Source organism: Pseudomonas sp. Marseille-Q5115 (genome assembly GCF_916618905.1).
In the GTDB taxonomy this organism is placed as follows: domain Bacteria; phylum Pseudomonadota; class Gammaproteobacteria; order Pseudomonadales; family Pseudomonadaceae; genus Aquipseudomonas; species Aquipseudomonas japonica_A.
The window spans coordinates 2052090-2282775 of sequence record NZ_CAKAKI010000001.1; the positions used below are offsets into that span (position 1 = coordinate 2052090).

Sequence of the window (230686 nt, forward strand, 5' to 3'; positions counted from 1 at the left end):
CCACAGCGCGGATTTTGTTATCAAGATCCTTGGCGAAGCCCACACCAGTGACTTCCTTGTCTAAAGCACGCACGGGCGCACTGCTGGTCACGCTGATGGTCGGCAGCGCGCTGCTACCTGCCGCTGCCACCAGCCTGGCGCCTGCGAACACCCAGGCCGTCGCCGGCGATTGGATGTTGTTTCCCGAGGGGCAGCCAGCGCGCGGCTGCCGCCTTCACCTCACCCAGGACGGCCAGGCCGACAGCAACGGCGAACGCTGTGAAAGTCAGTGGCTGGGCGCCCAAACGATCGCGAGCTGGGCCAGCAAACCCGATGGCATCACCTTAGCCAGCCGTGAACGCCGCACGTTGCTGATGCTCACGCCGATTGGCCCGGACCGGTTCCGCGGGCGCAGCCGGGACGGGCAGGTGTTATGGCTGGAGCGTCAGTAACGAGGTACGCCTGGCTATCGGGTGCTGATCAGCCGAGCCAGCCACAGGCTCAACCCGAACGCGATCAGGGCGAGCATCACCATCAGGTCGATCATGGCTTCGGCGCCCCAGTGTGCCAACAGGTACCCGCAGGCTACGGGCGCCAGTGCCTGTGCAATCAGCGCCGGGCGGGCCATGCGCCCGGCGACCACGGCGTAGTCCTCCGGTTGCCCCACCAGCAGCGGCAGCGTGCTCTTCACGATTGCGCGCAGGCCATTGCCCGCGCCGTACGCGACCAGCCCGAGTGCAACGGCAGCCGGCGCGAAGTCCACGAGTAACAGGCCCAACGCGGTAAAGCCGCTGGACAGCAATGCGGTCGTCAGAGGCGCCTGGCGCTTGGCAACCAGATCAACCACCCGGCACAGCACTTGGGCCGGACCGATCAGCGCACCCAAGGCAATGGCTGAAGCGAGGCTATGCCCGCGGGCCTGCAATACCGTGATCAGCACCAGTGACAAGCAGGTCATGAGCGCCGCAGCGATGGCGAACAGTACCGTCATGGCCCAATAGATCTTCGGCTGCACGGCATGCGAGTTACCGGTTGTGGACCTGGCGCTGGCAATGCGAGGGGGCGGAGCGGGAAGGGCATAACGATACAAGGGGTACAACGCAACCAGCGCCACTATCGCGTACACCCCACAGGTGAGTCGCCAGCCCAGGGTATGCACCATGAAAGCGAGAAGTGGCCAGATCACTGTGGTGCAGAAGCCGGAAATCAAGGTGACGCCTACGATCACCGGCCGCGCGCCCAGCCCGTAGGTCGCGCCAAGGGAGGTAAACAGCGCGTCGTAAAGGCCCGCTGCCATAGCGACGCCAATGATCACCCAGCCCAACCAGTAAAGGGGCAGCGAGGGGGCAACCGCCAACACACCCAGGCCTGCCGCCAGAAAAAAACCGTGACCGGCGAGCACCCTGCGACCGCCCAGCCTGGCAATCAGCCGGCCGCACCACGGTGCCAGCAAACCCGCGACCAGAAGCCCGATGGAAGCCCCAGCCAGCACCGCCTGATGCGACCAGCCGGTACTTGCGGCGATGGGGTCTGCAAGTACACCGAGGAGGTAGAACGACCCGCCCCAGGACAGGATCTGCAACAGGCCCAGCACGATTATCTTGCGGGTGTCGGGCTTTGGTATGGGCAACGGAGTGGATGTAGGGCTGTTCAACGAGGCCTCGCAGGCGGGCTGACCAATCAGGGCGCAGATGATAGCGGCTCAACCTCGGCGTTCGAAACAGCTTTACCGGAAGCAACAGGCAAGCCTGCCGCAGGAATCGACTAATTCAAGGCAGGCGGTGAGAGGTAGGCTTTCTTCCATGCCCATTCTTCAGGGCAATTACGGAGGGAACAGCATGCTGAACATTCAAGGCAAGGTTGTAGCGATTACAGGCGCCAGCAGCGGCATCGGCGAGGCAACGGCCAGGCTGCTGGCCAGCCGAGGTGCACGCGTGGTATTGGGCGCGCGCCGTACCGATCGGCTTGAAACCCTCGCCGCTGATATCAAGGCCGCCGAGGGTGAGGTGGCGTATCGCGCCCTCGATGTGACCCAGCGCGAGCAGGTGCAAGCATTCGTGGAGCACGCCGTTGCCACGTTCGGCCGAATTGACGTGCTAGTGAACAATGCCGGGGTAATGCCTTTGTCGCGGCTCGATGCGCTAAAGGTCGATGAGTGGGACCGGATGATCGATGTGAATGTCCGCGGTGTACTGCACGGCATTGCGGCGGTATTGCCGCGGATGCAGCAACAAGGCAGCGGGCAGATCATCAACCTTGCCTCCATCGGCGCCTACGCGGTCAGCCCCACTGCAGCCGTGTATTGCGCCACCAAGTTCGCTGTGCGGGCGATTTCCGAAGGGCTGCGTCAGGAGGTAGGTGCGGCCGTTCGAGTGACAGTTATTTCCCCTGGCGTGACCGAATCTGAACTCGCCGACAGCATTTCCGACCCCGGCGGCCGTGATGAAATGAAGGCCTTTCGCAAAGTCGCGATCCCGGCAGAGGCTATCGCGCGTGCCATTGCTTATGCCGTGGAGCAGCCCGACGACGTAGACGTCAGCGAGTTGATTGTGCGCCCCACGGCCAGCCCGTACTGACCTCCCGGTTCAGCCCTGCTTGAAGGTGGCGTCCCGGGTGTTTACATACAGCGCATACAGGGAGTGGGAGCTGGTCATGAACAGCCGGTTACCTGCGGCGCCACCAAAGCAGAGGTTAGGGCAGCGTTCGGGCAGATGAATATGCCCGATCGCCTTGCCCTGCGGGTTGAACACCCTCACCCCATCGAGCTGCTCGGGCTTGGCTTCACGGGCGCCAGAACTGCCCCAGCCACACCATAGGTTGCCGTCCTCGTCGCATTTCATCCCGTCCAGCGCGCCGAACTCCAGGGCCTCGATGTGCTTGCGGCGCTCGCCCAGGGTACCGTCCGCGTTGACGGTGTAAGCCCATACCAGGCGGTTGGGCTTGGCGCGCCCCTCGACCACGTAGAGCGTTTTTTCGTCCGGCGAGAAGCACAGCCCGTTGGGCCCCGAGAAGTTCTCGATCACCCGGGTGATCTTCAGGGTTTGGGCGTCGATGCGGTATACCGCATCTGGCAGCTCCGGGGTGATCTTGTGGCCTTCGTAGTTGTTGCCGGTCTGGAAGGGCGGGTCGGTAAACCAGATCGAGCCGTCACGTTTCACCACCACATCATTGGGCGAGTTGAACCGCTTGCCGTCGAACCCGTCCGCCAGCACGGTGATGCTGCCGTCGGGCTCGGTGCGGGTCACGCGGCGGCCTTCCGTGGACGTGGTCGAACCCTCGCACACGATCAACCGGCCCTGGCGATCGCGGGTCAGCCCGTTGGAGAAATTGGAGTTGTAGCGATATACACCGAGGGTGTCGCTGATCTCGTCCCAGCGCATGATGCGGTTGTTCGGCACATCGCTGAACAGCAGGTAGCGACCATCGCCAGACCATACCGGGCCTTCAGGCCAGTGCAGGCCCGTGGCAAGCTTTTCCACCCCTGCGTTGAACACGCGATAGCTCATGAAGCTATCGTCCAGGACTTCGATCAGCGGGTCAGGATAGCGCTCGCTGAGGGGCTCGGCGGCCAAGCCCGTACGCGGTAGCGCCGTTACGCCGGCGACCATGGTTGCCAGTGCCGCTGATTGCTTGAGGAACGAACGCCGGGAGTTAGTAGCCGGTTGTCCCACAAGTTGTTCGGTGTTACCCATCTTCGATTCTCCCACGATTGTTTTTATAGTGTGCGAAGCGAGTGCGGGGCCGCTTGCCAGACGCCTTTACGGGCCAGCGAAAGCGAACGCTGCGGTCGGAGGTTAGCACGGGATAGTCATAGGATGTCATACAGAGCATAAGCAATGGGATGACCTTGCTCGACCCAATATTCCCGATCGGGAATATCGAAGGGATATCTGGCGCGGTTTTGTGAAAATATTCCCGATCGGGAATATAGAGGTGGCCATGACAGTGTTTGATACGACCGTGCAGCTAGGCAGCGCCATAAGGGTTGAGCGCAAGTCCTTGGGCATGACTCAGGAGGCGCTGGCGACGGCACCCAAAACCGCCTCGCCCAACACGCACGTGCCGTGTAGGCAATCGCTTACACCGCAGCGGTAGGATCGCCTCTGTTGCCGCCTCGCCGATAGCCGTAATCTACACACATCCAAACGGCGCCACGGAACAGGTGCCGGGTATCAAGGATGATCGACCAGAGGCCTTGGAGGCCGCCAACAGGACGTTGGATGGTCTGGAATGAAAACCCGCCCCGGCTTTGGCTACGGCGGGTTTTTTTATTGCCCTCGATTCGCCGCGCGCCCGCTCACGGCAATGTACCCAGCTCTCGCTGGCTTCGCACGTCGTTCAAGATATCGCTCACGATGAAGTACCACTGCTCGGGCAGTATGCCTGCGGTCCCGACGTCGGCCTGCCGCATGAACGGGCAAATCACCAGTTGGCTGCACAGAGGGTTTTCGTCCACCGCGCCCGACAGCTGGCCACCGAGCCGATCTACATAGCCGAACAATTCTTTCCAGTCCGCCCGGTTGGGGCCGCTGGAGGTCTTGGCGGGGTAGTCCTGGTCAGCGTACAGCGCCTGCGAAGGCGTGGGATGAAAGTAAATCACTACGCTGGAGAAGTTTTTCAAACCCGGCGGCACAGCGACCCCGAGCCAATCGGGGCTTACAACTGCGCCGTTGCCCTGTAGCTCATAGAGTAACGCCGAGTAGTTCACGCCCCTAGCGCCAAGGTCAAACGGCAGGTTATTGCCTTCTACGTCAGGCACGGCGCTTAGCAACAGCTGTTTCTCGAACGCATGTGTTCCCGTCCCCCGTGTGTACCTCGCGCGTGGCTGCGGGGTAGGCGCTTGCAACGCGGTGTCGTTACGCACCGCCGTGAATTGCCGCGTGGCCTGAGAAACGGCAGCGTCCGTGCCGCCCTGAGTGGCATCGTCACTGCGCGCCGCATCCAGGAACATGAAATCGCGAATCAAGTGGTGCAGGAAATTGACCGAGCCCACCGCATCTTTGTTGTTGTTCCCGCTGGCGCCGCCCACGGCGCTGTTGGTCGCGAACGGCGGCAGCGGCGGCACTTCCGCGAGCGTAGTGGCCGGCGTGTAGTTGGCCCAGCGAGCCCGGGGCCCACGTACGATGACGGTTTCATCGCCCAGGCTGAAGGATGCGCTTTGATAGTACGCCCGCTTCCCCACACCGGGCGGCGCGACCGGGAAGGCATTGGTGTCGGTCACGAACTGTGTGGGGTTGGCGGGGTCGGGGGTTTGGCTGATTTCGCTGTCGAAATCCCAAATGCCTTTAAGCATCAGGCCGAGCACATTGAGCGCGTTCTTTTCCCGGGCGATAAAGTTGTTGATGTAATGCCCGGCATTGCTGGCGCTGGCCAGGATGACCCGGCGCAGCGCAGGCGCCGAACTGGAGCTGCTGCTTGAGCTCCCGGAACTTTCGCTGGACGAGCTTTCACTGGAGCTACTACTGGAGCTGGACGGCACGCTGCTGCTGGACGACGAACTGCTGCTGGGCGGCAGCGAACTGCTTGAGGATGAACTGCTGCTGGGCAGCGACGACCTGCTGCTGGAGGACACGCTGCTGCTCGATGGCAATGAGCTGCCGGACGAAGAACTACTGCTTGGCCGTGAAGAGCTACTGCTCGATGAGCTACTGCTGGAGGGAGGCTGCGATCGGCTGGGCGAGCTGCTGCTCGATGATGATGGCGAGCAGGGGTAAGTCGGCGGCGCGCAGCTGGCTTGTGCGGGCGGATAGGGCGGATAAGGTGCGTAGGGTGGATACGGAGGATAGGGTGGGAAGGGTGGAAACGGCGGGTATGGCGCGCAGGGCGCAGGCTGGCCTTGCGGCGCGCATACGTGTTCCACCTCTTGCGCCAGGCACGCAACCGTGCGGCACAAGGCCTCGAGAAGCTTCAGGCGTTCATGGCGCAGCCCCTCATCGCACGCCTCTGAGCAAAGGTACGCTTTGATCCGATGCAGCTCATCCTGCACCGCGCGGTTATCCTGCGAACAGTCAGCCGCAGGTGATCGACGGCTGTCGCATAACTGCTCCAGCTCCTCTCGAAGGCGCCCGATACGGCGACGCAGATCGGGCTCGCGCGGTGGTTCACGGTACGGCATGTCGATAACCTCCTGATCGCCCTTCCGGGCAGGGTGTTACCGGATCACGCTGGACGGGGCCGAGGAAGCGGCCGGCGTCGACGTCGGAGATCGGGTGGGGGAAGGTGCAGCCGCCGGGGCTGGCGCGGGTGCAACCGGCACGCAATTGTTGGGTGTACAACCACAGGCCGCCATGGGCGGGTAGGGCGGAAACGGCGGAAAAGGTGGGTAAGGCGGATACGGCGGGTAAGGCGGGTAAGGCGGGTAAGGCGGCATCATTGGATGGCCGCTGGAGGCGGGGCTGCACCCAGCCTGCTTTTCACCCAGCGTGCACTGCAGTTGCGCGAGCGATTCGGCCAAGGCGCACAGGGCCTGATCCATGCAGCGATCCGCTTCCCCCTGCGCCTCGAGGTAGCGACGCACCTCGATCAGGGTGCCGAGCAGTGCATCGTCACAGCGTTCATCGTCATTGCCATAAGCAGCCACGGGATTTTCTCCGTGAGGACAGGCGGCGCGCGCCCGCGGCTGCCTCACGAAACTCTAGCAGTTCCTCCAGAGATGGCTAATCTGAAGTGGCCGCCCTCGGGTGAGGGCCGTTCGCATGCATTTCGCGGCTTGTCCTCTTGAACCTCAGGAGACGTTGCGTGAAAGCGCCAGGCCCTCGACTCAGCCGTCGCCCCCCCGGTAATGCGCACGTGTCCGGCGGCGCCGCATGGCCGCCCTATCCGCCGTACCCACCTTTCCCACCGTATCCTGCGTACCCGCCTTATCCACCCTGTGCACCGCAGCCAACGCCGTGCACCGACACGTTTGAGGGCGACCATCCAGGCAATAGCAGTGAAGCCGAGGTACCGCTAGCGGAAGAGGGGACAGGCACGCCTTTCCGGTTCCCGGCCCAGATCGAGGTGCGCCGGCCCGACGACCTGTTGGTGTGTACCCTGACCTTCAACGGGCTGGCCTTCTTTGAAGGGCCCCCACGCCTGGAACGCGCTGCCGCCGAAGCCTTTATCACCGTTACCTTCCCGCCGCAGAGCTTCGGCGAAGAAGCGTTCCTGCAAACGGCACAGCAGAGCGACGGCGACGCGGTACAGCCGCTTGAAGTGACGACAGACGCGCACTATCCGAAGCAGAACGTAGCGGGCACAGATGAGCGGATCCCGACTACCTTGCCATTGGCCAGGATACGCATGGCTGGCGCTAGCCGGATTGTGGTGGCGATGCCGCCCGAGGTGTCTGCTGTGGCATTTGACTTACCCAGCGTGTTGGCAGCGCTGCGTGATTGGCTCATGCAGTTGGCACCTAGCGCGGTGCCCGAGCCCTCCAACCTGGTGATTTCCGCCGTAGTGGTGCCGGTGGGTCTTGCAGACGGCGCTGTCACGCCGGCACCGCCGCCGCCTGCGCTGCGGCTGCCGCCACAAAGGCCCGCCGCGCACGTTACCGCGCTGGAGTTGCCTTACCGCGTATTCAGCTCACCCCTGGCACCCGCGCGCTGGCGGCACAGCCCGTGGCCGGTAGTGCATGAGGGCCGCACCGAGTTGTGGCATACCCGCTTGGCCGGGAACGATGCGCCCACCGGCCCGGAAAGCCCCAGCCGGTTCAGGGCGATATGGTCCGAGGATTACCGGCCACTCACCCGGCTGAGCGAACTGTACGCACTGATGAGCCTGCCAGGGCCGCCGCCCCCTCGGCGCAACCCTGCCTTGATCCGCATGCCGTTGGACCTGGTCGACCGGGCGATGCTGGTGACCCTCATGGCCGGCTTCGATGCCACCCGCGCCAATGGCCGCGCTTATGTGCCTCAAGGCAGCGAGGCGAAACGGCTGCACTTGTCAGCGCTTGGCGCGTTGCTGGATGCCGAAGGCCACTGGGATACCCGGCCGCAAGGCATCGACCTGCAGCAATGGCGGCACCAGGCCACGCTTGGGCGCGACCATCAGGTGCGCGTGGTATACGCCGGCTGGCTGTGCCCGTTCCGCCATCCGGCCTCGCTGGTAAAGGTGACCGAGCGGCAGTTCCAGTCGGTCAACGGCTTGGGTTCGGCGCGGGTGGCCGTGCTGCGCCAGCGATTTTTTGTGGTGGTGCGCCAACCGCGCATGGCTTATACCGGCGCGGGCCATACCCATCACGGGCATGACTTTCCGTTCACTCAGGTCGAGGTACTTACCCGAGCGACGCCTGACCTCGTGGAGCCAGGGTTCGGCCTGAGCGCGCTGGCCGCTTCGGCAACAGCTGGCGACCCTTATCAGGCCGCGAGCATCGCGCCTCGGATGCTGTTCTGGCCGATGACCGTCGACAGCGGCGCGGCTCAGATGACCGATGTCCGTTTCGATCTGGCAGCCACCGACCTGCTCGGCAACCGGGTCACCTTCTCCATGCCGCTGTTGTTCGTGGGCGAGCCTGCCAACCAGAACCCTCTGGCTATCGCGGCGCTGAAGGCGGCCTATAACGCCGCTGCGGTCAGGCCAAAACGTCGGGCCTCCCTGGGGGGTAGCCCGGTGGCCTATGCGCCGGTCGGCGAAGGCAATGCGGGGGATACGCGACTTTCCACTGAGGACATTACCTTCCAGGCCGGTAATACCAACGCCAGCGCGGAGCCGGCGTTTTATCCAGAAATCGAACGCGCGACCGTGGCGATCAATGCGGTGCAGAAGCTGCTGGGCAAGCCGGGATTCGTCTCCGAGGTCGCCTATCCGGATGTGTATGCACAGAAGGGCTTCGACGCGGGTGCCAACGCTGGCCAGGTGTTCCTGCAACTCACCTCGGCGCTGCCGTTGAGCTTTGGCGGCAAACCCAGCGACGCCAAAAGCGACGCCTTGGGCGCGCTGGCCGCGCCGCAAATGAACCTGCTGGGGCTGTCGCGCCTGGCGGGGCCGGTCGCGGGTCAGGCGGTGAACGGCCTGGATGACGTGCGCCAGGCGCTGACCAATGCAGTGAACTCCAGGTTCGATCCCAAGGATTTTTTTGGCGACGCCACCCTGCTCGGTGGTATCACGCTGAGCGATATCGTTCAGGCGAGTGCCTCGTTGGCCGGAGGTGAAGTGCCAAAAATGCTCACCACGCAGCTGCCTGATTACGCCGAAGCACGCTTCGACTGGGAGAGCGTGATTTCGGTAAGCGACGGCCGCAACCTGATCATTCCCCGCGCCGACCCCAGTGGGCCCGAGACGCGCCTGACCATGAGCGGCCTGGTGCGCACACCGCTCAACCCCGCCGCGCAGCCCACGTGTGAGGCGCGGGCAACGCTCAACAATTTCAAGATCAACCTGTTCGGCTTCGTGATCCTGTGGTTCGAGCACCTGAACTTCAGCGCCGAGCGCGGGCGCAAGCCGGATGTTTCTGTGCAACTGCGGCAGGGCGAAGAAGCCGTGACCTTCGGCGGGCCACTGGAATTTGTCAACGGCCTGCGATCGCTGATTCCAGGCGGCGGGTTTTCAGAGGGCTCGGGCATCGCGGTCACGCCCAGCGGCATCAGCGCAGCGTATTCACTCACCTTGCCGGCGGTTGAGGTGGGGATATTCGCCTTGGCGAATGCCTCGCTGAGCGCCAGCTTCAACCTGCCGTTCGATGGCACCCCCGCGCGGGTGAATTTCTATTTCTCGCGCCGTGAGCAGCCGTTCAGCCTCACCGTCTCGTTGCTGGGCGGTGGAGGCTTCTTTGGCATCGGTGTGTCCGCGGCAGGGGTGAACGAAATCGAAGCCGCACTGGAGTTCGGCGCCGTGGTGGCGATCAACCTGGGGGTGGCTTCCGGTAGTGTCGAGGTCAAGGCGGGCATTTACTTTCATTGGCTCGAACCTTCGCCCGGGGATGGCAGCGTGGAGCTGGCGGGCTACGTGCGGATCCATGGCGAGTTGTGCGTGCTGGCGCTGATCTCGGTATCGCTGACCTTCAATCTGCAGCTGGGTTACTTGAAAGAAGGCGGCAAATCCCTGGTGTACGGCGAAGCCAAGCTCACCGTCGAGATCGAAATCCTGATGTTCAGCACGTCCGTATCGGTGCACTGCCGCCGGGAATTTTCCGGCGCCGAAGGGGACCCTAAATTCATCGAGCAGATACCGGATAACCACACTTGGGCAACCTATTGCGATGCGTTCGCCCCGGTGAGCCTCTGATGGTCCGCCAGTCGCTGGTGTGCACGGCGCTGCCTAACGGCTACAGCGCCGACGGCCAATGGCTGCGACTGTCGCTATTGATCTCGCCGCGGCTGGATGCTCAGGCCGCCCCGGCGCGATTGGCCAGTTTTTTCCCGGACTGGGAAGACTGGCCCAACACCCTGAGCGGCGCCCGCATCGACATCACCTGCCAGGGCACCACCGTTTCCGTGGCGGCCGATGGCAGCGGCACCGAGGATCGCCTGGACCCGACACTGGGGCTTGCGGATTCGGCCGTGTGGCGCGCGTTGTTCACCGCTGACACCTTTGTGCGCAGCTACGTCTTCCAGGACTTGTCCGGGCACGAGGTGCGTTCATTCGACAGCGTGGGCTTGATGGAACGGGTGCAGGGCCTGTACCGCGACCTGGCTTCCAGCGCCGGAGACGCCTTGCCCCAGGTGTCGGACTTCATCGAAAACCCAGGCTGGGGGGAGTGGATTGGGGCGGTACGCAGGCTGGATTCGATCCGCGGCAGTGACGGCGGCCTGGAGGCCTCACAAGAACTGCTGTTGGTGCTACAGGCGTTCCGTGAGTTTCATATGCCGTTGGCGGCACCGGTCGTTCACACAGCCACGCGCACCGATGACCCGCGCATCCAGGCCCGCTGGCGTGAGCACACCCGCGTGCCCTTGCCAGCGCCCGAGTCCCTCGCAGGTACCCTGGATTTTCACCAGATCGCCGGGGCCATGGGGTCGTATCCTGTATTGCTGCGCAAGCTGGGCCTGGTGTTGGACGTGATGCTATCGCCTGAGCACTTCCCTGGCGGTGCCGATCTGGCTTTGCAGGTAGCGGTGAGCTTCCCGCCCGGCAGCCTGAAGGTCACCGCGACTCCGGCCGCCGCGCCCGTGACCCGTACCACCTTGAGCGAGACGGTGTTCGCGGCGGTTACCGACCCTGCGGCGGACTTTCCGCTCAACCAGGGCTTGCTGGACCTTGCTCCCGCGCGTATCGGGTTATTGCAGGCGGACATCGACGGCGCAGCGCTGAAGGTCATGAATTTCGCGCGGTCGCTGGGCCGGCGGCTGGGCCCTGATCAGCGCGTAAACGCTGTTACCCGCTACGAAGACACCGTTGGCGCGCCAGCCTTGCGCACGGCAGGCTGGATGCTGGTGCAGCGCCACCGGGGTGCCTGGCTACAGAGCCGCTTTGCGGTGAATCAGCTGCGCAATAACGCGGTAGAGCAGCAACTGGCCGGCACGCCAGCTGCGGTGGAGTTGTGTGCCGAGGACTTGGTGCGCGGCTACCGCATCGACATCTGGGATGCCAGCAAGGACCGTTGGGAGTCGCTGTGTCGGCGGCTGGCACGCTATTCGCTGAACGACGGTGCACTGATCGTGGAACCCGATGGCGAAGAAGAGGGCACCGTGCGGCTGGGCGCGACCACTTCGCCAGACCCTGCCAGCAACTCGAAGGTTATTTCGCTGCACGAAGCCCTTGTCACCTGGGCCGGATGGAGCCTTGCAGCGCCGCCGCCCGGGCGTAATATCCAGCCCGACGACAGTGTAGACACCGCGCCGGCTGGCAGCGAAGCGGTGATTCCGCCGGGGTTGAAGTTCTCCTCGACCTTCAAGCCGGTGCCGTTTTCGCTACCGCCGTTGCGCTACGGCCACCACTATTGGTTCCGCGCCCGCGCGGTGGACCTGGCGGGTAATTCGCTGCCCTACATCCCCGGCAATTACGGCGCAGAGCAACCGGCCGCTCAGGCGCTGCCGTTCCTGCGCTTCGAACCCGTGGTGGCACCGGTGCTCGGCCTGGTCGCCAGCGACGGGGTGATTGAAGCGCCGGGCCCCGGGGAGTCCATGGGCCATATGGTGATCCGCAGCTTCAACGATACCCCCGAGGACGTTACTGAAGTGAGCAGCGAGCGCGCCCGGCGCGCGTTACTCCCGGCCCGCGTGAGCGCCCGCGAGGCGGAACTGCACGGCATGCTGGATGACGCCGGCCGCTTGAGCGCGGCCACGTTCACTCTGCTTGCGCACAGCCACGACCTTGACGGCCGCGACCCGGCCGCGGTATTGCGTGAGGTGACCTTGCCAATGCCCGGCCCGACCGTGTTCGCCGTGCACGAGGCAGGCCGTGCCATGACCTACTTGCCGGACCCTTATGCCTGCCGCGTGGCCGTGCGCATTTTCGATCACCCCAACATTGCTTCTACACACATCATCAGCGTTCCCCTGTACCCGGAAACAGATTGGCCGCAGGCAAGCCCCTTCATGCTGGAGGTGTACGACGACGAGGCCGGGCAGCCGCGTTTCGACCTGGCCAGCCGCCGCGTACTAATCCCCTTGCCCAAAGGAGTGACTGCGCGGGTACGGGTGTCGTGCCAACTGGATGATGCGGCGTTGGCTACCTTGGGGATCTTCCAGTGGCTGGATGCACCCAGCCAGGCGGCGCAGCGAATGCGCGCACTGGCGGGCCAGCACTGGATGCTCACACCATGGCAGGAAATATCGGTGGTGCACGCGGTACAACGGCCGTTGAAATTGCCGACAGTCACTCAGGTGGCCATGCTGCCGCGGCCGCTTGGCGCAACGTCAGTACGGCCAATGCTACAGGTGGGCTGCTCCATTGCCACTACCGACCGGCTGGACTTGCTCGCCCGTTGGCACGAACCGGTGGACACAGGCAGCGAGCCCCAGGCGCGGCAGCGTGAAGATGTCGCTTTTTCGGTCAAGCTTACCGACCGCCTGACCTATGCAACGGTGTTCGACGGTAACGCCGCTGGCGGTTACCCCGAGCACACCCTCAGCGCACCGGATGTGGTCGGCATCAACGCGCTGGCCGATGAGCGCCTGGTACCCAGGGTGCATGAAATGCAAAGCACCCACTACCGACGAATAGCCTATTGGTTCGATGCCACCACCCGCTTTCGTGAATGCTTGCCGCCCGCGTTGTTGCTCGACGAAACCGGCGCCCCCACTGATGAACACATCAAGGTCACTGGCGAGCCGGTGACCACGTGGGTGTTAAATTCGGCACCACCGGCGGCACCGGTTTACCTGTATGCGATACCGACTTTCCAGTGGGTGCGAGCCCCGGACGATCAGGGTGGTCATCGCATCGAGCGCCGCGGTGGCCTTCGTGTCTACCTTGATGGCCCTTGGAATGGCTCCGGTTATGGCGAAATGTTGGCGGTGGTATTGCCGCCGCCCGGTTTTCGAGGCGAGCCCAATACGGACCCTCCTGGCCACCCCCTGCGCCAATACGTCACCCAGTGGGGCAGCGATCCGGCATGGAGCGCGCCGGCCGTCGCTGGCCTTGCGCCCCGGTTGGAGCATTTTCCGCTGGCCCGCACCGCGCCCGACCCGCAAGGCGCCTGGCTGCCGCCGAATGCACCTGCCGCCGAAGCGGACCAACCGCCCGGGGCTTTCAACACCGATCAGCTTGCGCCGCCGGGTTTTTCGCAGCGCACACTGCCAGTGGCCGTGGCGCCCCACGACGTGCGATGGGACGCCGAGCGTCGCCTGTGGTTTTGCGACATCAACATCGTTCACGAAGGGTACTTTCCCTTCATTCGCCTTGCCCTGGCACGCTACCAGCCGAGTTCTGAGCCGGGGGCACACCTGTCCAACTGTGTGCTCGCCGACATTATCTCCGTGGTACCCGATCGGGTGCTCGCTATTGCGGCGGTGGCCGAAGGGCAGTGGCAAGTCACGCTCTCGGGTACCGGTTATATCGAAGGGCCCGAGCACATTGGTAAGGGCGAGGTGGAGGTGTGGGTGGAACGTCTGGAGCCGCGCCTGGGTGAGGATTTCGGCTGGCTACGCCTTCCCGAAGCCTTGGTGCAAGGTGGCCCGGGCGAAGCGCCCGTGCTCTGGAATGGGCGGGTGGAGCTGGCACGGAGTCCGGGTGACTATCGATTAGTGGTCGCCGAGTACGAGGTGTATTTCGCCGATAATCCAGCGGGGTTAGCCGCGCCGCCGGACCGCAAGGCGCGACGGCTGGTGTTTGTGGACCACCATGCCCTTGGCCAGTGAGCGATTGCTCTGCTCACCCGAGCCACGTGTGGGGCTGGTGATCGCTACTTTCGCGGCTTTGCCCTACGTACACCTGGCGCTGGAATCCCGTTGCCGCTTCTATCCGCAAGTGCCTGTGCTGGTACATGACGACGGCAGCCGTCAGGGGCCGGTGCTGCGACAGTTGTGTGCTCAATACGGGGTGGCATTCAGCTGCAACCCGCACCGCTTGCGGCATACAGTGGGTGACCTGTCGGCCTTCGTTGAGGGTTTGGAATGGGCCGAGCACCTGGGGCTGGAGCTATTGGTGAAAATGTCGCGGCGGTTCATACCGCTGGTGAACTGGCTACCTTGTTTGCAGCAGTTGGCCTGGCATTCTCAGTACGCCACCTATAGCCAGCGCTGCACTGGCAGCGGCTTCGGCTTTCGTACCGAGTGCATCGGCCTGCATGTGCCCAGCTGGCGCAACGGCGGGCCCTACGAAAGCCTGCGTCAGCGCACTTGCTTGAACGAACCGCTGTTCGTGGAAGGCTACGTGCACAACCTGGCGCGATCGCTTCACCGTTCATGTTGCGATGCCAACCGTCACTATGAGGCGCAGCACCCGCGCCCCAGTGAGGCAGATGCCTATGGCGCCTGGCCCCTTATGCCAGAGAGCCGCTGGGAACGCAGCGCACACCTGTTATGGCACGATTGCGACACGCCGGTGGATTACGCGCGGCTGGCGGTGCTGTATGGCCTGCCCTACAGCCCGCTGGATTTCGAAGACCCGAACCAGGGCGCCGGGCTGGGAGTAGACATGTCAGGGGCCGCTCAATGAGGGCTGCCCAGCGAAAAACTACCTTGCGAGGTAGTCGATAGCGCCCCCTTCGAAATACAGCTCCACCCCCCGGATTACGTCGTCCACCGTGACCAGATGAAGGCACCGCGGCAAGCCATTGATCACGTCCACACACAAGCTGCCAGGCGCATCCTTCTCGTCGCCGTCGCCCAGCGGCAGTACGCGGGATTTCCAGCATCCGCCGGCGACGCAGCACTTTAGCGCGCCCGTGCGGTGCAGGTATTGGTGAGTCGGGTAGGCTTCCCAATGCGGCGGCTCGCGCCCGCCGGCCACCACCACGCAGGGCCGTGCGGTGGGCTGGCCGGGCCCTGTTTCAATGGCGGCGGCCAGGTGCATCAGCAGGGTGACGGGGCACAGCACCCCCTGCGCGTGATACACCAGGCGTACCAGTTGGCGCAGGTCAGTTCGGCCACGCAGGTCAATCACCCCGTCCAGCGGCGGGTGTTCATGCCCTCGCTCGCCCACCTGTACGAACAGAATGCTGCCCGAGAAATGGTCCACGACCTGCTGGTAGCGTTCCGCCGCCCACCACTTGGCGGTGTAGTCCGCCTTGCCGCCGGCTACCACGATCCAGAACGGCAGCGGCGCGCCTACCTGTTCCTCGACCTGGGACATCCAGGCTTTTTCCTGGTCGTGGAGGTGGACGTCGCCGTGAAAGCATGAGGGGCGAAGCGGGACACCCAACCGGTTTTCCAGAAACTGGCAAAAACCATGTATGAAGTGGTAGGGCAGCTGGTTGCTGCGATTGATCAGTGGGTACTCACATTCGATCACTTCTACGCCAGGGTCGCTTTCCAGCAGCGGGGTGAGGTAAGGGTTGTACTCCCACAGCGCCGGGCAGGGCGTACGTACATCCGTTTCGAATTCACCAGGGTAGCTCCGATGGAGGTCACGCACGGCAGCGGTCAACATCACGATATCGCCGGGGGATTGGTGGTTACGCAGTATCAACCGGCGCATGACCCGGAGCTCCACAGTGGTAGGCACCTGTTCACCATAGCGCAGGTGAATTGCTGCTCGTCGCCGATATTACTGGCGGTCGCTCCCCGGCGGCACGCTGGAGCCGGGTTCAGGCCCATCAAACGTGCCCAGCAGGCTGGTCGCTTTGCTGTTCAGCAATGACCCTGCCTGGAAATAACCCATCACCGTGCTCACGCTTCGGTGTTCGGTCATGGCCATCACTTCACCCAACGGCACGCCCTGTCGACCAGCCTCGGTGACGAACCCTGAGCGCAGGCTGTGAGCTGCCCAGTCACCTTCCAGCCCTGCGAGCTTCGCCCGACGCTGCACGATGCGCGCAACCTGGTCACCGGACAGCCCCGACGTACCTACCTTGCCGCCCTTGTACAGGCGCCTGAACAATGGGCCTGACGCCGCAGGCGCTGCCGCCAGCCAGGCCGCGAGTGCCTGGGCGGCCGGGCCCTGCAGTGGCTTGTCGCGGCGCACGCCGCCGGTGTCGGTTTTGGTAGCGCCCAGGGAGTACAGCCAGGTGTGCTCATCGAGGCGGCGCACATCCTCCACCTGCAGGCCCACCACTTCCGAGCGACGTCGACCGCCACCGCTCCAGGCCAGCAGCAATAAGGCGCGATCGCGCACGCCGCGAACGCCATCCGTGCAGGTCGCCAACATCGCCTGCAAGGGCCCGGCGACCATCGCGGTTTTCTTTCGCACTGCCACGCCCTGGCGCGACTGGGCCTTGCGTGCCTCACGCAACAGCGTCTTGAGCGAGGGTGCTTCGGTCGGGCTGTCCCAGCCACGAATGCGGTGCCATTTGCCGAGCACAGCCAATCGATGCACAACCGTGTTGTAGGTCAACGCCCCAGGCTTTGCCTTGACGCGAGCGCCAACGAGGGCGGTATCGATCGCTGGCGGCAACAGGTGCGCCCAGCTGCCGTTGCCCAGCGGGCGGGCCAGATGATCCAGCACGAACTGCACCGCCACGGCTATCGGCAGCGGGGTATCGCCAAGGCCAATGCCATAGCGCAGCTGCAGCCAACCGGCCCAGTAAGCGAGCGCGCTACGGTAACTGCGCACGGTATTGGCCGCCGTGCCCGCCGCCACGAACGCTGCTGCAGCCTCCTGAGAGTTAGCGGCCAAGGAATGAGTGTCCAGAGGCCCTTCTAGACGCGGCAATTGCACAAGTGTATTTTCTATTACGTTCAACGTATTATATTCACAGCTAAAGAATTATAGCGTCGGATAACAATCCATTATCAGACCCAATATATAGCGGAGGGGCAGCAAATGGCGACAGGCGTGCCGGAAACGGCGGTGTTCGAAGCGGCAGACGCAGTACTGGCCCGTGGCGAACGGCCAACGGTGGAACGCGTGCGCCTGGAGCTCGGCCGCGGTAGCCCGGCACGGGTCGGCGCACTGCTGGATCAATGGTGGGAGCAGTTGGCGGGGCGCTTGCGCGGCGAAACCCGCCTGCCAGGGTTGCCCGCCGAAGTCGCGCAAGCCTTCGTTGCGATCTGGCAACAGGCGACCACCCTGGCGCAGGCCGTAGTCGAGCAATCGGTGGCAGCGCAGCGCCAGGTGCTCGCCGAGGAACGCGAGCAATTGGCAACGGCTGAGGAGCAGGCGCGCCAGGATGTGGCAGCGGCCCGTCAACAGGCGGCCGAGGCGATTACGGCACGGCAGGCCGCCGACACCCGGCTGGCTGACCTGGAGCGGTTGCTGGAGCAGCGCCAGTCCCAGATCAATGACCTGCAGCAGCAGCGGCAGGAGTCACAGGAAGCGGTGCTGGCCCTTCAAGAGAAGGTCCAAGGGCTTCAGCACACGCTGCTCGACGCGCAGCAACGGGCCGAAGCCGAGCGGGTGGCTCAGCAAGCCTATACCCGTGGAGTGGAGGACCGCGCCCATGCTGAAGTGGACCGCGCGCGGGGCGAAGCCAAGCTGCGCCTCACGGAGCGCCGCGAGCTGCAGCGTCAACTTGAGCTTGTGCAAGCAAAGCTCGAGGAAACACGCACTGCACTTAATCAAACCCAGCGCGAGGCGGCCGCACAGCTAGCGCGCGCCGAAGCGGCGGCGGAGCAGGGCGCGCGGCAACTTCAGGCCATGGAAGTGCAGCTATCCGATGCATTGCGAGCCCTTGAGGTGGCGCAGCACGCGGCAGTGGCACAGCAGGCTCGGGCGGAGACGCTGGAGGCGCAGCTCGCTCACCTGCGCACCGCTCTGCAGCGTAAAAGTGCAGGCAAAGCAGCAAGAGGCCCTGTGGCGAAGGAGGAGTAGCCAATAAGCTTTGCGCCATCACATTTCACAATACCTCCCAGCGCTGGATGCGATTGGAAGGTACCGCCGATCCCGCGCTACATTCCCTCGAGATCCTACTGCCCAGTGGGTGGTTTTCTGCATAGAACCTCATCCAGGAATAGAATAGCGAGATGAACATGAGTGGTACCGTCGTAAATCCACCGGGCGCAGCCATGCGCATTTTCCGCTGTGTAGTAGGGCTGGGCCTTGTGTTCTCCAGCATGGTTTCCCATGCCGCGGACGCACCGGAGGACCCTGCGGCAAACACGCTGCTCAAGCGAGCCGTCGATTACTACCAGCTGCAGGGCGATGCGGCGCTGGCTGCGTTCAGCCGGCAAGGCGAATTCATCGACGGTGACCATTTCATCTTCGTTGTCGACAGCCATGGGACCCTGCTGGCCAGCGGTGGCCCTTCAGCCGTGCTGATCGGCCGTGAGGTTTCCAAAGTACTAGCCCCTGAGCTCAAGGCAGCTTTCGACCAGGCGCTCAGCGTCAAGCAGGATGCCGGTGCAGGCGTACAAACGGTCGAATACCGCTGGGACAACAAAGCCCAACGCCGGATTGAGCTCAAACGCGTGTACTTCCAGAAAGTAGGGGACCGCGTGATTGCCGCCGCGCAGTCTGTGCCACGTGCGAGCGCCAACCAGGCGCAGCAGTTGCTGAGCAAGGCCGTCGCCGCGATCCAGAAAGACCCGGAAGGTACGTTCAAGTCGATCAATAACTTGTCCGCGCAGTTCCATGAGGACGATTTGTACGTATTCGTGGTTGACGCCAACACGCAGCGCTATGTTGCCCATGGTTACAACCTACGCTTGCTAGGCGTGGATTTCGCCAGCATTCATGACCCGGCGGGAAAGCCGGTAGGTCCGCCGATCATGGCATTGATGCGTAAGGCCGAATCGGCGAAGTACGACTACCGCTGGAAGAACCCGGTCACTGGCATTGTCGAAGACAAGTACGCGTTGATCCAGCGAGCGGGCCATTACCTGGTGGTCGTGGGTTACTATCGCAGCGCGGACTGAGCATGGGCGCGTTCGCCCGGCTCAGGGACTACCTGACCGGGCAGCCGCTCCGGCCCACCGGCCAGCGGAATTGCTCGTATCGGCTTTGACACACTTGGCAAGCAAACCTATACCCTGCTTTTACCTCGCAGGCAGGGTCGTCCCATGGATAGCAAGCACCCTGGTCAGCCACGGCAGTCGGCCACCCACCGCACGTCAGCATTCCCCTTGCGCCCCACCCACCTGAGCCTGGCCCTGCTGGCTACGCTTGGGGCGGTTACCACGGCGCCAGCCGCGGCGAGCTGTGGCAGTGGCAACATCAGCACGGCAGTGACCGAGCCTTGCGTGCTGGAGCGCAACAAGAATCTGGTGATTACCAGGCATGGCTCGATCGATGTGCCTGAGGGTGCGGCGGTGAGCATCCTGCACCCCACCTCAGGCGTTAACCACGTAACCAACAGCGGTACGCTGCGCGGCTATCAGGCGGTGTTGATTGACAGCGCGAGCGTTATTGGGGCCATACACAACACCGCCACCGGTGTGATGGAAAGCCCCAGCGGGACGCCCTTGCAAGTCAGCGGCAGTACCTTGACGGGTAATATCACCAATGCAGGCACCATCGCTGCTTCCACTTATGAGTACGGCATTCGCCTGGAAGACAGCACTCTGAAGGGGTCGGTGGTAAACAGCGGCTTGGTGAAAAGCGGAATCATCGTGCTCGAAAGCCACGTAACGGGTGATATCGCTAACAGCGAAACCGGAACGGTTGAACTTACCGCCGTTTACGGCAGCACCCTGGACGGATCAGTGCGCAATGCCGGGGATATGACAAGCCCGTTCAGGGGGTTGTCGGTCTTCGATTCGGTGATACGCGGGGACGTGCTTAATTCCGGCACCATGGGCGGGCCTACAGGCCTATCGATTGGCTCTAGCACAATACAAGGCCGGCTGGCGAACAGTGGGCTGATCAACGGCACGGCCCAAGCGCTGAGTATTTCAGATACCACGCTACGTGGCGGCCTGAATAACACCGGCGAAATCAACGGCCACGGCCAGAACGCAATCACCTCCAGTACCTTGGGCGGCCTGGAAAATTCGGGCACTGTGCGCAGCTTCACCACTGCCTTGGTGCTGGACAACACCTATGTGCGTGGCAACGTTACCAACACCGGCAGTTTTCTAACCTCTAGCAGCGGCCACGCCGGGCTGGAGCTGATCGGCGGTACTGTGACCGGCAACCTGAGCAATGCCGGCACGCTCAACGGCGGGCCGCGTGGCTACGGGCTGATCATTTCACGGGGCACCAGGATCGAAGGTGACCTGCTCAACAGTGGCTACGCCATCGGTTACCAGGGCATACGCCTGAACGACACGACCCTAGGTGGGAGCCTGATCAATACCGGGCGATTGCTGGGCGGCCTGGCCAGTTGGCAGACGGAGGGTCAGGGCCTGAAAGTAGTAGGCGGGCGCATCGAAGGAGACCTCCTAAACCGCGGCGCCGTGCAGGGGCGCGAGGACGCGATCATTCTGGCCAATACGCGCATCCAAGGCCAGATCATCAACACCGGCTTTCTTGTCAGCCCCAATGCGCTGCGCCTGATCGACACGCAGGTAGACGGCGGCCTGGTTAATGCCGGCACCATTGCCGTGCGCAAAGGCGAGGCGGGCTATGCCTTGTCCGTGGACGCCGATAGCCGGCTGGACAACCTTTACCTGGCTGGCGACCATGCGCGCTTCGAAGGCGCTGTGTATGCACCGCGCACCACGGCGACGGTTTACAGCACAGCCCGCTACGTGCTTGAAGCAGGGGACCATTGGACCATCGATAAACTGGTAAACCGGGGCACGCTGGAGTTGGCCGCGCCGGCCAGCCGCACCGCCACGCCCGCTACCATCGCCGGCGACTATACCCAGCGAACCGGCGCGGTGCTGCGCACCGATGTGGCTGACGCCAGCCATTACGGCAAGCTAGTGGTGCGCGGCACTGCGGTTCTACCCAGCGCGGCACGCATCGACGTTGATGTTACCCACGCCACCCAGCCGTTCAACGTGACGACGCTGCAGGATGTTTTGAGCGCCGGGACGCTGAAATCCGAAGGTACCTTTGCAGTGACCGGCAACTCCGCCCTTTTTGATTTCGGTGCCGTGAAGGACGGCAACACCGTGGACCTGACGCTCAGCTCGCGCGCCTCCAACGGTGCCAGCAGGGCGGCGGCCGATGCAGGGCGCGGGGAACTCGCCAGCGTGGCCAGGGTGCTCGATGCGCAGTTCAGCCAAGGCGGCGGCAGCGCACTCACGCCGTTCTTCGTCAGCGCCAGCAGTGACGCCGAAGTCGCCCGCAGCCTCGCGCAAACCCTTCCGCTCGATAATGCCGGGCTGCGTGCCAGCCAGGCGGCACTGATGGAAATCAGCGACGCGCTGCAACAGCGTTTGTTGCCGATCGGGCAGGGCATCGTGAGTTACCAAGGGGTGGCGCAACCCACCCTGTGGTCACGGCCGTTCAATACTTTGGCCAGCCAAGGCCGCGGCTCGCGCAGCGATAACAGCGGCAAGGTGATCGGCATGGACACTCAGGCAGGCCCAGGTCGACGGATCGGCCTGGCCTTTGCCTACGCCCGTGGCGACACCGCCGGGGACGGCGCGGGGGCTAACCAGAACAGCCGCCTGGACCTGTGGCAGTTCAGCGGGTATAGCGCCTACACCCTGGCACCCGACACGGAGTTCATGCTCTATGCGGGGGCTGGGCATAATTCGGTCGCGGGCGAGCGCAGCCTGAACCTCAGCGGGCTCAACAGTGATGCAAAGGCCGAGTACGACAGCCTGTTTGCCACCGTCGGCGCAAGCCTGGGCCATGCCTGGCAAGTGAGTGACGCCACGCGGGTGATCCCGGCCCTACGGCTCGATTACAACCATATTCGCGATGACGCCTATAACGAAAAAGGCGCGAGCGCCGTGGCGCCGCTGTTGCTACGAGTGGATGCCAGAGAAACCGACCAAGTGATTGCCGGGCTCGACGGCCGCCTGGAGCATGCCTTCACCCCCGACGGTAGCCGCCTAGCGTTAACCGTGGGCGTGGGGTACGACCTGATCAATCAGGACAACACGGCCACTGCCAGCTTCGCCGGTGCTCCGGGCCAGCGCTTCACCGCCGGCGGCCCCAGCGCCAGCCCGTGGTTGCTGCGCGGCGGGCTGAGCCTGATCACTCCATTGCCACGCGGCGCGGAGCTGTCGGTGAGTTACAGCGCGCAAAGCCGCAGCGACTACGATGCCCAGGCCGCGACCGTGCAGGTGAATATGCCGTTTTGAGGTAATCGCGCGTGCGATCTTCGCGAGCGGTCGCCGCAAGGCAAGACCCCACTTCCCACAGGGCAAGTGGAACAAGCTGTTTCCAGTGCGAGAGCTGACCTACTGCTTAGTCTTCCTCCAGCCGACGAATCGTTCGAAACCCCACATGCTCGGTGGCCAGGTTGGCTTCCTGGCGCTCACGTGCCGCAACCCGGTAGCGCATGCAGTAGTTGGACGCACAAAGGAACGAGCCGCCTTTGATGACTTGCCGCGGCACCCCAAGGATAGGCGTGAAGCCAAGCCGGGCAGGGTCACCGTTGGCATGGTTCTGCAGGGTGCCGGTGTACACGTCGGCCGTCCATTCCCAGAGGTTGCCGATCATATCGAACAGGCCATACCCATTGGGCGTGAAGCAGCCGACCGGGGCAACGCCCGGGTAGCCGTCGGTGGCGGCGTTATCGAAGGGGAAGATGCCTTGCCAGTAGTTCGCGGTGGGTTTGCCCTGGGCATCCACCGGCGCAAGCGCGCCTTGCTCGCCCTCGCGCCCGCCCCGTGCGGCATACTCCCATTCAGCCTCGGTGGGCAACTCATTGCCTAGCCAATGGGCGTAGGCTTCGGCGTCCTCCAGCGTCACCAGCGCTACGGGCTGATTGGCGGGCACCGGCTTGGCCTGAGCCGGCCCGGCGGGCTGACGCCAGCTGGCCCCGGCTACGAAATGCCACCACGGCATGGACTGCTCGCTCAGTTGCGCCTGGGTCGGCACCTGAAACAGCGCGCCGCCGCCGGTGCGTTCGGCCTCCGTGAGGTAGCCGGTGGCCGCCACGAACGCCCCGAATTGGGCCTGGCTCACCTCAGTACGGTCGATCATGAAGCTCCCGACCTCGGCTGTGCCCAGCATCACTTCATCCGGGTAACCCTGCTGGCTGCCGGGCCGGTAGGTGCCACCCTCGATCCGCTGCATGCCCGCCTGCGGGTTGGCCGGCCAGCCCGCAGGAATGCCGTTGTACCGCGAGCAACCTTGCTGCGTACCCAAGGGCGCGTCGCTCGAAGGTAACCGCCGCACCCCGAGCAGCGCCCCCACCAGCGTGACCGCCAGCAGCCCGGCTAGCGCTGCGTGCCTCGCTCGGGTCATGGCGCCGCGGCTGCCGCCGGTGGCACCACCACACCCACCTGGCGCGCGTAGGCTTGCCAGGCAAGGCGCAGCCGTTGAAGCGTTTCAGGCTGGCTGGCAGCCAGGTCATTGCGCTCGCCGCGGTCCTTGGCCATGTCGAACAGCTGCCAGTTCAACGGTTGCGGAGCGCCGCCGAACCCGGGCTGCGGGCGCATCCCCAGCAGCTTAAGGTCGCCCTCGCGGTAGTAGAGGTTGCCGAACAGCTCACCGGCCAGCACGGGCGCCTCGCCGTGAGGCGCACCTTGACCTTCGAGCATGGGCAGCATGCTTTTGCCGGTAATCGGATGCTTGGGCTGGCCTTGATAGCTGCTGCCCGGGTCGCCCATATGGGCAAGCGCCAGGAACGTCGGTGCCAGGTCATCGACGCGAGCGATACCGCGCTCCATGCCCTGGCGCCGCAGCGTCGCGGGCAGCTGCACGATCGCTGGCACGCTGATACCGCCCTCGGCGGTGGTGCCTTTGAACAGGTGGAAGGGCGCCGCGCTCACCTCGGCCCAGCGCACGCCGTAATCGATCTGGGAGCCAGGCTTGCCCAGGTTGGCCAGGCTGTTATCGGTGTGCGGACCTCGTGGATAGAATTGCTCGTGGCGCTCGGCCGCCGCGCCGTTATCAGACATGAACAGGATCAGCGTGTTGTCCAGTTGCCCGCTCTGCTTGAGGTAATCGAGCAACCGCCCCACGTTATGATCGAGGTTGTCGACCATGGCCGCATACACTTCCATCTTGCGCGCTTCAATCGCTTTGCCCTGCGCATCAAGCTGCTCCCAGGCAGGCAATTGAGGGTTGGCAGGAAGGGGCTGCGCCGGCTCGAAATCCTGCGACAGGATGCCCAGCTGCTTTTGCCGCTCGATCCGTGCCAGGCGCACCGGGTCGTAACCCTGGTCATAGCGGCCACGGTATTTTTCAAGGTAGGCGGCGGGCGCTTGCAGTGGCCAGTGGGGCGAGGTGAAGGCCGCGTAGGCGAAGAAGGGTTTGCCATTCTTTTCCCCCGCCTTCAGGTAGCTGATCAGCTTGTCGGTGTAGAAGTCGGTGGAATAGAAGTCATCCGGCAGCTCGGCGGGCTTGCCGTCCTCGCGGTAGTGCACCTGCTCGATTTTGGTGGGGGCCACGGCGGCGGGCTTGAAGTGTGATGCGCCGCCTTCGAGCAGGGTGAACGAATGCTCGAAACCGCGGGCGTCCGGCCCCTGGCCTGGCTCCAGGCCCAAATGCCATTTGCCGACCATCTGGGTGCTGTAGCCGCCGTCTTTCAGCAGTTGCGCGATAGAGTGGGATTGCTGATTGAGGTACCCCTCATAGCCCGGCTTGCCTTGCTGGAAGGGCAACAGCCCCTCAGCCATGCTGCCGAGGCCCGCCAGGTGATTGTCGGTGCCGGACATCAGCATCGAACGGGTGGGCGAGCACGTGGGAGCGGCGTACATGTTAGTGAGCACCAGCCCCTGCTTGGCCAGGGCGTCGAGGTTGGGCGTATGGATCTCACCGCCGAAAGCACCCAGGTCGGAATAGCCCAAGTCATCGGCCAGTATCAGCAGAATGTTGGGCCGGGGATCGGGGCGTTCGCTGGCGGTGACAGAGAGCGTGGGGCAAGTCGCGACAAACAGCAGGCTCAGCGCGAATCGCTGCCACGCAGTGCGGGATTGGGTCATGAAAAGCTCCGGATGAATGACTGAAGGCAGGCGAGGGCGGCCACGGCACGCGACAGGAGCGCACCGGCCGCTTCAATGCTCAGCGAACGCCTTGCCCGGCCATGGCGGCGGGTGAAAACTCCGACGCGTTGTACTGGTCGACCACCTTGTATTGCGAAGGCAGGCCGGCGTAAACGTTCTGGATAAACCAGGCGCCGGACGTCAGGTCATAGAAGCCCGAAGACAGCTGTGCCTGGGCGGGGATGTCTGGCATGTCGGCAGGCAGCGACCACAGGGTTTTAGCCAAGTGGCCGTCCGCGTCCCAGCGGTCGGCGAGCAGCGCCTGCCAGGTGTCTTCATCCAGGTAGTAACGGCCCTTGGGCAGTTGGTGCCGCTTGCCCGGGGCCAGGTCGGCATCGATCACCCATACCCGGTGCAGCTCCCAACGCACATAGTCGGGGTTAAGGTGATGGGCGCCCAGCAGGTCTTCAGGCTTGGCGGCGGCCTGGAACTTGTTGGTGTTATAGGGGATGTACATCTCCTTTTTGCCCACCAGTTTCCAATTGAAGCGGTCGATCCGGCCGGCGAACACGCTCAGTTCGTCAAAGCTCATCACTCCAGCCGTGGCGGGTGTGGGCGTATCGCAGCAGGCATTGGGCAACTTGCGCACCCGACGCTGGCCCGTCAGGTACACATGGGCCGCGGACTTTTCAGCGTCGATATTGGTATGGCCGATGATCTGCTCCCCAGCCCGGATGGGTGGCCCGGCGTTGACCATGCGGAACAGCCAGTACTCGCCCTCGAAGGTCTCCGGGCTGCCGTTGGGGAAGTAGTAGGGCATCTGCTGGATGGCATTGCCGTCCGTGGTCATCACGGGCTTGCCATCGGCGGTGATCAGGTAGTGGCGGAAGTGCATTTCCAGCGCCGTGCCGCGCCAGTTCAGCAAGTGGTTCCAAATGGCCTCGGCGCCGTTCTGCGGGATCGGGAACGGGATGCCACCGTAGGCGCCTTTGGGCACCGGGCCACTTTCACTCTCGGCCATGGTGGCGCGGGTGGCATTTTTGAAAGTGTTGTCGTACACCCACTGAGGCGCCGCCGCGGTGCGGTGAGTGGGGTATACGTCGATACGGTAGGTATCCGGGAAGCGCTTGAACATCTCCTTGCTGCCGTCGCTCAGTTTGTCGGCGTATTGGGCCAGGTTTTTGGCGGTGATGCTGAACAGCGGCTTCTCGGCGGCGAAGGGATCGAGCCGTTTGCCGCCCGGCTTGTAGGCCGGGTCTACATGGGTGTCACCGCCAGTCCAGGCCGGGATGCTCCCGTCGGCGTTGCCGGCGCGCTCCGCACCCATCGGGGTAAGGGTACTGTTGAGCTTGGCGGCGTCTGCGGCGGAGGCGGCCACACCGAGTGGCGCGTGGAGCACCCAGGTGCTCAACATGGCCAGGCTGAGGGTCTTCAGGGTCGTCTGGAGGGTCATGGGCAGCCCTTAGTAGGTCGTTTTAACGGAGAAGGCCAGGTAGTCCCGGTCCTTCAGCGATTGCAGGTAATTGAACTGCGACGTGGCGTTCAGGTTGGTGTCTTCGGGGCCGTAGTAGTGGGTGTAGGTGAGCCCGAATGTCACGCGGTCCATATAGGTGGCGGTGACGCCGATGTTCATGTCGCCGCCGTTGTCGGTTCCGAAGCTGCTCACCACCGAGGATTTCCCGAGCGGGAAGTAGCTCGCCCCCATGGGTACGCTCACATCGATGCCAGGGAACAGCTGGCGATAGGTGGGCGTATAAACAAAGCGCAACCCCAGGCCGTCATCGGTGGCGCCGGGGTCCAGCGCCGAACGGTTTTTGGTCACGCTCAGCAGGTGGTTCCAGGCGACCTCTGCGGCCAGGCTGCTTTCTTCGGCGATGAATGACGGGCCCAGCGAGGCGAGCACGTTGAGGTTGATGTGCGCGGTGCGGCCCACGGCGTACAGCGGGTGGTCACTGTTGTCCGCGCCACTGCCGGCGATCACGGTCTGGCCGTTGGATACCAGCGGCATGTTCCAGCGCAGGGACGCTTCGCCGGCAAAGCTGTACTCATCCACCGTAGTGGCGAAGCTGGCGCCCAGTGCGCGGATGTCTTCGGGGTACACCCAGTAGTAATCGCCGACCTGGCCGGTGGCGAAGTTCGGCCCGGTGGCGCTGCTGCGCAGGTACAGCTTGGGGCTTTTATCGTGGTACTGGATGGCGTACAGGCCGTAGTCCACCGACTCCCCGGCAAAGCGCAGCTGCAAGCCGCCCTGGCCGGTATCGCGGGCATCCTTGTCCTTGCCATGGAAGAACGCCGCCGGGCTGTCGGCGCTGCCACCCAGCGCGGTGGGGAAGGGCGCGCCCACGATAAGCCGCTCGTTGCCTTCGCCAATGGTGTCACTGCTGGAGAAATAACTGCCCGCGCCTGGCAAGCGGTTCTCTTCCCACTCCAGTTGGTAGAACGCGCCCAGCGAGATGTCGTCGGTGAGTTGGAAAGTGCCGGAGAGCTGATTGACCGGCCGGGTGATTTCCTTGAACTGGGTATTGGGCACCGACTGTGCCTTCACGATATCGACCGGGGCCATGCCGCCGGCAATGCCATTGGCGCCGAAGAACAGGCTTTCACCCCAGATCAGTCCGTGGCGGCCGGCGCGTACCGACACCGCCTTGTCACTCAACTGGCCGTTCCAATACACGAACGCATCCAGTACCTCAGCATCACCGCCGTGCAGGTGGCGGGTATCGTCTGTGAATTCGTCATAGTCCACGGAACGGGCGTTGGTACGGCTTGCGTCGTTGTTGTCGTTGTCGCCCTGGTACACCGTGTCGTACCAACCCGCCGCGCTCACACGCGCACCCACCTGGCGGTATGCCAGGTCCAGCTCCGAGAGAATATCCAGGCGGTTAGAGATCAGCCCCTTGCCGAAGGCCCGGTCGCCGTCGTCCTGGTTCAAGGCGGTCTGCCCCGAGGTCAGCTTGTTGCTTGGGCTTTCGGTCCGCCAGGCGTTGCTGTATTTGAAGGTGTTGTCCCAGCGAAGCTTGATGTCGGATTCGCCCGTGTCGATTTCCATCGCCTGAGCAAGGGGGGGTGACAACAATACCGCCGCCACCAACGCCATTTTGTGTGAGCCGTGCCGCATCCGCAGGGCGCGCCTTGGCCGGTTGATCGAGCAACCTGTCATAGGGTGAACCTCTTGTTGTTGGGAATTATTGCGAGGTGCCAGGGCGGCGCGGCGAAAGCTCGCGGGAGTCGGCCTGGGAGAGATAGCGGTCGGGCAGTAGGGGTGCGGGGGCGTTCGAAAAGCTCATTCCAATCCCTCGGGTTCTTTTTTTTATGGCAATGCATGCGGGGCATTTTTGTGAGCGAAGCCTGCCACCGGGTTACGGAGTTTTACTAATCGCGTGCCCGGATAAGACGTATGGCCAAAATCGATACCCAAGCGGGAGCAGCGGTTGCAAGCACTACGGCGGGCTTTATCCCCTATTTTCTATGGATCCACAGTGAGCCATTCAGCGTTATTGGCCTTGACTTAACTAGTAGATATCGCTTTCTATGGATCCATACAACTACAAGAACCCGGAGAGCCTCATGTATCCAAAAAACACTTGGTACGTCGCCTGCACGCCCGAAGAACTCCCCTCAAAACCCCTCGGGCGGCAGATTTGCGGGGAAAAGATTGTGTTTTACCGGGGCGCGGAAGGCCGGGTTGCGGCCGTGGAAAACTTCTGCCCGCACCGCGGCGCGCCCCTGTCACTGGGCTATGTGAAAGACGGCAAGCTGGTGTGCGGGTATCACGGCCTGGTGATGGGCTGCGACGGCAAGACCGTGGAAATGCCCGGCCAGCGCGTCCGTGGCTTTCCTTGCAACAAAGCCTACGCAGTGGTCGAGCGGCACGGGTTTGTGTGGGTATGGCCGGGTGACCAGAACAAGGCCGACCCTCACCTCATTCCCCACCTGGAATGGGCGGAAAGTGACGATTGGGCGTATGGCGGCGGGCTGTTCCACATTGGGTGCGACTATCGGTTGATGATCGACAACCTGATGGACCTTACCCATGAAACCTACGTGCATGCCTCCAGCATCGGGCAAAAGGAAATCGATGAAGCCGCCCCGATGACCACCGTCCAAGGTGACGAGGTAGTGACCGCCCGGCACATGGAGAACATCATGCCGCCGCCGTTCTGGCGCATGGCACTGCGCGGCAATAACCTGGCTGATGACGTGCCCGTCGACCGCTGGCAGATCTGCCGGTTCAGCCCGCCCAGCCATGTACTCATCGAAGTTGGCGTCGCCCATGCGGGCAAGGGCGGCTACCACGCCCAACCGGAGCACAAGGCATCGAGCATCGTGGTGGATTTCATCACCCCGGAAACCGAGACCTCCATCTGGTATTTCTGGGGCATGGCGCGCAACTTCAACCCAGGTGACGAGGCGCTGACAGCGAGCATCCGCGAAGGGCAGCGCACCATCTTCAGCGAAGACCTGGAGATGCTTGAGCAGCAACAGCAAAACCTACTCGCGCACCCTGATCGCAACCTGCTCAAACTCAATATCGACGCCGGCGGCGTACAGGCACGGCGGATGCTGGATCGGATTATCGCCCGGGAGCGGTCACCTGAAATCGCGCTTGAGGGTGCGCCACAATGAGCGGGCCAGCCATGCTAGACGTCGTGGTCACTGGGCGCAGCCATGAAGCGTTGGATATCTACAGCTACGTACTGACCGCAGCCGATGGCGGGAGCCTGCCTGCCTTTACCGCCGGGGCCCACGTTGACGTGCACTTGCCTGGCGGCCTGATCCGCCAGTACTCGCTGTGCAACGCCCCGGGTGAGCGCAACCGGTATCAGATCGGGGTGCTCAAGGACGCCGCCTCCCGTGGTGGCTCGCGGTGCATGCACGAGCGCATCAACGTGGGCGAACGCCTGCGGATCAGCGAGCCACGCAATCACTTCCCGTTGGTGCCCGAAGCTCGCCGCAGCCTGCTGTTCGCAGGCGGGATCGGTATCACGCCGCTACTCTGCATGGCCGAGCATTTGGCCGCAAACGGTGGGGATTTCGAGCTCCACTACTGCGCCCGTTCAGAACGGCACGCAGCATTCCTGGAGCGGCTCGGCGGATCGGTGTTTAAGGGCAGGGTAGTGGTGCATTTCGACGAAATGGCCGATACACACCTGGATGCCGCCCGTGTGCTTGCTGCCCCCAACTCCGGAACGCACCTGTACGTGTGCGGGCCGGGCGGCTTCATGCAACACATTCTGGATACCGCCGCAGCCCAGGGCTGGGCGACCGGGCAGCTGCACCGCGAGTACTTCGCCGCAGCGCCCGTAGGCCCTCAGGCCGCCGGGCACTTTTCCGTAAAACTGGCCAGCAGTGGCCAGGTATTCGACATCGGGCCGGACGAAACCGTGGTTCAGGTGCTGGAGCGCCACGGTGTAGACATTCCTGTTTCATGTGAACAGGGCGTATGCGGCACCTGCCTCACGCGCGTACTGGAAGGGGAAGTGGACCACCGGGACCTGTTTCTCACAGAGGACGAGCAGGCTGCGAACGATCAGTTCACGCCGTGCTGTTCAAGGGCAAAGTCACCGCTGTTGGTGCTCGACCTCTGACTGCCTGCGAGGGTCTCATTTGCCACGCGATATCACGGTGAATTCCGGGCTGCCCTCAGCCTCGCCGAACACCTTGGCGTAACGCAGGGTGGCATTGGCGTGCTCGCGCATGATGGCCTCGGCGCGAGCACCCTGGCGGTTGCTCAGGGCGTCATACACGGCGTGATGCTGCATGTGGGCGAAATTGAAGCGGCGGTACTCGCGCACCATGGCATGGCGATCGATCGCCAGCGCCGAGACCGAGGCGAAGGGGCGGTGATCATTGCGGGCAAGCGCTTCGGCAATCGCCGCATTGCCACTGCTGGCGACGATCACCTGATGAAAGCGCATGTTGAGGTCGTGGTACACCTCAAGGTCCTGCTCGGTGACATACCCCTTGGCGAACAGGGCATCCCCTTGTTCCAGGCATTCGAGCAACGCCGCGTGCGCCTGCTCGGACAGCCCGCGTTCGGCGCTCTGCCGCGCGGCCAGGCCCTCCAGCACCCCGCGTACCTCAACGGCGTTGGCAATATCGTCCGCGCTCAGCGCCCGCACTTGAAAACCGCGGCCGCCGTGGCGTACCAGCAGCCCTTCCTGCTCTAGAGTGCGGAAGGCAATACGCACTGGCATCCGCGACACGCCGAAGCGCTCGGCGGTAGGAATTTCCATCAGCCGCTCACCGGCGGCCAGCTCGCCAGAAGCAATCATTTTGCGCAGTGCGACCAGCACCAATTGGCCCGGCTTGGTCATTGAATGCGATTCCCCGTCAATGGCCGACTATGGTACAGCACCGGCCTGATCCTGTGCCAAAGACCCTTACCCACCCAATAAATGGCAGAATCCCCTGACTGAAACGTTTCGGAGACTGCCATGCTTCGTTCATTCGAACGCCGCCTCGACCCTTTCCCACCTGATGAAATACCCCCACCGCCCGACGGCCTTGCCCGTTTTCTCTGGGCCTGCACCCGTGGCGCGCGGGGTTATGTCCTTGCCATGGCGGTGTTCAGCGCCGGTGTGTCGATCTACGAAGCCTGGCTGTTTTCCTTCCTCGGCCAGGTTGTGGACCAGCTCTCGGCCTGGCAGGCGGGTGGCGCGGCGGCCGTCGAAGAAAAACGTGTGTTGTGGAGCATCGCGATCGTGTTGCTGACCAGCATCGGGTTGGTGGCGCTGCGCACGATGATTCAGCACCAAGTGTTGGCGATCAACCTCCCGTTGCGGCTGCGCTGGGATTTCCATCGGCTGATGCTCAGGCAAAGCCTGTCGTTCTTTTCGGACGAATTCTCTGGCCGGGTGACCACCAAGGTGATGCAAACCGCGCTCGCGGTGCGTGAGGTGCTGTTCACGGTGATCGAGATTGCCCCGGGGATTGGGGTGTACTTCATCGCGATCATTGCGCTGGCCGGTGGCTTCGACCTCAAGCTGATGCTGCCCTTCGTTGCATGGATTGTGCTGTTCGGGTTGGCCATGTGGTACTTCGTGCCCCGCTTGGGCAAGGTGGGGCAGGAACAGGCCCATGCGCGGTCGTCCATGACGGGCCGCATTTCCGATGCCTACACCAACATCACCACGGTAAAGCTGTTCTCCCATTCCCGGCGCGAGGCGCAGTTTGCGCGGGCGGCCATGGAAGATTTCAAGCACACAGGCTTTCGCCAGATGCGCCTGGTGAGCCAGTTCGAGATCGTCAACCAAGCGCTGGTGGTAGGGCTGATTCTCGGTGCCGGCGGCTATGCGCTGTGGCTGTGGCACCAGGGCGAAGTGGGCACCGGTGCGGTGGCAGCGATCACCGCCATGGCCTTGCGCATCAACGGCATGTCGCACTGGATCATGTGGCAGATGACCACGCTGTTCGAGAACATCGGCACCGTGCAGGACGGGATGTCCACCCTCACCCGCGGGCCCAAGGTGCAGGACGCGCCGGGCGCGGGCGTGTTGCAGACCACCGGCGGCGCGGTGGTGTTCGACAACGTGAGCTTCAACTATAACGGCGAGCGGCAGGTGCTCGATGGCCTGAACCTGGCCATTCACCCCGGCGAGAAGATCGGGCTGGTAGGCCGTTCGGGTGCGGGCAAGTCAACCTTGATCAACCTGCTGCTGCGCTTCTACGACGTGGACAGCGGCGAAATCCGCATCGACGGGCAGAACATCGCCCAGGTGACCCAGGACAGCCTGCGCAGCGCCATCGGCATGGTGACCCAGGACACCTCGCTGCTTCACCGCTCCATTCGCGACAACATCGCCTACGGTCGGCCCGATGCCACCGACGAGCAAGTACACCGCGCCGCGGTCAACGCCCAGGCCGACGGGTTCATCAGCCAGCTCAGCGACAAGCAGGGCCACAGCGGCTATGACACGCTGGTGGGCGAGCGCGGTATCAAGCTCTCCGGTGGTCAGCGGCAACGTATCGCTATCGCCCGGGTGATGCTCAAGAACGCACCGATCCTGCTGCTGGACGAGGCCACCAGCGCGCTGGATTCGGAGGTGGAAGTCGCCATCCAGGAAAGCCTCGACGAAATGATGCAGGGCAAGACGGTGATTGCCATCGCGCACCGGCTGTCCACCATCGCGGCCATGGACCGGCTGATCGTGATGGATCAAGGGCGTATCGTGGAGCAGGGCACCCACGCCCAGCTCCTCGAGAAGAATGGCACCTATGCCCGGCTGTGGCGGCACCAGAGCGGTGGCTTCCTGGGCGAGGATCAGGCGGTGGCAGAAGAAATGGAGTAGCGGCGCGCCTAACGGGCGGCGACTCACGGCGCGTGGCCCGTTACAATGGCTTCTTTTGCCTGAGCATCCTGTAATGACCGAAGCACAACGCCTGTCTCGCCGCCTGATAGAACTGGTCGGCTGCTCCCGTCGCGAGGCGGAGATGTACATCGAGGGGGGCTGGGTCACCGTGGATGGCGAGGTGGTGGACGCACCCCAGCTTCAGGTTCAGCCGGCCCAGCAGGTAGTGTTGCTACCCGGCGCCAAGGCCGAGCCGCCGGAACCGGTCACGTTCCTCCTGAATCAGGGCCCCGGCCTGGATGAGGACAGTGCCTTGGCGTCCATCAGGCCAGACAGCCAGGCGCCAGCGTTCGACACGGGCAAGCGGGTGCTCAAAAGCCACTTTCACCGGCTGCAATGCCTGGCGCCACTTCAGGCTGGCGCCACCGGCCTGCAGGTGTTCACCCAGGACTGGCGCATTGCGCGCAAGCTTACCGCCGAGTTCGGCAAGCTGGAGCAGGAATACGTTGTGGAAGTGCAGGGCACCCTGCGCGAAGGCGGCCTTGAGCGGCTCAAGCGCGGCGCGATGCACAAGGGGCAGGCATTGCCTGCCGCCAAAGCCAGCTGGCAGAACGAAACCCACTTGCGGATTGCCATCAAGGCGCCGACGCCCGGGTTGATTGCCCTGTTGTGCACGGCGGTCGGGCTCACGCCGGTGACGATGCGGCGGTTGCGCCCGGGCGGCGTGCCCATGGGCAAGCTGCCGGTGGGGCAATGGCGCTACCTCACAGGGCAAGAACGGTTCTGAATGCAACTGTACAAAGCGCCTCCGGCAGGCGCTGGTCACAATACATACACCTCAGGGGCAGGCATGGCACGCGGCGGTATCAACAAGGCGGTAGTGGAGAAGGCGCGCAACGCGCTGATTGCCCAAGGGCGCAATCCCAGTATCGACGCCATCCGGATCGAACTGGGCAACACCGGTTCCAAAAGCACCATCCATCGCTACCTTAAGGAACTGGAGCAGGCCGAAGGCACGCTCGCCGAGGGCATGCTTTCCATCAGCGAGGAATTGACCGCACTGGTGACTACCCTTGCCCAGCGGCTGCATGACGAAGCCCAAGGCCGCATCGATGTGGCCCAGGAAGGTTTTGACGAGCACCGGGCGCGGTTGCAGGCGCAGCTGAATGAAAGCGCCAGCCGGGCGGACGCGCTGCAGCGGTCGCTCGCCGGTACGCAAGAGGCCCTGAGCCAAGCGTTGCAGCGGCATGAAGCCCTTCAGGCGACGCACCAGGCCGAGCAAACGCGGAACGCGCGCCTTGCCCAGGCCAATGAAGACCTCCAGGCCCGGCTCGCTGACAAACAGGCGCAGGTGCTTTCGATCGAAGAACAACTTCGCCAGGCTCGCGATACGATCGAACAGCACCGCGCCCTGAGCGATGAGCAACGCGCACAGGTTCAGCGCCGTCACGAGGCGCAGCTTGAGCAGCTTCAGGCACAGGTGCAGCAGGCTCAGGACGCTTTGGCGGGACGCCAGGAGGCGCTGACGCAGCTTGAACGGGATAACGAACGCTTGATGTCCGCCCTGGGCCAGAGCGAGCAGCAGCGGCTGCAGGCTGTGGAGCATGGAGCTCACTTGCAGCGCGAAGTGGCACGGTTGGCGACGCTACAGGGCGAGGCCCAAGGCGCCCGCGAGGTATTGGCCAACCAGTTGGCCGACACCCGGCAGGCGTTGGAGAAGGCCCGCGAAAGCGCTGCGCAGCACGGTCGCGAGCTGGCAGAGGCACGGGTGCGTGCGGAGCTACTGGAGCAAGCGCTGGGCGAGGCGAAGGCCGCGCTCCGGCCGCCTGTGATCGACGCGCCCGAGCTTGCCTGACCTGCCCCCGGTCGCGATAAGGCAAAAAAAAGCCACCGTCCCCAAAGGGCGGTGGCAAACGTTATCACCAAAGGACGAAGTGGAGACGCGCCGGGCCGGGCAGACGGCGGGGGGTGTCTGTCGCCCCGGCAGCATCAGTCTTCAGGGTAAACGTTAACACCGTTCGAAGCGTTTGATGAATCAGGGCCATTGATAGCAATCATCGCTCAAATCCATGAATGGAAAGCACGCTGAGCCGCGTGGCGCCGCAGCCTAAATCGTTACATTTGGTTCGAATTCGGAACAATCCGATACTCCGCGCCACCCCCAGCCCCTAAAGTGCCCGGCCAGTTCAATGGCGGGCTTTTCGGCGGCAGCATCTTCCTGGGTTTCCCATGCCGGGTCTTCGGGCTAAGCTCTGAAAACGGGAGATTTCCCGAGCCAAGCCTTCCGGCGAACTCCCTCAAGGAGCGTGCCTGGCGCGCCATGAACCGAAAGTTTCGAGGCTTGGCAATATGAAAACAGTAGTGCATGTACACGGCTCCCTTTTCCGGTTGAATACCGCAGCCGTCCTGTCAGGCGGGGTCGTCTCGTGATGAAGGCAACTTCCGTTCGTACCCGCCTCATGCTGCTGGACGACCATGAGTTCATCCTCCATGGCATCTCCCAGATCCTTGCCCGCCACCCTGATGTAGAAGTCATCAGCACGCACACCGAGAGCCGCACCCTGTTGGAAGCCCTGCGCATCATGCCGGTGGACATGGTGGTGATGGATTAGGCCCTCAGCCCTGGTGAAGTCGACGGCCTGAACCTCATCAAGGCCATCAGAACCCGCCATCCGCGAACCCGCGTGATCGTGATTTCGTCACTGCATACGCCGTCTACCGTTGCGCTCACGCTTCGCTGCGGCGCGGCCGGTTTCGTGGGCAAGGAATTGGGTGCAGAGGAATTGCTCAAAGCCATTCGCGTGGTCTCGAACGGGCGGGTGTACCTGCACCCGGACATGGAGGACGCCCTCCAGCGCAATAGCGTTGCGGTGCATCCACTGGGGCCTACCGAAGAGGTAGACGAGCCCGTGGCCGCGCTGGTCAATACCACCACCTTGACCCTGCGCGAGCGCGAAGTGCTGCGCTGCTGCCTGGATGGCTTATCCGTCACCGACATCAGTAGCAAGTTTTCCCGAAGCATCAAGACCATTAGTGCGCAGAAACAGTCGGCCTACCGCAAGCTGGGCCTTCGCACCGACCACGAACTGTTCAAGCTCCGTGCGCTTCTTGAACGTCGGTAACGCTGGCCGGCGCGGCTTGCTCGCCGCCGTGTGCGGCCTTTGGGTTGGCGTGGCCACAGGGCAAACGTTCACAGCCCAGGAGCAGGCATGGATACGCGACCACCCTGTAGTGCGCTATACCATCGACCCTTATTGGCCGATGGAATACTACGGCGGCCGTGGCGAGCATCAGGGGCTCACCCGGGAATATATCGACCATATCGAGCAGGCCACCGGCCTTGCCTTCGAACTGGTGCCTAGCAGCGACTTACAGCACAGCCTGGCGATGATCGAGCGTGGCGAGCTCGAGGCCGTCTCGGCAGTGTCGGTTCGGTTGCTCGATGACGAAGCCCGTCATCGGCTGTTGTTCAGCGATCCCTATTTCGTGGGGGCGTCGGTAATCATGACCAAGGCGGCCAGCCCGATCGCCTACAGCCCGGCCAAACTGGATGGTCAACTGGTAGCCGTGAAAGGGGGCGGAGGTTACGAGCGTTACCTCAGCCGTAATTACCCGGGCATTCACCTGCTGTTATTGAACGACCCGGAAGCGGCCCTGGCGGCCGTGGATGAAGGGCACGCCGACGCCGTCATCGGCCTGGACCAAGTGCTGCGCCCTTTGGTACGGCGCAAATATTTCGACCAGCTGCACCTTTCCGGCATCATTTCCGACATGCCGGCCGTGATCGCCATGGGTATCGCACCCACCGAGCCGTTGCTTAAAAGTATCATCGACAAGGCGCTCGGGGAGCTCACATCCCGGGAAACCGACCTGATGGAAGCCCGTTGGATAGCCAGTACCGACTTTGGTGCCCCGTCCTGGGGATCGCTGTTGCGTTATTACCGCTGGGAGCTGGCCGGTACTGCCGTTTGTGTGCTGCTGCTGGCCGCGTTCGCCCGCCATGCACTGATGGCCCGGCGGGCCGCGCTACAGAGTGAGGGAGTGAAAACGGCATTCCTGGCCATGATGAGCCATGAAATTCGCACACCGATGAACGCCATTGTGTCGTCCCTGGAGCTGTTGCGACGCACGCCTATGCAGCCTCGGCAAGAGCAACTCACCAGCTTGGCCAGCAATTCGGCGGGGAACTTGCTGGAGCTGCTGGACAATGTACTGGACCTGTCGCGGCTGGAGGCGCAACAAGTGCAGCTGGAATTGCAATCCACCCGCCTGTGGGAGCTGGCCAGCGCCGTGGCGGATATCCACCGGTTGGCCGCCGACGCCAAGGGCATCGCCCTTCGGCTGCACACCCAAGGCCCGGCGCACGCAGTGGTGGAAATTGACGCCATGCGCCTGCGGCAGATCCTCGGCAACCTGTTGTCAAACGCGGTCAAGTTTACCGAGCAGGGGCAAGTAGACCTGCGCGTTACGCTGCAAGAGCAGGAGCAGGCCCACCTTTTGGTAGAGGTAGCCGACACTGGCATCGGTATCCCGGCCGAGCGGCAAGCCAGGCTGTTCCAGCCGTTCGTTCAGGCCGACGACTCCACCAATCGCCGCTACGGCGGCAGCGGCCTGGGCCTTGCCATCTGCCGCGACCTGGCGCAGCTGATGAAAGGCGATATCGGTCTGCGCAGCGCGCCGGGGCAGGGCACCACAGTCTGGGTACGGTTACCGGTGCGGGTACTGGCCATGAGTGCGGCCGCTGATCCGGTGCCACCCAACTCGAACCTGGAAACCTCGCGACGGCTGGAAGGGCCGTGCCTGCTGGTGGTGGAAGACCATCCGGTGAACCAGCAAGCTATCGCTTTGCAGCTGCAAACCCTTGGGTATCGCCACGAAATAGCCGCCGACGGGCCCGCAGCCTTGGCCCGGCTTGCCGCCGGCGGCATCGACGGCGTGCTGCTCGATTGCAACCTGCCTGGCATGGATGGCTACGAAGTGGCTTCAAGGATCCGGGCCTGGGAGCGGGAAACCAGACGCGCACAACGCTTGCCTGTCCTGGCGATTTCCGCAGCCAATGACGATACACACCGGGATCGAGTTTTCGCCCATGACATGGACGGCAGCCTGAGCAAACCCCTGCGCCTGGCGGAACTGGAAGATTTGCTGGCGCTATGGATACCACCAGCCTCGGCTGAACCCGGCGATAGCCCGCAGGATATGCTGCGAGCGTTATTCATCAGCGCTACGCAAGCCGACCTCCTGGACATTGAGGCGGCAGCGCGCGCAGGGGATCTGCGAGAGGTCGCCCACCGCGCCCACCGCATACTCGGTGCAGCGTTGATGGTGGGCGCTACGGAAGTGGCTGCACTGGCCGGGGCGCTGGAGGAGCAGTTGACCCGCGCCCCCGATCAACCCCTCGAAGCCCCTGTGCTTGAGGGCCTGCGGCAAGCCTTGAGCACATTCGCCGCAGCCAGGGTTTAGCTACAGTTTGAAGCGCAGGACGGTGGCGTTGAGGCTTACCGCCAGGCGCGACAAATCGTTGCCCGCTGCGGCGGTTTGCTGCGCGCCGGCGGCGGTCTGTGTGGACAGGTCGCGGATGCTCACCAGGCTACGGTCCACTTCGCGAGCGACTTGCGCTTGCTCTTCGGTAGCCGAGGCGATGTTCAGGTTGCGCGCATTGATTTGTGCGATGGCAGCGGTGATGTCCGCGAGCGCGACGCCCGCAGCCTGGGCCACGTCCACGCTCACACGGGCACGGTCGCTACTTTCAGCCATGGAGTTCACGGCCTTGTCGGTGCCGGCCTGGATGGCAACCACCATCTCCTCGATCTGTGCGGTGGACTGCTGGGTACGGTGCGCCAGTGCGCGTACTTCGTCCGCAACCACGGCAAACCCACGGCCAGCTTCGCCTGCTCGCGCCGCCTCAATGGCCGCGTTCAATGCCAACAGGTTGGTTTGCTCCGCCACGCCGCGAATCACTTCCAGCACGCCGCCAATGCTGCGTACCTGCCCGGCCAATGCATTCAGTTCGCCGGCGGCCCGATCGACAGCGCCTTGCAGATCGTTGATCGAAGCTACCGTTTGCGTCACCTGCTCATGGCCATGCTCCGCCGCTGTGCTCGATGCCCGGGCGGCTTCGGAGGCCAACACGGCGTTGTTAGCCACCTCGTCCACCGCGGCGGACATCTGGTTCATAGCCGTGGCCGATTGCGCAATTTCGTCGTTTTGCCGCTGGATACCCCGCAAGGCGTCATCAGTGACCGCTGCCATTTCTTCCGAAGTGGACGCCAGCTGGTTGGACGAATCCCCCAGTTCGGTCAAGGTACGGCGCAGGTTCACCTGCATCCGCCCCAGTGCCGCCAGCAAGCGGCCGGGCTCGTCGGTACCGTCTTGAGGCACAGCCTGGCTGAAGTCATTCGCGGCGATGCGCTCGGCAACGCCCAGCGCGCGTGTGAGCGGCGCCACCAGGCTGCGGGTGAACAGCATGGCCAGGGCGATGGTGGCGGCGAGGGCCAGCACAATCACCACAATGGTCACCTCCTTGGCCTGGGTGTAGGTGGCGGTGGCATTGGCGTCTTCACGCTTGACCTTGCCGTCGATGAGGTCGTTGAGGGTCTGGATCAGCTCCTGCACACGGTCTGCGGCCAAGGTCATCTCACCCGTGCTGGAGGTAAGTACGCTGATAGCGTCCTCTTGCCCGGCGCGCACCGCCGCCAGGTAGCGATCATGCACTCCAAGGTAGGCCTGAGCGGCCTGGCGCAGGCTGGCGTACGCGGCCTGGCCTTTCTCGCTTATCAACAGTGGCCGCAGCACCTCAAGGTTGCTGGTCAGGTCTGTGCGGGCCTTCTGGATACGCTGCTCGGCGGAGGCGGCACTGGCGCTGTCCTTGGCCAGCCGCAGGCTACTGTTGTAGAGACGGATCGAGAGCATGTCGTTGCGCAACTGGTCAATGGTCTGCACGCTGGGCAGCACGTTGAGTTGCAACACGCTTTGCGAAGCGCGGATGGCAGAAACCTGACCCAGCGAGAATAAGCCGAAACCTGCCACCAGCACGGCGAAAAAGCCGAAGCACACAAGTGAGCGCTGTGCGATGCGCATTTGACGTAAGAACATGAAACCCCCCGATGTATAGAAGACCTATTATCGGCTGAAACGGTTAATCTTTAGTATGGCCATGTGCCACTTCCACGACCAAAGGCGTTTCAAGGGGCAGGTGTGGGCTGTGAGGCAAGGTAGGCGACCAGGTCGCTGAGCTTCTGCTCACTGCCGATCCACCAGAAATTCATCCGCGTACCAGGTACTACCGCCTTGGGGTCGTCGATATACGCCTTGAGTTTTTCCTCCGTCCACACAAAGCCTGCGTTGCGCATGGCTTCAGAATATTGATACCCCTGGCTGCCAGCCGTGTGGCGGCCTACTACGCCCGTAAGCAGCGGGCCGAATGCGTGCTGGGCACCTGGGCCGATGCTATGGCAACCGCTACAGCGCGCCTGGAAAACCGCGCGGCCCGCCTCGGCATCCCCTTCGGCTTGGGCGCCAGCGGCGGCGGTGAGCATGAGCAGGGCGTAGAGGTAATGCGAGGGTGAAAGAGTCATGACGGTATCCACTGCTGGGCTGGCCAATAGAAGTGGCAGGCCGGAACGTGCGCATAAATAGAACGGATGCCCAGCCAACGCAAGCCCAAGGCTCGCGACCCCTTGTCGCAGCCGCATGGGGGGCATGCCTGCGCAGGGGCCTTTACCCTGCAGCTCGTCACAGGCAGCATGGCCTTTTCGGTTGGGGGCTGGGCCATGCGACGACTGCCGTCCCTGGGTGCGTTGAAAACCTTCGAGTGCGCGGCACGCCATGGCCATTTCGGCCATGCCGCGGCTGAGTTGTGCGTCACTGACAGCGCGGTCAGCCACCAGATCCGCCAGCTGGAGGAGCAACTTGGCGTAGCGCTGTTCCTGCGCGAAGGCCGGAACGTGCGGCCCACGCCAGCGGCAGGGCGGCTCATGCAACGATTGCAGCAAGCATTTGAAATGATCGGGGAGGCCTGTGACCAGTTACGCGACCCCGCTTCATCCGCTGTACTGCGGCTGGCGGTCACCACGGAGTTGGCGCAAAAGTGGTTGGTAAGCCGGCTGGGCGATTTTTCCAGCCGGTACCCACACATCACTTTGCACCTCTATGAGCAAGCCATCGACGCCACGGTGCCGGGCGAGGACGTAGACATCGCAATCACCTATGGCGCCGGCCCGGCAGACAGCAGCGCGTACTTCGTTCGCCCGCTGCCGGCCCTGGAATTCTTCCCGGTGTGCAGCCCTGGGTTGTTCAACCTTGGCCGGCTCAAATCTCCTGCCGACCTGGCCGGGCACTGCCTGCTACATGACGATCAGGATGGCATTACCTGGACCGCCTGGCTTACCAGCCACGGCGGCGACCTGCGCCCGGCGCGCCAGCAGTATTTCGCCCATGCGGGGCTGAGCCTGGAAGCCGCCGCGCAAGGGCAGGGCGTGGCCATGGGCGACAACCTCACTGCCCAGGAAGACCTTCACAGCGGCCGGCTGGTGCGCCCCTTTGCCGCTTCGATCACGGCGCTGGGGCAATACGCGCTCGTGTGCGAGCGGGTACGGCTGGAGCGCCCGCCCGTGGCGCACCTGGTCGCCTGGTTTGCCGAGCAGTTGGGCGACCCCTGAGTTTTATTCAAGGGTTGGCCACAAATGCTCGTTGGCGAGCGTAAGCGGTGATCCCGTAGGGTGCGTACGTCCCCCTATCGCTCGAGGTTCACATGGCACGTTTGCTCGATACCCTTCCCAAAGCTGATGGTTTTCGCCTCCCCGGCGAGTTCGAGCCGAAGGCCGGCTGCTGGCTCGGGTGGCCGGAGCGCCCGGATGTATGGCGCAACGGCGGCAAGCCCGCCCAGAGGGTGTGGGTCGATATTGTAACGGCCATCGCCGCCAGCGAGCCGGTGACGGTATGTGCCTCGGCGGCGCAGTTCACCAATGCACGGCGCCAGCTTCCGGCGCAGGTCAGGGTAGTGGAGATGACCTGCAACGACACCTGGTTCCGCGACAGCGGCCCCTGCTTCGTGGTCAATGACGGCACCGGCGAAGTGCGTGGCGTGGACTTTGAATTCAACGCCTATGGGGGGCTGGACGGTGGGCTCTATTTCCCTTGGGACAAGGACGATCAGATCGCCAGCAAAATACTTGAGATTGAGGGCCTGGACCGCTACCGCGCGCCGCTGATCGCTGAGTTGGGCGGTATCCAGAGCGACGGTCTGGGCAGCATCCTGACGACCGAGCAGTGCCTGCTCAACCGTAATCGCAACCAGCACCTGGGCAAGGGCGAGGTCACTCGCAGGCTAACCGACTACCTGGGGGCCGAACAGGTGATCTGGCTGCCACGAGGGTGCAAGTTCGACGAAACCGACGGCCACGTGGACGACCTGGCCTGCTTCGTCCGCCCCGGGGAAGTGGTGCTGCAATGGACCGACAACCGCAGCGACCCGCAGTGGGAAATCTATCAGGAAGCCTACGACATCCTGCGCACCACCCATGACAGCCGGGGCCGTGAGCTCACCATCCATAAACTCATGCAGCCCCAGCCACTGGAGTGGACCGCCGAAGAAGCCGCAGGGCTCGATCAGCTCGATACCACCCATAGCCGCCAGGCCGGCACGGTAATCTGTGCCTCGTACATCAACTACTACGCCGGTAACAGCGCAATCGTGGTGCCGCTGTTCGGCGTACCCGAAGACCGTCTCGCCCTCGCCACCCTGGCCGAGCTATTCCCTCGGCACCGCATTGTGGGTATCGAAAATTCCCGCGAGATCCTGCTCGGCGGCGGCAACGTGGCCTGTATCACCATGCCGCAATACGCAGCCCCTCGGCGCCAGGAGGGCGGGGCATGAAGCTACGCGACCTTGCCGTAGGCCTGGCCGGGTGCCTGGGGGGTTGCCTGGTATCGGCCACAAGTCAGGCGGCCGACAGCTCGCCCGCCACGGTCAACCTGTACATCTGGGGCGAATACCTTGCTCCGGATACCTTGGCCAATTTCGAGCGCAGCACCGGCATCAAGGTGGTCGCTGACCACTTCGACAACCTGGAAATCGTTGAGACCAAGTTGCTCACTGGCCGCAGCGGGTACGACCTGGTGCTAACGGCCGGGCAGCATCTGTCCAGGGCGATCACCGCCAAGGCCATCCAGCCGCTGAACAAGGCACAGTTGCCACACTTCGACGGTATCGGCCCGTGGTTCCGCCAGCAGATGGCAGTATTCGACCCCGGCAACCGTTACGCCGGCATCTACGGCTGGGGCACCACGGGTTTTGGCTATCAGCAGCAGGCCATCGCGAGCCGGCTACCCAACGCCCCCACGGACAGCTGGGCCATGTTGTTCGATCCAGCGGTGGTGTCGCGCTTCGCCGATTGTGGCGTAAGCCTGCTCAACGACCCCAACGAAGTGTTCGCCGCGGTGATGCGCTACCTCGGCCTGGACATCAACAACCAGCGCCTGGGCGACCTCAAGCTGGCTGAACAGCAGCTGGCGAAGATCCGTCCCTACGTGCGCTACTTCGACAACGACCTCAATCTCAGCGACATGGCCAACGGCAACACCTGCCTGGCCATGTCGTGGAACGGCAATATCGGCATGGCAGCCGGCCAGGCGCAGGCGGCTGGCAAGCCTTTCAGCCTGGCCTACACAATACCCAGGGAGGGCACGCTGATCTGGTTCGACGCCATGGTCATCCCGGCAGACGCACCGCACCCTGCAGCGGCACATGCACTGCTGGACTACCTCATGACACCCGACGTCATCGCCCCTATCACCAACACTATCCATTACGCCAATGCCATTACCGCCGCCGATACGCTGGTGGACCCTGCCATCCGGAACGACCCGGCCACGTACCCGCCTGAAATGGCACGCGCTACGCTGTATGCAAAGAACGACAACAGCAAGGCCTTCAACCAGGCGTTGACACGCGCGTTCACTCGATTGAAGGCCGGGCTGTAACACGCTGAACCCCTCTCTCTGGCCAAGGGTCTACCTCCGGAAGCCACAGCGTGGAACGACTGGATGGAACGCAACGAATGGATCGACCTGTTGCAAAAGCTGCTGATGGCCCGCGGCCCAGGCGGGCAGGAAGAAGATGTACGCGAGCTGTGTGGTAAAGCCTTGAAAGGTTGCTGTGACGAGTTGCACGTAGACGCGGCGGGGAATCTGGTTGGCTTGATCAAGGCAGCGACGCCGGCCCTCGCCAGCGATGCGCTCAAGATCATGGCGCACCTGGATGAGATCGCCATGGTGGTCAAACTGGTCGACCCGGACGGCACCCTGCAGGTTGCCGCCTTGGGCGGCGCCAAGCCCGTCAGTTTCGGTGCCTGCCCGGTGGATATTCTCGGCGACGACGGTGTAATGCCCGGGGTGCTGTCGTTCGGCTCCATGCACAGCAGCGGCGCCACCGCCCAAGGGCGGGACGTACTGGCAGGCAATGTGAGCTGGGATGACGTGCATGTGGTTACACGGCAAAGCCGCGAAACGCTGATGGCAAAGGGGGTACGCCCTGGCACGCGTGTTGTACTGAGCCAACACTGGCGCCAGATGTTCAGAGTAAACGATGGGCTGGCTGCCCATTTCATGGACGACCGTGCGCCCTTGGTTGCGTTGATACTGGCTGCTCAAGGGGTGGCCCGAAGGCGCGAGGCGCTAGCACGGGATGTGTGGTTCGTGTGCACTACCCTTGAAGAAGAGTCCAACGCCGGAGCCATGTACGCCGCCTCCCGCTTGCCCGGCGACACGGTATTGGCGGTTGAGGTAGGGCCAGTGCTGGAGGAATACGGCACGGTATTGTCGGCCAATCCCATCGTTAATACCGGCGACCAGAAAGGCTATTACACCCGTGCGGTAGTGAATGGCCTGATCGAGGCGGCCAAGCGCGCCGGCACCGAGGCGCAGGTCGCGCTGTTGGTGGAGTTCGCCTCGGATGCCAGCGCAGTCATGAGCGCGGGCATCTGCCCCAAGGCCGGCTGCGTTGCCATCCCTACAGAGAATACCCATGGCTACGAACTGGTTCTTGAAACGGGCATTGAAGCCTGCGCAGCCACTTTGGTCGAATTCGCGTTGGCGCGCCCCTGAAATCACTATGAGGTGACAAGCATGAATCAGTATCTCCAGCAGCCTTTGCGCACCGCCCAACGCGCCCTGGTGCTTGCAACCCTGACCGCTGCGGCCGGCTGCGGCGGGCACTCCACCTCTTCGGACGTCACCGCGCCGGGGGCCGAAAAGAAGGCTGACACCGTCGCCCTGGATACCGGCGCTGCCTTGCTGCAGAGCCGGCCGCCGATCGACGCGCTGAATGCCTACCTGGACGGTTTCCACTTCTATAACGGCCACCCTGGCACCCAAATGGAAGCCCACCACTACTGCTCGATCCTCAACGAAGAAGTGATCCAATGTGTGATCTACGACGGCAACGTGAAGGACGCCAAGTTGATGGGGGTGGAGTACATCATCAGTGCGCAGTTGTATGCGACCCTTCCGGCTGCAGAGAAGCCGCTCTGGCACAGTCATGTGCACGAGGTGAAATCCGGGCAGCTGGTTGCGCCCGGCATACCGGAGCCCGCCGAGCACGCCTTGATGGAAAAGCTGGTCAATACCTATGGAAAAACCTGGCACACGTGGCACACCGACCTGGACAAGAAGCTTCCGCTGGGGGTGCCGCAACTGATGATGGGCTTTACCGCTGATGGCCAGATTGATCCGGCACTGGTCAGCCAGCGGGATCAGCGCCTGGGGATCAGCAGCGCTGAAGAGAAGGTGAACCGCGCGGATATTCCCGCACCTGTGGTCAATCCAGGCGCCGATGCCTGGCAGAAGGGTAAGGTGATCCAGCTCGCTGACCCTACGGGCCAGCAACACGGTGCAATGCAAGGCGCGAAGCAACAGGCACCTGCCGCGCCTGCCGAGAATGCGCATTCCGCCAAACCTTGAAGGTGCCTTTCGGCGGACGGTGCCGTGGTCCAGGAATATGGCGCTTTGCCACGGCCTGTGTTCAGGGTACATTTCGGCAATGCCATGGTTTTTGCGCCTTTGTTGTCGTGGCCCTATAAGCACCAAAGGGGGTGACATGTGCGACCACGACAACGACGCCGCGGCCGAGCAGGCGGTGAATGCGTTTTTCGACGAACTGGCAGCGGTACAAATGCCGCATGGCATCGCCTGGGGCCATCAGACCCAGGTCGCCGAGTTCCGCGCGAAGGCTGGGACCTCAGGGGCGGCATACCCCACTGAAGAGTTGCTGGGCTACCTGAGCGGGCTGGCGGTTACCGGCGTATTGAACGCTGACCAGGTGAGCCGCTTCACCGACTGCATTCGCGCGTTTACTCAGCGAGGCTGGCTTTAGGCGCTGGGTAGAGGCCTCGGCGCTTGCGAAGGGGAGTTTCATGGGCGCTTTCCGTCGGTCGAGGGGGGAGTTTGGTTGCGCGGCGCAGGCGCGCCGCTTACCCTGCCGGCCCCAATCGCCGATTCCGAACATTCCCCTTGAACACCTTCCGATGAGCAGTACCGCTCATTTCATCGACGGGTGTATTTCCCGACATATCCTGCGGATGTCCAGCACCACAGCGGCAAGCCTGTTGGCGGTGTTCGCGGTCGATATTCTCACGCTTGTCTACGTGGCGATGCTTCACGACACCACACTGCTGGCGGCAGTGGGCATTGCAAAGACGCTAGTGTTCATCAACAGCGGATTGCTCTCAGGCCTGATACTGGCGGCCGGGGCATTGCTATCGGCGCGTATGGGGCGCGGCGCGGCAAGCGGTCGTAGCCGGCTGGTAACGAACATGCTGGTACTGGCAACCACCCTGTCGACGGCGGTGGCCCTGCTCGAGCTGGCTATCGCCTGGCCGATTGCCGCGTGGTTTGGTGCCGATAGCGCCCCCTGGGTCGCGGGAAGGGTGTTCATTGCCATCACCGTTCCGGCAAGCGTGCTTCATTGCACGATGCAGCTGTGCGCCCAGCTGCTCCGTGCCGAAGGCCATAGTAGGCTCGGCCTATGGGTGGTTCTATCGGGGGTCGCCACGCTGGCCGTGGCGGACCCGCTGTTGATCTTCGCCTGCGGGCTGGGGCTCAAAGGTGCCGCAATCGCTTATGCCCTCGCCGCGTTGGTAGCGTTGACGGTGGGCCTCAATGCCGTGGGCCGACGTATCGGTCTTTCCCGCAAGCTCAGGCCAAAACTATTCAAGCTACACGCGCGCCAGCTGTCCAGCGTCGCGCTGCCCGCCATGCTGGGCAACCTGGCGATGCCCTTCGCGGTCACCTACCTGCTGCTGACACTGGCTAGCTTCGGCGCTCCAGCTTTGGCGGCGATGGCGGTGATCGATCGGCTGCTTCAATTCTGTTATTGCCTGTACTTCGCCTTGCCCAATGCGCTCGCTCCCGTGCTCGCGCAAAACCTGGCAGCGGCCCGGGACACACGCGCCAGAGCGGCCATTGGCTTTACACGGCAGCTGGTGATCCTCTATGGTTTGGCGGTTTGGGCCATGCTGGAGCTGGCCGCCGCGCCGCTGGCCAGTGTGTTCGGGCTGCCGCCGGAGGCGTTGCCCCTGTTCAATGCGTTCTGCCATTTCGGGGCGGGGCTGTGGGTGGCCTTCGGGCTGGATTTCATCGCCCTTGCCATGTTCATTACCATGGGCCGTGCGTGGTGGGTCGCCGCCTTCGCCTGGCTGCGCGGCACCCTCGGCACGCTGCCGTTCGTGTATGTGGGCAGCCGCGTGAACGACGGCAGCGGGGCGTTGCTGGGGATGTGGGTCGGCAATGCAATGGTTGCGGCGTTGAGCGTTGCGAGCGCGGCGGCAATGGCCAAGACATTCTTTGCCCGTCGCGCTGCCGCAGTATCGACCGTCAGTAGTATTCAACGTTAGGGGACATATGGTTACCAGGGACACTCAAGGCTCGCCCGACGAAAAAGCCGCCCCCAAGCGCCGACGGGCACCGAAGGGTGAAATGCGCCGGGCCGCGTTGCTGGACGCGGCGACCCAGGTATTTGCGCGCGATGGCTACCTGGCTGCGTCCATGCGCGACGTGGCCGATATCGCTGGCATTACCACCGTTGGCTTGCTCCATCACTTTCCGAACAAGGTCGCGTTGCTGCGCGCACTGCTGGACCGCCGCGACCAGCGGGTGATCGAACGCTTCAGCGATTTGCTCGACGCCCCCACACTGGATGGCTTCTTGGCATTTCTGCGATTGAGCATGGCCTTCAGCGTGGAAAGCCGGGAAGAATGCCAGGCCGCGGTGATGATCAACACCGAAAGCCTCTCGGACACACATCCGGCATGGCCCTGGTACAAGGAAAAATTCAAGGTCACCCACACCCATGCGCAAGCGCACCTGGCTTCGCTGATGGAAAGCGGTGAAATCCGCCCCGGCGTGGACGTCAAGCTACTGGCCCAGGAGATCTTTTCAGTGATGGATGGCCTGCAGATTCAATGGCTGCGGGGCCCGAAAGACGTGAAGGTAATGGACGTGTTCGACCATTACCTTCAGCGGTTGGAGCGGGATTTAAAAGGCTAGGCCATTCCTAGGCTAGCGCCTGGTCCCACAGCTAGGAGCAGGCACAGCCTGCAAACAGCGTTGATCATTCAATTCCCGCGTTGCCCGTCAGTACGTTTGCGCGGCCGTTACCTGCACAGCCTTGCGCACAGGCGCGGGCAGCGGGTTGCTGTCGCGGGTGGTCAGCTGCTCGGGGTACAGGGTTACTAGCGTGCGGCTCAGGGAAAGGTTTTTAGAGTCACTACCCACGCGGATCTTGAACTTCCCGGCATCCACGTTCCAGCTGTCGGTGCTTTCCACGTAGTACGCCAGCGAGCGGGAATCGATCGGGATGCTCACTGTCTTGCTCTCACCGGGCTTGAGGTACACCTTGGTGAAGCCCTTCAGTTCCTTCTCAGGGCGATCGACGGCCGGGTTCACCGGCTGCACGTACAGCTGAGCCGTTTCGAAACCGGCCTTGTCGCCGCTGTTGGTGAGGGTAAATTTCACGTCGATGGTACTGCCCGGGGTGAGCACGTTGGTGGACAGCTTCAGGTCGCTGTAGTCGAACGTGGTGTACGACAGGCCATAGCCGAACGGGTACAGCGGCTTGGTGTGCTTTTTGTCGTAGCCGCGGTAGCCCAGGTAGATGCCTTCGCTGTAGGTCATCTCAGTCAGTGCATTGTCGCCACGGTAGGCCGCAGGGTCTGAATAGGACGCATAGCTGGGGTTGTCTTCGATCTTCTTGTCGATAGTGATCGGCAACTTGCCCGACGGGTTGACCTTGCCGTAGAGGACCTCCGCCAGTGCCTGGCCACCTTGCTGGCCGGGGAACCAGGCATGCAGCGAAGCACCTACCTTGTTCGCCCACGGCTCCATGTTCAGCGACCCGCCGCTGTGCAGCACCACGATGGTGTTGGGGTTGGCCTTGGTGGCGTAGGTGATCATGTCGGACTGATATTCCGGCAGATCGAAGCCGTGGTCGATGGATTCACCTTCGTATTCGTGAGTGTTGCCAGCGGCGATTACCACGGCATCGTAGTCCGCCAGATCTTTCGGCGGGCGCAACGAAGCCCAGCTCATCTGCACACCAGCAATACCACCCAGGAAGGTGGTGTAGTCACCACGGGTGCGGCGGTATTCAAGCTTCACGGTGTATTCCTTGCCGGCCGTGAGCCTGGCGGTTTTGCCGGAATGCGCGACCGCGTCGAGCAGGTCGAAGGAGAGCGGCACGCCGTCGCTTTCCAGTACCAGCTCATCGTTCACCCATAGCTTGTACGGGCCATCGGCGCGCACCTTGAATACTTGCTCGCCGCTGATGGTGGGCTTGATCTTGGTGGTGAACCTCGCGGAGAAGGCGCCTGCCGCAGGGCTGAAGCCTGATACCGCCGTGGTGCCAGCGTTCGTGACGTTGGTGCTGGTGGTCCAGTCCAGATTGATCCCCGGTTCCACGCGAGTGAGCACCGGCGAACCGGACAACGCGGTGTTGGCGAAGTACTCGGCCTTCACACCGCTGTTGCTGATGCTGTTCTTGCCGGTGGTTGGCTGGTACCACACCGAGGCCTTGGGGTTGAGGCTCATCTCGGAGAGGTATTCCACCTTCGAACTGCTGGAAGCCAGTTGTTGTAAACCGCTGAGTTCCGTCACGTAGGTATTGGGCGGTGAGTTGGCGGTACCGAATGGCGAGGAGGGCGCTTGCAGGGCGAGGTCACCGATCACCGCGATTTTCGCGGTGCGGGCCAGCGGCAGCAATGGCTTGGTGCCGTCAGTTTTCTCGTTGCGCAGCAGCACGATGGATTCGCGCGCCATATTCAGCGAGGCCGTCTGGCCGTACTCGGTGTGCTCCAGAGTTTGCGCAGTGTTGAGCTTGGTGTCGAAGCCGTAGCTAACCATCCCACGCAGGTTGCGGCGCACCTTGTCGTCTATCACGTTCTGGGTCAGCTGGCCGCTCCACAGGTACGGCAGCAACTTGGCCTCAGTGAATTGCAGGCCCGAGGGCATGTCGATGTCTGTTCCCGCCCAAGCCCCCTTGAAAGCATCGGTGACAGAGTTGAAGTCGCTGATCACAAAGCCCTGATAGCCCCATTCACCCTTGAGCACGTCGGTGATCAAGTGATGGTTTTCGCAGGCGTAGTCGCCGTTGATCTTGTTGTAGCCGCACATGATCGACGCCACGTTGGCATTTTTCACCAGCGACTCGAAGCCCGGCATGTACAACTCGCGCAGCGTGCGCTCGTCCACCTTCACGTTGAGGTAATGGCGGTTGGCTTCCTGCTCGTTGGCCAGGTAATGCTTGCCGCCGGCCTGAATGCCCTGCGCCTGGATGCCGTTGGCAATCGCCGGGCCCAGCGCGGCGCCGAGGAAAGGATCTTCGCCGCTCACGTATTCGGCGGCTCGCCCCCCGAACGGTGTGCGGTAGAGGTTAAGGCCAGGCGAAAGCATCTGTTGACCGCCAGCGATGCGGGTCTCGTAGCCGATGGCCAGGCCGAACTCTTTCGCCCGGTTGATGCTCCAGGTGGCGGCCAGCGCGGTTTGCGCAGGGTACTGCGCGCCGAAGGTAGCGTTGTTCACGTGCACACCCATGGACGAGTCATAGGCCACGGTGCCCGCCATGCCGAATTTGCTCAGCACCGGGATCATGTGGCCGTCGTCCACGCGGGTGAAGTTGATTTTTTCGGCTTGGCTCATGTTGTCCAATACCGCGCCCACGCGGGCTTCCACGTCGTTACCGGTCTTGGGCGTAAGCGGTGTGGCGGCATAAGTCTGGGCCACGCTGAACGCCAGCAGGCTTAGGCCGAGGGTGTGCTTTAAGGTCGACAAGGGCAACGTCCTTTTGAATGAAGGGTTCAAACGCCGGGGCACACAGTTCATGGCTGCTCGGCCTGAGCGGGGGCGTCATCGGTAGCGATCGGGGTATCCAGCACTGCGGCGGGACCGCTCGTGGCCTGGCTCACCTTGCTCACACCGGAGGCCTGGTCGCGTTTTTCTTCAAAGGCTTCGCGCACGGGTTGACCAGAAGTAGCCGCCACCGTGGAAGTGTTATCGGCCAGGCAATTGATACTTTGCGCGCACAGCAGTGCCGCGCCTAAAACAGACAACAAGGGTCTGGTCATCGATAGGCTCTCGATTATGGGTATAAGAGGGAACGTGATATCAGCGGCCGGCAACAAGGTATGCAATATTGGCCGCTGCGTAAGTGTGGATGATGCCGTTAAAAGTTCAATGATCGCAAAAATATTTTTCAGGCCACCGGCATTGATGCGGAAATTTGCAGGAAACAGGGGCGCGATCGAGAATAACCAGGCGCAGGCACAAAAGGATAATTGCGATATATTCACTATCGGCGAGATATCCTGCCGACCTGAAGCCATCAAACGCACTATCGTGCTGATAAATCAACGTATTTCAGCGATAAGCCCTACATAATAAACCTAGTTGCAATTAGGTTTTGCGTTCTGATATGCTGCGTCGGCATCGGCCTGACTGTACTTTGTATCTATGTTTTCTCCGGCTCAAAAGTAGTCGAGGAAGCAACTACAGCGAAGCAGTTAGTTACCCTTTGCTCTCATGCCAGGATAGTTTTCGATGTATCACGGCGTTCTCTTTGAGGGCGCCGGGTACGTTTGCCTGTATATTACGCGCAGTAGAACCTACACATGCCAAACTTGATCGAAGGCCCGGTACCGCTCGCAGTAACAGTATGCGAATGGCTGATCGCCAATACCGATATCAAGGCTGCCGATATAAGCCGGGCGAGAAAGTTGTGCGCGGCCGAGGCCGGTGACGAAGACGAAGTCCTGCGTACCTTGCTACGCCTTGGGGCGATCAGCGATGAAGAAGCGGCGACCGCCTGCGCGGCAGTGCTTGGCGCCCCAAGGCTGGAAGCGGTAGCCAGCGTCGATGTTTACGAGCCGCTGGCAATCGGCACCGAGCGCTTTCTGCGCCACTACATGGTAGTGCCTGTTTCGCAAGGCGAAGGCGGCCTTACGGTCGCTGCGGCGCCGCCCGTTTCCCGGTATGCCCTGGATGCACTGGCATATAGCGCAGGCCAGCCGGTGTGCTTAGTCGTGGCTACCGCCAGTCAAGTGAACAGCTTGATCGAGCGCTGCCACGGGGCCGGTCGCACCGCCATGGATGCATTGATCGAAGCGCTGGACGATAACCCTGACCAGCAGGACGACATCGAGCACCTGAAAGACCTTGCCTGCGAAGCACCAGTGATTCGGCTGGTGAACCTGATCCTGCAGAAGGCGGTGGAGCATCGCGCCTCGGACATTCATGTGGAGCCCTTCGAGGGGCAGTTACAGGTGCGGTACCGCGTAGACGGCGTGCTGGTGCACGGTGAAGCGCCGCCGCCCGGCTATGCCGCCGCCATCGTATCCCGCCTCAAGATCATGGCCCGCCTGGACATTGCCGAACGCCGCTTGCCCCAGGACGGCCGGATCATGCTGCGCATCCAGGGCCGCGAGCTGGACCTGCGGGTATCCACGGTGCCCACCGGGTTCGGGGAGTCGGTAGTGATGCGGTTGTTGGACCGGCAAACGGTAAGCTTCGACTTCCCCAGCCTGGGCATCGACGGCCCGCGCCTGCAGGCCTTGCTCAGCCTGCTCGAACACCCACACGGTATTTTGCTGGTCACCGGCCCCACTGGTTCGGGCAAAACCACCACCCTCTATACCGCGCTTTCACGATTGAACACCGCCGAAAGGAAGATCATCACCGTCGAGGACCCGGTCGAATACCAACTGCCGGGCATCAATCAGATCCAGGCCAAGCCCGCCATTGGGCTGGATTTTCCGGCGGCACTACGGTCGATCGTGCGCCAGGACCCGGACGTGATCATGATCGGCGAAATGCGTGACCTCGAAACCTGCCGGATCGCCATTCAGTCTTCGCTCACGGGCCACCTGGTGCTGTCCACGCTGCACACCAACAGCGCGGCGGCAAGCATCACACGATTGCTGGACATGGGCGTCGAGCACTATCTGATCGCCTCGACCGTGCAGGGGATACTGGCGCAGCGGCTGGTGCGCAGGCTGGACCCTGTCACGCGTATCGCCTTCGAGGCGCCGGCGGAGCTGATTGCCCTGCATCAGCTTGATCACTACACCCAGGAGCGGCCCATCCGGCTATACCGTCCCGATCCCGACGCCCCGGGGGGCGGGTATTTCGGGCGTAGTGCGATCACCGAGCTACTGGTGATGAACGACGAACTGCGCGGCCTGCTTACTCGCCAGGCCGATGCCGCTACGCTGGAAGCCGCAGCGCGCCGCGATGGGCTGATCACCTTGTACGAAGACGGCCTGCGCCAAGCCCTGGCTGGTATCACTTCCCTCGAAGAGGTGCTGCGCGTGACGCGCGGTGACTGACATGCAGCCATTCGTTTACAAGGCGCTGGACGCCGATGGCGTACTGCACAAGGGCAGCCTGGAAGCCAGTGACGAAAAAGTCGCAGCGGCTCGCCTGCAGTCGCGCGGGCTGCTGGTAGTGAGCCTTGGCGCTGGCACCGCGCATACGCTGGCCCGGCGGGCAACGCGCATCTTCAAGCGCGCCGACCTTGTGAGCTTCACTCAGCAACTGGCTACGTTGCTCGGCGCCGGTCAGCCGCTGGACCAGGCGCTGGGTATCCTGTTGCGACAGGCGTCCGAGCCACGGCGGCAAGCCCTGATTCTGCGGGTGCGCGAGCAGGTCAAGGCCGGCAAGCCGTTGTCCGTGGCGCTGGACGAGGAGGGTGGCCAGTTTTCCACGCTCTACGTCAGCCTGGTTCGCGCCGGTGAGGCGGGCGGCGCCCTGGACGTGACGCTCGGGCAATTGGCGGACTACCTGGAGCGCAGCCACAAATTACGCGGCGAAGTGACCAATGCCCTCATCTACCCGGCATTTCTGGTGGCCGGTGTGCTGGGTTCGCTGGCGCTGCTCCTGGCGTATGTGGTGCCGCAATTCGTACCCATCTTCCGCGACCTCGGCGTGCCGATCCCTTGGATTACCGACGTGATCCTGAGCCTGGGCGAGTTCATGAGCGCGTATGGCCTGGTATTGCTGGCGGCAGGAGTGGCACTGCCTTGGCTGGTCGTGGCTCGGCGGCGCGATCCGCTACGGCGCCAGCGCCAGGACCGGGCTCTGTTGCGGACGAAGGTATTCGGCCCGCTGCTGCAAAAGCTTGAAGCCGCCCGGCTGGCACGCACGTTGGGCACTCTGCTCGGCAATGGCGTAGCCCTGCTGCCGGCGCTGCTGATCGTGCGCCAGCTCAGCGGCAACCACGCAATGCGCGCCCAGGTCGAGCGGGTCACCGAGCATGTGAAAGGTGGTGGCCGCCTGGCCCAGGCGTTTGGCGATGAGCCGCTATTGCCGGAGCTGGCTTTGCAGATGATAGAAGTGGGCGAACAGTCCGGCCAGCTCGCCGCCATGTTGCTCAAGGTCGCCGACGTGTTCGACGTTGAAGTGAAGCGTGGCATTGACCGCCTGCTCGCTGCGCTGGTGCCCACCCTTACCGTAGTGATGGCAGTGCTGGTGGCCGTGATCATGTTGGCCATCATGCTGCCGCTCATGAGCCTTACCAGTAATATTTAAGGACGTTCCCATGCCTCGTTTTCCTTCAGCCTCGCCGCGCCAGCGCGGTTTTACCCTGCTCGAAATGCTCGCGGTGATCGTACTGCTGGGGATCGTGGCTACCATCGTAGTGCGCCAGGTGGGCAGTAACGTTGACAAGGGCAAGTACGGCGCCGGCAAGGCGCAGCTGGCCAGCCTGGGGATGAAAATAGAAAGCTATGCCCTGGACCTGGGGGCGCCGCCGGCCACGCTCGATCAACTCGCGCACAAACCAGCCAATGCTCGCCAGTGGGCCGGGCCTTATGCCAAGCCTTCGGACCTGGTCGACCCCTTTGGCCATCGCTTCGGTTATCGCTACCCGGGTGAACACGGTAGTTTTGACCTTATCTTCTATGGGCAGGACGGCGCGGCGGGTGGCGAAGGCTACAACGCTGACCTTGGCAACTGGGAGTGACGCGCGTGCGCCCGATGCCCCGTTCGTACGCCCGCAGTCGGGGGTACACGCTGTTCGAGCTGCTGGTGGTGATCCTGATGGCAGGGGTGGCCGGCGTCCTTGTGGGTGTGGGTGTGATCCGGGGCCTGCAGCAAGCCGCAGAACGCGACGCCGTGGCGCAGATGGTCAACGCCCTGAGGGCAGCCAGGGTGCAGGCCATCGTGACCGGCCAACCAGCACTGGCCCGGTTCGACCTGCGCGCTCGCAGCGTGCAGGCCGCGGGCCGAAAGCCAGTGCCATGGCCGGCCGCGATGCAGGTGCGCCTGCACACCGCCGAGGCCCTGGGCTCGGCGTTCGAGTTCTATCCCGATGGCGGCGCCAGCGGCGGCAACATCGATGTGCTCAGCGGTACCCGCAATTGGCGCATCGATATTGCCTGGCTCACAGGCATAGTCGAGCTGCGGGAAGGCTCATGATCGGGCAGCGTGGTTTTACCCTTCTGGAAATGCTCGCGGCCCTTGCGGTGCTGGCGGTGTGCGCAAGCGTATTGGTAGGCGCCTTCGGGCAGAGTGCCCGGGCGCTGCAGCAAACCCGACACGCTGACCGTCTGAGCCTGGCCGCCCGCTCGGTGATGGATGATCTAGGCGAAGGCCCGCTTCAGCCTGGGCATTCCCAAGGCGTGTGGGATGGGGTGCGCTGGGCCCTTGATGTCACACCCCAGCCGTCGCAATCCGGGGCGTTGCGACTGTTCAAGCTGGACCTGAGCGTTGAAGCGCACGGCCGGGCACAGCGTTTCACCACATTAAGTGTTCGCCAGGCGGGCCTCACGCCATGAGGCGTGAACACGGCTTTACCCTGCTGGAGATTCTGGTGGTGCTAAGCCTGCTGGCCGTGCTGCTGAGCCTGGTGGGCGCGGCATTGGCGGGCGCCAACCGTGCGGTGGCCAACGCCGAGCGTTTTAGTACGCGGCTCGATGAAATACGCGCCACCCAACATTACCTGCGCCAGGCGATAAGCCAGGCATTGCCACTGGCGCTCACCGAGGCCGCGAGCGGTAAGCCCCAACGCTTCATTGGCCAGGCGCAGGCCATGCAATTTTGCGCCCCGCTGGCTGCCGGTATTGCCTCCGGCCTGCAACAGCATCGGCTGATAGTGGCTGACCACCGCTTGGTTACAAGTTTTAGCCGTCTACAAGGTGATGAACGCGCGCCTTATGGCGAACCACAAGTGCTGTTGCACGGGGTGACAGCGCTGGCCTTTGGTTACCGGGGCTTGAATTCACTGGGCAAGCCCACTGGTTGGCTGAGCGAATGGCCGTGGCCGGAGCGCTTGCCACAGGCGGTACGCATCGACCTCACACTGGACGGTAGCGCGCCCTGGATAAGCCAGCAGGTCAACCTGCGGCTGGACCTGAGCAGCGAGCCGGGGGCGTGATGACCAAGCATCGTGGCGTCGCCCTGCTGCTGGTGCTTTGGGTGCTGGCGCTGCTCAGCACCTTGCTGGCCGCGCTCGCCGGCGGGGTACGGCTGGAGTACCGGCAAGCGCTGTGGCAGCAGCAACGTACCCAGGCGCTGATGGCAGCCGAGGCGGGGCTGTGCCTGGCGGTACTTGCCTTGAATGCGCAGCCCGTTCAGGCCCGCTGGGCTGCGGACGGCTCGGTGCATGCGGCTGAATTTGCCGGCATGGCGCTGCGTGTTCGCATCCGTAGCGAGCGGGGCAAGCTGGACCTTAACGCCGCGCCTGTCGCCAGCATCGCCCGCTTGCTGCAGGCCGAGGGTGCCACGGCCGCCGTGGCTGCGCAGGTGGCAGCCGCTGTGGAGCGCCAGCGCGGGCGCTCACCACTGCGCACCCTGGAGGAACTGCGCCCGCTGCCTGGAATGAGCGGCGTGCTCTACAACCGGGTAGTGCCCTACATCACGGTGTGGTCCGGACAGGCTCAGCCCGACGCCGGCCTGGTGGCCAAGCCTCTGGCCCGCGCGTTGGGTTTGCCAAACGTACGCACGGCGGCTTTGGACGACGGCCAGATTTTCACCATCACCAGCCAGGCCCGGTCACCCGGCGGCCAGGCGACCACCCTGCGGGCCACAGTGCTCATGACCACAGCGAAGGAGGGCGCCAGGCCGTATCGGGTCTTGCGTTGGCAATCATGACGCTATCTTTATCTACATTGCGCGCAGGCCGCATGGCGCTGTACGCCGCCTGGCGGGCCAGCCCCGCTTCGGCGTGCTATCAGGCCTGGCTGCACGAATTGCGCACCTTGCTGCCCAGCGCCATGCAGGCCTGGCTTGCCCCGGCAGCCCGGGTGCAGCGGCTGGCATGGCCGCTACCTGCCACCCTGAACATCGAGCAGCCTGCGGTGCTGGTGCTGCCCGCCAGCGAAGTGCTGGTTCAACCTCTGATGCTACCGGCGGGCGCGAGGCGGGACGTGCACAAGGTGCTGGGGTTCGAAATCGATCGGTACACCCCCTTCACCGTTGAGCAGGTGCACTTTGTCGCACAAGTACTGCACAACAAAGGGCCCAAGGTAAAGGTGCTATTGGTGGCGCTCAGCCAAGAGCGCCTGCACGCGATGCTGGACACGTGCGTCGCACGGGGGCTATCGGTGGTTGGGATCGACGCGCTGACCGGGGATGGTACGCCGCTTGGAATTGACTTGTTGCCCGCCGCGGCGCGGCCGCGAAATGCCAGGCGCTGGTCGCTCAATCGCGGCCTCGCGCTGTTCACCTTTGCACTGGCGATCATAGCCATGGTGACGTTACTGCACGTGCGCGGAGCTCAGCTTGAGGCCTTGCGAATCACCGTTGAGCATCAACGTGAGGCAATTGCCGAGCTGGAAACCACGCGCCGCGAACTGATCAACACCCGAGGTGCGGCCACTTACCTGACCGCGCTGAAGGCCGAGCGGCCCACCTTGACCGCCATGCTTGCCAACCTCAGCGAATGCCTGGGCGACGACAGCTGGGTACAACAGCTGGAAGTGCGCGACGGTGGCGCGGTTTCGCTGTCGGGCCAGAGCCAGCGGGCGAGCGCTCTGATCACTCGGTTCAAAACCTGCCATACCCTGGCGGACGCCCGCTTCCAGGGGATCATCCAGCCCGACACGCAGACCGGGAACGAACGTTTCTCGCTCAGCGCTCACCTCGTACAGGAGGCGGGCGATGCGCCGACCACTGACTAGCCGTGAACGCAAGATAGCCGCCCTTACAGTGTTGGCGTTGTTGCTGTGGGCCAGCTGGTACCTGCTGATCGACAGCTGGTTTGCCGGCCCTCTACGGGAAATGGCTGAACAGGCAGATGACCTCAACGGGCAGCAATACCGCTATGCGCAGCGGCTGATCCAGGCGCCAGCCGTGCACGCCCAGCTTGAGCATGCCCGGCAGGACCCGACCAGCCGTAGCAGCCTGTTGCCCGGTGACGACCCCAGCGCTGTCGCCGCTGACCTCATGCAGTTCGCCGTGGACCAGGTGAAAGCCCAGGCGGACACGGGCCCTGGCTGCGAGGTAACCCAGCGCATGCCGATCGTGCCTGAGGTTGACGCCGCCCAGCCGTACCGTGAAGTGAAAGTGAGCCTGAGCCTGGACTGCGCCATTGAGCCCTTGATCCGGTTGTTCGCTGCGCTGGAGTATCACCGGCCGTTTCTGTTCATTGACAGCCTCAGCGTTCATCGGACGACCAACGCGCCCGCAAAAGGCGGACCGGGGCGGCTTCAGGTTCAGTTGTTGGTACGTGGTTACATGGCGCCCGCGGCTGAAGGCGGGCCCCGTTCATGAAACCTCCCTTTATTACATTCGGGCTGCTGGCCCTCAACGCAGGCTTGGCGGTCAGTTTTGCCTGGCTACTGCTCGCAGGCCCCGGGCCGATCGATGACCCGGCGCTAGAGCCTCATCCGGCCGTTGCCGTAGCAGAGGGGGCACCGCTCGCCCCGACCGTCCTGGAACCGGCGGCCATGGCCGTTGCCTGGGCACGCCCGCTGTTCAGTCCCGACCGCCAGCCCGACGCACCCAAGGCCGGGCCCTCGGGGCCAGGCCTGGATGGCCTCAGCCTGACCGGCGTGGTCATCGACGGCACTGCCCAGTGGGCGCTGCTGCGTCAGCGCGACAAGCGCCCATTGAAACTCCAGCGCGGCGACACCCTCGATGGCGGCTGGGTGCTTACCGCTCTTGGCCCCACCAGCGCCACGTTCACCCGCCAGGGGCAGGCACGCACCCTCAGCCTGCCTGTACTTCGCCTGCCGCTGCCTTCCCTGGCTCCGGCCCCTAAACTCCCAGACGTATCGGCACCATGACCCACACTTTTCGCGCTTCGCCTTCATCATTCAGCCTGCGTACCCCACTGCTGGGGCTGGCCACCGCCCTTACGCTCGGCGGTTGCGCCACCTCTGCAACCACACTGGACAACGACCCGGGGTTGATGCGCGAAGCGCTGGCCGGAACAGGCCCGGCCCGCGCACCGTTGCCGATGGCCAGCGAGCCGATCAGCGTGGCGGCCGGGAGTGATACTGCGGGCCAGGCGCCGCAACGGCAGATACGCGCAGGCAACCAGCGGTTCATACGGCCGGCAGCGGCCACCAGGCCAGCAGCCCCACCGGTGGCGGGCGATGTGGTGTTCAATTTCACCGACCAGCCCATCGAGGCGGTGGTGAACACCGTAATGGGCGACTTGTTGCACGAGAACTACAGCATCGCCCAGGGGGTGAAGGGCAACGTAAGCTTCTCCACCTCTCGGCCGGTGACTCCGCGCCAGGCGCTGTCGATTCTTGAAACGCTGCTGTCCTGGACCAATAACGCGATGATCCGTCAGGGCGAACGTTACGTGATCCTGCCCGCCGACCAGGCCGTTGCGGGCAAGTTGGTACCCGAAGTGGCGGTGAGCGCGCCCGCAAGCGGGTTGTCTGCCCGCATGTACCCGCTGCGCTACATTGGCGCGGCCGAGATGCAAAAACTGCTCAAACCGTTCGTGCGGGAAAATGCCTTTTTGCTGGTAGACCCGGCGCGCAACCTGCTGAGCCTGGCCGGGACACCGGAGGAGTTGGCCAACTATCAGGAAACCATCGATACCTTTGACGTGGATTGGCTCAAGGGGATGTCCATCGGCGTCTACGGTTTGCAACGGGCGTCTGTCGCCGAATTGATGCCACAGTTGCAGAAACTCTTCGGTCCCGACAGTGGCATGCCCTTGGCCAGCATGGTCAAGTTCATGCCTAACGAGCGCACCAATTCCATCGTGGCGATCTCGCCTCAGCCCGAATATCTGCAAGAAGTGGGCGAGTGGATTCGTACCATCGACGAAGGCGGGGGCAACGAGCCACAGCTGTATGTGTACGACGTGCGCAACATGAAAGCGGCCGATCTTGCCAAGTACCTGCGCCAGATCTACGGCAGCAGCCAGGCCAGTGAGGACAGCGCGGCCAAGGTGGCCCCGGGGCTCAAGACCACCACGCTCAGCTCGCTGAATGGCAGCGGCACCAGCCAGAGCAGCAGTGGCTTGAGCGCATTGGGCGGTACGGCGTCTTTCCCGGCCGGGCAGGCGGGCGAGAGCAACGAAGAAAGCACCGCCAGTGGCGAGGAAGAAAACAGCGAAGACTCGGGCACCGCCCAGGCAGGAGAGCACACCCGAGGTTTGCAGGAATCGGTCCGCATCACCGCGCAGAAAAGCACCAACCAACTGTTGGTACGTACCCGGCCGGCTCAGTGGAAGGAGATCGAAGCGGCGATCCGCCGGCTAGATAACCTTCCACTGCAGGTGCAGATCGAAACCCGCATCCTCGAAGTGAAGCTCACCGGCGAGCTGGATCTGGGCGTGCAGTGGTACCTGGGCCGGCTGGCGGGCAACTCTTCAAGCACCACGGTGGCCAACACCAGCGGTAGCCAAGGTGCGCTCGGTGGCGGTGGTGCCGGGCTGGGGTCGAGCGACTCGCTGTTTTATTCGTTCGTGAGCAATAACCTGCAAATCGCTTTGCATGCGCTGGAAACCAACGGCCGTACGCAAGTGTTGTCAGCGCCCTCGCTGGTGGTGATGAACAACCAGCAGGCGCAGATCCAGGTGGGTGACAACATCCCGATCAGCCAGACCACCGTCAATACCTCTACCTCGGACACCACCTTGAGCAGTGTGGAATATGTGCAAACCGGGGTGATCCTGGACGTGGTCCCGCGTATCAACCCAGGCGGGCTGGTGGCCATGGAAATCCAGCAGCAAGTGAGCGACGCGGATACCAGTAACGTGACTACCAGCCAACCCAACCCGGTAATCTCCACCCGGTCGGTGAGCACGCAGATTGCGGTGCAGAGCGGCCAGACCATACTCCTGGGCGGCTTGATCAAGCAGGATAACGCCGAGAGCGTCTCCAGCGTGCCGGGGCTTTCCCGCATCCCCGGGCTCCGTTGGTTGTTCGGCACCACCAGCAAAACCCGCGACCGCACCGAGCTGATCGTATTGATCACTCCACGGGTGGTAACCAACACCAGCCAGGCCCGCCAAGTGACTGATGATTACCGGCAGCAGATGCAGCTTTTGAAGCCGGGCGTGGCGCAGGGCTGGTGAGGCGCATGCAGATGCAAGCGTCATTGCAGCCACTGCGCGTCCCAAAGCGGGTACTGGGCCAGGCTCGCCACCAGCCTGGCCCTCAACGGGTTGGCCACCACATACCGAGCGGCTGGAAGCACAGAGTCCGCACGATCCGAACCCTCGCAGCGACCGCCGGGCTGCAAGCACCCAAGGATTGATGAGCCCCGCTCATAGCTGCAAATAGCCAAGCGGGGCTAATCATTGCAGGCATTCACTTCTACCCTCATCAGGTTGCTGCCCTAACGACAGATTTCATTGAACGAGAATCTGCGTGCCTGATGAGGACCTCCCATGACCGATGATGCGAACGCCCCTGGCGATCTGGCGCCCTCGCGCCGTAATTTCCTGAAATTCGGCGTGTCGAGCGTCGCCGCCGCTACCGTGTCCACGTGGATACCCGGCGCCGTGGCTGCGGCCCAGGCCACCGCGCAGGTGGATGAGGAGGCGCCGAAGCAAGGCGAGCGGCGTATCCAGCTCAAGGTGAACGGCCAGGCCCATGTGCTCAATGTGCCGGTGAATGCCATCTTGCTGGACGTGCTGCGCGACCGTTTGCAGCTTACTGGTACCAAGAAAGGCTGCGACCACGGCCAATGTGGCGCCTGCACCTTGATCGTCAATGGCGCCTCGATCAACTCCTGCCTGTCGATCGCGGTGCAACATGACGGCGACGAGATCCTCACCATCGAAGGGCTGGAACAAAACGGCCAGTTGCACCCCTTGCAAGAAGCATTCTGGGCTCATGACGCCTATCAGTGCGGGTACTGCACCTCTGGGCAGATCATGAGCGCCTACGCCATCCTGCAAAACCCGGATATTCCCGAGGATGACGCCAGCGTGCGGGAAGCCATGAGTGGCAACATTTGCCGCTGCGGCGCCTACAAGAACATCCTCAGCGCCATCCAAGCGGCCCGGCCGAAGATGAAGGGAGTGGTGTAATGCGCACTTTTCAGTACACCCGCGCGGATTCCCCCGCTCAGGCCATCGGTCGCACGCCCGACGCGGACCGCGCCTTTCTTGCCGGCGGCACCACGTTACTCGACCTGGTGAAGCTGGACGTGATGCAGCCAACGGAAGTGGTGGACATCAATCGGCTTGCGCTCAAACAGGTGGAGCGCCTGAGCGACGGCCGTCTGCGCATCGGCGCGTTGGTCACCAACAGCGACCTGGCCCATCACCCGATTGTGGTGAAGGATTACCCGGCGCTCTCCCAGGCATTGCTAGCAGGAGCGTCCACTCAGCTGCGCAACAAGGCCACCACCGCCGGCAATGTGATGCAGCGCGTGCGCTGTGGTTATTTCCGAGATGGCGTTTCCGCCTGCAACAAACGCACGCCGGGGTCGGGCTGTGCCGCCATCGACGGCCACAACCGCAGCGTGCATGCCGTGCTGGGCACCAGTGACCAGTGCATCGCCACGCACCCGTCAGACATGTGCGTGGCGATGGCAGCCATTGGCGCCACGGTGACGCTGCAGGGAGCCGGCGGGGTACAAGAGGTAGCTTTCGCAGACTTTCATCTATTGCCTGGCAAAACGCCTTGGCTGGAGCATGCCTTGGGTAAGAACGAACTGATCACACACATCACCCTGGACGCACCGTTGACCAACGCTCGTTCGGCGTACCTGAAGTTGCGCGACCGCACCTCGTACCAATTTGCCCTGGCCTCCAGCGCGGTGATCGTAGTGATGAATGGGCCACGCATTGTTCAGGCGCGCGTTGCCCTGGGCGGTGTGGGCACCAAACCGTGGCGGGCCGCTGAAACCGAAGCCGCGCTGGTGGGGCAGGTTCCGTCACCCGAGCTGTTCGCCCGTGCCGCCGCGCGGGCCTTTGAAAGCGCTACGCCCCATTCGCAGAACGCCTACAAGGTCCCCCTCGGGCAGCAGGCAATCGTGCGCAACCTGCGCAACCTTCTGGTGTAAGGAGAGAGCCCATGACCGAGCCCACTATTGGCGCCCCTCAGCGGCGCATCGACGGCCGCTACAAAGTCACTGGCCGCGCCCGTTACGCCGCTGACCATCCTGTCAAAAACCTTACCTATGCCTATGGGGTGTACAGCACCATCGCCAGCGGCACCGTGCTGAGCATCGACGACCGGGCTGCACGCGCCATGCCTGGCGTGCTCGCCGTGCTTCACCACGGCAACATGCCGGCTATCCACCGCTCACCGGCTGCGGCGTTCACCTTTGATATCCGCGCCATCACCTACGTGGATGAACACCGTTTGCCCTTCGAAGATGACCGGGTGTACTACCCCGGCCAGTTCGTTGCGCTCGTGGTTGCCGACAGCTTCGAGCGTGCCCGGGAAGCGGCGCAGCAGGTAAAGGTGCAATACCGTGCCGGGGAACTGGTGCCGGGGCTGGAACAATCCCTGCAACGTAAACCTGCAGCGGACGGCGGCGCGGGGCATGCCCGTGGCAACGCCGACGCTGCGCTGGCGACTGCGGCGCACAAGGTAGAAGCCACCTACACCACGCCGGTGGAAGTGCACAACCCAATGGAAATGCACAGCACCACTGCGTACTGGGAGAACGGTCGGCTATCTGTGTATGAATCCACACAGGGCGTGGTCAACCATCGCAACGTGCTAGCCAACGTGTTCGACCTTACCCCGGACCGCGTGGAGGTGAAGGCCCCGTTCATTGGTTCGGGCTTTGGCAGCAAACTCTTCCCTTGGCCTCATTCGATTGCGGCCTGCGCCGCTGCGAAAGTGACCGGCAGACCGGTGCAACTGGTGGTACCGCGCGCCCAGATGTTCACCACCGTGGGCCATCGCCCAGAAACGTCCCAGCGGCTGCAGGTAGCAGCAGACGTCAATGGCAAGCTGGTGGCGATCAAGCACGTGTCGGTGAACACCACCTCCATGGTGGACGTGTACATCGAGAATTGCGGCGGGGTGACCAAAAGCTTGTATTCCTGCCCTAACGTGGTGGTGAGCCATGCCAGCGCGCCGGTCAACCGTGGTACGCCCACGTCCATGCGGGCGCCTGGTGCGGCGCCGGGGCTGTTCGCGCTGGAATCGGCCATGGACGAATTGGCGTTGGCCTGCGACATGGACCCCTTGGCGTTTCGCCAGAAGAACCTATCCAGCCGGGACGAAAGCACCGGCCTGCCATGGTCCAGCAACCACTTGGCCGAGGCCCTCAGTACCGCCGCGGAGCGCTTCGGATGGCAGCAGCGCAAGCCTGGCACAGGCGCCATGCGCGAGGGGGACGAAATCATCGGTTATGGCCTTGGTGCCTGTAACTGGGAAGCCTACCGGATACCTGCAGAGGCAAGGGTTACGCTGCGTGCCGACGGCACCGCGCTGGCCCAGTGCGCGGTGCAGGATATAGGCACCGGCACCTATACCATCGTCGCGCAAACGGTGGCGGACCTTACCGGGCTGCCGCTGGAGCGAATCGAGGTGGAGCTGGGCAGCTCGGCGTTCCCGGCCGGCCCGTTGTCGGGCGGCTCCTGGGCTACCGCCAGCGTGATGCCTGCGGTGGCCGAAGCCACCCGGTTGGCGCTGCGCAAATTGAGTGGATATGCCACGGGCAAGGGTGGCCCGTTTGCTGGCACCGCACCCGAAGCGCTCACCGTAAGCGGCGGGCGGCTGAGCGACGGCCAGCGGGCGGTGGCCTTCGCCGACGTGCTCAGAAACCAGCGGCTATCCCGCGCCGAAGCGGAGTACCAGAGCCCCGGGGCGGACACCAGCAAGTTCGCCTTCCGATCCTTCGGCGCGCACTTTGTGGAAGTACGCTGGGACCCCGGCATTTCGAGGCTGCGCGTGGCTCGAGTGGTAAGCGCCATCGACGTAGGCCGGGTGGTCAATCCGCTGGCAGCGCGCAATCAGGTCGAGGGTGCGATTGTGATGGCTATCGGCATGGCTTTGTTCGAGGCGGCGGAGTTCGACCCGCGCAATGGGCTGCCGGTGAACAACAACTATGCCGAATATGTGGTACCGGTGAACGCGGACCAACCTGAAATCGACGTAATCCTCCTCGACCATCCGGACCTCCATCTCAACGAATTCGGTGTGCGAGGCATCGGTGAAATTGGCGTGACCGGGCTGGCAGCCGCAGTCGCCAATGCCGTATACCACGCCACCGGCAAGCGCATTCGGAACCTGCCGATCACCCTGGACAAACTCATGGACGGTATTCCCACCTGATGCCTATGAAACCGCTGGACGTACAGGTGGTAGAACAGGCGCTGGCGTGGCTCGAACTGGGCCAGCCCGTGTGGTTGTGCACGGTGCTCGCCACGTTCGGCTCGGCGCCCAGGGAGCCAGGGTCGATGCTGGTGGCCACCGCGTCGGGGGGCTTTTGTGGGTCGCTGTCCGGCGGCTGCGTGGAGGAGGATTTCCTCCAGCGGCTGGCCGCCGGTGAGTTTACACCCGCAAGCCAGGTGGTGCGCTACGGCGAAGGTGGGCTCGCGCCTACAGTCGCCTTGCCCTGTGGTGGCTCACTTGATGTGCTGCTGGAACACTTCGCCGCCGACGAGCCTGCTCGGGCGCACTTCGTTGCGTTAAGGCGGGCACTGCTCGGTGAACGGCCGGTCAGCCGACACATCAGCCTGGGCAATGGCGAGCCCAGCCTGGACGATATCCGTAGGCATGCGCCGCGAGTGAGTCGCGATCGAGATCACATTTGTATCAATGTAGGCCCGTGTACACGATTGATTGTGGCGGGAGTGTCGCCGGTGGCTGAGTACTGCATCGACTTCGCCCAGGCGCTGGGGTTCGAGGTGATCGTGTGCGACCCTCGCCCGGAACACCTGGCCTGGCTGCAGGGCAAGGTGCCGGCGGATAAACTGCTGGAAGTGCTGCCTGCGGTCTTCATCGCAGGCGGCGGCTGCCATCAAGCGACCGCGGTGGTGGCGCTGACCCACGACCCTCGGCTGGACGACCTCACCTTGATGGAAGCCGTGCGCACTCAAGCGTTTTACATCGGTGCCATGGGTTCGGCTCGCACCAGCGAAAAGCGCCGCGAACGCCTGGCCAGGATCGGCCGCCTGGGCCCGGAGCAATTGGCCCGGGTTCATGCGCCCATCGGCCTGAACCTGGGCAGCAAAACCCCGGCTCAGATAGCGCTGGCGGTGATGGCGGACATCGTACGCGCCGCCAATGGCGTACCTCGCGAGCAGTTGTAGCCGTTATGTGCCAGCGTTGCGCCTGCGTTGTCCGGCGGCGTATCGCCCTGGCGCTGGGCAACTACTGATGATGTGGATGCATATTAGGTTATGCCAATAATGAATTTAGGGCATGTAGCGAGGGGTGCTATGGTCCACCGATAAAGCCCGCTTTCTCTCTCGGCGACCGTGCGCGCGGATCCGAACCCACCCGTTCCGGAGACGCTGCATGCCTGGCCGTTCTGCCAATCCTGTATCCCGCCGCCATTTGCTCGGTTATGGCGCCGCCGCCCTGGCCAGCTCGCTGTGGCTACCACTTGCCGGGCGCGCCTTGGCCGATGAGCCCAGCCACGCCGCCCATGGCCAGTCAGCTGAACCTCCGGGTACGGGGGCCTTTATCAAACTTGACGCCCCTTACAAACTGAAACTGGCCATCAACCTCAACGCCGTTTGCCTGGCCCCCGTGGTGATCGCGCACGGGGAAGGCTTTTTCACGAAGCACAATCTGGACGTGGAATTCGTGAACTTCGGTAATTCCACAGAGGTACTGCTTGAAGCCATTGCCACAGGCAAAGCGGATGCCGGGCTGGGCATGGCCCTGCGCTGGCTCAAGGCGCTGGAGCAGGGCTTTGACGTGAAGCTCACCGCGGGTACGCACGGGGGTTGCCTGCGCCTGTTGAGCGCCAGCAGCAGCCCGATTACCTCACTGGAAGCGCTCAAGGGCCAAACCATCGGCGTGACCGACATGGCCAGCCCGGACCGCAACTTCTTTTCCATTCTGCTGAAAAAGCACGGCGTAGACCCGGTAAGCGACGTGCAGTGGAAGCTGTACCCCGCCGACCTGCTGGGCACGGCATTGGACCGGGGAGAGGTACAGGCCATCAGCGGCAGCGACCCGTTCATGTACCGGCTGATCAAGGCAGGCCAGGCACGGGAGCTGTCCAGCAACCTGGTGGACGAATACGCCAACCTGTCGTGCTGCGTGGTGGGTGTTACGGGCAAGTTGGTGCGCGAGAACCGCCAGGTGGCTGCGGCACTCACCCAAGCCGTGCTGGAAGCCCACGACTATGCGGTTCAGCACCCGGAGGCAGTGGCCAAGGGGTTCCAGAAGTTTGCGTTGAACACCACCGAAGCCGAGGTGCAAGCGATCCTGCACGACCACACCCACGGGCATCATGCGGTGGGTGCCGCGTTCACCGAGGAAATCGTGACCTATGTGGACGACCTGAAAACCGTGCAGGTGTTCGATGCCAGCACCGATGCCAGGCAGTTCGCCGGGGAGATCACCGCCGATGTCTTCAGCTGAGCTCAGCCAATCCACGCCCGCCGCCCTTCGGCGCAGCGGGCCCATCATCGCCTGGCAACCCGCGCTGGCAAGCCTGGCGTGGCTGATGGCGGGCGGGCTGACCCGCTTTTACTCGGACGCCACCCGCCATTGGCCGCTTACCGACAGCCTGGCGAACGCGGAGCTGGCTGCCGCAGTGGCAATTGCAGCACTGGCGCTGGCGGGTGTACGCCTGCCGGAACTGAACCGGCGGCTGCGCCACGCCTCAGCCTGGCTCATCGCGCTGGGCCTATTACTTGCCCTGTGGGAACTGGGGACGGCAAAGCTTGCATTGCTGCCCGTGCCGTTTTTCGCGCCGCCGCAAACGTTGGTCGCCGTTTATGTGAACGACTGGGCGCGGTTGCTGGACAGCCTGGCCCATTCGGCGCTGCTGTTGGGCACCGGCGTTATTACCGGCGCGGCGTGCGGCTTTGTGGCGGGGGTAGCCATGGGCTGGTCCAGCGCGGTGGGCTACTGGTTGCACCCCGTATTGCGCATCCTCGGCCCGGTGCCGTCGACGGCGCTGTTGCCGCTGTGCTTTTTCCTGTTTCCCAGCAGCTGGAGCGCCAGCGTATTCCTGATCGCGCTTGCCACCTGGTTCCCCGTGACCGTGCTCACCTGGTCGGGTGTGACCAGCGTCGACAAGGCCTATTACGACGTGGCCCGCACCCTGGGTGCCAAGCCGTGGTTCCTGATACGGCGAGTGGCGATCCCCGCCGCCATGCCCCACGTGTTCGTGGGCGTGTTCATGGGGTTGGGGGCCTCGTTCTCCACCTTGGTGGTGGCGGAAATGATGGGGGTTAAATCGGGCATTGGCTGGTACCTGCAATGGGCGCAAGGTTGGGCAGCCTACGCCAACATGTATGCGGCCTTGCTGTTGATGGCGGTGTGTTGCTCAGGGCTGATTTGCGCCTTGTTCAAGGTGCGTGATCGGCTGCTGGCCTGGCAAAAAGGAACGGTGAAATGGTAGCGCTCAACCAACGGCATACGGCGGGGCTGGCCGTGGACATCGAGGCGCTGAGCCACGCTTTCCACCTGGATGGGCAGCCGCTGCCGGTACTGGATAACGTAAGCCTGAACATCGCCCCGGGCGAATTCGTCGCGCTGCTCGGCCCGTCCGGCTGTGGCAAATCTACACTTCTGCGGCTTGTGGCGGGGCTGGAGCCCGCTGATGAAGGTGCGTTGTTGGGCGATGGGGTGCCGATTAACGGGCCACATCCCAGCCGGGTAGTGATGTTCCAGGAGCCCACGCTGTACCCGTGGCGGCGGGTGTGGAACAACGTCGCCATCGGCCTGGAAGCCCAGGGCGTACTCAAGGGGCAGCGCAGTCGCGTGGATGCCGCCCTGGCCAAAGTGCATCTGACCAAGTTCGCCCGCGCCTGGCCCCGGCAGTTGTCGGGCGGCATGGCGCAGCGGGTGGCATTGGCGCGCGCCCTGGTGAACGAACCCCGGCTGCTGATTCTGGACGAGCCTCTCGGCAAGCTGGATTCCCTTACCCGCATCGCCATGCAAAAAGAACTGACCGACCTGTGGCAGCGCCAAGGCTATACAGCCTTGCTGGTCACCCACGATGTGGAAGAAGCGCTGCTGCTGGCCAACCGTATCATCGTGTTTAGCGACAGGCCTGCGAGGGTGCGCTCGGAAATTTCCATAAACCGAGGCTTTCCGCGGCGGCGGGATGATCCGTACCTGGTAAGCCTACGACGGGAGATTCTGGCCCAGCTGGGGCTGGAGGAGGCGGCTTGAGATGCAATATTTGCATCTTAGAATATGCCTTAAATGAATTTCACAACGGCGTCGCCAGTGCGTAGGTTATAAGCGATCAGTCTCAATATTACATCGCTTATAACCGGCCATATGGAGGCCCCCTTGCGCATACTCTTCAAACTCGCTGCCGCCGCGCTCGCTGCCTCGATCAGCCTGGGCGCTTCGGCGCTTACGCTGACCGTAGGCGACCAAAGCTACAACACCCGTGCCGTGATGGAAGCCGCCGGGGTGCTCGAGGGCCTCCCGTACACCCTCGATTGGAAACAGTTTACCGCTGGCTCCCCAGTTGCCGAGGCGTTGAACGTGGGCAGCCTCGACCTTGGCCTGCTGGGCGATGCGCCGCCGCTGTTCCTTGGCGCGTTGGGCGCGCCTATCAAGGTCATCGCGGTGACTCAACAGAACCTCGACGGCGTAGCCATCATTGCTGGCAAGGATTCCGCGATCAAGACCGTCGCCGACATCCGCGGCAAGCGTGTAGCGATCTGGAAAGGCTCCTGGAGCCAGCAATTGCTATTCACCGCACTGGACAAGGCTGGTGTACCGCGAGATGCCGTGGATATTCGTTACCTCAGTGCACTGGATGCTTCCCACGCCCTGGACGGCGGGTCGGTGGATGTGATCGCTACGTGGGAGCCCTACGTTACCCAGCAAGAGCGCCAAGGCGCGCGGGTAATCACCACGGCCAAAGGATTGATCCCCGCGCAAAGCTTTGTGGTGGCCAACAATACGTCCCTGGAAGAGAAGCGGGCCGCCATCGCGGACTTTCTGGCGCGGTTGAAAAAGGCGCGCAGCTGGACCCTCAGCGACGCCGCTCACAACGAAGCCTATGCCGACGCCTGGGCCGAGCGCAGCCGCGCCGACCGCGAGATCGCCCGGGCCTGGTTCTCCCGCGCGCAAACCAACCTTGGCCCGGTGAGCGAGCAGAACATTGCGGACGCGCAGAAAACCATCGACTTCTTTGCCGGGCTGGGCCTGATCAAGGCGTACCCGGCAGCCCAGTTGTTCGACCGCTCGTTCACCCACGCCCTGGCCGCGCCGGGTACCGCCACCGCGCAAACCGCGCCCTGAACCGAGGAAGCTCCTGACATGAGCAAACGACAGCTGAAACTGGGCGCCCTCACCATGGGCGTGGGCGGCCCCGGTCGGCATAATCTGTGGCTGGACCCGGAATTGCCGGCCGACGCCAGTGTGAACATCGACTGGTACATCGACATTGCCCGCCAGGCCGAAGCGGCGCTGTTCGACCTGATCTTCATCGTCGACAGTCAGTTCATCACGCCTGGTTCGCCGCCCCATTACCTGAACCGGCTGGAGCCGCTCACGCTACTGTCGGCCCTGGCAGTCAGCACCCGGCACATTGGCCTGGTGGGCACGCTCACTACCTCATACAACGAGCCGTTCAACGTGGCCCGGCGCCTGGCGTCGCTGGACCTGATCAGCAAGGGCCGGGCAGGGTGGAACGTGGTCACCAGCGGAGACGCGGGGACCGCCGGCAACTATGGCCGTGACGAGCACTACGACTACGACACCCGTTATGGCCGTGCCCGTGAGCATGTTCATGTGGTGCAGGGATTGTGGCAGTCCTGGGAACACGATGCCTTTGTGCGCGACCGCAACACCGGGCGCTATTTCGACCCCGCCAAGCTGCATGCGCTGAACCACAAGGGCGAGCATTTCTCCGTAGTGGGGCCCTTGAACATCCAGCGCTCGCCACAGGGGCAGCCGGTGATTTTCCAGGCGGGGGATTCCGAGCAAGGCCGGGAATTGGGCGCTGGCATTGCCGACGTGGTCTTCACCCACGCGCCGAGCCTGGAGCAAGGCCAGGTGTTTTACAAAGAGATCAAGGATCGCGCGCGCCTCCAAGGGCGCAATCCCGACCAGGTGCTGGTGTTGCCAGGCGCGGAGATCTTCGTGGGGGATACTGATGCGCAGGCCCGGGAGATCGAACGCCACTATCATCAGGCCGACCACAGTTTCGAACAGGCCTTGCTCGAGTTCGGCCGTTCGTTTGGTTGGCATGACTTCAGCCAGTATGACCTCGATGCGCCGTTCCCGGCCCAGGCGCTGGAGTTTGCCCGCAGCAGCTTCTTCACCGTAGCCAAACGGATCACCGACCGGGCCGTGAGTGAAGGCCTTACCCTGCGCCAGGCCGTTGAAGCCTCGCGGCAATTGCGCCCGGGGGCGTTTGTGGGCAGCGCGACGACCATCGCGGATAAAATGGCGTTGTGGCTGGAGGCGAGGGCAGTAGACGGCTTCAACATCTATATCGGCCACCCGGGCCAATTCCGCCGGTTCACTGAGGAAGTAGTGCCGCTGCTGCAAGAGCGCGGGGTATACCGCACCGAATACCCGGGCACTACGTTGCGCGAAACCCTCGGGCTCGGGATTCATGGCAACGTACGGGGTTAGCCTGCCGACGGCCTGGTGCAGCCGGCGCTTAGCAGCGGCGACTCGGTGGAGCAGTGGCTGGCCCAGCTTAAGCTCAGCTGACCCGTCAGTGTTTGAACAGCCGGGTATCCAGCGCGAACACCTCGGGAGTTACCGTGGCCAGCGCCGCGCCGGGGTGCAGCGGATTGAACAGGTAGTTGGTGGTGTGTGGCATCACGGCGCTGGGTACCGGCAGTAGCAGCGCCGCTACACTACGCAGAAAACCATCGCCTACAGCCCGTGTGCGTGCCTGATCCTGTTGCCAGCCTTGATCAAGCTCGGGGGCGGGCGCCTCAATCGCCCCGTCCGGGAGCTCTACCCGCAGCAGCTGCAGGCTCTCGGGAAAATCCTCCTGGTCCACTTCCAGATGCACCAGCACCTCCAGCAATGCCCCCGAAGGTGTGCCCGCCAGGTACACCACCGGGTGGCCGATCGTATGCCAGCGCCCGCCGGCCATCAGCCCTCCACGACCGGTGAGGTCGGCGAACGCGCTGATCCGCCATAGCGTCAAAACGCAAAGCCCTCGGCGAGCTGCACCAATGCCTCTTCCACTTGCCGGGTACCCTGGATGGTGGAAAGCATGGCAACAGGCGTTTTACCCCCGAAGCGTTCCTTGGGCTTGGTGAGCCAGCGGCGGGCCTTGGCATCGTCCCCGAACAAGGCCTGGGCCATGGCTGCGATATGGGCGGAGCGAAACAGCCGGTCGCTCTCGTCGACAGTCAGCGGCTGGCCTTTGGTGAGGCGACTTTTGAGCGTTTTCAGCGGAATAATGTGATCACGCTCGAGCGGGCTGATCGTTCCTTCATCGGCCAGCGTTTTGACACGGCTCGCGGGGAAGCCCATCTCAATCAGCTCATGGATTCGCTGGTCCGAGGCGCTGGCTGGAATTTCCAGCAGCGCCTCGAGGCGAGTACGGTAGGCGAAGTAGGCAGGTTCGCGCAGAATTTCGGCATGCATGGAGGAGGTCCTCGTTGCGGCATTTGCCGAATAGTATCCGGCGAACCCCGGATTTGTTGCAAGGTGAATCTTCCTGACGGAATTGATTATCAGAGATCGCTAAGGCTGCACTGGCCATCACGGCGCCCAGATATCCACGTCGCTGGCCTTCACAGGCTCAGGCAGCAACCCGGCCGCAAAGAACGCATCGGCGATGCGCTGCTGTTCCCCCAGCTCGCTGGCAGTAACCGGCTGCACCTGGTAACTGCGTTTGGCATTGGCCGCTTCTACCGTGCCCACGTCCAGGTTGCCCCACAACGGCCCTAACACTTCAGCCGCCTCACGCGGGTGAGCCTTGACCCATGCCCCGGCATCTACCAGTTGCCCGTACACCAGTTTCAATACGTCCGGGTGCGCCTTGGCATACGGGGTGCTGGTCAGGTAGTAGCGCTTGTAGCTCGCCAGGCCTTCGCCATCGGCCAGGGTGCGAGTAGGGAGCTGACGCTGAACGCCGCTGAGGAAGGGCTCCCATGTCACCCAGGCATCCACCTTGTGGTTCTCGAAGGCAGCGCGGCCGTCGGCGGGCGAAAGATAGGCAGGCTTGATGTCAGAGAATTGCAGGCCTGCTTGGTGCAGCGCCGCTATCAGCAGGTAGTGCGCCCCGGCCGCCTTGGTCACGGCGACGGTTTTGCCCTTGAGGTCTGCCAACGCGTGCAAGGGCGAGGCTTGGGGCACCACGATCGCCTGCGCGGAGGGCGAGCGAGCTTCCTGAGCGAAATAAGTGAGCTTGGCATGCGCCGCCTGGGCGAACACCGGGACGGTATCCGCTACATCTGCGCTGATATCGACGTTGCCCACGTTGAGGGCTTCGAGCAACGGCAACCCGCTGGGGAATTCATGCCAGCTGACGTCGATATTCTTTTCGGCCAGGGCCTTGTCCAGCGTGCCGCGGGTTTTGAGCAAGGCAATGAGCGTGGAGGACTTCTGATACCCGATACGTACGGTGTCCCGGGCTTGGGCCTGGGTAGTGACGCCCAGGCCAGCCATGGAAATCAGGGCGGCCATGGCGGTAAAACGAAGAAAGTTGGGCATAGTGCACTCGGTGTTGGACGGTTGGGCGAAGCGGCAGCGAGTGCAATGCTAAAGCCCCAGAAAAAGCGGGATAAATACTTTGTGCGCATAAGCTTACGCCCAACGCGTGCACGCGACCTGGCGAGCACCCGGTAACCTGCCGAGGCACAGGTTCCCGGGCCAATCGTGCGTTAACCGAGGTCGCTGGCCTGGTGTCGCTCGGGCACTTGCTCGGCTTCGTCGCCCCACACGCGGTTCACCCGCCGCCCACGGATCACCGCAGGCCGCTGAGCGATTTCATTCGCCCAGCGCAGTACATGGGTGTACTCCTGCACGGCGAGGAACTCGCCTGCGGAATAAAGGTTGCCGCGCACCAGCTCACCGTACCAGGGCCATACGGCGATGTCGGCGATGGTGTAGGTGCTACCGGCCAGGTACGGCTGCTCGGCGAGACGGCGGTTGAGCACGTCCAGTTGGCGTTTCGCCTCCATGGTGAAACGGTCGATGGGGTACTGCATCTTTTCCGGCGCATACGCATAAAAGTGCCCGAAGCCTCCACCCAGGTACGGCGCGGCGCCCATTTGCCAGAACAGCCAGTTGAGGGTTTCTGCACGGCCGGCGGGGTCGGCTGGCAAAAAGGCGCCGAACCTCTCGGCCAGGTGCAGCAGGATCGAACCGGACTCGAACACCCGCACAGGGACCTCACCGCTGTGGTCAACCAGCGCGGGGATCTTGGAGTTAGGGTTGATGTCCACGAACCCGCTGCCGAACTGGTCGCCCTCCGAGATGCGGATCAGCCACGCGTCGTACTCCGCGCCGGTATGGCCCAGGGCAAGCAGCTCTTCCAGCAGTACGGTGACCTTTACGCCATTGGGCGTGGCCATGGAGTACAGCTGCAAGGGGTGCTTGCCCACGGGCAGGGGCTTGTCATGCGTTGCGCCGGCGATGGGGCGGTTGATGCTGGCGAACTGGCCGCCAGACGGTGCCTCGTGTTTCCAGACCTTGGGTGGAACGTACGCGGTGTCGCTCATGGATAACCTCCAGGGGTTCGATAGCCGGTAAGGTGGCGCTAGCGTATCAGGCAGCGTTGCCACCCAGTTCGTTCTTGAGAAAATCGAGAAACGCGCGGGTTTTCATCGGCACTCGGCGCGCGGTGGGGTACACGGCGTTGATGGAGATCGGTGGCGCCTGCCACTCGCACATCACCGCCACCAGGCTACCGCGGCCCAACGCCTGCTCCACGATGAACGTAGGCAGCAGGGCAATGCCCATTCCGGCCTCGGCCGCCTGGGCGAGCAGGTCCCCGTTGTTGGCATGCAGCGGCCCGGTAACATGTACGTTCTGGGTTTCCCGGCCATTGCTCAGTTGCAGGGTAACGCCGCTTTGCAGGTAGCCGTAGTTCAGGAAAGCATGGCCGGCCAGGTCCCTGGGGTGCTGCGGCGTGCCCGCGCGTTCAAGGTAGTCAGGGGAGGCCACCAGCATTCGGGGGGCAGGCGCCAACTGGCGTGCTACCAACGAGGAGTCGGCGAGGCTTGCGATGCGGATGGTCACATCGAAGCCGCCCTTGATCGGGTCTACTTGTTGGTCACTGAGCACCAGCTGCAGCTCCAGCCGGGGATGTAGCGCATGAAAGCGCGGCAGCAGGGCGCCCAGCTGGGTGAGCCCGAACGACATCGGCGCGTTCACCCGCAGCACCCCCTGCACTTCGGCCAGGCCACTGCGGGCGCGCTGCTCGGCTTCATCGAGCGAGGCGATCAATTCGCGGCAGGCTTCGTAGTATTCGGCGCCAGCTTCGGTCAGGTGCAGGCTGCGGGTGGTCCGCAGCAACAGCTGTACGCCAAGATTTTCCTCCAGTGCCTGGATCTGCTTGCTCACCTTCGAACGGGGAACGCGCATGGCCCTGGCGGCTGCGGCAAAACCGTTGGCGTCCACGGTTGAAACAAAAGCGCGCATGCATTCAATACGGTCCATTAACACTGTCCCTAAAATGGAATCAATAAGTCCTGATTCTAGGGAATTGTTGCTCCGCTGCGCTAGCCCTAAAGTACACCCATGCCAGGGCGATCACCCGAAACCGCCCCTGGCGCCTCATCACTATAAGGAGATACTCAATGACCCTGTTGCGCAAAACCCTCACCGCCACTGCACTCGCCCTGTCCATTGGCAGCGCTTTCGCTGCCGAGCCCGATGCCATTGCCAACCAGCGTACCCAGGCCTTCCTCAATGCCCTGAACGCAGGCGGCGGCAAGCCGCTGGAACAGCTGTCGCCCAAGGATGCGCGCGCCGTACTGACCGGCGCGCAGAATTCCGTGAAGGTGGACCTGAGCGGCACCGAGGTCAGCGAGCGTCGTATCGAAGCCAGCGGCCAGTCGATCAAGCTGACGGTTGTAAGGCCGGCCGGTGTCAAAGGCGCGCTGCCCGTGTTCATGTTTTTCCACGGTGGCGGCTGGGTGCTGGGCGACTACCCAACCCATGCGCGGTTGATCCATGACCTGGTGGTGGGCTCTGGCGCGGTAGCGGTGTATGTGGACTACACCCCATCGCCCGAGGCGCATTTCCCTACCGCGATCAACCAGGCTTATGCGGCCACCCGCTGGGTAGCCGAGCACGGCCGCGAGATCAACGTGGATGGCAGCCGCCTGGCGGTAGCGGGTAACAGCGTGGGCGGCAACATGGCTGCGGTAGTAAGCCTGATGGCCAAGGAGCAGGGCACGCCTAAGTTGCGCTTCCAGGCCCTGCTGTGGCCTGTGACGGATGCTAGCTTCGACACCGGCTCCTATCAGCAATACGCTGAAGGGCATTTCCTCACCCGCAACATGATGAAGTGGTTCTGGGACAGCTACACCACCGACGCCGCTCAACGCGCCGACATCCACGCTTCGCCATTGCGCGCTACCACCGAACAGCTCAAGGGCCTGCCACCTGCGCTGGTACAAACTGCGGCCCTGGACGTATTGCGTGATGAGGGCGAGGCCTATGCCCGCAAGCTGGACGCAGCCGGGGTGCCTGTGACTGCCGTGCGCTACAACGGCATGATCCATGACTACGGGCTGCTCAACCCCCTGAGCGACGTGCTAGAAGTACAAGCTGCAATGCGCCAGGCCGCGAATGAGCTCAAAGCCCACCTTTGAGTGGCCTCTGAGCGGCAAGCCATAAGCTGCAAGCTGCAAGCTAAGCGCGCCTGGCTTGTAGCTTGTAGCTTGTAGCTTGTAGCTTGAAGCTCCAATGGCTATGGTCGCGGGCTGATCATTCCCCAGGAGCTGTTACCTGATGCCCGCCGACACCTACCAACCCAATCCCGACCTGCTGGCTTACGCACAACAGGGGCGCGCCAGTTATCGGGGGATGATCCCGAGGGCCGGCGCGCCGGACCCGGTTGCCGAAGTGCGGGATATGGACATCCCGGCGACGCATCTGGCACAGGCCCTGGCAGCCAGGTTGTACGTACCTTCTTCCCCTGCGTCCGATGCCTCCCGCCCCGTGGTGCTGTTCCTCCACGGTGGGGGGTTTATCTGCGGCGATCTCGACACCCACGACGTCATGCTCCGCGCCCTGGCGAACCGCAGCGGCGCACTGGTGCTGTCGCTGGCGTACCGGCTGGCCCCCGAGGCGCCCTTTCCGGCCGGGCTGGAAGATACCTTCGCCGCGCTGACGTGGCTGCAGTCCAATGCTAAGGCCTTGGGCGGTGACGAGCAGCGGATCGTCGTGTGTGGCGACAGTGCCGGCGGCAACCTGGCGGCGGCGGTGTGCCTGCTGGCGCGGGAGCGCGGAGGGCCAGGCATTGCCGGGCAAATGTTGTTCTATCCCAACCTGGACGGGATCGGTGACACCGCATCCTGGGCGGCGTTGGGTGACCGGTATTTCCCCACCCGGGCGGCGATGGAGCTTACGCTGCAGTGCTATGTGCCAGGCCCGCCGGAGCAGCGCCATAACCCTCTGGTGGCGCCGCTGCGGGCAGCCCTGCATGGCTTGCCACCTGCGTTGGTGATCAGCGCCGGGCTGGACCCGCTCAAGGATGAAGGCCGCGCGTATGCGCTGAAGCTGCGAAAGGCAGGGGTTGCGGCTCAGGAGACGCTGTATCCGGAGGTACAACACGGCTTCGTGCAGTTTTTCAAGGAAGCCTGCAACGGCCGCATGGGCGAACGGGCATTGGACCAGGCCGCCGCGTTCGTGAAAGCCTGCCGCTGACGGTAGGCCTTACAAGACACCGCTGGGGTCAACTGCTCGTGTTTTGCGCCTGAAGAAAGATGGAAAACAGCTCGGACTGCGATTTGATCCCAAGCTTGCTGTACATGTGCTTCCTGTGAACGCGCACGGTTTCCGCGGAAATGTCCAGCTTGCGGGCGATTTCCTTGCTGGAGCAGCCGCTGAGCATCAGCCGGCCCACGTCCAGTTCCCGCGCGGTGAGCTGGGCGCCCCGGTTCTGTTGCACCGACGCTTCCAGCCGGTCCCGCCACGTGTCTGTGCGGGGCACGCCTGGCGCCAGCGCTGGGGCGGTGGTTGGCTCACTCACCTCGAACGGCATTCGCTGTCGCAACAGTGCGACCACCCATGGGTGGATCATTGCCAGCAAGGCGATCTGTTCAGGGCTGAAGCGCTGGGTACAGCCCAATGAAAGGCACAGCGTGCGGTCCGGGTCCAGTTGGCAGTTGAATTGCACCTCATCGGCAACCACGTTCAGGCGGAAGTAACGCTGGTAGTACTCCGTCAGTTCAAAGTGTTCCGGCGCCACCTCGGCCAGGCGGAACAGGCCGCTGTGCGGGCGCTCCCGGCTGGCGATATAGAAGGGGTCCAGCAGGTACAGGCCGTGGAGGTAATCCTGGAACAATTCGTCAGGGCTACCATCCTGCGCAGGGCACTCGGCGAACACCAGCGGGCGCTCGGCGCTGCTGAATTGCAGAGCAACCCAGCTATCAAAAGGCACGTGCTGCTGTATCAGCCGCACCAGCTGTGCCCAGAAGTTAGGGCGGTCCAGGCCTTCGATCAATTGCGCGATCGACCGGTGCCATGCCATGTCCTGAAGCGTGACTGTCATCGTTCTACCCCTGATGGGTTACCTCAGCTGCGGAATACCCCCTGGCCCGCGCTGATGCGCATACTGCCCGCACAGCCGCCCGCCGGCCAGTAGTTTACGGCGGGCAAGCACAAGAACCTTGAGGAGCACCCATGAAGGTCGAACTCGCCCAGCTCGCAGGGCAGGACAACGATACTGCCCACAACCTTGCCCAGGCCCTGCGGGCGATCGCTGAATGCGCCGCTGACACCCAGTTGATCGTTTTCCCGGAAACGCACCTGATGGGCTTTCCGTCCCGGGAAACCGTAGCGCGCGTGGCTGAACCGCTGGATGGCCCTACGGTGGCTGCCGTGCAAGCCGCCGCCAAGGAACGCGGTATCTCGGTGGTGATAGGCCTGGCGGAAAGCGACAAGGGCCAGTTCTATAACACCACAGTGCTGATCACCCCGGACGGCATCGCGCTGCGCTACCGCAAAACCCACCTGTGGGCGTCGGACCACGGGGTTTTCACCCCCGGGGACCGCTTCGCCACCTGCGTGTGGAATGGCGTACGGGTAGGCCTGTTGATCTGTTACGACATCGAGTTCCCGGAATCAGCCCGGGCCCTCGCGCAGTTGGGCGCCGACCTGATCATTGTCACCAACGGCAACATGGACCCCTACGGCCCGGTACACCGCACCGCGATCATGGCGCGGGCTCAGGAAAATCAGGCTTTCGCGCTGATGGTCAATCGGGTGGGCGAAGGGGATGGGGCACTGGTGTTTGCCGGTGGCAGCGCCTTGGTCGACCCGTTCGGCACGCTGCTCCATGAAGCCGGCCGCGACGAAACCTGCTTCACGGTAGAGCTGGACTTCGCCCAACTGGCCGCCGCGCGCCAGGACTACCGCTACCTGCACGACCAGCGGCTGCGGTTGCCCGGCCAGGTGATCGAGCATCCCGACGGGCTTCGCGAGTTGCTGATCCCCCAGGCATAACCGCTTTTTCAAAACAAGAACGTTTGTTGCGCCGCACTTTACCTCTGCCATAAAACCTATAAATCCGGAGTGGTCGCTCATGGCTCGTTTGCAATGTACCCTTTCACTGGGGTCGGTGGTGCTGTTCGGCATCGCCTACATGACCCCTATCATTGTGCTCGGCACCTTTGGCATTCTCGCCCAGGCCACAGACGGCCAGGTGCCTGCAGCCTACCTGGCTGCGCTGATTGCCATGTTCTTTACTGCGATGAGCTATGGCCGTATGGCCGCGGCTTTTCCCGTGGCCGGCTCGGCGTACAGTTATGTGCGCAAGGCTATCAGCCCCCGGCTGGGCTTTATCGCCGGCTGGGCTGTGCTGCTCGACTACCTGTTCCTGCCCATGGCGATCTGGCTGATTGGCGCGGCCTACCTGGGCTCGGCATTCCCGTCGGTGCCGCAACCGGTGTGGGTGTTGGCGTTCATCGTGGCGACCAGCGCGATCAATATCGTTGGCTTGAAGCTGGCCAACACCGTCAACGCCTTGCTGATGCTTGTGCAGTTCCTGGTGCTGGCAGCGTTCGTGGCCTTGTGCATCCACTATATAGGCGGTGATGGGCATACGCCGCTGTGGTCACTGGTACCTTTCACCAGCGGCAATCTGCAAATGCCGCTGATCATGAGCGGCGCGGCCATTGCTTGTTACTCCTTCCTCGGGTTCGACGCGGTCAGCACCCTGACCGAAGAAACGCGCGACCCGCGCCGCACCATCCCCAGGGCCATCATGCTGATCACGCTGGCGGGCGGGCTGATATTCGTAGGGGTGTCGTACTTCGTGCAACTGGCCCACCCGGGGGCGCAGTTCGAGAACATCGATGCCGCGGCTTACGAAATCGCTCGGAACATCGGAGGCGACGTGTTCGTTTCGGTCTTCCTGATTGGCCTGGTGGTAGGGCAGTTCGCTTCGGGCTTATCGGCGCAGGCCAGCGGCTCCCGGCTGCTGTATGCCATGGGCCGCGATGGTGTGCTGCCAGCATTGGTGTTCGGCCGGCTGAGCGAGCGCTTCGGTACGCCGGTCAGCAGCATTGTGCTGTGTGCGGTGGTGGCGTTGCTGGCGCTGAAGCTGGACGTCACCACTTCCACGTCGTTCATCAACTTCGGGGCGTTCCTGGCGTTCAGCCTCGTCAACCTGTCGGTGATTTTCCATTACTGGATCGGCGGCACGCGCCGCGGGGTTCGAGAAGCGCTGCTGTTCCTGCTGTGCCCATCGATCGGCCTGATAGCGGACCTGTGGCTGATGGTCAGCCTTGACCGCGCCGCCGTCATTCTTGGCATAAGCTGGCTCGTACTTGGCTGTGGCTGGCTGGCCTGGCTCACGGGCGGGTTCCGCCGGCAACCACCCGAGATGGACTTCCAGGAAGCAACCTGACCCCCGGGCACCTGGTTTTGAAGCACATCGGCGCCTATCAGCTACCGTAAACCCACGCGCACCGTTCGACTCGTAACCCATCCTTCACCACGAACGCCAGGCGCGACGGGAGAAGCACATGGCTACGTTTGACGTGAAAGACTATGGCGCGGTGGGCGATGGCGTAACGGATGACACTGCAGCGATACAGGCAGCCATCGACGCCGCAGGTGTGAACGGGGGAGACGTTTACATTGGCCCGGGCACCTATGTGGTGTCCCCGGGGGCCACTGGTCGCTGCCTTGTGCTGGGCGATAACACGCGGCTGATGGGCGCCGGCATTGGCGCGAGCATCATTGAGCTGGCCGACGATGCAGCGGGTGCCACGGCACTGGTGTTCAATAACGGCGACAACAGCGGCGCCAGCGAGCTGACCCTTGATGGCAACCGGGAAAACAACACAGGCACGGTCAATGGCTGGGTGAGCGGCGATCACGACAACGTGACGATCTCGGCCGTGGAAGTGCGCCAGGCCAGTGGCGTGGGCTTCGACCTGCGTACCACGGGCTCGTTTCTGGTCAGCAATGCCGAGGCCCGCCTCAACAGCCAGGACGGGATGCTCGCCGAGGGCCAGGCCGAGGGGGTGATTCAGGATTCACTGGCCTTTGGCAACGGCGCGGCGGGGTTCCATCTGGCCGGCGACCTCAAGCTGCTGGACAGTGACGCCGTGGGTAACGGCCAGGACGGCGTTCTGCTGTATGACACCGACGGTGCCACTAACGCCCTGTTGGTCGACGGTGGCAATGTGCAGGGCAACGGCGGCGAGGGCATACACACGCTGCAAGTGGACGGCTACACCGTGCGTGGCGTTGAGGTGTTCGAAAACACCAATTACGGCATTGAAAGCGATGGCTCGCGCAACGGTGTGATCGACCAGAACATCGTACACAACAACGCTCAGGACGAGTTTTCCGGGGTTGAGATCAATATCGACGGCTGGAACGGCAACGAAACGATCACGGCTGTCAACATTGCGGCGACCCACAACCTGGTGTACGGCGGCCGCTACGCCTATTACGGCATCGCCGAAGGCTATCAGGTGGGCCACGACAACCTGATTGCCGACAATATCGTGACCCATTCGGTGGCGCCCATCGTGGCGGCCGGGGAAGACAGCGTGGCCCGTGGTAATGCCCCCTGGGTCATCCGTTACGGTACCGACAGTGCAGACCGGCTTGGCGCGACCATCGTACGGGACCAATTGCACGGTGGCCTGGGCAATGATCGCCTCGAGGGCGGCCAGGGTGAGGATGCGCTGGAGGGCGGCCGGGGCGCGGATGTACTTACCGGCGGTGCGGACGCCGACGTATTCCGCTTCACCCTGGCAAGCGACAGCTACCGGGACGGTACCAAGAGCCATGCCGACCGCATCACGGATTTCAACCTGAGCGAGGACCGGCTCGACCTCACCGCGTTGGGCTTCAGCGCCCTGGGTAATGGCCACGGCGATACGCTGCGGCTGGTGTATGACCCCACACGGGACGTGACGTACCTGAAAAACCTCGAAGCAGATACCGACGGTGATCGGTTCGAACTGGTATTGCAGGGTGACTTGTCTGGCCTTACCGCTGCCAACCTGCAGGGCGAGCAGAGCGGAACAAGGGCCGCAGATACCCTCAATGGCGCCAACACGGCGGAAACCTTCCATGGCGACACAGGCCGCGACCGCATCCTCGCCCAGGGCGGTGACGACTTGCTGTACGGCGATGCCGGCGGCGACACGCTGACTGGCGGCGCGGGTGCCGATACCTTCGTGTACAGCCAGTTGAGCGACAGCCTGCGGTCAAACGTGGCCAATGGCACCCAGGGACGGGATACTCTGGTGGATTTCAGCGCTGTGGCAGGTGACCAGATCGATGTCTCCGCGCTGGGGTTCACTGGGCTGGGAGATGGCCACGGCACTACCCTCAAATTGATTGCCAGCGCGGACGGCACGAAAACCGTGCTCAAATCCCTGGACAGCGATACCAGCGGCTTCCACTTCGAGGTTCTGCTGCAAGGCGTAGAAAAGGCCTCACTGGCAGACACCAGCATTGTATTCGCTCACGACTATGGCACCCGGCCCAGCACCGTTCCTGACTGGTTGGACAATAACGTGTTCGGCACATCGGGGGCCGATACCCTGACCGGCAATTCGGCCGATAACGTATTGCGTGGCGGGGAGGGCAAGGATCGCCTGTTCGGCGGCGTAGGCAACGACACGCTGGTAGGCGGTGGAGGCTCGGACGCATTGGACGGCGGCACCGGAGACGACACCTTTGTGTACACCCAGGTCAGTGACAGCTACCGGCTGGGGCAGGTGTTTACCGACACCCTGAACCATTTCTCCGCTTACGATGACCATGTGGATGTCTCCGCGCTCGGCTATACAGGGCTGGGTGATGGCCATGACGGCACGCTCACGTTGGTCGAAGACTCCGGGCGTACCTTTTTGCGCAGCCTGGACGCCGATGCTCAGGGACGCTTGTTTGAAATCCGCTGGGCTGGAGAGATTGCCAACTCGTTGAGCGCCGACAACTTCGTGTTCGCGCAACCAGAACCCACCGCAGACCTCCATTTGCTTGGCGCTGCGACGCAACCTGCGTAGGACGTCTGTTTTGCAGGCTGCCATGTATCGTGCCGTTGCGCGCAACCCCTCAAACCGCGCCTGTCCAGATGGAGTGCAGTGATGGATCTCGAACGTCGCAACAACGTACAGGTAAGCGGCGATGGGCCGGTAACGCTTGTGTTCTCACACGGCTTCGGCTGCGATCAGAGCATGTGGCGGCAACTGGCGCCCGGGTTCAGCGAGCAGTTCCGGGTAATTACCTATGACCTGGTGGGCGCGGGTGGGTCGGACCTTTCGGCCTACGACCGCCTCAAATACGGGCATTTGAAAGGCTATGCCCAGGACCTTTTGACCATCGGCGGAAAGATCTTTCACCAGACGCACTGGTTGCCGCTGATGCGAATCCAAGGCTCGGTGCGCGGGGTAAAGCTCGACGTACTCAACGGGCGGAGGCAGCGGGTGGTGATGATGATCATCGGTGTGCGGAGCGAGCGCGACGGGGCTTCCTATCATCACCTGGCGTTTTTCGAGAGGGCCGACCGCGACAGCTACGAGCGGGAAATTCTTGCCGCACGCAAGGCGGCCGAACTGGCGTCGCAGGCCAAGACCGACGTTGAAGCCGCGCTGCGCCAGGCTCGGGATGAGCTGCAGGAAACCTATGAATTGGCTCGGGACCGGCTGATAGTGGCCAGCGCACTGAGCGAGCCGCGGATCGCCTTTGCGCAAGCGGTCATCGAGCATCGGCAAAGCGGCGAGGGCATGGCACTGTTCGACGGGGACCGGGTCCGCCAACTGGTGGCCAACCTGGCTGCCAACAGCGTGGCATACGGTGACCTTGATCACCCCGTGCGGGTGACCACTGAAATCACCGCGCACCAGCTACGCGTGTCCGTACACAACGCGGGCCAGCCATTCCAGCCGAAGCCAGGGCCACGCTGTTTGACGCCATGAGCCGAGGATCGGACCGTGGCGACGCGCGCAGTGTTGGCCTGGGGCTGTTCATTGTGAGGGAGATTGCACGCGCCCATGGTGGCGAAGTGGAGGTAGCGTCCGAGGAGGGCAGCGGCACGTTGTTTACCGCTACCCTGCCGGTGAGGCGGGATTAACCTGGCTGTTCCCGCAGCCCCTACACCCCATGCGTCCGGTCATACCCATTGACCGCCGGCGGTACCCAGCCTTCGGGTAGCGACGCGGCCGCATACACTTCGACCTTCATCGGGTAGCACGCCACGCTATCGGAGGAGTGTTCGGAGGAGCAGTCCCCCCCAGGGCACGCCGACATGCAGGCCAACAAGTCGATCTCGGCGAAGAACTCAAGGTAGTCACCCGGGCGTACCGGGCTGGCTTTCATGAAGTACTGCCCGGTATCCCGCGTGAAGCCAGTACACATGAACACATTCAGCACATCGTGCACATGGGCTTCGGCCTCCCGCAGGGGTAGGCCCGTGGTATCCGCCAGCGCGCGAGTGAGGTTGGAGTGGCAGCAGTAATGATACTGGCCACCATGGCTGAGCAAATTATGCGTGTACGGGTCGCAGCGAGTGCCGATCACATCATGGACCGCACCGCCGTATTCATCGAAACCATACCAGTCCAGGCTGTCGTGGGTGAGGGTCGCCATGGGTCGCAGGTAAGGGAAACTGGAAAACAGCTGGTCGCCGACGCCCACGTGGGTACCGTTGAGCGCGCGGGTTTTACCGGTATACAGCCGCTCGCTGAGGTCATGGGCGTTGAACAGGTTGAGGTCGCCCACCTGCGGGCCGTCTGTGCAAACAATGCGGCAGAAATGCCCGGCGGGCACCGACCAGGTAGCGGCGCTGCGCGGTGCCACGGTGACTGTTTCGACCAACCTGAGAGTGTTCCTCAGCGCCTGATAGCTGGCCAAGTGCGGCCGGGGCAGGCTCTCGACCGGGTAGCAGATCACCGGCTTGATCGCCCGGCGCGCCGCTGCGTCCAGGGGCACGACGGTAGTGGAATGTCCTTTCATGGCAAGGTCTCGCGTGATCAGGCGAAGGGCGGGGCGTTCGGCTTACTGTACCGGGCCCTGCGGGCGCTTGCGAGCGCTTGATGTGAGGGCTGGCAAACAGGCACGTATTGACAATTGATGGTTATAACATAACATTACGGTGCCACTTCACTGGAGCTGTTCATGCGCCCGATTGCCTTTGCTTCACCCGCCACTGACGCCCGCCTGCCCGTAACGGTGCTGTCGGGCTTTCTCGGGGCAGGTAAAACCACGTTGCTCAATCATATCCTTGCCAACCGCGACGGGCGGCGGGTGGCGGTGATCGTCAATGACATGTCTGAAGTCAATATTGATGCCGCCTTGCTGCGAGGCGGCGCGGCGGCGCTTTCTCGAACCGAGGAAAGCCTGGTGGAGCTGAGCAACGGCTGTATCTGCTGCACCTTGCGGGAAGACTTGCTGATAGAAGTCGCCAGGCTCGCGGGGCAGGGCCGCTTCGATCATCTGGTGATTGAATCCACAGGTGTTTCCGAACCTCTGCCGGTTGCAGAAACCTTCACTTTCGCTGGCGAAGACGGCCGTTCCCTCTCCGATGTCGCTCGCCTGGACACGCTGGTGACGGTGGTGGACGCGTTCAACTTCTTGCATGACTACGGCTCGGAAGACGACCTGGCGGCGCGGGGCCAGGCGCTGGGTGAAGAGGACACGCGTGCGGTGGTCGATCTGCTGATCGAGCAGGTGGAATTCTGCGATGTGATAGTGGTGAACAAGCTCGACCTGGTCACCGACCTCGAGCGCGAGCATCTGGAGGCGATCCTGCAACGGCTGAACCCCCGGGCGCGTATCGAAACCGCGCGGTTCGGCAAGGTTGCATTGAACCGCGTACTCGGCACGGGCCTGTTTGATTTCGAACAGGCAGCCCAGGCGCCAGGTTGGCTCAAGACATTGCGCGGCGAGCACCTGCCGGAAACCGACACCTATGGTGTAGGCAGCTTCGTTTACCGTGCGCGGCGTCCGTTTCATCCTGTGCGGCTGCATGCTGCAATCAACCAGGAGTGGCCCGGCGTGGTGCGCTCAAAGGGGTTTTTCTGGTTGGCCAGCCGACCGCAACACGCCTTCGAATGGTCGCAGGCCGGTGCGATCTGCCGGCATGGGCCCGCCGGGCTGTGGTGGGCCGCCGTGCCCAGGGAGCAGTGGCCCACGGCAGCCGAAGACCGTGCAGCCATCGAGGCGCTATGGGACAGCGCCGTGGGTGATGCTCGGCAGGAATTGGTGCTGATCGGGATAGGCATGGACGAGCGTGCGCTTATCCAGCTACTGGACAGCTGCCTGCTGACCGACGCTGAAATGGGAGACGGCCCCGAAGGTTGGCTCGGGTTGGACGACCCATTCGAGTAAGCCAGGCGTGTTCAAAACCGCGCCAACCGATAGGGCGTTGGGTCCGGCAATGCATGAGGGGCTTCGCCGGGGCCAGCCAGCGCTCCGATCATTTCTGCAGTGATAGCCGCTTGCGTCAGGCCCAGGTGTTGGTGACCGAATGCCAGCAGCACCTTCCCATTGGCTACCCGGTCGATTACCGGGAGTGAGTCGGGAAGGGAAGGGCGAAAGCCCATCCAGGGCGTGGCGCCTTCGGTATTCAGGCTTTCGCGGAACAGGCCCTGGCTCAACCGTTGCAGTTGCCAGGCGCGGCCCATGTTGGGTGGGCGATGCAGCCCGGCGAATTCCACCGTGCCCGCCAGGCGCAAGCCCTCGGCCATGGGCGTCATGATGAACTTGCGCTCCAGCGAGGTGACGGCGAACGGCAACCGATCCCGCTCGGCAGGCAGCATCAGATGGTAGCCACGCTCGGTCTCCAACGGTACCCGCTTGCCCGTCAACGCTTGAGTGAGCGCGGCCGAGTGAGCACCACAGGCAATCAGCACGCGCCGCGCGGACAACGCGCCTTCGCCGGTGTGCAGCACTACACCTTGACCGCTGACGCTGCCGCCCGTGACCTGTTGCTGACGGAAGCGAACCCCTGCGGCCTGGGCGGCGCGGACCATCGCTTGCACCACGGCGAAAGGGTCAACCACATGGGCGGTTGCCGGGAAGAACAGCCCACCCGCGATATGCTCGCTCAGTTGCGGCGCGGCGGCCTGTATGGCCTTGGCGCTCCACTCGTCCACGGGTACGTTCTGTGCGCGCATGCGCGCTGACAGGCCATCCATACCGGCGCGGGCTTGCGGCTGTTCATACACCAGCAGCGACCCCTCGTGCCGAAGCAATGCCGGTTGGTCGATACTCCCCAGCAGGCGCTTCCATGCGGCCAGGCTGCTTTCATTCAGTGCGCGTAACCCGGCGACCGTGCGGTTGAACGGCCCCGGGCGCAGGTTGAGCAACAGCCGCACCAGCCAAGGCGTAGCCTGCGGCAGGTAGCGCCAATCCAGCCGCAGGGGGCCCATCGGGTCCAGCAACATCCCGGGCAGGCGCTTGAGAATCGAGGCGTCGGCAATGGGGAACACCTGCTCGGTTGCCAGGTGCCCCGCATTGCCATAGGAGGCGCCGCGGCCCGGCGCCTGCATGTCCACTACTTCCACCTTCAGCCCTTGGCGGGCGAGTTTCAGGGCGCACGCAGCACCGACCACCCCGGCTCCTACAACAATGATGTCCACCTGGTGTGGCACAGGTACAGTATTGGCTAATCCCATGGGCGCGGTACCGCTCACGCAAGGTTGTGCTGGGCTGCCCAGCTGGCGTACCAGCGGGCGAACAGGCGGTACTGGCTCTCGGCATAGTGGCGCTGGGCGTCACTCAAAGCATCGGTTTCGTTGAAGTGCAGGCTGTATTCCAGGTCGCCGTTGAGCACCATCAAATGCTTGTAATAGAGCACCAGGTCAGTGCCTTCATCGAAGGAGGACAGCACGGCAAGCGCGGCCTCCAGTTCGGTGGCCAATTGCCGAGCCCTGGCGTCGCCTTCAGCGGCCTGTTTGCTCAGCGAAACCAGCTGCAGCACCTGGCGTGGCAATGCATTGCCGATCCCCGTAATGGCGCCAGTCGCGTTGCAGTTGACGAAACCATGCACCACCTGGGTATCGACGCCCACCATCAGGGTTACGCTTTCATCCCGGGAGGTAATGTGCTCGGCGGCATAGCGCAGGTCTGCCGCGCCGCCGAATTCCTTGAAGCCGATAAGGTTGGGGTGCGCCTGGCGCAGCTCGAAAAAGAGGTCTGCACGAGTGGCGAAGCCGTAATAGGGGCTGTTATAGATCACCGCCGGCAAGTCGGGCGCCGCTTGCAGTACCGCCGCGAAATGGGCCTTCTGGGCAGCGGCGGAAGACCCGCGCGACAATACCCGCGGGATCACCATCAAACCCTGAGCGCCCACTTTCGCCGCATGGGCGGCATGGGAGACCGCTTCGCGAGAGTTCACCGCGCCGGTGCCCACGATGGTCGGCACACCGGCGGCGGTTAGCCGGGCAACACCTTCCTGGCGCTGAGCCTCGGTGAGCAAAGGCCAGTCGCCCATTGAACCGCAGTACACCACCGCGCTCATGCCGATATCGACGAGCTCCCGGCCCTTGGCGACCAGTGCGTCGAAATCCGGTGTGCGTGACGGCGTGCAAGGGGTCATGAGGGCAGGGATGCAGCCACTAAAGGTCGACGTGTTCATGCGGGTTCTCCGGAAGGTGAGGTGGGGTAAAGGGATCAGCCGCTCAGATGCCCCAGGCGAAAGGGTCCTGCTCGTCGATCAATAGCGTGCTGTCGGCGGTAAGGTAAGCCTGGCCGGTAATGAAAGGCCGGATGCGTTCGCCGTCCCATTCGTACCGTGCCTCGAAGCGGCTGCCGGTAATGCTGGCCTGTACCCAGTTTTCCCCGGCAGCCAGCTTGCCGTCCGCCGCCAGGCAGGCCAATTTGGCGCTGGTGCCCGTGCCGCAGGGGGACCGATCGTAGGCCTTGCCGGGGCACATCACGAAGTTGCGGCTATCGGCCTGAGCGTCATCGGCGAACAGCTCCACATGGTCGATAAGGGCACCGCCTTCTCCATGGATGCCTTGGGCTTCGAGCGCCTGGAGCAGTGCCCAGGTATAAGCCGTGAGTGCTTCGACATTGTTCAGTTCAAGGCGCTGACCATGATCGGCCACCAGGAAGAACCAGTTGCCACCCCAGGCAATATCCCCATAAACCTTGCCATGGCCGGGGAGCGTCACCGCGATATGCTGCCGATAGCGCCAGGCTGGAACGTTGCGCACCGTAACAGCGCCGCCTTCGTGCAGCGTAGCGTCGACCAGGCCGACTGGCGTGTCGATCCGGTGTACGCCTGGCCCGATGCGGCCAAGGTGATACAACGACGCGACCAGGCCAATGGTGCCGTGACCGCACATGTTCAAATAGCCGGCGTTGTTGAAAAAGATAACGCCGCACGTAGCGCCCGGCGTTACCGGCTCGCAATACAGCGCGCCAACCAGTACGTCGTTGCCACGGGGCTCCAACAGGCAGGCACGCCGCCAGCGATCATGGTGCTCACGAAGGGCGTCGCGTTTTTCCGCCATACTGCCACCCGGCAGTTCAGGGAAACCGCTCATCACCAGCCGCGTAGGCTCGCCGCCGGTGTGGGAGTCGATGACATGAAGACGGTGCATGGGCACTCCAGCAGGGTTGGCAGGTGCCTAAGGGTGCGCGTGCTGGCGAGCGGATGGCTTGATGCGTTTGCGCCACTGGAATGACGATTTCAGCACAATTGCACAGGCGCATGGGGCGTGGCCATGGACAATCCGCGTTGAGCGGCCGCAAGCTGTCACTTCGGATACCACCCTAGTCAGGCCGTACATGACCCCCGGTTCGCTCGCCGCGCTGTTTCAACCCGGTACTTCAAAAGGCCCTGATAGGCTGGACGAGCTGCTGGAGGCCGTGGCGCCCCTGGTGCCTTTGCTCGACGTGGTGCCCAATGCTGCCATCTTTCTGAAAGATATCGACGCGCGCTATGTGCTCGCCAACCGCGCTCTGGTGGAACGCTGCGGATACAAACACGCCGGGCAGTTGCTAGGCAAAACCAGTGCCGAAGTATTTCCCGCGCAACTGGGGCCCGGTTATACGGAGCAGGACAGGAAAGTACTGCAGCAAGGGCTGATACTGCAGGACCAGCTGGAGCTGCATTTATATGGTTCGCAGGAACCGGGCTGGTGCCTGACTCATAAATGGCCCTTGTATAATCGCAACGGCGACATCTTTGGCCTGGCTGGTATTTCTCTGGATTTGCAGTCCGCCAGCGAAACCCACCCGGCGTATGAGCGGTTGGCCGCCGTTGAGGCTTATATACGCGAGCACTTCAACCGGCCGGTAACCCTCGCCGCCCTAACCAAAATCGCGGGTATTTCCATCGCCCAATTGGAACGTTACTGTAAGCGCGTGTTCCACCTGACGCCCCGCCAGATGATCCAGAAAGTGCGCCTGGAGCATGCTCACCGCCTGCTAGGCACAGACCTGCCCATCATCGAAGTGGCGTTGCGCTGCGGCTACACCGACCACAGCGCTTTCACGCGGCAATTCAAACTGCTTACTGGTTTCACGCCCCGGCAGTACCGGCAGACGAAAGGTCAGTGAACCTTCGGCAGAGCTCCGTTCGTCCGGTGACTACACAGAATGCATACTTAAAAAGTGAATTTCGGCAAAAGCGATCGGGTCAAGAACTATGAATGCTGGACATTTGTAGAGGTTACTACCATGACCATCGAAGCCGATACTCTTGAACAACTCACCCGCACCCTGCAACAACACGGGATGAAGCTGGTATCTGATATCCATTTCACCCGGGCACCTTACCGGCATAACCACCGCTGGGTTTGCATCGTCGAATAACGCCATCGCAATAGTTTGCGCAGCGGGTTACACCTTGACTTTCAAGTCTTTGACCGAGTGTGCACGTTGTTCGTCCAGCGAGTTGTAATAAGTATTCTGGGTAGTGCTGAGGCTGTTGTGACGAAGGTCTGCCTGCAGATCTTTCATGTCACGATGCTTGGCGTCAAAGGTTGCCGAAGTATGTCGCAGCCAATGCAACGAAGCCGAGCGCAGTTGATCGATTTCGTCGTCGCTCCAGCCCTCGGCTTTCATACGCAGCAGCGAACGATCGAATACCTGCTGTAACAGCAGCCGAATATGCCGATCTGACAACCCTGCGCGCCCCTTGAGCGTGCTGATCAGCGGCAGCTTTTCGTGAGGTGAGGGCAGGGGAGAAAGCTGTCGGTATTGCCGGTATCGAACCAGATACGTTTGAACATAGTCATCCCGCACGCTGATTTTCGCCGCCTTGTTACCCTTGCCCACCACATGCAGCCACCAGTGCCCGCGGCTGTCCCGCCGAAAGTCTCCCATGGTGGGCGCCCAGTTATCCCGGCCAACAAGGTCCGAGATACGCAAGTACATGGCATAAAGCGTGGCGACGATGAACAAGGTGCGTTCATGGGCAGGGTCTTCCTGCGCCATGGTTTCCGCCGTTTCGATAACAAAGTTCCACTGGAGCTGAGTAAGCGAGCGCGATGCGACATCCACGGTATTGCGCTGCTTGTAGACAGACTTCTGTTTCACCGCACGGAACGGATTGACTTCAGTCAGGCCTTCGTCAATCGCATGCTGGAAGAAGCTGCCACATACGGCGAATACCTGAGCGACCGAACCTTGGCTCATCTTGTAAACCGCCGGGGGAAGGCCGGCCATGCTTTCCGCTGCGATCTTGCGCTCACGTTTGGCGATGGTGACGCTGAACGGGCGCCAGGCCGGGTTGGCTGTATAGGTATCGGAAGCGAGCGCCTTGCGGCCACCCTGGCGGATAAACCGGGATTTCACCACCGGGCCGACCCAGGCCGCGGGTGGGTTGAGGCAGAACTCCATGAACGCCTCGGCATCGCGCCTGCGTAGTTCCAGCAGAGGCTTGCCGGCGACGAGGAGGGCCCATAACAGCAAACGTTCCACATGAGTACGATAGGACGTGAACGTTGCTTCGTTGCCTGCGTAGGATTTAAGGAAACTCCGAACCGCCTGATAACTTTCAACAGCGCAAGTTTGTTCATCGCACTGGTTGAGGAACGCAAGTACCGCCGCACGTTCGCCTGCCATGTTCATGAAATGCAAATCGAGAAAGCGATCGTAGGTATCGAACAGGGGTAACGGGCGGGCTGCCATATGGCGATGTCTCAAAGGCGATAAAACGTAGAACAGGGTGCCTTGAAAACGAGAAAATTGCAATATCCGGGTCTGGTAGTTATCGGATATTACATTTGTGATGGGGCTCTTTCGAGAGCCCTAGTTGGCTTGTAAATCGCTCTCTTGTCAAGAGTAAGGGGCAGCAACTCCTTTAAACGAATTCAACTGTGTTTTGGCGTATTAGTGGAGCGGTATGGCCGGCCTGTACTTCCAGAGCGCACCCTGGCGATTGCCGTTGGATTTGTATGCCTCGGACCAGCCCTAAGGTAGCTGTGCCTGGTGGGTGCTTGAATAAGCTTTTCAGGATCACGCGGCTTGGTCGGTATCTGAACGTGTGGGACGCAGCGCGCTATACATGTCGCCATAGCTACAGCTGCGTTGTGATGTGCAGTATGCGCATGCAACGCCTGGCACGTTCGAAGCCTGCTGCGGATTGAACAGCTTGACGAATGCGGCACGCTGCCTGGAGTTGTCGTGCCGCAGCGATGAACGTTGTAGCGACCATTCCATGACAAGTGAGCAGCGACAGCACCTGGCAGCATGATCTGCCGTAGCCAGGGGAGCTCGATACAGGCCGCCATGTAGCGAGAGGTTGGCACAGTGGCGGGCTGTTTCAGCGAGAGGGTCGGCGAGCAAGTCACTGAGACGTGACTGGGCTCGTTTCCAACGCCTCACCGACGGTGCGATATTGTAATATCCTGTTACCGATAATGCGCATTATGTTAAATAGTATGTCAGGGTCGTTTCCTCTCTCGTCAGGATTTCGAATAAATGGTTTTGCCTAACAGCCTTCAGGTACGCCAGCGGCTGGCGACTGGGCTATCCACGCCTGACGAGCGGACTGCCGATGCCTTGAAAGCCCGCGACCTTCGCGAATCTCTATGGAGTGTGGCGCATGCAGCCATAAGGCACTCCCCAGCAGACCTTACCCCCAATGTGCTTGAGGCACGTCGGCCAATAAGCAAGTTGAAATGGGATGGCGAGGCGCGGGAATTTCGAATCGGCTGCCGCCCTAGGGACACGAGTCCAGCCAGCTTGCTGTGGCCTATGGCTAACGCTGTGGTGCATCTGGTCACGAGCGATAAGTTTGAATTCGTACGCCAGTGCGAGGCACACGATTGCGTTTTGCTGTTTCATGACCTGAGTAAGTCCCATCGGCGACGCTGGTGCGATATGGCCACCTGCGGGAACCGTATGAAGGTGGCAGCGTTTCGATCCAGGAGAAATCCCCGATAAAGCGGATTGCAATAGCCTGGACAGCCGCCAGAGCGCCCTCCTCCTTTAAGTGGAGGGATTTCAACCGAGTTGCTATACCCTGAGGCTTTCAGGTCGACAAACCACTGGGAATGTTGCACCGTTTATTCGCAGAGGGATTACCAGATGCTACTGCCAGAGTTCGAAAAGCTTTTTCATGCTGCGATCCAGATTACCAGCGTCCCGGAGGTCATGGCGGCCCTGGCGTCGGTCACTGCGGGCAAGTCAGGCGACTACGACGGCGTACCAGAGGTTGCCGTCAAACAAGACAGTATCGCCATCCGCGCTGGCGGTGGCGTGTATGCAATATTTGATGAGCGCAAGGCCACTGAACTGCTTATCAAAACCGTGGTTGCCCTTGATACCAGCGGTAAGGATGAGAGATTCCAAGCCTTTCGTGAGGCTGCTACACAGCTAGGGCATGCAAAACGATACCTGCTGACATACGAGTACCAGAAGGCCAACCTGGCCAAGCTCGCCGAGAATCCGGAACTGCGACAACGCGCTGTAGCTAACCTGGATAGAATCGCGATAGTGAACGGTGAATCACCCCAGAGCGAAGAGTGGCGTGCGCTGCTTCGAGGCGAATTTCAGGAGATGTTCGACCTTGTGATGAGCCATGGGGAACACGGTAGCGACCTTCGTCGCTATTCCCCCGTTACAGGTTTTATCACGGAGGAAGAACGCGGTGAGATTCATGCCAGGACCATGGGCCGGGCGCTGCCGCCATCAGCTGGTTGAGCCATGTGGCGGCGCACACGAGGTAGCCCCCCTACCCTGCATTACTCACCGACCGCTAGTAGCACAGGAACGTCGCAATATGCCTTTACACCGTTCGAGCCTTTTTTTGCTGGCTTGTGTGCTTCCGTCAGTTTGCTTGGCCGATACCTTTGAAATTGACCCTCACAGCGAGAGCCTTTATCAGAAGGCAGTGCCGCATCTACAAGAGGCGGACAAAAGCCTCGGGGCTGTGGATCTCAAATCGCCAGCCCCGGGGATACAAGCAACAAATCGTTCGTTGGGTGCGAAGGCCAGCTTGGAGCTACACATCGCCGTTCCCTTGCTCGAACAGGCTGCAGCGCTAGAACATCCGATTGCCCAATACCGCCTCGCTTTGATCTATCTGGGGTATTTACCTCAAGGTAACCAGGAGAAGGCCTGTACATTGCTGGAAAAAAGCCTGAGCCACGGCTTTGCTCCTCCGGCTGTGGTGATTGAGTCAGCATGTTATGCCTATGCCGACACGCTTGAATATCAGGCTGCGTTAGAAGCCATGCAGGTACCTGCGCCATCCTATGAAAGCTACTTTCCGCAGCCTGCCATGAATCTGGCTTGCCGTCGTGAGGAGGCTTCAGGTGCTGGGTTCCAATGGGCTACCAGCCGTGACTATCAAGCAGAAATCTTCTGGCTGCTTGGGGCGCATAATCGCGCGCAGCGCTCGGAATATGCGCAAAAGGCTGTCGATATCAATGGCTGCTACAAAGCCCAGCGGTGGATCGGGAAGCCTAAGCCATCAGCGGGGTAAAACTCTTGAGAACGCTATCGTTTCGACCCACTGAACTACCTGTTCAGCTGACCTCGTGAGCTAAACCAGAGTGAGATGGCCATCCTCATCCCTGGTGCTTACGCCCCCTCCAAAGACCTGAATGCTGGCTTGACACGAGGTCTTGCTTCGCCTTCCGGCAATTTTCAATTGCTTAAAAGCCACACTCCTGAACTCGCATCTTGGTGCTACCGTCTGACTGTGCCGAGTGTTTGCGGTGCGGTCAAAGCTTCCCTGCCCTCCACGCTGTAGTCCGGCCTACCCTACTCACCTAGAGACAAACAGATGAGCATTGTATTCAACGTTCTGGACTATGGCGCAAAGGGCGACGGTGTCACCGACGACACGCACGCCATCCAACTTGCAATCAACGCGGCCTACAAGGCTGGGGGTGGCCAAGTCCTTCTGCCTGAAGGCACCTATATCGTCAGCGGGCCTAATGCGGATGGAGGATGCCTAACCCTTAAGAGCAACGTAGCACTCGCCGGCGATGGCGCAGGCGCTACCACGCTGAAGCTCGCCGACGGCTCGGATGCCATCGACGGTATCGTTCGTACCTCTGCGAGTCACAATACCCTCGATGCTGGCGTGAGCGATCTCACCATTGACGGCAATCAAGCCGCGACTACCGGCGTTGTGAATGGCTTGGTGACGGGTAGTGCCACGAATCCTGACGCCCATACGCAGGACTTCCTGGTTTCTGGTGTCGAACTGGCCGACTGCAGTGGCTCCGGCTTGGTGGCAAACACCCTTACAGACGGGCTGACGGTCAACGACAGTGTTGCTCACGACAACGGTGAAGACGGCTTCGCGACCCGCTTCGCCACCCGGGCAGGCCGCAGCGATTCTGTACGGTTCTCGGACAACGAGGCGTACGCAAATGGGGATGACGGCTTCGACCTTCACATGGCCAGCTCTGGAACCACCTATGCAGGTGTACAACTGAACAGCAATTCCCACGACAACGGCGACGCCGGCATTGTGCTGACTGGCTATGCGCAGCCTGCAAAGAATTTCCAGTACGGCGAGGACACGTTAGGCGGTGGCACGGTGTACGGCAACGGCGGCGTGGGGGTCAAGCTGGAAAATATGCAACGCGCCACGATCACCCGGGTGGATATCCACGATAATGGCGATGAAGGGTTATTCCTGGCGGGCACCCAGAACATCCATATCGACCACAATGCTATCCATCAAAACCTGGTCAATGGGCCAGGAAGCGAAATCCTGATTGAGGGACTGCCCGCTGGCGAAGACGGGACGCCAGCAGTAGCGGCCGACATTGATTTTGACCTCACAGACAACGCCATCACGGCCGGTGTGAATTCCACCTACGGCATCACCGCTCCGGTGCTGCATGGGAGCGTGCTTCATTACGTTTCGGGCAATACTTTGTTGGGTTTTCAAGGCCAAGGCGCGCGGCCCAATGATGACCCGACCTATTGGGTGGAGCTCAGGCTATACGGCACCGATGCCAATGATCGCCTCAACAGTGCTTTCTCAGATTACCTCAACGGCGGGGCTGGTCGAGATACCCTCACTGCACTGAATTACCGCTCGCTGTTAATCGGCGGTGCCGATGTGGACAAGCTAATCGCAGGCACAGGCTTCGAAACATTTGCCTTCGAGAAGGTCAGCGACAGTTACATGGATGCCGCCAGCGCAGCACACCGCGACGTGATCACCGGCTTCGATGTGGACAGGGATGTTCTTGACTTGAGCGCGATCAAGTTTCGAGGGGTAGGTGATGGTCACGACGGCACACTCTCGCTTCGCTATTATTCGACCAGTGATACCACCGTGCTGGAGAGCCTGGACGCCGATGCCGATGGCAACCGCTTCGCCGTAGCGCTGACAGGTGATTACCGAGACAAGCTGACCGCACGCAATTTCGTTGACTTCTATGAGGGTACCAATGGAGACGACGACATCTACCAAGCCGACGACACCAGCGAAAATGAATTCAAGGGGCACGTTTATTTCGGTAATGAGGGTAATGACAGTATCTGGGCAGTAGCCGGCGATTTTGTGGTGTACGGCGGTGCTGGCGCCGACGTTCTAGGTGCCTTTTGGCAGCCAGGCATTTTCATGTATACCGCAATCACCGATAGCTATATCAATGATGCGAAGGGCGAACGCGTGCTCGACACACTTAGCTATAACGAGGGCGTAATTGATGTATCGGCTTTGGGCTTTACTGGCATAGGCGATGGCCATAACGGCACCCTGATCGGTGATTATGACGAAGTCCTTGACTCTAACGTCTACCAGTCCCTCGATGCCGACGCGAACGGCAACCGTTTTGCGATAGTTGGTGCATATGACCAGGACTTCCTTTTCGCCCCCTCCCCCTACCCAGGCGTTGAAGTGGGGTTGATTGGTAGCAGTACGCTAATTCCCTACACAATTGATACGCTGGATGATGTCATGGATGGCGGCCAGGGCAATGACATCCTCATTGGGCTCGCGGGCAAAGACAAACTCACGGGCGGCTCAGGCGCAGACACCTTCCGCTATCTCAGCGTGAACGACAGCTTCCGCAGCGGCGCCGATCTGATCACTGATTTCTCGTTCGCACGCGATACCCTCGACGTATCCGCATTAGGCTTCACAGGCCTTGGAGACGGCAGCGGCACAACCGTACGGGTCGCATACAGTGCTGCCACTGACCGCACCTACATAAAGAACCAGGAGCCTGATGCTGACGGACACAGCTTCGAAGTGGGCTTGGCGGGCAACCTCGCTGATCAGATAACAGCAGGGAATTTCGTATTCGCGGTCGCCGATGGGGTTGAGCTAACCACATTAGGCGTAGCCTCAACAGACCCCGGCGTGCACGCCTAGCTCCTTTTGAACCCACAAGGATGAAGAGCGCCGACGGCCGTCCCCGCGGCGGCGCTCACATCCCAGATTATTGTTGGAACCATGGCCGTCGCCATTGGCCCCATCGTTATGAATGTGTGGCGCATGGCAAGCCTACCGGTCGACGTTTTGCGCCACCACTCATGAACCCTATCAACCTTGGTTATCCAGACCACGGCCAATGACTGACGGTGAGGTAAACATGACCGAGCGCTTTCAAATGAACGTAGCCGGCGAGAACGATTTGCCACCTGTTACACCCCCGCCGCTGAGCCCAGGGCGCACGAACCTGAACCCGAGCGACGAGCCGGGTATCGACGAGCTTCCGGACAACGAGGGTGAGGCGCCGGCTGACGTATCGCCTACGCCTTATGAAGAGGGGGTACCCGATATGGACCCGGACAATGCTGAAATGGATGACCAACCGAATCCGCGCTGACCACAAGCATACGTGGCAGCAGGGCTTGCCCGCGACCTGGCGTTGGCCGCCAAACCGGTCGCGGCCAAGGCTTAGCGACCTTCACCGGCTCCCACCTTTATGGCGTTTGCACCGCTCGGAGCAATACCGCACCTCGTCCCAGCAGCGCGCCCATTTCTTGCGCCATGAGAAAGGGCGGTTGCAGGCAGCGCAGTCCTTGGTAGGTAATTCGCTTTTTTTCATAAGCATGAGTGGCCCAAGCAGGCAACGCTCACTCCACAACCCCCTCATCTTTCAACCGCTGAATCGCGCTATTGCTCATCCCCAGTTCGGCAAGCACGGCCTGAGTGTGCTGCCCGAGGGTGGGCCCTTGCCAGTTCACATTGCCGGGAGTATCCGAGAGCTTGGGAACGATCCCGGGCATTTTGATCGCAGCGCCATCTGGCAGTTGAGCATCCAGAATCATGCCGCGTGCCTGGTAGTGAGGGTCGGCGATGATATCGGCAACGGAATAGATGCGGCCCGCCGGTACCTTTGCTTTTTCCAGTGCCTCAAGCACGCGCTCGATTGGCAGTTTGGAGCTCCATTCACTGATGGCCCAGTCAAGTAGGTCACTTTCGGCAGCCCGGCCGTCGTTGTGGGCGAACGCCGGGTTCTGGGCCAAATCTACCCGACCAATCGCGGCCATCAGGCGTTTGAAGATGGGGTCGCTATTGCCAGCGATCACCACATAGCCGCCGTCAGCAGTTGGATAGGTATTGGAAGGGGCGATACCTGGCAAGGCGCCGCCGCTGCGTTCGCGGACATGGCCAAGCATCGCGTATTCGGGTACGAGGCTTTCCATCACATTGAACACGCTCTCAGCCAGGGAGACGTCGACGACTTGGCCATCACCCTGCCCCGTCTTTACTCGAAGCAGCGACATCAGCGCCCCCATCACCGCATGCATTGAAGCCAGTGAGTCGCCAAGGCTGACGCCCACCCGAGCCGGCGGTGAGTCCGGGCTCCCGGTGGTGTAACGGATGCCTCCCATGGCCTCGCCAATCGCACCAAAGCCTGGGCGATCGCGGTAAGGGCCGGACTGGCCGTAACCCGAAATACGCACCAAGGTCAGCTTTGGGTTGAGTGCGTGCAGCACGCCCCAACCAAGGCCCAATTTCTCTAACGCTCCGGGGCGCAAGTTTTCTATGAGCACGTCGGCGCTTTCGGCCAATTGCTTGACGATGTCGATCCCTTCAGCGGACTTGAGGTTCAGCGCCAGGGACTTTTTATTCCGGGATTGGAGATACCACCAGAGGGATGTGCCGTTGTGCAGTTTTCGCCACTTCCGAAGCGGGTCGCCCTGCCCCGGAGCCTCAATCTTGATCACCTCGGCGCCAAACTCCGCCATCAACCGCGCGGCGAAGGGCGCGGCGATGAGCGTTCCGATCTCGATGACGCGGATTCCGCTAAGAGCAGTCATGGGGCGGCCTCGATGTTCCTGGAATTTGCACCAAGACTAGAAGCTAACGGGAGAGAATTCTTAACCTCGGATGGAAAAGCCTCTGGCAGCTTGCCTAGGTACCGAAATCCGGCCATTCCCCAATGGCCAGGAAGGCGACCTGCGGCACCAATACAATTGCCAGCATCGTATCTACATCCACGAGGCCCAGGCCGCCCAAACCGGCGCCAACGCACACAGCCGTTGCGGTCCCTACGCCGGTCCATAGCTTGGACAGTCTCCTCATGTGCCACCCTCCGCCGACTGATACTGTATGTATAAACAGTATACGTCCAGAGCAGGCAGGTCAATACCACGCGCGCCTCCATACCGCCTCGCTACCGCATAAAAACGGTCCAGCTGAAGATGTAACCACGGTTGCATCGTGCTCTGAACGCTACTACTGTATGAAACCGTCGTTTCAAATGGGCTGAACCATGGTTACTTTAGATTGGCTGTTGATGACCTATAAGGTACCCGCCGAACCCACCACCCGGCGCATCGCTTTATGGAGAAAGCTGAAAGGGATGGGCGCTGTGTATCTACAGAACGGGGTGTGCCTGCTCCCAAAAACTGACGACCATGTGCGACGCCTGAAGATGCTTGAGCAGAACGTGCTCGAAATGGGCGGTGACTGCGTGATCCTTGAAACAACCGCGCTGGACCAGGCCCAGCAGAGCAAAGTGGTTGAACGCTTCAAGGCCGATCGAAATGAGCAATACGCGGAGCTGATCGGCCGCTGTGCGGATTTCGAGAAAGAGATCGCCAAGGAAATCGCCAAGCAGAAATTCACTTACGCCGAACTGGAGGAAGAAGACACCGACCTGAAAAAGCTCATGGGTTGGTTCGAGAAAATTCAGAAGCTGGATTTTTATGGCGCACCCTTGGCAGAGGCGGCTCAAGCCCAGCTTAGCGTCTGTGAAAGTGTGCTGGAAGACTATGCCCGCCAGGTGTACGAGGCTAACGATGAGAACCGTTGAGCCGAGTGGTCAAATGCACGAAAACAAGCTACCAGGCAGCGTCTGGGCATTGGGCTTCGTCTCGATGCTGATGGACATCTCATCCGAAATGATCCATGCGCTATTGCCTATCTACATGGTCACGGTTCTGGGCACATCGGTCGTAGCGGTGGGCCTTATCGAAGGCGTGGCCGAAGCCACGGCTTCGATTACCAAGGTGTTTTCCGGCGCGTTGAGCGATTGGCTTGGCAAGCGCAAGTTGCTGGCCGTGATTGGCTATGGCCTGGGTGCGTTGACCAAACCCATCTTTCCCCTAGCCCCGGGCATCGACTGGCTTATAGGCGCGCGTTTCGTGGACCGCGTGGGTAAAGGCATACGTGGTGCGCCACGTGACGCTTTGGTCGCGGACGTTACTCCACCGCACCTGCGCGGGGCGGCCTTTGGCCTGCGCCAAACCCTCGATAGCACAGGGGCGTTCCTTGGTCCCTTGCTGGCTATTGCGGTGATGTGGCTGACCGCAAGCCACTTCCAGACGGTGTTCTGGGTTGCGGTGATCCCGGCCTTCCTGGCGATCTATGTATTGATCAGGTATGTGCGCGAGCCGGAAGGCAGTGGGGCTGGAAAGCCGGTTCGCCTGCCATTGAATATCGCAGCGCTGAAGGCGCTGGGGCCGGGTTATTGGTGGATAGTAGGGCTGGCTGTTGTGTTCACGCTGGCCCGCTTCAGCGAAGCGTTCCTTATTTTGCGCGGGCAGAGTGTTGGCCTGGCGGCCTACTGGGCACCGGCGGTACTGGTCATCATGGCCCTGGCCTATTCGCTATCGGCTTACCCGGCAGGCGTCGCATCAGATCGCCTCGGTCGTCAGGGTGTCCTTGCAATTGGTTTATTACTGCTTATCGCCGCGGACGGGGTGCTGGCATTTGTTCCGGGGCTGGGCGGCCTCGCTCTGGGCGTCGCACTATGGGGGCTGCACATGGGTTTCACCCAAGGGATATTCAGCGCAATGGTTGCCGACAGTGCGCCCGCTGAGTTGCGAGGAACCGCCTTCGGGATGCTGCATTTGCTGTCCGGCATTGCCTTGTTTGCCGCAAGCGTGCTGGCCGGAGCGCTCTGGGATCGCTGGGGCTACGAGGCAACATTCCTGGCCGGAGCGGGTTTTGCTACTGCTACCCTTCTGGGGGCTACGCTCTACCGTTCCCTCAAGCGTACCGACTGATGGAAATAACCCGCGCTGCCTTACCCGAAGGCCTCGGAAAACAAGTAATCGCTCGGCATCCCTGTATAAGGCCTCTAAGATACCGGTCTTGATTTGTTACAGTCGTGCCCATGAAAACTCTGATTGCTGTTCTCGCACTGTTCCTTTCCACGGCCCTGCCCGCCCTCGCCTCCCCGCCTTCCACCTTTACCGAGGCCAAGGTCGTCGCCAAACAGCAGGTCTACCTTGACCAGGCCAACAGCGCCATGGGAGAGCTTTACTGCGGGTGCCAATGGTCATGGACGGGCAAGTCCGGTGGCCGCATCCACCCGGAGTCATGCGGCCTTCAGGCCAGGAAGCAGGAAAACCGTGAGACCAGAGTGGAGTGGGAGCACATCGTGCCGGCCTGGACGTTCGGTCACCAACGCCAGTGCTGGCAGAATGGCGGCCGAGAGCACTGTGTCGACGATGACCCGGTGTTCCGTGCCATGGAGGCGGATCTGTTCAACCTTTATCCGTCGGTGGGCGAAGTGAACGGCGACCGCAGCAATTTCAACTACGGGATGGCGTCAGGGGTTGCGCCCCAGTACGGCCAATGCAAAACCAAGGTTGATTTTGATGAGCGCGTCGCTGAGCCACGCGATGAGGTAAAGGGCCTGGTAGCCCGTACCACCTTTTATATGTTCGACCGTTACAACCTGAGCTTGTCGAGGCAGCAGCAACAACTGCTCATGGCGTGGGATAAGCAGTTCCCCGTCACGCCATGGGAGCTGCAGCGGAACACGCGTATTGCCGCCATCATGGGCCACTCGAATGCCTTCGTGACGGGCGAACGGTCCTGGACCGAAGGCTACAAGCCGGTTGGCGACGGAGTGGTGGTTCCGCTCACTCGCCCCACAGCCAAGCCAGCACCCGCGGCGGATGGCAGCAGGCCTGAAACCGCCGCGATGGTTATCGGGAACAAGAACAGCCATGTGTACCACCTTCCCAGCGGTTGCCCGAGCTATGGCAAGGTGTCGCCGAAGAATCAGGTAGCGTTCAAATCCGCAACTGAGGCGCAAGCAGCAGGGTTCCACAAGGCTGCAGATTGCCGTTAGCTTTCACGCACAGGGCAACCTAGCCCCCAAAATGCGCAAATCGCCCACTGAAGCGCTTGGCCAGTGGGTTGGCGAGGTCGCCGTGTTTGCTGGTACCCAAGCCCAGCTCGACCAGGGCTTCGGCTAGCTTGACAGCGGCTGCCACGCCATCGACTACCGGGAGCCCTACCCGCTCGCTGACCTTGGCTGCCAGGTCCGCCATACCGCCGCAACCCAGCACAATCGCCCCGGCACCTTCGTGGTCCCGGGCGTGCATGGCATGTTCGGCCACCCGTTCCACAAGGCCCTCCGGCCCTAGCGCGTCTAGTTCCAGCACAGCGATGTCCACACAGCGGACCGAGGTACAGTGCCCGGCCATGCCGTAGTTGCGTAACAAGTGCTCGGCAATGATCCGCGTGCGGGTCAACGTGGTGACCACGGCGAAGCGCGTGCATATCAGGCTTGCGACATGGAAGGCGGCTTCGGCTATGCCAATCACCGGCCCGCGTGCCAACTCACGCGCGGCCAACAGGCCCGGGTCGCCGAAGCAGGCGATGATATGGGCGTCATATCCAGCGGCCACGCCCTTGCGTACCTCCTCCAATACGCCCACGGCCGCAATGGCTTCGTCGAAGTGCCCTTCGATGGATTCGGGCCCATCGGCCGGGCAGCAGGCAATGATGTCAGTCCCTGGGCGAGCGACGGCCGCTGCGGCACGGGCGATGCTGGCCGTCATGCGTTGGCTGGTGTTTGGGTTGATAACCTGGATTTTCATGAGGGCTCGTGACTCAGCGCTTGAAGAGGCTTTTGAAATCCGGCTCGATCACAGGGCGCTCCTCGACCTGCAGGCTGGCGCGGATGCTTGCAAGGTGCTTGCTCATCCACTTCGCAGCAGCCTTGCCTTCCCCTCGCTCCACGAGCTGGAGCAACTCGAGATGGTCCCCACATTCACAACCCACGCTACGACGCGATCCATAAACGGCGATGATCAACGAAGCGCGCGTGGTCAGGTGGGCGATCTGCTCGGTGAGCACCTGGTTGTCAGCCAGGGCCACCAACTGCACATGGAAGCGCGCCGACAACTGGATGGCTTTGCTGTGCAGCCCGGCGCGTTGTGCACGATGTTCCTCATCCACCAGGGCGCGCAATGCCGTGAGCTGAGCAACACTGGCCTGGGCCGCCACAGCGGGCATGAGCGCTGGCTCGATGACTTCGCGCGCGGCGAACACATCCTGCGCCTCTTTCGCGTTGGGTTGCGCCACTTCGGCGCCGCGGTTCGGGCGTAGAGTGACCAGGCGTTCAAGTGCCAGCCGTTGCAATACCTTACGGATACCGGTGCGACTGATGTCGAACACCTCCGCCAAGGCGTCTTCCGGCAGCCGGGTTCGCGGCAACAACCGGTGCTCCACGATCGCCTCGAGGATGTCCTGATAGATCTGCTCGTCACGGCTCAGGCTTGGGCTGCTGATAGCGGGGCCTGCGAGAAAAAGGTGGGCGTTCATAGGTGCGCTTGGCGAGAGTGTGATGAGGATCGTATACAAACGATTCGACGCTGACTAGCTCTGTGACCTCCCATCAGCGCGCCCAGCTCTTTGCACTGACTGCGTGCGCAAGCGCCCACTAAACGCGCACTGCTAGCTTTAAACCTTCATTCCGGCTCCGTCGAACAGCACCGTTCAGTGCCAGAGCCCTTGGGTCTCCTGGGCGTGGCATTATCTGGCATGCATTCTGCCTCCCTGGATCGTATACAAAACTGCCAGCCTCCGTATGCAGTCTCCGGAGCGGCACTTACCCAGGGAGAGGCATGCAATGACCCCAGACCTTCCGAAGGGCTATAGCCCCCGCTTGTGCAACCAGGACCTGCGCCCGATACCGCAGACCTGGACCTGGTACAACATCTTTGCGTTCTGGATGAGCGATGTGCACAGCGTGGGCGGCTATGTGTTTGCTGCCAGCCTGTTCGCCCTGGGCCTGGCCAGCTGGCAGGTATTGATCGCACTACTGGTAGGCATCGGCATCATTCAGGTGATTGCCAACCTGCTGGCCAAGCCCAGCCAGCAAGCCGCCGTGCCCTATCCCGTAATCTGCCGCCTGGCATTCGGGGTGTTCGGCGCGAACATTCCCGCGGTGATTCGCGGGCTGATCGCCGTGGCTTGGTATGGCGTGCAGACCTACCTGGCCTCAAGCGCACTGATCATTGTGGTGCTGCGGTTCTTCCCGTCCATGGAGAGCTTTGCCCAGGCCCAGTTCGCTGGGCTGTCGTACCTCGGCTGGATGGGTTTTCTCACGCTATGGGTGATACAGGCGGCAGTGTTCTGGACCGGCATGGATTCCATCCGCCGCTTCATCGACTGGGCAGGCCCGGTGGTCTACGCGGTGATGTTCCTGCTCGCCGGTTGGATCGTATGGAAGGCGGGCTGGAGTAACATCAGCTTTACCTTGTCGGAAAAGAGCTTGAGCGGTTGGGAAGCATTTGGCCAGGTGGTGATGGCGACTGCGCTGGTGGTGTCGTATTTCTCAGGCCCGACCCTGAACTTCGGCGACTTCAGCCGTTATTGCCGCAGCATGGCAGATGTAAAACGGGGCAATTTCTGGGGCCTGCCGGTGAATTTCCTGGCGTTCTCGCTGGTAACCGTCGTGATCGTCTCCGGCACCCTCCCCGTCTTCGGTGAAATGCTTCATGACCCCATCGCCACCGTCGGGCGTATCGACAGCAGCGTAGCGGCCCTGCTCGGGGCGTTTGCCTTTGTCACTGCAACCATTGGCATCAACATCGTCGCCAACTTCGTGTCCCCGGCCTTTGATTTCGCCAACTGCTCGCCGAGCAAGATCAGCTGGCGCACCGGCGGCATGATCGCTGCGGTCGCGTCGATCTTCATCACTCCCTGGAACCTGTTCAACAACCCGGAGGTGATCCATTACACCCTAGACGTGCTGGCGGCATTCATCGGGCCCCTGTTCGGGATTTTGCTGGTGGATTACTACGTGATCAAAAAGCAGCAAATCGACGTGGATGCACTGTTCAACGACACCCCCAGCGGCCGTTACTGGTACACCAATGGCTTCAACCCAGTCGCGATCAAGGCGCTGCTGGCGGCCACCATTATCGGGCTGGTATTTGCCTTCGTGCCATGGTTCAAGCCGATCGCCAACTTCGCCTGGTTCACCGGTTGCTTCCTCGGTGGCGCGTGGTACCTGGGGCTGGCCCGGCGCGAGGTAAAACACCTGGTACCGGCAATGACCTGACCCACGGGCCCCGGTGCTTAAGCGTTGCCGCACCCTGTAAGCCCATGGAGGTTCACGAGCTTTGCCCAGGCTTACAGGGCTGCGCCAACCATTGCCCGAAGCAGAACGGCACAGCCCGCCGCGAGGTCGTCAGGCGCTGCATTTTCGATTTCGTTGTGGCTTATACCCCCTTCGCACGGCACGAAGATCATGCCCGCCGGCCCCAGTTCGGCAATGAAGATAGCGTCGTGCCCTGCTCCACTCACGATGTCCATATGGCTGAACTCCAGCATTCGGGCGCCCTCACGAACGGCATCAACGCATTGGGTGGCAAAGTCCAGGGGAGGAAAGTCGGCTGTGGGCGTAAGGGTATAGGTAAGCCCGTTCTCGACGCGCGCCTGTTCGATGGCTTCCTCCAGGTCCGCCACCATGGCGTGCAGCTTGTCGCTGTGTAAATGGCGAAAATCAATGGTCATGCTTACTTCGCCGGGAATGACATTACGTGAACCGGGGTACACAGCAAGGCAACCAACGGTACCGCAGGCATGCGGTTGGCTTGCGTTGGCGATGCGATTCACCGCCGTGACCACCTGCGCCGCCCCTACCAGCGCATCCTTGCGCAGGGACATAGGGGTGGGGCCGGCATGGGCCTCAACGCCGGACAGCGTCAGGTCGAACCATTTCTGACCCAGGCAACCGACCACTACACCGATGGTCTTTTTCTGGTCCTCGAGGATGGGGCCCTGCTCGATGTGCGCTTCGAAGTAAGCGCCCACGGCGTGGCCAGACACGGCACGGCCTCCGGCATAGCCGATCCGTTGCAACTCATCCCCCAGTCGCAAACCCTGAGCGTCCTGTTTGGCAAGTGTCTCCTCTAGGTCAAGTTTGCCAGCAAAAACCCCCGAGCCCATCATGCAGGGCGCAAAGCGGGAGCCTTCTTCATTGGTCCATACCACCACCTCTATCGGCGCCTGGGTCTCTATGTCCAGGTCGTTCAAGGTACGTATCACCTCCAGGCCTGCCATTACGCCGAAGCAGCCGTCAAACTTGCCGCCTGTAGGCTGGGTATCGATATGGCTACCCGTCATCACCGGTGGCCGTGACGGGTCTTTGCCTGGGCGGCGAGCGAAGATGTTGCCGATGGCGTCCACGGTAACCGTGCACCCGGCGCCCTGGCACCAGCTTATGAACAGGTCGCGGGCCTGGCGGTCCAGGTCCGTGAGCGCCAGCCGGCAAACCCCACCCTTGGGCGTCGCCCCCAGCTGAGCCAGGTCCATCAGGGACTGCCACAGGCGCTCGGGATTTATCAAAGGGGCGTTGGACGTGAAAAGCTCAGGTTTGAGTAGCGTGTTCATGTGTGGCTCCCATCAGGTTTAAACCGGAACATGCTCTGCTATCCGCACGGCTAGCTGGACCAGGCTCAGGTCGCAGCCTCGCGGCCCCATCAAGGAAATGCCCAGGGGCGCGCCGTCCTTGCTGGCCAGGGGCAGCGTCACCTGAGGCCTGCGGCACAGCACCGCAATAGCCAGCAAGTGATGTGAGAGCTGCCGTGTGGCTTCGATGTCTTCGTCGTTCGCGCTGAGCAAGGGGGCAATATCGGGAACCGTCGGCATGACTAATACCTGGTCGCCGAGCAGCTGTTCCCAGGCGTGCGTGAAGCGTTCACGTACAGCGCAGGCCTCGTTGTATTGCTCGTCGGTTACGGCTTTGGACCAGGCGAAACGGGCCGCCACATCCGGGCCGAGGCACAGGCCGTTGCGCTCAATGAAATCCCCTTGGGCCTGCCAGGCTTCCCGGCCCTGTATATAACGGAACGCCCAATAGGCTTCAGTGAGCGACGGAAGCTCCCCGTGCAGCGGTTCCAGTGGCCCGCACGTGGCGTCTATCCGCCCGATGGCGGGCGCGAAGGCATCAACGCAAGCGCCCGGTATCAGCTCGAACAGCGCTGGGCTGATCGCAACACGCGGGATTTGCGGCAGGGGTACGCTGTCTGTGCCCAGCAAGGCCTCGCCTACCCGGCCGAACAGCCGGGCGTCGCGGGTGAAATAACCGGCGGTGTCCATGCTTTCGCAGAGCGGCTGGGTATGTTCCAGCGGCAGGCGGCCGTGGCTGGGACGCAGGCCGAACAGGCCGCAATAACTGGCAGGCGTGCGCACCGAGCCGCCGGTATCCGTGCCCATGGCGAAATCGCACAAGTAGTTGGATACCGCCGAGGCCGATCCGGAGGAGGAACCACCGGGAATACGCTCGGGCGCCGCACCGTTGCGCGGCGTCCCGTAATGAGCATTTTTGCCGCTCATGGAAAACGCCATTTCGTTGGTGTGTGCCTTGCCGATCAGCCGCGCACCGGCGTCCAGCAGCCGCTGAATGACCGGTGCAGTGGTGGCCTTGATGCCGGACATGGCCAATACATGGGGGTTGCCGCCCCCGGTGGGGTAGCCGGCCACATCGAAAAGGTCCTTGGCAACAAAGGTGTAACCCGTGAGGGGCCCTGTCGCGGCATTAGGCACATCCGCTGTAGGGTAAGGCATCAGGGCAAATGAAGGTCCGGTCATGACAAAGGCTCGCCGTGGGTTTTGACAGATACCTCATTCCAGTGGAAACAGCTCACGGAATGTCCCGAAGTCAGCTCCTCGAAAGGCGGTACCTCACGGCGGCAGGCATCGCTGGCGCGTGGGCACCGCGCCGCGAACGTACAACCGCGAGGCAAGTCGGAGAGGTTCGGGGGCGCCCCCGGGATACTGATCAGCCGCTCGCCCTTTCGTAACCCGCCCTGGGGCCGGGTGCCTAGCAGTACCCGCGTATAGGGGTGCCGAGGGTTGCCCAGCAGCTCGGCTAAAGGCGCCTGTTCGACGATGCGCCCCCCGTACATCACCGCTACGCGGTCGGCCACCTCCACTGCCGCGCCGATGTCATGGGTGACGAAGATGATGGATAGCCCCAACGCTTGCTGCAGTTCACGCAGAAGGATAAGGATCTGGATCTGCACCGTGGCATCCAGCGCCGTCGTGGGCTCGTCTGCCAGCAGAAGCTGCGGTTTGCAGGCCAGCGCCAAGGCAATCATGGCCCGCTGGCGCATCCCTCCAGACATCTCGTGAGGATAGGCATCGAGGCGTTGCTCCGGGTCAGGGATACGCACGCTGCGCAGGGCTTCGAGAGCGGCAACCTGAGCCTGGGCCTTCGACACGGGCAAATGGCGGCGCACGGCTTCGCTGATCTGCTGACCGATGGTGTACACCGGGTCGAGGGCCAGCAATGGTTCCTGGAAAATCATCGCCGCCACCGGGCCGCGCAGTGCTTGCAGCTGGCGACGGGTCAAGGCCATCAGGTCCTGGCCGGCGATCTCGATTTGGCCCTCGACCTGGGTACTGCGTTCTGAGTGCAGCCGCATCAATGCCCGCAGTGTCACGCTTTTCCCCGAGCCAGACTCACCGATCAGTGCCAGTACCTCGCCTCTGGCGACGCACAGGCTCACGCCGTTTACCGCGGACAGTGTGGTACCGCCGTGCTTGAAGCGCACATGAAGGTCACGCACGCTCACCATGGGCTGCCCTGTCATGCCAGCGCTCCTCTGTGAATAAGCGGCGCGGAGGGGCTTTGGCTGTGCCCTTCCCCTGGTTGCACCATCAGGCATGCCGCCACGTGATGAGTACCCGTAGTGGTTAACCGCGGCACTGTTCGCGCGCACACCGCCTCGGCGTGTGGGCAGCGGGTATGGAAACGGCATCCCGAGGGCGGGTCGATGGGGCTGGGCGGGTCACCGGACAGTGGCGATACCTGGGTGCGCCGGGCAGGGTCCATCGATGGCATGGAGGTCAGCAGCGCTCGCGTGTAAGGGTGCCGCGCCTCGGAGAACAACGCCTCGGCAGGCCCCACCTCAACGACCTCCCCCAGGTACATGACCATGATTCGATCGGAGAGGTAACGCACCACATGCAGGTCGTGGCTGATGAACACGTAGGTGAGCCGCAGGCTCTCTTTGAGGTCCAGCAGCAGGTTCAACACCTGAGCCTCCACCGACTTGTCCAGTGCCGAAACCGCTTCATCAAGAATCACCAGCCTGGGCTCCACGGCCAAGGCCCTTGCGATGTTCACCCGCTGTCGTTGGCCGCCAGAAAGCTCGTGCGCATAGCGCCCGGCAAACCGCCCCGGTTCTAGCCCTACCCGGCCGAGCAGGTCGCGGGCGCGCTGCAAGGATTCACGCTGGCTCACGCCATGCACGGAAGGGCCGAACGCAACGGATTGTTCCATCGTCAACCGGGGGTTGAGGGACGAATAGCTGTCCTGGAAGACCATCTGCACCTGGCGCCGGTACTCACGTAGTGGCAACTGATAACCACCCACGCTCATGGCATCGAACACCAGCTCTCCGCTGTCCTGACGAATCAGCTGCATCAACAGGCGCGCCGTGGTGGATTTCCCGCAGCCAGACTCACCCACTACACCCAAGGTTTCGCCCTTGTGCACTTCGAAGTCGATGCCATCGACCGCGCGTACCACGCTGCGTTTACCTCCAGTGCCGCGCACCGGAAAATGCTTGACCAGTTTTTCTATTTTCAGCAACGGCTGCGCGGGGCCGCCAACGTCTCGTTGGGTCATGTTCAGCTCCGAGTAGCCATGGCCGCCCGCAAGCGGTCGGCAAGTACGTTAAACGAGATTGAGGTAATGAAGATCATCACCCCGGGGAGCGCCGCAACAAGTGGCTGGGTATAGATCGCGGTGCGAAGCGTATTGAGCATCAGGCCCCATTCCGGCGCCGGTGGGGTCACGCCTAGCCCGAGAAACGACAGGCCGGACGCGAGGATCATCGATACCGAGATAAGCCCGGTGGTGAAGACGAAGACCGGGCCGAGCACATTGCCCAGCACCTGGGTGCGGATAATAGTGAAAGCTCCAGCCCCCGATGCCCGGGCGGCTTCGATGTAGTCGCGGTTGCGTACCTGGGTGGTGACGCTTTCGGCGATCCGTGCCACTTGCGGAACGAACACCAGCGTCAGGGAAATCAGCGCATTGTTCACGCCGGCACCCAGTGCGCCGGAAAACGCGATAGCCAACAGCACCGACGGAAATGCATAAAACACATCCACGGTGCGCATGATCAGGCTGTTCAGCCAGCCACCGAAGTACCCGGCGATTACACCAATCGCCCCGCCTACAAAGAACGCCAGGATCACCGGGGTAATCCCCATGAACAGCGACAGGCGAGCCCCTAACATCAGGCGGGACAGCAAATCCCGGCCCAATTCATCGGTGCCCAACGGGTAACCCTCGGTGCCGATGGCCTTGAGGCGTTTGAACATCGAGGTCGCAAACGGATCTCCCGGAACGATCCACGGGCCAAATAGAGCGAGCACCAGCAACGCCAGGATTACTACGCCTACCGCAAGCGCAATGGGATCGCGGCGCACCCGGCGCAGCACTTCACTCCAGTAACCGGGCGAGCGTTCAACCGCAGCGATAACCGGCGCAGCGGATCGCGAGATGGAAAGGTTCATCCTCAGCCCCTCCTGATACGTGGATCGAGCAGGGTCTGTAGAATGTCCACCAGTAGGTTCAGCGCGACGAAGAACAACGCCAGTACCCAGATGGTGCCTTGCAGCAAGGGCAGGTCACGCTGGAAAATCGCAGAGTTGAGCAAAAGGCCAGTGCCGGGCCATGCGAACACGGTTTCCACCAGGATCGAACCGCCCATCAAATAACCCACCTGCAGGCCCATCACGGCCATGGCGGTGGGTGCGGCGTTCTTCACAACGTGGAGCAAAAGTGCACCTTCCCCCAATCCCCTGGCCCGTAAGCCAATGACAAACTCCTGCGCCAGGGTCTCGGCGACCTGGGCCCTGACGGTACGGGCGATGATTCCGGTTGGTATGACTGAAAGTGTGATGGCGGGCAGGATCATGAACTGCAAGTGCGCCCAATCCCAGGCCCAGGCAGACTGGCCCATGGGCCCACCGCCCGTTGCCGGAAGCCAGCCTAATTGGGAGGAAAATACAATCACCATCAGCATGCCCAGCCAGTAGTGAGGCACACTGACCCCCACGGCCGAAAACGCGGAGGCGACCTTGTCCAGCCAACTGTCCTTGAAGTAGCCGCCGACGAAGCCGAACAGGCTACCAAGCAGAAAGCCCAGCAGGGTCGCCAGTACGGCCAGGCGCAATGAATAGCTCACCGCACCGAGCACTTCACTGCTCACCGAGCGGCCGCTGGCAATGGACAGGCCCAAGTCCCCATGCACCGCATGCCACACCCATAGCCCGAACTGCACGGGCAAGGGTTTATCAAAGCCGTAGGCCTGCACCAGCTGTTCGCGCAGGGCTTGAGAAGCATCCGGGGGCATCACGGACACCAGCGGATCACCCGGCGCCATGTGTACGAGTAAAAAACACACCAGCGCTACACCGAGCAGGATCGGCGTGGCAAGCAGCAGTCGGCGCAGGATATAGGCGAGCATAGGCGCTCCTCACTCAGGTGGATCACGGGCCAGCTGGTGTTATCAGTCGTGTTTGGACACAAGCGCCAGGTCGATGAACCAGCTTTGAGGCTGCACCACGCCGGTTACTTTTGGTGAAATGGCTCGCGGCCCCACGTCGTGGGCAACGAAGAGGAACGGCGCTTCATCGACGATAGCGGCGTGCAGCTTGCCGGAGGCCGCATCCAAGGCTTGGGGTGTGAAAGCGTTACGCACCTCGGTGATGAGCTTCTCAACCTCGGGCGAAGCGAAATAACCCCAATTGTTGGAAACCGGTGCAAAGGCCTTCTCACTGGCAAAGCGCACCATGCCGAAGTACGGGTCCATGACCGCCGCACTCACGTTGATCGCATTGGCGCCCTGCGCTGCCGCATCCTTCGCCCCCAGGCGCCAGCCGCTGAACAACGTATTCCACTCGGTAACGGCGATATCCACATCGAAGTAACACGCCTTGAGGCTTTGCTGAATGTATTCATTCATGGGCAAGGGCTGCATCTGCCCGGAACCCGACGCCGACGTGAGCACCTTGACCTTCAGCGTATGGCTTGCGCTGAAACCTGCGTCGGCCATCAGTTTCTGGGCGGCCTGCTGGTCATAACGGACCTTGAACGTCGGGCTGCCGTACCAGGGCGAATCCTTCTCATAAATACCCGTAGCCTCCTGCATGAAGCCGCCGAGGTACACCTTCAATTCGCTGCGGTCCAGACACAAGTTCGCCGCTTGGCGTACGCGTTTGTCGAGCCAGGGCGAGCCAGGCGCGAAGGAGAACTGCCACGGCCAGAGGTGCGGCTGGCCATTGGCGTAGAGCTTGAATTCCTTGCTTTTGATTTGATCGATAGCATCCGGCGCCGGCGCTTCGATCCAGTCGACCTGGCCGGACAGCAGCGCGGCTGTGCGAGCATTGGCTTCGGGCAGCGGGATCAGCACAACGTGGTCGACCTTGGGGATGCGCTTGGGGTCCCAGTAGCCAGGGTTCTTGTCCATGACCAGCTCTTGGCGTGGCACCATCCGGACCATCTTGAATGGCCCCGTGCCCACCGAGTGGCTGGCGAACGCAGCCCAGGCCAGCTTCGAGCGCTCGGCCGGGTCGGTAATCGTTGCCGGCACGGCCGCGAAGTCCTTCTGCCAGGCTGCCGGTGATGCCATGAACAGGTTGGTCAAGTTATAAGGCAATACGGCATCCGGCTCGCTTGTGGTCAATTCCACCGTCAGATCGTCGATTTTGCGCGCACTGCGGAGCGTGGGCATCCGCGAGAGGGTCATGCCAATCTGCCCCGGTGCGTACTGCGGTGCCTGCTTGTTCAGTACCTTGTCGACGTTCCACACCACCGCATCGGCATTGAAATCCGAACCGTCATGAAACTTTACGCCCGCCCTTAACTTGAACGTCCACTTGGTATGGTCGGCAGGGTCTACCGCCCACTCGGTGGCCAGCCCCGGGATGGGCGTACTGGGTTTATCGCCCTGGGACAGGTCCCATTCAACCAACGAATCGAACAGAGTAATGCCGGTGAAACGGTTGCCTTCGTAGCCCTGATCGGGTTGCCCATGGGTCAAAGGAATATCCGCGGCAGTCATTGCGATGCGTAACGTGCTTTCAGCCATAGCACTAACGGACGTGAGCGCCGTGACGGTAATAGAACCCGCCAGGAGTACACAGTGCGCAAGGCGGCGAAAGCGAGGTTCTGAAACATGCGTCATTGGCGTGATTCCCTTCAGGTAACCAGAACTGCAAGGGTCTAACGCAATGCCCATACCAAGTTTTATCAGCCAACCTACCTCGCAATGCCTTACCACCAGAAACACTTTTGAATTCAACGGCCTGGTAAGCGCTGAAAGTTGAGCCAAATGCTTGCCCAAACGTTTGGGTAGCGCCGCCCCGCCATTCATGCAATCTTTTGGTACATGATGCGCCATCGTGGCGCGGGCGTTGTGCAGGCATACCTATGAAAACACCCCCAGCCACGCTTCGCAGTATTGCCCAGCAGCTCAATATCCATGTATCGACGGTGTCGCGGGTACTGAACGGCACGCTGGACGGCGCCAGCCGAGCAGCGTCCAAGGAGACGATCGAACGTATACAGTCTCTGGCTGCAAGCTTGGACTATCGGCCCAATACCCATGCCCGAACTCTCAAAACGCGCCATAGCCGTGAAATCGGTGTGCTGGTGCCGCGACTGTCCGACATCGTGTTGGCCACGATCTATGAAGGGATCGATGAAGCAGCTACAGCGATGGGCTATACCTCATTTGTTGCCAACACCCTGGACCTGCCCGAACGCCAGCGTGAGCGGGCCGAGCGAGCGCTGGCGCGTAATGTAGCGGGCCTGATCATCAGCGATGTGCACACCACCCACGAGCCGGGCTTTCTGGAAGAACTGCAAGCCCGGCAGGTCCCCTTCGTACTGGTGAGCCGACGACGCGCGCCGTATTGCTCGATCACGTCCGATGACGAAATGGGCGGTCGGCTGGCGGCACAACACTTGTTTGCCCAGGGCCATACCCGGGTAGCGGTGATTGCCGGCGAACCCCATAGCAGCAATGCCCAGGAGAGAACCGCCAGCTTCGTTGGCTTTTACCAACAGCAAGGTATCCCCCTTGCGCCAGAACAGATCATCACTGGCCATTTCGATACGAAAACCGGCTTTGATATCGGGCAGCGCTTGCTCGCTCATCCCGAGCCGCCGACCGCTATCTTCGCCGTTAACGATTTCCTGGCAATCGGCCTGTTTGGTGCGTTGCGCAAGCGCGGCATGGTGGCTGGCCGGGACATAGCGGTAGTGGGGTATAACGACACCCCGCTGGCCGAGCACCTTGAGCTGACCAGTGTCAGCACCAGTATGCATGCGCAGGGCATGAAGGCCGTGGAAACCCTGCTCGCGCAATTGGCCGGGGAACCGACTGCGTCGCACCGCTTCCCGGCATTGCTCAAGGTGCGCTCGAGCAGCCTGTGCCTACCTTGAACCTGGCGCGAGCATGCGGTGATTCTCCCGCAATATGCCAGGCGAGCTCGGCAACCAGTGAAGCTGCCATCTCCGCTTGGCATCAGCCGCCTGTCTGCCAAGGCGTAGTCGCTCTGTGTCAGCTTTGACACACCACCCACGCCTGACTATACCCACCTCTTCTCTACAACATCGGCGCAAAGCCGGGGGTGGGTCATGGTACGGTCTAACCACGCAGGCGAGCCCCATGACCTACCCGCTCCCCGAGCCTTGGCCTGTGCCGCAGCGCTTGCCATGGGCAGCCTGGCCGCGCCGCCTTCCTTCGGCGCCTGCGGCAGCGCCGGCAGCACGATAATCAGCGGCGCCAGCACCGGCCCCTGCACGCTCGTCGCCGGCAGCACGCTGAGGATCACCACCACCGGTGAGCTCAGCAGCAGCGCCGCCCCGGCGATAACTGCGGACCATGTCAACGGCGCTCTGGACATCGTCAATGGCGGCAGGCTCTCGGGCACACCGGGTATTACGCTCACCAACAGCACTCTGGAAGGCGGCATCACCAACTTCTTCAACGCCAACCTGGCCGTGGCCGAGAGTAGCGGTACCGCGATAGTAATCAAGGACACCCGCTTGAGTAACGGCTTGGACAATCACGGCACCATCACGTCTGGAAGCGCCTCGGGCAGTGGCCTTGATATCCAAGACAGCATTGTTGGCTCGCTGCGCAACATCGGCAACATCAATGCCGCCGGCTATGGGCTGCGCTTGCGAGTCAGCACCATCAACGGCCGGTGGTCCAACAGCGGCGGCGTGAAAAGTGGTGGAACCGGCGTGGCAATGGACAGCAGCATTGTCCATGGGGAGGTGATCAACACCGGGGACCTCACGGCTGGTCAGCATGGCATGGCCCTGACCGGGTCGAGGGTGGACGGTGATGTGCGTGCCTGGGGCATCATCAGTAGCGGCGCGGACGCCCTGCGAGTGGTTGACAGCTATATCGGTCGGGACCTGATCACCCGAGGCACCCTTACCGCCGATGTTCATGGCGTGCGGCTCTCCGGAGGGCGGCTATCTGGGGACCTGGTGAACCAGGCCGTAATTACTGCAGCCAGTGGCATCACTCTCAGCAGCACCCTGACGCGAGGCAATGTGATCAACGAAGGCACTATCGCGGCGTCCAGCGAAGGGCTCGCCCTGTACACCGCTACGGTGAGGGGCACGCTGCAAAACACCGGTGATATTTCACTTGAAGGCGACGTGATGCAGAGCGACGGTGTTCCTCAGGCCGCGCTGGGTATTCACGCGGGTTCCGTCATCGAGGGCGTTTACAACAGCGGCAGCATCAGCAGCTCCGATCGCGTCGCGATACAGGTGGGCACGGCCACCATCACCCGCCGGGGCATCAAGAATTCCGGTGGCACCATCAGCGGGCGCACCGGGCTGGTTATCGACAACTCCAGCGTTAGCGGCGGATTTAGCAACACCGGAAGCATTTGGGGTGTGGGTGACCTCGGCCAAGCCAATGGCGTGCGCGTTCGCGACAGCCAGATCATAGGCAATTTCACCAATGCGGGCACCATCACTAGCGGCAACGGTTCTGCCATTCGCTTCGATAACAGCGCCATGGTTGGCACTATTACCAATAGCCACCAGCTCGTCGGCAGCCACGGCCTGCGTCTGCAAGGCACCCACGTAGACGGCAGCATCAACAACAGTGGCGAGATTCGCGCCAGCATCTTGGGCATCGCGCTGTCCGATAGCGATCTGAGCGGCGACCTGATCAACATGGGCACGGTTACCGGTAAAGACAGGGGCATACGCTTGAGCGACAGCACCATCCGGGGCACCCTTCGCAATGGCGGCACGGTCGCCGGGCAGCACGGCATCACCCTGCGCAATACCAGCATTACTGACGGCATCGACATAAGCGGCAGCGTACTGGCCGACGCAGTCAGCGGTTATGCGGTGCACATCGACAAAAATTCGAGCGTGCCGCAGCTGCGCATCAGCGGCGATGACACTGCGCGGTTCAGCGGCGCCGTGCGCACGGTGGCCACGCCCGTGCTCATCACCAGCGGGAGTACCTTCACGCTGCAGGACGGCAACCGCTTCCAAGTGCCGACCCTCGAGAACCGGGGCATCCTGGCCGTCGCCGCCGTAGGGCCGAACCTGGATGAGCCCACCCTGCCAACCCATGCAGCGGTGGCAACCATCAAGGGCAACTACCTGCAAACCAGCAGCGCGACCTTCAGCACCCAGGTGGTTGACGGCGCCCGCTATGGCCAGCTTGTGGTCAGCGGCACCGCGACCCTGCCGCATTTGGCCAAGTTATATGTGGACGTGGCCAACCCGGCGCAGCCATTGAGCGTCAACCGACTGAATAATGTGATTTCCGCCGGCGCCTTGGTATCGGACGGCACCTACACGGTCACCAGCAACTCCCAACTGTTCAACTTCAGCGGTGTGAAAGACGCCAATACAGTGGACCTCAAGCTCGCCGTCAAAAGCAGCACCGGGGCCAGCGACGCCTTGCGCAGCACGGGCGCCGGTAACAAGGCTTCGGGCGCCGCGCGGGTGCTGGATAGCCAATTCGCACAAGGGATCAGCAGCCCGCTCACTGACTACTTTCTAACTGCCACCTCGCAGGCCGAGGTGGCACGTGCGGTGTCTCAGAGCCTGCCGCTGACCAACGCCCTGCCGGCCAGCCAGTTCATGCTTGAGCAGATCACCGATACGTTGCGCGAGCGGATGAGCGAGGCGCCGCTGTCGGCGCCCGGTTTCGTTCAGCCGGCAAGCGGTGTCTGGATTAAGAGCTTCGGCGCGCGAATGGCGGATAACCAGGGCGGCGCCAGTAACGGCTTTGCAACCAACGTAGGCGGCACACTGTTTGGCGCCGAGGCGACCGTCTCCCGCACTACGCGTGTGGGCGTGGCCTTTGCCTATGGCGAGGGCCAGGCCAGCGATCCGGGCGCGGGCCGCAGCCGCAACAATCAGCTGGAGCTGTACCAGCTAACCGCCTACGGTAGCCATCTGCTCGACGAGATTACCGAACTCAGCGTGCACGCCGGCATGGGCCATAACCAGAGCGACGGCAGGCGAACGCTGACTTTTGGCGGTAGCAACAGCCAGGCCAGCACCACCGTCGACAGCCATTTCTTTACCGGCGGCGTGGCATTGTCGCGGCGCTGGGCGCTTAGCGAAGCCGCCACGCTCACCCCCTCGTTGAGCGCTGATTACACGCGGGTAAACGATGACGGCTATCGCGAACGAGGCGCTGCCGGTATCGCGCCGCTGCTGTTGGAGGTAAAAGCCCGCACCACCGACCAGCTGTTGCTGGGCTTTGACACCCGGCTTAGCCACAGCATTACGCCTGGCACGCAGATCAAGGGCACGCTGGGCGTGGCCTACGACGTCATAGACGAAGGCAACGTGGTCAACGCCGCCTTCGCCGGCGCACCCGGGCAAACCTTCCGCACCCCTGGTAGCGACTTCGGGCCGTGGGTGCTGCGCGGCGGCCTGGAATTCAGCTCGGTAGGCCCCTCCGGTATCAGCCTCTCGTTTGCCATGGACATGCAAACGCGCGCTGGCTATACCGAGCAGGTTGGCCAGGTGCGGTTGGCTGTGCCGTTTTAGCCACTGAACGCGTGCCCCCCTACTTCAACCGGGCATTCTCGGCGTGACGTTCAGCCTTCACGGTTTCAGGTGTGGTGCGGTTATCGATGGCTTGCTGCTTGGTCTGCTCGTCGCCGCCTACCACGTGGTCCACATCGTTCATCAGCGCTTCGAAGCCTTGCCGTGCGACTTCGGTCTTGTCGTTCTTCTTCGACTTGCCAATCTCGCTGCTGGCCATACCTGCGTTTTTGTGGAACTCGCTGTCCGTAGCGCCGGGCAGCAACGCAGTTACGGTCACGCCGGTGCCGCGAAGCTCCTGGCGCAGCGATTCGGCGAAGGAAAAACCAAAGGCCTTCGACGGTCCATACACGGTTTCATAAGGCGTTGGTTGCGTCGCAGAAATGGACGAAGTGATCAGAATACGGCCCGACTTGTTGGCCACCATGTGCATAGCTACCCGCTTGGCCATGTGTACGGTGCCAGTAATGTTGATGGCGATCAGCTTGAAATCATCTTCAAGGTCGTTATCAAGAAAGGCGCCGCCCTGGCCGATGCCGACATTCAACGCCGCAGCTTCCAGTGGCCGGTCGAGCGATACCACATGGTTCCACAGCCCTTCGACCCCTTCGTAGGTGGACGCATCCGCCTGGTATGGGTAGCACTGCGCACCCATCGTACGGAGTTCCTCGGCGGCTTTGGTCACTTTGTCGCTAGAACCGGAAATGACCAGGTCGAAGCCGTTCTGGGCGAACTGTTTGGCCAGCTCGAAGCCGATGCCAGAGGAACCTCCGGTAACCAAAGCCAAGGGGCGGTTGGATGTCATGCATTCTCTCCTCGATAGGTAAACATTGCCCTTGCCGCGCTGCGGTCGGGGCAAAGGCTCTATTTATCTGAAAGGCAGACCTGCAAATTGATCCATGAACTTGCCCTCGTCTTCAGCAACCCAGCGCCTGCGCGGCCTCGGTCAGCGAATCCACAACCACATCCCAGCCTTGCTCAGGGCCAAGGTCGGTAGTCTGCTGCGCGCCATGCTCGGTGGAGCGTCGCACGAAAACGGTTTTCATACCGAGGGCGCGGGCTGCCGCCAGGTCGCCGTTGTGCGCAGCGACCATCCCCGCCTGCCCGGGCGCCACACCTACCGCGTTCACTGACTTGAGGTAGGCCTGGGGTTGAGGCTTGTAGGTACCCGCAATTTCCGCACCTACAATCACATCCCAGGGCAAGCTTCCATACTTCGCAAGCCTGAGCATTCCGGCGATATGCCCATTGGAAAGCGCGCCAATGGCAAATCGGCGTTTGAGCCGGGTCAGCCCCTCCACAGCGTCCGGCCATGGATCGAGCTGTTCCCATGCCGTGTTCAGTTCGTCCAGCTCAGATCCACCGATAGCGCCAAAATCGGCGCCATGCCGTGCCAGCACCGTTTCGAGGCTCTCTCGATTAAGTACATCCAGCGTCACGAACGGCCGCTCACCGCAACGCACGCGTTGCATGGAAGGCTGATAGAGCGCGCGCCACTGATCGGCGAATTCCAGCGGATCGACCTTCAAACCGTGACGCCGCAGAAATGGATCGGCTGCTCGAGCAACCCCGCTTCGCCAGTCCACGACCGTGCCAAACACATCAAAGCCAAGGAAACGCACGTCTTCGAGTTTTGCCATCACCTGCTCCAGAGTGGGTTATTGCGGGCTGCGCGCGGGGTTATCCGCTTGAACGGAACGCCGCAGGCAGGGATCTGAATGTCTTCAGCGAAGCGCCATAGCCCTATGAGCGAAGCCATCGCACAGCCGATCCCGGGAGCAGCCGTATGTTCCACCTTATGTTCAGCGCCCCATGCCTGTATGTGATCCTGCGCTTCATTTCGCCCATGCCCTGGCCAGTACCAGCAAGGCTTGCCGCTGCACTGTTGCTGCTGCTCGCCTCCCAGTATCACCTGTACGCCAGGTTTTCGTCTGGCAGTGTGTTCTCGCCCGAATTCCCTCGGCCGGTAGTGATGTTCTTCAACTGGGCGTTTGGCGCCATTTTGCTGATCGCGGTGTTTCAGGTGCTGGTCGACGCCGGGACGTTGCTCACCATGCTGGTGCGCCGGCAATGGCTGACGATCCCTTCCACGCTGCGCTACGCCGTGGGTACGGCCGCACTGCTGCTCGCCGGGGTCGGCGTGCACCAGGCCGTGCGGGTGCCGCCCGTAAAGGATATCGAGGTAGCCATCAAGGACCTGCCCGCACAGTTTGATGGCTACAGGCTGCTGCAACTGACCGACATGCACATCAGCCGGCTGTTCGACGAGGCGTGGGCGCGTGCAGTGGTGGAGCGCTCGAACGCGGTGGGTGTAGACCTGATTGTGATTACGGGCGACCTGATCGACGGCCCGCTCGCGGCGCGCGTACGGGACGTGGAGCCGTTACGTGGCCTTCATGCGCCGGATGGGGTTTACGTGATACCCGGCAACCATGAGTACTTCTTCGATAACGAAGCGTGGATGCGGTACTTCGTCTCGCTAGGCATGAAACGCCTTGAAAACAGCCATGCGCTGATCGAGCGTGACGGCGCTCAGCTGGTATTGGCCGGCGTCACGGACCTCAGCGCACCGCGCGCCGGGCTACCTGGCCCGGACCTGCGCCAGGCACTGGCCGGAGCCCCTGGCGGTGCCCCGATCATCCTGCTCGACCATCAACCGCGCAACGCCCGCCTCGCCGCAAGCCAGGGCGTTGCACTGCAGCTGTCCGGCCATACCCATGGCGGCATGATCCGCCCACTGGACCGGATTATCGCCAATGCGAACGAAGGTTTCGTGTCCGGGTTTTATCAGGTAGCCGGCATGCAACTCTACGTCAATAACGGCACCGCTCTCTGGCCCGGCTTTGCCCTGCGCCTGGGCGTGCCTTCGGAGCTCACCCGCATCACGTTGCGGCGGGCAGCGGGCCCGACCTGAACATCACAGCTGTGCGGCGCGCCGAGAACTCATAGGCCCAACCCCGAACCTGGAGCGATATTCACCCGGGGCCAGGCCGGTGATTTTCCGGAAGGTTGCGCGGAATGCCGCTGAGTCCTGGTAGCCCACGCACCAGGCGATGTGATCGACCGTATCCTTGGTCAGCTCGAGCAATTGACGCGCCTTGCCTACGCGCAGGTGCTGACAATACTGCGTGGGGCTCAACCCGGTCGCGGCCCGGAAACGCCGCAGAAACGTACGGGGCTCGAGGCCCGCGCACTGCGCCATGTCATCCAGGGAAACCTGTACCGCCCCGCTACTTTGCAGCCAGTGCTGCACCTTTAGCACCGCTGCGTCACCGTGGGTGAACACCGGCGCAAAGTTGCTGCCGCATTGCTGCGAGCTGCCGCTGTGTTCGATGACCAGAAAGCGCGCGGTAGCAGCGGCAATACTGGGGCCCAGCAGGCGCTCGACCAGGCGCAAGCCCAGTTCGGACCAGGCCATCAAGCCAGCCGTGGTAATGACGTCGCCATCATCCACGATGGGTTTGTCCGCATCGACCCTTACCTTGGGATAGCGCTCGCTCAAAAGCCCTGCCTGGGTCCAATGGGTGGTGGCTGCCCTGCCGTCAAGCAAGCCGGTCTGGGCAAGTACGAACGCGCCAAGGCATACCGTGCCCACGGTGGCCCCAGCTGCATGTTGCGTCAGCACCCAGCACGACAACCCCTCCATCGCCTCGGTCCCGGGAAGCCCCATGAGCGAAGGCGGTATCAACACCGCTATAAGCGGCCCAGGTTTATCCGTAGCAAAGCTCTGAAATACGCAGTGAGGCTCGTCGCTGTGGTCTGCCCGCCAGTGGCTCACGCGCAGCCTGGGCAGGTGCGGCGCAGCCTGCTCATCCACCATACGGTTGGCCACTTCAAACAGGTCAGTCAGCCCGTGAATGGCGGCGCTTTGTGAACCGGGGTACATCAGCAGCCCGATGTCTGCGATAGCCCGTTCTACGCTCATTGTCAGTTTTCCCTCGTATTATGTCGCTGCGGCCAATCCCCAACGGCAGGGGAACCTTCAATACTGGTATCCCACACAGCACACTCTCTACAAGGAAACCGCCGTGCCCAAATCAGCACTTATCGTAGTTGATATTCAGAACGACTACTTCCCTGGCGGCAAATGGCCGTTGGTGGGCGTGGAGGCGGCGGCCGACAATGCCGCGAAAATCATCGAAGCCGCCCGCGCCGCCGGTGCTCCGGTGATCCACATTCGCCACGAATTCACCAGCGAAGCCGCACCCTTTTTCACGCCGAACTCCGAGGGCGCCAAGCTGCACCCCAAGGTGCTCAACCAGCCGCAGGAGCCTGTGGTGCTCAAGCATTTCGTTAACTCGTTCCGCGAAACCGAGCTTAAGCAGCTGCTTGATGAACTGGCCGTCGAGGCACTGGTGGTGGTCGGCGCAATGAGCCACATGTGCGTCGACGGGATCACCCGGGCTGCTGCGGATATGGGTTATGCCGTGACGGTGGTGCATGACGCCTGCGCCAGCCGCGACCTCGAATTCAACGGCACCACTGTCCCCGCTGCCCATGTGCATGCCGCGTTCATGGCGGCCCTGGGATTTGCCTATGCCACGGTGATTTCCACCGAAGAGTATCTAAGCAAGGCCTGAGGCAAGGCGCCGCTGCGTTGCTATGGTTAGGGAGCTGTCCCCGTAAGTCCCTTCCTAACCCTCTTCAAAAAGGCGTCATGATGAACATCGACTTGAGCGGAAAACGCGCACTGGTCACCGCGTCCACCGGCGGTATCGGCTATTCGATCGCCAAGGGCCTCGCGCAAGCGGGCGCTACTCTGGTGCTCAACGGCCGCGGTAATAAATCGGTCAGCGAGGCTGTTACGCGGTTACAGGCAGAGGTGCCTGGGGCCTCGGTCTCTGGCGTGGCCGCCGACCTGAGTAACGCGCAGGGCGCGGACGCGCTGGTCAGTGCTGCCGGCATGGTAGACGTGCTGGTCAACAACGCCGGTATCTATGGCATGCAGGATTTTTTCGAGACAGGCGACGATGTGTGGGACCAGTACTGGGCCACCAACGTGATGTCAGGCGTGCGCCTTAGCCGTGCCCTGCTCCCCGCGATGGTTGAAAAAGGCTGGGGCCGGGTGGTGTTCATCTCTTCGGAGTCAGGCCTCAATATCCCCGTGGACATGATCCACTACGGCCTCTCCAAAACGGCACAGCTTGCCCTGTCTCGTGGGCTGGCCAAGCGCGTGGCGGGCAGCGGCGTGACGGTCAACAGCGTATTGCCAGGGCCCACCCTGTCCGACGGCGTGGCCGGGATGCTGCAGGCCGAAGTGGAATGTACAGGCAAGCCGGTGGAAGAGGTAGCGGCTGATTTCGTCAAGGAACACCGCCCCACCTCGATCATTCAGCGCGTGGCGACCACTGAGGAGGTGGCCAACATGGTCGTATACGTGTGCTCGCCCCAAGCCAGCGCCACCACCGGCGCGGCCCTGCGGGTGGATGGCGGCGTGGTGGACGATATTGTCTGAAGCGGCTCGGGTGTAGCGTGCCACCGGGCTAGCGCCGAATGCGCGGACCGCACGATGACGGTTCTGCTCGCTCAGGCGATCAGCATTGGCCGGCAGATCGAGGGGTTTGGGCTGGCACCGGTGTAACCGTTAGCGAGTACCTTCGGCGCCGGCGCCTGGACAGGAGCATTACTTTTTTAGTCCGAGTGCTAACCGAAACAGAAATATTCCCAAGGTTTTCAGCCGCTTATCCTGATTGCAATTCCCGGCAGCCGTTTGATCCAGCGTGCCGGGCTGCTCGTTGCCATCAGGAGAAATTGCGTGAAATGCCTTGCCGCCCCCGCTCTGCTGTTATGTTCCGTCGCCACCGTGGCTGCCGCGCAAGATGCGGAAACCTATGATTACTCGCAGCACCTGGATATCGCCAAAGTGATCGATGTTCAAGCGATACCCGAAGTATGCGAGCTGGTGACGAACCACATGGTCTATGAAGACCATCAAGGCAAACGCCATGTGTTGGCCTATCAGGTGATGGGCAAAGGCTGCTACGAATAACCCGGCACCCCGCGCCCAGGCTCGGTTATGCTGCCGCGCTCAAGGTTTCAAGCATGGCCCTATGAATCTGCGACAACTCCTTTACTTCAAGACCATCGTTGAACGTAAGTCCATCGCTGCGGCGTCCGATGTGCTGCACATTGCCCAGCCGCCGTTGAGCCAGCACATCAAGGCGATGGAAGCCGAATACGGTGTGCGGCTGTTCGAGCGAAAAGGCCGCGGCCTGCAAGTCACTCAGGCAGGCCTGCATCTCTATGAGCGGGCGTGTGAGTTGCTTAGCCTCGCCGACGAAGTCGATGCGCAGATGCACGCGTGGGCCAGAGGGCTCAAGGGCAAGGTCAACATCGGCACGGTCACGGCCGGGGTTACGGTGCTGGCCAAGATCGTCAGCCAACTGAAGCGCCAGCTGCCCGATGTGGTGTTTGCCATTCACTCCGGTGAGCCTGACACACTCGAAAAGCTGATCGAAGAACGGCGCCTGGACTTCGCGGTGACGCAGTGGCCGGTTGGCAGCGCCGCGTTGGAATCGGAGCCCCTGCTGGAACTGCCGCTCGCAGGGCTCCATACCGGCTTCGCTCCCTCGGACCCACAGGCAGGCTTTTCTATCGAAGACCTGGCCAGCGCGCCACTCATCCTGCTGAAACGCAAACACGGCGGCGGCGTATACGAACGCATAAACCAAGCCTTTCTGGACCTCGGCCACCGCCCTACCATTGCTTTTGAATGTTCGGATACCTCGGCGGCGCTCGCCTTGGCCGCGACCGGCGCGGGCATCGCGCTGGTGCCTCAATGGAAACAGGAACAGGTACCGTCCGGGCTGAAGCGGTTCTGGGTGCAAGGCCTGAAAACCAAGGAACACCTGGTACTCACCTGGCTACACGGCCGTGAGCAGCTTCCGGCCGTGGAGATGGCGGTTCACGCCCTGAGGCACATTTCCCAGGCGCCTGCCTGAACAGTGCAACCGTTATTGATCAATGGCAGCACGCCCACGTGCTGTGATGGCGAGAACCCTGGGGTCATCCTCGACGGACACACTGGCTCCGTACATAAGATAATCACCCTGGATTACGGAGAGAACACCCCCTGAAAAGTAAAATGATGACGGTATCCCGCATCAAGGCGCCTTCATGGGCCACATTGATAGTCTCCGTATCAGAATCACTGAAGTCCTGTTCCAGTGAATTGTCCTGAGATGAGCCCCTACGTAGAGTAGCTTCCATGGACCGCTCTGCGGGCCTCATCTCAGGTACAGGGACAACCACCATGCAGCCCATTCACAAATACCTTGCCCCCGCATTGAGCTTCAACGGCGGCTACGTCGATACCGTCGGCTTCATCGCGCTGCAGGGCTTGTTCACCGCACACGTCACAGGGAACTTCGTGACCCTGGGTGTGAGTATTGTGCACGGCACGTCCGGAGCGGTCGGGAAGCTGTTGGCGTTGCCCGTGTTCATCGCCGTGGTCGGGCTTACCCACGTGGCTGCGCTGCAATTGCACAAACGAAACCTGGCCTCGCTGCACCTGTTGCTGGTCGCTCACGTTTTCCTGCTGGGGTTGTTCGCCGCGTTCGGAATCGCATTCGGGCCTTTCAGCAATGCGGACAGCACCCTCGCATTGGTAACCGGAATGACCGGCGTGGCAGCAATGGCGATACAGAACACGCTGTCTCGCCAGCACCTCAAAACGGCGCCGCCCACCACGCTGATGACCGGGAATGTCACCCAGGTTGCAATCGACGTATTTGCCCTGGCTGGGCTCAAGGATGAACAAGAGCGCCAGGCCATTCGCTCGCGCCTGAAATCCATAGGCGCGAACCTTCTGGGGTTTACCCTCGGCTGCATCAGCGCGGCACTCATGTACCTTGCGGTCGGGTTGTGGAGCCTGGTGCTGCCGGTTGCGGTGGCCGCATGGGCGAGTATTGCGGCCTATGGAGGTTCGAAGCCCGCGCTATAGCTTCATCTCAGGGCGTACCAGGATCGGCCAACGGCGCCGGTTGATCCACACGCTCGGCAAGGGCGTCGGCGAAATCGTCATCGAGCGCGTCGATATCGTCCTCGGCATCGTCAAGATCGTTGAGAGGAGACTCGTCTGCGAGCAGCGGCCAAGGATTGCCGGGCACGGGAAACACGCGCGAAGAAAGGATGGAATGTACCGTGTTCATGGTGGTGGCTCCGGATCGGGACATCTGTCTTGTATTAGTCCACGTTTTGAGCCGGGCGTTGCGTGCCTTCCTGAATGGACTGCCCTACGGCCGCCTCGAACACTCGATCAATCGCGCAAGCCACCTGCCTCGTGGCGTCTTCGATCTTTCCTTCGTTGCGACACAGCACCCAGCCATGGGCTGCGACCGCTTGCTCGAACGCCTCGGTAGCAGCGATATGCTCTTTGAGGTGATAAAGCATTGTGCTCCCCAGGCCGCGCGACCGGGCCGCTGCCCTCGCCCATGAAATTTCGGGGGCGGTCACAACGCCCACGTGCAGGTCTGGTACCTGCACGTCCCGCTCGAGGTTAAGCCTGAGAATTTCGGCAAAGGGCACCAGGCGGCGAAACGCCGCATCGGACGGGTACCAGCGGTCGATCAGGATAATAGTGCCCTGTGGCTGCCTGGGCAGCACGTGCCGGGAAATCCAGGCACGGCTATCGGCGAAGCGCTCGCAGACCTGCCACTCCAGGTCGCGAGCGGGATGCCTTGCGAGTTGGTTCACCAGGGCCATGGTCTCAGCGCGGCAGGGGTCGCTTTTGCGCTCGCATATCCGCACGACTTTCTTGCCTTGCCCCCTCAATGCCTGGGTTACCGCTTCAAGCAAGGTGGTCTTACCGGCGCCTTTGGGCCCATCCAGGGAAACAAACAGCGGGCGATTCATTCAACCTTTCCTCTGGACAGCAATGGACGGGCCTGACGCACGAAGTCCACGCCTCAGGCGACCGCTTCCCGGCTACTACTGGCCACGTTGGTATGGCGCAGGGTGGGCAGCAGGAACGCAATGGCCAGTACGCAGGCCGCTACCAGCATCACGAAACCGCCATCCCAGCCGAAGTGGTCCACGGTATACCCCATGGCGGCGCTCGCCGCTACCGAGCCACCCAGGTAGCCGAACAGCCCAGTGAACCCTGCAGCCGTACCGGCGGCTTTCTTGGGTGCCAGTTCCAGCGCCTGCAGCCCCACCAGCATCACCGGGCCATAGATCAGGAAACCGATGGAGAACAGCGCCGCCATATCCACGGCCGGGTTGCCTGGCGGGTTGAGCCAGTACACCAGGGTGGCGATGGTCACCAGCACCATGAACACCACACCGGTCAGCCCACGGTTGCCACGGAAGATCTTGTCACTCATCCAGCCACACAGGAGCGTGCCGGGAATCCCCGCCCATTCGTAGAAGAAGTATGCCCAGGAGGTGGTGTCGACCGTGAAGTGCTTGGCCTCCTTGAGGTAGGTGGGTGCCCAGTCCAGCACGCCGTAGCGCAGCAGGTACACGAAGACGTTGGCCAGCGCGATGTACCACAGCATCTTGTTGCGTAGCACGTACTTCACGAAGATCTCTTTGGCGCTGAATTCTTCCTCGTGGCTGGCATCGTAGCCTTCGGGGTAGTCGTTCTTGTACGCCTCGATGGGCGGCAAGCCCACTGACTGGGGCGTGTCGCGCATGGTTGCGAAGGCAAAGACCGCGACCAGTACTGCTACGGCGGCAGGCACGTAGAACGCCGCATGCCAGTCGTTGGTCCAGCCCAGGCCCAGCAGGAACAATGGCCCGATCAGGCCGCCGCCGACGTTGTGCGCCACGTTCCAGGTAGACACCACACCGCCGCGTTCTTTCTGCGACCACCAGTGCACCATGGTTCGGCCGCTGGGTGGCCAGCCCATGCCTTGGGCCCAGCCGTTGATGAAGAGCAGCACGAACATGATGGCCACGCTGGACGTAGCCCAGTGCGCGAACCCGAACAGGAACATCACCGCAGCCGACAGCAATAGCCCGAATGGCAGGAAATAGCGCGGGTTGGAGCGATCGGACACCAGCCCCATCAGGAACTTGGACAGACCATAGGCGATAGCGATGGCAGAGATGGCCAGCCCTAGCTGCCCCCGCGTGTAGCCCTGCTCCTCGATCAGATACGGCATGGCCAGCGAGAAGTTCTTGCGCAACAGGTAATACCCGGCATAGCCGAAGAAAATACCCGCGAAGATCTGCCAGCGAAGGCGGCGGTAGGTGCTGTCGACGCGGTCATCGGGTAACGGCGTGCGGTGCGCCGCGGGGCGGAAGAATGCAAACATCGGGTCTCTCCAGCTGTTTTTATTGTATGCGAAAGCGAATATTACATTTTCGTTACAGAAAACCCCACTGCTTTTTCTCTGCTCTGAGTGTTGGAAAGTGAACCCTTTCAAACCTCGAGAGTGCAGCGATCGCGTCGCTCCAGCCGCTCTTTCGACTGCACGATCACGTACCGGGGCTGTCACTTTCTGAACGGCTCATACCCTCTCAGGAGACCCTCCATGGCTGAACATCATGTTCTGATTGCTGGCGCCAGTGGCGTGATCGGAAGTGCCGTGCTCACGGCTTTTGAACAAGAAGGATGGCAGATCACTACCGTGGGGCGCGGCGAGGCGCCAGCGTCCCACACGCACATCAAGGCCGACCTTTTGGCCGACGGCCCGCTGGGCAACGCCGAGCCGCTTCTGAAAGGCGTTACCCATGTGTTCTACAGCGCACTGAAGCCCAACCCAGACCCAGGTGCGGAGGCCGACGAAAACGCGGCAATGTTCGAAAACCTCATCAACGGCGTGCTGGAGGCTGGCGCTGCATTGGAGAGAATCACATTCGTACAGGGCGGCAAGGTCTATGGCGCCCATCTGGGCGTGTATAAAACGCCGGCGCGGGAAGACGACAGCCGCCATTTCCCGCCCAACCTGTACTTCCGCCACGAAGACTTCGCCAGGTCGCTGGAAGCGAAAGGTATCAAGTGGACGGCCCTTCGCCCGGACATCGTGATAGGCCATTCGCAAGGTTCGGCCATGAACCTGGGGAACCTGATCGGCCTTTACGGGGCACTGTGTAAAAAAACCGGCACCGCCATGCAGTTCCCCGGCCCGGAGCGGGCCTACCGGCACGCCCTGGTGAACCTCACCGCTGCCGAGCTGATCGGCAACGCTGCGGTCTGGGTAGTCAAAAACAACGCAGACGGGGCTTTCAACATCACCAATGGCGACGTGATGCGCTGGAGCCATGTGTGGCCCAAGCTCGCGGCCTGGTTCGGGCTGGAGGTGGGCGAGCCTCAGCCGATTTCACTCGAGCAACGCCTGAAGGCACTGCAGCCCGTGTGGAAGCAGTTGGCTGAAGAAGAACGCCTGGCTCAGCCAGACGCCGACAAGATCGCCCTGGGCGCCTTTGGCGACTTTATTTTCCATGTGGAAACGGACGCTATCTTCGATGTCACCAAGGCCCGCCAGGCTGGCTTCACTGCGATGACGCTTCGCTCAGACGAAGTGCTGTTGCAGCATCTGGAAGGCATGCGGGAACGCAGGCTGATTCCCTGACAGCAGCGCTGCCGCTAACCCTTGTGAGCATCCCACTATGAAACACATCCACGCGGGCGTATTGAACGTAGCGTATCTGGAAACCGGCCCGGTGGAGGGGCCGGCGGTGGTGCTGCTGCACGGCTTTCCCTACGACGTGCATGCCTATGACGCGGTGGCAGCCACGCTGGCCGCAGCGGGGTGCCGGTGCATCGTGCCGTGGTTGCGGGGGTACGGCGGCACGCGCTTCATTTCCCCCGCCACCCCCCGCTCTGGCGAACAGGCGGCGCTGGGTGCAGACCTGGTCGCACTGCTCGACGCGCTCAGTGTCCGGCGGGCGGTGCTGGCGGGCTACGACTGGGGCGGCCGGGCCGGGTGCGTGGTAGCCGCGCTTTGGCCGGAGCGGGTGGCTGGCCTGGTGAGCTGTGAGCCTGGTTACAACCTCCAAAACATCGCTCAGGCGGGCAAGCCTTTGGCCCCAGAGGTGGAACAGCGATTGTGGTACCAGTATTACCTTCACGGCGACCGAGGTTATGCCGGGCTCCAAGCGAACCGAGATGCCTTTTGCCGGTTGTTGTGGCAGCTGTGGTCACCGAGCTGGCCCTTCACAGATGGGCAATTCGAAGCCACCGCGCAGGCTTTCCACAACCCGGACTTCGTCAAGGTGGTCACCCATTCTTACCGGCACCGCTTCGGCTTGGTGGAGGGCGACCCGCAGTACGCCCCTATCGAGCAACAACTGGCGCAGCAACCCGACATCGCCGTGCCTACCGTCATATTGGCAGGCACCCGTGACGGCGTGACTGCGCCCCAGGATGAACGTCAGGCCCTTAGCCGGTTCAACGGCCCGGTTCGCCGGCTGATGCTGGAGGGGGTGGGCCACAATGTGCCGCAGGAAGCCCCTGTTCAGTTCGCCCAGGCCGTGTTGAGCCTGATCCAGCCCTGAACTGACCTTATACCCGGATGCAATGCCTCGACGCTTATCCACGAGCGCCCTTAAAATTCTGCCTTTAACGTTTCAGCTTTTATGTAAGGATTCGGATGTCTGTTCTTGAAACCCCCTCCCTGCCGGCCTCCACGCGTACCGTCGCTCAAATGGAAGCGGCCATGGCCTTGGGCAGCTTTGCCATCGGCACCGGTGAATTCGCAATCATGGGGCTGATGCCCGACATCGCGGCCAACCTGCAGTTGAGCGAGCCCCAGGTGGGGCATGCCATCAGCGCGTATGCCTTGGGGGTAATGGTCGGTGCGCCGGCACTGGCTATTCTGGGTGCCAGGCTTTTGCGCAAGCACATGCTGCTGCTGTTGATGGCCCTGTATGCGCTTGGCAACCTGGCTACAGCGTTTGCCCCCTCCTTCGCTGGCCTGGTTGCCTTTCGGTTCATCAGCGGCTTGCCCCACGGGGCCTACTTCGGCATTGCCGCCGTAGTGGCTTCCAGCATGGTGTCGAGCAACCAGCGGGCCGGGGCCGTGGCTCGGGTGATGATGGGCCTTACGCTGGCCATGCTGCTGGGTAACCCAATCGCCACGGTGCTGGGGCAATTCTTCGGGTGGCGCGCCGCCTTTGTGCTGGTGGGGTTGATTGCACTAAGCACCATCGTGCTGGTGTGGCGTTTCGTGCCGCAGCGGGACGATGAACAGCGCAGCGACCCGCGCAAGGAGCTCCAGGCCTTCAAGCTGCCTCAGGTATGGATGGCATTGTCGATTGCCGCCATCGGCTTTGCTGGCATGTTCTGCGTGTTCAGCTACCTGGCGCCTACCATGCTTGAGGTCACCGGCGTGTCAGCCCAGTGGATTCCATTCGGGCTGGCAGCATTCGGGTTGGGCGGCATCATCGGCAACATTGCCGGGGGCAAGCTCTTTGATCGCATGCAATTGCGCGCGGTGGGCGTTGTGTTGGTGTGGTCGATTGCCGTGCTGCTGTTCTTCACCTTTGCCGCCCATGCGCTCTGGTCCGTGCTGCTGGGCATCGGCCTGGTGGGCACCATGATCGCCATGGCCGCGCCATTACAGATCCGCTTGATGGACATCGCTCACGAAGCACCGAGCCTCGCCGCTGCATCCAACCACGCGGCGTTCAACCTCGCCAATGCACTTGGGCCATGGCTGGGGGGCATGGCCATTACCGCTGGGATGGGTTGGACGAGTACGGGCTATATCGGCGCGGCCACGGCCCTGGCCGGCCTGGGCCTTTATTTCATCGCGCGACGGATGAAAGGCGGGCGTTGAAAGTTGGCCTCAGAGCCCGTCCGCAAATACCTTGAGACGTTCCAGATAGGCGTGGTTCGTCTCGGTACCATCCTGGCGAGCCTTGAATCGGGCCCAGACCTCGGGCTCGAACCGGCTTATGGACACAATATTCTTTTGCGATAGCAGGATGGTGAAGCCAATCTCCCTCCCACTCAGCTCCATGTCTTCAACCACGGCAGAGTAGTCGGTGGTATAGGTGACCTTGAGCGTGTCCTTGTCTCGGTATCCGCTCATCGTGGGCACTATCTCGAAATCCTCATCCATCAGTCCCGCTTCATGCAGGTCTCCCACCGACGACACGCGGCCAACGTAGACCTTTCTGTCTTCCATCGAAAACATGTACAGGCTGTCCTCGTCGCTGATGGAACCCAGCAAGTGCTTGGTGAGCGGAGGGAGCGGTACCAAAGAGTTGAGGACCAGCGCTTTGGCCTTCGCGGGCCCTATCCGGTACCTGACCATCAGCAGGAAGGGGAACACCCGGGGGAACAACCAGGCGAAAAAAAAGGACAGGACAGACGCTTGGCCAAAGAACACCCAGAGCGATGCGCCTGCCTCGTCGGCGATACCATAGCGCACCAGAAAAGCCCTGACGTACTTGGCATAGTCTGCATAGTCTGGTGTGACGTACTGAAAATAGCCATGCTTGCTGGCGTACAACAGCGCGAAGCTGACGATGGCAGCGATGGCAAACAGGAAAAGGCCGGTTTTGGCGATCAGCATGTAGAGCAGCTGGCCGTCGTAGCGGCTAAGAGTAGCCTGGTGGTAGATGCTACCGTGGCAGTAGATGTAACCGCTGACCAGGATCGGCAGGATAAGCAGCAGGCCCATCAGCCATTAGCCACTATCTTCTTGGCCTTTTTGCTGGCTGCGATGAAATGCTCGTTGCTGAGGATTTCTTTCGAGTCGATCGACATTCCCCCGCGAGGGCTGACCCGCAGGGTCTGCAGATCACGCAGCGCGTCGAGCAACTTTCTCTCTCGCTTACTGGGCTTCCAAAGCAGTCCAAGCATCTTTGTTCCTCACGGTAAGGGGCCATGGCGCTAAAAACCGAGCGGCGCCACGGCGGTCTGGTGCGGGGCACTATACCACATTGCCGTGCCCGCGAAATGTGCCCGACTGCTTCAGGCCACAGGCCGCTGCGGCAGGCTGGTGCCCGTCAGATTCAGGCCCGCCGCGGTCGCGGGCTTTTCATCACCACCCTTTCCGCTGGCAGCTTCCAGGGCGGCGAGCTGATCCGGGGACAGGCTCAGCGCCGTGGCGCCCAGGTTGTTCCGGCATTGCTCAAGGTTGCGTGGGCCTATCAAGGGGATAGTGCCGCGGGTCAACACCCAGGCAATCGCCACCTGATCAGGGGTGACGTGTAACTCGCTCGCGATGTCCAGCACCGCGTCAACGGTGGCGGTGCGCTTCTCGCTGTTTTCGGCCTGGAATACCTTGCCGCCCAATGCCTGGGCACGGCCCGTTTCGCCTTTGCGGTATTTGCCGGTCAGTACCCCGCCACCCAGGGGCGACCAAGTGACCGGCGCGATGTTCAGGGCCTGGCACGCTTCGAGCACATCGGCTTCCGGCTCACGGTGGACCAGGCTGTATTCGAATTGCGCCGCGGCGATGGGCAGCGCGCGGGTCAATTCGGCAAGGGTAGCCGCGCGTGCGAGCCGCCATGCGGAGAAATTGGAGAGGCCTGCGTAGATGATCTTGCCCGCTCGGCTCAAGTCATCCAGCCCTCGCACGATCTCTTCCGTCGGCGTAAGGCCGTCCGGGTTATGGACCCACAACAGATCGATACGCTCGGTGTTCATTCGCTTCAGGCTTGCCTCTACCGAAGCGATCATCGCGAGGCGGCTGTTACCGGTTGATAGCCGCCCCGGCGTTGGCTGCGCCCCATAGGTGTATTTGCTGGCCAACAGAAACCGGTCGCGACGGCCTTCCAGCGCCTTGCCCAGGTATTCCTCGAACTGGCCGAACTGATAGACATCGGCGGTATCGAGGAAGTTACCCCCGGCCTCTTCATAGGCCTCGAGGATCCGCAGGCTCTCCTCGAACGTTGCGCCATGGCCCCACTGCGTGCCGAAGTTGGCCGTGCCCAGCGCGAGCTCGGAAACCCGCACACCGGTATTGCCCAGTAACTTGTAGCGCATGACGTTCCCCTGCGAAGCGTAAGTGAGAGCTTTTGATGATAGGCATAATCCTAACGACCGTAAAGCACATGCCGTTCTACTGTTCTCGATGCCCAGCCGGCCCACAGGCCGGTGCAGTTGCTGAGTGCATTGGCCAGCAGGCCGTTCCCACTGCGGTTGGCCAGCGCCACCCCCTGAACAGCGAAGTCGATCGTGTGCGCCCCTGGGCTGCTGTCGGAGCCTGTGACCAACCCATGGACGGTGCCGCTGGTATGGCTTTGATTACCGTCGATGGTCAGGTTCTGCACGCTGGCGTTCAGTGTGTTGTGCAGGGCCGAGGCCCGAACGATGCCATCGACGTCGGCGCTGGAGCCGTCGGTCAGCTTCAGCACCTTTATCTCCTGCCCGCTGCCCTTGAGCTCGACGTTGTTCTTGAGGGTGATACAGGCGCCATCGGCATTGGGGCCACTTACCAGGTCCGTTCCCGGGGGCACCCAAACCTCGCCTCGCCAGCCTTGGAGGCGGCGTTGATAGCGAGCTGAAGGGCACGGGTGTCTTCGGCAGCCCCATCGCCCTTGGCCCCATAGTCACGAACGTCGAAGAGCGTGCTCATGCTGGCGTACCTGCTAGAGGGTGGTGTGGAGACTCTAGACGTGGCGGGGGGGTACGGGGCGCCCGCAGCGGATGGGTGGCAGGCCTGCCCTGCGGGCAGCAGTTGGCGCGGCGCGACCGCTACGGGGGTGATATGCTCCACGGCTTTTTCACGGAACCGCTCTGCCGCACCCCCCCAGGTCAATAACGTGCACCGCGAGCCGAGATCGAGCGAACCTTGCCCCCGCTGTTGTGGCCTACACCACAGGCAACAAGCCTTCGAATAATTGTTCCATGTACCTGGATAGAGTCGCTGATGAACAAGACTGTCGAGTACCGCCCCGCCTCTGACTTTCTTGTCGGAGATGGCGAAATGTGTGGCCTGATCCGAGGCAAGGACTGGTCCGCCACGCCGCTCGGCCCGATCGACTCCTGGCCTCAAAGCCTGAAAACCACAGTGAGCCTTTGCCTGGCGTCCAATTTCCCCATCAACATCATGTGGGGCCCCGAGCACATCCAGATCTACAACGACGGATACCGGGCAATCTGCGGCGCATCGCACCCTCAGGCATTGGGCGAACCCTATACCGTGACCTGGGCCTCTGCCTGGCCTGCCATCGGCCAGCCGTTCGCCAACGCCTTGGCTGGCAACACCTCGTACCTGGAAAACCAGCGGATGTTCCTGGCGCGCAACGGGTACCTGGAAGAAACGTTTTTCACCTTTTCCACCAGCCCGATCCGGGATGAAACCGGTGGCATCGGGGGCCTGTTTCACCCGGTGACCGAAACCACCCCGACCATGCTCAGCGAACGCCGAACGCGCGCCCTGCGGGAGCTTCATGCGGCCCTGGCAGATATCCGCGCCACCCCATTGATCCCCAACGCATCGCTCGCTGCGTTGCAGCCTTATGCATTCGATCTTCCGTTTCTGGCGTTCTACCAACTGAACGCCGACAGCAGCGGCTATAGCCTGGTTGCACACAACGGCGTAGGCCCAGGCCATAGCCTGCCGGCTCAGCTATTGCTCGACACGCAGCAGCCTTTTGCTGTATCGCAGGCCATAGCCTCCACGCACCCATGCCCGGTTTCGGGCCTTTCACCAATGTTCGGCGGCACCACGTGCGGGCCTTATGACCAGGTACCGGACAACGCCTTTCTTCTACCATTATGGGTGCCGGGCGATGCATTGCCGGTGGCCATCGTGCTGGCTGGCGCCAGTGCGCGGCTACCGCTCAATAAGGCGTACGAGGACCTCTTTTCGCTTCTGACCGTGACGCTCAGTGCGGGCTACGCGAATGCACGGTTCTACGAGGAGGAACGTGAGCGTGCCGAAGCCCTGGCGGCCCTGGATAAGGCCAAGACAACGTTTTTCTCCAACGTCAGCCACGAGTTCCGTACTCCCCTCACATTGATGTTGGGACCCCTTGAAGACGCCCTGCTCCACCCCGATGACCTGCCGCCTGACCAACTGGAACGCTTGACCCTCGCTCACCGCAGCGCGTTACGGCTGCTGAAACTGGTGAACTCTCTGCTGGATTTCGCCAGGCTGGAATCCGGCCGGGCCGGGGCGACGTTCCGGGAGGTCGACCTAGGCGCATTCACCGCCGAGCTTGCGAGCAACTTCGAGTCAGCGTGCGAGCGTGCGGGTATCGCGCTGCACATCAGCGTTCCCGCTGTGCCGGTGCCGGCATTCATCGACCAGGAGATGTGGGAAAAAATCACCCTGAACCTGCTGTCCAACGCGTTCAAATACACGTTGAGCGGCGCGATTCATGTGAACGTTACGCCCATGGCAGGCTCGGCGCTGCTCACCGTGCGCGACACCGGCGTGGGCATTGCCGCCGAAGACCAGCCACTGGTATTCAAGCGCTTTCATCGGATCGAAAACCAGCTTGGCCGAACCTTCGAAGGCACTGGAATAGGCCTGTCCCTGGTCGATGAGCTGGTGAAGCTGCACGGCGGTAACCTTGGGCTGGAAAGCGCTATCGGGGTGGGCTCTACCTTCGCCGTAAGTATTCCGCTGGGTTCAAGCCACCTTCCTCCGGAGCGGATCGGCGCGCAGCCCAGCTTGTCGTCCACCGGCATTCGGGCACAAGCCTATGTGGAGGAGGCCCTTCGCTGGCTGCCTGACGCCGGCCTCAGCGAGCAGCATGCCCCAGCTGCGCCGACGGCTGATGCCCCAAGGCCCCGGATACTGTTGGCAGACGACAACACCGACATGCGCGGCTATATCGCGAGCATCCTGGGCGGCGCCTCCTACGAGATAGAAGCGGTCGACACCGGGCTCAAGGCGTTGGAAGCCGCCAAGGCCCAAGTGCCTGATCTGATCCTCAGCGATGTGATGATGCCGGGGCTGGACGGCTTTGCCTTGCTGCAGGCGGTGCGCAACGACCCTGCCCTGAGTAATGTGGTGTTTATCCTGCTGTCGGCGCGCGCTGGCGAAGAAGCACGGGTGGAGGGTTTGAAGGCCGGCGCCGATGACTACCTGGTAAAACCGTTCAACGCACGCGAGCTGAGAGCCCGTATCGATGGTGCGATACGCCTGGGCCAACAGCGCGTGGAGGCGCACCGGCGCGAACAGGCGCTACACGACAAGGCCAGCCGCGAGCGCGAGGCGCTGGTGGTGCAGTTTCACCAGATGCAGAAAACCGAAACCATCGGGCAGCTCACCGGTGGTGTGGCGCACGACTTCAACAACCTCCTCACGCCGATCTTCGCCAGCCTGGAAATGCTCAAACGGCGCTTCAACGATGATGATCGGGCCGTGCGGATTGCCTCGGCCGGGCTGGAGTCGGCCGAGCGGGCCAAGGTATTGGTCAGCCGGTTGCTCGCCTTTGCGCGCAAGCAAAACCTGGACGTACGCCCGGTCGATCTCAAGCGGCTGATCGTCGGTATGCAGGACTTGCTCAAGCGCTCGATCGAAGAGGATATCGTGCTCGAGTTCAGCCTTGGCTCGCCCAGCCGGCTTGCATTGGCCGACGCCAACCAGATGGAACTGGCGCTGCTTAACCTGTGCCTCAACGCCCGGGATGCCATGCCGAATGGCGGCACACTGTCCATAACGCTCTCGGAGGTCCAACTTCCCCCACAACCGAACGCCCTTGGCGGTACTGAGGATTACCTGCAGATCGTGGTGAGGGATAACGGCGCCGGGATGGACGAGCACACCCTTGCAAGAGCTATCGAGCCATTCTTCACCACCAAGGGCGCCAAGGGTACCGGGCTGGGTTTATCCATGGTGCACGGCGTGGTGGCGCAACTGGGGGGGCAGTTGCTGATTGAAAGCCAACCGGGCCAGGGCACACAAGTGCGTGTGCTGCTTCCGGCAAGCGAGGCGCCTGCAGCGTTCGAGGCCCCTGCAGCGCAAGGCAGCGAAGTGGCGGCTGAAAAAGCCACGATTCTGGTAGTGGACGACGAAGCGTTGGTACGCACGACGGTCGCCGAGATGCTGGGCGACGAGGGCTACATCATCCACGAAGCCGAGTCCGGCGAACGCGCCTTCGAGCTGGTGCGCCAAGGCCTGCTGCCCGACCTGCTGATCACCGATTTCAAGATGCCAGGCATGAACGGTTCAGAGCTGGCAAACAAAGTGCGGTCGGTCGCGCACCAGGTCGCCGTGCTGGTGATAACCGGCTACGCGGAGCTGGAACTGGAGTGGCCGACGCTGCTCAAGCCTTTTGCCTATGCGGCCCTGCTGGAACGGGTACGGGAGCAGCTCGGCCAGGAGGGCACAAAGGCTTAAGCATAGTCATTTTCAGTATTTGGTATATACCAAGCGCCCCCGTATAAAGGCAGCACTTCACGAGCTACGCAAGGCTGCTGTTCGATGCTTTCGCTGAAAATCATGCTGGAATATTTTCACCCTTGGCCTAATTCCGCAGGGTTCTACGTCGCCCGGGAGCGCGGCTGGTATGCCGAGGCGGGCCTGAATGTGGAACTTCGGGTACCCGATCCCGAGCGGGGCGACAGCCTGCAGTACCTGCTGGAGGGCCAAGTGGATCTGGCGGTATTCCCTGGCAATCGCCTGCTGGTACGGCGCGATCAAGGCCAGCCGCTCATAGGCGTTGCGGCGATCAACCATGACGGGCTGGAAGCGATCCAGACCCTCACCGATTTCGCCATCGGGCGGCCTCGGGACCTGATGGGCAAACGCTTGGCCATGAACCCTACCCCGCGGGGCCTGGCGATGGTTCGCGATCTGGTGCGCCGGGACGGCGGCGACCCCGACGCGCTGATAATCGTGGATGCTGGCACCCGCGAGCTGCGCCCCGAGGACCTTGCTGCCGGCATGGCAGATGCCAGCTTTGGCGGTTACTGGGCCTGGGAAGCGCTGATGGACAGCCCTATCGCTGCCGAGCGGCGGCAGGTGTGGCCGGTGAGCCAGTGGGGAGCACCGCGCTATCACAGTTATCAGCTCGGTGCCCAGGAGCAATGGGTTGAGCGCAACCCTGAGGTGCTGCGGGCCTTCCTGGCTGCGACAGAACGCGGGTTCCGGGCCGTGGCCGAGCAACCGCTGCGAGGGTTGGCCGCTTACGAACGGGTGATTCCGTACTTCCCGGCGCGGTTGATCGAACGGTCCCTGGCCCACGTTGCGCCTACCTGGCTGCACGACGGCCGCTGGGGAGAACAACGCCAGGCGTTGATCGAGCCCTATGCGCTGTGGCTGCACCAGCATGGCATCCTCGGCAATGCGGCCATATGGGCCGATGCCTTTACCAATGATTTCCTGCCGGAGGCGCAGCCATGAGCCAGCTGTTGCACAGCCACGGCATGGCCGGAGTGCTCGTTGCGCCCGCATGGCCGCTGCTCGCCGAAGCTCAGGTAAAAGAGGTATTGCTCGACTTTCCTCAGTTGGGCGAGCTTCAGGCGCTTCATTGGCATAGCCCGCGGCCGTTTTCGGCTGCGGCATTGGCCACCACGGATACCGGCGAGTGGTTCATCAAGCGTCATCACCCTAGCGTTCGCACCGTAGCCGGGCTGGAGGAAGAGCACCGGTTCATCGCTCACCTCCGGCAGCACGGGTGCCCGGTACCTCAGGTTCAACGCGCTACAAACCGCCACAGCGCTATCGAGCGTCACGGCTGGACGTATGAAATCCATGCCCGTGCCCAAGGGGCCGACCGCTATCGCGACGCCCAATCCTGGGAGCCGTTTCAGCATCCTGCCCATGCCGAGGCTGCGGGTTATGCGCTGGCACAGTTGCACCGGGCCGCGGAAGGTTATGAGGGCGCGAAACGTACCGCCAGCATCCTGGTGAGCCGGCCCTGCTGGCTGACCAGCGCCGATTCGCTAGCCGCTATCGAAGCCCAGGCCCGTAGCCTGCCAGGGCTGGCGCACTACTTTGCCAGCCGTGACTGGCACCGTGAATTGGCCGCGCTGCTGCCCTTGCAGCAGGCCGCGCGTGAATACCTTCAGGCACAGCCGCCCTTGTGGACCCATAACGACTGGCATGCCTCCAACCTGCTGTGGGCCGACAAGCCTGAGGCGCACGAGGTGGCGAGCGTGCTGGATTTTGGCCTGTGCGACCACACGTTTGCCCTTTACGATCTGGCGATCGCCCTGGAGCGTAACGCTATTGCGTGGCTCGGGCTCGATCAGGGCATAACGGTGCAGGCCGATCTCGCCACGGTTGACCAGTTGCTCGCCGGCTACGCCCGGTCGCGGCCACTGCCCGCCGCTTCGATAGACGCGCTTATTGCACTGCTGCCGGTGGTGCATGTGGATTTTGCCCTGTCCGAGGTCGCGTATTTCGAAGGCGTGCTTAACGATCGCGGCAACGCAGACGTGGCTTGGGAAGGTTACCTGTTGCGCCACGCACACTGGTTCGCCCGCGAGGAAGGCAAGCGGCTATTGGCCCACTTGCATCAGCGCCGCGGAGACTGGCAATGACCCAACTGTTGATGAGCGCGGCCGAGCTCTACGCGCGCCTCGGTACCCCGGGCCTGGTCATTCTCGATGTAACCGTGGACCTGCAAACGCCCCGGTTCGATGGCGACTATCGTGTGCGCAGTGGCTATGAGGGCTGGCATCAGGCCCATTTGCCTGGCGCGGTCCATGCTGACCTACTCGAGGGGCTTACTGATCCTGATGCCGGCTACAGCTTCGCCATGCCTGCCGCCGACGCCTTTGCCGAGCAGTTGCAACTGCTTGGCATAGGCCCGCACAGCACACTGGTGCTGTACGACAGTGGAGATGGTTTCTGGGCGGCGCGGCTATGGTGGATGTTGCGCAGCGTCGGCATCCCTGCCTTTATCCTCGACGGCGGCTTGCAGCTATGGCGGCATGCCGGCCTGCCCCTGCACAGCGGGTCAGCTGTGATAGAACCCACCACCGAGGCGCCGCCCGTGCGGCCTGTCCCGCGCGCCTGGGCCAGCCAGGAGGAGGTACTTGCCATCAGCCAGGGCCATGCGCCGGGCCAGCTGCTGTGCGCGCTGTCATCAGCGGTGTTCGATGGCAGCGCAATCACGCGCTATGCCCGCCGCGGGCACATCCCCGGCAGCCTCAATCGCCCAGCCCGTAACCTCTATCAGGCCGACCACCGTTATCAGCCGGCCGCCGTATTGCGAGCAGCGTTGGGTGAAGGCTTGCTGGCTGACAACGCTCGGCTCGTCCTGTACTGCGGCGGAGGAATCTCCGCTGCCGCCACCGCAGTGGCCCTCACGCTTTTAGGGCGCGACAACGTTGCCCTGTACGACGGCTCTCTCCAGCAATGGAGCGCCAACCCCGCCTTGCCAATGTCCTCCGGAGCAGCTCCGGCCTGACTGCCTGCCACAGGCACGCGTACACTCCGCACCCTCGCTCGCCCCTGCACAGGGGGCAGGCGCGCGCGCACCGGAACGACTTGATCATGGAGCTGCTCGATGTTGCATCACCTACCCTTCCCGGCCCGTTTGCTGTTGACCGGTATCGCCCTGGTCTCGGCCAGCGTGGCGGCGGACGATTCCACCACGCTTGGCACCGTGACGGTGGTCGGCGACGCGGCAGATGGTTACCAGGCACCCACTGCCTCGGTGGCGGGCGGCGATGACGCGGCGCTGCTGGACACTCCCGCCTCCGTGTCGGTGTTCAATACCCGGCTGCTGCAAGACCAGCAGGCGCGCCTGCTCAGTGACGTACTGCGTAACGACGCCGCAGCCGGCCAAAGCTATGCCCCGGTGGGCTACTACGAGAATTTCGTGCTGAGGGGGTTCTCGTTGAACGCCGCCAGCAGCTACAAGGTGAACGGCTTTACCATCGCTGGCGAGCAGAACGTGGCGCTTGAGAACAAGGAGCAGGTGGAGGTACTCAAGGGCCTGGCTGGCCTGCAGAGCGGCGTGAGCGACCCGGGTGGCATCATCAATTACGTGAGCAAGCGGCCCCGTGACGTGCGCTCGGTCACCGTTGCCACCAACCAGGACGGCGAACGCTCCCTGGCCCTGGACGTAGGCAGCTGGTTCGGCGCCGAGCAGCAGTTCGGGATACGCGCCAACCTGGCCCATGAGGATCTGCGTTCTTACGTTGACCATGCCGATGGCGAACGCGATTTCGCGTCGCTGGCCGTAGACTGGGCTATCGACCCTCGATCCACCCTGCAACTGGACGTTGAATATCAGGCCCAGGAGCAGCGCTCGGTACCTGGCTATCAGTTATTAGGCGGTACCGACGTTCCCCATGGCGTAAACCCCCACGACCTGTTGGGCGATCAGGAATGGGCGAAGCCGGTTCGCATGGACTCGCTCAACACCAGCGGCCGCTACACCTACCTGTTGAACGATGACTGGACCGCTCGTTTCGGCCTGGCCCATAGCCAGGTGGTGATCGACGACTACAGCGCCTTCCCATGGGGCTGCTACGGGGCGGCCAGCTGTGCGAACGATGCGGTGCCCAACTATTTCAGCCACGAGGGCGATTACGACATCTACGACTTCCGCAGCCCCAACGACACCCGGCAGGTCGACGAAGCCCAGGCGTCGCTATCCGGCCGCTTCAACACTGGCAGCCTGCTCCACGAGCTGGAACTGGGCCTCAGCGCCCAGCGGCGCACCCTCGACAGCCATGAAGAAATCAACGAATGGGTAGGCAGCGGCAACCTGTACACCGGCGCGGTCAGCGTCAGCCCGTACAGCGGGAGCCTGGGCCCCAGCTATCGGCACCTGGACAGCCGCCAGTATGGCTTCTCGCTGAATGATCGCGTTCATTTCGGCGAGCATTGGCAGTTGGCGCTTGGCGGGCGTGAGGTATTGCTGGACGAGAAAACGTTCAACAGCGACGGCGATACCACCCGCCATACCCGTGAGTGGAAATTCCTCCCCAACCTGGCGGTGATCTATCAGCCCTGGGCCAATACCTCCTTCTATGCCCGCTACAGCAAGGGCCTCTCTCTGGGGCGAGAGGCCGACTGGTACACCACCAATGCGGGCGAAACCCTCGCGCCTACCGTGTCCCGCCAGGTGGAACTGGGCGTGAAGCAGAACTGGCAGCGTTTGAGCCTGACCGCGGCGGTGTTCCAGATGCACCAGGGTTACCAGTATTCCCAGGCCAACAGCGACGGCACGCTCACCTTCGTGCAACAGGGCGAGCAGAAAAATACCGGCGTGGAACTGACGGCCAGCGGGCGCGCCACCGAGCAACTTCAACTTACTGCCAGTGTGGCGGCGATCCGTGCTCGCGTAAGCGGTAGCGGCACCGATGCCTACGATGGCCACCAGGCGATCAACGTACCCAAGGTTCGCGCAAGCTTCTACGGGGATTACAGCGTACCCGGCATCGAAGGCCTGGCACTGCTGGGCGGCGTGCAATACAGCGGCAGCAAATATGCCAACCGCGCCGGCACGGTGAAGGTGGGCGATTATGCCGTGTTCAACGCAGGCAGCCGCTTCACCACCCATATCGACGGCTATGAAACTGTGTTCAGGCTGAGCGTGGACAACCTGTTCAACAAGGCATACTGGCGCGACGTTGGCGAATACATGGGCGACGGCTACCTGTTCCCGGGCGCGCCGCGTACCGCACGCTTGTCCGCCACGGTCAATTTTTAAGGAAAAACGGCCATGTCCAACCTCGAAATACTTGCAGTGGTGGTCAACGTGCTAGGCGTGTGGCTTACGGCGCGGCGCACGCCGTGGTGCTGGCCGGTGAACGTGATCGCCGTGTTGCTGTACGTGTGGATCTTCTATGACGTGAAACTCTACTCGGACATGCTGCTGCAGATTGTCTTCGTGTTCATGCAGGCCTATGGCTGGTGGCGCTGGCGCTCGGGCCAAGTGGACGAAGGCCGTGTTCATGTGGACCGGCTACCAATGCCCATCGCGCTGGCAAGCCTTGCCATTGGCGGGGTGATTGCGCTGGCGCTTGGGGCCAGCATGGCGCACTTCACCGACGCCGAGGTACCTTGGCTGGACGCCACCCTCACCGCGTACAGCCTGGTAGCCAGCTACTGGGCTGCCCGCAAATACGTGGCCAGCTGGTGGCTGTGGATTGCCTTGGACGCGGTATACACCGGGCTGTATTACCACAAGGATCTGCCCCTCACCGCCGCGCTCTACGCTGGCTTCATCGTGCTAGCGGTGTACGGCCTGCGGGCGTGGCAGCAAGACCTGGCCGCCCACCCAAGCGCTACCCAACCGGCGCAAGCCCTGCCATGACCATCAAACCCGCCAACGCGCAATACCTGCGCATTCATCACGCGCTTGCCACTGACCTCGGTGCCGGGCGCCTGCTCGCTGGCGAGCGTTTTCCGACAGAGCGCGAACTGGCCGAGCGCTTCGGCTGCACGCGGGTAACGCTGCGCCAGGCACTGCAGCGGCTGGAGGCTGAAGGCGTGATCTACCGGGGCCATCGCCGGGGCTGGTTCGTTTCGCCCGCGCCCATAGCGTATGACCCCACGCGCGTGACCGGCTTTATGGAGTACGTCAGCGCCCAGGGCCGCGAACCACGCACGGAAAGCCTGTTGGCCGAACGGCGCCAGGCCGAGCCCGGGCTGGCGGCACGCATGGGCCTGGACGCAAACGCCTGGGTTTACCATCTGGAGCGGCGGCGCTGGGTGGATGGCCGCCCTGTGTTGCTGGAGACCAACGTGCTGACAGAAGCCTGGTGCCCAGGGTTGCTCGATATGCCATTGGGCAGTTCCCTCACCGAAACGCTTCGCCAGCGCTACCAGCGGGTACAGGCCCGTAGCGAAATCACCCTTAAACCGTGCCTGCTCGATGACACTCAGGGCCAGCTGCTGCAACTGGCGAGCGGCTCCGGTGGCCTGATGCTCGAACGCTTGTGCCGCGATGCCAACGGCACAGCGGTGGAATATGATCGCGAATACTGGCGGCCGGATGCGGTGGAAATACGGCTGGAGGTGGGCCCCGCCCAAGGCTCAAGCCTGTTAGGCCGGTTGCCCGAGAATAGCTTTCAGTAGCCCAGGAAACCGCGCTTCCATTTCCTCGCTTCGCAGCGAATTCATATGCGTGGTACCCACGTTGCGAGTGTGCACCAGCCCCGCCTCGCGCAGCACGCGGAAGTGATGAGACACACTGGATTTGGGTCGGCCGCCATCCAGTTCACCACACGAAGCCTGCGCCACAAGCGACAGGCAGCGAACGATTTCCATGCGCACGGGGTCACTTAAGGCGTACAGCACGCGCTCGAGGACGAAGGATTCGGGTTCGGGGTGTTTGTAAGGTCTCATGGCGCCGATGATACCGAGGGGCTTCAATTAACGCCATATTTCGAATACTATCGAACAATCGCACCAACGACTCAGGAGTCACTGCATGGCAACGCTGTTCGAACCCTATTCCCTCAAGGACGTTACGCTGCGCAACCGGATCGCTATTCCGCCGATGTGCCAATACAGTGCCGAGGACGGCGTAATCAACGAATGGCACCACGTGCACCTGGCCAGCATGGCCCGTGGCGGTGCCGGCCTGGTGGTGGTGGAAGCCACTGCAGTCGCGCCGGAAGGCCGTATCACCCCCGGGTGCGCGGGCCTCTGGAACGACCAGCAGGCCCAGGCCTTCGTGCCGGCCGTGCAGGCGATCAAGGCGGCTGGCTCGGTACCGGGGATTCAGATTGCCCATGCCGGTCGCAAGGCAAGCGCCAACCGCCCGTGGGAAGGCGACGATCACATGGCCGATTCCGACCCACGTGCCTGGGAAACCATCGCACCCTCGGCCATCGCCTTCGGCGCCAACCTGCCAAAAGTACCCCGCGCGATGACCCTCGAAGACATCGCTCGCGTGAAGCAGGACTTCGTGGACGCTGCCCGCCGCGCCCGCGATGCAGGGTTTGAATGGATCGAACTGCACTTCGCCCATGGTTACCTGGGGCAGAGCTTCTTCTCCGAACACTCCAACCAGCGTACCGACGCCTACGGCGGAAGCTTCGAGAACCGCAGCCGGTTCCTGCTGGAAACCCTCGCTGCCGTTCGTGAGGTATGGCCGGAAAACCTGCCGCTCACTGCCCGATTCGGCGTGATCGAATACGACGGGCGCGACGAGCAAACCCTCGAAGAGTCGATCGAACTGGCTCGCCGCTTCAAGGCCGGCGGGCTGGACCTGCTGAGCGTCAGCGTCGGCTTCACCATCCCCGACACCAATATTCCGTGGGGCCCCGCCTTCATGGGTCCGGTGGCTGAACGTGTACGCCGTGAAGCTGGCCTGCCAGTGACTTCGGCCTGGGGCTTCGGCGCGCCGCAACTGGCCGAAGAGGCAGTAAAAGCCGGCCAGCTGGACCTCGTGTCCATTGGCCGCGCGCACCTTGCCGACCCCCATTGGGCGTACTTCGCCGCCAAAGAGCTGGGCGTGGACAAAGCGTCGTGGACACTCCCTGCGCCGTACGCCCATTGGCTGGAGCGCTATCGCTAAGTAATACCGCCAGGTGTCACCAAGCGTCAGGTTCGCCTGGCGCTTGTCTCGTTCGCATTCGGGGTATGATTGCCCATCCTTTTCCGCGACCGAGCCCCATGTTCAGCCTCAGCCACCTCGTCACCCCTCCTCCGGAAGCCTTCGCCAGCCAGGTGCAACAGTTGGCGATCGATAACCTCACCACCCTTGGCAGCGTGGCGATGGTCCCCAGTAACCCGCTGTATCCCCTGTATCAATACGGCCTGGGCCTCGAGGTGCATCACTACCTGCAGGCGATGGGCGCAGGCACGGATCTGCAGGTCGAGTTGCTGCTGGGGCTCGATGCGCAGAGCCCGGACCAAGTACTGGGTTTTGCTCTGTTTCTACCGGCCGCAGGCGCACCAGATGCCTGCACCCTGCTCTATCTGGCTGTTCATTCAGGCCATCGCCGCAAGGGTGTCGGCCGCGCGCTGCTGAATGCCGTAGTGCAGCGCTATCCACACACCGAAGCCGCTTGCCTGGTTTCAACGCTGGGCTGGTTCCAGGCCCAAGGCTGGCATGCCGTGGGTACCAGCGGGCCGCAGGTGGTGGTCAATACGCGCCCGGTGCGCACCCTTGGGCATGTTCAGCGGCTGGATGTGGCGCCGCTTTACCGAACGCTCGAGGTGCAGCAGATTCATGCCTATTTGCTCAAACAGCATGGCCGCAGGGCGATGGCGGATGCCGAAAAGCAAAGGGATTACCGGCTTGATCAGCTGGAGCGTCAGGTAAAGCAACATGTGCAGGCTGGGCCGCAATAGCATCGATCGGGCTTGGCACGCTCAATCCGTAACGCCTGAGGCCCTCATGCCCCGGCGGTCGCCAATGCTTGCTCCAATGCTGCGGCTCCCCGCTGAGCCGCCGCGTCATCGCCCGCCTCGCCCAGCAGCTCGGTCACTTCGTGCAACTGCGCCTCGCTCAGCCCCACTCGCAGGCTGGCGCTCATGTGGGCACGCAACTGCGATTCAACACCTGGGGTTGCGGCCAGCGCGCCCACCGTGGCCAGCTCGCGGCTGCGCCAGTCGAGGTTATCCCGCTCGAAGATGTCGCCGAACAAGTGAGCCTGAAGGAACCGGTTGATCACCGGTGCAAAATCAAACAACGGGCCCTTCACCGGGCTGCCGGAGATCGTCGTCTGGTTGGCCGTACCCGCTGCCAGTAAAGCCTCACCCGTAGGAATACCCCGGCCCGGCTCGCGCCCCAGTTCATCGTGCACGCCCCGCTGCTGGCGAGCCTCTACAACTTTCATCAATTCTGCGAGCGCGTTGAGGCTGCGCGGGAAGCCCACGTAGGCATACAGCTGCACCAGCACCTCGCGAACCTCGCTCACGCTTAGCCCGGCATCCAGCCCGCGGTTCAATGCCGTGTTCAGCCGTGATAGATCACCGACTGCCATGCTTGCGGCGATCAAGGGAATCGCCTGCTGCCGCGCTGAAAGGGTTTGCGCTACGGGTGCGTCCGGCAAGCGCCCTGGCGCCACTTTCGGTGCCACGCCCTCGCCAAGGTACTGCGCTTCGGTCACCTGCTCTGCCCAGGTCACCACGCTGCCGTCTTGCGCCTCAGCAATGGCAATGTGGGTCATTCCACTGGTGGGCGTGGCGCCGTGCCAATGGCGCACGTGAGGCGGAATCCACACCACGTCCCCGGGGCGGATTTCCTGGCGAGCGCTGCCCGCTTGCTGTACGTAGCCGATACCGGCAGTGACGATCAGTGTTTGCCCCAGCGGGTGGGTATGCCACGCCGTACGCGCGCCGGGCTCGAAGGTAACCGTGGCGCCGCTTACCCGCGCCGGCTCATCCGCCTTGAAAGGGCCGTCCACCTGCACCGTGCCGGTGAAGTAGTCCTGGGAGCCCTGCACCGGGGGTTGCGAACCCGCAGCCGAGATACGAATGCTTGCAGCATCCCGGCCCGAGGCCTCAGCGGTCATCAGCGAAAGCGCCATGAGTGGGGCAATCAGTGGCTTCATCTAGTGTGCTCCTGGCCTGAAAGGAAAAACGGGCGTTACCCGTTCAATGAGCACAGGCTAGGTGAGATACCCGGAAGGGACTAGACCGCCAGATCGACATGGACTTATGAGCAGTGCTCATCAAGGCATGGCGCCTGGCGCAGCCTCTTGGGGCGGCGAACAGCCCTCAGGCGTGCCAGCAGCGGTACCAGCCGTCCTGCTCGCTTACACGCAGGTCAATCTGGTAAAGCTCGGACAGCCGTGCGCTGGTGAGCACCTCGGCCTTGGGGCCATCCGCCACGATCTGCCCTTTGGCCAACAGCACCACCCGTTCGATTTCCGGGATGATTTCATCGAGGTGGTGGGTAGTGATGATCATCGCATGCTCCGGCCCGCAAAAGCGCCGAAGCAGATTGAGCATGCCCAGGCTGGCGCCCATGTCCAGGCCATTGGCCGGCTCATCGAGGATAAGCGCGCGCGGTTGATGCACCAGCGCCCGCGCCAGCAGCAGCCGGCGCTTCTGCCCGGTAGACAGCCGCTGGAACATGGTGGATTCGTGCCCGGCCATCTCCACGGAGGCCAGCAACGCCCGCGCCTGATCACGCTGCGCGTCGCTTGCCTGCAAATGCCCATGGGCGCCGATGGCGCCGAAGAAGCCCGAGGTCACCACATCCAGCGCTGGTGTGTGCGGGGTGTAATCGTCCTGCAGGTCCTGGGATACGAAGCCCAGCCGGCTGCGCAAGTCCCACAGGTTCACGTTCTGGCTGCCGAACAGTTTCAGGTGGCTGCCTTCCCTGTCCAAGGGATACAGCTCCCGTGTGATCAGCTTGAGCAACGTGCTCTTGCCTGCGCCGTTGGGGCCGAGAATGGCCACCTTTTCTCCAGCGCCAATGTGCAAGGAAAAGCCATCCAGTACGCGGGTTTGCTGCTGAAAGGCGGTGACGTTGTGGAAGTCGATCATCTAAGGCTCGCGTCACGGAAACTGTCGGGACACTGACCTTAGCGGGGAAGGTGTTGTTGGCTCAAGGAAAGTCTACTGCTCGTAGGGCAAGAATCTTTCGCGGTACTCCGCTATGCCCGGTAAACGAGCTGCATAAAATTTTCAGGAAACCCACGGATTGAAGAGAGGAACGCCCGTAGCCTCGAAATCCTTGACGTTTCTTGTGATGACCGTCATGCCATGTATCAAGGCAGTCGCAGCAATCAGGGCATCTCGTTCTTGCCGAGGATCGGGCACATGCAACGCCGCACAACGGATAGCAACGGCTGAATCAATTGAAAGCACCCTCCCCCTGAATTCCGGCATCACCGCCTCGTTAAGCCACTTACGGAGAATGCTTCCTTGAACTGGATCTCTCCGGCTGACCTGCAGAACGCCGGTTTCAAGCTCCATCACCGTTATCGCGGAAATAAACATTTCATTTGCCGGCACGGCCTGCCCCCAAGCCACCACCCCTGCATTGGCTTTTCCGGTTTTTGCCTTGCGCAGTTCTGAAATTACGTTTGTATCCAAAACATACATCAGCTGAAGTCCACCGTTTTGGGTTGAATAACAGCCCGTGGTGGATCGAATACAATATCCGTATCAACCGGCATTGCGATCGCATCAATGATGGTGGTAGCCCTGTCAGTCAAACGCTGATATGCCTCAATGGTCAGCAGTACATGGGCTGGCTTGCCCCTATCGGTAATAAAGACCGGACCGGCGCTGGCCGCCTTTTTGGCGCCGCTGGTATCGTGATTGAACTCGCGACTGGACATAGTAGTCGGCATAGAGACCTCCCGAAAAGCTGATGTAGAAACGTTACTACATCTCGAGCCAATGTCAAGGCGTCATAGGCCGCGATCACCCTTCACTTTCCAAACCTCTGAACTGATTTTTTCGCCCACGCGATTCCATCGCTTCGCTGACCTGCGCAGAATCGGTCGCTTGCGTGCAAACAACAAGAGAAGCCCATGGAAACGAGCATTGAACAACAGGTGTTGACGGCCGCCCGGCATTTGGTCGAGGCGTTCGGCAGTAACGACACCGAGGGGTATTTCGCGGCGTTCAGCGAGGACGCTACCTTCCTCTTTCACACCACCCCCGGCGTGCTGGAAAGCCGCGCGGCCTATCGCGCGTTGTGGGACAGCTGGCAGCAGGACGGTTTTCGCGTGCTGAGTTGCGAATCCCGCGAGCCCCGCGTGAGCGTTCAAGGCGATGTGGCGATATTCATGCACGAAGTCGCCACTCGGCTGAGCGTGGGCGGTGAAGAAGTGGAGTCGCTGGAGCGTGAAACCATCGTGTTCCGCCAGCCTGCACCTGAAGGCCGTTGGCTGGCCTGTCACGAGCACCTGTCGGCGATGCCTGTGGCGTAACGGCTGACCATAAGCGCGATCACCACAGACGAACGGCAGGCCCGGCGCCAAGTGGAGCCGCCCGCTCTGCGACGGTACTTTTCAACACCCGGGGCCACGCTCGCACGGAAAGTTATCTTCGGGTGCCATACAGCCTGGCGATGATTGGCCGATACCGCTTCATGCCTACTTCTGGAGTGTGTCGCATGTCGCTTCGTAAAATCGGGATCGCGCCCCGGGCTGCCTTCGGGTTTGCCACCATCGCATTGTTCATGGCCGTGCTCGGCCTGCTCAGCCTGCGTTCCATGTCGCAGCTCAACGACAACACTCACGAGTTGGCCGACAACTCGCTGGCCTCCACCCGCTTACTCGGCGACCTCACCGATACCGTGGGCCGTTACCGCACCATGTCGTACTTTGTGCTGGTTAACCGCGCCAAGGCTGACGTGGAAAAATCCAGCACCCGTATCAGCGAACTGACTGCCCAGGGCGAACGGCTGATCGACAAGTACGCCGCGCTGGTGGGCGTAGGTGAAGAGCAACAAGACTTCGACAAACTCAAACAGCTGCATGGGCAATACATTGCGGCACTGGATCGCTTGCGCCAGGCTTCACTGGCGGGCCGCGAAAGCGAAATCGCGCCGTTGATTTCCGGTGACCTCAAAGCCGTTTCTGACCAGATCAGCCCAGTGCTGAAACAGCTGACCGACCTCAACCAGCAGAACGGCGACCAGGCCGTCGAAATATCGCAAGGCAAATACGAAGCCGCGCGTTTGCTGGTGTCGTTGATGCTTGCCGCCGCCTTCGCGCTGACCATCGTGCTTGCGCTGGTACTGACTCGCAGCATCGTGCGCCCGTTGCAGGTTGCGGTGGCGTTGGCAGAAAAAGTTGCCGCGGGCGACCTCACCCAAGCCATCCGGCCAGAAGGCCGCGACGAAGTTTCGCGCCTGCAAACCGCGCTGGCCCAGATGCAGGACAACCTGCGCGCTACCCTTTCACGTATCAGCGGGTCGGCGACGCAGCTGGCCTCTGCAGCTGAAGAACTTAACGCTGTGACCGAAGAAGGCTCGCGCGGGCTGCAGCAGCAGAACGACGAAATCGAGCAAGCCGCCACCGCTGTGAATGAGATGACCGCAGCCGTCGAGGAAGTCGCCACTAACGCGGTATCCACTTCGACTGCTTCGCAACAATCCAGCGGTGCCGCCGTGGACGGCCAACAGCGGGTGAGCCAGACAGTCGAGGCCATTGTGCAGATGAACCAGGACGTGGAGGCCACTTCCGAGCAGCTTCGTGAGCTGGCCGAGCGCACCCGGGACATTGGCAAGGTGCTGGATGTAATTCGCGCCATTGCCGAACAAACCAACCTGCTGGCCCTCAACGCCGCCATTGAAGCAGCCCGCGCAGGTGAAGCCGGCCGCGGGTTTGCGGTGGTAGCCGATGAAGTACGCGCATTGGCGCACCGCACTCAGGAATCCACCCGCGAGATCGAGGCCATGGTCAGTGGCATTCAACATGGCAGCGGCCAGGCGGTTGCGTCCATGCACACCAGCAGCGAACGCGCCCGCTTCACGTTGGAAGCGGCCCGCAGCGCTGGCACGGCCCTGGAGGAAATTACCCGCAGCATCAGCGAGATCTCCGAGCGCAACCTGGTAATCGCCAGCGCCGCCGAAGAGCAAGCCCAGGTAGCGCGCGAGGTGGATCGCAACCTGGTGAACATCCGCGATCTGTCGCTGCAGTCCGCTGCCGGCGCCAACCAGACCAGCGCTGCCAGCCACGAACTGTCGCGGCTTGCTGCCGAGCTGAACGAGATGGTGGGGCATTTCAAGGTGTAAGGTGGCGCGTTGGCTTCCTTGTATGCCTGCCCCGCTGAGCTAAAACCCGGCGACCTGTGGCGCAGCCGCTTAGGCCACTGCCGGCTCCCAGTGCTCATTACCGCACTGGCTGCAGGCTGGCCAACCCTCAACATCTGCGGTCGCCGTATAACCGCAGCGGTTGCAGGCCAATAGCTCGGTTTGCGCTGGCGGCTGGGCATCGGGCAAAGGCGGCAGCAGCGACAGCCCAGGCCTGGGCTGCACGTACCGCAACAAGGTGAAACGGCCAGTGGATTCAAGGTACACGCGGCGCAGTTGGCCTAGCTGTTGTACGCCCTGAGCGCGCAGTTCGGAATGCACGCGGTCCAGGCTAAGGCCGGCCTTATTCAGCTCATCCATCAGCAAGCGGCCGTCAGCAAGCAACAGCGTGACATCCCCCTGCACACGCACCTCGACGGCGCGCCATCTGAACGAGGCCGTGGACAGTCCTCGCTGGAACACCAAGGCACACACTAGCAATACGATTGCGGGCAGCACGCCTTGACTGGGCGTTTGCAGCGGTGCGCCGATGGCGGCGCCAAGGGTGAGCATTACGGTCAGCTCTGAAATGCTCAGCTGCGCGGCCATGCGTTTGCCCAGCAGCCGCATCACGATGAACAGCGCGACGTACACCACCAGTGCTCGGCCCACTACCTCCAGCAGGAACAACCAGGGCGCGTTGCCTACCAGCAGGCGATGCAGGGTCGCGGTCGCATCGCCGCTCATTGCGTGAGTACCTGCGCGGCCGGTTCCCATTCCCTGGCGCTACAGCGCGGGCAAACCGCAGGTGGGCTGTCATCCTGGCGATAACCGCAGGATGAGCAGCATCGGGTGTGTTCCACGGCCGCCTCGCGCCGCAGTACTTCATCGATACTTGGGAGGATGCACAGGCCGGGCTCCGGCTGCTCGGCACGCACCAGGGTCAGTTTGCCGGAGGGCTCCAGCCAGGCTCGGCTCACCTGCCCCAAATGCTGCACCTGAAAATCGCGCAACAGGGCATACAGCTTTTCCCGGGACAGGCCTGCCTGCTTCAGCGCTGGCAGCACCAGCGACCCCTGGCTCACCACCAGGTCGGGCCCACCAGACACCGCCCTGGCAACCTGTGCGTTCTTCATGCTCAGCGCAACCACCGCCCGCTGGATGGAGATCAGTACTGCGATGATCACCAGCGGTGGCAACAGACCGCGTTCCTGCGCTTGCAAGGGGATACCGACCGCGCCGGCAAGGGTTACGACGATCGACAGTTCAAACAGCGTGTATTGCGAGACCACCCTGCGGCCAAGCAGGCGCATGCAGTACATCAGCATCCAGTACAACACCGCCGCACGGCCGCAGATCTCCAGCAGCATCCACGGGCTGGCCTCACCGAACAGGAACCTGTGCCACTCCACGGTCCATTGCCTCCAGTACGTTTCTGGAGTGTATGAGCCGCTATCCGATGCCCGGGTTCGTTTTATATCGGCCGCTTAGCCCTTGCTGAGCCAGCGAGCACACCATTGGGTGACCCGCGGCATGATCACGAACACCACAAGCCCCACAATGCACGCCGTGATCAACATGTTGCTCGGCAGGGTGCCGCCCAGTTCGGGATAACGTTTGAACAAGGGGCGCCATAGCATGGGGATCACGATGGACAGTGGCAGGATCACGGCATAGCTGATCACTGCCTGCTTCCATTTCGGGGGCTGCGCGCCAGCGCCGCGTACCGGGGTAAACCAGAATTCGGCGTCGCTGTGCACCAGGGGGTGGTCGCCGTCCTCCAGCAGCGGCAGCACTTCAGTGACCAGCCCCTGCCGCTCGCCAGAGTCGATCCAGGTTTGCAGTTGCTCGGCACTGGCGAAGCGCAGCACGGACGTGAACACCTGGCTGTCGGCGGCGGGCCGTATCACGTTTACACCGAGGTGCCCCGGCTGGCCACGCGCGGCTTTCACCGTGCGCTTGAGCCAGGCCTCATAGGCTGTTTGCTGGCCAGGCCGAACCTTGTGGTTGATCACCAGTGTAACCACACTGTTGGGGCCGGCCGGCCCCGGCACGACTGGCCCCGGCACTGGCTCGGCGGGGGGCTCTTGCACAGGCAAGGGATGGTCGACCATGAGGGCGTTTCCTGACACATGAAAACCACCAGTGTGGAAGGCCCGCCCATTACCGGATTGTACTGGCGTGCTGGCTTTCGATTTACTGCGCGGCCGGTTTCAGCCGGCGCTGAATGATCTCGAACAAGGGGCTGCCTGGGCGGGGCAAAGGATCCGGCGTGCCCGCCTCGATGGCTTTCCAGTAGGCCCAGGGCACCGGCCGGGTTCCGAGCTCGTAATCCATCCCGTCCCATGCATCCTCCCGGAAGGCGTAAAACGCCCAGTGCACCCCTGCCTGCTCAGTGACGTCCAGCACATCGAGGTAAGCCCCACACCCCGGCCACCTTCGCAGGCATCCGAATTCGCCCAGCACCAAGTGCTGCGGCGGTACCCCAGCGCGCCTTGCCCAGCGCGTGAAACTGCCCAGGTAATCCGCCACCCGTGCCTTGCCCCAGAATTGCTGATGCTCGGCGAACGGTGCCAGCCCTGGGTAGGCATGTAATGGCCGGTTGAACATCGACGGATCGCTGGTGGCCTTCCAGGGCTCGTACATGTGCACGCTATACAGCACGTTGGGGTCAGCCAGGGGCGCTGGCCAATAGCTGAAACCGTCGGCGGCGGCATACCACCCGGCGTCCACCATGATCGGAGTGTGCGGGTCTACCTCACGGATGGCCTTCACCACCTGCGTATAGAAGGCCGGCAGATCGCGGCCGGTGCCTTGCCTGGCGGCGTACCACGCATGCCCGTCTGCCTGAGGCGCGTGCTCGGCCAGCCCGCCGTGGCGTTCGGGGGCGGGCTCATTGACCAGGTTGTATGCCGCGACAGCAGGGTGATCGCGCAGCGTGCGCGCCAGGTCTTGCCAGAAGATCGCGGCTGCGCGCCAGTTCTGGGTATCGGCCCATAAGCGGTCATCGAAGCGCCCCCCGTTGTTCTGCGACCAGCGCATCAAGGGCAACGAGAGCGGCGCGATCACCACTTTCAGCCCGGCCTGGTGAGCGCGGTCAAGCGTGGCGAGGAGGGTTTGTAGGTCCGGGATGGCCAAGCCCCTGTAGCCATCCGCGTTGCCGATAAGGAAATCCACCTCCCCTGTCGGCCACTTGTCATAGGCCAGGCGCACCCAGCTGGCGCCTGTGGCGGAAAGGGCCTGGAAATAGCCCTGCCCGGGCGGCAATCGGTTGAAGCTGTTGGCGCCTCGCTGGGGCGTTGCCCAAAAGGCCATGAGGTCGGCGGCCCAAAGGCTGTGGCTGGTGGGCCACAGCAGGGCAATGGCCAGAAAGATCGCTTTGCGCACGGGAGTGCCTGTGGATGGCTGCAGGGGCGCTGACTGTACAAAACACCTAGGGCCAAGGATGCAGGACGCGGCTGAAACGCTTGTGGGAAAGAGGGAAATATCTCCCTCGGGCAACGCGGAACCCGAACCACCGACCAACGGCGGCTTGACGGACCTTACGGAATGCGGTTTCCTGAAACCGGTTTCAACCTGTCCTGAACAAACACAAAAGGATGACAGGCCTGTGAATGGTTCTTCCCCCGCGCGCCGTGTGACCATGCACGACGTCGCCCGCCACGCTGGCGTTTCCAAGGCAAGCGTTTCCCGGTTCATCGGCGAGGACCGCGGCCTGCTGTCCGAGAATATTGCCCAGCGAATCGAAGCTGCTATTGCCAACCTCGGCTACCGGCCCAACCAGATGGCCCGCGGCCTCAAGCGTGGGCGCACCCGCCTCATCGGCATGTTGATGACCGATATCCGCAACCCCTATTCCATCGCGGTGATGCACGGTGTGGAAACTGCCTGCCGGCAACACGGCTATAGCCTTGTGGTGTGCAATACCGACCGCGACCCGGACCAGGAAGCCCGACAGCTCGAGGCGCTGCATGCCTACAACATTGAAGGGCTGATCGTTAACACCCTTGGCCGCCATCCCGAGCAACTTCGAGCATTGCAGAGTGACATGCCTATTGTGCTGGTGGACCGCAAGCTGGAGGCTCTAGGGACCGACCTGGTGGGGCTTGATAACGCCGGCGCGGTGCACATGGCCCTTGAGCACCTGCTTGAGCAGGGCTATCGCGACCTCGCGCTGGTGATGGAACCGGCGGAAGGCGCCAGCTCGCGCAGCGAACGCCGCGCCGCCTTCGACGCCGTCGTTTCCAGTTCGGCAGGAGTGCGCGGTCACGTGATGCAAACCGGCCCCGACCTGCAAGGCGCCCTCACCCGCTTTCTTGGCGCCCGTGACCACGGGCCCAAGGCGGTGTTTTGCGCCAATGGCGTAGCCGCGCTCGCTACCACGTTTGCCCTGCGCGAAGCAGGCGCTCGGCTGTTTGACGATGTGGGGCTCATTGCCTTGGATGACCTGGATTGGTACCCCTTGGTAGGCAGTGGGATCACCGCCCTTGCACAGCCAACGGATGCCATTGGCCGTACCGCCTTTGACTGCCTGGTACGCCGGCTGCGGGGCGACCCGGGCCCCGATCGGCAGATTGACCTGCCTGCACAGCTGGTCGTGCGTGGATCCACCCCCAGGCAACGCAGCTAAACTCAACGAACAAGGCGCGCCGCGGGAGGGAACGAGTACCCGGCCAACGCGTCGTACCATGAAATGAAACCGGTTTCAGAGGATAACAATAATGCATCAGCCCGTTTCCATCAGCCTGTCCAGTTTCGGCGCGGAATACGTTCGCAGTCGCGGGCAGGCATCCTGCTTCGAACTGCTTTCCCAAGCCGGTGCCACCCATGTAGAGCTGCGCGAAGAGCTGCTGGAGGCCAACCCGGACCTTTCCACCTATGCCAATCTTGCGGCTGAGCTAAAGCTGACGCTGGTGTACTCCTCGCCGCTCGAGATATGGCAGCCGGACACCAACTACCCCAGCCCCGCCCTTGCTGAGGTGCTGATGGCCGCGCAGCGTGCCGGCGCGGTCTGGCTCAAGACGTCATTGGGGCATTTCACACCCAATGCCGACCTCAAGGCGCTGGCCGCGCTGCTGAAGGATTCCCCGGTACGGTTGTTGGTCGAAAACGACCAGACCGCCCAAGGAGGCCGGATTGAACCGCTGGTTCAGTTCTTTACCGCGGCGCGGGTGCGGGGGGTTCCGGTGGGGATGACCTTCGACATCGGCAACTGGCAGTGGCAGGCCCAATCAGCCCTCGGTGCTGCCGGCCAGCTAGGCCAGTACGTGGAGTACCTGCACTGCAAGGCGGTACGCCTGAGCCCTGCCGGCAAGCTGGTGGCGGTGCCGCCGGAGGCACGCGACCTGTCGAGTTGGGCCAGCCTGCTGCGGCGTTTCCCGGCCGGCATCGTGCGCGCGATCGAATACCCCCTTCAGGGCGATGACCTGGCAGGCGTTGTGAAACAGCGGGTAGGCGAACTGGCCGCGCTGGGCACCCAGCGGGAGGCCACCCATGCCTGACTACGACATCCTCGGTTTCGGCGAAACCATGGCCATGTTCGTGGCCGATGAATACGGCGACCTGGCCAAGGTCGGGCGTTTTCACAAGCGCATCGCCGGTGCTGACAGCAACGTCGCCATTGGCCTGGCGCGCCTGGGGCTGAACGTGGCCTGGCTCAGCCGCACGGGGGCAGATTCGTTCGGTCGGTTTGTAGTCGACAGCCTGGTGGCCGAAGGCCTGGATTGCCGCTTCGTGCGCACCGACCCACACCGCCCTACTGGCTTCCAACTCAAATCCAGCGAAGCCGACGGCCGCGATCCCGCCGTGGAGTATTTCCGCCGCGGCTCGGCGGCCAGCGCCATGAGCGTGGCAGACGTAGACCCCTCGTTACTTCAGGCGCGGCACCTCCATGCTACTGGCATCCCCCCGGCTTTGTCGGCCGACGCGCATGAGCTGTCGGGGTACTTGATCGCAGAGATGCGCGAACGCGGGCACAGCGTGTCGTTCGACCCTAACCTGCGGCCATCGCTGTGGCCCAACGAGCGCACCATGATCAACAGCATCAACCGCCTCGCCTGCCAGGCCCACTGGGTGCTGCCAGGGTTGGCCGAAGGTCGCCTGCTGACGGGGTGTGAAAACCCTTCCGACATCGCCGCCTGGTACCTGGACCACGGCGTGGAGGCCGTGGCGATCAAGTTGGGGCCAGAAGGTGCCTATTACCGCACCGCCCAGGCTGAGGGCATGGTGGAGGGTTTCCCGGTAGAACGCGTGGTGGACACCGTGGGTGCTGGCGACGGGTTCGCCGTGGGCGTAATCAGCGCGCTGCTTGAGGGCCAGGGTTTCGCCCAGGCGGTGCGCCGTGGCAACTGGATCGGCAGCCTGGCCGTTCAAAGCCCTGGCGATATGGAGGGCCTGCCAAGGCTGGAGCAGCTACAGGCGGCTCGGGCGCAACTGCAAGGCTAGCCGCTGGAATACACCGACCAACAACAATAAGTGGAGTGTGATCATGAGTGCATTGAAACTGGCCAGCCGCCGCTGGTGGTACCTGATGCCGGTGGTGTTCATCACCTACAGCCTGGCGTACCTGGACCGCGCTAACTATGGCTTTGCCGCCGCGTCCGGGATGGCCGAAGACCTGCACATCACACCTGGCATGTCCTCCCTGCTGGGCGCGCTGTTCTTCCTCGGGTATTTCTTTTTCCAGGTACCCGGCGCGATATACGCCGAAAAGCGCAGCGTGAAGAAGCTGATCTTTGTCAGCCTGATCCTCTGGGGTGGGCTGGCCAGCCTGACGGGTGTGGTCACCGATGCCTATTGGCTGATTGCCATCCGCTTCCTCCTCGGCGTGGTCGAAGCCGTGGTGATGCCTGCGATGCTGGTGTACCTCTGCCATTGGTTCACCCGGGCAGAACGTTCCCGCGCCAACACCTTCCTGATCCTTGGCAACCCGGTCACGATGCTATGGATGTCGGTCGTATCCGGCTACCTGGTGCAGCACTACTCCTGGCGCTGGATGTTCATCATCGAAGGTTTGCCGGCAGTCCTGTGGGCCTTCATATGGTGGAAGCTCGCCGATGAACGCCCGGCTCAGGCCAAGTGGTTGAGCGTGCCGCAGCGCGAAGCCCTGGAAAGCGCCCTGGAAGCCGAGCAGCAAGGCTTCAAGCCGGTCAAGAACTACGCCGAGGCGTTCCGTTCGCCCAAGGTGATCCTGCTGTCAGTGCAGTACTTCTGCTGGAGCATCGGGGTCTACGGGTTCGTGATCTGGCTACCGTCCATCCTCAAGAAAGGCCAGGAGATGGACATGGTTCAAGCCGGCTGGCTGTCTGCCCTGCCTTACCTCGCTGCTGTCATCGCGATGATCTTGTGCTCATGGGGCTCGGACAAATTGCAGAAGCGCAAGCATTTCGTATGGCCACCGCTGCTGCTCGCCGCCCTGGCCTTCTACGGCTCGTATGCGCTGGGCAGCACGCATTTCTGGTGGTCCTACGCGCTGCTCACCTTTGCCGGTGCCTGCATGTACGCGCCTTACGGGCCGTTCTTCGCCATCGTGCCGGAAATTCTGCCGGGCAACGTAGCCGGTGGCGCCATGGCGCTGATCAACAGCATGGGCGCTCTGGGTTCGTTCGCGGGTTCCTGGATTGTCGGCTACCTCAATGGCAGCACCGGTAGCCCTTCGGCGTCGTACCTGTTCATGAGCGCGGCCCTGGCGATCTCGGCCGTGCTCACCCTGTGCCTGCGTACCCGCGATGTAAAAACCCGGCCCGCCCCCGTGGCCGCTCGAACTGCTCACGTGTAAGAAGGCAACCTGATGAACAAGCATGTCGTGGTTTACAAGCAGCTGGCCGCGCCCCTGATGGCGCGATTGCGGGCCGCTGCCAGGGTCACCCTGATCGATGATGTGAAAGGGCAGGCCTTGCCGCCCTGCGGGATGCCCTGCCCACCGCCCATGGACTACTGGGCGCCAGCCTGAGAATCGATGACGAGCTGCTCGCCTTGGCACCGCAGCTGGAGGTGATTTCCAGCGTGTCCGTGGGCATCGACAACTACGACGTGGAGGCCCTTGATCGCCGGGGCATCCAGCTTACCCACACGCCGGACGTGCTGACCGAAACCACCGCCGACACCGGTTTTGCACTATTGATGGCCACGGCCCGGCGGGTGGCCGAGCTGGCGCGATGGGTGCGCGACGGGCACTGGCAGGCCAGCCTGGGGCCGTCCCATTTCGGCACCGACGTCCACGGGAAAACCCTGGGCATCGTGGGCATGGGACGCATCGGCCAGGCCTTGGCACAGCGCGGGCATTTCGGCTTCGACATGCCCGTGCTGTACCACAGCCACCGCCCACGCCCCGAGGCTGAGCAGCGCTTTGGTGCCCGTCACTGCTCGCTGGACGATTTGTTGCGGGGTGCGGATTTCGTCTGCCTTACCTTGCCACTCACCGAGGCGACGCGGGGCCTGATCGGGGAGCGAGAACTGGGGCTGATGAAGCCGGGTGCCATCCTCATCAATATCGCCCGGGGGCCCGTAGTGGATGAGCCCGCGCTTATCCGTGCATTGGAACAGGGCCGCCTGCGCGGGGCTGGGCTTGACGTCTTCGATCAGGAACCGGTCAGCCCCGACTCACCCCTGTTGCGATTGGACAACGTGGTCGCTACCCCACACATCGGTTCGGCCACTGACGAAACCCGAGAGGCCATGGCCGCCTGTGCGGTAGATAACCTTCTGGCGGTGCTCTCGGGGCAACCGCCGCGCAACCCCGCTAACCAGCCACGGCGGTGAACCCACAGCCGGCCGTTTGGCCAGGGGAGCGCTGGCTGCTAAAGTAGCGCGCCCACCGGCCGTGCCTTGGCCGGCCTTCTTGCCTGCGGAACACCCCCTGCCATGACTGCCTTGGTTGTACTTCGTTTTCTTCACTATTTTGCAGTGCTGAGCCTGTTCGGCGTCAGCGTGTTCAGGCCTCTGCTCCTCGCAGGCATGCCGCAGCTTCCCGCCCTTCGCCAACGGATGGACCCGGTGCTGTGCCTGGTGGCGTTGCTGGCGTTTCTCAGCGCGGTGGGTTGGCTGCTCGCGGCCAGCGCCGGCATGGCGGGCGACTGGCACAGCGGCATGCAACCCGCCACGCTGCGCACGGTATTGCTCGAGACCGCCTTCGGCCGTATATGGGCCGCACATGTAATCATCTGCCTGCTGCAATTGATCTGGTGGCGGTTGCCCGGCCAACGCTCGCCGTTGCCCGCGATCGCGCTGTCTGTGCTGGCTATCGCTACGCTTGCCCCGGTGGGCCACACCGGGATGCTGGGCGGCGTTGCGGGTACACTGCTCGCGCTCAACCAACTGCTGCACCTGGCCGCCACGGGCGGATGGGTCGGGGCCTTGTTGTTGCTGGGCTGGATCGCCGTGCAGCCCCGGGGCTTGCGGCCGGGTGCACTGGCGCTTGATTTCGGCCGCTACGGCCTGCCGATGGTTGGGGTAATCGCTGTCACCGGCCTGCTCAACCTCTGGGCAATCACCGGCACACTCCTGCCGGGGGCCAGCCCTTTTGCAACGGTGTTATGGATCAAGCTGGCGGCGGTCGCGGGGATGTTGGCGCTTGCACTGTGGCACCGTGCGCATGCCCTGCGCGCCGGAGTAGCGAACCTGAGGCTCACGCTGGGGCTCGAATGGCTCTGTGGGCTGGGGGCGCTGCTGGCGGTTGCCTGGCTCGGGACGCTACCGCCTTCCCTCTGAAACGTTCACATACGAGGCACTCATGAAAATCGGCCTGATCGCAGACACCCATGGCTTGTTGCGCCCGGAAGCCCTGGCGGCGCTGCAGGGCTGCGATCACCTGATTCACGCCGGGGACATTGGCAAGCCGGAAATTCTCGACGCCCTGCGTGCCATTGCCCCGCTCAGCGTAGTGCGGGGCAACAACGACCGAGGGTTGCCCTGGGCCGATGGCCTTCCGGATCATTTGTTGCTCGACCTCGGTGGGCTACGGATCTACCTCACCCATGAACTGGCCGACGTGCCCTGGCCACTGCCCGATGAGGCAACCGTGGTAGTGACCGGGCACTCGCACAAGCCGCTGATCGCCCACAAGGACGGGGCCCTGCACATCAACCCGGGCAGTGCGGGCCCGCGGCGGTTCAAGCTGCCGGTTTCGGTCGCGCTGCTTGAGCCGACCCCAGCGGGGCCGCACGCCCGGCTCGTCCCTCTGGGCTGAAGGTCATACCGCGCAGATGTTGCTGAAGCCCGGCCATCTCCGCCAGCAACCCCTGCAGCGTCGCTTCGCCACGCTCCATGGCCTCACAGCGATCGACCAACCCTGCGGCGCCCACGATACGTGCCCCGCCCTTTACCCGGTGCACCACGTCGTCGAGCTCCGGCGAGGCCGTGGTGAGGCCCTGCAGCCGCTGGTAATCCTGCGCGAGCGCTTGTAAAAGGCTGTCTCGCAGCCGGCGCGCCGAGGTCACGCAGCCCCCCGCCAGGCTGAGCAGTGCCTCCGGGCTGTCATGAGCACGCACCGGCGCTGCCGTGAGGGTCGCTGGCAATGCTGGCGCAAGCGCGGCCGCCAAGGCTTCCAGCCCCAGGGGTTTGCCCAGACATTCGTCGATACCGGCTTCACGGCAGCGTTCGCGCTGGTCTCCGGTGGTATCGGCAGTGCATGCGAGCAGGCGGCAGGGCCGCAATCCCTTGCGCTGCTCTTCCAGGCGAATGGCGCGCGCCAGGTCGTAACCATCCATTCCCGGCATTTCGCAGTCACAGATCACCGCATCGAAACCTCGATGGCTACACCACTCTCGCAGGCCGTTCGCGCCGTCCTCAGCCACGGTCACGCGGTGCCCGAGATAACTGAGCTGTTGAGCAAGCAGCAAACGGTTGGGCTCGTGGTCGTCCACCACCAGCACGCTGATGGTCGCTTGGGTACTGGTGGCCAGGCTGGGCTGGGCGGGCTTTTCGACGCTGCAGCGTGGCAGGCGAAGGCAGGCTTCCACTCGGCTGCCCTCGCCTTCCCGGCTGGAGAGCTCCAGCCCGCCGCCCATCATCCGGCATAGATGGTGGCTGATGGACAACCCCAGCCCGGCACCCGTGCGGCCCGACAACTGATGGTTGCCGGCTTGCTGGTAAGGCTGGCAAAGGCGGCGCAGGTCCGATTTGGGAATGCCGATCCCGGTATCCTGCACCACCAGCCTTACCACGAGCTCGTTGTGTGCAGGTTCTGCCGTCAGGTGTACGCTCACCCGCCCCTGCCGGGTAAACTTGATGGCGTTGCTCAACAGATTGCCCAGCACCTGCTGAAACCGCAGAGGGTCCAGTACCACGCCCCATCCCGTATCCTGCTGGACAGTAAGTTCCAGCTGCAGGGATTTCTCCCGCGCCCGCGCCTGGTAAAGCTGCACAGCCTGGCGCGTCAGTGCATCCACTTCAACGGGCCGGGGATTGAGGTTCAGATGCCCGGACTCGATACGGCTGATGTCCAGGATATCGTTGAGCAGTTCAAGCAGGCCGCTCGCGGACTCGGACGCTACCCTCAGCGCCAGCATGTCCAACTCGCCGGTGTCGGCCTTGCGCCGCGCCAGCTCCAGCATCCCCAGGACCGCGTTCATCGGCGTACGTATCTCGTGGCTGGCCGTGGCCAGGAAGCGGGACTTGGCCCGATTGGCCGAATCAGCCTCCTCCTTGGCGGCCTGCAGGGCGTCATACAGACGCTGGCGTTCGGTGATGTCTATCCACCCGCCGATCAGGCCCATGATGTTACCGCTGCTGTCGCGGTACGGGAGGATCCAGTGGAACACGGTAAGTTCGCGGCCATCACGCAGGCGTAGCTGCCGATCCTCGACGATAGGCTCGCCGTCGGCGATCACCTGGTGGTACAGCGCTTCGTATTCTGCCGCCTGGTCGTGAGCCAGTGGTATGCGCGTGACCCTTTGCCCGATCACCGCACCGCGCTCTACCCCCAGTGCGAGCAAATAACTGGCATTACAGTCCAGCAGGCACCCTCCACGGCTACGCACGTACACTGGATGCGGGGTGCCGTCAATCATCACGCGCACGAACTCCAGCTGATCGGTGAGTGCCTGCTCGGCGGCCTTGCGCCGCCGTACCTGTCGCCGCAACAGGCGAATCCACACCACTGCCAGCAGCAGCATCGCTCCCGCCACGGCAAAGGCCGGGACTAGCCATCTGGCCTGCGTCGGCCACTCCGGTTCCACGTGAATTTCACTGCGCCAACGGCGGGCCATGGTGTCCAGCACTGCGGGTTCGAAGCTCAGTAGCGCCTGATCAAGGATGGCCGGCAAGGCCTGTTGCCCATAGGCCACCGCAAACCCGTACCGGCGTGGCGGCAGCGGCAACACGCTGCCTATGCGCCATGACTTTTCCGGGCTACCCGCAAGCATGACCCGTGCCTGTTCGTAGGGCAGGACCGCTGCCCGGGCGTGGCCGGCGGTGACCGAATCCAGGGCATCCCGGGCCGTGGAGGTTTCCTCCCAACGGACATTCGGCCAGCGCCCCGCCAACGTAGCGGTCGACGCCAGCGAAGCCGGTACCGACACCACTTGCCCGTCCCAATCAACCAGGCCTTCGGCACGCTGCACGGCACCGCTGGTCACCAGCACAGGCACGGTACTCAGCCATGCCCGGGTAAGGCGCAGGCTTCCCTCCGCCTCGGCATCCGAAGCCATGGCGGCGGCGAGGTCCACTTCTCCGTGCTCCAGTGCAGTTACCAGGGCGGCATGGGACGCCAGCGGGACGGGGTCGAACACAAGCCCGGTGCGCTGGGCGATGCGTGCCAGAAGGTCCGCAGCCAGGCCCCTGAATTGGCCTTCGTTGTTTTGAAAGCTCAGCGGCGCAAATTCACGCAGATAGCCAACCCGCACGCGAGGGTGAGCGTCCATCCAGCGCCGGGCTTCGGCGGTCCAGGCCAGCGTGGACGCTTCACTGAGCCGCGCCGCGCCGCGGCTCCAGGTGTCATCGACCTTTTTTCGCCATGCCGCAGGGGCACTGGCAAGGCACGCGTTGACCAGCCCGGCCAGGCGTATGTCGCTGGAACGCAGCAGGAAGGCAATGCCGCTCGGCCGCGGCGGCAGGAAGGTGACTTGCTCGCGCCCGGACAATGGGCTTTGCGCCAACTGCGCCGCAACTGCTCGAGCATTGCCCAGCGCCGCGTGCACCTGCCCCACCGCGACTGCCGCCAGGCCGTTGAACAACGAAGGCACTGCGGCACGCTGATGGTGGGGCGCCAGCTCGGCCAACTCTGCATCACTCACGTAGCCCCCGGTGACAGCAATGGTAGCGCCCTGTTGCTCGAGGGCGCGGTCGGCGCGCCGCACCAGCACGGGCTCGTCCGGGGCATAGGGCTGGCTACGAACAAGCCCCGGCAGGTCAGCTTCTTCGGCGTAGGCGGAGGTGAGCATGTCGATGTCGCCGGTGCGCAACGCTTCCAAGGCAGCGGCGCGGGCCTCATAGACCAGGATGCGCACCTCCAGGTGCAACTGTTCAGACAGCAGACCTACATATTCCGCACTGATGCCCTCGAAGTGCTGGCCGTTACCAAGCAGATCGAAGGGAGGGGTATCTGGCCGTGTGACCCCTACCCGCAACACACGCCTGCGCCATAGCCAGCGCCTGTCGTCGTCCGGTAGTTCAAGCCGGGCGATGGTCTCCGTACCTGCAGCCAGCCGGGAATGCAATGCCGGCTGCTCGGCGCACGCCAGCGGCACGGCCAGGCCAGCCACGAGTGCGAGCGCAAGAAGCACTGCCCGCCTGGTCAAATGCCGCCGTGGGCTTAGCACAATTGATGCCTCCGGGCGATTTCCGCCAGCGCTACGACCGAAGGAACACCCAGCTTTTCCATCAACCGGTATTTGTAGCTGCTTACGGTCTTGGCGCTAAGCGCCAGGTGCTGGCCGATCAAACGATTGGTATACCCCCGTGCGAGGTGGTGAAGCACGAGGATTTCCCGGTCGCTGAGCTCGGCAAGGCACTCACGCTCGGTGCGCAGCGAATCCTGGCGCCGCACGCTGCTGTAGGTCACGTCGGGAAAATAGCTGTAACCCTCACGCAGGGCCCGCACGGCCTTGCGCAGCTCTGCGAGCTCGTTGTTCTTGGCCACGAACCCGCAAGCGCCGGCCTTCATGCATCGAAGGGAATAGAACTCCGCCGGCAGGGAGCTGAGCACCAGGACCTTGGTAGGCAAGCGCAGGCTGCGCAACCGCTGGATCACCGTAAGGCCATCCAGCAAGGGCATGGAGATATCGACGATCGCGAGGTCTGGCAGTGCCTCCCGCGCGATCTGCAGCGCCTGACGGCCGTTGTCGGTTTCGCCCACGATGTCTACGCCATCCTGGGCCAGCAACAGGCTGACACTGGCCCGTATGAAAGGATGGTCGTCGACGATGATTGCCCGGTACATGGGACACCTCCTTGGCTATAGCCGCCTATCGCATGACGGGATAGGGATTATTCGGCAGTGGGCCTGAGGAGTCTGTAGGACGCGTCCGAGCTGGTTGTAGGAAAGGTGGAAGAGGCTCTGTGAATTCCTTGAAGAGGGGGTGTTCAAGGGAGCATTGGCGGTTGCGTTGTGGTCTATGGGACAGGCCCCGAAGGATGTTTCCTCATGTTGGACACTGCCGTACCTGCCCTGCCCCCCGACCTCCATTACGTCGACGATAGCCAGCCGGGTATCCGCCGACGCAAGCTCAGGGGCAAGTTCGTGTATTTCAACCCTGATGGAACGCGCATCACCGACCCTGAAGAAATCAAGCGGATCAATGCGCTGGTGATACCGCCCGCTTACAAGGACGTATGGATTTGCCCGGATGCACGCGGCCACTTGCAAGCGACCGGCCGCGATGCGCGGGGTCGCAAGCAATATCGGTATCACGCACGTTGGCGAGAACTGCGCGACGAGAACAAGTACAGCCGCATGCTTGCCTTCGGCAAGAGCCTCCCCCGGGTGCGGCGCCAGCTGGAGGAGCATCTGGCAACGCCAGGGCTGTCACGCAATAAAGTCATGGCCGCGGTGATTTCGTTGCTGGACGCCACCTTGATCCGCGTCGGTAACAGCCAATATGCCCGGGACAACCAATCCTATGGATTGACCACGCTACTGAACGAGCACGTGGAGGTGAAAGGCAGCGCAATCGCCTTTCAGTTTCGCGGCAAGAGCGGCGTGGAGCACCAGGTGAGCCTGAAGGACAAGCGCCTGGCGCGGATCATCAAGCGGTGCATGGACCTGCCAGGCCAGCACCTGTTCCAGTATCTGGACGACAACGGCGAACGCCACCACATCAGCTCCCACGACGTGAACGAATACTTGCGGGGGCTGCATGGCAGCGATTTCACCGCCAAGGATTACCGCACTTGGGCCGGCAGCGCCCTGGCCCTGGCCATGCTTCGTGAGCTGCACTGGCAACCCGAGCCGGACGCCAAGCGGCATATCGTGGAGATGGTCAAACACGTGTCGCGGCAGCTTGGCAATACGCCCGCGGTTTGCCGCCGTTGCTACATACACCCCGCAGTGCTCGAGCGCTTTGTGTTGGGCGAACTTGCAAAGCTTCCCAAGCCGAGGCAGCGCAAAGGCTTGAGGCTTGAAGAAGTTGCGCTGGCGACTTTCCTGGAAAACCTCGCCGAAGTGGCCGACGCGCAGGTGCGGCAGGCCAGCTGACCTTTCTATCCTGCGCTCGCGAGCGACCTACGGGTCAGGAAGCTCGCGATCGCGCATCCTTCCCCTGCTGCTACTGCGTAGGTGCCGGTCCCTTGCCCGGATCGTTCTTGTCGATCGGACGCGGGGCTTCACCTTGCTCATTCAGCTGCTTGTGCTTCTCCCCTACGTCGCCGGCCTGCTCGGGCTTGTGATCGAGGTCTTCGCGTTGCGATTGCTTGTTCATGGTCATGCTCCGGACGGTTCATGCATTGGGCAACAGCACGTGCGCAATGTTTCCTCTGAACTCATCGCCCTGGCCGCCAGTCCCCATAAGAGTGACGTTTATGAGGCAAACCCGGATGCACATTTCGCTCGAAAAACAAGTAGCACTCGTGACTGGCGCCAGTTCGGGGCTGGGCTACGCTGCCGCCAAGGCACTGGGAGCCGCAGGGGCTGCGGTGGTGATCAACTACAATAGCCACGCCGAACCTGCCGAGGAACTGGCCCAGGCCATCCGTGACCAGGGTGGCCAGGCCATTGCCGCAGGCGGCGACGTGAGCAACGAGGCGGACGTGGAAAAGCTGTTCGCAACGGCAGTAGATACCTTTGGTGGGTTGGACATTCTCGTGGCCAACTCTGGCCTGCAGAAGGACGCACCCATCGCAGAGATGAGCCTGGAAGATTGGCACAAGGTTATCGACGTAAACCTCACCGGCCAGTTTCTGTGCGCCCGCGCCGCGCTGCGGCAGTTCGCTCGCCAGAGTTCGCGGCCTCGGGTTTCCCGCGCTAACGGCAAGATCATCCACATGAGCTCCGTGCACCAGGTAATTCCGTGGGCCGGCCACGCTAACTATGCCGCCTCCAAGGGCGGGGTAGACCTGCTCATGCGCACCATCGCCCAGGAAGTTGGCGAGTTGCGCGTGCGCGTCAACGGCATTGCGCCTGGGGCCATTCGCACGGCGATCAACGAAAAGGCCACCGAAGGTGACGCCGAGGCTAACCTGCTGAAACTCATTCCGTACGGCCGCGTGGGCGAACCAGAGGATGTCGCAAATGCGATTGTATGGCTGGCTTCAGACCTGTCCGATTACGTACATGGCGCAACACTGTTCATCGACGGTGGCATGAGCCTGTACCCAGAGTTCCGAAACAATGGATGACGCGCGCAAGACCGCCCAGGTACCCATTCAGCGACACGGCGTGATCGGCAATATGCGAGCGCTGGCCTTGGTGGCCGATACCGGCAGCATCGACTACATGTGCTGGCCGGAATTCGACAGCCCTTCGCTGTTTACCGCCTTGCTGGACACGCCCGCAGCAGGTGTTTTCGAGTTGGCGCCGCGTTTGCCGGATGCCCGTCGCCTGCAGATTTACCTCCCTGGTAGCAACATCCTGCAAACCCGATGGCTCAGCCGCGACGCCGTGGTGGAAGTCACCGACCTGATCCCTGTGGTCCCTGATGCAGACGCGTTGCCGCTGCTGGTGCGGCGGGTCACCGTGGTCCAAGGGGCGGCGACCATTCGCATGCGCTGCAGGGTGCGTCATGACTACAGCCGAGCTGATACGCGCGCCACCGCTGACGAGCGTGGCGTAGTGTTCATCGCCGAAAACCAGCCCCCCGTCCGTCTCAGTGGCTCGGTGCCCTTGCGGCTGTCGGAACAGACCGCTATCGCCGAATTCGAGCTGCGCGCTGGTGAAAGCGCCGAGTTCGTATTCGGCGACGCGGACGATGCTCGGGTCGCCCCGGGGCATGCTGACCGCCTGCTTGTGGAAACTTTGGCCTTCTGGCGGCACTGGCTGCGCAAGAACACCTACCGCGGGCGTTGGCGCGAAAGCGTCGAGCGTTCTGCACTGGTGCTCAAGTTACTTACTTCTCGCAAACATGGCGGCATTCTGGCGGCGGGCACCTTCGGCCTACCTGAGCTTCCCGGCGGCGAACGAAACTGGGACTACCGCTATTGCTGGATCCGCGACGCGTCCTTCACGGTGTATGCGTTCATGCGGCTGGGGTTCAGCGACGAGGCCAATGCATTCGTTCGCTGGGTTCGCGCACGCGTGAGTTCCTGCTCCAAAGACCCGGACCCCTTGCGTATCGTGTACGGCATAGCCGGAGAGAAGGAGTTTCCTGAGCACAACCTTGAACATTTGGCAGGGCACCTGGGCTCACGCCCGGTTCGGATCGGTAACCAGGCCTACGAACAGAAGCAGCTCGACATTTATGGAGAGCTGCTGGACGCGGTGTACCTCGCCAACAAGTACGGCGAGGCCATTTCCCATGAGGGTTGGGAAAATTGCCAGAGGCTTATCAACCAGCTCTGCGAAGCCTGGCACGACACTGACGTCGGTATCTGGGAGATGCGCGGCCCGCCGCAGCATTTCTTGCACTCCCGTCTGATGTGCTGGGTGGCGCTGGATCGCGCTATTCGCCTGGCCTACAAGCGCTCCCTGCCCGCCCCGTTCGAGCGCTGGGACGCTGCCCGCCAGGCTATCCATCACGATATCTGGGACAACTTCTGGAACGCCGACGCGGGGCATTTCGTGCAGCGCCTGGGCAGTACCGAAGTGGACGCCGCGATGTTGCTGATGCCGCTGTTTCGTTTTGTGGGCGCCACGGACCCCCGCTGGCTGGCCACCTTGAACGTGATCGAGCGCGACCTGGTGCGTGACGGCATGGTGTATCGCTACCGTAACACCGGAGGCAGCGATGGCTTGAGCGGCGATGAAGGCGCGTTCACTGCGTGCTCGTTCTGGTACATCGAGTGCCTGGCACGGGCGGGCCAGTTGGACAAGGCTCATCTGGAATTCGAACAACTGCTGCGCTATGCAAACCCCCTTGGCCTTTACGCCGAGGAATTCGACCGTAATGGCCGCCATCTGGGTAATACCCCGCAGGCACTGAGCCACTTGGCGCTGATCAGCGCCGCCACCTTCCTGGACCGCAAACTCAGCGGCGACAGTAGTAATTGGCAACCGTAAGAGGAACCAGACGATGCAAAGCGAACTTGAAAAAGTAGTACTCACCCGCCTCCTTCACGCTCACCCACAAGGGCTGGGCAACGAAATACTCGATGATCATCGGGGCGCCGAGCAGGTTGAACTGTGCATCAAGAACCTGCGCGAACGCGGGCTGATCCACAGCCCCGAGGAAGGCAAATTGGTGTACCCCGTGAAGCTGAGTTCAGCGGGCGTGGAGGCCGCCAAGGCCTTTGAACCGCAGTAAGCCTACCCATGAGGCGCCCGTGCAGGGCCGGGCGCCCCTGTGAAAGTACAAAACCAAGGGTTTTTATCAAGTTTTCATCGTTTTCCCTGCCTGCCCGGCTAGGCGCCATAGCGGGTTACAGGCGATACTTGGCATCCGTTTTTCCCAATCCTCTTGTAGTCCTTTTCTTAATAGGACGAAGGATAAATACGGAATTAAATTGTCCAATCCGCGTCTCTAGAGTTATGGCGTGTTTATGCACGTCACCAAGGCCGGATATTTAGCAAGGAATCAAGGAGCATTAAATGCTGATACTCACCCGCAAGGTCGGCGAAAGCATCGTCATCAATGACGATATCAAGATCACCATCCTTGGCGTGAAAGGAATGCAGGTTCGCATCGGCATCGACGCGCCAAAGGATGTACAGGTTCACCGTGAAGAGATCTTCAAGCGCATCCAGGCCGGCACCCCGGCGCCGGAAAAAGCAGGGCAGTAATCTCTAGCCCTCGCTTACCGTTTCTCGCGCATGCCGGGCCCCGCCCGGCTGGGCCACCCCTCTTCTTCCCGGATCCCTCATGCTTAAACGCGGTGCCCTGATCCTTTCAATGTGGTTGTTCAGTGTACCTGCATGGGCGGTTCAGCCCGGGGACCCCATCACCCCATGGACACTGCTTGACCAATTCGATCGGCCTTTTACCCTCGATGCTGACACCCATGTGTTGCTAGTGGCCCGCAGCATGGCCGCGGCGCGCCTGGTGAACGCGGCGCTCGATGCGGCGCCAACCGGGTACCTGGAGGATCGGCACACGGCGTATATCGCTGATATCGAACACATGCCAAGCGTGGCCCGAGCCTTTGCGATCCCCGCCATGCGCTCGGCGCGCTATCGCATTCTGCTGGACGGAGATGGCCGGGTGGCGCCCCGCTATGACGGCGCCCGCGAAGGGGTACAGTGGCTGGAAGTGCGGGATGGGACCCTGCGGGCGCAGCAGCAATTCAATGATGCCGCGCAGTTACGCCAGGCGCTGGAGCGCCTGACCCAATAGCGGTAAGCCCGAAGCGGTTAGCCGAAGCGCGCGAACAGTTCCGCCACAAATACCCGGATGGCCTGCTCAGGCCCGTAGACCTGCCCAAGGTATTGATCAGCGGCGCGCACATGCTGACGCAGCCGGTGTTTTACCCCGTTGCTGCCCAACACCGCGACCAAGGTGGATTTGCCGGCGTCCTTGCCCACGTCCTTGCCCAGCGCAGCGTCGGGTAGCCCGCGATCATGCAAGTCATCGAGTAACTGGAACGCCTGCCCAAGCTCCATCGCGAACGCGCCCAATGCCCGCCGCACCGCGTGGGAGGCCCCCGCTCCTATTGCCGCCATCTGCAGGGTGGCATCGAACAGCACCGCGGTTTTCAGCTCATTGGTGCGCGCGATGGCGTCGGCGGTGCGAGCTTGCCGCCCCTCGCGCAGGTCCTCGTATTGCCCCTTCACCAGCCCCTGGCTACCCACGGCCCTGGACAGCTCCACTACCAGGGCTGCCCGCCGGTCCGCTTCCAGGTCCACGGCGCCAAGCAGCCCGAACGCGCGGCTGAGCAAGGCGATGGCCGCCAGAATGGCCACATCCTCGCCAAAAGTCAGGTGAAGGGTGGGCCGGCCCCGGCGCAGGCGCGCGTCATCCATGCACGGCAAGTCATCCAACACCAGCGAGGCGGCATGCACCATTTCCACTGCGCAGGCCATGTCGAGCATTGCCGGGCGGGTTTCCCCCAAGCCTTGCGCAGCCAGCAACAATAGCAAGGGGCGCACGCGCTTGCCCGGCGCCAGCGTACTCTCGCGCATGGCCATGGCAAGCAGTTCCTGATGGCTGCCGGGTTCTGGAAGCAGTGCCTGCAAGCGGTCTTCCACCGACAGGCGCAGCGGCCCCCAGGCGCAGGTTGGGCGGTCATCTAGCACGGCGAGGGGGGTGGGCGTCATCCGGGGCAATCCTTTATGGCTGTAAACGGCTATGTTTAAACGCAGGGGCCGCGCAGGCACGACACCGCTGCCGGGCGCAGGGCGGCTGGCAATAACCGCCGCCCACCCAGCTCAGTGCCCCGAGGGCGAGGTACGGCACTAAATTTTTCGAGGTTGATGCGCACGCTGGGGAACGCCTTGCCACCGGCGCTGCCTTAACAGCGCGCGGACGCTATACCAACCCTCTACAAAATAGCCGACCCTGCATAACTGACAGTGGATTTTCAGGAATACTCCCGGAGCCGCGATGAATCATGTGGATCTGCTTGACCGAAAGAACGATCACCTGGAGATCGTGCTGGATCCTGCACGCGCGAAAAGCAGTGGGCGTACGGGCTTCGAACATTGGCACTTCGAACATTGCGCCTTGCCTGAGCTGGCTCTGGATGCTGTCGACCTGAGCACTTCATTCCTGGGCAAGCCGCTGCGCGCGCCTGTGTTGATCAGCTCGATGACGGGGGGCGCCAGCCGGGCCCGGGAAATCAACCATCACTTGGCCGAGGCCGCGCAAACGCTGGGACTCGCCATGGCAGTAGGCTCCCAGCGGGTAGCGCTGGAGACTGGGGCAGACCGCGGTCTTACCCGGGAGCTGCGCCAGCGCGCGCCGGACATCCTGCTGATGGCCAACCTCGGCGGCGCGCAACTTCGCACGCCCGCAGGGCTGGACCTGGCGCGCCGGGCTGTCGACATGATCGCCGCCGATGCCCTGATCATCCACCTCAACCCCCTTCAGGAGGCGGTTCAGCCCGGTGGCGACAGCGATTGGCGCGGTGTGGCCGATGCCATCGCGCAGGCCGTTACCAAGCTCGGAGTACCGGTGATAGTCAAGGAAGTGGGCAGCGGGCTCAGCGTGGCGGTGGCTGCACGCCTGGCCGAGGCAGGCGTCGCGGCGCTGGACATTGCTGGCATGGGCGGTACGCATTGGGCGGCGGTGGAGGCGGAACGCGCGACCACGGCTGCTGAAAAAGAGATTGCAGCCGCCTTCAGCCAATGGGGTATCCCCACGTCAGATGCCCTGCGCGCCGTACGCCAGCGCCTCCCGGACATACCCTTGATCGCCTCGGGCGGCATCCGCAACGGGATCGACATGGCAAAGGCGATCGCGCTGGGTGCGAACCTGGTGGGCCAGGCGGCCGCAGTGTTGCGCAGTGCAACTGACTCGCCAGAGGCCGTGATCGCACATTTCCAGGTTGCCTTGCGCCAATTGCAGATTGCGTGCTTCTGCACAGGGTCGGCCAACCTCGCACAACTGCGCCAGGCCACGCTGGTACGGGAGGCATCCGTTTCGTGACTCATTTCGGCGTGGTTGCGCCACCCTTGTTCAGCCATTTTCAAGCGTTGCAAGCCTTGGCCGGGCGGCTTATCGACCTTGGCCATCGAGTGACCTTCTTCCAACAGCTGGAGGCAGGCGCCTTGCTGCGCGATAACCGCATCGCCTTCCATCCGCTGGGGATCGATAGCCATCCGCCCGGCAGCCTGGGCCTGGTGCTGCGCCATGCCGCGCGCCCTGCTGGCCTGGCGGTACGCCGGGTGATCCGCGACATGGCGGCCAGCACCGACATGCTGTGCGCCGAGCTTCCCGAAGCGCTCACAGCGTTACATGTGGATGCATTGATCTGCGATCAGATGGAAGCCGCCGGAGGGCTGGTTGCCGAGGCGCTGGGGTTGCCGTTCGTGTCCGTTGCCTGCGCCCTGCCGGTTAACCGTGAGCCAGGCATGCCCCTGCCGGTCATGCCGTTTCCATGGGAGGACGACCCCCGCATGCTGAAGGTGTATGCCACCTCTACGCGCATCTACGATGCGCTGATGGCGCCGCACGGCCGAGTACTGGCAAAGCGCGCCAAGGCCTTTGGTCTGCCCCCTCGGCGCGGGCTGCACGAATACTTGTCCAACCTGGCCCAGCTCAGCCAGACCCTGCCTGGCCTGGACTTTCCCCGACGCGCCTTGCCGGCCTGCTTCCATCACGTGGGCCCACTGCGCACCCCCTCGCGCCTGCTCGCCGACGATCAGCCTTGGCCGGTGGAGCGTGAGCGCCCTTTCGTCTTTGCCTCCCTGGGTACCCTTCAAGGCCATCGGTACGGCCTGTTCCGGCGCATCGCAAAAGCCTGCAAGGCACTCGATGTTCAGTTGCTGATCGCCCATTGTGGTGGCCTCAATGCAGCCCAGGGTGAGCGATTGAAGCGGCTGGGCGCCACCTGGGTCACCGATTTTGCCAACCAACCCCAGGTATTGCGCCAGGCAAACGCTGTGATCAGCCATGCCGGTTTGAATACCGTGATGGACGCCGTGGTGGCGCGAACGCCTATTCTCGCCCTGCCCGTGGCGTTCGATCAGCCGGGGGTAGCCGCCCGGGTACAGCACGCAGGCCTTGGGTTGCATGCCTGGCACCGCTGCCGCTGGCAAACGATCCAGCAGCGGCTGGACGTGCTGCTCAGCGAAGGCGAGTTCGATAGCCGTTTGGCCACCCTTGACCACGAGTTGCAACTGGCCGGCGGCGCCCAACGCGCGGCGACAATCATCGAACAGGCGGTTACCCGGCGCCGCCCGGTGTATGCCGAGCCCTTACCATGAAGCGCACCTGGGATTTGATACTGGTAGGCGCGGGCCTGGCCAATGGGCTGATCGCCTGGCGCTTGCAAATGGCGCGCCCCGAGCTGTCGGTGCTGGTCATCGAACAGGCGGCGGCCCTTGGCGAGGCGCATACCTGGTCATTCCATGAAAGCGACCTTTGCGTGGACCAGCTGCGCTGGGTGGGGCCGCTGGTGAGCCATCGCTGGCCGGGGTATCAGGTCCGCTTCCCTAACCTCAAGCGTACCTTTTCAGGCGCCTACTGCAGCATCAGCGGCGAACATTTTGGCCGCACGATTACCGCAGCCCTGGGGCGTGACCTGATGTTGGGCGCCACCGTGCGGCGGCTCACCCCGGACACCGTACAATTGGGCAGCGGCGAGACCCTGCATGCGGGTGCTGTTATCGACGGTCGGGGCTTGGAAGCTTCCGGCCACCTGCGCCTGGGTTACCAGCGCTTCCTGGGCCAGGAAGTACGGCTGGCCGCCCCCCACCGGCTGGCACTGCCCACGGTGATGGACGCCAGCGTGGCCCAGCATGACGGTTACCGCTTTGTATACGTGCTGCCGCTGGCCGATGATCGCTTGCTGATCGAAGACACCTATTACACCGAAGACAGCCAGCTGGAGCCCGTACGCTTGCGTGATCGGGTGAACGCCTATGCACAGGCGCAGGGCTGGACGATCACCGAGGTGATACGCGAGGAGCAAGGCAGCCTGCCCATCGTTCTGGCGGGGCGCTTCGAAGCCTTCTATGCCCAGGGCAATGGCGTGGCGCGCAGCGGCCTGCGGGCCGGGCTTTTCCACCCGGTTACCGGTTATTCCCTGCCTGAAGCGGTGCGCCTGGCAGACCTCATCGCCGCCACACCCACCGTTGACAGCGATGCGCTTCAAGCCGTGCTTTACCGCTATCGACGGGCACTGTGGCGGCGCCAGCGATTCTTCCGGCTGCTCAACCGCATGTTGTTCCTCGCCGGAACGCCCGATAACCGCTGGCGCGTGCTGGAACGCTTCCACCGCCTGGCGCCCGGGCTGATTCAACGCTTTTACGCGGGCACACCCACACTGGCCGACAAGGCACGCCTGCTCATGGGCAAACCGCCTGTCCCCGTGGGGCCCGCCGTGAAGGCCATGCTCGATTACGCTCCACCTGTACAGGAAGAACCATGACAGACACCCCAGTGACGGTGGTGACAGGCGCAGGTTTCGGTGGCCTGGCGCTTGCGATCCGCCTTCAGGCCGCAGGCCGGCAAACCGTGCTGCTCGAGGCCCGGGACAAGCCGGGTGGCCGCGCCTACGTGTATGAAGACGAAGGTTTTGTCTTCGATGCCGGGCCCACGGTAATCACCGACCCCACGGCGATCGAAGAGTTGTTTCAGGTGGCGGGCCGTCGCATGGCCGACTACGTGGAGCTGCTACCGGTCACGCCGTTTTATCGGCTGTGCTGGGAGGACGGCAGCCGCTTCGACTACGCCAATGACCAGGATGCCCTGGAGCGACAGATCCATGGCTTCAACCCGGCGGATGTCGAAGGCTACCGCCGTTTCCTCAAGTATTCCCGAGCGGTGTTCGACGAAGGCTACCTCAAGTTGGGCAGCGTGCCGTTCCTGTCATTCCGCGACATGCTGCGCGCCGGCCCCAGCCTGGCTCGGCTACAAGCCTGGCGCAGCGTTTACGGCATGGTGTCAAAGTTCATCAAGGACGAGCGGCTGCGCCAGGCGTTTTCGTTCCATGCGTTGCTGGTCGGGGGCAACCCGTTCGCTGCCTCGTCCATTTACACCCTCATTCATGCGCTGGAACGCGAATGGGGCGTGTGGTTCCCTCGCGGTGGCACCGGGGCGCTGGTACAGGGGCTGGTGCGGCTGTACCAGGACCTTGGTGGCCGGCTGGAATTGAACGCGAAAGTGAGTGTTATCGACACCTACCACGGGCGAGTGAGTGGCGTGCGCCTGGCGGATGGCCGCTCCATTCCCGCCGTGGCACTGGCGTCCAATGCGGATGTAGTGAACACCTACAAGCAACTGTTGGCCGCACATCCCCGGGGCCAGCGCCATGGCAAGGCCCTGGCGGGCAAGCGGGCAAGCAACTCACTGTTCGTGCTGTATTTTGGCCTTGATCGGCTGCAGCCCGGGCTGGCGCACCACACTGTGTGCTTCGGCCAGCGTTACCAAGGCCTGATACAGGACATCTTCCATGGCAAGCACCTGGCGGACGACTTCTCGCTGTACTTGCACGCCCCCTGCGTAACAGACCCATCGCTCGCCCCGCCGGGCTGCAGCGCCCATTACGTGCTCGCGCCGGTTCCCCACTTGGGCAATGCCCCCCTGGATTGGACGCAGGAAGGGCCGCGGCTGAGGGAGCGCATCTTCGATTACCTCGAAGAACGCTACATGCCCGGCCTGCGCAGCCAGCTGGTCACCAGCCGCATGTTCACTCCAGAAGATTTTCGCGACCAGTTGGGCGCGCATCTGGGCTCGGCCTTCTCGCTGGAGCCCCTTTTACGGCAAAGCGCGTGGTTCCGCCCGCACAACCGTGACGATGAGATTCCCAATCTTTACCTCGTAGGCGCCGGCACCCACCCCGGCGCGGGCGTTCCCGGTGTGATCGGCTCGGCCAAGGCCACGGCCCGGCTGATGCTGGAGGATCTGGCGCCATGAACCAGCCGTTGCTTGATCACGCCAGCGAGACCATGCGCCAGGGTTCCAAGAGCTTTGCGGCCGCGTCCAGGCTGTTCGACCCGCACACCCGCCGAAGCGCGCTGCTGCTGTACACCTGGTGCCGCCACTGTGACGACGTGATAGACGGCCAGGTGCTGGGGCACGACGGCCTGCCTCCGCCACCAGGTGAAGCCTTGGCCCGCCTTGAACAGCTGCGGGAAACCACTGCGGCGGCCTACCGTGGCGAGCCCATGAGCGACCCGGCGTTCGCGGCGTTTCAAGCCGTAGCACACGAGCACGGTATTGAAGACCGACACGCCTTCGCCCACCTGGATGGCTTCGCCATGGACGTGGAAGGCCGGCGCTACGAAACCCTGGAAGATACGCTGGAGTACTGCTACCACGTGGCCGGCGTGGTGGGGCTGATGATGGCGCGGGTAATGGGTGTCACTTCGCCAGCAGTTCTTCAGCGGGCTTGCGACCTTGGGCTGGCGTTTCAGCTGACCAATATCGCCCGCGACATCGTGGAGGACGCCGGCGCAGGGCGGTGCTACCTGCCACACGCCTGGCTAAGGGAGCTGAACATACCCGAGGCCGACCTCGCCGCCCCGACCTATCGCCCTGCCCTGGCCATGCTGGCGAGTCGATTGGTCGAGGCCGCCGAACCGTACTACGCCTCGGCAGTGGCCGGAATCGGCGCGCTACCGCCGCGCTGCGCCTGGGCGGTGGCCACGGCGCTGGAAGTGTACCGGGCGATCGGTCTGAAGGTACGCGCCGCAGGCCCGAACGCCTGGGACAAGCGCCAGGGGACGAGCAAGGGCGAGAAACTGATGTTGCTGGGCAAGGCAACGTACATCGCAGGCCGCGCGCGCTTTACCCAGCACCCTCCCCGGCCACCGGGGCTGTGGGCGGCCCCGATCTAGGGCCTTATTCGCGAGCTGCGCCTGGGGCTTCGCTTGCTCCCGCCGGGGCCGGTGCAGCCCGTTCATTTTGTGGGAAGCGGGCTCGCGAATCGGCCCGTAACCGCTGCTTGAGCTTGGTAACAGGCGGCGCATACAGAAAGCCGAACGACACGCACCCTTCCCTGCCGCCTACCGCATGGTGAAGCCGGTGGGCCTGATACAGGCGCTTGAGGTAACCACGCCGGGGCAGGTAGCTCATGGGCCAACGCCGGTGCACCAGCCCGTCATGGGCGATGAAGTACAGGGCGCCATAGGCGGTCATGCCGGCACCGATCCACTGCAGCGGATAAGCGCCGCTCGTTCCGTAGGCAATCAATGCGATGGCGATGCCGGCAAATACCACTGCATACAGGTCGTTGCGCTCGAACCAGCCGGTGCGCGGCTGGTGGTGGGATTGATGCCAGCCCCACCCCCACCCGTGCATGATGTATTTATGAGCAAGGATGGACACGCCCTCCATTGCCACCACGGTCATCAACACTATCAGCGCTTCAAGCATTAGCAAGCTCCTCGACAGCCGTTGGGCAATCCCGGGGCCGCGGGGTTCCCCCGGCTGGCCGGAATGTCAAAGCCAGCCTTGCTGCAGCGACTCGACCGCCATTGGCCTGGCGAAATGGTAGCCCTGCGCCTGGCCCGTGCCCATTTCACGAAGCAGGTTCAGAGAGGCGGCGTCTTCCACCCCTTCAGCCACTACAGACAACCCCAGGGACTCGGCCATGCGCACGATCGCCCGCACGATCGCCCGGCTACGGCTGCTCGAAGTGAGCTCGAGGATGAACGACTTGTCGATCTTCAGGCCCGTAAAGCGGAACTGATGCACATAGCTGAGCGATGAGAACCCCGCGCCGAAGTCATCCAGCACCACCGACATGCCCTGGTCCGCCAGCTTCTGCATGCTCTGGCGCGCAAGTTCTGGCTCGGCCACCAGGGCGCCCTCGGTGAGTTCCAGGCATACCCGTCCCGGGCTTACGCCGTAGTAACCCAGCAGTTCGAGCACTTCATCGGCAAATTCGGGGCGGGTGATGCTGTAGCTGGAGCAGTTCACGTGAACTGGCGGCCAGTGGCCGTTTTCCGGCCGCCCCAGGATGGTTGCCACGCAGCGCAGCATGTACAGGTCCAGGCGGCCGATAAGCCTCAGCCCCTCCAGTGCCGGCAGAAACGCCCCGGGCGCCAGCACCTGGCCGTCCGGCTGGCGCCAGCGGATCAACGCCTCCAGCGCCACCAGCCTGCCGCTGGCCACATCAACGATAGGTTGGAAATACGGTACCAGCTCCTCGTTGCCTTTCAGCGCATTGCGTAGCGCACCTTCGCGCTCTACCTGGTCCGAAAATTCGCGTCGCAGCTCCTGGTTGAACACCGCGTAGCTGTCCCGACCACCGTTTTTTACCCGGTACATGGCGGTATCGGCGTCTCGCAGCAGGTCGGCTGGCTCCTGGTGGAACTGCTCGTCGGCGCTGACGATGCCGATGCTGCACGAAGAAAACACGGCCTGCCCGTCGATATGGAACGGCAGGTCGAAGGCGGCGAGGATCCGCTCGGCGATACCGACCGCCACGTCCACCGGAGCTTCGGGCGCGAGCACCGCAAATTCGTCACCGCCCAGCCGGGCCAACAGGTCAGTGTCACGCAGGCAACTGCGCAAGCGCGCCGCCGCTTCCATCAGCAACAGGTCGCCAAAGTGGTGGCCGCGGCTGTCGTTGATCAGTTTGAAGCGGTCCAGGTCCAGGAACATCACCACCAACTGCCGGCCCTGCCCACGAAATTCCTGCCACGCCTGGCCCAATCGATCCTGTAGGTGGCTGCGGTTCGGCAGGCCGGTCAGCGCGTCATGGGCGTTCTCGTGTTGCAACTTGGCGTTGGCCAGGTCCAGTTCGCGGGTGCGGTCCTGCACCCGGGCTTCGAGCTTGAGGTTAGCGGCGTGCACGGCTTCGGCGGCGCTGCGCCGGGCCAGCGCGGTGTCGATGTGGCGAGACACGAACGTGAGCAGTTCCTGGTCGCGCAGGGTGTAGCGGATTTGCGGGATATAACTCTGCACCACCAGCACGCCACGCACCTGCTCGTCATCGAACAGCGGAATCCCCAGCCAGGATTGCGAGCGCACCGGGTCATTGTTGTTCTGGATCTCTCCGGCTTCCATCAGCCGACTGGCGTCATCGAAGTCGATCAGGCACGGGCGCCGCTGGCGGATCACGTACTCGGTCAACCCCCGGCGGCCACGCCGAGGGCGCGGGCGGACGGACAGCACTTCGTCGATGTAGTACGGGAAGGTCACCTCATCCTGAGCGATGTCGTACAACGCGATGTAGAAGTTTCGGGCATACAGCAGCTCACCCACAATGGCATGCAGGCGAGAGAACAGCTCGGCCATGTCGCCCTGTTGGCTCGACAACTCGGCAATTTGGAACAAGGCGCTTTGCAGGTGTTCGGCACGCTCGCGCTCAGTCACTTGCTGACGCAACGCATCGTTGAGCTGGGACAGCTCCCGCGTACGCTCGGCTACTGTACGCTCCAGGTGAGCGCGGTGCAGGATGCGGTCAAGGGCCATGGCCACGTGGCGCGCCACCACCAGGAACAGTGCACGGTCCTCCTGGCTATACACCCGCTCCACGTCATACACCTGCATGGCGATCATGCCGAATACTTGATCGGAGGCGTTCTTGAGCGGAGCGCCCATCCAGAATTCGGGCTTGTGGCCCACGCAATGGAAGCGATCCTGCGCGCTGGCGAGGGCAATGCCGGCGGCGTCGATCAACATCGGCTGGCCCGAGGTCAATACATAGCCGGTCAGGGACAACCGCTCGGGGTCGAGGTATTCGTTGGCGTCCGCCTCCACGGCTTCTGTATCAGTGGTGTCCACGTAGTAGGGATAGGTGACTTGCCCCGTTCGCTGGTCGTACAGCGCCAGGTAGAAGTTCTCGGCGTCGATCAGATCGGCCAGCTGACGGTGCACGCCCACCATGAAGCTGGCGCGGTCATGGGTGGAGCTGGCCAGGTTGGTAATGCCATACAACACCCGCTGGGTATGCTGGGCGCGAATCAGCGCATCGCTCTGCAGGCGCAGGCCCAGGCGCATGGCCAGGTCGACGAATTGCGGGTTGTCGCGGTCGCTTTCGCTTACCAGCAGCCAGCCCAGTACGCTCTCACCGCGGCCAGTGGCCCAGCGATGCAGACGTTCGCGCTGGCAATAGCTGTCCAGTTGGGCTTCGTCCAGCGCGCCAGGCCAGCTTGCGGGCGCGTCGCCGCACCCGGCGAGCAGCAACTGCTCCCCAGCCCGATAGAATGCCCATGCCCTGTCCCGGGCCTGCTCCCTTGCCCCATCCAGCAAGCGGGTGAGGCTTGGCAACGTCGAATCCTGCGAACTCATGCATGCTCCAAGCTGTACCCACGGGGTCCATCATCCTGTCACGCGTGCCGCTATGGCCAGGGGCCATCACTTTTTTCAGTGCTGATACTACATGCATAAAACGTGCGCCCGCTAGCGGGACCGCACGTTCAAGCCTTACAAGCGACAAGTGCGCTATTGAAGGGCTTCCCGTTCACGCTGTTCATGTGACTTGATCACTCGCGCCCGGCTGTTGGCAAGGTGTACACGCATGGCCGCGCGGGCGGCGTCGTAATCGCACCGGGCAATCGCGTTGTAGATGTGTTCATGCTCACCTACCAGCCGGCTATGTGCCTGTTGCCGATCCAGGCGAGCAATGGCTACGGTATTGAGCCGCGCCCTGGGGAACATGCTGGTGCCGAAGTGCGTGACGATTTCCACAAAATAGCGATTATTGGTGGCGTTGGCGATCTGCAGGTGAAACTGGAAGTCCGACACCAGCGAGCTTCCAGTGTCGCTGGCCCGCTCGAAACGCTCCAGCGCTTCGCCCAAGGCCGCCAGTTGAGAATCGGTGCGCCGCAAGGCGGCAATACCGGCGGCTTCCACTTCGAAACTCATGCGCACATCCAGGATGGCCACCACGTCCTGAAGGGTCACGATGGTAGACGGGTCCAGCCTGGGGCTGGCGCTGCCTGATGCGTTGAGCACGAAAGTACCGATGCCACGACGCGTTTCGACCAGCCCCGCCACTTGCAAACGTGACAGTGCCTCGCGGACCACCGAGCGGCTTACACCACCGGTTTCCATCAATTCCACTTCGCTGGGGAGCTTGTCCCCCGGCTTTAGCATGCCCTTGCCAATACGCCGGGAAAAGTCATCGACCAGCGCCTGGGCCAGGTTGCGAGGGCGGCGGGGCAAGCCGGGGGAAAAAGGAAGGTCGGTCGCCAAGGCGTTCTGCTTATGTGAAAACAAGGTGGCCACATCATATAGGAACGCATGGGCCTGTTGCCAAAGTTGGCAAACAGGCCCGTCCTGGCCGTGCATCAGTCCTTCTTGTGGCCAGGCAATACCGCGCCAAGCACCTGGCGGGCGGTCTGTACCAGGATGCCGGCTTCGTCAGGGTCACCCTTGAGCAAGGCCGAGGCAAATTTCTTGGCCTGTTCAAGTTTGATATGGGGCGGCAACGGCGGCACGTTGGGGTCGGTCTTGAATTCGATCACCACCGGCCGGTCACTGGCCAGCGCTTCTTCCCAGGCACCGGCCACCTGTTCGTCACTGTTGACGAAAATATCTTTCAGGCCGATGGACTCGGCAAACCGGTGATACGGCACGTCCGGGATGTTCTGGGAGGCCTCGAACTTGGGGTCGCCTTCCATCACGCGTTGCTCCCAGGTGACCTGGTTCAGGTCCTCGTTATTGAACACCGCGCAGATCCACCGGCCGTTGCCCCACTGGTGCCAGTACTTGGCTACGGTGATCAGCTCGGCCATGTTGTTCATCTGCATGGCGCCATCGCCCACCAGGGCAATCACTGGCTTTTCGGGCCAGGCGAACTTGGCGGCAATAGCGTATGGCACCGCAGCGCCCATGGAGGCCAACCCTCCGGACAGCGAACACTGCATGCCTCGGCGGATTTTCAGATCACGGGCGAACCAGTTGGCGCAGGAGCCGGAATCACTGGTGATGATGGCCTCGTCGGGCAGTCGCGGCGACAGCTCGTACACCACGCGCTGCGGATTGATCGGGTCGGCATGCACCAGCGCACGCTTGGTGAGGGTATCTTCCCAATCGGCGCGCCAGCCTTCGACGCGCTTGCGCCAGGCGCTGCGGTCCTTGTCCAGCAGCAACGGGATCAGTGCCGTGAGGGTTTGCGCCGCATCCCCGGTGAGGTTCACCTCCATGGGGTAGCGCAGGCTGAGCATGTCGGGCGCGAGGTCGATCTGCACCCCGCGGGCATGGCCTTCCTTGGGGAGGAACTCGGAATAAGGGAAGCCCGAGCCGATCATCAACAAGGTGTCGCATTCCATCATGAGCTTGTAGCTGGGTTCGGTCCCTAGCAGGCCGATGGAGCCCGTTACCCAGGGGAGGTCATCCGGGAGCACCGCTTTGCCCAGCAGGGCCTTGGCCACACCCGCGCCGAGCAATTCGGCGACCTGGGTCACTTCATGCGCCGCGCCCAAGGCCCCGGCCCCTACCAGGATGGCCACGCGTTCGCCGCTGTTCAGCACATCCGCGGCACGTTGCAAGTCATGCTCATATGGCACCACCCTCGGTTGGCTGTAGCCCACCCCGGAGTGCACCGTGCCATGGGCCCGCGCGGGCTCGCTATAGGGTTCTTCCTGGAGGTCGTTGGGCAGCACCAGGGCAGTCACCCGCCGCTCTCCCACAGCGGTGCGGATGGCACGGTCGACCAGGTGCCGCACCTGCGAGGGGGCACTGGCTTGCTGAACGAACGCCCCGGCTACGTCCTTGAACATGGACACCAGGTCCAGTTCCTGCTGGTAGTGCCCACCCAGCGCAGTGCGCGCTTGCTGGCCAACAATGGCCAGCACGGGCATGTGATCCAGCCGCGCGTCGTACAGGCCGGTGATCAAGTGGCTGGCGCCGGGCCCGGAGGTCGCGATGCACACGCCCAGTTCGCCGGTGAACTTGGCATGGGCGCTGGCCATGAATGCGGCCATTTCCTCGTGCCGGGCTTGAACGAACTCGATTTTGCCGTTGGATCGCGCCAGCGCGCCGAAGACGCCGTTGATACCGTCACCGGGGTAGCCGAATATCCGCCTTACCCCCCATTGGTACAGCCGTTCAACGAGAAAATCACCGACGGTCATGCTGGCCATGAAAACCTCTCTTTCACCCGGTACGTTTGGGTTCTAGACCGTTGCGGCGTGCGCGGTGGTTCCATTTTTTTCCGAAAGCCTTCGGCATTGGCTAGAATCGCCGCCCTTTTCATTGCCCGAGCCTCGCCCATGGATGCCAACGCCCTCCTCCAATTGCGCCAGTGCCTGCAGGCCGCCCTCGCTGCGCCGCCGGCCGAGGCCCAGCGATTGCTGCATGGGCGTGGGCGCCGCTACCCGGGGTTGGAACAGGTGACCGTGGACTGGCTCGAAGGTGTGTTGCAGGTCACACTGTTCAAGGCGATAGAGGGCAACGGCCGTGATCGCTTGATGGCGTTGTTGCATGAAACAGCGGCCTCTGCCGAGTGGTCGGTGGCAGGGCCGGACGGGCTGTTATTGCAGGAGCGTTACCTGGACGGCAGCCCGTCTACATGGGTTGCCGGCGGCGCCACTGGCCCCCGGCTGGTACACGAAGACGGCCTGGCTTACTGGATCGACCCGGGGCGGGCCCAGAACAGCGGTTTCTTCCTGGACATGCGCGAGGGCCATCGCTGGGTACGCAGCCACGCCGCGGGCAAGCGTGTACTCAACCTGTTTGCTTATACCTGCGCATTTTCCGTGGCCGCCCTCGCGGGTGGCGCAAGCAGCGTGGTGAACCTGGACATGTCCAGCCCGGCACTGGCACGCGGCCGGGACAACCACCGCGCCAACGGCCATGCCCTGGACACCGTCACGTTCCTGCCCCATGACCTGTTCAAATCCTGGGGGAAGGTGGCACGGCAAGGACCGTACGACCTGATCATCATGGACCCACCCTCTTTCCAGCGCGGGAGTTTCATCCTCACCCGCGACTACCCAAAGGTGATGCGCAAGCTCGAGGGGCTGCTCACACCCCACGGGGAAGTGCTGGCATGCCTGAACGACCCGGCGCTGCCCGCCTCGTTCTTGCTGGATGCCATGGCCACAGAGGCGCCGGCGCTGGAATTCGTCGAGCGCCTGGCAAACCCCGAAGCGTTCGCCGACATCGACCCGCAGGCCGGGCTCAAGGTACTGGTGTTCCGCCGCCGCGATTGACGAGCAAAGTGCAAAGCACGCTATTCATTTTCTGCAGGGGCGGCCGATACAGCTGGCACAAGCGACACGTTTATCCATTTTTTCGTTATCAGGCCTGCCAGCCCCCTTATGAGCTTTCCACCGATCAACCGGCTATTGCCCCCACGCTGCATCCAGCGGGGTATCTTCCTGCTTCCGCTGGGGATACTGCTGGTTGCGGTGGTGCTGGCCTGGTGCATAGGGCACCTTGACGTACGCCACGCCAAGCGCGAAATGCGCGCCGATGTGCGGCTGCGGCTGGGTGCGGTCAGTGCTCAAGCCCAGAGCCAGGTTCGCTCGGCCTTCAGCGAGACCGAAGGGCTGGCGCAGTTGATCGGCATTGATGGCGACATCAGCCCCCAGCGCTTTGCCGGCATGGTGCGGCAGGTGACCGGCGCGCTGCCTTACCTCAGCCACATCGCCCTTGCCCCCCAGGACGTTGTGCGCGACGTGTACCCGCGCGAAGGCAACGAAGACGTGATCGGCCTGGATTTCCGTACCGTGGCCGATCAGTTCAAGCTGCTGGAGCAATCCCGACAGGCGCGGCAGAGCGTGCTCGCCGGGCCGCTGGAGCTTCACCAGGGCGGCCAGGCCCTGGTCTATCGGCGCCCGGTATTTACCACCGGCCATCTGGGCAAGATCCAGTACTGGGGCACTTTGTCAGTAGTGGCGCGGGTGGATGGCTTGCTCGAAGCCGCCGGGATCACGAACCAGGCCGACCTGGACATCGCCTTGCGGGGGCAGGACGGCCTAGGCAAGGATGGCGCCATGATCTGGGGTGACCCGGCGCTGTTCCAGGGCCACAACGTATCTACCGACATCGAGGTACCCGGTGGCCACTGGCAGATCGCGGCCAGGCCCCGGGGCGGATGGCCGGCGGTGGGCCTGGTGGATTCCCGTCTGTTCATCCTTTGCCTGAGCGCCGGCCTATTGCTTTCGGTGTTCTGTGCCCAGCTGGCGCGTGGCCACTTGTTGTTAAGCCGCCGCAACCACGACCTCAAGCGCGAGGTCAGCGAACGTCAGCAGGCTGAAGCCGAGCTGGCGCGCATCGCTCACTTCGACAACGTGACCCACCTGCCCAACCGCGTGCTGTTCAGGCAGCGGCTCGACCACGCCGTGGCCGCCGGGGCCGAGAACGGCGGCTTTGCGGTGCTGTTGCTGGATATCGACGGGTTCAAGGTGATCAACGATACCCTTGGCCACGCCTTGGGCGACCTGCTGCTGTACCAGGCCACTCAGCGCCTGGCTCAGCACATCCGCCCTGACGACACGCTGGCCCGGCTGGGCGGTGACGAGTTCGGCTTCATTCTCGAGCACCTGGGGGATCCGGTCCAGGCCGCGCCTATTGTGCAGCGGCTGGTCAATGCCATGCAGCAACCGTTCGACCTGGACAGCAATACCGCACTGGTCTCGGCCAGCGTTGGCGTGGCGTTGTATCCACTGGATGGCCAGAGCGCGGCGGATTTATTGCGTCATGCCGACACGGCGATGTACAGCGCCAAGGAAGCGGGCCGCAACGACTATCACTTCTACCAGCCAGCGATGACATCAGTCATCCACGAACGTGTGGTGCTGGAGCACGCCCTGCGCCGGGCCTTGACCCACGAAGAGTTTGAGGTGTGGTACCAGCCCAAGGTGTGCTTGCGCACCGGTGCCATTGCCGGCGCCGAGGCCTTGCTGCGCTGGCGCGACCCGGTGCAGGGCATGGTTTTCCCGGATGTGTTCATACCCGTGGCCGAGCGCACCGGGCTGATCATTCCCATTGGCGTGTGGGTGCTCGGCGAAGTGTGCCGCCAGCAGCGGGCCTGGCGCGAACAGGGTGTTTTCGAGGGGCAGGTCGCGATCAACGTGGCGGCTCCGCAGATAGACCGCAGCGATTTCGTGTCCAGCGTTCGCGCAGCCCTGGCGCAAAACCGGCTTCCGGCCGCCGCGCTGGAAGTCGAAGTCACCGAAAGCCTGCTGATGGAAAGCCAGGAGCGAGCGTGCGAGGTATTGGCTCAGCTGCAAGCGCTGGGTGTACGCACGGCCATCGACGATTTTGGCACTGGGCATTCGTCCCTCGCCTACCTCAAGCTGTTGCCGGTGGACCATTTGAAGATCGACCGCGCATTTATCCGCGACCTGCCGGCCGATCGCACCTACGGGGCGATTACCGAAGCGATCATTGCCCTGGGCGATGCCTTGCAGTTTCACGTGACCGCCGAGGGGGTGGAAACCGCCGAGCAGATGGAATTCCTGCGCCAGGCGGGTTGCGCCTATGGGCAAGGCTATTACTTCGGCCGCCCCATGCCCGCCGAGGCCTTTGAAGCCTGGGTGGCCCAGCGGCAGCAAAGCGCCGCGCTTAGCCGCTGACAAGCGCTGTGGGACCAGGCGCCAGCCTGGGTTTCACCCGGCTCCCACACCTCACTGCAAAAAAGTATCAGTGCGCGTGCTCGCCCGGCGTTGTTTCCTGAACGAGGCGGGAGTGTAATCGTTGCCAGGCATACGCCCCCGCTTCCTTGCGGACAAAAAAAACAATAACCGGCCCCGGCACGCCTGGGCCAGAGGAGAGCACGATGCGCACTTCGGTTCACGCTTCGGTGTCCGGCATGGCACCCGCCTTGATCGCTACCTGCTGCCTTGCCCTGATCGGGCCAGCCATGGCGGCAGACATGCTGACCATCGCTACCGTCAACAACAGCGACATGATTCGCATGCAGCGGCTGTCCAAAACCTTTGAAGAGCAGCACCCCGAAATCAAGCTGAACTGGGTAGTGCTGGAAGAAAACGTCCTGCGCCAACGCCTCACCACTGACATCGCCACCCAGGGCGGGCAGTTCGATGTGCTCACCATTGGCATGTACGAAGCCTCACTCTGGGGCGCGAAAAACTGGCTGGCGCCCATGAAAGACCTGCCCGCCGAGTACAAGCTCGACGACGTGTTCCCTTCGGTGCGCGAAGGGCTTTCCGTCAACGGCACCCTGTACGCCCTGCCGTTCTACGCTGAAAGCTCTATCACCTATTACCGTACTGACCTGTTCAAGGCCGCTGGCCTGACCATGCCCGAGAAGCCCACCTGGGACCAGATCGGCGAGTTCGCCAGCAAGCTCACAGACAAAAGCAAGGACCAGTACGGCCTGTGCCTTCGCGGCAAGCCCGGCTGGGGTGAGAACATGGCGCTGATCACCACCCTGGCCAACGGCTACGGGGGTACCTGGTTCAACAGCCAGTGGGCGCCACAGTTCACCAGCACCGCCTGGAAAGACGCGCTCAACTTCTACGTCACCAACATGAAGAAGTCCGGCCCTCCCGGCGCCTCGAGTAACGGCTTCAACGAAAACCTGGCGCTGTTCAACAGTGGCAAGTGCGCCATCTGGGTCGACGCTAGCGTGGCCGGTTCGTTCGTGACCGACAAATCCCAGAGCAAGGTCGCGGACAGCGTGGGCTTCACCTTCGCGCCGCACCAGAGCACCGAGAAAGGCACGTCGTGGTTGTACTCCTGGGCGCTGGCCATCCCGGCCAGTTCGAAGAAACAGGAAGCCGCCCGTACCTTCGCCACCTGGGCCACCTCCGAAGACTATGCCAAGCTGGTGGCCGACAAGGATGGCATCGCCAACGTGCCGCCGGGCACCCGCGCGTCCACCTACAGCGATGCTTACATGCAAGCGGCGCCGTTCGCCAAGGTAACGCTTGAATCGCTGAAAATGGCCGACCCGTCCAGCTCCGCGGACAAGCCGTACGTGGGTATTCAACTGGTGACCATTCCTGAGTTCCAGGCCACCGGCACCGCGGTGGGCAAGATCTTCTCCGGCGCCCTCACCGGCCAGACCAGCGTCGATCAGGCGTTGACGGCCGCCCAGGCGAGCACCGAGCGCGACATGAAACGCGCCGGCTATCCGAAGTAATCATTACCTTCCCACGGGGGCCGTGCCAGAGGGCATCCGCCCCCCCCGGGTTTATCAAGGTACGCGATCATGACTGTATCTACCCTCAAGGCCGACCTGGCGACCCCTCGCCAGCCCAACCGTCGCCTGTTCCGCAACCCTGGCTGGTTCCTCGTCAGCCCCTCGGTCATCCTCCTGCTGCTGTGGATGATCGTTCCCCTGGCGATGACCGTGTATTTTTCGCTCATCCGCTACAACCTGCTGTACCCCGGTGAAAACGCCTTCGTGGGGCTGGAGAATTTCAGCTTCTTCCTCACCGACAGCGGCTTCTTGCCGGGCGCCTGGAACACCGTGGTGCTGGTGGGCAGCGTGTTGCTGATCAGCGTGGTTGGCGGCGTGCTGATCGCGGCCCTGCTCGAAGCCAGCGACTTCATCGGCCGTGGTGTGGTGAGGGTGATGCTGATTTCACCGTTCTTCATCATGCCCACCGTAGGCGCACTGGTGTTCAAGAACCTCATCTTCCACCCGGTGTCGGGCATTCTCGCCGCGGTGTGGAAGTTCTTCGGCGCCGAGCCGGTGGACTGGCTTGCGAACTACCCGCTGCTCTCCATCATCATCATTGTGGCGTGGCAATGGCTGCCCTTCGCGATCCTCATTCTGATGACCGCCATGCAGTCTCTGGACCAGGAGCAGAAAGAAGCCGCACGGCTCGACGGCGCCGGCCCACTGGCGATCTTCTGGCACCTCACCCTGCCCCACCTGGCGCGGCCCGTGGCCGTGGTGGTGATGATCGAGACCATCTTCCTGCTGTCGGTGTTCGCCGAGATCTTCACCACCACCAACGGCGGCCCGGGCTTTGCGTCGACCAACCTGGCGTACCTGATCTACAACCAGGCCCTGGTGCAATTTGACGTGGGCATGGCTTCGGCCGGCGGCCTGATCGCCGTGCTGATTGCCAACATCGCTGCCATCGTGCTGGTTCGCATGATCGGCAAGAACCTGACCGACAAGGGCTGAGGCCACCGCCATGACTACCCTCAAACAAACCCGTCGGCTGCAAAGCATCGCGCTGGGCTCGCTGTCCTGGCTGATCGCGGCGTTGATCTTCTTCCCGATCTTCTGGATGGTGCTTACCAGTTTCAAGACCGAGCTGGACGCCTTCGCTACGCCGCCGCAGCTATTCTTCACGCCAACGCTGGAGAACTACCTGCACATTCAAGAGCGCAGCGATTACTTCCACTTCGCCTGGAACTCCGTGGTGATTTCCTTCAGCGCCACCCTTCTGAGCATGCTGATCGCAGTGCCGGCGGCCTACTCCATGGCCTTCTACGAAACCAAACGTACCCGCAAGACCCTGCTGTGGATGCTCTCCACCAAAATGCTGCCACCGGTGGGTGTACTGATGCCCATCTACCTGTTGGCCAAAGGCGCCGGCCTGCTGGATACCCAGCTGGGGCTGATCATTATCTACACCCTGGTGAACCTGCCGATCGTGGTGTGGATGGTGTACACCTACTTCAAGGACATCCCCAAGGACATCCTCGAAGCCGCTCGGCTGGACGGCGCCACACTGCTGCAGGAAATGGCGCGGGTGCTGTTGCCCATCGCCAAGGGCGGGCTGGCCTCTACCGTGCTGCTGTCGCTGATCCTGTGCTGGAACGAGGCGTTCTGGTCGCTCAACCTCACCAGCTCCCAGGCGGCGCCGCTCACCGCGCTGATCGCCTCCTACTCCAGCCCCGAAGGCCTGTTCTGGGCCAAGTTATCCGCGGTTTCCACCCTGGCCTGCGCGCCCATCCTGATTTTCGGCTGGATCAGCCAGAAACAACTCGTGCGCGGCCTGTCGTTCGGCGCAGTCAAATAACAAGAAGGAGCCTGTCATGGCGACGTTGAAAGTACGCAATCTGAAAAAAGGCTTCGAAGACCTGCAAATCATCAAGGGCATCGACCTGGAGGTGCGCGACCGCGAGTTCGTGGTGTTCGTGGGCCCATCGGGCTGTGGCAAGTCCACGCTGCTGCGGCTGATCGCCGGGCTGGAAGACGTGAGCAGCGGGCAGATCGAGCTGGACGGGCGCGACATCACCGAGGTCACCCCGGCCAAGCGCGACCTGGCCATGGTATTTCAGACCTACGCGCTGTACCCGCACATGAGCGTGCGCAAGAACCTCTCTTTTGCGCTGGACCTGGCCGGCCAACCCAAGCAGGACATCGACCGCAAGGTGAACGAAGCCGCGCGGATCCTGGAGCTGCAGCCCTTGCTGGAGCGCAAGCCCAAGCAGCTGTCCGGGGGCCAGCGCCAGCGCGTGGCCATCGGCCGTGCGATCGTGCGAAACCCGAAGATATTCCTGTTCGACGAACCGCTATCCAACCTCGATGCCGCCCTGCGGGTACAGATGCGCCTGGAGTTGTCGCGGCTGCACAAGGAACTGCAGGCCACCATGATCTACGTGACCCACGATCAGGTAGAAGCCATGACGCTGGCTGACAAGGTAGTGGTACTCAATGCTGGGCGCGTGGAACAGGTAGGTTCGCCGCTGGAGCTCTATCACCATCCGGCCAACCTGTTCGTGGCGGGCTTTTTGGGTACGCCAAAAATGGGCTTCCTCAAGGGCCAGGTGAGCCAGGTGTTCAACGACGGCTGTGAAGTGCTGCTCGATGCCGGCACCCGTATCACCCTGCCGCGCACAGGCCCGGCCCTGTCCGAAGGCAGCCCGGTGACCGTGGGCATTCGACCGGAGCACCTTGAGCTGGCCCAACCGGGGCAGTGCCAACTCAGCGTGGTGGCTGACGTGAGCGAGCGCCTTGGCAGCGATACCTATTGCCACGTGCGTACCGATGCCAGTGAGCCGTTGACCCTGCGCATTCGTGGCGACCTCAGCAGCCAATATGGCCAGCGGCTGAGCCTGCACCTCGATGCCCAGTATTGCCACCTGTTCGACGCTAACGGCCTGGCCGTGGCGAACCCTATGCGCGCGGCCGCCTGACGTTCGGAGCCTTCATGACCACTACCCCTCTCACGCTGCGCCTGGATGCACTGGACGACCTCCCCGACGAGGTGAAACGCCCCTCCTACCAACCCGAGTTGCTGGTGCAAGGCATCGTTCACATTGGCGTAGGCGGTTTCCACCGCGCGCACCAGGCGTTTTATACCGATGCACTGATGAATCAGGGCAAGGCGCTGGACTGGGCCATCTGCGGCGCAGGGCTGCGGGCCGAGGACCGCAAGGCCCGCGACGATCTTGCCGGGCAGGACTACTTCTTTACCTTGTTCGAGCTGGGTGACACCGACGACACCGAAGTTCGCGTGGTCGGTTCGATTCGAGACATGTTGCTGGCCGAGGATTCGCCGGAGGCGCTGATCGAGCGATTGGCCAGCCCGAACATTCGAATCGTGTCGCTCACGATCACCGAAGGCGGCTACTGCATCGACGACAGCACCGGCGAGTTCATGGCTCATTTGCCGCTGATCCAGCATGACCTGACCCATCCCGATACACCCAGGACTGTATTCGGCTTCCTGTGTGCAGCGTTGCAACGCCGGCGCGCGGTGGGCATTCGTCCGTTCACGGTGATGTCCTGCGATAACCTGCCGCACAACGGCGAGGTCGCCCGCAAGGCCTTGCTGGCCTTCGCCCGCTTGGCGGGAGATAACTATGGCGCTGTGCTCGCGCAGTGGATCGAGCAGCAAGTAGCCTTCCCTAATGCAATGGTGGATCGCATCACGCCAATGACCAGCGCCGCGCACCGGCAGCAGTTGCTGGAGCGCCACGGCATTGACGACGCATGGCCGGTGGTGTGCGAGCCCTTCGTGCAATGGGTACTGGAAGACAACTTCTGCGACGGCCGCCCGGCCTGGGAAGACGTGGGCGTACAGTTCACCGAGGACGTGACGCCCTACGAGGAAATGAAGATCAAGCTGCTTAACGGCAGCCACCTGGCGTTGACCTACCTGGGCTTTTTGCGTGGCTATCGCTTCGTTCACGACACCATGAACAACCCACTGTTCGTTCAGTACATCCGCGACTACATGAACCTGGACGTCACGCCGCAACTGGCACCCGTGCCAGGCATCGACCTTACGGACTACAAAAACACCCTGATTGAACGCTTTTCCAACCAGGCCATTGCCGACCAGCTGGAACGGGTGTGCTCCGACGGTTCGTCGAAATTCCCCAAGTTCACCGTACCCACGATCAACACACTGATCCGCGACGGTGGCGATTTGAACCGCGCGGCACTGGTAGTCGCCGCCTGGGCCCTATACCTGCGAGGCGTGGACGAGAAAGGCCAACGCTATGCCATTCCCGACCCTCGCGCCGAATTCTGCCAAGGCCTGGTAGCCGAAGATGACGGCCTGGCCAAGCGATTGCTGGGGGTAGTGGAAATTTTCGGCCAGCAGCTCCCGGCATCGCCGGAATTCGTCGCAGCATTCGAGGCCCAACTGCACCAGTTGCGTACCTACGGCGTTGAAGGCGCGTTGCGCGCATTGGTGACCCTGTGAGGAGAGCGGCATGTTTCTAGGGATTGATTGCGGGACCCAAGGCACCAAGGCATTGGTGCTCGATGCCGCGAGCGGGCAAGTGCTGGGGCGTGGCGCCGCAGAGCATACGCTGGTGAATGAGCCCAACGGCCGTCGCGAGCAAGATCCGGCGGAGTGGGTGCAGGCATTGATTACCGCTTGCCGCCAGGCGCTCGCCGAATCGGGCGTGCCAGGGGCGGCCATTCAGGCGGTGGGGGTGTCGGGCCAACAACACGGCCTGGTGCTGCTGGATGAACAAGGCGAGGTGCTGCGCCCGGCCAAGCTCTGGTGCGACACCGAAAGCACCCCTGAAAACGACCGCTTGCTGGCCGAACTCGGTGGCAACCAGGGCTCGCTGGAGCGGCTGGGGTTGGCCATCGCACCGGGCTATACCGTGTCCAAGCTGCTATGGACGCGGGAGCAATTCCCCGAGGTGTTCGAACGTGTCCGCAGCGTGCTCCTGCCTCATGACTATCTCAATTTCTGGCTGAGCGGCGAGCGCTGCAGCGAATACGGTGATGCGTCGGGCACGGGCTATTTCAACGTACGCGAACGCGCGTGGGACTATGCGCTGCTGGACCGCATCGACCCCAGCGGACGCCTGCGGATGGCGCTTCCCACGCTGGTCGAGGCCCATCAGGCCATCGGGCAGGTGAGGGCTGAGGTGGCGGCGCAATTGGGGATCAACCCCGAGGCGGTGGTGGCCAGCGGTGGCGGTGACAACATGATGGCGGCCATTGGCACCGGGAACATCAAGCCCGGGCTGTTCACCATGAGCCTGGGCTCTTCGGGCACGGTATACGGCTTTACCGAGACCCCGGTGGTGTGCGAGGAGCCCGCCGTGGCGACGTTCTGCTCGTCCTCGGGCGGCTGGCTGCCGTTGATCTGCACCATGAACCTCACCAATGTCACCAGTGCCGTGCGCGGTTTGTTCGGCCTGGACCTGGCAACGTTCAACGATCAGGTGGCCCAGGCACCGATCGGAGCGGACGGCGTGTTGATGCTGCCGTTTCTCAACGGTGAGCGGGTGCCCGCCCTACCCCATGCCACCGGCGCGCTGTTGGGCTTGACCGCGACTAACCTGAACCCGGGCAACCTGTGCCGTGCGGCTGTCGAAGGCACCACCTTCGGCCTGCGCTACGGCCTGGACCTGCTGCGTGCCGCCGGCATGCACAGCTCGGACATCCGCCTGGCCGGCGGGGGCGCGAAAAGCGCCGTGTGGCGGCAACTGGTAGCTGACGTAATGGCCACACCGGTGATCTGTACCGTAGAGCCCGAGGCTGCTGCCCTGGGCGCGGCGATCCAAGCCGCCTGGTGCGCGGGCGCGGGAGAACTGCAAGCACTGTGCGAACGTTGCGTGCAGCTGGACGACACTACCCGCTGCGAACCGCGCCCGGAACACGTGGCGGCGTATCAACCGGTGTACGAACGCTACCGCCAGCACATTCTTTCATTGGCAAAATAGGGTTTGCAGGCTTCGCCGGGTGGCCGGCCAGCGCCCGTGCATCTGGGGGCCGCCATCTGGCGAAGCCTGCGGAACTCCTTCAACTAACACTCAAGTAGCGAACTCCATTCGATATTTACTTAATCGACTTCAGGCTCTATTCTCTAGTTACACACTTCATCAGCCGGAGCCGAAAACCATGTCACGACTTGCCGAATTCCGCGCTGCCGAGAAAGCCCTACAAGAGCAACTCGCGCAGCTCGAGGTAATGAAAAACGATGCAGGGCTTAAACGGGAAATCGAATTCGAGCAGAAATTGCTTGGGCTGATGAAGGAGTATGACAAGAGCCTGCGAGATATTATCGCCCTGCTGGATCCGGCCAAGTCATCCTCTTCTCGCGCCGCCGCTCCGGCCGCCGCTCCAAAGACTCGCCGGGCACGCGTAGTCAAGGTTTATGAAAACCCCCACTCGGGTGAACTTATCGAAACCAAGGGCGGCAACCACCGCGGCCTTCGCGCGTGGAAAGACCAATACGGCGCCGACACCGTTGAAGGTTGGGTGCGCCGCTGAACGGTATTGAGCTTCACGCTTTTTTCACAGGGCTACGCGCAGGATGAAGGTCGCTGAAGGAACAGCGCCCCATATGCCCGCTTCGGCGGGCTTCTTCTTTTCTGCCCCATGGCAGCCGCTGTATGGCCTTGCGCCCCGCGTCGTACCCCCTTCCGCAGAACCGCCTCATGGCTTGCATGCATCAGGAGTAACTTCATGACACTCACCACCCTCGACACCGTCCCGGGCGTTACCGCACAGCCGGACGCCGCCACCCAAGGCTTCGTGTTCAACCACACCATGCTGCGTGTGAAGGACATCACCCGTTCGCTGGACTTCTACACCCGCGTACTGGGGTTCAGCCTGGTGGAAAAACGGGACTTTCCTGACGCTCAGTTCAGCCTCTACTTTCTGGCTCTGGTGAAGCGCGACAGCATTCCCCAGGACGATACCGAGCGTAATCGCTGGATGAAGTCGATCCCCGGCGTACTTGAACTAACCCACAATCACGGTAGTGAAAACGACGCCAGCTTTGCCTATCACAACGGCAATAGCGACCCGCGCGGCTTCGGTCATATCTGTGTATCGGTGCCGGACATTCACGCCGCTTGCGAGCGTTTCGAACAACTGGGCGTGACCTTCCAGAAACGCTTGAGCGATGGCCGCATGAAGAGCCTTGCGTTTATCAAGGACCCGGACGATTACTGGGTGGAAATCATTCAGCCCACGCCGTTGGCAAGCGAATAACGGACTAATACCCGGGGCTGTGCTCGAACAGCCCCAGTTGCTCTCCGGTCAAATCACTGAAGTCTTCCCCAATAAACGGCAAGATGGCATCGGCCACGGGCTGTAACTGGCGGCTGATGTAATGTTCATAATCGAGCGGTGCCTGTCGCGCTTCCAATGGCTCGGGCCCCTGGGTAGTCATGACATAGCTGATCCAGCCGCCTCGCTGGTATTGTGCCGGGCGGCCGTGAGCATGGTTGTAGGCATCGGCCAGGCGTGCTGCCCGAACATGGGGCGGCACATTACGAACATAATCGGCCAATGGTCGCCGCAGGCGCTTGCGGTAAACCAGTAGCGGGTCTAGCTCCCCGGCGCGGGTTCGCCGAACATATTCGCGCACATAGCCCTGGCAGGGTTCGCCGGTGAACACCTTCAGGTACAACGCCTGCTGAAACTCTCGCGCAAGCGGTGACCAGTCGGTGCGTACCGTTTCCAACCCCTTGAATACCATACGCGGGCCCTGGCCTGCGGTTTCTACCAAGCCGGCGTAGCGTTTCTTGCTGCCTTCCTCCGCGCCACGGATGGTGGGCATCAGGAAGCGCTTGAAATGCGTTTCGAACTGCAACTCCAGGGCGCTCGTCAGGCCGAGCGTGCCAGCCAGATGTTCGCGCCACCACTGATTGACGTGCGCCACCAGCCGCGCGCCGATGGCGCTGGCTTCGTCTTCGGTGTGTTCGCGTTTCAGCCATACGAAGGTGGAATCGGTATCCCCGTAGATGACGGTATACCCCTGGGCTTCGATCAGCTCTCGGGTTTGCCGCATGATCTGCTGGCCGCGCAGGGTTATGGAGGATGCCAGCCGAGGGTCGAAAAAGCGGCAACCAGGTGAGCCGAGCACGCCGTAGAAGGCATTCATGATGATCTTCAACGCCTGGGCCAGCGGCACGTTGCCGTCTCGCTTGGCTTGCTCGCGGCCATTCCATACGCGCTCGACAATGGACGGTAGTGCATGGCAGCCACGGGAGAACCAGGCCTCGCGGAAACCCTCGACCGCCTCCTCCGGCGCGGCCAAACCCTCGATCAACCCTACCGGGTCAATCAGGAAGGTACGGATGATCGAGGGGTACAGGCTTTTGTAATCCAGTACCAACACCGAGGCGTACAGCCCGGGCCGTGAATCCATCACGAAGCCTCCGGGGCTGGCCTGCGGCATACGTTCGCCACGGTTGGGGGCCACGCGGCCGAGCCGATGCATGGCGGGCAGGTAAAGGTGATCGAACGCCGCCACGGATCCCCCGTTGCGGTCAACCGGAAGGCCGGTGACGCAAGCACGCTCCAGCATGAAGGCCAGCAGCTGGGTGTGTTCGAAAATCCGCGTGACCAGTTCGCAATCGCGCAGGTTGTACCGCGCCAGCGCAGGCTTGTCCTCGGTAAACATGCGTTCGATGGAGGCCAGGCGCTGGTACACGTTGTCGATGGCCTTGCCCTCGCCCAGCAAGGTTTGCGCGACATGCTCGAGGCTGAATGATTCGAACCGCCAAAACGCCGACCGAAGGCCTTCGATGCCGTCGATGATCAGGCGCCCCGCTGCCGATGCGAAGTAATGGGCATGTTCCGGATGCTCCCGCCAGCTCATGGCCTGACCGCCACGCCCGAGCAGCAGCGGTACGCCATGGCGCCGGCTGTGCTCGTGCAGGATGCGCAGGTCGAACTGCACCACGTTCCAGCCGATGATGCCGTCCGGGTCGTGCTCAGCGAACCAGCCGTTCAGGGCAGTGAGCAGCGCAGGCGTATCGGAGAAGTACTCAAGCTCAAAATCCACCTCCGCCGGTTGCAAGGGGCGCGCACCCAGCATCATCACCACGCGCTGGCCGCAGCCCTCCAGGCCCACGCAGAACAGGTTGCCGTGGCGGTCGGTTTCGATATCCAGCGACGCCAGCTTCAGCTGGGGGCGGTAGGCCGGCGCGGGGCGCACATCACCCCGCCAACTGCCATCGTCCGAGGCATGCGCCATAAAAGAAACAGGGGCGGTAATGAACCGCTCCATCAGGTACCGGTCAGCGGGGCGCACGTCTGCTTCATACACATCGACCCCGCCCTGGCGCAGCCGCTGCGCCAGGTCCAGCAGTTGGCGATAGTGTGTGCAATACAGCCCCGCTACCGGCCGATGGCGAAAATCCTTGAGGGACAACGCGCGGATGGACACCCCCGCTTCGCCTGACACCAGTTGCTCGGCGCGTGCCCGTTGGGCCTGCGGCAGGAAAGCAACCTGAGGCTGACACGGCAAGCGCAGGCACAACGGGCCATCATCGGTGGCCAGCCAGAGGGTAACCTCGGTGCCCTCGGCCGTATCGGCCCAATGGCGGGTGAGGATGAAACCATGGCGCTGGGGCAACGCGAAGTCCTCGCAGGTGGGCTGGCAAGTTTACCCGCCCTTCCCCGCTACCGACAGCTCAGGGTGAAATGGGGTCACTGGCCGGGAAGGTTTCGTCTACCGCATGGTCGACCTTGTCATGCCCCTTCCCCTCCTCGCGGGTTTTCACGCCCGTGCTACCGCATTCGCAACCGGCCATGGCACAGGGCTCGCCGTCCAGATGGTCCACCGAACAGGCCACGCAGCAGTACCACTGCCCTTTTACTTCAACCCCTTCAGTGTGCCCGGCAGTGCAGTCGCAGCCGGAACAGTTACATGTCTTGTCTGCCATTTCAGTCTCCAGGCGCTGGGTGTAAGGCGGTGAGCCTTTTCATTACGGCCTCAAGGTTTTGAATGGCGCGGCGCGGGGGAAGTTTCCAATAACGCAAAAAGCGATGCCCCTTTTCGGGGGCATCGCCTGGGTTTGCAAGGGCGTTACTCAGTAGCGCTGGTACTGCGAACCGAATTCCTTGCGGTTGTCGGCGACCAGTACGGCTTTATCCTTGGCGGCCGGTTGTGCCTGGCTGGCGACGACCTTGGCGGCAGGGGCACTGGCGGCAGCAGTTTGAGCAATCATCGAAGGCTGCTGAGGCACGGCATAAGCACTGGCGGCGGAAAAGGCTGATACGGCGAGGGCAAGGGCGATGGCACGTTTCATGGTAAAGCTCCTTCAGGGGGTGGGTAACTGTGTGTGGAGTAACCTTAACCGCCCTCGCCGCCGCCGGGAAAATCAACGCGCGCATAGTAAACATCAGCGTGGATGATACACCGGCGCTACAAGCTGAATTGCCGTACCTGCCGCTCCAGCGCCTGCGCCAGCCGCTCGATTTCTTCTGCACTACGCGATGCACCGGCGATACCGTGGTTCGCCTGTTGCGCCATCTGTGCGATCCGCTCCACGTTGCGCGCAACGTCCTGGCTGGCGGCGGATTGCTGTTGCAGGGCAACCGATATCTGATCCACGGCCGCGATGATCTTTCCCGAACCGCCGCGGATATGGTCAATGGCCTGATTGGCCGTCTGCGCCAGGCGCAAGCCATCGTTCACCTGCTCTACGCCTACCTGCATCTTGTTGACTGCCTCGTGCGCACTGCCCTGGATCTTCTGGATCATGTCGCCAATTTCCTGGGTGGACTTGCCGGTCCGCTGCGCGAGCAGGCGCACTTCGTCAGCCACTACCGCAAAGCCGCGGCCCTGCTCGCCGGCCCGGGCGGCTTCGATGGCGGCGTTAAGGGCCAGCAAGTTGGTTTGCTCGGAAATGGCCGTGATCACATTGACGATGGAGGTGATCTGCTCGATCTGTCGGCCCAACTCGGCCACCTGGTCAGCGGAGGTCTGCACCGTTCCGGCGATCTGCCCCATGCTTTGCAGCGTTTGCTGGATGACCGCCCCGCCTTCGTGAGATTGCTGCCCGGAGTCTGCGGAAATATCCCTGGCCTCGGTGGCGCTGTTGGCTACATGGCTGATGCTGACAGTCAATTGCTCCACGGTTGCGGCCATCGTGGCGGCCGAGCTGGACTGGTCATGCGCGGCATTGGACAGGTCATTGGAGGTGGAAGCGATATTGCGGGCCGCCAGCACCAGGTTCTGGCTGCCGGACAGAATCTCGCGAATCATTTCCCGCAAGCGCTGCTGCATGGCGGCGAAAGCGGTATAAAGCTGGCCAATCTCATCGCTGGAACGATCATCGATACGTTGGTCCAGGCGCCCGGCGGCAATGCCTCGGGCTACTTCAATCGCACCGCTGATACGGCGGCGAATGGAAGCCGAAAGGCCCGCTGCAATGCCCAGCGCGAGCAAAGCTGCCACCAGCCCGCCGATGCTAAGGCTGCCTAGCGCGAAGCGTTCCGCGCCCTGCAAGGCGTCGCTGCGCGCGCCCAGCAACTTTTGCTCATCGCCGCGAATGTCTCCCAGCAGCGCGCGCATTCCGTCCATGTGGGTTTTATCCTGGCGCGCAATAATCCGCTCGGTCAGGGCGCTCAGTGGCTGGGTGCCGCCGTTCACCTGTCGGCGCAGGGCCAGGGTGCCTTCGATGTCCTGGCTCAGCCAGGCTTGCTGAACGCCGCGCAGGTCGTCCAGGCGCTTCTGTTGCGTAGGATTGTCCGAGGTGAGCTTTTTCAGCTCGGTCCAGGCCTGCTCGAAGGTCTGGCGGCCCTGATCGTAAGGGCCAAGGAAGTCATCCTGGCCTGTAAGGGCGAAACCCCGCATGCCTGTTTCGATGTTAAGCAGGCCTTCCAGGGCCTGATCGGCCCGGCCCATCACCTGGTAGGTATGGATGGTCCAGTCCACGTTGTCGTTGACTTGGGAAAACCCCTGCCGCGCCACGACCACCAGTACCACGATGATAAGGATGATCACGCCGAAACCGGCGCTCAGTTTCTGGGTGATCGAGAGCTTCGACAGCATGAGAAATCCTCTGGCGGAATACGGCTTGAACAGCAGGCCGCGCAAGAGACAACTGTAGCTGCGTTACAGTGGTTGGTATGCCGGCCTGTACCGGGGCAGATGTCCAGGGTGGCGCAAGCGCAGCGCCACCCGGTTGGGTATTACCCGCCATCACTTTTTGTCGCGAATCTCCTTGATCACCGAGTTTTCGCGATTGACCATTACATACTTGCCTTTGATCTCAACCCATTGGGCGTTGTCGTCAGGAGCCGTCAGGCCCTTTTCCTTCCAGTTATGGATAGCGGTATCGTCGCGGGTATACATGTCCGGGGCCTTGTCGCCGTTGGTATAGCAGCGGCCATGGCCGAGGAAGTCGGTCCATACCGCGTCAGGCTTGCAATCGCTGGGTTTTTCGTCGGTCGCATTTGCCATCAGTGGGCTGAGGCACAGCAGGCCAGCCAGTACTACCGCATATCGTTTATCGCGCATCATTCACCTCGTCTCAGGCGGGCAACCGGCCCACTTTCCGAAGGCCCGGCCAGTAGCCGAACCCCTTTGCGTATGGAAGCCGCCGGGGCCCGAAAGTTTCTTCGCCGCGCAGGCAAAAGCGAAACGGGGTCATAGCCGCTTGTACGTCAGGCTTGCAGCCGCCGCAGGCGCCGTTAAAATCAGTGTCCGGCTGAAACCCTCCGCCCTACCGAGTAAAGCCGCAGATGCCCGACAGCGCTCCTTTGCATTTGATCGACGACAGCAGCCGGTACCGCCTGCTGCTCGATGCCGTTACCGATTACGCCATTTACATGCTAGGCCCCGATGGGCACGTCACCAGCTGGAATACCGGCGCTCGCCGGTTCAAGGGCTATGAAGAGGCTGAAATCCTCGGGCACCACTTTTCCCGTTTCTATACCGAGGAAGACAAGGCCGCCGGTTTGCCCGATCACGCGCTCGCTATTGCCGCCCGGGAGGGGCGGTTCGAGAACGAAGGCTGGCGCGTGCGCAAGGACGGCACCCGCTTCTGGTGCCACGTGGTCATCGACCCCATCTACTCGTCGGCAGGCGAGGTGCTGGGCTATGCCAAGGTCACACGAGACCTCACCGAGCGGCGCCTGGCCGAGCAGGAACTGCGTCGCAGCGAGCAGCAGTTCAAGCTGTTGGTGCAGGGCGTGGTGGATTACGCCATCTACATGCTTGACCCCACAGGCGTGATCACCAACTGGAACGCCGGGGCCCAGCGCATCAAGGGGTATCTCCCAGAGGAGGTGATCGGCAGGCATTTCTCGATGTTCTACCCCGCGCCCGAGCGCGAGCGCCAGGAGCCGCAGCGCGGGTTGCGCACCGCCTTGGCCGAGGGCCGCTTCGAGAACCAGGGCTGGCGGGTGCGCAAGGACGGCAGCACCTTCTGGGCGAACGTAGTGATCGACCCTATCCATAACGAGGCGGGCGAGTTTATCGGCTTTGCCAAGGTGACTCGGGATATCACCGAATCCCGTGAGAAAGAGCTGGCACTGGAGCAGGCTCGCGAAGCGTTGTTCCAGTCGCAGAAGATGGAGTCGCTTGGCCAACTCACCGGCGGCATCGCCCATGACTTCAACAACCTGCTGATGGTGGTGTTGGGCAGCCTGGAGATTGTGCGAAAACGGCTGCCCCACGACCCACGTATCACACCGTTGCTGGAGAACGCCATCCAGGGCGCCGAACGCGGCGCCTCGCTGACCAAGCGTATGCTGGCCTTCGCCCGTCGCCAGCAGCTTAGCCTGGCCCAAGTGGACCTCGGGGCAGTGATACGCGGGATGTCCGAGTTGATGCAAAGTTCGATCGGCCCCCGCATTCACATCGAGACGCGGTTCCCGCCGTCTATCCGCCCCGTTATGGCCGACAGCAATCAACTGGAGCTGGCTGTGCTGAACCTGGCGGTAAACGCGAGGGATGCCATGTCGGACGGCGGCACCTTGACGATCGAACTGCATGAGCGAGCAGTGGCCAGCGATACGCTGGGCCTGCGCGCAGGCAATTACATGTGCCTGTCCCTTCGCGATACCGGGGAGGGCATGGATGCCGCCACTCTGGCGCGTGCCACCGAGCCGTTCTTTACCACCAAGGGGATCGGCAAGGGAACCGGGCTGGGGTTGTCAATGGTGCATGGCTTGTGCGAGCAGAGCGGCGGCAAGTTCATATTGCACAGCAGCCGCCCGGGCGGCACTACCGCACAGATGTGGTTCCCCGTAGCCGTTGGCGAAGACAGCGCCGTTTGCCCGGCGCAGCCCATCAGTGAGGTGACAACCGCTGTAGGCCAACGAGTGATTCTGGCCGTAGACGATGACCCGCTGATTCTCATGAGCACTACTGCCATGCTGGAAGATTTGGGTTATCAGGTGCTCCCGGCCGCCTCGGCCGAGCAGGCGATGGCGCTGCTGGAGCAGCACGGAGCAGCTATCGATGGGCTGGTGACCGACAATGTGATGCCTGGTTTGTCAGGTGTGCAGCTGATCGAACGTGCCCACCGTTACCTGCCGTCGCTGCCTGCCGTGCTGGTGAGCGGCTTCGGCGAAGACACCGATGCCGCCTCTACCGCAGTGTCGCAACTGGCCAAGCCATTCGATCAGGCCATGCTCGCTCGGGTGCTCGCGAAGTTGTGGTAGGGCTCCTACCGGGTTACCGGGCGGTCCTGCTCTACTTCAAACCCGGTGTCCACGCTGACCACCACCGATAATCCGGGGCGCAGGCGGCGGGCCTCTGGCTGGCCGGGGTCCACGATAATGCGCACCGGAATACGCTGGGCAATTTTCACGAAGTTGCCGGTGGCGTTGTCGGCCTGCAGCAGGCTGAACTCTATGCCGGTGGCCGGGGCGATTTCCTGGACTTTCCCGGTGAATCGCCTGTGATTCAGAGCGTCCACGGTAAAGCTCGCCGGCTGGCCGATACGCATGTTGGCCATCTGGGTTTCCTTGAAATTGGCGATGACCCACGCCGTGTCCGGCACCAGCGCCATCAACTGCGCGCCCGAGTTTACCCACCCGCCGAGTCGCACCCCGATCTGGCCCAGTTGCCCATCGCGCGGAGCGGTGACCCGGGTATTGTCAAGGTCGATGCGCGCCAGTTCCAGCGCCGCCACCGCGTTGCTCACCGCCGCCTCCAGCGAATCGCGGTTTACGTCCACGCTGCGCAGATCTTCCTCGGCGATTTTTACCGCCGCGCTGGCTTGCGCCAGGCTGGCCTTGGCCTGCGCAGCGGCTGCCCGGCTGACGTCCAGCTCGCTGCGTGAAATCGAACCATCAGGCGCCAGGGCCAGGCTGCGCTGAAGGTCAGCGGCGGCCTTGGTGGCCTGCGCCTGGGCGCTGCCTACGGCCGCCTTGCGCTGTTCCACGGTGGCCTGTGCGCTGCGCTTCTGCTGCCGGTTGTTGGCCAGTGCCGCTCGCTGAGACGCCAGGTTAGCCTCGGCCTGAGCCAGCCGCTGGCGATAGATGCGATCATCCAGCCGTACCAGCAGGTCACCGGCTTTCACGTACTGAAAATCCTGAACCGGTACTTCGAACACATAACCGCTGAGCTGTGGGCTGATAAGGGTGACCTGCCCACGCACCAAGGCATTTTCGGTGCTTTCGATCGCACTGGCGAACGGTGGCAGCTGCCACGCATAGAGCACCACCAATACGCCCAACAGCGCCAGGCTACCGAACGCCAGCGCGGAAAGTACCTTGGTACGCCGCGGGCGGGTTTCGGCCATTCGGTCGGCGGGCGGTGTCTGGCCTTCCGGAGTAGCGGCGATGGCGGTGGTCGTAGTGGCTTGCGGCGTGGGCTGCGTGGTGTCGGTCATGAACGATTGCCGGAAGATTGGGCACTGGCTGCCTGGGCAGCGCGGGCATTACTGGCGAGCCAGAGTACGCGTATGGACATCCAGATCAGCGTAAGGATCGCGATGATCGCAATCAGCATAAACACGTCGTTGTAGGCCATCACGTTCGCTTCGCGCGTGGCGGCATTGGCCAGTACGCGCAGGCCCTGAGTGGCGCGGGCTTGGGTGTCAGCGATGGCCTGGGCATAGCTCGCCCCCCCGCTGCTCACACGTGCAGCCACACGCGGATCGGTAGCCATCAGCTGCTCGACGATATGGCTGGAGTGAAACTTCTCCCGGGCCACTTGCCAGGTGCCCAGCAAAGCGGCCCCCAACAGCCCGCCCAGGTTCTGGGCAATCCCGAACAGCACCGAAAAGCTCACCAGGTTGCGTGGGTTGGCAATGACGTTGCGAGTGCCCAGCACCATGGTCGGGCCGAGGAAGTAGGTGCTGCCGAAGGCCAGCAGAAACTGGCTTGCATACAGCTGCGGTGGCCGGGTGAGGTTGTTGGAAAAGCTGTCCATCAAGGCGCCGATCGCCATCAGCCCCACTGACACCAGCAGCGGTCGGAACAGATGGTCGGGGTGAATGGTGAGCGCACTGATCGCCAACCCCGCCACGCTGCCGATCAACATCACGACATACAGGCTGAACAATTGCTCGCTGCCCATGTTCAAGTACTGCATGAAGCCTACCGCGCCGGTGGACTGTTCCGAAGTGACCATACGGATCAATACCACCGCCAGGCCAAGCCGCACTATGGGACCACTGCCCAACCAACGGGTCATGAGCAGCGGGTTGCGGCGGTTATGCTCGATGCACAGGCCCGCGAGAATCAAAACAATAGCGGCGGCGAGCGCAACACCAATCCAGGGTGCGTCAAGCCACCACTCGATCCGCCCCAGGGACAACACCGCTACCAGCAGCCCCACCCCCGGCGCCAGCAAGGCGAACGTGAGGAAGTCCAATGGCTCGAAGGTATGAAAGCGGTCCCCTGGCGGCAGTTTGAGCCAGAACACGCACGCCAGCGCCGTGGTCGCCAAGCCCAGTTCAAACAGGTAAAGGCCCCGCCATTCGGCAATCTGCAGAAGGTCTTCAGACACCAACCGGGCGAGCGGCAACGCAAGCTGCGCCGTGCCCAGGCCTAGCACCAACGCCTTGAGGCGCCACTTAGCCGGCAGCGCCTGGATCATGTAATACAGCCCCAGTGAGCTGAGCGCCGCGCCCACCATGCCATGGGCCGCGCGTACGGCTATGGCCGAGCCCAGGTCATTGACGAACAGGTGAGCCAGGGTCACTACCACATACAGGCCCAGAAAAACCTCGGTGAAGGCCCGCAGCCCGAACTGCTGGCGAAACTTCACCAGCAGCAGGTTCATGGTCACATTGGTCATCACGTAAGCGGCAGGCAACCAGGCGATCTCGGCGCTGGTAACCCCCAAGGCGCCCTGCAGGTACACCAGGTTTGCGGTCACCAGCGCATTGCCCAGCCCCCCGGTGATGCCCACCAGCAATCCCACCAAGGCATAAGCGATCCGGCGAGGGGTGGGATGCAAGGGCGTCGACGGCGAGCCTGGCATTGATGGCCGCTCGTGGGGCTCCCATTCACGGGGTGCGTACCGATCCATACCCTTACCTGAAGTTGACTGTGGCTTAGTAGCGGCACGGAACAAAAAGTTTCGGCCCTGATGACTTCACTCATCCCTGGCAAGAGGGGTCTTCTTTCAGGGCATTTATTCCTTCCCGCAGGCCGTGGGCAGAACGTTTGCCCTGCCCCACGGCAAGCCTTCGCTTCAAAAGAGAAAAAAACTCTACCTTTGGGGGCCTAGAATTAATCCCATGCAGCTTCAGCAACTCCCCAATAAACACAAGATCGAGGGTTGTAGAACGTGGACGCCGATGAACCGCTACGCCTGCACGTGCCTGAGCCATCAGGCCGGCCAGGTTGCCAGACCGACTTCAGTTACCTTCAGCTGCGCCCCGCCGGCAGCGCCCGCAAGCCCCCCATCGATATTGACGCACGCGATACCGCCGACCTTGCGGTGGGCCTGGTGCGCGTACTCGACGAGAACGATCAGGGCGTAGGCCCCTGGGCCGAGCCGATCGCTATGCAAACCCTCCATGCCGGCTTGCGGACCATGGTCAAGACACGGGTATTCGATACGCGGATGGTGACCGCCCAGCGGCAGAAGAAAATGTCCTTCTACGTGCAAAGCCTGGGAGAGGAAGCCATCGGCACCGCCCATGCCCTTGCGCTGCGAAACGATGACATGTGCTTTCCCACTTACCGGCAGCAAAGCATCCTGTTGGCTCGGCAGGTACCGCTGTTCGAAATGATCTGCCAGCTTTTTTCCAACGAATGCGACCCGCTCAAGGGCCGCCAGCTGCCGGTGATGTACTCCAACAAGGCCGCGGGTTTTTTCAGTATTTCCGGCAACCTGGCCACCCAGTTCGTGCAAGGCGTGGGCTGGGCCATGGCGTCGGCGATCCGTGGGGATACCCGCATCGCGTCCGCCTGGATCGGCGATGGCTCTACCGCCGAATCGGACTTCCACACCGCCCTTACCTTCGCACACGTGTACCGCGCGCCGGTGATCCTCAACGTGGTGAATAACCAGTGGGCGATCTCCAGCTTCCAGCACATTGCCGGCGGTGAGGCAACGACATTCGCCGGCCGCGGCGTGGGCAGCGGCATCGCCTCGCTGCGGGTGGATGGCAACGACTTCCTCGCGGTGCATGCCGTTTCCCGCTGGGCCGCGGAGCGCGCTCGCAGCAATCTGGGCCCAACCTTGATCGAGTGGGTGACCTACCGCGCCGGCCCGCACTCAACCTCGGATGACCCGTCTAAATATCGGCCCGCCGATGACTGGGCCCACTTCCCGTTGGGGGACCCGATCCTGCGCCTCAAGCGCCACCTGATTGCCTTGGGTGAATGGTCCGAAGCCCAGCACGAGGCCCTGGTAGCCGAGCTCGAACAGGAGGTGATCAGCGCAACCCGCGAAGCGGAGCGCCACGGCACCCTCGGCGGCGACGCTTACGCCAGCGCCGCGACCATCTTCGAGGATGTGTACCACGACATGCCTGCGCACCTGCGCCGCCAGCGCCAGCAGATGGGGATTTGAGCACATGAACAGCCCACAACAGATCGACCATCCAAGCGTTTCGCAGGACACCCGGGCGATGACCATGGTGCAGGCTATCCGCTCTGCCCTGGACGTGATGCTCGAACGCGACCCTACCGTAATCACCTTTGGCGAAGACGTCGGATATTTCGGCGGGGTATTTCGCTGCACCGAGGGCTTGCAGGCCAAATACGGCAAAAGCCGCGTGTTCGACACGCCCATCTCCGAAAGCGGCATTGTAGGGGTAGCAGTTGGCATGGGCGCCTACGGCCTGCGCCCGGTTGCCGAAATCCAGTTCGCCGACTACGTGTACCCGGCCTACGACCAGCTAACCTCAGAGGCCGCGCGCCTGCGCTTCCGGTCGGCGGGCGACTTCACTGCGCCGATCACCGTGCGAATGCCGTGCGGTGGCGGCATCTACGGCGGGCAAACCCACAGCCAAAGCCCTGAAGCCATCTTTACCCAGGTGTGCGGGTTGCGCACAGTGATGCCCTCCAATCCCTATGACGCCAAAGGCTTGCTGATCGCCGCCATCGAATGCGATGACCCGGTGATCTTCCTGGAGCCCAAGCGCTTGTACAACGGCCCGTTTGACGGCCACCACGATCGCCCGGTAACGGCCTGGTCCGCCCATGCGGCCAGCGCCGTGCCCGAAGGTTACTACCGGGTACCGCTGGACAGCGCCGCTGTGGTGCGCGCCGGCAGCGAGGTGACTGTGATCACCTACGGCACCACCGTGCATGTGGCCCTTGCCGCGGCCAGCGAGACGGGTGTGGACGCAGAGGTGATCGACCTGCGCAGCCTCTGGCCACTGGACCTGGACACGCTGGTGGAGTCCGTGAAAAAACCCCGCCGCTGCGTGATCGTGCATGAGGCTACGCAAACCTGCGGGCTGGGCGCCGAGCTGTTGGCCCTGGTGCAAGAGCACTGCTTCTACTGGCTGGAGGCGCCTATCGAACGGGTGGCGGGGTGGGATACCCCCTACCCTCACGCTCAGGAATGGGCTTACTTCCCCGGCCCCACCCGAGTGGGCGCGGCGCTCAAGCGCGCGATGGAGGTGCGTTGATGGGCCAGCATGTGATCAAGATGCCCGACATTGGCGAAGGCATCGCCCAGGTGGAACTGGTGGAGTGGTACGTGAAGGTTGGCGATACGGTCACTGAAGACCAGGTGCTGGCCGATGTGATGACCGACAAGGCCACTGTGGAAATCCCTAGCCCGGTTTCTGGCCAGGTTGTCGCCCTGGGCGCTACGCCGGGGCAGACCATGGCTGTTGGCAGTGAGCTGATCCGCCTGGAAGTTGAAGGTGCCGGCAATCTCAAGCTCGCCACGGCGACTGCGCCTGCGGCGCCTCAGCCCGCTCCGGCAGTTTCTGCGCCGCCTCAGCCACGCGTTACGCCAGAGGTAGTGGCCAAAGCACCTGAACCCGAGGTAACCACCGAGCGCCCGCTGGCCTCCCCGGCCGTGCGCAAGCGCGCCTGGGAGGCCGGGATCGACCTGGCTGCCGTCAAAGGTAGCGGCCCGGCGGGGCGGATCGTTCACGCAGACCTGGACGCCGCACAGCAGCCGCTGGGTAAGGGGCCCGTTTGCGCCGCCGAGGACCAGGTACAGGCGGTACCGGTGATCGGCCTGCGCCGAAAGATCGCCGAGCGTATGCAGGAGGCCACTCGGCGCGCCGCGCATTTCAGCTATGTGGAGGAGATAGACGTTACCGCGTTGGAGGCCCTGCGCCAGCAACTTAACGGTAAATGGGGCGAGGTGCGAGGCAAGCTCACGCTGCTGCCGCTGCTGGTACGCGCATTGGTGGTGGCGTTGCGCGATTTCCCCCAGCTCAACGCTCGGTACAACGACGAAGAACAGGTGGTGGACCGCCACAGCGCGGTGCATGTAGGGATCGCCACCCAGGGCGACCACGGCTTGCTGGTACCCGTGCTACGCGATGCCCAACAGCGGGACCTGTGGGGCAATGCCAATGAAATCACCCGCATCGCAGCAGCGGCCCGCCACGGCAAGGCAGAGCGGGAAATCCTCTCGGGGTCGACCATCACCCTCACCAGCCTCGGCGCATTGGGGGGCATTGTTTCCACGCCAGTGCTGAACCTGCCGGAAGTGGCCATCGTGGGGGTGAACCGGATGGTCGAGCGGCCAATGGTAGTGGATGGCCAGATCGTGATCCGCAAGATGATGAACCTCTCAAGTTCGTTCGACCACCGGGTGGTGGATGGCATGGACGCTGCCCGGTTCATCCAGGCGGTACGCCAGCTCCTCGAACAGCCTGCCACCCTCTTCATCGAATAAGGCCCGACCATGCACACGCTGGAAACAAAACTTTTGGTCCTGGGCGGCGGCCCGGGTGGTTACGTCACGGCCATTCGCGCCGGGCAGTTGGGCATACCCACCGTATTGGTGGAGGCTGAAGCATTGGGCGGCACTTGCTTGAACGTAGGGTGCATCCCTTCCAAGGCGTTGATCCATGTCGCCGAGCATTTTCATCAGGTGAGCGAGCCCACGCCGTTCGGCGTCAGCGCTTCAAACCCGCAGCTGGACCTTGCCAGCGCCGTCGGCTGGAAAAACACCATGGTCGACCGGCTAACCAGCGGCGTAGCCGCCTTGCTGAAAAAGCACAACGTTACGGTGGTCCACGGCCGTGGCACGTTGGTGGACGGCAAAACGGTGCAGGTAGGCGACACCCGTATCCACTGCAAGCACTTGGTGCTGGCCACCGGCTCGCGCAGCGTTACGCTTGCGAGCCTGCCGCTGGGCGGGGCGGTCCTCGACTCCACTGCTGCGCTGTCCCCTTCCAGCCTGCCCCGCCATCTGGCGGTGATTGGCGGCGGCTATATCGGCCTGGAACTGGGCATCGCTTACCGCAAGCTGGGCGCGCAGGTCACGGTGATCGAAGCGCAGCCCAGGCTGTTGCCTGCCTACGACGCCGAACTGAGCCAACCGGTTGCCCAGCGGATGAAGCAACTGGGCATCGCGACTCTCGAAGGCCATGCGGTAGAGGCTTACGATGCCGGAGCACAATGTTTGAGCGTGCGCGGGCCTGGCGGCGAGCCACTAACACTGGAGGCTGACCGGGTGCTGGTGGCGGTGGGGCGCGCACCTCGCACCGAAGGCTACGGGCTGGAAGCGCTTGATCTGGCCATGGCTGGGCGGGCTATCAAGGTAGATGCCTGTTGCCGTACCAGCATGACCGATGTGTGGGCCATCGGCGATGTAACGGGTGAGCCCATGTTGGCTCACCGGGCGATGGCGCAAGGTGAGATGGTGGCCGAGCTCATTGCGGGGCACCGCCGAGCGTTCACGCCCCGGGCGATCCCGGCGGTGTGCTACACCGACCCGGAAATCGTGGTCGCGGGGCTTACGCCAGAGCAGGCCGGCGGGCAGGCGCTGGTTGCCAGCTTCCCCTTCGCCGCCAATGGGCGTGCCATGACCCTGGGCGCTACCACCGGCTTCGTGCGGGTGGTAGCGCGCGAGGATGACCACCTGATCCTCGGCTGGCAGGCCGTGGGCCCGGGTGTTTCCGAGCTTGCGGCTGCCTTCAGCCAGTCGCTGGAGCTGGGCGCCACGCTTGAAGACATCGCCGGTACCATTCATGCCCACCCCACCCTGGGCGAAGCGGTGCAGGAAGCCGCAATGCGGGCGCTGGGGCATGCATTGCATATTTGAAATGGGCCGTCAGGCGCCAGAACCCGCTGCGTAGAGCGGCTGGCGCCATTATCAAAAACGGTGATTGTTGCCAGCACAGTGTTCAATTTCTCGAACGACGCGTGAAGCGGTTTACTAACCCCAACGAAAAGCCACTTCATCACCTACCGAGGACACGAACATGAAAACCGCATTCGCAATCGCCGCCCTGACCGCTGTATTCGCCACTGGCGCCTTTGCACAGGATGGTGCCGACCGCGCCGTTACCGCTAACTTGCCGGTTGAAACCTACCACTACGGCATGCAGTTGGATGTCCAGAAAGTTATCTCTAAGACCGACGTCAGCAACAAAAGCGGCGTGGTACCGGTGACCATGGTTTACCAGGACAGCAAAGGTGAGCTGCACAAGGTGCAATACCTGCAACAAGGCGGCTACGACGACCGCGCCAACGGTTGATCACCGCGTTGCACCCAAAGCCCCGGCCTTCCCGGGGCTTTTGCTTTTGCGCGCAGGTGCCGACCCAAGCACCTTCGATTTGACGTTCCTACCCTGGCATGCTTTCCTTAAGCCTTTCGTTCGGGTGCCCTTCGCAGGGTGAAACGGGAAACCGGTGCGCCGCAAGGCCAGTCCGGTGCTGCCCCCGCAACGGTAAGCGAGTGCGTTTCCAATCCACTGTGCGCAGGCATGGGAAGGGGGAACGAACCGGTCGGCCTCTGCCCGCCCCTCGCAAGCCCGGAGACCGGCCCGATCGATATCATTGACACCTGCGGTGGGCGGGCTGTCCGATCTCCGCAATGCGGAGGCTCGGCGCCTGTCCGTCACTCACCCGAGGGAAGCGCCATGTCCGCCCATACTGCCAGCCACGTTATCACCCGTCCTGCCTCCACCCTTGCGCAACGCGTAACGGCGGCGTGCCTGGCTACCCTGCTCGGCGCCGGGCTGGTGTATTTCGCCGGTTTCTCACACATCGCCGCCGTGCACAATGCCGCCCATGACACCCGCCACAGCGCGGCTTTCCCTTGCCACTGAGGGCGTGTTCATGATGACGCGTATTCTGCGCACCGCTGGCTTCGCCGGCCTGTTCGCGGCCCTGTTGCTCACCTTCATGCAAAGCCTGTGGCTCAGCCCGTTGATTCTTCAGGCTGAAACCTACGAGACCGCGGCACCGGCTACCCATGACCACGGGGGGCCCAGTGCCGGCGCTCATGAGCATGGGCACGAAGCCGCGGCCTGGGAACCCGAGGACGGTTGGCAGCGCCTGTTGTCCACCACGGGCGGCAATTTGGTGGTCGCGGTGGGCTTTGCCCTGATGCTGGCCGGCCTGTACACCCTGCGTGCACCCGGGCGCACGGCAGAAGGGCTGCTGTGGGGCTTGGCCGGTTATGCCGTGTTCACGCTTGCACCCACCCTGGGGCTGCCGCCCGAGTTACCAGGCACCGCGGCGGCAGACCTGACTTCGCGTCAGCTGTGGTGGATCGGTACGGCGGCGTCGACTGCCGTCGCGTTGGCGTTGATGGTGTTTTCCCCGAACTGGCTGCTGAAAATCACGGGTGCGGCATTGCTGGTAATCCCCCACATCATCGGCGCCCCTCAACCACCATCCCATGAAAGCCTGGCGCCTGAAGCACTCGAACATCAGTTCCGCTGGGCCGCACAGGCCATCAACGTGGTGTTCTGGCTGGCGCTTGGCCTGGCCAGTGCCTGGCTGTTCCGTCGCGCCCCGCAGGCCTGACTCCGGTGAGTACGCGCGCCTGGCTGGTGGCTGGTTTCGGCTGCCGTCAGGGCTGCACTGAGTCGGAACTGCAAGGGCTGCTCGATCAGGCATTGGCGCTAGCCGGTGCACTCGCAACTGAGCTGTGTGGCATCGCGACGTTCGAGCGCCGCTTGGATGAACCCGGGCTGCTGGCCTTGGCCGAGCGCTTGATGCTGCCCCTCGGCGGTTACTCTGCCGCCGCCCTCGCGCCATTCGAACCGTTCTTGAGCCAACGCTCGGAGGTGAGCTGGCGCCATACTGGTTGCCATGGCGTAGCGGAAAGCGCCGCGCTCGCCCACTGCCAAACGCTGAGTACGCTGCCGCCTCGCCTGCTGGTCACCCGCCAGTGTTCGCACCAGGCCACCGTGGCGCTGGCTTCAACATGAAAACTGTTCAACCGTTCCCGGGACAAAGGCTTTTGCAATGACCGTCTATTTTATTGGCGCCGGCCCCGGCGACCCGGACCTGATCACGGTCAAGGGCCAGCGGCTGATCCGCAGCTGCCCGGTGATCATCTATGCCGGCTCGCTGGTACCCGAAGCACTGCTCGCCCAACACACCGCGGAACGGGTGGTGAACAGTGCGGAGCTGCACCTGGAGGCCATCATCGAAGAGATATGGGCCGCCCACGCCAAGGGCCAGGATGTGGCAAGGGTGCATTCCGGTGACCCAAGCCTGTATGGCGCGATCGGCGAGCAGATCCGTTGCCTGCGAGCGCAGGGCATTCCCTACGAGATCGTGCCCGGCGTAACGGCCGTGGCGGCCTGTGCTGCCCTGCTGGGCGCTGAGCTTACCCTGCCCGGTATTTCCCAGACTGTGGTCCTTACCCGCTACGGCACCCGCTCGCCAATGCCCGCCGGCGAAGCGCTGCAGGACCTGGCCCGGCATGGCGCGACCATGGCCATCCATCTCGGGGTAAGCCATCTTTCGGCTATTGTGGAGGAGTTGGTGCCCCACTATGGAGGGGACTGCCCTATCGCTGTCATCCACAAAGCCAGCTGGCCGGATGAGGATTACGTGACGGGCACGCTGGGCGATATCGTCGCCAAGGCACAAGCCAAGGCGTTCAAGCGCACGGCGCTAATTCTGGTCGGCCAGGTGCTGGGCAATGAAGTATTCGAAGATTCCGCCCTCTACCGCGCCGGGCGGGCGCACCTGTACAGGGCGGAATGACCTCTGGCGCCCTGCCCGCCGCAGGCGCTGGCGCCAGCCCGCGAAGCACGTCTCGCCCTGCCCACAAACTTACTCAGTAGTAAGCGTTCTCGCGGTTGGTATGGTCGGTCACGTCCCGTACGCCCTTGAGCTGCGGGATGCGCTCGAGCAGTGTGCGCTCGATGCCTTCCTTCAGGGTAACGTCCGCCTGGCCACAGCCCTGGCAACCACCACCGAACTGAAGCACTGCCACGCCGTCTTCCACCACTTCGATCAGCGTGACCTGGCCGCCGTGGCTGGCAAGCCCAGGGTTGATCTCGGTTTGCAGGTAGTAGTTGATGCGCTCGTTGATCGGGCTGTCCTCATTGACCATCGGCACCTTGGCGTTGGGGGCCTTGATGGTCAGCTGGCCGCCCATGCGGTCGGTGGCGTAGTCCACCACGGCGGCATCGAGGAAGGGCTCGCTCACGGCGTCGATCCAGGCCGTGAAGCTTTTCAGGCCCAGCGGGGTATCGTCGGGCTTTTCCTCACCAGGCTTGCAGTAGGCGATGCAGGTTTCCGCATACTGGGTGCCGGGCTGGGTGATGAAGACACGGATGCCGATGCCCGGTGTGTTCTGCTTGTTCAGCAGGTCGCCCAGGTAATCCTGGGCGGCGTCGGTAATGGTTATGGCGCTCATGTAGGTTCCTCACAGACTTGCGCGCAGTTTACGGCAAAGCGGGCCGTGGAGAAAGTCCTAGTAATTTTGTCGGGAAAGCGTCGGGGCCGACGTGGCGCGTGGCCCGGCAATCCAGGCTTTCATGCGGTGGTACAAGCGCTTTTCAAGCCACTGGTAACTCAGCCATGAGATAGCAAGAATCATCGGGACACAGAACGCGCCAAACACCAGATAGGGGTTCACACCCAGGCGTTCATAGATGAACCAGCCTGCGTACAGCACCAGCAGGTGCACCAGGTAAACCGAGTACGAGCAGTCGCCGAGAGATTTGAGCACCTTGCTATGAGAGAACCGCGGTTCCAGCGCCAGGCACGCCGCCACGATACCTGCGCTCGGCAAGCCCCAGTTCAGCAGCCGGTTGGTAGGCTCGAGCTGATAGATCATCGTACAGCTCGCCGCGATGATCCCGAGCGGCAGCCATAAGCCCTTGCCAATCCAACCCCGGCGCCAGGCGATGCCCAGGACGATACCCAGCAAGAACTCGTACACGATGTTGTTGGCATAGAAGCGCCCGGACCACCCCAACCGGCTGAAGGCCTCGCTACCCACCACCAGGGCGACTGCCACGAATACAGCGCGCCAGGCGCGAGGGGCAAGGAATGCCAACGAGAACACCAGGTAGAAGAACATCTCGTAATTCAGCGTCCAGCCCACGTTCAAGGTTGGGTACAGGCCATAGCCCCCGGGGTTTTCAGCGGGTATGAACAGCAGCGAAAGGATAAATGTGGGCCAGTTCACGGCCCCGTGCGGCATATAGTGGCCGGCCAGGTACAGCAGTAACCCCATGGCCACGGTATAGAACCAGTACGCTGGAATGATGCGGATGGCGCGGTTGAGCAGAAATTCTCGCGCCTGCATCGGCTTGTCGTAAGTAGAGAGGTAGATCACCAGCCCGCTGATGACGAAGAAAATATCTACCCCGACCGACCCTTTTGCAGCGAACAGGTGCCCTACCGGGCCCGCGGCTTGAAAATTGAAGAAGATCTGCATGAAGTGGTGACATACCACCATCCATGCCGCGATCGCGCGTAGTGCCTGTATCGAAATCAACATCAGGGTTACCTTTGCCTTCGAATCACTCCCGCGCCTTCAGGCGCGACTTCATAGTTGGGACTGACACCAGGCTGAAAAGGTCGGAAGTTTCATCTTTCGCTCAGATATTCGGCATGCGTGAACATGAGCGAGATTCATGCAAAGGCCAGGCATGATGTAAAGCCTCTCAGGTTTGCTATCATCGCTGGCTTTACCGCCCGTACCAGAGCCCTTCTCCATGACTGACCGCCAAGCTCGCCTCACTGCCCTCAACGACGCGCTGAAATCCCGCATCCTGATCCTCGATGGCGGCATGGGGACGATGATCCAGAGCTACAAGCTGGAGGAAAGCGATTACCGTGGGGAACGGTTCGCGGACTGGCCCAGCGACGTCAAGGGCAACAACGACCTGTTATTGCTCTCGCGCCCGGACGTGATCGCCGAGATCGAAGCGGCGTACCTCGATGCCGGCGCGGACATCCTGGAAACCAACACCTTCAATGCCACGCGCGTCTCCCAGGCCGACTACGGCATGGAAACGCTGGTGTATGAATTGAACGTTGAAGGCGCCCGTGTCGCCAGGCGTGTGGCAGATGCCAAAACCCTGCAAACGCCCGACAAGCCCCGCTTCGTTGCCGGCGTGCTGGGCCCTACCAGCCGCACTTGTTCACTCTCCCCGGACGTGAACAACCCTGGCTACCGCAACGTTACCTTCGACGAATTGGTGGAAAACTACACCGAGGCCACGCGCGGGCTGATCGAGGGCGGCGCGGACCTGATCCTGATCGAAACCATCTTCGACACGCTGAACGCCAAGGCGGCGATCTTCGCGGTACAAGTCGTATTCGATGAGCTCGGCTTCGAGCTGCCGATCATGCTGTCGGGGACCATCACCGACGCCTCCGGTCGCACGCTCTCCGGGCAAACCACCGAGGCGTTCTGGAACTCTGTACGCCATGCCAACCCTATTTCGGTGGGCCTGAACTGCGCGCTGGGCGCCCGCGAACTGCGCCCTTATCTCGAAGAGCTGTCCAACAAGGCCGATACCCATGTATCGGCGCATCCCAACGCCGGCCTGCCCAACGCCTTCGGTGAATACGACGAAACCCCGGAGCAAATGGCCGAAACCGTAGAGGAATTTGCCCGCAGCGGCTTCCTCAATATCGTCGGTGGCTGCTGCGGCACCACCCCCGCCCACATCGCTGCCATTGCCAAGGCCGTGGCCGCGCACCCACCGCGGGCCATTCCAGACATTCCACGGGCCTGCAGGCTGTCGGGCCTGGAGCCGTTCACCATTGATCGGCAGTCACTGTTCGTGAACGTCGGCGAGCGTACCAACATCACCGGCTCGGCACGTTTCGCTCGCCTTATCCGCGAGGAGAACTACACCGAAGCGCTGGAAGTGGCCCTGCAACAGGTGGAAGCCGGCGCCCAGGTGATCGACATCAACATGGATGAGGGCATGCTGGACTCCCAAAAGGCCATGCTGACGTTCCTCAACCTGATCGCGGGCGAACCGGACATCTCCCGGGTGCCGATCATGATCGACTCCTCCAAATGGGATGTGATCGAAGCAGGCCTCAAGTGCATCCAGGGCAAGGGCATCGTCAACTCCATCAGCATGAAGGAAGGTGTGGATGCCTTCATCCACCATGCGCGCCTGTGCAAGCGCTACGGCGCCGCTGTGGTGGTGATGGCGTTTGATGAGGACGGCCAGGCGGATACCGAGAAGCGCAAGGTGGAAATCTGCGCGCGGTCCTACGACATCCTGGTGAATCAGGTGGGCTTCCCGCCTGAAGACATCATCTTCGACCCGAACATCTTCGCGGTCGCCACGGGCATCGAAGAACACAACAACTATGCCGTGGACTTCATCAACGCCTGCGGCTGGATACGCGACAACCTGCCCTACGCGCTCACTTCCGGCGGCGTGTCGAACGTATCTTTCTCGTTCCGTGGCAACAACCCAGTGCGCGAAGCCATCCATTCAGTGTTCCTGCTGCACGCGATCCGCAATGGCCTGACCATGGGTATCGTCAACGCAGGCCAGCTGGAAATCTACGACGAAATCCCCGCCGCCCTGCGCGACCGGGTAGAAGACGTGGTGCTCAATCGCAGCAGCGAGGCCACCGAAGCCTTGCTGGCCGTTGCCGATCAGTACCGTGGAGACGGCAGCACCAAGGAAGCGGAAACCGAAGAGTGGCGTGGCTGGGACGTGAACAAGCGGCTCGAACATGCCCTGGTCAAAGGCATCACCACCTACATCGTGGAAGACACCGAGCTGTCTCGTCAGGGCTTCGCCCGGCCTATCGAGGTGATCGAAGGGCCCTTGATGAACGGCATGAACGTGGTGGGTGACCTGTTCGGCGCGGGCAAGATGTTCCTGCCGCAGGTGGTGAAGTCCGCCCGGGTAATGAAGCAGGCGGTGGCACACCTCATTCCGTTCATCGAAGCCGAAAAAGGCGACAAGCCCGAAGCCAAAGGTAAAATCCTCATGGCCACGGTGAAGGGCGACGTCCACGACATCGGCAAGAACATCGTCGGCGTGGTGTTGGGCTGCAATGGCTACGACATCGTCGACCTGGGTGTGATGGTGCCAGCGGAGAAAATCCTGCAAGTGGCCCGCGAAGAGAAATGCGACATCATCGGGCTGTCGGGCCTGATCACCCCGTCCCTGGACGAGATGGTCCATGTTGCGCGGGAGATGCAGCGCCAGGATTTCCACCTGCCCCTGATGATCGGCGGCGCCACCACCTCCAAGGCGCACACGGCAGTGAAGATCGAACCCCGCTACAGCAACGATGCCGTGGTGTACGTCACCGACGCCTCGCGGGCAGTGGGCGTCGCTACCCAGCTGCTGTCCAAGGAGCTCAAGCCTGGCTTTGTAGAGCGCACCCGCAAGGATTATGTCGAAGTACGCGAACGCACCGCCGCGCGGGGCAATCGCACTGAGCGCCTGAGCTACGCCCAGGCTGTGGCCGCCAAGCCGAAATGGGACTACCAGCCGGTGAAGCCGACCTTTACCGGCGCGCGGGTGCTGGATGACATCGACTTGAACGTGCTGGCCGAATTCATAGACTGGACGCCGTTCTTTATCTCCTGGGACCTGGCGGGCAAGTATCCCCGCATCCTCACTGACGAGGTAGTGGGTGAAGCTGCAACGGCGCTGTTCGCCGACGCCCAGGCCATGCTGCGCAAACTTATCGACGAGAAGTTGATCAAGGCCCGCGCTGTGTTCGGCTTCTGGCCTGCGAACCAGGTGGCCGATGACGATATCGAGGTGTACGGCGATGACGGCCAGCCGCTCGCCATGCTCCATCATCTGCGCCAGCAGACCATCAAGCCTGACGGCAAGCCGAACTTCAGCCTGGCCGATTTCGTGGCGCCAAAGGCCAGCGGCGTCACCGACTATATGGGAGGGTTCATTACCACGGCAGGCATCGGCGCCGAGGAAGTGGCCAAGGCTTATCAGGACGCTGGCGATGACTACAACTCGATCATGGTCAAGGCCCTGGCCGACCGCCTCGCCGAGGCCTGCGCCGAATGGTTGCACCAGCAGGTGCGCAAGGAGTATTGGGGCTATGCCCACGACGAAGCGCTGGACAACGATGCGTTGATCCGCGAGCAATACCGCGGCATCCGCCCTGCCCCGGGCTACCCGGCCTGCCCGGACCACACCGAAAAAGGGACGCTGTTCGAATTGCTCGACCCACAGGGTGACAGCGGCGTGACGCTCACCGAGCACTACGCCATGTTCCCCACGGCAGCCGTCAGCGGCTGGTACTTCGCGCATCCACAGGCGCAATATTTTGCCGTGGGCAAAGTGGACCGTGACCAGGTGGAAAGCTACTCGCAGCGCAAACGCCAGTCGCAAGCGGTGAGCGAGCGCTGGCTGTCGCCTAACCTTGGGTATGAGCCAAGCTGAGGCCCGGGTATCAGTGCGCGATCGCCCAGAAGGCGATCGCCGCTATCACCAGGACTACCATGAAGGCAGTCGCCCAGGTATCGATGTTCCGAGGGGTCTTCTTGTGCTTCACGGAAAGAGGGCGCATGAAAAAGGCTACCTTTATTGTTATGGAAGTACGTTCGTCCCAGTGAATTGGACGTAATCCACAGTCAAGCGCACCATGGCCGGTAACGCCAACTCATCCCGTCGGAACTTCAGCAACGCTCTATATCGGTATTAGCTATTTCCTTATAAAAAAACTTCGCTTTAGTGGATAAGGCAAACCGGGTATCTTCCGTCGGCTCTGAAAAGAGTGCGCAACCGTGAGCGCAGACCAGCCTGAAGACAGGACACCTATGTACGTTTACGACGAGTACGATCAACGGATCATCGAGGACCGCGTAAAGCAGTTCCGTGACCAGACCCGCCGCTACCTCGCCGGCGAACTCAGCGAAGAAGAATTCCGCCCGCTGCGCCTGCAGAATGGCCTGTATATCCAGCGCTTTGCGCCCATGTTGCGCGTGGCGGTGCCCTACGGCCAGCTGACCTCGCGCCAGGCGCGCATGCTGGCGAAGATCGCTCGCGACTACGACAAGGGTTATGCCCACATCAGTACCCGCCAGAACGTGCAGTTCAACTGGCCGGCGCTCGAAGACGTGCCCGAGATTCTCGCCGAGCTGGCTACCGTGCAAATGCACGCTATCCAGACCAGCGGCAACTGCCTTCGCAACGTGACCACCGACCAGTTCGCCGGCGTAGCCGCCGATGAAGTGGTGGACCCGCGCCCATGGTGCGAAATCGTTCGCCAGTGGACCACCTTCCATCCGGAGTTTGCGTACCTGCCGCGCAAGTTCAAGATTGCCGTCAATGGCGCCAACAGCGACCGCGCAGCGATCGAAGTGCACGACATCGGCCTGGAGCCCGTGCGCAACGCTGCCGGGGAGCTGGGCTTCCGTGTACTGGTGGGTGGCGGCCTGGGCCGCACCCCGATCGTGGGCGCGTTCATCAATGAGTTCCTGCCCTGGCAGGACCTCATCAGCTACCTGGACGCCATCCTGCGGGTGTACAACCGCTACGGCCGCCGGGACAACAAGTACAAGGCCCGGATCAAGATACTGGTCAAGGCGCTCACGCCGGAAGTGTTCGCGCAGAAAGTAGAAGCCGAAATGGCGCACCTGCGCGGTGGCGAAACCACGCTGACCGAAGCGGAAGTGGCCCGTGTCGCCGGCCACTTCGTGGACCCGGACTACAAAACCCTCGAAGACATCCCCCAGGTCCTGGCCCAGCTCGAAGCTGAACATCCAGGCTTCGCTCGCTGGCGTCAACGCAACGTGTTCGCCCACAAGCGCCCCGGGTATGTCGCGGTCACGCTTTCGCTCAAGCCGACCGGTGTGGCCCCTGGCGACCTGACCGACAAGCAGCTCGACGCCATTGCCGACATGGCCGATCGCTACAGCTTTGGTCAGCTGCGTACCTCCCACGAGCAGAACGTGATACTGGCCGACGTGGAGCAGTCCCAACTGCATGCCCTGTGGCTGGAAGCCCGTGAGTCGGGCTTCGCGACACCGAACATCGGGTTGCTGACGGACATCATCTGCTGCCCTGGCGGCGACTTCTGCTCGCTCGCCAACGCCAAGTCCATCCCGATTGCCGAGTCCATCCAGCGCCGCTTCGACGACCTCGATTACCTGTTCGACATCGGCAAGATCGACCTGAACATTTCCGGCTGCATGAACGCCTGCGGTCACCACCACGTAGGCCATATCGGCATTCTGGGTGTGGACAAGAAGGGTGAAGAGTTCTATCAGGTGTCCCTGGGTGGCAGTGCCAGCCGAGACGCCAGCATCGGCAAGATTCTGGGCCCCTCCTTCGCCCAGGACGACATGGCCGACGTGATCGACAAATTGATCGATGTCTATGTGGAAAAGCGCACCGAAGACGAGCGCTTCATCGATACCTACCAGCGGATCGGCATCGAACCCTTCAAGGAGCGCGTCTATGCAGCGAATCATTAAGAACAACCAGGTCGTCGACGAAACCTGGCACCTGCTGCCAAAGGACGTGACCCTCGACGAACTGAGCAATTGCGACGACTACATTGTGCCGCTGAACCTATGGCGCGAGCATGCTCATGCGCTCAAGGCGCGTGATGGTGGCTTGGGCGTGTGGCTCGATGCGGATGAAGAAGCTGAAGAAATCGGCGAAGACGCAGGCCAGTTTCAGGTGATCGCCTTGAACTTCCCGGCGTTCACCGATGGGCGCAGCTACTCCAATGCCCGCCTGCTGCGCGACCGCTACGGGTTCAAGGGGGAGCTGCGGGCCATTGGCGACGTACTGCGAGACCAGCTGTTCTACATGCACCGCTGTGGCTTCGATGCCTTCGCCGTTCGCCCGGACAAAGACCCGTACGAAGCGCTGGAAAGCCTGAAGGATTTTTCAGTGACCTACCAGGCCGCCAGCGACGAACCCCGCCCGCTGTTCCGTCGCCGTCACGGCTAAGGCCAGCCAGGCGGGGCCACCTTCAGCGTGCTGAACCGGAAGGCCCAGGCTGCTCAAGGCTCAGCAACTGGCGAGTCAACGTCAACGCGAGCGCGTCCAGTGCCCGCTCGCGTTGCTGGCTGATCCAGTCATAGGCCTGGCGCAGTTGTTGCTCGTTCAAGGCCGGCAACGGTTGGCCGCTTTCCCACTGAAGCTCCGGCACTGCCTGGCGCAGGCCGTCGAGCGCAGTTGGCACGCTGGGTTGCGCTTGAGGGTTGTCCCCGGACGCTGAGAACAAATAGTCGGCGGCGTCCTGCCAGCGTTCGCGCAGCGGCTCGAACGTAGCAACCCTGGCGTTTTCCAGGTACGTTCGGAAGCTGGGCTGTTTTGCTACCCACGTTGCAAATGCTTCGTCGGTATCCTGCTGCACCACTTCCACTCCCACGCGCTGGGCTGTGGCACCACTCACGCGGGTGGTATATCGCATGCCCCGGGCGGGCGGCAGCCCCAGCGGCCCCTCGAGCTTTTCCAGCAGGTAAAAACGCACCTCCACTTCGTCCAGGCCATGTTCGAGCACATTGTCAGGCAGGTCGTCGAGCGGATCGAGCACCGGCGCCGTGCCAGGGTCATTCAGGCCCGCGCTGCGGGCGACACGGGCGCGGGTGATACGCCTTGCAAGATTGTCCACCAGGGCACGGCGCCATAACCCGCGCTGATACGTCAGCAAGTCCAGCAATGGCGCATCTCCGCCGCCTGGCGCGTCCGCCACCCGGCGCCACGCCTCAACCTCGAATTCCATCTCATCTAATGTAAGGGCCACCCCGTCGCCGCAGGTGCCTTGGGTGTCCTGGGCCATGGAGAATAGCCTTTCGCGTAATGCTTCCAGCCCTGGCCTGGCGTTCTGCCCTGGGCTGAGCCAGGTTTCCACCAAGCTCCACGCACGGCGCAAGGTAACTGGCGCATCGTTCAGGTAATCCGCGGTATCCACCACACGGCTAAGCAACTGGTAGAACTCAGCGGCCTCAGGCAGCGCGCGCTCAGACCTGATCAGCGCCGCCATCGCTGGAGGGCACTCGGTCAGCCACCGCTCGGGATCATGCTCTGCCCCTGCGACGTCCATGTCTGCGTCTTCGAAAAACGGAATACTCGAACGGCGCAGTTCGGCCCGGCCCTCTTCCGAAAGAGGGTTCCCATCGAGGTTCAAAGACATGCCGTAATACGGCGACTCCACATCGTCAAGGGCTGCCCGGGCCAATCGCACAAAATGGGTATCCGCCAGCACTGGCAGCTCCACGATGTCATTTTCCGAGAGGTCGACCTCTACCAGGCAAAGCGGGTCTCGGTTCATGAGTGTGACCAGCTCGGGCGGGAACGTGGTGAGGTGCGCCTGGCTCATTTCCAACCATCTCAGGTGGTGCAGGCTAGCCAGCGCGGGAGCACGCCCCAAGGGATTCCCAGCAAGGTTAAGCTCTTCCAGATGGGCCAACTGGTTGAAACCGCTGGCAGTGTCGTCTGTAAGGGTGATGAGGTTATCTTCAAGCCCCAACGAGGTGAGCTGAGGAAGCCGACGCAGCAGTTCGAAATCGGCCGGGGCCAGGTTGAAGCCACTGCCGGCCACACCGAGGTAATTAAGCGTCGTGGAAAGTGGCATGATCGCGTCGACTATCTGGGCCAGGCTGCGGTGCCCTGTGTAGTCCAGCCTCAAGCGGCTCAGGCGATTCAGCTGCCCCAGCCCGGTCGGCAATTCGGTGAGCGTGTTGAAGCTCAGGTCAAGCAAGGAAATCCCTGGGAAGCTTGCCAGGAACCCATCGTTTACGCTGCCAAGGCGCATGTCCACCAGTATCAGGCGCTCAACATGGGGAAGCCGTACATTGAGCGTAGGCAACTCACGCACTTGAAGGCCTCGCAGGTCCAGCCCATAACCCAAACCGCCTATGGCATAAGCCGACTCGCGCCGTTGCCATACGTCAATGATTCGACGGCTGACCGTCTCACGATCCAGCCGCTCCTGAACAGCGCCTTCGCCAACTACGTCCCTGGCCCGCGCTACCCAGGCCTGGAGGTCGAACCGCAACCGGGCGAAATCGGCATTCAAAGCCTCCAAGGCTACCGTCGCAGCTTCACCGTGGCCCAGGCTGGCACGCAGTTCGGTCATCTCGGCTTCGCTGACCTCCGGGTACAGCGCGCGCAGCGCGATCATGAAGGGGTGCAGTCCGCCCCGAGGGGTTTCCAGCAACCGGCCGCGACCGCTGAGGGCATAGCCCACGGCACCGTTGGCTTGCCGTGTGGGGGAGCGGAAAAAGCGACGATTATCAGAGCGCAACCCCAACAATGGGCGCACGGCATCCCGATCGGCCAGCGCCAGGTCCAGCAAAGCCTTGCGCAACCCGGCGGCATCGCTTACCTGCGCCGTGAACGCCTGGCGCAAATTGTCCGGCACTGTGGCCGCCAAGGCGTCTTCTAAAGTAGTCGTTGGGCTCAACTCAAGCCCCTTGTCGTCGAACGCCTGGTAGCGTTCGCCCTTGCGTACGATGACCCAGCGCGGCAGCTCGGTCCCGCCTGCTTCCTGTAGCAATGTTCCGAGGAAGTGAGCGTTGCGCAACTCCAGTCGCATGGACTGGGCCCAGCCGCCCAGGCGCGGCCACAGCGCCATTGCCAGCCGCTCCCGGTCGGAACTGAAGCTTGCGTGCGCCAGCGCATCCAGTGCGCTCGTCACCCGCCACTGGCGCAGACTTTCAGCCGCCAGTTCAGCCATCGCCGGCGGGACCCTGCCAGCAGCCAATGCCAGGCGCTCTCCCCCCGTTTGCCCTCGCAGCAGTGCTTCCATGGCTTGCGTCGTCAGCCTTGGAAACTGCCGTCGCAAGGTTTGGCGTTCAGCGTCGGTAACGGCCGGGTCAGGTACAAGCTCGGCGGCGAGTGATC

The 230686-nt window shown here is 62.6% G+C and carries 202 protein-coding genes, 4 pseudogenes and 1 riboswitch (2 of these 207 only partly in view); of the genes and pseudogenes, 128 read left to right on the forward strand and 78 right to left on the reverse strand.

The genetic code is table 11. The annotated features are described in order from the left end of the window. Both LG385_RS09560 and LG385_RS09565 read left to right on the forward strand, forming a co-directional pair. On the forward strand, positions 1-64 hold the 3' portion of the coding sequence (locus LG385_RS09560; RefSeq protein WP_225774062.1) for a serralysin family metalloprotease. It extends 1349 nt beyond the left edge of the window; the window shows 64 of its 1413 coding nt (coding positions 1350-1413); its start codon lies off the left edge, out of view; it ends in the stop codon at positions 62-64. Next, positions 57-431 carry an AprI/Inh family metalloprotease inhibitor gene (locus LG385_RS09565; protein WP_225774063.1) on the forward strand — a complete coding sequence of 125 codons (375 nt, stop codon included), beginning with the start codon at positions 57-59 and terminating at the stop codon, positions 429-431. The genes LG385_RS09560 and LG385_RS09565 overlap by 8 nt, the downstream gene beginning before the upstream one ends. Positions 432-445: 14 nt before the next feature. Here LG385_RS09565 and LG385_RS09570 read toward each other — a convergent pair whose 3' ends face one another. Beyond that, positions 446-1633 carry an MFS transporter gene (locus tag LG385_RS09570; RefSeq protein ID WP_225774064.1) on the reverse strand — a complete coding sequence of 396 codons (1188 nt, stop codon included), beginning with the start codon at positions 1631-1633 and terminating at the stop codon, positions 446-448. Positions 1634-1817: 184 nt separating this feature from the next. On the opposite strand from LG385_RS09570, the gene LG385_RS09575 reads away from it, so the two are divergent. Then, the gene (locus LG385_RS09575) at positions 1818-2555 is read left to right on the forward strand and encodes an SDR family oxidoreductase (protein WP_225774065.1); all 738 of its coding nucleotides are present in this window, start codon (positions 1818-1820) and stop codon (positions 2553-2555) included. A 9-nt stretch (positions 2556-2564) separates the two neighbouring features. On the opposite strand, the gene LG385_RS09580 is transcribed toward LG385_RS09575, so the two are convergent. Both LG385_RS09580 and LG385_RS09585 read right to left on the reverse strand, forming a co-directional pair. Continuing rightward, positions 2565-3671, reverse strand: a complete 1107-nt coding sequence (locus tag LG385_RS09580; RefSeq protein WP_225774066.1) for an SMP-30/gluconolactonase/LRE family protein — start codon at positions 3669-3671, stop codon at positions 2565-2567. A gap of 605 nt (positions 3672-4276) precedes the next feature. Then, positions 4277-5272: a hypothetical protein gene (locus tag LG385_RS09585; RefSeq protein ID WP_225774067.1), complete on the reverse strand. Its 996-nt coding sequence runs from the start codon at positions 5270-5272 to the stop codon at positions 4277-4279. Between the two features lie 82 nt (positions 5273-5354). On the opposite strand from LG385_RS09585, the gene LG385_RS09590 reads away from it, so the two are divergent. From LG385_RS09590 to LG385_RS09605, 4 genes are all read left to right on the forward strand, one after another. Then, positions 5355-5693 (forward strand): hypothetical protein, encoded by a 339-nt coding sequence (locus LG385_RS09590; RefSeq protein ID WP_225774068.1) that lies wholly within the window; start codon positions 5355-5357, stop codon positions 5691-5693. 1309 nt (positions 5694-7002) lie between these two features. Next, the gene (locus LG385_RS09595) at positions 7003-10182 is read left to right on the forward strand and encodes a hypothetical protein (RefSeq protein WP_225774069.1); all 3180 of its coding nucleotides are present in this window, start codon (positions 7003-7005) and stop codon (positions 10180-10182) included. Next, complete coding sequence (locus LG385_RS09600; protein ID WP_225774070.1) at positions 10182-14198, forward strand: hypothetical protein; 4017 nt, start codon at positions 10182-10184, stop codon at positions 14196-14198. Before LG385_RS09595 ends, LG385_RS09600 begins: the two co-directional genes overlap by 1 nt. Beyond that, positions 14182-14997 (forward strand): hypothetical protein, encoded by an 816-nt coding sequence (locus LG385_RS09605; protein WP_225774071.1) that lies wholly within the window; start codon positions 14182-14184, stop codon positions 14995-14997. Before LG385_RS09600 ends, LG385_RS09605 begins: the two co-directional genes overlap by 17 nt. 18 nt (positions 14998-15015) lie before the next feature. Here the strand turns inward: LG385_RS09605 and LG385_RS09610 are convergent, their stop codons facing one another. Then, the gene (locus tag LG385_RS09610) at positions 15016-15978 is read right to left on the reverse strand and encodes a glycosyltransferase family 9 protein (RefSeq protein WP_225774072.1); all 963 of its coding nucleotides are present in this window, start codon (positions 15976-15978) and stop codon (positions 15016-15018) included. Between the two features lie 69 nt (positions 15979-16047). Then, positions 16048-17181, reverse strand: a complete 1134-nt coding sequence (locus tag LG385_RS09615; protein WP_225774073.1) for a site-specific integrase — start codon at positions 17179-17181, stop codon at positions 16048-16050. 81 nt (positions 17182-17262) lie between these two features. Here LG385_RS09615 and LG385_RS09620 point away from each other — a divergent pair, with 81 nt between their 5' ends. The 3 genes from LG385_RS09620 to LG385_RS09630 all read left to right on the forward strand — a co-directional run bounded on the left by LG385_RS09620 (position 17263) and on the right by LG385_RS09630 (position 22577). Continuing rightward, complete coding sequence (locus LG385_RS09620; protein ID WP_225774074.1) at positions 17263-18249, forward strand: DNA-binding protein; 987 nt, start codon at positions 17263-17265, stop codon at positions 18247-18249. Positions 18250-18443: 194 nt separating this feature from the next. Beyond that, entirely contained in the window at positions 18444-19292 is an 849-nt protein-coding gene (locus LG385_RS09625; protein WP_413247368.1) for a cache domain-containing protein, read from the forward strand. Positions 19293-19436: 144 nt separating this feature from the next. Then, positions 19437-22577: an autotransporter outer membrane beta-barrel domain-containing protein gene (locus LG385_RS09630; protein ID WP_225774076.1), complete on the forward strand. Its 3141-nt coding sequence runs from the start codon at positions 19437-19439 to the stop codon at positions 22575-22577. A 106-nt stretch (positions 22578-22683) separates the two neighbouring features. Here LG385_RS09630 and LG385_RS09635 read toward each other — a convergent pair whose 3' ends face one another. The 4 genes from LG385_RS09635 to LG385_RS09650 form a co-directional block, all read right to left on the reverse strand. Then, positions 22684-23688: a formylglycine-generating enzyme family protein gene (locus tag LG385_RS09635; protein ID WP_225774077.1), complete on the reverse strand. Its 1005-nt coding sequence runs from the start codon at positions 23686-23688 to the stop codon at positions 22684-22686. Then, positions 23685-25370 carry an arylsulfatase gene (locus LG385_RS09640; RefSeq protein WP_225774078.1) on the reverse strand — a complete coding sequence of 562 codons (1686 nt, stop codon included), beginning with the start codon at positions 25368-25370 and terminating at the stop codon, positions 23685-23687. Before LG385_RS09640 ends, LG385_RS09635 begins: the two co-directional genes overlap by 4 nt. Before the next feature lie 79 nt (positions 25371-25449). Beyond that, the gene (locus tag LG385_RS09645) at positions 25450-26823 is read right to left on the reverse strand and encodes a DUF1329 domain-containing protein (RefSeq protein WP_225774079.1); all 1374 of its coding nucleotides are present in this window, start codon (positions 26821-26823) and stop codon (positions 25450-25452) included. 9 nt (positions 26824-26832) lie between these two features. Beyond that, entirely contained in the window at positions 26833-28467 is a 1635-nt protein-coding gene (locus LG385_RS09650) for a DUF1302 domain-containing protein (protein WP_413247314.1), read from the reverse strand. A 470-nt stretch (positions 28468-28937) separates the two neighbouring features. On the opposite strand from LG385_RS09650, the gene LG385_RS09655 reads away from it, so the two are divergent. Continuing rightward, positions 28938-29996, forward strand: coding sequence for an aromatic ring-hydroxylating oxygenase subunit alpha (locus tag LG385_RS09655; protein ID WP_225774081.1), 1059 nt, complete (start codon positions 28938-28940; stop codon positions 29994-29996). A gap of 11 nt (positions 29997-30007) precedes the next feature. After that, on the forward strand, positions 30008-30958 hold the full coding sequence (locus LG385_RS09660) for a PDR/VanB family oxidoreductase (RefSeq protein ID WP_225774082.1): 951 nt from the start codon (positions 30008-30010) through the stop codon (positions 30956-30958). A 15-nt stretch (positions 30959-30973) separates the two neighbouring features. Here the strand turns inward: LG385_RS09660 and LG385_RS09665 are convergent, their stop codons facing one another. Next, entirely contained in the window at positions 30974-31687 is a 714-nt protein-coding gene (locus tag LG385_RS09665) for a GntR family transcriptional regulator (RefSeq protein WP_225774083.1), read from the reverse strand. Positions 31688-31807: 120 nt separating this feature from the next. On the opposite strand from LG385_RS09665, the gene LG385_RS09670 reads away from it, so the two are divergent. From LG385_RS09670 to LG385_RS09695, 6 genes are all read left to right on the forward strand, one after another. Beyond that, entirely contained in the window at positions 31808-33661 is a 1854-nt protein-coding gene (locus LG385_RS09670) for an ABC transporter ATP-binding protein (RefSeq protein ID WP_225774084.1), read from the forward strand. Between the two features lie 73 nt (positions 33662-33734). Then, positions 33735-34448, forward strand: coding sequence for an rRNA pseudouridine synthase (locus tag LG385_RS09675; RefSeq protein WP_225774085.1), 714 nt, complete (start codon positions 33735-33737; stop codon positions 34446-34448). A gap of 63 nt (positions 34449-34511) precedes the next feature. Continuing rightward, a complete protein-coding gene (locus LG385_RS09680) occupies positions 34512-35516 on the forward strand; it encodes a DNA-binding protein (RefSeq protein ID WP_225774086.1) in 1005 nt (334 codons plus the stop codon). A gap of 574 nt (positions 35517-36090) precedes the next feature. Further along, on the forward strand, positions 36091-36273 hold the full coding sequence (locus LG385_RS09685; protein ID WP_225774087.1) for a hypothetical protein: 183 nt from the start codon (positions 36091-36093) through the stop codon (positions 36271-36273). A 27-nt stretch (positions 36274-36300) separates the two neighbouring features. Then, on the forward strand, positions 36301-36783 hold the full coding sequence (locus LG385_RS09690) for a response regulator transcription factor (RefSeq protein ID WP_225776210.1): 483 nt from the start codon (positions 36301-36303) through the stop codon (positions 36781-36783). Beyond that, positions 36761-39124, forward strand: coding sequence for an ATP-binding protein (locus tag LG385_RS09695; RefSeq protein ID WP_225774088.1), 2364 nt, complete (start codon positions 36761-36763; stop codon positions 39122-39124). The genes LG385_RS09690 and LG385_RS09695 overlap by 23 nt, the downstream gene beginning before the upstream one ends. Here the strand turns inward: LG385_RS09695 and LG385_RS25710 are convergent, their stop codons facing one another. From LG385_RS25710 to LG385_RS09705, 3 genes and pseudogenes are all read right to left on the reverse strand, one after another. Further along, positions 39125-39988 carry a methyl-accepting chemotaxis protein gene (locus LG385_RS25710; RefSeq protein WP_413247369.1) on the reverse strand — a complete coding sequence of 288 codons (864 nt, stop codon included), beginning with the start codon at positions 39986-39988 and terminating at the stop codon, positions 39125-39127. Beyond that, positions 39983-40756 (reverse strand): annotated as a pseudogene (locus tag LG385_RS25715) (MCP four helix bundle domain-containing protein); the annotation flags it as partial. The pseudogene LG385_RS25715 and the gene LG385_RS25710, both read right to left, overlap by 6 nt. Positions 40757-40845: 89 nt before the next feature. Beyond that, entirely contained in the window at positions 40846-41238 is a 393-nt protein-coding gene (locus LG385_RS09705; RefSeq protein ID WP_225774090.1) for a c-type cytochrome, read from the reverse strand. 195 nt (positions 41239-41433) lie between these two features. On the opposite strand from LG385_RS09705, the gene LG385_RS09710 reads away from it, so the two are divergent. The 8 genes from LG385_RS09710 to LG385_RS09745 all read left to right on the forward strand — a co-directional run bounded on the left by LG385_RS09710 (position 41434) and on the right by LG385_RS09745 (position 49204). Beyond that, positions 41434-42321 carry a LysR substrate-binding domain-containing protein gene (locus LG385_RS09710; protein ID WP_225774091.1) on the forward strand — a complete coding sequence of 296 codons (888 nt, stop codon included), beginning with the start codon at positions 41434-41436 and terminating at the stop codon, positions 42319-42321. A gap of 92 nt (positions 42322-42413) precedes the next feature. Continuing rightward, positions 42414-43538 (forward strand): agmatine deiminase, encoded by a 1125-nt coding sequence (gene aguA / locus LG385_RS09715; RefSeq protein WP_225774092.1) that lies wholly within the window; start codon positions 42414-42416, stop codon positions 43536-43538. Continuing rightward, a complete protein-coding gene (locus LG385_RS09720) occupies positions 43535-44644 on the forward strand; it encodes an extracellular solute-binding protein (RefSeq protein WP_225774093.1) in 1110 nt (369 codons plus the stop codon). The genes aguA and LG385_RS09720 overlap by 4 nt, the downstream gene beginning before the upstream one ends. Positions 44645-44707: 63 nt before the next feature. Then, the gene (locus tag LG385_RS09725) at positions 44708-45766 is read left to right on the forward strand and encodes a M42 family peptidase (RefSeq protein WP_225774094.1); all 1059 of its coding nucleotides are present in this window, start codon (positions 44708-44710) and stop codon (positions 45764-45766) included. A gap of 21 nt (positions 45767-45787) precedes the next feature. After that, positions 45788-46621: an OBAP family protein gene (locus LG385_RS09730; RefSeq protein ID WP_225774095.1), complete on the forward strand. Its 834-nt coding sequence runs from the start codon at positions 45788-45790 to the stop codon at positions 46619-46621. Between the two features lie 136 nt (positions 46622-46757). Continuing rightward, entirely contained in the window at positions 46758-47033 is a 276-nt protein-coding gene (locus LG385_RS09735; RefSeq protein WP_225774096.1) for a hypothetical protein, read from the forward strand. A 151-nt stretch (positions 47034-47184) separates the two neighbouring features. Further along, positions 47185-48552 (forward strand): MATE family efflux transporter, encoded by a 1368-nt coding sequence (locus LG385_RS09740; protein WP_225774097.1) that lies wholly within the window; start codon positions 47185-47187, stop codon positions 48550-48552. Between the two features lie 7 nt (positions 48553-48559). Beyond that, on the forward strand, positions 48560-49204 hold the full coding sequence (locus tag LG385_RS09745) for a TetR/AcrR family transcriptional regulator (protein ID WP_225774098.1): 645 nt from the start codon (positions 48560-48562) through the stop codon (positions 49202-49204). Positions 49205-49291: 87 nt separating this feature from the next. Here LG385_RS09745 and LG385_RS09750 read toward each other — a convergent pair whose 3' ends face one another. Both LG385_RS09750 and LG385_RS09755 read right to left on the reverse strand, forming a co-directional pair. Beyond that, entirely contained in the window at positions 49292-52033 is a 2742-nt protein-coding gene (locus LG385_RS09750) for a beta-glucosidase (protein WP_225774099.1), read from the reverse strand. After that, complete coding sequence (locus tag LG385_RS09755; RefSeq protein ID WP_225774100.1) at positions 52030-52533, reverse strand: hypothetical protein; 504 nt, start codon at positions 52531-52533, stop codon at positions 52030-52032. The genes LG385_RS09750 and LG385_RS09755 overlap by 4 nt, the downstream gene beginning before the upstream one ends. 285 nt (positions 52534-52818) lie before the next feature. Between LG385_RS09755 and LG385_RS09760 the strand changes: the two genes are divergently transcribed. From LG385_RS09760 to gspD, 11 genes are read left to right on the forward strand one after another with little or no spacing between them, the layout of a single operon-like run. Beyond that, positions 52819-54531, forward strand: a complete 1713-nt coding sequence (locus LG385_RS09760) for a GspE/PulE family protein (protein WP_225774101.1) — start codon at positions 52819-52821, stop codon at positions 54529-54531. A gap of 1 nt (position 54532) precedes the next feature. Further along, positions 54533-55732, forward strand: a complete 1200-nt coding sequence (gene gspF, locus LG385_RS09765) for a type II secretion system inner membrane protein GspF (protein ID WP_225774102.1) — start codon at positions 54533-54535, stop codon at positions 55730-55732. Positions 55733-55742: 10 nt separating this feature from the next. Further along, a complete protein-coding gene (gene gspG, locus LG385_RS09770) occupies positions 55743-56165 on the forward strand; it encodes a type II secretion system major pseudopilin GspG (RefSeq protein WP_225774103.1) in 423 nt (140 codons plus the stop codon). A 14-nt stretch (positions 56166-56179) separates the two neighbouring features. Then, positions 56180-56620 carry a general secretion pathway protein GspH gene (locus LG385_RS09775; protein WP_225774104.1) on the forward strand — a complete coding sequence of 147 codons (441 nt, stop codon included), beginning with the start codon at positions 56180-56182 and terminating at the stop codon, positions 56618-56620. Then, positions 56617-56979, forward strand: a complete 363-nt coding sequence (locus LG385_RS09780; protein ID WP_225774105.1) for a prepilin-type N-terminal cleavage/methylation domain-containing protein — start codon at positions 56617-56619, stop codon at positions 56977-56979. The genes LG385_RS09775 and LG385_RS09780 overlap by 4 nt, the downstream gene beginning before the upstream one ends. Beyond that, positions 56976-57578, forward strand: a complete 603-nt coding sequence (locus tag LG385_RS09785) for a prepilin-type N-terminal cleavage/methylation domain-containing protein (protein ID WP_225774106.1) — start codon at positions 56976-56978, stop codon at positions 57576-57578. The genes LG385_RS09780 and LG385_RS09785 overlap by 4 nt, the downstream gene beginning before the upstream one ends. Beyond that, entirely contained in the window at positions 57578-58294 is a 717-nt protein-coding gene (locus LG385_RS09790; protein WP_225774107.1) for a type II secretion system protein GspK, read from the forward strand. Before LG385_RS09785 ends, LG385_RS09790 begins: the two co-directional genes overlap by 1 nt. Then, on the forward strand, positions 58291-59322 hold the full coding sequence (locus tag LG385_RS09795) for a type II secretion system protein GspL (RefSeq protein ID WP_225774108.1): 1032 nt from the start codon (positions 58291-58293) through the stop codon (positions 59320-59322). Before LG385_RS09790 ends, LG385_RS09795 begins: the two co-directional genes overlap by 4 nt. Then, on the forward strand, positions 59303-59914 hold the full coding sequence (gene gspM / locus LG385_RS09800) for a type II secretion system protein GspM (RefSeq protein ID WP_225774109.1): 612 nt from the start codon (positions 59303-59305) through the stop codon (positions 59912-59914). Before LG385_RS09795 ends, gspM begins: the two co-directional genes overlap by 20 nt. After that, the gene (locus tag LG385_RS09805) at positions 59911-60429 is read left to right on the forward strand and encodes a phage tail protein (protein ID WP_225774110.1); all 519 of its coding nucleotides are present in this window, start codon (positions 59911-59913) and stop codon (positions 60427-60429) included. Before gspM ends, LG385_RS09805 begins: the two co-directional genes overlap by 4 nt. Then, a complete protein-coding gene (gspD, locus tag LG385_RS09810) occupies positions 60426-62687 on the forward strand; it encodes a type II secretion system secretin GspD (RefSeq protein WP_225774111.1) in 2262 nt (753 codons plus the stop codon). Before LG385_RS09805 ends, gspD begins: the two co-directional genes overlap by 4 nt. A 20-nt stretch (positions 62688-62707) precedes the next feature. Here the strand turns inward: gspD and LG385_RS09815 are convergent. Continuing rightward, positions 62708-62800, reverse strand: a pseudogene (locus LG385_RS09815) (transposase); the annotation flags it as partial. A gap of 202 nt (positions 62801-63002) precedes the next feature. Between LG385_RS09815 and LG385_RS09820 the strand changes: the two are divergent. The 9 genes from LG385_RS09820 to LG385_RS09860 all read left to right on the forward strand — a co-directional run bounded on the left by LG385_RS09820 (position 63003) and on the right by LG385_RS09860 (position 73317). Then, complete coding sequence (locus LG385_RS09820; RefSeq protein ID WP_225774112.1) at positions 63003-63647, forward strand: (2Fe-2S)-binding protein; 645 nt, start codon at positions 63003-63005, stop codon at positions 63645-63647. Further along, positions 63647-64627, forward strand: a complete 981-nt coding sequence (locus LG385_RS09825; RefSeq protein ID WP_225774113.1) for an FAD binding domain-containing protein — start codon at positions 63647-63649, stop codon at positions 64625-64627. The genes LG385_RS09820 and LG385_RS09825 overlap by 1 nt, the downstream gene beginning before the upstream one ends. A gap of 11 nt (positions 64628-64638) precedes the next feature. Beyond that, entirely contained in the window at positions 64639-66858 is a 2220-nt protein-coding gene (locus LG385_RS09830; RefSeq protein ID WP_225774114.1) for a xanthine dehydrogenase family protein molybdopterin-binding subunit, read from the forward strand. A 5-nt stretch (positions 66859-66863) separates the two neighbouring features. Continuing rightward, complete coding sequence (locus tag LG385_RS09835) at positions 66864-67838, forward strand: XdhC family protein (RefSeq protein WP_225776211.1); 975 nt, start codon at positions 66864-66866, stop codon at positions 67836-67838. A gap of 208 nt (positions 67839-68046) precedes the next feature. Then, positions 68047-69123, forward strand: a complete 1077-nt coding sequence (locus tag LG385_RS09840) for an ABC transporter substrate-binding protein (protein WP_225774115.1) — start codon at positions 68047-68049, stop codon at positions 69121-69123. Beyond that, a complete protein-coding gene (locus LG385_RS09845) occupies positions 69110-70111 on the forward strand; it encodes an ABC transporter permease (protein ID WP_225774116.1) in 1002 nt (333 codons plus the stop codon). Before LG385_RS09840 ends, LG385_RS09845 begins: the two co-directional genes overlap by 14 nt. Next, positions 70105-70887 (forward strand): ABC transporter ATP-binding protein, encoded by a 783-nt coding sequence (locus LG385_RS09850; protein WP_225774117.1) that lies wholly within the window; start codon positions 70105-70107, stop codon positions 70885-70887. Before LG385_RS09845 ends, LG385_RS09850 begins: the two co-directional genes overlap by 7 nt. 111 nt (positions 70888-70998) lie before the next feature. Then, positions 70999-71976: an ABC transporter substrate-binding protein gene (locus LG385_RS09855; RefSeq protein WP_413247315.1), complete on the forward strand. Its 978-nt coding sequence runs from the start codon at positions 70999-71001 to the stop codon at positions 71974-71976. Positions 71977-71994: 18 nt separating this feature from the next. Beyond that, complete coding sequence (locus tag LG385_RS09860; protein WP_225774119.1) at positions 71995-73317, forward strand: LLM class flavin-dependent oxidoreductase; 1323 nt, start codon at positions 71995-71997, stop codon at positions 73315-73317. Between the two features lie 85 nt (positions 73318-73402). Here the strand turns inward: LG385_RS09860 and LG385_RS09865 are convergent, their stop codons facing one another. The 5 genes from LG385_RS09865 to LG385_RS09885 form a co-directional block, all read right to left on the reverse strand. Then, a complete protein-coding gene (locus tag LG385_RS09865) occupies positions 73403-73846 on the reverse strand; it encodes an RES family NAD+ phosphorylase (protein ID WP_225774120.1) in 444 nt (147 codons plus the stop codon). Then, complete coding sequence (locus LG385_RS09870; protein ID WP_225774121.1) at positions 73843-74292, reverse strand: antitoxin Xre/MbcA/ParS toxin-binding domain-containing protein; 450 nt, start codon at positions 74290-74292, stop codon at positions 73843-73845. Before LG385_RS09870 ends, LG385_RS09865 begins: the two co-directional genes overlap by 4 nt. 117 nt (positions 74293-74409) lie before the next feature. Next, complete coding sequence (locus LG385_RS09875) at positions 74410-75336, reverse strand: aliphatic sulfonate ABC transporter substrate-binding protein (RefSeq protein ID WP_225776212.1); 927 nt, start codon at positions 75334-75336, stop codon at positions 74410-74412. A gap of 197 nt (positions 75337-75533) precedes the next feature. After that, on the reverse strand, positions 75534-76373 hold the full coding sequence (gene yghU / locus LG385_RS09880) for a glutathione-dependent disulfide-bond oxidoreductase (RefSeq protein ID WP_225774122.1): 840 nt from the start codon (positions 76371-76373) through the stop codon (positions 75534-75536). A gap of 46 nt (positions 76374-76419) precedes the next feature. Then, complete coding sequence (locus LG385_RS09885) at positions 76420-77313, reverse strand: LysR family transcriptional regulator (RefSeq protein ID WP_181112145.1); 894 nt, start codon at positions 77311-77313, stop codon at positions 76420-76422. 140 nt (positions 77314-77453) lie between these two features. Here LG385_RS09885 and LG385_RS09890 point away from each other — a divergent pair, with 140 nt between their 5' ends. Then, entirely contained in the window at positions 77454-78473 is a 1020-nt protein-coding gene (locus tag LG385_RS09890) for an alpha/beta hydrolase (protein WP_225774123.1), read from the forward strand. A 139-nt stretch (positions 78474-78612) separates the two neighbouring features. Continuing rightward, positions 78613-79530 (forward strand): alpha/beta hydrolase, encoded by a 918-nt coding sequence (locus LG385_RS09895; protein ID WP_225774124.1) that lies wholly within the window; start codon positions 78613-78615, stop codon positions 79528-79530. A 28-nt stretch (positions 79531-79558) separates the two neighbouring features. Here the strand turns inward: LG385_RS09895 and LG385_RS09900 are convergent, their stop codons facing one another. Beyond that, complete coding sequence (locus tag LG385_RS09900; RefSeq protein WP_225774125.1) at positions 79559-80377, reverse strand: helix-turn-helix transcriptional regulator; 819 nt, start codon at positions 80375-80377, stop codon at positions 79559-79561. A 131-nt stretch (positions 80378-80508) separates the two neighbouring features. Here LG385_RS09900 and LG385_RS09905 point away from each other — a divergent pair, with 131 nt between their 5' ends. The 5 genes from LG385_RS09905 (at position 80509) to LG385_RS09930 (ending at position 86428) form a co-directional block, all read left to right on the forward strand. Next, a complete protein-coding gene (locus LG385_RS09905) occupies positions 80509-81330 on the forward strand; it encodes a carbon-nitrogen hydrolase family protein (RefSeq protein WP_225774126.1) in 822 nt (273 codons plus the stop codon). A 79-nt stretch (positions 81331-81409) separates the two neighbouring features. Further along, positions 81410-82735, forward strand: coding sequence for an APC family permease (locus LG385_RS09910; RefSeq protein WP_225774127.1), 1326 nt, complete (start codon positions 81410-81412; stop codon positions 82733-82735). 118 nt (positions 82736-82853) lie between these two features. Then, positions 82854-85361, forward strand: a complete 2508-nt coding sequence (locus LG385_RS25520; protein ID WP_318781392.1) for a glycosyl hydrolase family 28-related protein — start codon at positions 82854-82856, stop codon at positions 85359-85361. 81 nt (positions 85362-85442) lie between these two features. Then, positions 85443-86273, forward strand: a complete 831-nt coding sequence (locus tag LG385_RS09925; protein WP_225774128.1) for a hypothetical protein — start codon at positions 85443-85445, stop codon at positions 86271-86273. After that, complete coding sequence (locus LG385_RS09930; protein WP_263974684.1) at positions 86270-86428, forward strand: sensor histidine kinase; 159 nt, start codon at positions 86270-86272, stop codon at positions 86426-86428. Before LG385_RS09925 ends, LG385_RS09930 begins: the two co-directional genes overlap by 4 nt. Positions 86429-86448: 20 nt before the next feature. Here LG385_RS09930 and LG385_RS09935 read toward each other — a convergent pair whose 3' ends face one another. Continuing rightward, positions 86449-87309, reverse strand: coding sequence for an urea carboxylase-associated family protein (locus LG385_RS09935; protein ID WP_225774129.1), 861 nt, complete (start codon positions 87307-87309; stop codon positions 86449-86451). Between the two features lie 162 nt (positions 87310-87471). Between LG385_RS09935 and zigA the strand changes: the two genes are divergently transcribed. Beyond that, entirely contained in the window at positions 87472-88683 is a 1212-nt protein-coding gene (zigA, locus tag LG385_RS09940) for a zinc metallochaperone GTPase ZigA (protein ID WP_225774130.1), read from the forward strand. 11 nt (positions 88684-88694) lie between these two features. Here zigA and LG385_RS09945 read toward each other — a convergent pair whose 3' ends face one another. The 3 genes from LG385_RS09945 to LG385_RS09955 are packed head-to-tail and all read right to left on the reverse strand — an operon-like array spanning position 88695 to position 91904. Next, positions 88695-89972 carry an NAD(P)/FAD-dependent oxidoreductase gene (locus tag LG385_RS09945; protein WP_225774131.1) on the reverse strand — a complete coding sequence of 426 codons (1278 nt, stop codon included), beginning with the start codon at positions 89970-89972 and terminating at the stop codon, positions 88695-88697. A 14-nt stretch (positions 89973-89986) separates the two neighbouring features. Continuing rightward, entirely contained in the window at positions 89987-90934 is a 948-nt protein-coding gene (locus LG385_RS09950) for a dihydrodipicolinate synthase family protein (RefSeq protein ID WP_225774132.1), read from the reverse strand. Positions 90935-90977: 43 nt separating this feature from the next. Further along, positions 90978-91904, reverse strand: a complete 927-nt coding sequence (locus LG385_RS09955; RefSeq protein ID WP_225774133.1) for a 4-hydroxyproline epimerase — start codon at positions 91902-91904, stop codon at positions 90978-90980. A gap of 187 nt (positions 91905-92091) precedes the next feature. On the opposite strand from LG385_RS09955, the gene LG385_RS09960 reads away from it, so the two are divergent. Further along, complete coding sequence (locus LG385_RS09960) at positions 92092-92865, forward strand: AraC family transcriptional regulator (RefSeq protein WP_225774134.1); 774 nt, start codon at positions 92092-92094, stop codon at positions 92863-92865. Between the two features lie 120 nt (positions 92866-92985). Continuing rightward, positions 92986-93120 carry a hypothetical protein gene (locus tag LG385_RS25440; protein ID WP_263974685.1) on the forward strand — a complete coding sequence of 45 codons (135 nt, stop codon included), beginning with the start codon at positions 92986-92988 and terminating at the stop codon, positions 93118-93120. A 27-nt stretch (positions 93121-93147) separates the two neighbouring features. Here LG385_RS25440 and LG385_RS09965 read toward each other — a convergent pair whose 3' ends face one another. Beyond that, positions 93148-94440, reverse strand: a complete 1293-nt coding sequence (locus tag LG385_RS09965) for a tyrosine-type recombinase/integrase (protein ID WP_225774135.1) — start codon at positions 94438-94440, stop codon at positions 93148-93150. 792 nt (positions 94441-95232) lie between these two features. Between LG385_RS09965 and LG385_RS25720 the strand changes: the two genes are divergently transcribed. The 5 genes from LG385_RS25720 to LG385_RS09990 all read left to right on the forward strand — a co-directional run bounded on the left by LG385_RS25720 (position 95233) and on the right by LG385_RS09990 (position 100559). Then, positions 95233-95697, forward strand: coding sequence for a CGNR zinc finger domain-containing protein (locus LG385_RS25720; protein WP_413247316.1), 465 nt, complete (start codon positions 95233-95235; stop codon positions 95695-95697). A 144-nt stretch (positions 95698-95841) separates the two neighbouring features. Continuing rightward, the gene (locus tag LG385_RS09975) at positions 95842-96456 is read left to right on the forward strand and encodes a hypothetical protein (RefSeq protein ID WP_225774136.1); all 615 of its coding nucleotides are present in this window, start codon (positions 95842-95844) and stop codon (positions 96454-96456) included. Positions 96457-96535: 79 nt separating this feature from the next. Beyond that, positions 96536-97240: a hypothetical protein gene (locus tag LG385_RS09980; protein WP_225774137.1), complete on the forward strand. Its 705-nt coding sequence runs from the start codon at positions 96536-96538 to the stop codon at positions 97238-97240. Between the two features lie 303 nt (positions 97241-97543). Beyond that, a complete protein-coding gene (locus tag LG385_RS09985; protein WP_225774138.1) occupies positions 97544-100102 on the forward strand; it encodes a glycosyl hydrolase family 28-related protein in 2559 nt (852 codons plus the stop codon). 220 nt (positions 100103-100322) lie between these two features. After that, positions 100323-100559, forward strand: a complete 237-nt coding sequence (locus LG385_RS09990) for a hypothetical protein (protein ID WP_225774139.1) — start codon at positions 100323-100325, stop codon at positions 100557-100559. 81 nt (positions 100560-100640) lie between these two features. On the opposite strand, the gene LG385_RS09995 is transcribed toward LG385_RS09990, so the two are convergent. The 3 genes from LG385_RS09995 to LG385_RS10005 form a co-directional block, all read right to left on the reverse strand. Continuing rightward, positions 100641-100781 carry a DUF2256 domain-containing protein gene (locus LG385_RS09995; RefSeq protein WP_225776215.1) on the reverse strand — a complete coding sequence of 47 codons (141 nt, stop codon included), beginning with the start codon at positions 100779-100781 and terminating at the stop codon, positions 100641-100643. A 28-nt stretch (positions 100782-100809) separates the two neighbouring features. Continuing rightward, positions 100810-102000, reverse strand: coding sequence for a CaiB/BaiF CoA transferase family protein (locus LG385_RS10000; protein WP_225774140.1), 1191 nt, complete (start codon positions 101998-102000; stop codon positions 100810-100812). Positions 102001-102094: 94 nt separating this feature from the next. Then, a complete protein-coding gene (locus LG385_RS10005; RefSeq protein WP_225774141.1) occupies positions 102095-102265 on the reverse strand; it encodes a hypothetical protein in 171 nt (56 codons plus the stop codon). Between the two features lie 190 nt (positions 102266-102455). Here LG385_RS10005 and LG385_RS10010 point away from each other — a divergent pair, with 190 nt between their 5' ends. The 3 genes from LG385_RS10010 to LG385_RS10020 all read left to right on the forward strand — a co-directional run bounded on the left by LG385_RS10010 (position 102456) and on the right by LG385_RS10020 (position 105269). After that, entirely contained in the window at positions 102456-102998 is a 543-nt protein-coding gene (locus LG385_RS10010; RefSeq protein ID WP_225774142.1) for a Chromate resistance protein ChrB, read from the forward strand. After that, on the forward strand, positions 102985-104193 hold the full coding sequence (locus tag LG385_RS10015; RefSeq protein WP_225774143.1) for an MFS transporter: 1209 nt from the start codon (positions 102985-102987) through the stop codon (positions 104191-104193). Before LG385_RS10010 ends, LG385_RS10015 begins: the two co-directional genes overlap by 14 nt. Before the next feature lie 110 nt (positions 104194-104303). Further along, the gene (locus tag LG385_RS10020) at positions 104304-105269 is read left to right on the forward strand and encodes an endonuclease (protein ID WP_225774144.1); all 966 of its coding nucleotides are present in this window, start codon (positions 104304-104306) and stop codon (positions 105267-105269) included. 19 nt (positions 105270-105288) lie between these two features. On the opposite strand, the gene LG385_RS10025 is transcribed toward LG385_RS10020, so the two are convergent. Together LG385_RS10025 and LG385_RS10030 are read right to left on the reverse strand one after the other, a co-directional pair. After that, positions 105289-106023, reverse strand: coding sequence for an aspartate/glutamate racemase family protein (locus LG385_RS10025; protein ID WP_225774145.1), 735 nt, complete (start codon positions 106021-106023; stop codon positions 105289-105291). 13 nt (positions 106024-106036) lie between these two features. Then, entirely contained in the window at positions 106037-106750 is a 714-nt protein-coding gene (locus LG385_RS10030; protein WP_225774146.1) for a GntR family transcriptional regulator, read from the reverse strand. Positions 106751-107057: 307 nt separating this feature from the next. Between LG385_RS10030 and LG385_RS10035 the strand changes: the two genes are divergently transcribed. Then, a complete protein-coding gene (locus tag LG385_RS10035; RefSeq protein ID WP_225774147.1) occupies positions 107058-108494 on the forward strand; it encodes an NCS1 family nucleobase:cation symporter-1 in 1437 nt (478 codons plus the stop codon). Between the two features lie 71 nt (positions 108495-108565). Here LG385_RS10035 and LG385_RS10040 read toward each other — a convergent pair whose 3' ends face one another. Genes LG385_RS10040 through LG385_RS10070 form a run of 7 tightly spaced genes read right to left on the reverse strand, consistent with a single transcriptional unit; the run spans position 108566 to position 116643 of the window. After that, positions 108566-109828 carry a Zn-dependent hydrolase gene (locus LG385_RS10040; RefSeq protein WP_225774148.1) on the reverse strand — a complete coding sequence of 421 codons (1263 nt, stop codon included), beginning with the start codon at positions 109826-109828 and terminating at the stop codon, positions 108566-108568. A gap of 18 nt (positions 109829-109846) precedes the next feature. Next, the gene (locus LG385_RS10045) at positions 109847-111028 is read right to left on the reverse strand and encodes an amidase (RefSeq protein WP_225774149.1); all 1182 of its coding nucleotides are present in this window, start codon (positions 111026-111028) and stop codon (positions 109847-109849) included. Then, positions 111025-112032: an ABC transporter ATP-binding protein gene (locus LG385_RS10050; RefSeq protein WP_225774150.1), complete on the reverse strand. Its 1008-nt coding sequence runs from the start codon at positions 112030-112032 to the stop codon at positions 111025-111027. The genes LG385_RS10045 and LG385_RS10050 overlap by 4 nt, the downstream gene beginning before the upstream one ends. Continuing rightward, positions 112029-113072 (reverse strand): ABC transporter ATP-binding protein, encoded by a 1044-nt coding sequence (locus tag LG385_RS10055; RefSeq protein ID WP_225774151.1) that lies wholly within the window; start codon positions 113070-113072, stop codon positions 112029-112031. Before LG385_RS10055 ends, LG385_RS10050 begins: the two co-directional genes overlap by 4 nt. Positions 113073-113074: 2 nt before the next feature. Next, positions 113075-113968, reverse strand: coding sequence for an ABC transporter permease (locus tag LG385_RS10060; protein WP_225774152.1), 894 nt, complete (start codon positions 113966-113968; stop codon positions 113075-113077). A 2-nt stretch (positions 113969-113970) separates the two neighbouring features. Then, positions 113971-114924, reverse strand: a complete 954-nt coding sequence (locus LG385_RS10065) for an ABC transporter permease (RefSeq protein WP_225774153.1) — start codon at positions 114922-114924, stop codon at positions 113971-113973. 42 nt (positions 114925-114966) lie between these two features. Next, complete coding sequence (locus tag LG385_RS10070; RefSeq protein WP_225774154.1) at positions 114967-116643, reverse strand: ABC transporter substrate-binding protein; 1677 nt, start codon at positions 116641-116643, stop codon at positions 114967-114969. A 245-nt stretch (positions 116644-116888) separates the two neighbouring features. Between LG385_RS10070 and LG385_RS10075 the strand changes: the two genes are divergently transcribed. Together LG385_RS10075 and LG385_RS10080 are read left to right on the forward strand one after the other, a co-directional pair. Further along, a complete protein-coding gene (locus tag LG385_RS10075) occupies positions 116889-117905 on the forward strand; it encodes a LacI family DNA-binding transcriptional regulator (RefSeq protein WP_225774155.1) in 1017 nt (338 codons plus the stop codon). 195 nt (positions 117906-118100) lie between these two features. After that, positions 118101-121514, forward strand: a complete 3414-nt coding sequence (locus LG385_RS10080) for an autotransporter outer membrane beta-barrel domain-containing protein (protein WP_225774156.1) — start codon at positions 118101-118103, stop codon at positions 121512-121514. 19 nt (positions 121515-121533) lie between these two features. Here the strand turns inward: LG385_RS10080 and LG385_RS10085 are convergent, their stop codons facing one another. Together LG385_RS10085 and LG385_RS10090 are read right to left on the reverse strand one after the other, a co-directional pair. Beyond that, positions 121534-122316 (reverse strand): SDR family NAD(P)-dependent oxidoreductase, encoded by a 783-nt coding sequence (locus LG385_RS10085; RefSeq protein WP_225774157.1) that lies wholly within the window; start codon positions 122314-122316, stop codon positions 121534-121536. A gap of 112 nt (positions 122317-122428) precedes the next feature. After that, positions 122429-123151 (reverse strand): haloacid dehalogenase type II, encoded by a 723-nt coding sequence (locus LG385_RS10090; protein ID WP_225774158.1) that lies wholly within the window; start codon positions 123149-123151, stop codon positions 122429-122431. A 146-nt stretch (positions 123152-123297) separates the two neighbouring features. Here LG385_RS10090 and LG385_RS10095 point away from each other — a divergent pair, with 146 nt between their 5' ends. Then, positions 123298-124425 (forward strand): metallophosphoesterase, encoded by a 1128-nt coding sequence (locus tag LG385_RS10095; RefSeq protein ID WP_225774159.1) that lies wholly within the window; start codon positions 123298-123300, stop codon positions 124423-124425. 3 nt (positions 124426-124428) lie between these two features. On the opposite strand, the gene LG385_RS10100 is transcribed toward LG385_RS10095, so the two are convergent. Then, positions 124429-125436 carry a GlxA family transcriptional regulator gene (locus LG385_RS10100; protein WP_225774160.1) on the reverse strand — a complete coding sequence of 336 codons (1008 nt, stop codon included), beginning with the start codon at positions 125434-125436 and terminating at the stop codon, positions 124429-124431. 103 nt (positions 125437-125539) lie between these two features. Here LG385_RS10100 and LG385_RS10105 point away from each other — a divergent pair, with 103 nt between their 5' ends. From LG385_RS10105 to LG385_RS10125, 5 genes are all read left to right on the forward strand, one after another. Further along, positions 125540-126091, forward strand: a complete 552-nt coding sequence (locus tag LG385_RS10105; protein ID WP_225774161.1) for a cysteine hydrolase family protein — start codon at positions 125540-125542, stop codon at positions 126089-126091. An 80-nt stretch (positions 126092-126171) separates the two neighbouring features. Then, the gene (locus tag LG385_RS10110) at positions 126172-126966 is read left to right on the forward strand and encodes an SDR family NAD(P)-dependent oxidoreductase (RefSeq protein ID WP_225774162.1); all 795 of its coding nucleotides are present in this window, start codon (positions 126172-126174) and stop codon (positions 126964-126966) included. 300 nt (positions 126967-127266) lie between these two features. Beyond that, the gene (locus LG385_RS10115) at positions 127267-127500 is read left to right on the forward strand and encodes a DUF2790 domain-containing protein (protein ID WP_225774163.1); all 234 of its coding nucleotides are present in this window, start codon (positions 127267-127269) and stop codon (positions 127498-127500) included. 61 nt (positions 127501-127561) lie between these two features. Beyond that, positions 127562-128452 carry a LysR family transcriptional regulator gene (locus LG385_RS10120; RefSeq protein WP_225774164.1) on the forward strand — a complete coding sequence of 297 codons (891 nt, stop codon included), beginning with the start codon at positions 127562-127564 and terminating at the stop codon, positions 128450-128452. A gap of 311 nt (positions 128453-128763) precedes the next feature. Continuing rightward, entirely contained in the window at positions 128764-129453 is a 690-nt protein-coding gene (locus LG385_RS10125) for a YoaK family protein (protein ID WP_225774165.1), read from the forward strand. Positions 129454-129460: 7 nt separating this feature from the next. Here the strand turns inward: LG385_RS10125 and LG385_RS10130 are convergent, their stop codons facing one another. Genes LG385_RS10130 through glpT form a run of 3 tightly spaced genes read right to left on the reverse strand, consistent with a single transcriptional unit; the run spans position 129461 to position 131770 of the window. Further along, positions 129461-129661 carry a hypothetical protein gene (locus LG385_RS10130; RefSeq protein WP_225774166.1) on the reverse strand — a complete coding sequence of 67 codons (201 nt, stop codon included), beginning with the start codon at positions 129659-129661 and terminating at the stop codon, positions 129461-129463. A gap of 34 nt (positions 129662-129695) precedes the next feature. Beyond that, the gene (locus LG385_RS10135; RefSeq protein WP_225774167.1) at positions 129696-130364 is read right to left on the reverse strand and encodes a dTMP kinase; all 669 of its coding nucleotides are present in this window, start codon (positions 130362-130364) and stop codon (positions 129696-129698) included. Between the two features lie 53 nt (positions 130365-130417). Continuing rightward, entirely contained in the window at positions 130418-131770 is a 1353-nt protein-coding gene (gene glpT, locus LG385_RS10140) for a glycerol-3-phosphate transporter (protein ID WP_225774168.1), read from the reverse strand. A gap of 219 nt (positions 131771-131989) precedes the next feature. On the opposite strand from glpT, the gene LG385_RS10145 reads away from it, so the two are divergent. From LG385_RS10145 to LG385_RS10155, 3 genes are all read left to right on the forward strand, one after another. After that, positions 131990-133030 (forward strand): NAD-dependent epimerase/dehydratase family protein, encoded by a 1041-nt coding sequence (locus LG385_RS10145; RefSeq protein WP_225774169.1) that lies wholly within the window; start codon positions 131990-131992, stop codon positions 133028-133030. 37 nt (positions 133031-133067) lie between these two features. Further along, positions 133068-133955 (forward strand): alpha/beta fold hydrolase, encoded by an 888-nt coding sequence (locus LG385_RS10150; RefSeq protein WP_225774170.1) that lies wholly within the window; start codon positions 133068-133070, stop codon positions 133953-133955. 95 nt (positions 133956-134050) lie between these two features. Then, positions 134051-135238, forward strand: coding sequence for an MFS transporter (locus LG385_RS10155; protein ID WP_413247317.1), 1188 nt, complete (start codon positions 134051-134053; stop codon positions 135236-135238). 9 nt (positions 135239-135247) lie between these two features. Here the strand turns inward: LG385_RS10155 and LG385_RS10160 are convergent, their stop codons facing one another. The 5 genes from LG385_RS10160 to LG385_RS25445 form a co-directional block, all read right to left on the reverse strand. Further along, entirely contained in the window at positions 135248-136087 is an 840-nt protein-coding gene (locus LG385_RS10160) for a hypothetical protein (RefSeq protein WP_225774171.1), read from the reverse strand. Next, on the reverse strand, positions 136087-136269 hold the full coding sequence (locus tag LG385_RS10165; protein WP_181118254.1) for a hypothetical protein: 183 nt from the start codon (positions 136267-136269) through the stop codon (positions 136087-136089). Before LG385_RS10165 ends, LG385_RS10160 begins: the two co-directional genes overlap by 1 nt. Positions 136270-136380: 111 nt before the next feature. Then, entirely contained in the window at positions 136381-137397 is a 1017-nt protein-coding gene (locus tag LG385_RS10170) for an aldo/keto reductase (RefSeq protein ID WP_225774172.1), read from the reverse strand. A 50-nt stretch (positions 137398-137447) separates the two neighbouring features. Further along, positions 137448-137870, reverse strand: a complete 423-nt coding sequence (locus LG385_RS10175) for a hypothetical protein (RefSeq protein WP_263974686.1) — start codon at positions 137868-137870, stop codon at positions 137448-137450. Beyond that, positions 137846-137989 (reverse strand): glycoside hydrolase family 55 protein, encoded by a 144-nt coding sequence (locus tag LG385_RS25445; RefSeq protein WP_263974687.1) that lies wholly within the window; start codon positions 137987-137989, stop codon positions 137846-137848. The genes LG385_RS10175 and LG385_RS25445 overlap by 25 nt, the downstream gene beginning before the upstream one ends. A 294-nt stretch (positions 137990-138283) precedes the next feature. Here LG385_RS25445 and LG385_RS10180 point away from each other — a divergent pair, with 294 nt between their 5' ends. The 7 genes from LG385_RS10180 to LG385_RS10210 all read left to right on the forward strand — a co-directional run bounded on the left by LG385_RS10180 (position 138284) and on the right by LG385_RS10210 (position 148354). Further along, a complete protein-coding gene (locus LG385_RS10180) occupies positions 138284-141709 on the forward strand; it encodes a response regulator (RefSeq protein WP_225774173.1) in 3426 nt (1141 codons plus the stop codon). 84 nt (positions 141710-141793) lie between these two features. After that, positions 141794-142714: an ABC transporter substrate-binding protein gene (locus tag LG385_RS10185; protein ID WP_225774174.1), complete on the forward strand. Its 921-nt coding sequence runs from the start codon at positions 141794-141796 to the stop codon at positions 142712-142714. Continuing rightward, positions 142711-143856: a phosphotransferase enzyme family protein gene (locus LG385_RS10190; protein WP_225774175.1), complete on the forward strand. Its 1146-nt coding sequence runs from the start codon at positions 142711-142713 to the stop codon at positions 143854-143856. Before LG385_RS10185 ends, LG385_RS10190 begins: the two co-directional genes overlap by 4 nt. Further along, complete coding sequence (locus LG385_RS10195) at positions 143853-144728, forward strand: sulfurtransferase (RefSeq protein WP_225774176.1); 876 nt, start codon at positions 143853-143855, stop codon at positions 144726-144728. Before LG385_RS10190 ends, LG385_RS10195 begins: the two co-directional genes overlap by 4 nt. Positions 144729-144827: 99 nt before the next feature. Then, a complete protein-coding gene (locus LG385_RS10200; RefSeq protein WP_225774177.1) occupies positions 144828-146984 on the forward strand; it encodes a TonB-dependent siderophore receptor in 2157 nt (718 codons plus the stop codon). Between the two features lie 12 nt (positions 146985-146996). Beyond that, entirely contained in the window at positions 146997-147590 is a 594-nt protein-coding gene (pnuC, locus tag LG385_RS10205) for a nicotinamide riboside transporter PnuC (protein ID WP_225774178.1), read from the forward strand. After that, complete coding sequence (locus LG385_RS10210) at positions 147587-148354, forward strand: GntR family transcriptional regulator (protein ID WP_225774179.1); 768 nt, start codon at positions 147587-147589, stop codon at positions 148352-148354. Before pnuC ends, LG385_RS10210 begins: the two co-directional genes overlap by 4 nt. On the opposite strand, the gene LG385_RS10215 is transcribed toward LG385_RS10210, so the two are convergent. Beyond that, the gene (locus LG385_RS10215) at positions 148322-148624 is read right to left on the reverse strand and encodes an ArsR/SmtB family transcription factor (RefSeq protein ID WP_181118264.1); all 303 of its coding nucleotides are present in this window, start codon (positions 148622-148624) and stop codon (positions 148322-148324) included. The genes LG385_RS10210 and LG385_RS10215 overlap by 33 nt on opposite strands. Positions 148625-148709: 85 nt before the next feature. Between LG385_RS10215 and LG385_RS10220 the strand changes: the two genes are divergently transcribed. Beyond that, positions 148710-149801, forward strand: coding sequence for an NADH:flavin oxidoreductase/NADH oxidase (locus tag LG385_RS10220; RefSeq protein ID WP_225774180.1), 1092 nt, complete (start codon positions 148710-148712; stop codon positions 149799-149801). A gap of 98 nt (positions 149802-149899) precedes the next feature. After that, entirely contained in the window at positions 149900-150580 is a 681-nt protein-coding gene (locus LG385_RS10225; RefSeq protein WP_225774181.1) for a GNAT family N-acetyltransferase, read from the forward strand. A 44-nt stretch (positions 150581-150624) separates the two neighbouring features. On the opposite strand, the gene LG385_RS10230 is transcribed toward LG385_RS10225, so the two are convergent. The 4 genes from LG385_RS10230 to LG385_RS10245 form a co-directional block, all read right to left on the reverse strand. Further along, complete coding sequence (locus LG385_RS10230) at positions 150625-151785, reverse strand: cupin domain-containing carboxymuconolactone decarboxylase family protein (RefSeq protein WP_413247318.1); 1161 nt, start codon at positions 151783-151785, stop codon at positions 150625-150627. 166 nt (positions 151786-151951) lie between these two features. After that, the gene (locus LG385_RS10235) at positions 151952-152725 is read right to left on the reverse strand and encodes an ABC transporter ATP-binding protein (protein ID WP_225774182.1); all 774 of its coding nucleotides are present in this window, start codon (positions 152723-152725) and stop codon (positions 151952-151954) included. A 141-nt stretch (positions 152726-152866) separates the two neighbouring features. Then, the gene (locus LG385_RS10240) at positions 152867-153286 is read right to left on the reverse strand and encodes a type II toxin-antitoxin system VapC family toxin (protein ID WP_225774183.1); all 420 of its coding nucleotides are present in this window, start codon (positions 153284-153286) and stop codon (positions 152867-152869) included. Continuing rightward, the gene (locus LG385_RS10245) at positions 153286-153537 is read right to left on the reverse strand and encodes a type II toxin-antitoxin system Phd/YefM family antitoxin (RefSeq protein ID WP_225774184.1); all 252 of its coding nucleotides are present in this window, start codon (positions 153535-153537) and stop codon (positions 153286-153288) included. Before LG385_RS10245 ends, LG385_RS10240 begins: the two co-directional genes overlap by 1 nt. A 183-nt stretch (positions 153538-153720) precedes the next feature. On the opposite strand from LG385_RS10245, the gene LG385_RS10250 reads away from it, so the two are divergent. Together LG385_RS10250 and LG385_RS10255 are read left to right on the forward strand one after the other, a co-directional pair. Continuing rightward, positions 153721-154122 carry a YybH family protein gene (locus LG385_RS10250; protein ID WP_225774185.1) on the forward strand — a complete coding sequence of 134 codons (402 nt, stop codon included), beginning with the start codon at positions 153721-153723 and terminating at the stop codon, positions 154120-154122. A gap of 185 nt (positions 154123-154307) precedes the next feature. Continuing rightward, positions 154308-155933 (forward strand): methyl-accepting chemotaxis protein, encoded by a 1626-nt coding sequence (locus LG385_RS10255; protein WP_225774186.1) that lies wholly within the window; start codon positions 154308-154310, stop codon positions 155931-155933. Positions 155934-156002: 69 nt separating this feature from the next. On the opposite strand, the gene LG385_RS10260 is transcribed toward LG385_RS10255, so the two are convergent. The 4 genes from LG385_RS10260 to LG385_RS10275 form a co-directional block, all read right to left on the reverse strand. Next, a complete protein-coding gene (locus LG385_RS10260) occupies positions 156003-156677 on the reverse strand; it encodes a DUF421 domain-containing protein (RefSeq protein WP_225774187.1) in 675 nt (224 codons plus the stop codon). Then, complete coding sequence (locus tag LG385_RS10265; protein ID WP_225774188.1) at positions 156674-157342, reverse strand: DUF421 domain-containing protein; 669 nt, start codon at positions 157340-157342, stop codon at positions 156674-156676. The genes LG385_RS10260 and LG385_RS10265 overlap by 4 nt, the downstream gene beginning before the upstream one ends. Positions 157343-157417: 75 nt before the next feature. Then, positions 157418-158044: an antibiotic biosynthesis monooxygenase gene (locus tag LG385_RS10270; protein ID WP_225774189.1), complete on the reverse strand. Its 627-nt coding sequence runs from the start codon at positions 158042-158044 to the stop codon at positions 157418-157420. An 82-nt stretch (positions 158045-158126) separates the two neighbouring features. Then, positions 158127-159245, reverse strand: coding sequence for a glycoside hydrolase family 5 protein (locus tag LG385_RS10275; protein WP_225776218.1), 1119 nt, complete (start codon positions 159243-159245; stop codon positions 158127-158129). Positions 159246-159573: 328 nt separating this feature from the next. Between LG385_RS10275 and LG385_RS10280 the strand changes: the two genes are divergently transcribed. The 7 genes and pseudogenes from LG385_RS10280 to LG385_RS10310 all read left to right on the forward strand — a co-directional run bounded on the left by LG385_RS10280 (position 159574) and on the right by LG385_RS10310 (position 166116). Continuing rightward, positions 159574-160560 (forward strand): LacI family DNA-binding transcriptional regulator, encoded by a 987-nt coding sequence (locus tag LG385_RS10280; protein WP_413247370.1) that lies wholly within the window; start codon positions 159574-159576, stop codon positions 160558-160560. 91 nt (positions 160561-160651) lie between these two features. Further along, the gene (locus tag LG385_RS10285) at positions 160652-161431 is read left to right on the forward strand and encodes an AP endonuclease (RefSeq protein ID WP_225774191.1); all 780 of its coding nucleotides are present in this window, start codon (positions 160652-160654) and stop codon (positions 161429-161431) included. Next, entirely contained in the window at positions 161424-162374 is a 951-nt protein-coding gene (locus LG385_RS10290; protein ID WP_225774192.1) for a sugar kinase, read from the forward strand. The genes LG385_RS10285 and LG385_RS10290 overlap by 8 nt, the downstream gene beginning before the upstream one ends. 43 nt (positions 162375-162417) lie before the next feature. Continuing rightward, positions 162418-163707, forward strand: a complete 1290-nt coding sequence (locus LG385_RS10295; RefSeq protein ID WP_225774193.1) for an MFS transporter — start codon at positions 162418-162420, stop codon at positions 163705-163707. A 12-nt stretch (positions 163708-163719) separates the two neighbouring features. Continuing rightward, positions 163720-164690: pseudogene (locus LG385_RS10300) on the forward strand (2-hydroxyacid dehydrogenase). A gap of 102 nt (positions 164691-164792) precedes the next feature. Further along, positions 164793-165638, forward strand: a complete 846-nt coding sequence (locus LG385_RS10305; RefSeq protein ID WP_225774194.1) for a CopD family protein — start codon at positions 164793-164795, stop codon at positions 165636-165638. A gap of 22 nt (positions 165639-165660) precedes the next feature. After that, positions 165661-166116 carry a metallophosphoesterase family protein gene (locus LG385_RS10310; protein WP_225774195.1) on the forward strand — a complete coding sequence of 152 codons (456 nt, stop codon included), beginning with the start codon at positions 165661-165663 and terminating at the stop codon, positions 166114-166116. Here the strand turns inward: LG385_RS10310 and LG385_RS10315 are convergent. Then, entirely contained in the window at positions 166040-169651 is a 3612-nt protein-coding gene (locus LG385_RS10315) for an ATP-binding protein (protein WP_225774196.1), read from the reverse strand. The two genes, LG385_RS10310 and LG385_RS10315, sit on opposite strands and share 77 nt — an antisense overlap. A 29-nt stretch (positions 169652-169680) precedes the next feature. After that, positions 169681-170307, reverse strand: a complete 627-nt coding sequence (locus LG385_RS10320; RefSeq protein ID WP_181117564.1) for a response regulator transcription factor — start codon at positions 170305-170307, stop codon at positions 169681-169683. A 204-nt stretch (positions 170308-170511) separates the two neighbouring features. Between LG385_RS10320 and LG385_RS10325 the strand changes: the two genes are divergently transcribed. Next, positions 170512-171561, forward strand: coding sequence for a DNA topoisomerase IB (locus tag LG385_RS10325; protein ID WP_225774197.1), 1050 nt, complete (start codon positions 170512-170514; stop codon positions 171559-171561). Between the two features lie 70 nt (positions 171562-171631). Here LG385_RS10325 and LG385_RS10330 read toward each other — a convergent pair whose 3' ends face one another. Beyond that, positions 171632-171784, reverse strand: coding sequence for a hypothetical protein (locus LG385_RS10330; protein WP_181117566.1), 153 nt, complete (start codon positions 171782-171784; stop codon positions 171632-171634). A 115-nt stretch (positions 171785-171899) separates the two neighbouring features. Here LG385_RS10330 and LG385_RS10335 point away from each other — a divergent pair, with 115 nt between their 5' ends. From LG385_RS10335 to LG385_RS10355, 5 genes are all read left to right on the forward strand, one after another. Beyond that, positions 171900-172700, forward strand: a complete 801-nt coding sequence (locus LG385_RS10335) for a glucose 1-dehydrogenase (protein ID WP_225774198.1) — start codon at positions 171900-171902, stop codon at positions 172698-172700. Next, a complete protein-coding gene (locus LG385_RS10340) occupies positions 172693-174516 on the forward strand; it encodes a glycoside hydrolase family 15 protein (RefSeq protein WP_225774199.1) in 1824 nt (607 codons plus the stop codon). The genes LG385_RS10335 and LG385_RS10340 overlap by 8 nt, the downstream gene beginning before the upstream one ends. A 13-nt stretch (positions 174517-174529) precedes the next feature. After that, positions 174530-174760, forward strand: coding sequence for a hypothetical protein (locus tag LG385_RS10345; protein ID WP_225774200.1), 231 nt, complete (start codon positions 174530-174532; stop codon positions 174758-174760). 284 nt (positions 174761-175044) lie between these two features. Next, a complete protein-coding gene (gene csrA, locus LG385_RS10350) occupies positions 175045-175236 on the forward strand; it encodes a carbon storage regulator CsrA (protein WP_181117570.1) in 192 nt (63 codons plus the stop codon). A gap of 79 nt (positions 175237-175315) precedes the next feature. Next, positions 175316-175786 carry a hypothetical protein gene (locus LG385_RS10355; RefSeq protein ID WP_225774201.1) on the forward strand — a complete coding sequence of 157 codons (471 nt, stop codon included), beginning with the start codon at positions 175316-175318 and terminating at the stop codon, positions 175784-175786. Between the two features lie 17 nt (positions 175787-175803). Here LG385_RS10355 and LG385_RS10360 read toward each other — a convergent pair whose 3' ends face one another. Beyond that, positions 175804-176706: a polyprenyl synthetase family protein gene (locus tag LG385_RS10360; RefSeq protein WP_225774202.1), complete on the reverse strand. Its 903-nt coding sequence runs from the start codon at positions 176704-176706 to the stop codon at positions 175804-175806. A gap of 286 nt (positions 176707-176992) precedes the next feature. Here LG385_RS10360 and fni point away from each other — a divergent pair, with 286 nt between their 5' ends. Genes fni through LG385_RS10385 form a run of 5 tightly spaced genes read left to right on the forward strand, consistent with a single transcriptional unit; the run spans position 176993 to position 182892 of the window. After that, positions 176993-178036: a type 2 isopentenyl-diphosphate Delta-isomerase gene (fni, locus tag LG385_RS10365; protein WP_225774203.1), complete on the forward strand. Its 1044-nt coding sequence runs from the start codon at positions 176993-176995 to the stop codon at positions 178034-178036. Then, positions 178033-179316 carry a glycosyltransferase gene (locus LG385_RS10370; protein ID WP_225774204.1) on the forward strand — a complete coding sequence of 428 codons (1284 nt, stop codon included), beginning with the start codon at positions 178033-178035 and terminating at the stop codon, positions 179314-179316. Before fni ends, LG385_RS10370 begins: the two co-directional genes overlap by 4 nt. Next, entirely contained in the window at positions 179313-180482 is a 1170-nt protein-coding gene (gene crtY, locus LG385_RS10375; RefSeq protein WP_225774205.1) for a lycopene beta-cyclase CrtY, read from the forward strand. The genes LG385_RS10370 and crtY overlap by 4 nt, the downstream gene beginning before the upstream one ends. Next, the gene (locus tag LG385_RS10380; RefSeq protein WP_225774206.1) at positions 180479-181969 is read left to right on the forward strand and encodes a phytoene desaturase; all 1491 of its coding nucleotides are present in this window, start codon (positions 180479-180481) and stop codon (positions 181967-181969) included. Before crtY ends, LG385_RS10380 begins: the two co-directional genes overlap by 4 nt. Then, the gene (locus LG385_RS10385) at positions 181966-182892 is read left to right on the forward strand and encodes a phytoene/squalene synthase family protein (protein ID WP_225774207.1); all 927 of its coding nucleotides are present in this window, start codon (positions 181966-181968) and stop codon (positions 182890-182892) included. The genes LG385_RS10380 and LG385_RS10385 overlap by 4 nt, the downstream gene beginning before the upstream one ends. Positions 182893-182896: 4 nt before the next feature. On the opposite strand, the gene LG385_RS10390 is transcribed toward LG385_RS10385, so the two are convergent. The 4 genes from LG385_RS10390 to LG385_RS10405 all read right to left on the reverse strand — a co-directional run bounded on the left by LG385_RS10390 (position 182897) and on the right by LG385_RS10405 (position 189093). Continuing rightward, the gene (locus LG385_RS10390) at positions 182897-183430 is read right to left on the reverse strand and encodes a sterol desaturase family protein (protein ID WP_225774208.1); all 534 of its coding nucleotides are present in this window, start codon (positions 183428-183430) and stop codon (positions 182897-182899) included. Positions 183431-183496: 66 nt separating this feature from the next. Beyond that, positions 183497-186295 carry an EAL domain-containing protein gene (locus tag LG385_RS10395; RefSeq protein ID WP_225774209.1) on the reverse strand — a complete coding sequence of 933 codons (2799 nt, stop codon included), beginning with the start codon at positions 186293-186295 and terminating at the stop codon, positions 183497-183499. Between the two features lie 153 nt (positions 186296-186448). After that, the gene (locus tag LG385_RS10400) at positions 186449-187225 is read right to left on the reverse strand and encodes a FadR/GntR family transcriptional regulator (RefSeq protein WP_225774210.1); all 777 of its coding nucleotides are present in this window, start codon (positions 187223-187225) and stop codon (positions 186449-186451) included. Positions 187226-187296: 71 nt separating this feature from the next. Beyond that, positions 187297-189093 carry a thiamine pyrophosphate-requiring protein gene (locus LG385_RS10405; RefSeq protein ID WP_225774211.1) on the reverse strand — a complete coding sequence of 599 codons (1797 nt, stop codon included), beginning with the start codon at positions 189091-189093 and terminating at the stop codon, positions 187297-187299. A gap of 129 nt (positions 189094-189222) precedes the next feature. On the opposite strand from LG385_RS10405, the gene LG385_RS10410 reads away from it, so the two are divergent. The 10 genes from LG385_RS10410 to gloA all read left to right on the forward strand — a co-directional run bounded on the left by LG385_RS10410 (position 189223) and on the right by gloA (position 201302). Further along, on the forward strand, positions 189223-190164 hold the full coding sequence (locus LG385_RS10410; RefSeq protein ID WP_225774212.1) for a class I SAM-dependent methyltransferase: 942 nt from the start codon (positions 189223-189225) through the stop codon (positions 190162-190164). A gap of 108 nt (positions 190165-190272) precedes the next feature. Continuing rightward, on the forward strand, positions 190273-192534 hold the full coding sequence (locus LG385_RS10415; protein WP_225774213.1) for a putative bifunctional diguanylate cyclase/phosphodiesterase: 2262 nt from the start codon (positions 190273-190275) through the stop codon (positions 192532-192534). Between the two features lie 236 nt (positions 192535-192770). Continuing rightward, complete coding sequence (locus LG385_RS10420) at positions 192771-194066, forward strand: ABC transporter substrate-binding protein (RefSeq protein WP_225776219.1); 1296 nt, start codon at positions 192771-192773, stop codon at positions 194064-194066. A gap of 69 nt (positions 194067-194135) precedes the next feature. Next, a complete protein-coding gene (locus LG385_RS10425) occupies positions 194136-195062 on the forward strand; it encodes a carbohydrate ABC transporter permease (RefSeq protein WP_181117583.1) in 927 nt (308 codons plus the stop codon). 10 nt (positions 195063-195072) lie between these two features. Then, on the forward strand, positions 195073-195906 hold the full coding sequence (locus LG385_RS10430) for a carbohydrate ABC transporter permease (RefSeq protein WP_181117584.1): 834 nt from the start codon (positions 195073-195075) through the stop codon (positions 195904-195906). A 16-nt stretch (positions 195907-195922) separates the two neighbouring features. Continuing rightward, positions 195923-197026, forward strand: coding sequence for an ABC transporter ATP-binding protein (locus LG385_RS10435; RefSeq protein ID WP_225774214.1), 1104 nt, complete (start codon positions 195923-195925; stop codon positions 197024-197026). A gap of 14 nt (positions 197027-197040) precedes the next feature. Then, positions 197041-198543 carry a mannitol dehydrogenase family protein gene (locus LG385_RS10440; protein WP_225774215.1) on the forward strand — a complete coding sequence of 501 codons (1503 nt, stop codon included), beginning with the start codon at positions 197041-197043 and terminating at the stop codon, positions 198541-198543. Between the two features lie 10 nt (positions 198544-198553). Beyond that, positions 198554-200026, forward strand: a complete 1473-nt coding sequence (xylB, locus tag LG385_RS10445; protein ID WP_225774216.1) for a xylulokinase — start codon at positions 198554-198556, stop codon at positions 200024-200026. Between the two features lie 178 nt (positions 200027-200204). Next, positions 200205-200576 (forward strand): histone-like nucleoid-structuring protein, MvaT/MvaU family, encoded by a 372-nt coding sequence (locus LG385_RS10450; protein WP_225774217.1) that lies wholly within the window; start codon positions 200205-200207, stop codon positions 200574-200576. A 195-nt stretch (positions 200577-200771) separates the two neighbouring features. Beyond that, complete coding sequence (gloA, locus tag LG385_RS10455; RefSeq protein ID WP_225774218.1) at positions 200772-201302, forward strand: lactoylglutathione lyase; 531 nt, start codon at positions 200772-200774, stop codon at positions 201300-201302. A 4-nt stretch (positions 201303-201306) separates the two neighbouring features. Here the strand turns inward: gloA and LG385_RS10460 are convergent, their stop codons facing one another. The 6 genes and pseudogenes from LG385_RS10460 to LG385_RS10480 form a co-directional block, all read right to left on the reverse strand. Then, the gene (locus LG385_RS10460; protein WP_225774219.1) at positions 201307-203676 is read right to left on the reverse strand and encodes a DNA polymerase II; all 2370 of its coding nucleotides are present in this window, start codon (positions 203674-203676) and stop codon (positions 201307-201309) included. Between the two features lie 58 nt (positions 203677-203734). Next, positions 203735-203986, reverse strand: coding sequence for a metallothionein (locus LG385_RS10465; protein ID WP_225774220.1), 252 nt, complete (start codon positions 203984-203986; stop codon positions 203735-203737). Between the two features lie 147 nt (positions 203987-204133). Next, positions 204134-204352, reverse strand: a complete 219-nt coding sequence (locus tag LG385_RS10470) for a hypothetical protein (protein ID WP_225774221.1) — start codon at positions 204350-204352, stop codon at positions 204134-204136. A gap of 116 nt (positions 204353-204468) precedes the next feature. Then, entirely contained in the window at positions 204469-205332 is an 864-nt protein-coding gene (locus LG385_RS25725; RefSeq protein ID WP_413247371.1) for a methyl-accepting chemotaxis protein, read from the reverse strand. Beyond that, positions 205324-206100 (reverse strand): annotated as a pseudogene (locus tag LG385_RS25730) (CHASE3 domain-containing protein); the annotation flags it as partial. The gene LG385_RS25725 and the pseudogene LG385_RS25730, both read right to left, overlap by 9 nt. Before the next feature lie 150 nt (positions 206101-206250). After that, positions 206251-206568, reverse strand: coding sequence for an RcnB family protein (locus tag LG385_RS10480; RefSeq protein WP_225774223.1), 318 nt, complete (start codon positions 206566-206568; stop codon positions 206251-206253). A gap of 224 nt (positions 206569-206792) precedes the next feature. Here LG385_RS10480 and LG385_RS10485 point away from each other — a divergent pair, with 224 nt between their 5' ends. Beyond that, positions 206793-208718 carry a PAS domain-containing sensor histidine kinase gene (locus LG385_RS10485; RefSeq protein WP_225774224.1) on the forward strand — a complete coding sequence of 642 codons (1926 nt, stop codon included), beginning with the start codon at positions 206793-206795 and terminating at the stop codon, positions 208716-208718. Between the two features lie 5 nt (positions 208719-208723). Here LG385_RS10485 and LG385_RS10490 read toward each other — a convergent pair whose 3' ends face one another. Both LG385_RS10490 and LG385_RS10495 read right to left on the reverse strand, forming a co-directional pair. Next, positions 208724-209893 carry an HlyD family secretion protein gene (locus LG385_RS10490; RefSeq protein ID WP_225774225.1) on the reverse strand — a complete coding sequence of 390 codons (1170 nt, stop codon included), beginning with the start codon at positions 209891-209893 and terminating at the stop codon, positions 208724-208726. Continuing rightward, positions 209890-211539, reverse strand: a complete 1650-nt coding sequence (locus tag LG385_RS10495; protein WP_225774226.1) for an MFS transporter — start codon at positions 211537-211539, stop codon at positions 209890-209892. The genes LG385_RS10490 and LG385_RS10495 overlap by 4 nt, the downstream gene beginning before the upstream one ends. Before the next feature lie 261 nt (positions 211540-211800). Between LG385_RS10495 and LG385_RS10500 the strand changes: the two genes are divergently transcribed. The 9 genes from LG385_RS10500 to cobM all read left to right on the forward strand — a co-directional run bounded on the left by LG385_RS10500 (position 211801) and on the right by cobM (position 219611). Continuing rightward, the gene (locus LG385_RS10500) at positions 211801-213033 is read left to right on the forward strand and encodes a 3-methyl-2-oxobutanoate dehydrogenase (2-methylpropanoyl-transferring) subunit alpha (protein ID WP_225774227.1); all 1233 of its coding nucleotides are present in this window, start codon (positions 211801-211803) and stop codon (positions 213031-213033) included. Between the two features lie 4 nt (positions 213034-213037). Further along, on the forward strand, positions 213038-214099 hold the full coding sequence (locus LG385_RS10505; RefSeq protein WP_225774228.1) for an alpha-ketoacid dehydrogenase subunit beta: 1062 nt from the start codon (positions 213038-213040) through the stop codon (positions 214097-214099). Then, complete coding sequence (locus tag LG385_RS10510; protein WP_225774229.1) at positions 214099-215331, forward strand: dihydrolipoamide acetyltransferase family protein; 1233 nt, start codon at positions 214099-214101, stop codon at positions 215329-215331. The genes LG385_RS10505 and LG385_RS10510 overlap by 1 nt, the downstream gene beginning before the upstream one ends. A 9-nt stretch (positions 215332-215340) precedes the next feature. Next, positions 215341-216705 (forward strand): dihydrolipoyl dehydrogenase, encoded by a 1365-nt coding sequence (gene lpdA / locus LG385_RS10515; protein WP_225774230.1) that lies wholly within the window; start codon positions 215341-215343, stop codon positions 216703-216705. Positions 216706-216865: 160 nt separating this feature from the next. Further along, entirely contained in the window at positions 216866-217141 is a 276-nt protein-coding gene (locus LG385_RS10520; RefSeq protein WP_225774231.1) for a DUF2790 domain-containing protein, read from the forward strand. A 105-nt stretch (positions 217142-217246) separates the two neighbouring features. Beyond that, positions 217247-217448, forward strand: a riboswitch (cobalamin riboswitch). A gap of 77 nt (positions 217449-217525) precedes the next feature. Further along, a complete protein-coding gene (locus tag LG385_RS10525) occupies positions 217526-217714 on the forward strand; it encodes a CbtB domain-containing protein (RefSeq protein WP_225774232.1) in 189 nt (62 codons plus the stop codon). A 10-nt stretch (positions 217715-217724) separates the two neighbouring features. Next, positions 217725-218417, forward strand: a complete 693-nt coding sequence (locus LG385_RS10530) for a CbtA family protein (protein WP_225774233.1) — start codon at positions 217725-217727, stop codon at positions 218415-218417. Positions 218418-218422: 5 nt separating this feature from the next. After that, positions 218423-218824, forward strand: coding sequence for a cobalamin biosynthesis protein (locus LG385_RS10535; protein WP_225774234.1), 402 nt, complete (start codon positions 218423-218425; stop codon positions 218822-218824). A gap of 37 nt (positions 218825-218861) precedes the next feature. After that, on the forward strand, positions 218862-219611 hold the full coding sequence (gene cobM, locus LG385_RS10540) for a precorrin-4 C(11)-methyltransferase (protein ID WP_225774235.1): 750 nt from the start codon (positions 218862-218864) through the stop codon (positions 219609-219611). A 73-nt stretch (positions 219612-219684) separates the two neighbouring features. Here cobM and nfuA read toward each other — a convergent pair whose 3' ends face one another. Both nfuA and LG385_RS10550 read right to left on the reverse strand, forming a co-directional pair. Next, the gene (gene nfuA, locus LG385_RS10545; protein WP_181117605.1) at positions 219685-220269 is read right to left on the reverse strand and encodes a Fe-S biogenesis protein NfuA; all 585 of its coding nucleotides are present in this window, start codon (positions 220267-220269) and stop codon (positions 219685-219687) included. Between the two features lie 57 nt (positions 220270-220326). Continuing rightward, the gene (locus LG385_RS10550) at positions 220327-221361 is read right to left on the reverse strand and encodes an acyltransferase family protein (protein WP_225774236.1); all 1035 of its coding nucleotides are present in this window, start codon (positions 221359-221361) and stop codon (positions 220327-220329) included. A 217-nt stretch (positions 221362-221578) separates the two neighbouring features. Between LG385_RS10550 and metH the strand changes: the two genes are divergently transcribed. The 3 genes from metH (at position 221579) to LG385_RS10565 (ending at position 227785) form a co-directional block, all read left to right on the forward strand. Continuing rightward, positions 221579-225265: a methionine synthase gene (gene metH / locus LG385_RS10555; RefSeq protein ID WP_225774237.1), complete on the forward strand. Its 3687-nt coding sequence runs from the start codon at positions 221579-221581 to the stop codon at positions 225263-225265. A 377-nt stretch (positions 225266-225642) separates the two neighbouring features. Further along, positions 225643-227301, forward strand: a complete 1659-nt coding sequence (locus LG385_RS10560; protein ID WP_225774238.1) for a nitrite/sulfite reductase — start codon at positions 225643-225645, stop codon at positions 227299-227301. Then, positions 227285-227785 carry a DUF934 domain-containing protein gene (locus tag LG385_RS10565; protein ID WP_225774239.1) on the forward strand — a complete coding sequence of 167 codons (501 nt, stop codon included), beginning with the start codon at positions 227285-227287 and terminating at the stop codon, positions 227783-227785. Before LG385_RS10560 ends, LG385_RS10565 begins: the two co-directional genes overlap by 17 nt. Before the next feature lie 22 nt (positions 227786-227807). On the opposite strand, the gene LG385_RS10570 is transcribed toward LG385_RS10565, so the two are convergent. Next, positions 227808-230686, reverse strand: partial view of a dermonecrotic toxin domain-containing protein gene (locus tag LG385_RS10570; protein ID WP_225774240.1) — the 3' portion only. Its footprint extends 2224 nt past the window's final position; 2879 of the gene's 5103 nt are visible here — the last part of the coding sequence; its start codon lies beyond the right edge, outside the window; it ends in the stop codon at positions 227808-227810.

Bases quoted from the DNA above. Each gene is read 5' to 3' on its own strand.
- LG385_RS09950 (WP_225774132.1), bottom strand. From the start codon at position 90,934: ATGAACACGTCGACCTTTAGTGGCTGCATCCCTGCCCTCATGACCCCT.
- LG385_RS10565 (WP_225774239.1), top strand. From the start codon at position 227,285: ATGCAGCGAATCATTAAGAACAACCAGGTCGTCGACGAAACCTGGCAC.
- LG385_RS09985 (WP_225774138.1), top strand. From the start codon at position 97,544: ATGAGCATTGTATTCAACGTTCTGGACTATGGCGCAAAGGGCGACGGT.
- LG385_RS25440 (WP_263974685.1), top strand. From the start codon at position 92,986: ATGACCATCGAAGCCGATACTCTTGAACAACTCACCCGCACCCTGCAA.
- csrA (WP_181117570.1), top strand. From the start codon at position 175,045: ATGCTGATACTCACCCGCAAGGTCGGCGAAAGCATCGTCATCAATGAC.
- LG385_RS09860 (WP_225774119.1), top strand. From the start codon at position 71,995: ATGAGCAAACGACAGCTGAAACTGGGCGCCCTCACCATGGGCGTGGGC.
- glpT (WP_225774168.1), bottom strand. From the start codon at position 131,770: ATGTTTGCATTCTTCCGCCCCGCGGCGCACCGCACGCCGTTACCCGAT.
- LG385_RS10260 (WP_225774187.1), bottom strand. From the start codon at position 156,677: ATGAGCGGCGATGCGACCGCGACCCTGCATCGCCTGCTGGTAGGCAAC.
- LG385_RS09990 (WP_225774139.1), top strand. From the start codon at position 100,323: ATGACCGAGCGCTTTCAAATGAACGTAGCCGGCGAGAACGATTTGCCA.
- LG385_RS10060 (WP_225774152.1), bottom strand. From the start codon at position 113,968: ATGAACCTTTCCATCTCGCGATCCGCTGCGCCGGTTATCGCTGCGGTT.
- LG385_RS09730 (WP_225774095.1), top strand. From the start codon at position 45,788: ATGAATCAGTATCTCCAGCAGCCTTTGCGCACCGCCCAACGCGCCCTG.
- LG385_RS09710 (WP_225774091.1), top strand. From the start codon at position 41,434: ATGCGACGACTGCCGTCCCTGGGTGCGTTGAAAACCTTCGAGTGCGCG.
- LG385_RS10530 (WP_225774233.1), top strand. From the start codon at position 217,725: ATGATGACGCGTATTCTGCGCACCGCTGGCTTCGCCGGCCTGTTCGCG.
- LG385_RS10270 (WP_225774189.1), bottom strand. From the start codon at position 158,044: ATGGTCGACCATCCCTTGCCTGTGCAAGAGCCCCCCGCCGAGCCAGTG.
- LG385_RS10035 (WP_225774147.1), top strand. From the start codon at position 107,058: ATGACCCCAGACCTTCCGAAGGGCTATAGCCCCCGCTTGTGCAACCAG.
- aguA (WP_225774092.1), top strand. From the start codon at position 42,414: ATGGCACGTTTGCTCGATACCCTTCCCAAAGCTGATGGTTTTCGCCTC.
- LG385_RS10185 (WP_225774174.1), top strand. From the start codon at position 141,794: ATGCTTTCGCTGAAAATCATGCTGGAATATTTTCACCCTTGGCCTAAT.
- LG385_RS10215 (WP_181118264.1), bottom strand. From the start codon at position 148,624: ATGAGACCTTACAAACACCCCGAACCCGAATCCTTCGTCCTCGAGCGC.
- LG385_RS10395 (WP_225774209.1), bottom strand. From the start codon at position 186,295: ATGAGTTCGCAGGATTCGACGTTGCCAAGCCTCACCCGCTTGCTGGAT.
- nfuA (WP_181117605.1), bottom strand. From the start codon at position 220,269: ATGAGCGCCATAACCATTACCGACGCCGCCCAGGATTACCTGGGCGAC.
- LG385_RS09580 (WP_225774066.1), bottom strand. From the start codon at position 3,671: ATGGGTAACACCGAACAACTTGTGGGACAACCGGCTACTAACTCCCGG.
- LG385_RS10425 (WP_181117583.1), top strand. From the start codon at position 194,136: ATGACTGTATCTACCCTCAAGGCCGACCTGGCGACCCCTCGCCAGCCC.
- metH (WP_225774237.1), top strand. From the start codon at position 221,579: ATGACTGACCGCCAAGCTCGCCTCACTGCCCTCAACGACGCGCTGAAA.
- LG385_RS10055 (WP_225774151.1), bottom strand. From the start codon at position 113,072: ATGACCCAACGAGACGTTGGCGGCCCCGCGCAGCCGTTGCTGAAAATA.
- LG385_RS09805 (WP_225774110.1), top strand. From the start codon at position 59,911: ATGAAACCTCCCTTTATTACATTCGGGCTGCTGGCCCTCAACGCAGGC.
- LG385_RS10010 (WP_225774142.1), top strand. From the start codon at position 102,456: ATGGTTACTTTAGATTGGCTGTTGATGACCTATAAGGTACCCGCCGAA.
- LG385_RS09660 (WP_225774082.1), top strand. From the start codon at position 30,008: ATGCTAGACGTCGTGGTCACTGGGCGCAGCCATGAAGCGTTGGATATC.
- LG385_RS09890 (WP_225774123.1), top strand. From the start codon at position 77,454: ATGACCCTGTTGCGCAAAACCCTCACCGCCACTGCACTCGCCCTGTCC.
- LG385_RS09705 (WP_225774090.1), bottom strand. From the start codon at position 41,238: ATGACTCTTTCACCCTCGCATTACCTCTACGCCCTGCTCATGCTCACC.
- LG385_RS09785 (WP_225774106.1), top strand. From the start codon at position 56,976: ATGAGGCGTGAACACGGCTTTACCCTGCTGGAGATTCTGGTGGTGCTA.
- LG385_RS10355 (WP_225774201.1), top strand. From the start codon at position 175,316: ATGCTTAAACGCGGTGCCCTGATCCTTTCAATGTGGTTGTTCAGTGTA.
- LG385_RS09640 (WP_225774078.1), bottom strand. From the start codon at position 25,370: ATGACCCAATCCCGCACTGCGTGGCAGCGATTCGCGCTGAGCCTGCTG.
- LG385_RS10000 (WP_225774140.1), bottom strand. From the start codon at position 102,000: ATGACTGCTCTTAGCGGAATCCGCGTCATCGAGATCGGAACGCTCATC.
- LG385_RS09600 (WP_225774070.1), top strand. From the start codon at position 10,182: ATGGTCCGCCAGTCGCTGGTGTGCACGGCGCTGCCTAACGGCTACAGC.
- LG385_RS09685 (WP_225774087.1), top strand. From the start codon at position 36,091: ATGAAGGCAACTTCCGTTCGTACCCGCCTCATGCTGCTGGACGACCAT.
- LG385_RS25725 (WP_413247371.1), bottom strand. From the start codon at position 205,332: ATGCAGCAGCGCTTGCGGGAAATGATTCGCGAGATTCTGTCCGGCAGC.
- LG385_RS10385 (WP_225774207.1), top strand. From the start codon at position 181,966: ATGAACCAGCCGTTGCTTGATCACGCCAGCGAGACCATGCGCCAGGGT.
- LG385_RS09845 (WP_225774116.1), top strand. From the start codon at position 69,110: ATGTCTTCAGCTGAGCTCAGCCAATCCACGCCCGCCGCCCTTCGGCGC.
- LG385_RS10305 (WP_225774194.1), top strand. From the start codon at position 164,793: ATGACTGCCTTGGTTGTACTTCGTTTTCTTCACTATTTTGCAGTGCTG.
- LG385_RS10480 (WP_225774223.1), bottom strand. From the start codon at position 206,568: ATGCGCGATAAACGATATGCGGTAGTACTGGCTGGCCTGCTGTGCCTC.
- LG385_RS09930 (WP_263974684.1), top strand. From the start codon at position 86,270: ATGAGCCGAGGATCGGACCGTGGCGACGCGCGCAGTGTTGGCCTGGGG.
- LG385_RS09620 (WP_225774074.1), top strand. From the start codon at position 17,263: ATGGCGACAGGCGTGCCGGAAACGGCGGTGTTCGAAGCGGCAGACGCA.
- LG385_RS10310 (WP_225774195.1), top strand. From the start codon at position 165,661: ATGAAAATCGGCCTGATCGCAGACACCCATGGCTTGTTGCGCCCGGAA.
- LG385_RS10470 (WP_225774221.1), bottom strand. From the start codon at position 204,352: ATGAAACGTGCCATCGCCCTTGCCCTCGCCGTATCAGCCTTTTCCGCC.
- LG385_RS09855 (WP_413247315.1), top strand. From the start codon at position 70,999: ATGGAGGCCCCCTTGCGCATACTCTTCAAACTCGCTGCCGCCGCGCTC.
- LG385_RS10155 (WP_413247317.1), top strand. From the start codon at position 134,051: ATGTCTGTTCTTGAAACCCCCTCCCTGCCGGCCTCCACGCGTACCGTC.
- LG385_RS10285 (WP_225774191.1), top strand. From the start codon at position 160,652: ATGCATCAGCCCGTTTCCATCAGCCTGTCCAGTTTCGGCGCGGAATAC.
- LG385_RS10030 (WP_225774146.1), bottom strand. From the start codon at position 106,750: ATGAACGCCCACCTTTTTCTCGCAGGCCCCGCTATCAGCAGCCCAAGC.
- LG385_RS09780 (WP_225774105.1), top strand. From the start codon at position 56,617: ATGATCGGGCAGCGTGGTTTTACCCTTCTGGAAATGCTCGCGGCCCTT.
- LG385_RS10245 (WP_225774184.1), bottom strand. From the start codon at position 153,537: ATGCCGACTACTATGTCCAGTCGCGAGTTCAATCACGATACCAGCGGC.
- LG385_RS10225 (WP_225774181.1), top strand. From the start codon at position 149,900: ATGTTCAGCCTCAGCCACCTCGTCACCCCTCCTCCGGAAGCCTTCGCC.
- LG385_RS09830 (WP_225774114.1), top strand. From the start codon at position 64,639: ATGACCGAGCCCACTATTGGCGCCCCTCAGCGGCGCATCGACGGCCGC.
- fni (WP_225774203.1), top strand. From the start codon at position 176,993: ATGAATCATGTGGATCTGCTTGACCGAAAGAACGATCACCTGGAGATC.
- LG385_RS10005 (WP_225774141.1), bottom strand. From the start codon at position 102,265: ATGAGGAGACTGTCCAAGCTATGGACCGGCGTAGGGACCGCAACGGCT.
- LG385_RS10070 (WP_225774154.1), bottom strand. From the start codon at position 116,643: ATGACGCATGTTTCAGAACCTCGCTTTCGCCGCCTTGCGCACTGTGTA.
- LG385_RS09980 (WP_225774137.1), top strand. From the start codon at position 96,536: ATGCCTTTACACCGTTCGAGCCTTTTTTTGCTGGCTTGTGTGCTTCCG.
- gspF (WP_225774102.1), top strand. From the start codon at position 54,533: ATGCAGCCATTCGTTTACAAGGCGCTGGACGCCGATGGCGTACTGCAC.
- LG385_RS10345 (WP_225774200.1), top strand. From the start codon at position 174,530: ATGCAAAGCGAACTTGAAAAAGTAGTACTCACCCGCCTCCTTCACGCT.
- LG385_RS10405 (WP_225774211.1), bottom strand. From the start codon at position 189,093: ATGGCCAGCATGACCGTCGGTGATTTTCTCGTTGAACGGCTGTACCAA.
- LG385_RS09670 (WP_225774084.1), top strand. From the start codon at position 31,808: ATGCTTCGTTCATTCGAACGCCGCCTCGACCCTTTCCCACCTGATGAA.
- LG385_RS09735 (WP_225774096.1), top strand. From the start codon at position 46,758: ATGTGCGACCACGACAACGACGCCGCGGCCGAGCAGGCGGTGAATGCG.
- yghU (WP_225774122.1), bottom strand. From the start codon at position 76,373: ATGAGCGACACCGCGTACGTTCCACCCAAGGTCTGGAAACACGAGGCA.
- LG385_RS10210 (WP_225774179.1), top strand. From the start codon at position 147,587: ATGACCATCAAACCCGCCAACGCGCAATACCTGCGCATTCATCACGCG.
- LG385_RS09900 (WP_225774125.1), bottom strand. From the start codon at position 80,377: ATGACAGTCACGCTTCAGGACATGGCATGGCACCGGTCGATCGCGCAA.
- gspG (WP_225774103.1), top strand. From the start codon at position 55,743: ATGCCTCGTTTTCCTTCAGCCTCGCCGCGCCAGCGCGGTTTTACCCTG.
- cobM (WP_225774235.1), top strand. From the start codon at position 218,862: ATGACCGTCTATTTTATTGGCGCCGGCCCCGGCGACCCGGACCTGATC.
- LG385_RS09625 (WP_413247368.1), top strand. From the start codon at position 18,444: ATGCGCATTTTCCGCTGTGTAGTAGGGCTGGGCCTTGTGTTCTCCAGC.
- LG385_RS10290 (WP_225774192.1), top strand. From the start codon at position 161,424: ATGCCTGACTACGACATCCTCGGTTTCGGCGAAACCATGGCCATGTTC.
- LG385_RS10325 (WP_225774197.1), top strand. From the start codon at position 170,512: ATGTTGGACACTGCCGTACCTGCCCTGCCCCCCGACCTCCATTACGTC.
- LG385_RS10080 (WP_225774156.1), top strand. From the start codon at position 118,101: ATGGTACGGTCTAACCACGCAGGCGAGCCCCATGACCTACCCGCTCCC.
- LG385_RS10045 (WP_225774149.1), bottom strand. From the start codon at position 111,028: ATGACCGGACCTTCATTTGCCCTGATGCCTTACCCTACAGCGGATGTG.
- LG385_RS10255 (WP_225774186.1), top strand. From the start codon at position 154,308: ATGTCGCTTCGTAAAATCGGGATCGCGCCCCGGGCTGCCTTCGGGTTT.
- LG385_RS10525 (WP_225774232.1), top strand. From the start codon at position 217,526: ATGTCCGCCCATACTGCCAGCCACGTTATCACCCGTCCTGCCTCCACC.
- LG385_RS09935 (WP_225774129.1), bottom strand. From the start codon at position 87,309: ATGAAAGGACATTCCACTACCGTCGTGCCCCTGGACGCAGCGGCGCGC.
- xylB (WP_225774216.1), top strand. From the start codon at position 198,554: ATGTTTCTAGGGATTGATTGCGGGACCCAAGGCACCAAGGCATTGGTG.
- LG385_RS10100 (WP_225774160.1), bottom strand. From the start codon at position 125,436: ATGAGCGTAGAACGGGCTATCGCAGACATCGGGCTGCTGATGTACCCC.
- LG385_RS10050 (WP_225774150.1), bottom strand. From the start codon at position 112,032: ATGACAGGGCAGCCCATGGTGAGCGTGCGTGACCTTCATGTGCGCTTC.
- LG385_RS09820 (WP_225774112.1), top strand. From the start codon at position 63,003: ATGACCGATGATGCGAACGCCCCTGGCGATCTGGCGCCCTCGCGCCGT.
- LG385_RS10180 (WP_225774173.1), top strand. From the start codon at position 138,284: ATGAACAAGACTGTCGAGTACCGCCCCGCCTCTGACTTTCTTGTCGGA.
- LG385_RS09635 (WP_225774077.1), bottom strand. From the start codon at position 23,688: ATGACCCGAGCGAGGCACGCAGCGCTAGCCGGGCTGCTGGCGGTCACG.
- LG385_RS10120 (WP_225774164.1), top strand. From the start codon at position 127,562: ATGAATCTGCGACAACTCCTTTACTTCAAGACCATCGTTGAACGTAAG.
- LG385_RS25520 (WP_318781392.1), top strand. From the start codon at position 82,854: ATGGCTACGTTTGACGTGAAAGACTATGGCGCGGTGGGCGATGGCGTA.
- LG385_RS10075 (WP_225774155.1), top strand. From the start codon at position 116,889: ATGAAAACACCCCCAGCCACGCTTCGCAGTATTGCCCAGCAGCTCAAT.
- LG385_RS10560 (WP_225774238.1), top strand. From the start codon at position 225,643: ATGTACGTTTACGACGAGTACGATCAACGGATCATCGAGGACCGCGTA.
- LG385_RS09665 (WP_225774083.1), bottom strand. From the start codon at position 31,687: ATGACCAAGCCGGGCCAATTGGTGCTGGTCGCACTGCGCAAAATGATT.
- LG385_RS10200 (WP_225774177.1), top strand. From the start codon at position 144,828: ATGTTGCATCACCTACCCTTCCCGGCCCGTTTGCTGTTGACCGGTATC.
- LG385_RS10550 (WP_225774236.1), bottom strand. From the start codon at position 221,361: ATGTTGATTTCGATACAGGCACTACGCGCGATCGCGGCATGGATGGTG.
- LG385_RS10390 (WP_225774208.1), bottom strand. From the start codon at position 183,430: ATGCTTGAAGCGCTGATAGTGTTGATGACCGTGGTGGCAATGGAGGGC.
- LG385_RS10190 (WP_225774175.1), top strand. From the start codon at position 142,711: ATGAGCCAGCTGTTGCACAGCCACGGCATGGCCGGAGTGCTCGTTGCG.
- zigA (WP_225774130.1), top strand. From the start codon at position 87,472: ATGCGCCCGATTGCCTTTGCTTCACCCGCCACTGACGCCCGCCTGCCC.
- LG385_RS10235 (WP_225774182.1), bottom strand. From the start codon at position 152,725: ATGATCGACTTCCACAACGTCACCGCCTTTCAGCAGCAAACCCGCGTA.
- LG385_RS09740 (WP_225774097.1), top strand. From the start codon at position 47,185: ATGAGCAGTACCGCTCATTTCATCGACGGGTGTATTTCCCGACATATC.
- LG385_RS09790 (WP_225774107.1), top strand. From the start codon at position 57,578: ATGACCAAGCATCGTGGCGTCGCCCTGCTGCTGGTGCTTTGGGTGCTG.
- LG385_RS09925 (WP_225774128.1), top strand. From the start codon at position 85,443: ATGGATCTCGAACGTCGCAACAACGTACAGGTAAGCGGCGATGGGCCG.
- LG385_RS09655 (WP_225774081.1), top strand. From the start codon at position 28,938: ATGTATCCAAAAAACACTTGGTACGTCGCCTGCACGCCCGAAGAACTC.
- LG385_RS09835 (WP_225776211.1), top strand. From the start codon at position 66,864: ATGAAACCGCTGGACGTACAGGTGGTAGAACAGGCGCTGGCGTGGCTC.
- LG385_RS09775 (WP_225774104.1), top strand. From the start codon at position 56,180: ATGCCCCGTTCGTACGCCCGCAGTCGGGGGTACACGCTGTTCGAGCTG.
- LG385_RS09885 (WP_181112145.1), bottom strand. From the start codon at position 77,313: ATGGACCGTATTGAATGCATGCGCGCTTTTGTTTCAACCGTGGACGCC.
- LG385_RS10430 (WP_181117584.1), top strand. From the start codon at position 195,073: ATGACTACCCTCAAACAAACCCGTCGGCTGCAAAGCATCGCGCTGGGC.
- LG385_RS10110 (WP_225774162.1), top strand. From the start codon at position 126,172: ATGAACATCGACTTGAGCGGAAAACGCGCACTGGTCACCGCGTCCACC.
- LG385_RS09955 (WP_225774133.1), bottom strand. From the start codon at position 91,904: ATGCACCGTCTTCATGTCATCGACTCCCACACCGGCGGCGAGCCTACG.
- LG385_RS10495 (WP_225774226.1), bottom strand. From the start codon at position 211,539: ATGGATCGGTACGCACCCCGTGAATGGGAGCCCCACGAGCGGCCATCA.
- LG385_RS10335 (WP_225774198.1), top strand. From the start codon at position 171,900: ATGCACATTTCGCTCGAAAAACAAGTAGCACTCGTGACTGGCGCCAGT.
- LG385_RS10145 (WP_225774169.1), top strand. From the start codon at position 131,990: ATGGCTGAACATCATGTTCTGATTGCTGGCGCCAGTGGCGTGATCGGA.
- LG385_RS25710 (WP_413247369.1), bottom strand. From the start codon at position 39,988: ATGCAGGTGAACCTGCGCCGTACCTTGACCGAACTGGGGGATTCGTCC.
- LG385_RS09945 (WP_225774131.1), bottom strand. From the start codon at position 89,972: ATGGGATTAGCCAATACTGTACCTGTGCCACACCAGGTGGACATCATT.
- LG385_RS09760 (WP_225774101.1), top strand. From the start codon at position 52,819: ATGCCAAACTTGATCGAAGGCCCGGTACCGCTCGCAGTAACAGTATGC.
- LG385_RS10420 (WP_225776219.1), top strand. From the start codon at position 192,771: ATGGCACCCGCCTTGATCGCTACCTGCTGCCTTGCCCTGATCGGGCCA.
- LG385_RS10510 (WP_225774229.1), top strand. From the start codon at position 214,099: ATGGGCCAGCATGTGATCAAGATGCCCGACATTGGCGAAGGCATCGCC.
- LG385_RS10485 (WP_225774224.1), top strand. From the start codon at position 206,793: ATGCCCGACAGCGCTCCTTTGCATTTGATCGACGACAGCAGCCGGTAC.
- LG385_RS10360 (WP_225774202.1), bottom strand. From the start codon at position 176,706: ATGACGCCCACCCCCCTCGCCGTGCTAGATGACCGCCCAACCTGCGCC.
- LG385_RS10025 (WP_225774145.1), bottom strand. From the start codon at position 106,023: ATGAAAATCCAGGTTATCAACCCAAACACCAGCCAACGCATGACGGCC.
- LG385_RS10020 (WP_225774144.1), top strand. From the start codon at position 104,304: ATGAAAACTCTGATTGCTGTTCTCGCACTGTTCCTTTCCACGGCCCTG.
- gspD (WP_225774111.1), top strand. From the start codon at position 60,426: ATGACCCACACTTTTCGCGCTTCGCCTTCATCATTCAGCCTGCGTACC.
- LG385_RS10160 (WP_225774171.1), bottom strand. From the start codon at position 136,087: ATGGGCCTGCTGCTTATCCTGCCGATCCTGGTCAGCGGTTACATCTAC.
- LG385_RS09825 (WP_225774113.1), top strand. From the start codon at position 63,647: ATGCGCACTTTTCAGTACACCCGCGCGGATTCCCCCGCTCAGGCCATC.
- lpdA (WP_225774230.1), top strand. From the start codon at position 215,341: ATGCACACGCTGGAAACAAAACTTTTGGTCCTGGGCGGCGGCCCGGGT.
- LG385_RS10380 (WP_225774206.1), top strand. From the start codon at position 180,479: ATGACAGACACCCCAGTGACGGTGGTGACAGGCGCAGGTTTCGGTGGC.
- LG385_RS09585 (WP_225774067.1), bottom strand. From the start codon at position 5,272: ATGCTTAAAGGCATTTGGGATTTCGACAGCGAAATCAGCCAAACCCCC.
- LG385_RS10085 (WP_225774157.1), bottom strand. From the start codon at position 122,316: ATGACATCCAACCGCCCCTTGGCTTTGGTTACCGGAGGTTCCTCTGGC.
- pnuC (WP_225774178.1), top strand. From the start codon at position 146,997: ATGTCCAACCTCGAAATACTTGCAGTGGTGGTCAACGTGCTAGGCGTG.
- LG385_RS10340 (WP_225774199.1), top strand. From the start codon at position 172,693: ATGGATGACGCGCGCAAGACCGCCCAGGTACCCATTCAGCGACACGGC.
- LG385_RS09875 (WP_225776212.1), bottom strand. From the start codon at position 75,336: ATGGCCGCCCTGATTTCCATGGCTGGCCTGGGCGTCACTACCCAGGCC.
- LG385_RS09965 (WP_225774135.1), bottom strand. From the start codon at position 94,440: ATGGCAGCCCGCCCGTTACCCCTGTTCGATACCTACGATCGCTTTCTC.
- LG385_RS10410 (WP_225774212.1), top strand. From the start codon at position 189,223: ATGGATGCCAACGCCCTCCTCCAATTGCGCCAGTGCCTGCAGGCCGCC.
- LG385_RS09995 (WP_225776215.1), bottom strand. From the start codon at position 100,781: ATGAAAAAAAGCGAATTACCTACCAAGGACTGCGCTGCCTGCAACCGC.
- LG385_RS09590 (WP_225774068.1), top strand. From the start codon at position 5,355: ATGACCCGGCGCAGCGCAGGCGCCGAACTGGAGCTGCTGCTTGAGCTC.
- LG385_RS25720 (WP_413247316.1), top strand. From the start codon at position 95,233: ATGGTTTTGCCTAACAGCCTTCAGGTACGCCAGCGGCTGGCGACTGGG.
- LG385_RS09650 (WP_413247314.1), bottom strand. From the start codon at position 28,467: ATGGCGTTGGTGGCGGCGGTATTGTTGTCACCCCCCCTTGCTCAGGCG.
- LG385_RS10330 (WP_181117566.1), bottom strand. From the start codon at position 171,784: ATGAACAAGCAATCGCAACGCGAAGACCTCGATCACAAGCCCGAGCAG.
- LG385_RS09870 (WP_225774121.1), bottom strand. From the start codon at position 74,292: ATGCATGCCGAAATTCTGCGCGAACCTGCCTACTTCGCCTACCGTACT.
- LG385_RS10130 (WP_225774166.1), bottom strand. From the start codon at position 129,661: ATGAACACGGTACATTCCATCCTTTCTTCGCGCGTGTTTCCCGTGCCC.
- LG385_RS10015 (WP_225774143.1), top strand. From the start codon at position 102,985: ATGAGAACCGTTGAGCCGAGTGGTCAAATGCACGAAAACAAGCTACCA.
- LG385_RS10435 (WP_225774214.1), top strand. From the start codon at position 195,923: ATGGCGACGTTGAAAGTACGCAATCTGAAAAAAGGCTTCGAAGACCTG.
- LG385_RS10150 (WP_225774170.1), top strand. From the start codon at position 133,068: ATGAAACACATCCACGCGGGCGTATTGAACGTAGCGTATCTGGAAACC.
- LG385_RS10095 (WP_225774159.1), top strand. From the start codon at position 123,298: ATGTTCCACCTTATGTTCAGCGCCCCATGCCTGTATGTGATCCTGCGC.
- LG385_RS09895 (WP_225774124.1), top strand. From the start codon at position 78,613: ATGCCCGCCGACACCTACCAACCCAATCCCGACCTGCTGGCTTACGCA.
- LG385_RS10065 (WP_225774153.1), bottom strand. From the start codon at position 114,924: ATGCTCGCCTATATCCTGCGCCGACTGCTGCTTGCCACGCCGATCCTG.
- LG385_RS10240 (WP_225774183.1), bottom strand. From the start codon at position 153,286: ATGTATGTTTTGGATACAAACGTAATTTCAGAACTGCGCAAGGCAAAA.
- LG385_RS09680 (WP_225774086.1), top strand. From the start codon at position 34,512: ATGGCACGCGGCGGTATCAACAAGGCGGTAGTGGAGAAGGCGCGCAAC.
- LG385_RS10040 (WP_225774148.1), bottom strand. From the start codon at position 109,828: ATGAACACGCTACTCAAACCTGAGCTTTTCACGTCCAACGCCCCTTTG.
- LG385_RS10250 (WP_225774185.1), top strand. From the start codon at position 153,721: ATGGAAACGAGCATTGAACAACAGGTGTTGACGGCCGCCCGGCATTTG.
- LG385_RS09755 (WP_225774100.1), bottom strand. From the start codon at position 52,533: ATGGCTTCAGGTCGGCAGGATATCTCGCCGATAGTGAATATATCGCAA.
- LG385_RS09745 (WP_225774098.1), top strand. From the start codon at position 48,560: ATGGTTACCAGGGACACTCAAGGCTCGCCCGACGAAAAAGCCGCCCCC.
- LG385_RS10195 (WP_225774176.1), top strand. From the start codon at position 143,853: ATGACCCAACTGTTGATGAGCGCGGCCGAGCTCTACGCGCGCCTCGGT.
- LG385_RS10230 (WP_413247318.1), bottom strand. From the start codon at position 151,785: ATGAAGCCACTGATTGCCCCACTCATGGCGCTTTCGCTGATGACCGCT.
- LG385_RS09795 (WP_225774108.1), top strand. From the start codon at position 58,291: ATGACGCTATCTTTATCTACATTGCGCGCAGGCCGCATGGCGCTGTAC.
- LG385_RS25445 (WP_263974687.1), bottom strand. From the start codon at position 137,989: ATGAGCACGCTCTTCGACGTTCGTGACTATGGGGCCAAGGGCGATGGG.
- LG385_RS10440 (WP_225774215.1), top strand. From the start codon at position 197,041: ATGACCACTACCCCTCTCACGCTGCGCCTGGATGCACTGGACGACCTC.
- LG385_RS10170 (WP_225774172.1), bottom strand. From the start codon at position 137,397: ATGCGCTACAAGTTACTGGGCAATACCGGTGTGCGGGTTTCCGAGCTC.
- LG385_RS09610 (WP_225774072.1), bottom strand. From the start codon at position 15,978: ATGCGCCGGTTGATACTGCGTAACCACCAATCCCCCGGCGATATCGTG.
- LG385_RS09675 (WP_225774085.1), top strand. From the start codon at position 33,735: ATGACCGAAGCACAACGCCTGTCTCGCCGCCTGATAGAACTGGTCGGC.
- crtY (WP_225774205.1), top strand. From the start codon at position 179,313: ATGAAGCGCACCTGGGATTTGATACTGGTAGGCGCGGGCCTGGCCAAT.
- LG385_RS10125 (WP_225774165.1), top strand. From the start codon at position 128,764: ATGCAGCCCATTCACAAATACCTTGCCCCCGCATTGAGCTTCAACGGC.
- LG385_RS09850 (WP_225774117.1), top strand. From the start codon at position 70,105: ATGGTAGCGCTCAACCAACGGCATACGGCGGGGCTGGCCGTGGACATC.
- LG385_RS09725 (WP_225774094.1), top strand. From the start codon at position 44,708: ATGGAACGCAACGAATGGATCGACCTGTTGCAAAAGCTGCTGATGGCC.
- LG385_RS10450 (WP_225774217.1), top strand. From the start codon at position 200,205: ATGTCACGACTTGCCGAATTCCGCGCTGCCGAGAAAGCCCTACAAGAG.
- LG385_RS10275 (WP_225776218.1), bottom strand. From the start codon at position 159,245: ATGGCCTTTTGGGCAACGCCCCAGCGAGGCGCCAACAGCTTCAACCGA.
- LG385_RS10165 (WP_181118254.1), bottom strand. From the start codon at position 136,269: ATGCTTGGACTGCTTTGGAAGCCCAGTAAGCGAGAGAGAAAGTTGCTC.
- LG385_RS10320 (WP_181117564.1), bottom strand. From the start codon at position 170,307: ATGTACCGGGCAATCATCGTCGACGACCATCCTTTCATACGGGCCAGT.
- LG385_RS09720 (WP_225774093.1), top strand. From the start codon at position 43,535: ATGAAGCTACGCGACCTTGCCGTAGGCCTGGCCGGGTGCCTGGGGGGT.
- gspM (WP_225774109.1), top strand. From the start codon at position 59,303: ATGCGCCGACCACTGACTAGCCGTGAACGCAAGATAGCCGCCCTTACA.
- LG385_RS10280 (WP_413247370.1), top strand. From the start codon at position 159,574: ATGCACGACGTCGCCCGCCACGCTGGCGTTTCCAAGGCAAGCGTTTCC.
- LG385_RS09910 (WP_225774127.1), top strand. From the start codon at position 81,410: ATGGCTCGTTTGCAATGTACCCTTTCACTGGGGTCGGTGGTGCTGTTC.
- gloA (WP_225774218.1), top strand. From the start codon at position 200,772: ATGACACTCACCACCCTCGACACCGTCCCGGGCGTTACCGCACAGCCG.
- LG385_RS09840 (WP_225774115.1), top strand. From the start codon at position 68,047: ATGCCTGGCCGTTCTGCCAATCCTGTATCCCGCCGCCATTTGCTCGGT.
- LG385_RS10465 (WP_225774220.1), bottom strand. From the start codon at position 203,986: ATGGCAGACAAGACATGTAACTGTTCCGGCTGCGACTGCACTGCCGGG.
- LG385_RS10220 (WP_225774180.1), top strand. From the start codon at position 148,710: ATGGCAACGCTGTTCGAACCCTATTCCCTCAAGGACGTTACGCTGCGC.
- LG385_RS10505 (WP_225774228.1), top strand. From the start codon at position 213,038: ATGAACAGCCCACAACAGATCGACCATCCAAGCGTTTCGCAGGACACC.
- LG385_RS09645 (WP_225774079.1), bottom strand. From the start codon at position 26,823: ATGACCCTCCAGACGACCCTGAAGACCCTCAGCCTGGCCATGTTGAGC.
- LG385_RS09905 (WP_225774126.1), top strand. From the start codon at position 80,509: ATGAAGGTCGAACTCGCCCAGCTCGCAGGGCAGGACAACGATACTGCC.
- LG385_RS09975 (WP_225774136.1), top strand. From the start codon at position 95,842: ATGCTACTGCCAGAGTTCGAAAAGCTTTTTCATGCTGCGATCCAGATT.
- LG385_RS09630 (WP_225774076.1), top strand. From the start codon at position 19,437: ATGGATAGCAAGCACCCTGGTCAGCCACGGCAGTCGGCCACCCACCGC.
- LG385_RS10135 (WP_225774167.1), bottom strand. From the start codon at position 130,364: ATGAATCGCCCGCTGTTTGTTTCCCTGGATGGGCCCAAAGGCGCCGGT.
- LG385_RS10520 (WP_225774231.1), top strand. From the start codon at position 216,866: ATGAAAACCGCATTCGCAATCGCCGCCCTGACCGCTGTATTCGCCACT.
- LG385_RS09750 (WP_225774099.1), bottom strand. From the start codon at position 52,033: ATGAACTGTGTGCCCCGGCGTTTGAACCCTTCATTCAAAAGGACGTTG.
- LG385_RS10415 (WP_225774213.1), top strand. From the start codon at position 190,273: ATGAGCTTTCCACCGATCAACCGGCTATTGCCCCCACGCTGCATCCAG.
- LG385_RS09960 (WP_225774134.1), top strand. From the start codon at position 92,092: ATGACCCCCGGTTCGCTCGCCGCGCTGTTTCAACCCGGTACTTCAAAA.
- LG385_RS10490 (WP_225774225.1), bottom strand. From the start codon at position 209,893: ATGACCGACACCACGCAGCCCACGCCGCAAGCCACTACGACCACCGCC.
- LG385_RS09575 (WP_225774065.1), top strand. From the start codon at position 1,818: ATGCTGAACATTCAAGGCAAGGTTGTAGCGATTACAGGCGCCAGCAGC.
- LG385_RS10090 (WP_225774158.1), bottom strand. From the start codon at position 123,151: ATGGCAAAACTCGAAGACGTGCGTTTCCTTGGCTTTGATGTGTTTGGC.
- LG385_RS09605 (WP_225774071.1), top strand. From the start codon at position 14,182: ATGCCCTTGGCCAGTGAGCGATTGCTCTGCTCACCCGAGCCACGTGTG.
- LG385_RS10295 (WP_225774193.1), top strand. From the start codon at position 162,418: ATGAGTGCATTGAAACTGGCCAGCCGCCGCTGGTGGTACCTGATGCCG.